The sequence below is a fragment of the Kribbella sp. NPDC051936 genome, assembly GCF_040680955.1.
Taxonomy (GTDB): domain Bacteria; phylum Actinomycetota; class Actinomycetes; order Propionibacteriales; family Kribbellaceae; genus Kribbella.
The window spans coordinates 284982-514572 of record NZ_JBFAXS010000004.1 but is presented as its reverse complement, the minus strand read 5'-3'; the positions used below and the strand labels follow the sequence as shown (position 1 = coordinate 514572).

Here is a 229591-nt window from a genome sequence, read left to right as displayed (position 1 = left end):
CCGGCGTCGACGTCGGCGACGAACGCCTGCTCGTTGCCGGTCAGCACAGCCTGCGCACGGCGCTTCAGGACCGCGTCGACGGCCGCCGCCCGCGCGGCCTGGTCGACCGTCGGCGTGCTCGTGGTCCGGTTCGCGACGCGATCGCCGGCCTGGCTCGACCGATGCAGGGCGAGGCCGCCGGCCACCGCAATCGCCACCAGGACGAACGACAGCAGCAGCGGCCAGACTCGCGATCGCCGGCGCGTGGCAGCGTGTCTGCTGTGCCGCCCTGGCTCGGCCATGGGCCGTTAGGCGTTACCCGGACGGCCGCCGGCCGGATCCGGCTCGTTGAGCGCGTGGCCGTGCTGGCGCGTGAGCTGCTCGGTGATCTCCCGCGCCACCTCCTGGCCGGTGAGCCCGATCTCCTGCAGGACAGCGGCCCGCTTGGCGTGGTCGAGGAACTGCTGCGGGATGCCGAAGTCGCGCAGCGGCGTCTGCACTCCCCCGTCACGCAAGGCCTGGGCGATCATCGTGCCGCAGCCGCCGGCGCGGCCGTTGTCCTCGATCGTGGCGACCAGCTCGAACTCCCCGGCCAGCTCGATCAGCTCGGGCGGCACCGGCTTCACCCAGCGCGGGTCGACCACGGTGACGCCGAACCCGTGCGCCTCGAGCCGCTGCGCCACCTCCATCGCGGTCGCGGCCATGGCGCCGATCCCGACGAGCAGCACGTCCTTGCCGGTGCGCCGCAGGACGTCGAGCTGCCCGATCCGGTCGATCGCCTCGATGTCCGGGAACACCTCGCCCTTCGCGTACCGCAGGACGGTCGGGGCGTCGTCGACGTCGACGGCCTCGTTGAGGAGCTCCTGGACGCGCTTGCCGTCCCGCGGCGCGGCGAGCCGCAGGCCGGGCACGACCTGCAGGATCGACATGTCCCACATGCCGTTGTGGCTCGCCCCGTCGTCACCGGTGACACCAGCCCGGTCGAGCACGAACGTGACACCGCACCTGTGCAGCGCGACGTCGAGCAGGAGCTGGTCGAACGCCCGGTTGAGGAACGTGGCGTACAGACCGACGACCGGATGCATGCCGCCCATCGCCAGACCGGCCGCGCTGGTCACCGCGTGCTGCTCGGCGATGCCGACGTCGAAGGTGCGGTCCGGGAACTCGTCGGCGAACGCGGCCAGGCCGGTCGGGTGCAGCATCGCGGCGGTGATCGCGACCACGTCCGGGCGGCGGTGGCCGATCTTCACCAGTTCGTCGGAGAACACGTCCGTCCAGCCACGCGGCTTGTTCGCCGGGCGGATCTGGTGGAAGTTGTCCTCCTCGTCCTGCTCGGCGGCGGCGTATCCGTAGCCCTTCTTGGTGACCGCGTGCACGATCACCGGGCCGCCGAACGACTTGGCGTTGCGCAACGCGTCCTCGAGGGCTTGCCGGTCGTGGCCGTCGACGGGGCCGACGTACTTGAGGCCGAGGTCCTCGAACATGCCCTGCGGGGCCAGCATGTCCTTCAGCCCCTTCTTGATGCCGTGCAGCACCTCGTACATCGGCGGGCCGACGTACGGCGTGCGGCCGAGGTTCTTCTTGATCAGGTCGAGGATCTTCTCGTACCGCGGGTTGGTGCGCAGGCTGGTCAGGTGCGTCGCCAGGCCGCCGACGGTCGGGCTGTACGACCGGCCGTTGTCGTTGACGATGACGACGAGCTTCAGGTCCTTGGCGGCGGCGATGTTGTTCAGCGCCTCCCAGGCCATCCCGCCGGTCAGGCCGCCGTCGCCGATCAGCGCGACGACGTGCCGGTCCTCCTTGCGCAGGCGGTACGCCTTGGCGAGCCCGTCGGCGTACGACAGCGCGGTCGAGGCGTGGCTGTTCTCGACGACGTCGTGCTCGGACTCGGCGTGGCTCGGGTACCCGGACAGGCCGCCCTGCTGACGGAGCGTGCCGAACTCGCCGGCGCGGCCGGTGAGCAGCTTGTGCACATACGTCTGGTGGCCGGTGTCGTAGACCAGGCGGTCGCGTGGCGAGTCGAACACGCGGTGCATCGCGAGCGTGATCTCGACCATGCCGAGGTTCGGGCCGAGGTGACCGCCGGTCCGGGACACGGTCTCGACCAGCACGTCCCTGATCTCCGCCGCCAGATCAGTCAACTGCTGATCGGTCAGCTTCCTCAGGTCGGCCGGCCCTCCCAGCGTCTCCAGCACGCGCATCGAGCTCCTCCCGCGGGTCGTCCTCGAATACTTGAGTCTATGCATCCAACGCCCGGAATCCGAACTCGGCGACGGCCTTCCCGGCCGTCCCGGGCAATCTCACCTTCCAGGACGCCGCCCGGGTGCGCCAGGTTCGAACGTGTGGCTCGTCTCACCTAGGGTGATCGCGTGGAGATGGTGACGACGTTGTTCCGGAAGTACGACGGGCAGCCGCATCGTCTGGTCGAGGCGATCCGGCTCGGCGAGGACGAGTACGGCCTGTGGGTCGGCTCGGTCCCCGGGACGCAGGGCCAGCGCGCCGACGGCAGCTGGCAGACGATCGACCATCACCGTGTCCGGCTGTTCCCGCACGGTCAGTGGTGGAGCGCCCTGTTCAACGACACGCCGCACCAGACCGCGATCTACTGCGACATCACCATGCCGCCCGAGTTCGGCGTCGACTCGGTCACCGCCGTCGACCTGGACCTCGACATCCGCCTGCTCCGCGACGGCACCGTCCGCGTGATGGACGAGGACGAGTTCCGCGACCACCAGATCCGCTACAACTACCCGCCCCAGGTGATCGCCACCGCCCAGGCCACCTGCAACCACCTGGCCGCCACCATCACCACCACAGAACCCTTCCTGACCGCCTACAAGCCGTACCTGGAGAAGGTCCGCACGCTGTCCGAAGACTTGAGCGGTTGAGGTGACCGGCCCCCAGGGCTAGGAGCCCCCCTGAGCCCTCGAGGGCCGATCACGATGACGACCCGGGGCCGACATCCCACCATGCTCGGTCGCTGTCGGCGACGGGTCCACCGCTGCCAGCAAAATTGCAGGAAGTTGCAGCGTTGCCGAGCGCGGCGGCGGGCTCGCGGATGAATATGCTGCGGCGGTGGGGATCACGGTGACGATCATTGACATGTCGGGGGCAGGGCGGGTCGGGGCGACGACCCTGCTGGAGGGGATCTCGAGCCGGACGACGCTGCGCGATCTCGTGCGGACGCGGGTCCGGGACGAAGTGGCGCGCTTCAACGCCGCGCCGCAGCCGATCTTCCGGGGACTGGTGATGCCCGAGGGCGGGTCGCCGGCCGAGGACGGGTTCCGGGTGCCTCGCCTGCGGCAGCTCGACTGGGAGCGGCAGGCCGATCGGGCGATCGAGGCGTTCGGGCGGAACGGGTTCTTCGTGCTCGTGGACGACCGGCAGGTGACCGAGCTCGACGAGGAACTCGAGCTGACCGCGGACACGGACATCCGCTTCGTCCGCCTGGTCCAGCTGGTCGGCGGCTGAGCGTGGCAGGCGACGAGGCCGCGACCCTGGTCGCCGCGGCGCTGGAGGCGTTGCGTGGCAGGTCCTGGACGGCCGACGGGGACGCCCGGGCGATGCCTCAGATCCAGGCGATCCAGCAGGCGCCGGAAGCGCTGCGGCGCGAGTGCATCCTGACCGCCTCCGATCGGGTGGACAGCTATCACTGCGTCCAGCTGCTGCTGATGATCGCACGCAAGCGCGTCCAGCTGTCCGAGGAGCAGATCGAGCGCCTGCTGACGCCGCGGCTCGGTCACGTCCAGCAGCCCGGGTTCTGGTGGAGCAGCGAGGCGCTCCGCGCGGTCAGCCGCCAGATCGAGCACGCGTACGCCGCGTTGCCCGGCGGGGAGCAGGAGCGGTTGAAGCCGCTGATCGTCCGGGCGGCTGATCAGGCTCAGGACGCGGCGACCGCGACCCGGCTGCGGAAGCTGGTGGGGCCCGAGGACAAGCTCCGCGTCGACCTGATCGACGGGGGCGACGACGTCGGGCCGCGCCTGCGCAGCGCGTTCGAGGCCGCCGGCGAACCGGCCGACGTGGTGGCAGCGGCGGTCGACGTTCTCGCGGCGTTTCCCGGCAGCGGCCGACCGTCGAAGAAGTGGCTCACCGAGGCAGAGCGCGTCGCCGGCCGGCTGACCGGTCCCGCGGAGCTGGTCGGTGCACTCCTCGATGCGCCTCTCGACGCGAGCGACAGCGAGACGGCGTACACCCACAACGCCAGCACCTACACCGTGCCGCACTACGCCACCGCCGCCAACGAGGCCTTCCTGTGCGGAGTCGTCGCGTTCGCGGGGCTGCTGCGGGACCCGGCACTCCTGCCGCGGCTGCGGCGGCTCGCGCTCAAGACCGTGACCGTTATCGGGGGTCAGTTCGGCAAGCCCCGGAGTCTCCGGCTCGCGAACGCCTCGGCGCAGGCGATGGCCGACATCGGCGCACCGGCGTCCATCACCGAACTGCTCGCACTCGAGCGCTCCGTGCGGCACGGGACCTTGCTGAAGCAGATCCGGAAGGCCGTCGACGCGCTTGCCTCGGCGCAGGGAATGACCCGCGACCAGCTGCTGGAACGCGCCGTCGAGACCCATGACCTCGACAGCGACGGCACGCGCCGCACGGAGTTGTCGCGAGGCTTCGCCGAGGTCGTCGTGGACGGAAGTACGGCCTCGCTCATGTACGTCGACGAGAACGACAAGCCCCGCAAGTCCGTACCCCCGGACGTGAAGCTGGCCAGCGGCGACAAGCTCGCAGCGATCCGCGACCAGCTCAAGGCGATCCGGAAGACGATCGCCGGCGAGCGTGTGCGGCTGGACGGCCTGATGGCGGCCGACCGCTCCTGGCCGCTCGACGACTGGCGCAGCTGGTACCTGGACCACCCGGTCACCGGTCGGCTGACACGCACGCTGGTCTGGGTCTTCAGCACGCCGCAAGGAGAAAGCATCGTCGGCGTTCCGCTCGACGGCGCGACCGCGGTCACGAGCTCGGGTCAGCAGGTCGAGATCCCCCGGCAGGCAGAGGTACGGCTCTGGCACCCGATCCACGCGTCCGCGGACGACGTACGGGCGTGGCGACGGCGGCTGCTCGACCAGCAGGTCGTCCAGCCGTTCAAGCAGGCGTTCCGCGAGCTGTACGTGCTCACGCCGGCCGAGGAACGGACACGCGTGTACTCGAACCGCTTCGCCGGGCATGTCTTCGGACAGGTCCAGGCTCGCGCGCTGATGAAGGGGCGTGGATGGTCCCCGGTCGCGGTCGCGTGGTGGGACGACGGCATCGACAACGGCGTGGCCCGGCGTACGTTCGACGCGGCGGGAATCCGCGCCGAGTTCTACTTCGACCCGATCCACGACCTGCAGCCGGACGCGACCGACCTCTACCCGTACTGCACCAGCGACCAGGTGCGGTTCGTCGACGTCCGCAGTGACGAGTCGGTCGAGCTGGCCCAGGTTCCGCCGCTCGTCCTCACCGAGGCGCTGCGCGACGTCGACCTGTTCGTCGGGGTCACGTCGATCGGCGCCGATCCGGAGTGGCTCGACCGCGGTACCGAGCGCCGCTTCGACACGTACTGGCACACGTACGGCTTCGGCGAACTGTCCGCGGCCGGCGAGATCCGGCGCGAGGTGCTCGAGCAGCTCGTCCCGCGCCTCGCGATCGCCGACCGGTGCTGGTTCGAGGACCGCTACCTGATCGTGCGCGGCGACCTCCGCACGTACCGGATCCATCTGGGCAGCGGCAACATCCTGATGGCGCCGAACGACCAGTACCTGTGCATCGTGGCCGCCCGCGACGGCCAGGCGCAGAAGCTGTTCCTGCCGTTCGACGACGACCCCGTCCTCAGCCTGGTGCTCAGCAAGGCGTTCCTGCTCGCGAACGACACCGCGATCACGGACCCGACGATCACCGCCCAGATCAACCGCCGCTGACCCGGCGGCCGATAGGTTGGGCGGCATGCGTGATGTTCGGGTGGTCTATCGCAAGTACGACGAGAAGCTGCACTGGCATCAGTGGATGCGCTATCTGGGCGAGGACGAGTACGGCGTGTGGCTCGGCGCGCCGGCGGGGTCGGTGTCGCAACGCGGCGACGAGCCGGTGGTGACCCAGGAGCAGGCGCACGTGCAGCTGTTCCCGCGGGACCAGTGGTTCACCGCGATCTTCAACGACGAGCCGCGGTACACCGAGATCTACGCCGACATCACCACGCCGGTCGAGTTCTCCGACGACGTGGTGACGATGATCGACCTCGACCTGGACGTGATCAAGCGCCGCGACGGGACGGTGTTCATCGACGACGAGGACGAGTTCGCCGAGCACCAGGTCAAGTACGCGTACCCGGCGGACGTGATCGCGACCGCCCGCCAGACCTGCGACTGGCTGGTGCGAGCGGTCGCGACCGAGGAGCCGTTCCTCACCGTCTACAAGACCCACCTCGACAAGATCAGGTAGTTCCCGTTCACATGGTGCTGTGCTACCGGGCCACGTGGACGCTGAGGGTGCCGTTCTTGAGCATCATCACGCCGGGGAGCGGGCCGCGCTGGCCGGCGTACATGTCGGCGATCGGGGCGACGGTCAGGTAGAGGTTCTGGCCGGGCGGTACGTCGACGGCGACGGCGGGGAGTTCGATCGTGCGTCGTACGCCGCGCGCGGTGGCCTTCTCGCGGAGCGGCATCGTGTTGTTCTGGACGACCTTCGCGGTGAGCGGGCTCGTGCCGACGCTGAGGGCGAAGTACGCCACCGACCGCGGGATCACCGTGTAGACGTCCGCGGTCAGCGTGGGCGTGCCGGCGATCGTGACCGGGCCCTTCGCGATCGGCAGGTTGACGGGGAGTCCGGCGCCGGTCGGCGCGACGATCTTGCCGAGCTCGTAGCGCTTGTTGAGCGTCAGATTCCGTTGCGTGAGGCAACGGCCGTCGGCGGTCGCCAGGTGGTACGTGCCGAAGCCGGTCAGCCCGGTCGCCTGGTGCAGGAGCCGCAGCCGCATGAAGCGGATCGAGAGGCTCGAGAAGGACGGCGATCCGAGCGTGACCGAGCAGGGGTCGCCGGCGGTCGCGTAGCCAGGCGGTACGACGCTGGGCAGCGTGTGGCCGCCGTTGTACCCGACGAAGATCGACCGGGCCCGGGCGCGAGCGGTCAGCGCGTGGTCGAAGTTCGCGAGGCCCTGGTTGAGGTTGAACAGGTTGTCGGAGATCCCCTGGCCGAACAGCACCGGGATGTCGAGCTTGCGCCCCTGCCGCACGTGCCAGGCCGGTCCGTTGTGCGCGAAGAACGCGTCGAGGTCGCGTCCGGCCTGGCCCGCCGGCCACGCGCCGGTCGCGATCAACGCCACGAACGCCTTCGACACCGCCGGCGGCAGATGTGTCCCGCCGCCCGCGAACAGGATCGACAGCCACATGGTCCGGGCGGCCTCCTGGGGCGCGAGGCTCTGCCTGAGGTCCCACCAGGTGATCTCCGGTGCGAGCGCGTCGAAGCGGGTCCGGCCGCGGTCGCGAAGCTCGGTGAAGGCGCCGGCGAACTGGTAGCCGCCGCCGTACGACCCGCCGATGGCACCGATCAGTGGGTCGCCGGGACCTTGCTTCGTCACCCAGTCCAGTCCCGCGACGAGGTTGACGAGCTTCACCACGTCGCGCCCCTCGTAGTCCGGGTTCATCACATGCGCGACGCCGGTGCTCTGGCCGAAGCTGCGCTGGTCGAAGCTCAGTACGCCGAAGCCCGCGTCGAGCCACGCCTTGAACGCGGCCGGGTCCGTGGTGCGGCTCCCACTCCAACCGTGGCTGTGGAAGATCAGCGGCACGGTGTGCTGCGTCGAGGCGGTGGCCGGCTTGAACAGCGAGTAACAGATCCGCACGGGCGTCGTCGTACCGGCCTCCGGGACCGACTCCACACAACCGTTGCTGACCGTGTCGGCCGCCGCGGCGGGAACGACCGAGGAACACCACACCGACCAGCCACAGCAGACGACGCATCAGTCACTCCCGGTGATCGACGGATCCCGCTTCGCACACGCTAGAGGACCGGCTGGGGCCTGACCAGTCCCCGGCCTCAGCCGTGGGCGAACCGTTGGGCAGAAACTGGGTGGAATCGGCCGCGCGCTGCGACACTGTGCGCGTGCATATCGCGATCGAGGTCGTGGCCCTCGTCGCCGTCGTCGCGGCCGGCGCCGCGTTGGCGCGGCGGTTAGGGATCTCGGCCCCTCTGCTGCTGGTGGTCGTCGGGATCGCCGCGTCGTACCTGCCGTTCATCCCCCGCGTCGAGCTCGCCCCCGAGGTCGTCCTGGTGGGATTCCTGCCGCCGTTGCTCTACTCGGCCGCCATCAAGACCAGCCTGGTCGACTTCACCAAGCACCGGCGCTCGATCGGGCTGCTGTCCGTCGGCCTGGTCGCGTTCACCGCGCTCGGTGTCGGCGTGGTCGCCTGGTGGCTGCTCGGCCGGGTCGCGGAGTCGATCGGTCAGGAGCCGCTGCCGTTCTGGGCCGCGTTCGCGATCGGCGCCGTCGTCGCGCCGCCCGACGCGGTCGCCGCGACCGCGATCGCGAAACGGGTCGGCCTGCCCCGGCGCGTCGTCACGATCCTCGAGGGCGAGAGCCTGATGAACGACGCCACCGCGCTGGTGTGCCTGCGCACCGCGATCGCGGCCGCGCTGGTGGCGCCGACCGTGTGGGACGTCAGCCTGGACTTCCTGCGCGCGGCCGGCGGCGGTGTGCTGATCGGCATCGCGGTGGCGTTCGTGCTGGCCAAGGTCCGGCGCCGGTTCACCGATCCGGTGCTGGACACCACGCTCAGCCTCACCGCGCCGTTCATCGCCTACATCGCGGCGGAGAACCACTACGTGCACGCGTCCGGCGTCCTCGCGGTCGTCGTCACCGGCCTGCTGCTCGGCCACAAGGCACCGATCATCCAGTCGGCCAAGTCGCGGATGTCCGAGCGGACCAACTGGCGGACCTTCCAGTTCCTGCTGGAGAACACGGTCTTCCTGCTGATCGGGCTGCAGACCCGGTGGATCCTCGACGACCTGACCGCGAGCCCGCTCCCGACGTGGCTGATCGCGACCACGACGATTGCGGTCTTCGTCGCCGTGGTGCTGCTGCGGCCGATCTGGATCATCCCGACAACGCTGCTGTCGCGGCGCTTCCTCGGACCGTCCCGGCCCGGACCGGTGTCGCGCAACGCGCTGATCGTGGTGTCATGGGCAGGGATGCGCGGCGTGGTCACGCTGGCCGCGGTGTTCACGCTGCCCGAGAACACGCCGCACCGGGAAGTGCTCGTGTTCATCGCCCTGGCCGTCACCGCGGGCACCCTGCTCGTGCAGGGCTCGACGCTGCCCTGGCTGGTACGCCGCCTGCGCCTGCCCGGCCCGGACCCGGCGGAGGACGCGTTGCAGGAGGCCGCCGTACTCCAGGGCGCTCATCGGGCCGCGATCGAGAAGCTCGACGAGATCTCGACGCCGACCGACCCGCCCTCGGTCCTCGACGTCCTGCGGCAGCGGGGCGAGGCGCGCGCACAGGCCGCGTGGGAGCGGCTCGGGCGGCCGGAGACCGAGTACGAGACGCCCAGCGAGGCGTACCGGCGGCTGCGGATCGAGATGCTGCAGGCCGAACGCGCGCACATCCTGAAGGTCCGCGACGCCGGACTGGTCGCGGACGAGGTGCTGCAGCGGGCGCAGAACGTGCTCGACATCGAGGAGTCGATCCTGGATCGCGACGAGGACGACGACGTCGGCGGGCGGTCCGAGGACCTGAAGCCGAAGACGACGCCGGGTGGGGCGTGTGAGCACCTGGAGCAGGCGCCGGTCGTGGTCACTCCGAACACCCCGGACGGCTGCGAGGAGTGCCTGGCCGAGGGCGGCTCCTGGGTCCACCTGCGGCTGTGCCTGGGCTGCGGTCACGTCGGGTGCTGCGACTCGTCGGTGATGAAGCACGCCAGCAAGCACCACGCGGAGACCGCGCACCCGGTGATGCGCAGCTTCGAGCCGGGCGAGACCTGGCGCTGGTGCTTCGTCGACGAGAAGCTAGGTTGACCAGATGGCGGACTGTCTCTTCTGCTCCATCGTCGCCGGTACGACACCTGCGCAGATCGTGCTCGACACGCCGGACGTCGTCGGCTTCCTCGACATCCGGCCGGTGTTCAAGGGGCACACGCTGATCGTGCCGCGGACGCACGTGCCGACGATGGTGGAGATGACCGACGAGGTGATGATCCCGCTGTTCGGCGCGGCCCGATCAGTCGCGAGCGCCGTCCGGACCGCGTTCACCGCGCAGGGCTCGTTCGTTGCCGTGAACAACGTCGTGTCCCAGTCCGTGCCGCACCTGCACGTCCACGTCGTACCACGCACCAAGGGCGACGGTCTGCGCGGCTTCTTCTGGCCCCGCACGAAGTACGCCGACACCGCCGAAGCCGAGGAGTACGCCGGAAAACTCCGCGCCGCCCTCGGCGATTGAGCGGCACGGCTTTCTTGGTCAACTCGATGACGTGAGCATCAGCCGGGGATGCGTTTCTCGTACTCCACCTGGGGCAGCGGGTTGCCGTCGCCGAAGTCGCGGGTCCGGGTGGCGCCGGTCTCGGTGAAGCCGCACTTGAGGTAGAACCGGCGGGACTGCGGGGTGTCGCGGAGGGTCCAGAGATGGACGTGGCCACCGAGCTCTCGCAGGGTGGCTCCCATCAGCGCGGCCGACACGCCGCTCCCCCAGCCGTCGGGATGCGTGTAGAAGCTGTGGATCTCCGCGAACCCGGGCCGTCTCCCGGACGCGCCCGCCCACGACATCGCCAGCGGCCGCTCGCCGACGAACCCAAGCATGACGAGCCCGTCCCCCGCGCTCAGTCGCTCGTGCCACCTGGTCAGCCGGCTCTCGATCCCTTCCCGCGCGACGTCCTCGGAGAAGAGCGGCGCGTAGGCGGCGCCCCACGACGCGGCATGAATCTCGCCGACAGCCGCCCCGTCGGCCGCCGTCGCATGCCGCGCGGAGAAGGCTCCGGCCGCGGTCTGCTCCGTCCGGGCTCCTCCAGCTCCCTCACTGGACTGGTCGGTCAAGGCGCTCCTCCAGCTTCGTCAGTGCGCGCTCGACGGCGACGCGCACAGCCTGATCGGGGTCGTCGGCCAACGGCCGGATCGCCTCCGCGTGCTCGAACTCCCCCGCCGCACCGACCGCGCGAACCACGGCCGCCCGCACGCGCGGCAGCTCGTGGCCCAGATCCGGCAGCAGCGCGTCGACCAGCTGGCCGAGCTCGCGCTGCGCGGTGATCTTGGCGACATGCTCCCGCACCCGCCAGGCCGGATCATCCGCCGCTCGGCGGAGCACGTCGACGAGGTCATCCCGCCAGACGTACAAGAACACGCGGGCAGCCCAGACCCGGATCCAGTAGTAGTTCACCGGATCAACAGGCGACTTCCACCCGCCCGGGTTGTCCGCCCCGGTGATCGCCACCAGCTTCGGCAGCTCAGCCCCGTACGCCGCCTCCCCCGAGATCTCCCCGCTGAGAAACGCGACACACCAGTCGATCACGGTGTCCTCGCCGTACGCCGCACACGCGGCCCGTACGACGTCCCGCGGCGACTCCCTCTCGCTCATCCCCCCAGTCAACCCCACGGCTCCGACAGTTCCCGGCCGCGGCCGGGAGTGCTGGGGCAGTCGATGACGCCCCAGCACTCCTCGTGCTCAGCCCGCGATCAGCGAGCGCAGCACGTACTGCAGGATGCCGCCGTTGCGGTAGTAGTCGGCCTCGCCGGGGGTGTCGATGCGGACGACGGCGTCGAACTCCTTGACCGCACCGTCGGGCGACGTGGCCTTGACGTGCACCGTGCGCGGGATGGCGCCGTCGTTCAGCGCGGTGACGCCGGTGATGTCGAAGGTCTCCTCACCGGTCAGGCCGAGCGACTCGGCGGTCTCGCCCTCCGGGTACTGCAGCGGGAGGACGCCCATGCCGATCAGGTTCGACCGGTGGATGCGCTCGAACGACTCGGTGATGACGGCCTTCGCGCCGAGCAGCGCCGTACCCTTCGCGGCCCAGTCCCGCGACGAGCCCGAGCCGTACTCCTTGCCGGCCAGGATCACCAGCGGGGTGTTCTGCTCCGCGTACGCCTGCGCGGCGTCGTAGATCGTGGTGACCGGCGCGTCGTCCTTGGTGAAGTCGCGGGTGAAGCCGCCCTCGGTGCCCGGCGCGATCTGGTTGCGCAGCCGGATGTTCGCGAACGTGCCACGAATCATCACCTCGTGGTTGCCGCGGCGGGAACCGTACGAGTTGAAGTCCTTGCGGTCCACACCGTGCTCGGCCAGGTACTTGCCGGCCGGGCTGTCGGCCTTGATCGAGCCGGCCGGCGAGATGTGGTCGGTGGTGACCGAGTCGCCCAGCTTGGCCAGCACGCGGGCACCCGCGATGTCGGTGACCGGCGACGGGTCCTTCGCCATGCCCTCGAAGTACGGAGGCTTGCGCACGTAGGTCGACTCGGCGTCCCACGCGAACGTCTTGCCCTCCGGCGTCGGCAGCGACTGCCAGCGCTCGTCACCGGCGAACACGTCGGCGTAGTCCTTCGCGAACATCTCCTTGTTGATCGAGCTCGCGATGGTGGCCTCGACCTCGTCGGCGCTCGGCCAGATGTCCTTCAGGAACACCTCGTTCCCGGCGCTGTCCTTACCCAGGGCATCGGTCTCGAAGTCGAAGTCCATGGTGCCGGCCAGCGCGTAGGCGATCACCAGCGGCGGGCTGGCCAGGTAGTTCATCTTCACGTCCGGGTTGATCCGGCCCTCGAAGTTCCGGTTGCCGGACAGCACGCTCACCACCGCGAGGTCGGCTTCCTGGACTCCGGCCGAGATCGCCTCGGGCAGCGGGCCCGAGTTCCCGATGCAGGTGGTGCAGCCGTAGCCGACCAGGTGGAAGCCGAGCTTCTCCAGGTACGGCGTGACGCCGGCCTTCTCGTAGTAGTCGGTGACGACCTTCGAGCCGGGCGCGAGCGACGTCTTCACCCACGGCTTGGACGCCAGGCCCTTGTCGACCGCGTTCTTCGCCAGCAGCGCGGCCGCGAGCATGACCGACGGGTTCGACGTGTTGGTGCAGGAGGTGATCGAGGCGATCACGACGTGGCCGTGGTCGAGCTCGACCTCCTGGCCGTCCAGGCTGACCGTGGTCTTCTTGGTCGGCCGGTCGGCCTCCTTGTGCACGGCGTGCGGGCTGTCGGTGGCGCCGTTGCGGCCGTCCGGGGTCGGCGCGTCGCTGGCCGGGAAGCTCCCGACCACGGCCGGGTCGACGTCGGTCTCCTCGACGTCGGCGTAGTCGGCGAGCGCGCCGCGGAACGCCTCCTTGGCGTTGCTCAGCTCGACCCGGTCCTGCGGCCGCTTCGGCCCGGCGATCGACGGTACAACGGTCGACAGGTCGAGCTCGAGGTACTCGGAGAACCTCGGCTCGACGGCCGGGTTGTGCCAGAGGCCCTGCTCCTTCGCATACGCCTCGACCAGCGCGACCTCGTCGTCCGACCGGCCGGTCAGCCGCAGGTAGTCCAGCGTGACGTCGTCGATCGGGAAGATCGCGCAGGTGGAGCCGAACTCCGGGCTCATGTTGCCGATCGTGGCGCGGTTCGCCAGCGGGACCGCCGCGACGCCGTCGCCGTAGAACTCGACGAACTTGCCGACCACACCGTGCTTGCGCAGCATCTGGGTGATCGTCAGCACGACGTCGGTCGCGGTCGCACCGGCCGGGACCGCACCGGTGAGCTTGAAGCCGACCACCTTCGGGATCAGCATCGACACCGGCTGGCCGAGCATCGCGGCCTCGGCCTCGATCCCGCCGACGCCCCAGCCGAGCACGCCGAGGCCGTTCACCATCGTGGTGTGGCTGTCGGTGCCGACGCAGGTGTCCGGGTACGCCTGGCCGTTGCGGACCATCACGGTGCGGGCCAGGTGCTCGATGTTCACCTGGTGCACGATGCCGGTGCCCGGCGGCACGACCTTGAACTCGTCGAACGCGGTCTGGCCCCAGCGCAGGAACTGGTACCGCTCGCGGTTCCGCCCGTACTCGAACTCGACGTTGCGCTCGAACGCGTCCGGCGTACCGAACACGTCGATGATGACCGAGTGGTCGATGACCAGCTCGGCCGGCGCCAGCGGGTTGATCTTGGTCGGGTCACCGCCGAGCTCGCCGACCGCCTCGCGCATCGTGGCCAGGTCGACCACGCACGGGACGCCGGTGAAGTCCTGCATGATCACCCGCGCCGGGGTGAACTGGATCTCGGTGTCCGGGGCCGCGTTCTGGTCCCAGTTGCCGAGCTTGCTGATGTGCTCGGCGGTGATGTTCGCGCCGTCCTCGGTGCGCAGCAGGTTCTCCAGCAGGACCTTCAGCGAGTACGGCAGCGTGTCCGCACCCTCGATGCCCGCCAACCTGAAGATCTCGTACGACTGTCCGTTGACCTCGAGTGCACCCTTGGCACCGAAGCTGTCGACGCTCGCCATCAACCCGCTCCTCTTGTCCGCTCCGTGTCCGCTGCGCCCCATCCTGCCGAGCGCGTTGCCCGGCTGCGAGGTCAGGTTCACCTAACCTCGCGCCGCAAACTCTCTCGACATCAAGATACACGACATCGAGCCAACTTTCCCGCGATCAGGAAACCTGTGGAAGAACCTCCGCCGCGATCAGGTCGAGGTGGTCGAGGTCCTGCAGGTCCATGATCTGCACGTACTGGCGCTGCGATCCGACCGCTGCGAACTGTCCCAGCCGGTCCACGACCTCGGCCGGCGTCCCCGCGATGCTGTTCGCCTTCAGGTCCTCGACGTCGCGGCCGATCGCCTCCGCCCGCTGCTTGACCTCGGCGTCGTCCTTGCCTACGACCACGGTGTGCGCGGTGGACAGCGCGAGCGTCTTCGGGTCACGTCCCTGCGCGACGCAGGCGGCCTGCACCCGCTTGAAGAGCGTCTCGGTGACGTCGACACCGCGGAACCCGGCGTTGAACTCGGCGGCGTACTTCGCGGCCAGCTCCGGCGTCCGCTTCTTGCCCGCGCCGCCGACGATGATCGGCGGATGCGGCTGCTGCACCGGCTTCGGCAGCGCCGGCGAGTCGCTGATCCGGTAGTGCTCGCCCTGGAAGTCGTACGTCTCCCCCACGGGCGTGTCCCACAGGCCGGTGATCAGCTCGAGCTGCTCGGACAGGATGTCGAAGCGGCCGGGGGTGTCGGGGAAGTCGAGGCCGTACGCCTTGTGCTCGGCCTCGTACCAGCCGGCGCCCAGGCCGAGCTCCGCGCGGCCGCCGCTCATCTGGTCGACCTGCGCGACCGAGATTGCGAGCACGCCGGGGTTGCGGAACGTGGCCGAGCTGACCAGCGTGCCGAGCTTGATCCGCTGCGTCTCGCGGGCCAGGCCGGCCAGCGTGATCCACGAGTCGGTCGGGCCCGGGAGGCCGTCGTTGTCGCCCATGACGAGGTAGTGGTCGGAGCGGAAGAACGCGTCGAAGCCGTTCTCCTCCGTCCTGCGGGCGACCGCGAGAAGGTCGTCGTACGAGGCGCCCTGCTGAGGTTCGGTGAAGATCCTGAGAAGCATGGCGCCCACGCTATCTCGCGCTGGTGTACAGCTTCTCCAGGTACGACGGCTGCCACTCGGGACCGCGGTCGTACAACCGGCGGACCAGCCCGTCGACGTCGAGCCGCTCCTCCACCGGGTTGTCCCACCAGTCGGGCACCTGGTCGTACCACCGGTCGATCCGCAGCGTCCGGCCGGCCGCGTCGATCCGCGCGAACAGCCACCCGCCCAGCTCGCTGCGCGCCTCCGTCAGCCACAGGTCGCCGAGCAGGCCGCTGAGCTTGTCCGCCGCGAACTCCGGGTCGTCGACCTCCGGCGGCTCCAGGTCGAACCGGTACGACGGCGCGCCCGGATCGAGCACCTGGACCTGGATCGTGAACCCCGACGGCACGATCGCCGTCCGCGCCCGGCACCAGTCGTGCAACGCCTGCACCGCCTCCGACTCCTCCGGCCGCGGCCGCGGCCGCTCCACCTCGGCCCGCATCGCCTCCTCGATCGACCCGGCCACAGGCACCACCCGCGGCCCGCCACCGCCGATCAACCCAAGCCCGGGCACCACCATCGCGACCGCGTCCCGGCGATCCGTCGTGGCATCGTCCGGCGCGTCATCGAAACTGACCGCAGGCATCACACCGGTCGGCTCGTCGTCGTCGACGACGGGCATGCTCCCCGTAGGCGTGTCGTCGTCCAACTCCGCCGCGTCCCAACCACCCGCACGCCGAGCATCCGCAGATTGCTCCGCGCCGGCCTCGGTCCAGTACTGCGAATCCCCGGGGTGACCGCCCCGCCCGTCGGCACCAGATTGCGCCATCGCGTCCCGGTCGGCGCGCGGTCCACCCCAGGATTGCGCCTCCGGGCCGGGGGTGTGCTCCGGGTCAGCGTGCGGTCCTGCCCAGGACTGCAAGGCCAGGCCGCGAGCAACGTAGGGCTCAGGCTCGGGTTGGGGTTCTGGCTCGGGTTGGGATTCCGGCTCGGGTTGGGGCTCAGGCTCGGGTTGGGGCTCTGGCTCGGGTTGGGATTCCGGCTCGGGTCGGGGCTCAGGCTCCGGTCGGGGCTCTGGCTCGGGCTCGGGCTCGGGCTCCGGCATGGGGGCCGGCTCGGGCTCCGGGTACGGCTGGGGGAACGGCTGCGGCTCCGGCTCGGGCAGGGGCTCCGGTCCGGGTTCGGGCTCCGGATCCGGGATCGGCGTCGGCTCGGGAGCCGGGCCTGGGGTCGGCTCCGGCGTCGGGCCTGGGATCGGCTCGGGCGTCGGGGTCGGGTACGGCTGTGGGCCCGGGCCTGGGGTGGGCTCGGGTGCCGGGCCTGGGTACGGCTGGGGGGTTGGCTCCGGTGCCGGGCCAGGTTCTGGCGCGGGCGGGGTGGGCTGGGGCCAGGGAGCGGGATGTGGTTCGGGCTGGGGCCACGGTTCGGGGTGTGGTTGCGGCCAGGGCTGCGGTTGAGGGTGAGGCTCTACCTGACCTTCAACCTCCGCCGCACGAGACCGCCCGAAGACCTCGTCCGCGCCGTCGAACTCCTCGTACCGCTCATCACGCCCCGCCGCGTCACCCGGCACATCGACGATCCGCAGACCATCGGCCCGCACGTCGCCTGCCCAGGCCCCCTCACCGGCAAGCCCAGACTTCCGTACGCCGCCCGCCCGCGCACCGTCGCCCGGCCCGCCAGCAGTTCGCGCCCCCTCCCCCAGAACCTCGTCGGTCGATCCAAACGCCCGTACGCCGCCGGCCCGCGCATCGTCGCCCGGCCCGTCACCGGCCGACGCCCGCACGCCGGAAGCCCTCGCCGCCTCGCCCGGTACGTCAGAGGTCCGCGGACCGTCAGCCAGGACATCGTCAGTCGGCCCAAACTCCCGCACGCCGCCGGCCCGCGCATCCTCGCCCGGCCCGTCACCGGCCGACGCCCGTACGCCAGAGGCCCCCGCCGCCGCGCCCGGTACGTCGTGGGTCGGCGCGGACGCTCGTACGTCCGAGGTCCGCGCAGGCTCGCCCGTCGGCGGGTGCGGCTGTACGCCGGAAGCCGGGCTGAGCTCACTCGGTACGTCGGAGGTCCGCGCTTCCCGGCTCGGCAGCTCGCCGGTCGGAGCGAAGGCCCGTACGTCGGAGGTCGGCGCGGCCTCAGCCGGTACGTCAGAAGTCGGCTCGGATGCGTCGCCCAGCGGCGTACGTGCGCGTGCGTCGGTGGCTCGTGCGTCGGGCGCATCCCTCCGTACGTCGGTTGCGGGCGGGGCTGCCTGCGGTACGGCGGTGGTTGACGCCTGCACCTCGGAGGCCGGCGGGGGTGAGCCCGGGTCTGTGTCGTCGAGGATTGCGGGAATCTCGGCGGTCTGGTCGTCCGCGTCTGCGAGGTCCGAATGGTCTGGCGTCGGGTCGGGGTCGGCGTGTGCGACCGGGGCGAAGGGAGACGGGCCGGTGAAGGAGGCCAACTCCTCCTCGTCAGCCGCTGCCTCGACGTACGGCCGATCTGCGTCCTCGCGAACGTCAGCGGTGCCGTCCGCCGGCCCAACGTGGTCCCCGGCAGCACCGGCCTGGTCGTGCGCCAACCCAGCATGGTCGCGGGTCGGCCCAGCGTGCTCGCGCGGCGGACCGGCGGGGGTGCGGGCGGCGGCTTCGTGTGGCTGGGGGTTGTGGGCCGCGGTCTCTTGGGGCGGGGTGGTGTCGTGGGCGCGGTCGACCGCTGCGGACTCGTCTGCGGGGAGGTCGAGGACTGCTTCGATCTCGGCGGTGGGTGCGTCGTCGTCCTCGAGGTCTGCGTTCGGAGCGAACGGCGAACCGGCAGGCGCCGCGTCCGGTGCCCGGTCGGCGGTGAAGCGCGAACCTGCCGCGCCCGGCGCGAACGGCGACTCGGGACGGGCTGCCTCCCGAGCATCCTGCGCGAACTGGGAGTCAGGATGCGCGGCTTCCCGGCCGTCCCGCGCGAACGGCGAGTCAGGATGCGCGGCTTCCCGGCCGTCCCGCGCGAACGGCGAGTCGGGGTGTGCGCCCTCCCGGGGATCCCGGGCGAACGGCGAGTCCGGGCGGGCAGGCTCGCGAGCATCCTGTGCGAATGGGGAGTCGGGGTGGGCTGGTGGCGCGGTCGGGTCGGTGGTGGGGGCTTCTACCCATTGGCCGTTGACCCAGCCGGGGCCGGTCCATGGGGGCTCGGCTTCGGGGAAGGGGGTGTATTCGTTGGTTGCGTCCTGGTCGGACCAGGACTGTTGTTCGGCGGTTTCGAAGTCCTGGTCCGCTGGAGCGGCCGCGGCGGGGGCGTCGGCGAAGAGGCTGTTGTAGAAGTCGTCGCCCTCGTACATCCCGCCGCCGACGCGCGGTGGCTCGGAGGACGGGAGGTTCGGGTTGTAGGCCGGTGTCGGAAGACCCGGACCGGACACGTTCTCGGGGAGGTACGTGCCGGGCGCAGCGAGATCAGCCTCGGGCCGCTCGTACTCAGGCTCCTCGGCGGTCTTCCGGCGCCGCAGCCAGCCCTGTTTCCGAGATCCGCCGGTGTCGTCGGGCTCGCCGGGTGACAGCGGCGGCGGGTCGGCGATCGGCTGGCCGGTGAAGGGGCTGATGCCGGGCGGGACGACGTACGACTCCTCGTCGTCGGCCTGCGGGTTGTCTCCGATCACGGCATCTTCAACGACCGACACCTCGGCCGTGTCAGGGTCCGCGGCGAAACTTGCCGGTTCTGCAACGTTGCGGGTGAAGTCCTCCGCGGCGACGACGCCGGCAGGCAGGTCGGGCTGCACCGGGGACCGCGGGTCGATGGCGAAATGGCCGAAGTACGCCGCGAGGGCCGGCGCCGAGATCCCGGGGCCGGCCGCGGCCCGGATCAGCTCCACGCCGAACGGGCGGAGCTCGTCGAGGCCGCCGAGGTAGTCGCACCACTCCGCGACCCACTCGGCCATCACGTCGGCGGTGGCCTCGTCCGAGGTGATCCACTGCCCGATCGGCGCGAACCCGTCCTCGGCCGGTTGCCACGGATCGCCGGGGTACGACGCGCGCGCCCAGCTCCCGTTGAACGCGCCGTATACGAACCCGAGCTCGCCGGCGGTCTGCCGCTGCCGCACCTCGGGCTGCCCGATCCAGTCCGGCGATCCGGCCAGCAGGTCCTCGCCCGCAGTCTGGCTGTGCTGCGTGTGGAACCCCCACAGCACCGCCCGCCCGTCCTCGAGCCGCACCATCCGCAGCGCGGACGCGGTCTCGTCCTGATGGTGGTAGCCGTCGGCGTCCGCATACCACCGGCGGTCGAAGCCCGTGGCATGGGCGACCGCGGCGAGTGCGGTCCAGCGGGCGCGCAACTCCTCCGGGTCGTCCAGGTCAACGAGCGGCATCAGGTCTCCAAGCGCATGTGGAATCCAGGCCCAGACGCTACCCGAGCCCTCCCCCACTGGCCACTTCACTGTCCACAGGCTCGAGGATGGCTACGCACTCGATGTGGTGGGTCATGCCGAACAGGTCGAAGGCGCGCAGCGACGCGATCCCGTACCCGAGCCGCCCGAACGTCTTCAGGTCCCGGGCCAGCGCCGCGGGATCGCACGCGACATAGGCCACCCGGCGCGGCCCGAGCGCCGCGATCCGCCGTACGACGTCCTTCCCGGCGCCGGTGCGCGGCGGGTCGAGGACGACGAGGTCCACGTGTTCCAGGCCCTGACCGGCGGCGGCGTTCAGCACCCGGTCGACGTCGCCGTTCTCCAGCGTCACGCCGTCCAGGTCGTGCAGGTTCCGCCGGGCGTTCCGTACGGCGTCCTTGTCGCCCTCGATCGCGAGCACCGGGCATCCCGCCTCGGCCAGGAAGGCCGCGAACAGCCCGGCACCCGAGTACAGGTCCAGCGCGGTCTCTCCGGCGACAGGCTCCAGCCCGCTCAGTACGGCGTCCAGCAGCATCTCCGGCGCCGCAGGGTGGACCTGCCAGAACCCACCGGCCTCCACCAGGAACCGCCGGTCGCGTACAACCTCAACGAGCCGCTCCCCCGGATCCTTGTCGGTCTGTACGGCGGTCTTGCCCTCTGACGACACCACGGCCTGCACAGACGTCACGCCCGGCCACCGTGAGCCAAGGACGTCCGGGGTCCCCGGATGCGCGATCAGGCACCGGTCGATGGGCACCAGGTCGTGGGAGCGGTGTGCGTACATGCCAGGCCGTCCGTCCACCACGGCGTACCGCATCCGGGTCCGCCAGCCCAGCCCGTCGTCGCCCGGGGATTCCATCACGATGGTCCGCTCGATCCCGCCGATCCGGCGGAGGGTGTCCGACACGACCGTGGCCTTCAGTCGCCGCTGCTCGACGATGTTGGCGTGCTGGAAGTCGCAGCCGCCGCAGCGCCCGGGCCCGGCATACGGGCACGGCGGTTCGATCCGCTGCGGGGACGGCGTGAGCACCTGGACCGCGTCGGCCCGCAGGTACTTCGCCGTCTGCTCGGTGATCCGGGCGTGCACCAGCTCCCCCGGCAGCGCGTGCCGGACGAAGACCACCTGCCCCTCGTGCCGGGCGACGCAGTGTCCCCCGTGCGCGACTGGCCCTACCTCCAGCTCGACTACCGCCCCGAGCAGACTGTCCTCGTCCGTCATGAGCTACCGCCCCATGACCCGCCGAGCGGCGGCGAGGCATTCATTACAGTCACCGATCTCCTGACGTCTTTCGGGCCCCGCGCCGTACCTGCCCGGCCACCCGTTCCACCCGGTCCTGCCGCTCCTCGGCCCCCTGCGACGAGAGCAACTGATAAGGAACGGACGTAACCATGACACCAGGTGTGAACAAGAGCCGCCCCTTGAGCCGCAGTGCGCTCTGGTTGTGCAGGATGTGCTCCCACCAGTGCCCGACGACATACTCCGGGATGTAGACCATCACCACGTCGCGCGGCGACTGCCGCCGGATGTCGCGCACGTACTGCAGGATCGGCCGGGTGATCTCCCGGTACGGCGAGGCGAGCCGCTTGAGCGGGACCGGGATGCCGCGGGCCTCCCACTCGGCCTGCAGCGCGTCCGCCTCGTCCCGGTCGACGTCGACGGTGACTGCCTCGAGCTGGTACGGGCGGGCCGCCTTGGCGAAGGCCAGGGCCCGCAGGGTCGGCTTGTGCAGCTTGGAGACCAGGACGATCGAGTGCACCCGCGACGGCAGCATCAACGGCTCGTCGCCCTCGGCGGCCATCTGTTTGCGGACGGTGTCGTAGTGCCGGTGGATGCCCTTCATCAGCACGAACAGCACCGCCATCGCGATGATCGCGATGTAGGCGCCGAGCAGGAACTTCGTGATCAGCACGATGATCAGCACGATGCCGGTCAACGTCAGGCCGATCGCGTTGATCACCCGGGACCGCTTCATCCGGGCCCGCTTGGCCGGGTCCTCCTCGGTGCGCAGCAGCCGGGTCCAGTGCCGGACCATGCCGGTCTGGCTGACCGTGAAGGACACGAACACGCCGACGATGTACAGCTGGATCAGCCTGGTGACCTCGGCGTTGAAGGCAACGATCAGCACGATCGCGAAACCCGCCAGGATGATGATGCCGTTGCTGAACGCGAGCCGGTCGCCGCGGGTGTGCAGCTGTCGCGGCAGGTAGCCGTCGCGGGCGAGGATCGAGCCCAGCACCGGGAAGCCGTTGAAGGCGGTGTTCGCGGCGAGCACCAGGATCACGCCGGTGGCGGCGGCGACCAGGTAGAAGCCGGGCGAGAAGTGGTCGAAGATGCCCTTCGCGAGCTGGCCGATCACCGGGTCCTGGTGGTACCCCTGGCCGACCGGCTCACCGTCGCGCAACAGCTGGGTGGCCGGGTCCTCGGCGAACCGCACCTTCATCACGTTGGCCAGCGCGACCACGCTGACCACCATCGCGATCGAGATCGACCCGAGCAGCGCCAGCGTGGTCGCCGCGTTCCGGCTCTTCGGCTTCTTGAAGGCCGGTACGCCGTTGCTGATCGCCTCGACACCGGTCAGCGCCGCACACCCGGACGAGAACGCCCGGAGGATCAGGAACGCCATCGCCAGGCCGCTGGCGCCGTGCGCGAACTGGTCCTCGGCGGCGATGTCGAGCGTCGAACTGCTGGCGTCGGGCAGGGTGCCGAACAGCAGCCGGCCGAAGCCCCAGGCGGCCATCCCGAGAATCGTGAACATGAAGATGTACGTCGGGATCGCGAACGCCGCGCCCGACTCGCGGACCCCGCGCAGGTTCATCGTGGTCAGGAACAGCACCGCGATCACGGCCGCGGTCGCCTGGTGCCCCTCGAGCCCCGGGATCGCCGAGGCGGCGTACTGCGCGGCCGACGAGATCGACACCGCGACGGTCAGGACGTAGTCCACCATCAGGGCGCTCGCGACCGTCAGTCCCGCGGTCGGCCCGAGGTTCACGTTGGCGACCTCGTAGTCACCGCCGCCGGACGGGTAGGCGTGCACGTTCTGCCGGTAGGACAGCACGACGACCACCAGCACCACCGCGACGGCCAGCGAGATCTTCCAGGAGATCGTCAGCGCGGCCAGGCCGGCGATCGACAGGGTCAGGAAGATCTCGTCGGGCGCGTACGCGACCGACGACAGCGCGTCGCTCGCGAAAACGGGCAGGGCGATGCGCTTCGGCAGCAGGGTCTCGCCCAGCTGGGTGCTGCGCAGTTTGCGACCGAGCAGCAGCCGTTTGCCGATATCGCCTAGAGCGGGAGTCACACCGGTGATGTTAGAGGGGGTCGCGGTCCGTAGAGTCATAGGGCGGCAGAGGGTGGCCGGTCCGTGATGTCAGCCGAGGGCCTGGTCCGGTGTAGCGTCTATCCCTGCCGAACGAGCCAGTAGGCCCCTGAAGGGGCGAGGAGTGATCAGGCAGTGCACGTCGTCATCATGGGCTGCGGCCGCGTCGGGTCGACGCTCGCGCGCGGTCTGGAGAAGCGGAGCCACACGGTCGCGATCATCGACCAGTCGGCCGACGCGTTCCGCCGGCTGAGCCCCAACTTCACCGGCCGGACGATCGTCGGCATGGGTTTCGACCGGGAGATCCTGATCGAGGCCGGGATCGAGGACGCCGAGGCGTTCGCGGCGGTCTCGAACGGTGACAACTCGAACATCCTCGCCGCCCGGGTGGCCCGCGAGACGTTCGGGATCGGCAACGTGGTGGCCCGGATCTACGACCCGGGCCGCGCCGAGGTCTACCAGCGGCTCGGCATCCCCACGGTCGGCACGGTCCGCTGGACCGTCGACCAGATGATGCGCCGGCTGCTGCCCGAGGGCTCCGAGCCGGAGTGGCGGGACCCGTCCGGGACGGTCCGGCTGGCCGAGGTCCACGTGCACGCGGACTGGATCGGCCGCGCCGCGTTCGACATCGAGAAGGCCACCGGCGCCCGGGTCGCGTTCCTGACCCGGCTCGGCGAGGGACTCCTGCCCCGGGCCGACACGGTCATCCAGGAGGGTGATCTGGTCCACGTGGTGTTGCTCGAGCGGGACGCCGCCGCGATCGAGTCCCAACTCGGCACCAAGCCTGAGGAGCTGTGATGCGGGTAGCCATCGCCGGCGCCGGCAACGTCGGTCGTTCGATCGCCGGCGAACTGCTGGAGAACGGTCACGAGGTGCTGCTGATCGACAAGGACCCGCGCGCGATCAAGGCCGAGTCCGTACCGCGCGCGGAGTGGCTGCTCGCCGACGCCTGCGAACTGTCGTCGCTCGAGGAGGCCGCGCTCCAGCGCTGCCAGGTGGCGATCGCCAGCACGGGTGACGACAAGGTCAACCTCGTCGTCTCGCTGCTCGCCAAGACCGAGTTCGGCGTCCCGCGGACCGTTGCCCGGGTCAACCACCCGCGCAACGAGTGGATGTTCAACGAGGCGTGGGGCGTGGACGTGTCGGTGTCCACGCCGCGGATCATGTCCGCGCTGGTCGAGGAGGCGGTGTCGGTCGGCGACCTGGTCCGGCTGTTCACCTTCCGCCAGGGCGACGCGAACCTGGTCGAGCTCACCCTGCCCGAGGACTCCCCGATGATCGGCCAGCGGGTCGGCGACGTCGACTGGCCGCTCGACACGGCGCTGGTCGTGATCCTGCGCGAGGGCCGCGTGCTGCGTCCGGACCCCGAAGGCACGCTCGAGCTCAACGACGAGCTTCTCTTCGTCGCCGCCGACGAGACCGAGGAACAGCTCGAGGCGATGCTCTCCCCCCACCACCACCACAAGGCGGAGTAACGGGAGCCGGGCCAGAGCCCGGCTCCCGTTCTGTATCACCGCAAACCGAAGGCCCGCACGATCTCCTGGTCGACAGTGTGGCCCGCTCCGTCCTCGGCCCGCGTCCGCAACGTCACGAACTGTGCGGACCGAGGCGCGTCCAGCCGGATGCTCCAACTGGCAGTGGTACGACGTACCTCGGCGCGCCGCCACGTCTTGCCGTCGTCGTACGACACGTCGACCGTCGGCCTACGGATACCGAGCGCCGACGACGTCTCGGACCAGCGTGGCGTGACGCCGAGTTCTGCCGTCCGGCCCGCCCGGCCGTCGGCATCCACGTCGACGGCGTAGTGCAGCTGGATCAGCGACTCACTGATCGCCTCGTCCGACGCGGTAGAGGTGAACCCCCACTCGGTGCGGGTCGAGGTCGAGAACGGGTTCGGGTAGGTGCCCCGGGTGTTCTCGGCGACCAGCCGGTACGGCAGCCGGTCAGGGCTCAGGCCGGTCGCGGTCAGCTGGTCCCGCTGCTCCTGCTTCACCAGTTGATCGCCTTGGTACAGGCTGAGCTGCTGGGTGAGATCCCAGTTGCCCTGCGCGGTACCGATGACCGGCCCGGTGCCCCAGCCGGGCGACACAGCGGTCAGCTGGTCACCGCTGCGGACCGGCGAGTATCCCTTCGCCAGCCACGGTCGCTGGATCGGCCCGAACCACTGGATCGGCGTTCGGCTCCCGGCCCGGTAACTCGTCCAGCCCGGTTCGACCTGCTGGATCTCGCGCAGGATCTGGGCACTGGCCTGGTACTGCACCCCGGCGGTCACCCAGTCGGTCCGCGTCCCGGCGACCGGCATCCCCCAGCTGTTCATGCTCGATTCCCAGTCTCCGTTCCACACGTCGTACCGGTTCTCGACACCGTCGCCCGGGCGGAAGTTGCGATAGGCAACGTCGAGTCGGGCGAGGTCCCGCGGACCAGGCCGGTACGTCGGGTCCGCCGGGACGTGATCGGCGAAGTGCGACAGGTCGTACTGGTAGGCCGTCACCGGGTTCGAGTCGGCGGTGAGTGTGTGCTGCCGGCCCTGCCGCAGTGCGGTGATCAGGCGCTCGCCCTCGTCCCGGGTCAGCGTCGCGATCGTGAGCGGCGGCGGCGCCGGCGCCCAGATCGAGTCCACCCACGGGTCGAGCTTCCCGACCCCGTCGTTCACCACCACGAGCAGCTTCGCGCCGGCCTCGGCCGCTGCCGCCGCCTGGTCCTGCAGCGACACGGCGTCGCTCCGCCGGACCACCACGGCCTTGCCCCGGCGGTCCACGCCGCGCGTCGCGGCCGCGGACCCGTCCCCGACGTACACGGCCTCCAGATCGTGGCGGCCCTTCGGCAGCGGCGTAGCAGCCCGCCGGACGCGCACGTCGTCGTACGAGCCGAGTGTGAGCGCGGGCTGTTCGAGCCGCCAGCGCGCGCCGGCCACGAACGAGCCGTCGGTCACCTTCTGCGTCGGCAGCACCCACGCGCTGTCGTAGCTGGGGTCCGGCCAGCGCGAGGAGCCCACCGAGAAGTCCCGGCCGAAGTCGCGGTACGTGTTGACCCGCACCTCGCCGAGCGTGGTGGCCTGGGGCGCCGTGCTCTTCAACGGGCGAGCCTGGCGCGCGTCGTACGTCGCCGTCCGGTCCTGGTCGAGGTGGATGTCGACCAGGCTGAGAACGGCGAGGCCCTTGCTGCTCGGCCCGTGGGTACCTTCGACGTCGGCGGTCAGCCAGGTCGTGTAGTCGCCGGCCGGGAGCCGCAACTGCACACCCTCCTCGCCGACCGTGAACTGGCCGTAGCTGCCCCGCCCGATCAGGATCGCGTCACCGGCCAGCGGCCGCCCGGACCGGTCCTTGGCATTCAGCGTGAGTACATGGCGCTCGCCCTCCCCGCCGATCCCGATCAGCGTCCCGAGCTGGCGGTGATTCGCGGCGTCGACCGCGACGAGCCGGCCGGACAGTTGCTTGTCGACCGGTAACAGGTCGACCGCGGCGGTGAGCGTCACACTCGCCGTACCGTGTGCCGGCACGGTGACCCTCGACGCCGAAAGCGTGAACAGGCCCGCCGGAGCCTCGTCGACCTGGGTCGAGAGCTCGAGTGTGGCGTCGGTGTCACCATCGTTCGTGTAGGTGATCTCCTTGACCACCTTCTCCCCCGCCGGCACCGGCCAAGTGTGATAATCGGAGTACGCCGAGGCCGTCGCGGAGAGCGGTGACTTGCTGCTCGCCGCGATGTCGAGACGACCGTTTCCGGCCTTGTACGGCAGGTACTGCGGCGTGGGCCTGGCGTTGCTCACCAGAGCGTCTTTCAGCTGCTGGCCCGACCAGTCCGGGTGTTGTGCAGCGAGCAGGGCCGCCGCGCCGGCGACGTGCGGCGTCGCCATCGACGTACCGCTGAGCTCCTGGTAGTACCCGGAGCCTTCGGCGGCGTACTGCGAGCGGGCCGCCAGGATCGCGACCCCGGGCGCGGTGATCTCGGGCTTCAGCCCGCCGTCACCGAGACGCGGTCCCCAACTGGAGAAGTCGGCCAGGTTGTCGGCGGCGTCGACCGCACCGACGGTCAGCGCGGCGTCCGCGGCCCCCGGCGATCCGACGGTGTAGAACCCGGGTCCGGCGTTGCCGGCGGCCACGGTGAAGAGGGCCCCGGTCTCGGCCGAGAGCGTGTTCAGTGCCTGGCTCATCGGGTCGGTGCCGTCCGTGGGACTGCCACCCAGGCTCATGCTGATCACCTTGGCGTGCTGGTCGCGGGCGGCCCACTCCATGCCCGCGATGATCCAGGACTCCTGGCCGCCGCCCTCGTTGTTCAGCACCTTGCCGACGTGCAGCCGGGCGCCGGGCGCGACACCGCGCTCCACACCGCCGGAGGCGTCGCCGGTGCCGGCGATCGTCGAGGCGACGTGCGTACCGTGCCCCTGCCGGTCGGTGACGTCCTCGCCGGGGACGAAGCTGGCCGACGCGGTGACCCGGTCGTCAAGGTCGGGGTGCTCCAGATCGACCCCGGTGTCCAGGACCGCGACGTCGACGCGCTGGCCGGTGTTGCCGCCCTGCCACACCTCGGGCGCGCCGATCTGCGCGGTGCTGTCGGCGAGGTCGGCCTTGACCTTGCCGTCCAGCCAGACCTTGGCGATGCCGCCGGACAGCGCCGGCGTCTGCGACCGCGCGGTGGAGCCCGCGGTCAGCGAGTGCCAGAAGCCGGCCGTTCCGTCGGTGACCATCGCGGCGCCGTGGATGCTGTCCAGCGTGCGCTGCCGGCGGGCACCGGCCGGCACCTGCTGAGTCCGCGAACGCGCCGCGGCGTCGGTGTAGGTGACGATCAACGGCACCTGGTCGCCGTACCCATCGGCCACCAGCCTGGTGACGTTGAACAGGTCGTCGTCCAGGAGCTTCGCGGCCAGGTAGCGGCCGGCCGAGCGCGGATACACGTAGGTGTCGCCGCCGTCGACGTGTACGTCGTTGTCCGCGAGCCGGCCGTCGGGGCCGGTCACGGTCACGTTCTGCTTGCCATCTGCTCCGACGGACAGTGTCACCTTGTCACCGGTGACCAGGGTGACGCTTCCCGCGACCGGCTTGGCAGCCGGCGCGATCTTGGAAGGCGTTGAAGGGGTGGTGCCGGGTTGGGCAGCGGCGGCGGGGCCGCCGGTCAAGGTCGCGGCCAGGACGACAACTGCCATACAGGCAGCGGCCGGCCCGGACCCACGGCCAAGGCGTGGTGTCACGAGTGCCTCACAGGATTCGTGCGAACAAAGTCGCGAAATCGTAGGCACCCGGACGCGGAGCGTTCAGCGGATAACTGTGGCCTGTTCTCGCCACGTCATCCTTGTGACACCGCGGCTACTTCTTGTTGCCCCGCAGCAGGTGGGTGATGCTGTCGCGGGCCTCGGCCCACTTCTCGGCGGGCATGGAACCGCGAAGGACGGCGTAGGCGAGCCAGATCGCCAGCGCATAGAAGGGCAGCCCCAGGCCGATCTTCGCGATGCCGAGCGCGTTCAGGCTGCCGGTGAAGTACAGCGGGACCTGGACGATCAGGCGGATCGCGAACAGGCCGACGAAGACCAGGGTGGCACGGGAGAAGCCCTTGAGCAGGTCAGGATCGCGCCGCCAGGCAGTGCCGGTCTGGGTGATCACGCCGTACAGGACGCCGAACAGGGGCCAGCGGATCAGGACCGTGATCAGGTACAGCAGGCCGTAGCCGAGGTTGGTGAGCAGGCCGGGGACATAGAAGTCCTTGGCGTTGCCGGTGCGGTTCGCGACCCAGGCCGAGATCAGTACGCCGATGAAGCCGCCGAACACGTTCCGCAGGGCTTGCCGACGGATCAGCCGCACCACCGCGAGCGCCGCGGCCAGTCCGACGGCGATGATCAGCGAGAGCTGCAGCTTGTGATCGGTGACGGCGTACGCGACCAGGAACGCGATCCACGGCAGGCCGATGTCGAGCAGCGCACCCCAGCCGCCGAGCGCGTGGAAGAAGTCCTTGTCGGTGGACTTCGGCGGCTGCTCCTCTTGCGCGGCCTGGGTGGCGGCCGCCTCGACCTCGGGCTGCAGGATCTCGACCAGCTTCTCCTGCAGATCGTCCTCGACCTGGTCCCGGCGGGACGTCGGCTCAGCCATGAGCAGCCTGGGGACGCAGCTCGTACCGCGGGTTGAACATCACCCGGTCGCCGTCGACGACGCCGATCCGGCCGGAGGCGATCAGCTCCGAGCCGGCGTGGATGCCGCCGATCTTGCGGCGGCCGAGCCAGATCAGCTTCACCGTGCCGGTGCCGTCGTACAACTCACCCTCCAGTGCAGGTACGCCGCCGCGCGGGCTGAACGTGATGGTGCGCAGCGTGCCGTACAGCGTGACCAGTTCGCGGTCGTGGCAACCGGTGATGGACCGCGCGCCGCAGTCCTGCGCGAAGTCCTGGAGGACCTCCGCGTCCTGCTGGTCACGGTCTCCGGCCAGCCCACGGAACGCACGCTTCCACAGCCCCGCGGGTTTGTTGCTACCCATGTCGTCGAGTGTAGTCCGCTCAGACCTCTTCGGGCGCGTTCGGTTCGGCGCCCGGCGGCAACTGCAGCGGCAGCGACTCGCGGACCGCCATCGGCTCGTTCCCGCGGACCACGACGACGTTGCGCAGCGTCGCCTCCATCGGCTCGGCGGCGTCCGGCTCGACGGCGGCGCGGCCGAGCACCGTGCCGCGGAGCAGCCAGCGCGGGCCGTCCACACCGATCACCCGGGAGGTCTGGCTGAACACCTGTCCCTCCGGGTCCTCGACCGGGACGACCAGGACCAGCTCGGTGCCGAACGGGCCGTCGGTCTCGGTCGCCGTACCACCCATCCGGGCGGCCTCGGCGGCGATCTCCTGGCGGACCTCGTTCCAGATGCCGGTGGTCTTCGGCGCCGCGAACGCGCGCAGTTCCAGGGCGGAGTCGTCGAGCATCAGCAGCACCGCCTGGACGACGCCGCTCTGCTCGTCCACCTGCAGGCCGAGCTCCATACCGGGCCTGCCGGTGACGACCAGCGCGCCCAGATCGATCCGGTCCTCCGCCTCCAGCTCGGCGGCGTCGACCTCACTCGAGTCGTACGGGCCCTCGGCGCGGACGTCCGCCGCACCGGCCTCCTCGAGGGTCTCGCTCGTCTCGGGCTCGTCGTTCTTGCCCTTGCGGCGGAAGATCACAGCTGTTGCCTACTTCCTTGGTTGATTGCGGCCGCCGTAGTCTCGCGCATCCGACAGGTCAACGGATGCACCTGCTCAGCGTGTCACATCGCCGAAACCGCCGGTCGACCCGTGTCCCCCGTCACCCCGTGCGGAGCCGGGCAGCGCGGTCACCTCGACGAAGCGGGCCTTCTCCACCTGCTGGACGACGAGCTGCGCGATCCGGTCGCCGCGGCGGATCGTCACCTCGGCGCGCGGGTCCAGGTTGATCAGGTTGATCTTGATCTCACCCCGGTACCCGGCGTCGACGGTGCCGGGGGCGTTCACGATCGAGACGCCGTGCTTCGCGGCCAGCCCGGAGCGCGGGTGCACGAACGCGGCGTACCCGTCCTGCAGGGCGATGGCGATCCCGGTGCCGACCAGGCCGCGCTCCCCCGGCTTCAGGGTGAGGTCGGCGGCCGCCACCAGGTCCGCGCCGGCGTCGCCGGGATGCGCGTACGACGGGAGCGGCAGGTCGGGGTCGAGTCGCTGGATGAGTACCTCGGTCACGAGAGGCGACCCTATCGAGCGCGCCGGACGGTCCACGTGCCAGGCTGGTCCTGTGGGCCTGGAACAAAGCAAGTATCGCGAGAGTCTGCGGGTGCCGGTGTCGTGGTGGATCATCGCCGCCGCCGCTGTGGTCACGCTGTTCGTCATCGTCGCCGTGCCGGTCGGGACGGCCGCGGGCGCGATCGTCGGCGGGCTCGCCGCCGTCCTGCTGCTGGCGCTGTTCCTGCGGTACGGCGGCGCGCGGGTCGAGGTCGACGACAAGCGGTTCAAGGCCGGGCGTGCCGAGATCGACCGCGCGTACCTGGGCGCGGTCGAGGCGCTGACCGGCGACGACGCCCGGCACGCGTTCGGGCGGGACTGCGACCCGAACGCGTTCCTCGTCCTGCGCAGCTACCTTCGCGGGGCCGTCCGGGTGCAGATCACCGATCCGGCCGACCCGGCGCCGTACTGGGTGGTCGCCACCCGCCACCCCGACCGATTGGCTGCCGCCCTGAGCGGGCACAGCGTGGGAAGATCCTGACGTCAGCAGTCGTCCTAGGAGGGTGCAGTGGTCGGAGCGAAGATCGGCTGGAAGCTGGTGCAGGCCGCCTTCACGATCGTGGTGGGCCTGGCCGCGAGCAAGGCGGTCAGCACGGCCTGGAAGCTGGGATCGGGCGGGAAGCCGCCCAAGGACGGCCAGGGCGAGTACCTGGAGGTCATGACCTGGGCTGCCGCCAGTGCCGCGGCCGCCGCAGCTGCGAAGCTGTTCGCGGAGCGCCGCGCCGCGGCGTACTACCTGAAGAGCACGGGCCACGCACCGCCCGGCTACGTCCAGGACTCGGTCGCCGGTCGCCTGATCAGAGGCACCGACACCGGGCTGGTCAAGAAAGAGGACTGAGTCCGAACGCACAACAGCGGGACCTCCCACCGGAGTGGGACGGTCCCGCTGTTCGTTGTGCGAAGTAGGGCGCGCTGGTGTCAGGCTGCGCAGTCGCGGCAGATCAGCTGCCCGTTCTTCGTTTCGGCGAGCTGGCTGCGGTGGTGAACCAGGAAGCAGCTCGAACAGGTGAACTCGTCGGCTTGGCGCGGGAGGACCCGGACCGCCAGCTCCTCGTGACTCAGGTCCGCGCCGGGCAGCTCGAAGCTCTCCGCGGCCTCGGCCTCGTCCTCGTCGACCTTGCCGGAGTTCTTGTCGTGACGGCGTGTCTTGAGCTCCTCGATCGACTCTTCGGAAGCGTCCTCGTCCGTCTTGCGCGGGGCGTCGTAATCAGTCGCCATGGTGTTTCCCTGCCCTCTTCGTACCCGTGGTGTTGCCTGCTGAGCCCTTGAACGGGTGGAGCGGCCGAGAAATTCCGCGTCGGAGCACCGCGCCGAACTTTCGTCCCCCGAAACCCTTGACAGCCAGGCCGGGACCGGCAAACACCGTTCCCGAGGACGGGATTGTGCCTTATAAAGGTCCGCAATGCACGACTGGGTCCATGGTGTGGCCCGCGTGTCGCCACAAATGTCAGGACCGAACAGCAGAATGCTCGTTAGTGCGCACTAGTGCGCAGAAACGAGCACTCTCCGGCAGCTACGCGCGCAACGGGTCGGCTGCGGCGAGTAACGCGTGGAACGGCTCGAACAGCGCCGGCGTGGCCGCGATCGACATCTCCGGCGACACCGGCGCGCCGTTCAGCCCGCCGATGCGGGCGCCGGCCTCGGCCGCGATCAGCGCCCCGGCGCCGTAGTCCCACGGGTTCAGGCCGCGTTCGTACACCACGTCCAGCCGGCCGCAGGCGACGTAGCACAGGTCGATCGCCCCGACCCCGATCCGGCGGATGTCGCGGACCTTGGTGATCAGGTGCTGGATCACCTCGGCCTGAACCTGCCGGCGGGCCGGGTCGTACCCGAAACCGGTCCCGACCAGTGCCTGACCCAGCTCGGTCGCACCCGACACCTGGATCGGCCGTCCGTCGGCGAACGCCCCACCGCCCTTCGTCGCCGTGAACACCTCGCCCTTCGGCGCGTCCACGACCACCCCGGCGACGGTCTCCCCGCCGTACTCCACCGCGATCGAGACGGCGTACGTCGGGAGGTCGTAGAGATAGTTGACGGTGCCGTCGATCGGGTCGACCACCCAGCGCACACCGCTGGTGCCGACCACGTCGTCGCCCTCCTCGCCGAGGAACGAGTCGTCCGGCCGGGCCTGCAGGATCCGGGCCCGGATCAGTTCCTCGGACTCGCGGTCCACCGCCGTGACCACGTCGGTGACGGTGCTCTTGGTGTCGGCGACGGTGACCGTGCCGCGGCGGCGTTCGACGATCAGGTGCGCCGCCTCCTCCGCCACGTCGACCGCAAGCTTCAACAGCTCATCTGAAGACGTCATACAGCTTCCTTAGCTGGGGTGGGTCGGCGGAGCGGTGGGCAGCAGTCGCGGCGGCAGTCGTCCCAGCCGGGGCCGAGCTCGCCGACGCAGGGCCGGGCCGGCTGCTCGCCACGCTCGGCCGCCGCCCGCTCGAGCACGAGGTCGCGGAGCATCGTGACGAACCGCTCGTCGGTCCCCGGCGTCGCGGCCCGGGCCATCGGCAGCCGGAGCTTCTCGGCCGTCGCCGCGGCCTCGGTGTCGAGGTCGTAGATGACCTCCATGTGGTCGCTGACGAACCCGATCGGTACGACGGCCACACCGGGCACGCCCTCGGCGGCCAGCGCCTCCAGGTGGTCGTTCACGTCCGGCTCGAGCCAGGGCACCTGCGGCGGCCCGGACCGCGAGCAGTAGACGAGGTCGGTCCGCCGGGTCTGCCCGGTGCGGCGCTCGAGCTCCGCGGTGATCGACGCGGCGACGTCCAGGTGCCAGCTGACGTACCCGTCGCCGTCCGGGCCGCTGGTCGCGTTCATCGCGGTCGGGATCGAGTGCGTGACGTACGCGATCGCGGCGCCGTCCGGGAGCGTGCTCAGCGCGTCGGCGGTCGACTCGACGAACGCGCCGACGAAGCCGGGGTGGTTCGCGTAGTGCCGGAGCTTGTCGATCCGCGGCGCGTCCGGGACCTCGCGGGCGGCGTCCTCGAGGTTCTCCCGGTACTGCCGGCAGCCGGAGTACGACGGGTAGGCCGACGTGACGATCACCACGGCGCGCCGGATGCCGTCGGCGGCCATCTCACGCATCGTGTCGGTCAGGTACGGCGCCCAGTTGCGGTTGCCCCAGTAGATCGGCAGGTCCAGCCCGATCTCGTCGAACGACGCCCGCAGCGCCTTCAGCAGCGCCCGGTTCTGGTCGTTGATCGGGCTCCGGCCGCCGAACGAGTAGTAGTGCTCGCCGACCTCTTTCAGGCGCTCGTCGGGGATCCCGCGGCCGCGGGTCACGTTCTGCAGGAAGGGCAACACGTCCTCGGGCTTCTCGGGCCCGCCGAACGAGAGCAACAGCACAGCGTCGTAGGGAGGTGCGGCTGGCGACATATTCCAAGCTTCTCAGACGGCCGGAAGCTAAGCTGCTCCCGGTCTCTCATGCTCAAGCCCTACGTTCACCTCATGCGCCGTCCCGGTGCCGGCGCCTTCTTCGCCGCCGGGATCCTCGGGCGCATGCCGATCTCGATGATCGGCCTCGGCATCGTCATCCTGATCGCCCAGGAGAGCGGTTCGTACGGTCTGGCCGGCGCGGTCTCCGGCGTGGCCGTGATCGCGGGTGCGCTGACCGGTCCGGTCCAGGGACGCCTCGTCGACCGCTTCGGTCAGCGCGGGCTGATCCTGATCGGCTCAGTGACCTGCACGGTCGCTCTGGCCGCACTGCTGGTCGCGGTCCGCGCCGACGCTGCTGTCTGGGTGCTCTACGTGCTGTCGTTCATCGCCGGTGGCATGCGGCCGCAGGTCGGCTCGTTCGTGCGGGCCCGCTGGACGCACTTGCTGGGCCGTGGTCGCGCACTGCAGACGGCCTTCGCACTGGAGGCTGTCGGCGACGAGGTGGTGTTCATCGTCGGCCCTGTCCTCGTCACCGCGCTGGCGACGCAGGTGAGCCCGTACGCCGCTCTGTCGGCGGCCGGCGTATTGGGACTGGCTGGTGGTATCTGGCTGGCGTTGCTGCGCGCATCCGATCCGCCTGGCCGTGGCAAGGCGAACGGCCACGAGCAGGCGCCACTCCCCTGGCTGTCGATCATGCTGCTCAGCTTGATCGGTCTGGGTCTCGGCGCGACTCTCGGCGGCGCCGAGGTGATCACCGTGGCGTTCACCACCGAGAAGGGACAGGCCGGGCTGTCCGGCGTCGTACTCGCGGTCTGGGCGTTCGGCAGCCTGCTGGCCGGGCTCTGGTACGGCTCGGTGCACTGGCGGGCGCCGGTCGAGCGCCGGCTGCTGCTCGGCACGGTCGCGCTCGCGATCACGCTCGCGCCGCTCCCCTGGGTCGACAGCATCTGGCTGCTCGGTGCGGTGCTCTTCTGCTGCGGCATGACGATCGCTCCGACGATGGTCGCGGTCACCGCGTGTGTCGAGGAGTGGGTGCCTCCGGAGCGACTGACCGAAGCGATCACGTGGACCGTCACCGGCATCCTGCTCGGCGTCGCCCCGGGCAACGCGGCCGCCGGCCACGCGGTCGACGTGTGGGGCCCGTCGGACGCGTACTGGGTCCCGTTCGGCGTCGGGATCGCCTGCGCGCTCGTCGCCGCGGTCTCCATCACCTTCGCCCGCCCGAAGGAACGCTTCGCCCACAACTAGGCTTGCATCTCCTGTTACTGGAGGTGTTTGGGTAGTGGGCATGGACCACTCGATCGGGGCTGCGGCGCGGCTCGCCGGGGTGTCGGTGAAGGCCGTGCGGCACTACTCCGACCTCGGGTTGCTGACGTCCCGGCGGACTGCGGCCGGCCACCGGCGGTACGACGACACAGCCGTCGCCCGACTACGGCTGATCCGGACGTTGCGGGCCCTGGACCTGGATCTGCCGACGATCGGCGCCGTGCTGCGGGACGAGCGCTCACTCGCCGACGTCGCCGCCACCCATGCGGAGGCATTGGCGATCCAGATCCAGACGCTACGCCGGCAGCACGCCCTGCTCACGGTCCTCGCCCGACATCCCGAACCGAAGGACCTTGACCTCATGACCGAACAGTCCGAGCAGGACCGCCGCGCGCTGATCGCAGACTTCCTCAGCGCGACGCTCCGAGGCGTCGACCAAGCGATCCACCAGAACCTCACCCCGGTGCTGCCCGAGGACGCCGACGCCACCCAGCTCGCCGCCTGGTCGGAGATCACCAGACTGGTGTCCGACGACGACTTCCGTACGTCGGTGCGCCGCCTGGCGACCGGCTACCAGGCGCTCGCGAGCCAGCGCACCGACGACCCGCTGCGCGCCGACCCGGCGTACCGCGGGCGGCTGATCGCACTACGCCGCGCCGTGGATCCACGCTGGGAGCGCTATCTCGAGCTCGTTGCCGTGGTCAACGGCTGGGCTGCGCCGTCACGGATTGCGGGGTAGCGGGGCGTTCCAGCCGCGGCGGATCGCGACCAGCCGGATCGCGAAGCAGGTGACGGCGGCGGCGATCGGGATCCACAGGGCGTGGTAGTCCAGCGCGGACGCGATGACCACGATGGCGGCCCCCAGGAGCGCCGGGGTGGCGTAGATCTCGGAGCGCAGGACGACCGGGACGCGGCCGCTGAGCACGTCGCGCAGCACTCCGCCGCCGATGCCCGAGAGCACTCCGAGGAGTGCCGCGGAGATCGGCGACAGGCCGAACTCGATCGCCTTCAGTGCCCCGGTCACGCAGAACAGGGCAAGACCGGCCGCGTCGAAGATGTTCACCAGCCGCTCGACACGGCCGATACCCGGGTGCAGGAAGAACGTCAGCAGACCGGCCACGATCGGAACCACCAGGTACCGCCAGTCCCGGAGCGCGGCCGGCGGCGCCTGGCCGATCAGCACGTCCCGGATGAAGCCGCCGCCGAGCCCGGTGACCAGTGCCAGCACCTCGATCCCGAACACGTCCAGCTTCTTGCGTACGCCGACCAGCGCGCCGGTGATCCCGAACACGAAAATCCCGATCAGGTCGAGCACCTGCAGCACCACGGATCCGCTCACAGCCCGCACGCTAAACCACGCGCGCCGCCGCTCCCGCGCTTCTAAGGTTTGTGGACATGAGCCGCGCCCCCGACGTCGACTACTCCGCCACCTCGCTGCGCCCGGGCTGGGACTCGCTGCCGCCCGCCCTGCACGAAGCTCTCGCGGTTGCCCTCGGCACGGAGATCACTTCCGTGGCCAAGCCGGTGTCATCGGGTTTCACCGGCGGCTTCGCGGCCCGCGCGCGGCTGGCGGACAATCGCCGAGTCTTCATCAAGGCGGCACCGGAAGGGCTGCACGCCTACGAGGCGTACCAGCGCGAGGCCGAGGTCGTCCCACAGCTTCCGCCTTCCGTGAGAGCGCCCGCGATCGTCACCACGGCCCACACACCCAACCCGGCCGGCTTCGCCGACGGCAAGCAAGCACAGGCTCGACCGCATGGCGAGCGAGCAGGTGCTCACCCGCACGGCGACACCGCCTCGTCGCCGTCGTCCCCGGCCTCGGAGCCGACCTCGGCCTCCGGCCCGGCCTCGGGCCCGGCTGCAGCTCTTCCCGGCGGCGACGGGACGCGGTGGTTTGCTGTGGTGTCGGAGTGGGTTGAGGGACGGATGCCGGGGACTCCTTGGACGGTCGGGGACTTCGGGCGGGTTACTGCTGCTTGTGAGGGGATGGCTGACGCACTCAGGCCGAGTCCGCTGGACGGGTTAAGTCCGTTCGCGGAGCTGGTCGGGGACGACGTGGGTGTCCCGGCGCAGATTCTGGCGGGTGAGCGGGAGATGCCGATCGGCCTGCAGAGCTGGCTGCCGCGTGTGCTGCCTGAGCTCGCGGAGCTGGCAACTCTCGCACCGGAGGCGCTCTCCGGCGACTCGGCGACGCACTCCGACCTGCGCCCGGACAATCTGCTGATCGACGACGCGGGCACCTGCTGGGTCGTCGATTGGAACTGGCTGACCCTCGGTCCGCGCTGGGTGGACTGGGTCGGCCTGCTGCCGATTGCCCAGCACCACGGCATCGACACGTTCACCGCCGTCACCCGCAGCCCGCTCACCGCGGACGTACCGAAGGATCATCTCGACTGCCTGGTGGCCGTGATCGCGGCGTACATGATGAAGAACACCGACGCCCCACCCCCACCCGGCTGCACCCCGGCTCTGCGCGACCACCAGCGTCTCTTCGCATGGACATTCCTGGACTGGCTCGCCGTACGACGCGGCTGGCCTACCGTGGAGGTATGACGAAGGCTCCCACCAGCAGGTTCAAGGTCGAGGTGCTCGACGGTGACCGCACGTCGCGGCGCGAGGACGTCGTCAGCACCGAGGAGCCGCTGGAGCTGCGCCTGGAGTGGCCGGGCCGGTCGCCGGAGCCGCTGGTCGTGACGATGCGCACCCCCGGCTCCGACTTCGAGCTCGCCGCCGGGTTCTGTCTCGGCGAGGGCTTCGCGGTCCGCCCGGACGCGATCCGGACCGTTGCCTACTGCACCGATGTCACGCTGACCCGCGAGCAGCAGTTCAACACCGTCACGGTCACCTTCGACGGTCCCCCGGACCGCGACCCGCCCCAGCGGTACGGCGTGACGTCCGCGGCCTGCGGTGTCTGCGGCCAGCAGAGCCTCAACGAACTCGCCGAGCGCCACTACGACCCCGTGGACCCGGTCGAGGTCCCGGTCGACGTCGTACGCCGGCTGCCCGATCTGCTCCGCGAAGCGCAGCCGATGTTCAGCCGCACCGGGGGTCTGCACGCCGCGGGCCTGTTCACCGCGGACGGCGGCAAGGTCGTGGTGAAGGAGGACATCGGCCGGCACAACGCGGTCGACAAGGTCGTCGGCTGGACCGTCCTCAACCAGCACAGCCGCAAGGGCCTCGTCCTCACCGTGAGCGGTCGGGCCGGCTACGAGATCGTCCAGAAGGCCGTCGCCGCCGGCCTCGGCATGGTCGTCGCCGTCGGCGCCCCGTCAAGCCTCGCCGTCGACCTCGCCCGCCAGTTCAACATCACGCTGGCAGGCTTCACCCGCGGCGACCGCTGCGTCCTCTACTCCGCCCCGGAGCGGATCATCCGTCCAGCGTGATGAACGTGGCCTTCGGGACGTATTCGTAGCGGTCCGGCATGCAGGTCAGGACGATGATCTGGCCGTGGTCGCCGGCGCGGCCGAGGAGGGCGCCCATGTCGCGGAGGCGGGCCTTGTCGGACCAGCCGAGGGCGTCGTCGAAGATCACCGGCACGCTGCCCTCGCCGGTGCTGACCAGGTGGCTGATCGCCAGCCGGGTGATGATCGCCAGCTGCTCCTGAGCGCCCGTCGACAACGCCTCGACCGGCAACCGGACACCGTCGAGCTCGCGCTCGGCGACAGCGAGGTCGTCGTCCAGCCAGACCCGGAACGACGGGCCGTACACGCTGCGCCCGAGCGACTCGATCCGGCTCTGCAGCGGCTCGGAGTACTTCGTCTGCGCCTCGGCCCGATGCCGGCTCAACGTCTCGTGGACGCGCTGTGCCGCTTCCGCGCGCCGCAGCAGGCTGTCGTGCTCCGTCCGTACGGCGGCCAGCTCCAGCTCGGCCAGGTCGCGCCGCGTCGCGAGTCCGTCCCGGCCGGACTGCTCGAGCCGGCCTTCCGTCGTACGGAGCGCGTCGCGCAGCCGGTCGCGCTCGTCCTGCAGCCGTTTCGCGACGGCCAGGGCGTGCACCAACTCGTCGGCGACCCGGTCGGCCCCGGCTTCGTCGGCCTGGGCCTGGACGGCGGTCAGCTCCTCGAGCACCGCCTCGACCTCGGCCGTCGCCTCCGTCTCTGCCACCGTCACGGCCTCGTCGTCGAGCACCGACCGCGCCGACTCCAGCGCCTCGGTCGCGGCGGCCAGCCGCTCTCCCGCCAGCTCGGACCGGGCGCGCGCGTTCTGCGCCTCGGACCGGTCTTCGTCCGCGGCCTTCCGCGCCTGTTCCACGGCGAACTCGGCGTCCTTCAGCAGTCGCTCCACCTCGGCCAGCCCGTCCCTGGCAGCGTCGAGCGCCCGCTGCGCGCCGGTCAGGTCGTCAGCCGCAGGCTCGGGTCCGTCGAAGTCGTCGAACAGCGTGTCGTGCGGCGACGCGAACTCCTCGAACAGCGACATCTGGCCCGGCACGCCCTCGACCGGCTTCTCGGCCGGCTCGTCAGGCTCGTCCGGCCCGAGGCGTGCGGTCAGCACCGCGATCCGCTCCCCCGGGTCACCGCCGGCGGTCAGCGACTTCTCGGTCCGGCGTGCCTCGTTCAGCTCGGCGCTCGCGGTGTCGGCCTTGCGTAGCAACTCCCGCGCCGCGGCGACGTCCTTGACGCCGGCCTTCTTCAGCAGGTCCTTCTCCCGGCGTACGGCGTCGTCGACCCGGGCGCGCAGCGTCGCCGCCTCGCCACCGGCCCGAACGATCACCTCGACCTGGCCCGGTACGCCGACGAAGAGCTCGCCGGAGACCAGCACCTCGGTCGACTCGTCGAAGCCCAGCTCGGGCGGCGCGTTGCCTTCCAGACCCGTCCCCGACAGCTCCACGGGCTCGGCGCCGAGTCGGCGTACCGTCACCTGCGGTACGCCGGCCGCGAGCGCCGCGCGCGCCTCGACCACCGCCGCCCGGGCGTCCTCCAGCGCGGCCACGATCGCGTCGTCGACCTTGATCCGGTCCAGGATCGTGCCCGCGGCCGCGATCCGCGCGCGGACGTCGACGAGCTCGGTCTGCTGCCCGACCAGCCGGTCCAGCTCGGCGCGGTCCATCAGGTCGGAGACGCGCCGCTCGGCCGTCTGCACGTCGGTACGCCGCAGGTCCTTGAGCTCCACGACCTCCGCGAGCGCGGCCTCCGCCGCCTGCACGGTCTCGGCCGCGGTCTTCGCGACCAGCTCCGCGTCGGCTCGCCGCCCGGCCAGCTCGGCCTCGAACTTCGTGAAGCGCTCGACCTCGTCGAGCAGCCGCTCCCGCTCCAGCCGGGTGCGGGTGTGGTTCTCCAGCCGGGCACGCGCGGTCTCCGCCCGCGACCTGACCGAGTCGCGCCGGAGCAGGATCTCGTCGGTCGCCTGTTTGCGCTCGCGCAGTGCCTCGAGGACGGTGAGATGTTCGGTCAGGCGGCCGGTCACGTCGTCGAGGTCCAGGTTCAGTCGCTCGGCACGGCGGATGTCGGACTGGACCTCCTCCATCGCCTGGAACGCCTGCTTGCAGGACAGCTCGGCCGCGGCGACGGCCTTCGCGGACCGGGCGAAGTCGCCGGTCGGCTTGCCGCGGGGCGTCCAGTACCGCAGGTACTCGTGCTCGACTGCCGTCACCAGCGGCATCGACGCACCGTCCACCGGCGTCCCGGACTCCGCCGTCACCGCGGTGATCAACGGCTCGGCGTCGGCCGGTGTTGGCAGCACCAACGACTGCCCCTGGCTGACCATCAAGGTCTGCCAGAGCACCGGGTCGACGTGTTCGTGGAACAGCCGCTCGGCCTCGTTGTGCGCCTCGCGCCCCGTCCAGGACTGCCGGCGGCCGTCGGGCTCGACGATCGTCAGCTCGGTCGAGCGGTTCTTCAGCCAGCGCTTCGAGTACGTCAGCTCCCGGCCGCCGAGGCTCAGCTCGGCGGTCACCTGCGGACCGACGTCCTGGCCGACCGGCTGGATGTCGCGGATCCGGGTCGACTTCGAGTCGTCGGGCAGGTCGAAGATCAGCCCGAACGCCTCGACCAGGCTGGACTTGCCGACCTCGTTGTCGCCGACCACCACGGTGGTGCCGAGCGCGCGGAAGCGGACCATGCGGTCCTTGACGCCACGGAAGTCCCGCAGCGCCAAGCTGTGCAGTCTCATCCCGCGTCCCGCGCCAATCGGTGCATCAGGGACAGCGCGGCGCCGGCGCTCTCGTCCCCACCGGCCAGAGCCTGGCGCAGCTCCTCCATCGCGGCCCGGGCCGGGCCGCTGAGTTGCAGCGACTCCAGGTCGGCCGCGTCCGGCGCCGGGCGCACGGTCCAGAACTTCACCCAGCGCTCGACACTCGCGAAGACCTCGCCCTGGGCGTCGATGATCGTGTCCAGCCGGGCCAGCAGCGGGAGCGACAGCGAGCCGTCACCGGCGAGCCGCACGTACGTCCGCTCCTTGTCCGGAAGCTCGGCGAACCAGTCCTCGAGCGCCGTGATCGACTCCTCGTCGAACAACTCGACCCGGTGGTCGACCATGTGCCAGGCGCCGACCCGCACCGGCTCGACGTCGATCGCGCCGTCGGCGACCGTCACCTTCAAGACGTTGCCCGGGTCGTCCTCCTCCGGCGACGTCACCTCCTGCGTCCCGGAGAACCAGATCCGGTCGGTGACCCGGGTCGTCGAGTGCCGGTCGCCGAGGCCGACGTACTGCAGCCGGCCGTCCGCGACCGCGGCCTCGAGTGCGGCCTGGTCGATCGGCGGTACGTCGGACATGCCGCCGGACAGGCTCGTCAACTGGCCGTGCGCGAGCAGGATCCGCGTGGTCTCGGCAGCCGGCGGGAGGTCGGCGTACCCGGGCGCGGCCGGATCCGACAGCGGGCGGCGCGAACGCCACGGCGCGCCGACGATCTCGACCCCCGGCATGATCTGAAAAGGCGTCGTTTCGGTCAGCACCGTCACGTGTTCCGGCGCGTGCGCGAGCCACTGGCTCGACGTCCACAGCGAGCCCGGCTCCAGCGCGTCGTGGTTGCCCGGGAGCAGCACCACCGGGACAGGGATCCGCTTGAGCGCCTCACAGGCCCGCAGGATCGTCTGCCGCTCGACCTGGTTGTGCTCGAACACGTCCCCGGTGACGACCACGAACGCCGCGCCCGTGTCCTTCGCGACCTCGCCGATCCGCGCGACAGCATCCAGCCGCGCCTGACCCCACCGGGCCTGGCCGTCCGGCCCCAGGAACCGGCGCATCATCCCCAGCTGCCAGTCCGAGCTGTGCAGAAACGTGATCGACTCGCCCATAGCGTTGAGAACGCTAACCCGCAGCACCGACAACCGCGCAACCCAACACACACAAACCGCTACACCGCCCACACTCCGGACGCTCCGCCGAACCGACTTCGAGCACGGATCAACCATTTTCGTGCGCCGGAAACGGTTGGTGCGTGCTCAAGGACGAGTGAGAGGGTCGGAGGGTGGATGCGTACCTGACGACTGAGCGGCTGGTGCTGCGGCGGTTTGCGGCGGACGACGTCGAACTGCTGGTCGAGCTCGACTCGGATCCTGAGGTGATGCGGTTCCTGACCGGTCAGCCGACGCCGCGCTCCGAGATCGAGGACGTCGTACTGCCGGCGATCCTGAAGGTGTACGACGAGCATCCGGGGCTGGGCACGTTCAAGGCCGAGACGCGGGACGGGTTCGTCGGGTGGTTCGGGCTGCAGCCGACCGCGGATCCGGGGACCGTGGACGTCGGGTACCGGCTGCTGCGGACGGCGTGGGGCAAGGGGTACGCGACGGAGGGGACGCGGGCGTTGATCGCGCACGCGTTCAACGGGCTCGGGGTGCAGCGGGTGGTCGCGGACACGATGGCGGTCAACCACCGGTCGCGGGACGTGATGCGGCGGTCCGGGCTGCGGTTCGAGAAGGTGTACCACGAGCACTTCGACGATCCGCTGCCCGGAACCGAGTTCGGGGAGGTCCTGTACGCGACCGACCGCACGACCTGGGAAGCTGTGCGGCATGGGTGACGACCGGCCGTACGCCGTACTGGACATCGACGCGACGCTGTCCGACACCAGTCAACGGATCCACTTCCTCGAACAGAAGCCGAAGGACTGGGACTCCTTCTTCGCACACGCCAAGGAGGACGCGGTCCTCGACGAGGGCCTGGCGGTCGCGACGACACTCGCCACGGACCACGAGATCGTCTACCTGACCGGCCGCCCCGAGCGCCTCCGCCGGGACACCGAGAAGTGGCTGAAAGACAACGGCTTCCCCGACGGCAAGCTCTACATGCGCGGCAATACCGACCGCCGCCCGTCGATGCTGATGAAGCTGGGCCGCTTGAAACGCCTTGCCGAACACCGCCCGGTGGCCGTCCTGGTCGACGACGACGCCAAGGTCGTCGCCGCCGCCCAGAAAGCCGGTTACACCGTGATGAGGGCCGACTGGGGCCTCGATCCCGAGACCCAGCCGACCCTCTTCGAAGCCCAGGAATCCGAAGGCCGGACCTGACCGCTACTTGCTCAGGCCGACGATCAGCTGGTTCGGGTACGGCGGGTAGGCGGACAGGTAGAAGTTCTGGACCTTCGACCCGTGCAGGAACGCGTTGCGGGCGTAGATCAGCGGGACGATGGGTGCGTCCTGCATGATCTGCTTGTCGACGGCGCCCCACATGCCGGCGGCCTTACCTCGGTCGGATTCAGCGGTCGCCGCGGCGATCGCGGAGTCGACGGCCGGGTTGGAGTAGCGGGAGATGTTGTATCCGCCGTTGCCGATCTCCGAGGACGCGAACAGCGGCTGGATGTTCCCGATCGCGCTCGGGAAGTCCGGCAGCCAGCTCGAGACAGTGAGGTCGAAGTCCGGCTTGTTGCCGGTGATCAGGTCGCTCAGCGGCTCGCTGTCCAGCGGCTTGATGGTGACGGTGATGCCGGCCCGCTTCAGACCCTGCTGGATCGCCTGTGCCACGCTGAGACCGGTCGTGTTGTCGGCGACGAGCACCAGGTTGAGGTTGCTGACACCGGCCGCGGCCAGCATCTGCTTGGCCTTCTCCGGGTCACCGGCCGGCGGGGCCTGGTACAGGTCGTACTTGTTGTAACCGTCGATGCCCGGCGTGATCAGCGTCGATGCGATCTCACCGCCGTACTCCGGTCCGCCCTCGGCGACCTGGACGGCCTGCTTGTCGACGGCGTACTCGATCGCCTTGCGCACCGCCGGGTTGGCGAGTGCCGGGCGCTTGGTGTTCATCGCCAGGTACTCCAGCGCGCCGGACGGCGAGGTCGCCACCCGGGCCTTGACCGCCGGGTTGCCGGTGATCGTCGGGATCAGCGCGGCCGGGACCGACGTACCGGTGGTTGCGGCGAACTTGTCGTCGCCGGCGTCGGCGATCAGCCGCTGGTTCACGACGTCGGGCTGCAGGCCCATGTCCAGCACGATCGCGTCGGGCAGGCCGGTCCGGGCCTGGTCGGTCGACTTGTCCCAGTTCGGGTTGCGTTCCAGTTCGAGCTTGGAGCCGGGCGCGTAGGACTTGACCTGGTACGGCCCGCTGGCGGCCGGCTTCTCGCCGTAGTGCGCCGGGTCGGTGTCGGCCTTCTTGGGCACCGGCGAGAACGCGGGCATGCTGACGATCCACGGCCAGTCGCCGTACGGCTTGTTGAGCTTGAACACGATCGTGGTGTCGTCGGGCGTCTCGACGGAGGCCAGCTCGCCGCCCTTGTACGGGCCGGTGTACTTGTCACCGCCGACGAGCAGCGACTTGTGGTACTGCAGACCGCCCGACAGCTCCGGCGCGAAGGAGCGCTCGATGCCGTACTTGATGTCGCCGGCGACGATCGGCGAGCCGTCGGCGTACTTGAGACCGGACTTCAGCTTGTACGTCCAGGTCTTGCCGCCGTCGCTGACCTGACCGGTGTCGGTGGCCAGGTCCGGCACCAGTTCGGCGGCCTTGCCCTGCTCGGTCTTCCACGACGTCAGGCCGCGGAGCACCAGGTGGATCGAGCTGATCCCCAGGTTCTGGCTCTTGGCCGGGTCGAGGCTGATCTCCTTGCTGGTGGTCAGGATGTGCCAGGTGCCGCCCTGTTCGGCGGTTGCGGTGCTGCCGCCACCACTGCTGGACTTGTCGTTGGCGTTGCACGCGGCTGCGGCCAGCGCCAGCACGGCCGCTGCCGCGACCGCTCGGGTTATGCGTTTCATTCTGTCCTCTCAGAGGTGGGGGGCTCAGGGAAGTAGCAGGCGGCACGGTGCTCCGTATTCCCGTTGACGGGTTCGAGCACGGGTCGTTTCGTCGCGCAGACGTCCTCGGCCTTGTAGCAGCGGGTCCGGAAGGGGCATCCGGACGGCGGGTCGACGGGCGTCGGGACGTCGCCGGTCAGCACGATCCGCTCGCGGACGGCTCCCGGCTCCGGCACCGGCACGGCGGACAGCAGCGCCTTCGTGTACGGGTGGGCCGGCGCGCCGTACACCTGCGCGGCCGGCCCTTCCTCGACGATCGTGCCGAGGTACATCACGGCGATCCGGTCGGCGACCTGGCGGACGACGGCGAGGTCGTGGGCGACCAGGACGTACGACAGACCGAGCTCGTCGCGCAGGTCGGCGAGCAGGTTGAGCACCTGCGCCTGCACCGACACGTCGAGCGCGGACACCGGCTCGTCGCAGACCAGCAGGTCAGGCTTCACCGAGAGCGCCCGGGCGATCCCGATCCGTTGCCGTTGCCCGCCGGAGAACTCGTGCGGATACCGCTCCAGGTGCTGCCCGGACAGCCCGACCTGTTCGAGCAGTTCGACGAGTTGGGCCCGGGTCGGCCGGATCCCCTGCGCGCGGAACGGTGTACTCAGGATCGTGCCGACCGACTGCCGCGGGTTCAGCGAGGCCTGGGGGTCCTGGAAGACCATCTGGACCCGGCGGCGGATCGGCCGCAACCGGCGGCCCCGGACCTTGGTGACGTCCTTGCCGCCGATCTCGACCCGGCCCTGGGTCGGGTCGAGCAGCCGGGTCGCGACCCGGGCCAGGGTGGACTTGCCGGACCCGGATTCGCCGACCAGCCCGACGGTCTCGCCCTTGCGGACGACGAGACTGACGCCGTCGACCGCGCGCACGGCCTGGGCCTTCTGCCACGGCACGCCGCGCAGGCCGAAGTACTTCTTGACGTCCTTGAGGTTCAGCAGCTCGTCAGACATCCGACGGCCTCCGTCCCAGGTGGCAGGCCGCCTCGTGATCGCCCTCGCCGGGACGCGGGGTGAGCTCGGGACGCTCGGTGACGCAGCGCTCCCCGACCAGATGCGTGTACGCGCACCGTGGCTGGAACGGGCACCCGGTGGTGATCGACCCCGGCGTCGGCGGACTGCCCGGGATGGTGGTCAGCCGCGGTTTCGGGGGTACGTCGACGCGCGGCATCGCGCCCAGCAGACCGAGGCTGTAGGGGTGCGCGGCCCGGAAGAACAGGTCGCGGACGGTGCCGCGCTCGGCCGCGCGCCCGGCGTACATCACCAGGACGTCGTCGGCGACCTCCGCGACCACGCCGAGGTCGTGCGAGATCAGGATCAGCGCCGTCCCGAACTCCTCCTGGACGTCGTCCAGCAGGCGCATGATCTGTGCCTGCACGGTGACGTCGAGTGCGGTCGTCGGCTCGTCGGCGATCAGCACTCTCGGGTCGTTCACCAGAGCCATAGCAATGACGACCCGCTGCCGCATTCCCCCGGAGAACTCGTGCGGGAAGCTGTCCGCGCGGCGGGCCGCGTCCGGAATGCCGACCTTGTCGAGCATCTCGACGGCCCGGCGGAGCGCGGCCTTCTTCGAGACGTCGTGGTGCAGCCGGTACGCCTCGGCGACCTGCCAGCCGACGGAGTAGTACGGGTTGAGCGCGGACAGGGCGTCCTGGAACACCATCGCGATGTCGTTGCCGCGGATCTTGCGCAGCTCGTCGGCGGGCAGGCCGTTCAGCTCGCGGCCGTCGAGCAGCACCTCGCCGGCGACCTCGGCGTTCGACGGCAGCAGCCCCATCACCGCGGCCGAGCTGACGCTCTTGCCGGATCCGGACTCGCCGACGATCGCCAGCGTCTCGCCGGGCGCGACGGCGAAGTCGATGCCGTCGACGGCCGGCACCAGGCCGCCCTCGGTCGTGAAAGTGACCTTCAGGTCGTGCACCTCGAGCACCGGCTCAGCCATGGCTCACCCTCGGGTCGAGCACACCGTGCACTATGTCCACCACCAGGTTCGCGAGGATGATCAGGAAGGCCGAGAACAGCGTGACACCGACGACCACGGCCACGTCGAGCTGACCGACCGCGGTGATCAGCAGGTCGCCGAGACCCTGCATGCTGAACACCTTCTCGGTCAGGATCGCGCCGCCGAGCAGGGCGCCGAGATCGAGGCCGAACAGGGTGACGACCGGGACCAGCACACCGCGCAGCCCGTGGGTCAGCACCACCCGCGCCTCGCCGGCGCCCTTCGCGCGGGCCGTGGTGATGTAGTCGAGGTTGAGCTCCTCGAGCATCTGCGACCGGGTCAGCCGGATGTACGAAGCGGCCGACAGGATCGCGAGCACGATCCAGGGCGTGATGAGGTGCCAGGCCCAGTCGACCGGGCTCTCGGTGAGCGGCACGTAGCCGCTGACCGGGACCATGTTGAGCCAGAACCCGAACACCAGGATCGCGAGCAGGCCGAGCAGGAACGACGGGGTCGAGACGCCGAGCAGCGCGACCCCGATCGCCAGCCGGTCGGCGAGGCGGCCGCGGTTCAGCGCCGCGATCACGCCGAGCGACACACCGAGCAGGAGCCACAGGACGGCGGCGCCGAGCGCGATCGACGCGGTGACCGGCAGCCGGTCGAAGATCAGCGTGGTGACCGGGCGGGCGAGCGGGAACGAGTACCCGAAGCAGGGCGCGTTGCACTGCACCGCCGCCGCGCCGTCACCGAACGTACGGCCGGCGACGATGCCCTTCAGGAAGTTCAGGTACTGCTGCAGGGTGCTCTGGTCGAGCTGCATGAAGTGCCGCGCCTGCTCGAGGCGGTCCGGCGTACAGGGCTTGCCGCAGGCCAGATGTGCCGGGTCGGCGGGGATCGCGTAGAAGATCAGGTAGACGGCGAGGCTCAGCGCGAGCATCACGATCAGGGCGGCGGCCAGGCGCCGCGTCACGAACCAGACGAGGCCGGGCATCAGCTCGTCCTCCGCAGCCGGACGTCGAACGCGTCCCGGACGCCGTCGCCGAGCAACGTGAAACCGAGCACGGCGAAGAACAGCATCGTGCCCGGGAACAGCAGGAACCACGGGTCCGCGCCGGTGTACACCCAGGCGATCGAGTCCGAGATCGACCGCCCGAGACTCGGTGTCGGCGGCGGGACGCCGACGCCGAGGAAGGACAGCGCCGCCTCGGCGCCGATGTACCCCGGGATCGCGAGGGTGGCGACCACGAGCACCGGGCCGATCAGGTTCGGCAGGAGCTCGCGGGTGATCACCATCCAGCCGCTGGACCCGACGCTGCGCGCCGCCTCGACGAACTCCCGGGCGACCAGTGACCGGGCCTGGTTGCGGATCAGCCGCGCGAGGCCCGCCCAACCGAACAGGCTGAGCACCAGGATCAGCAGCAGCCAGCGCGGGAACCGGGCCGGCACAACGATGCCGAGGGCAATCATGAAGACCAGCTGCGGGAAGCCGAACAGGAAGTCGAGCAGCCGCGACAGCACCGCGTCGTACCAGCCGCCGAAGTACGCCGCGCTGATCCCCGCGAGGGTGCCGACGACGGTGGTGATCAGCGTGACCACGACCGCGATGAACAACGACGTCCGCAGGCCGAGGACCGTGATCGCGAACAGGTCGCGGCCGGTCAGCGGCTCCACCCCGAACCAGTGGGTGCCGCTCGCACCTCCGACCGGGCCGCGGGGCGCGTTGCCGCGCGCCGGGTCGAGCAGGTCGATGTGGTACGTCGTGGCGTCCTGACCGGCGAGTCGCACCAGCAACGGCGCGGCCGCGGCGATCACGATCAGCAGGGTGACCAGGACGAGGCCGATCCGCGCACTACGGTCCCGCCGGAACCGGCGCATCGCTTGCCGGGTGGGCGATACGGTCCCGGCGACCGAGGAACTCACAAGCACTCCTGACAGGTTCGAATCACAGTGATCCGTGATGGCCGACAAAACCTAGGCGGCATCCTCCCACCACGCCGCACGCATCTCGAATCCCGAGAATGTCTGGCTGTTAACTGTGCATTCGGTTAGGTGCTCCCGGACGGTTACGCTCCGCAGGTGGATCAGATGGTGCGGATCGGCGACCGGATGCTCATGTACGCGGTCTACGGCACGGCCGGCGGCGTCCCCGCCCTGTCGCTCGGCGGCACGCCGAGCACCCGGTGGAAGCGGCCGGAGGTGGTCGCGACCATCGAAGCGTCCGGACTGTGGATGGTGATGCCGGACCGGCCCGGGTACGGCGGATCGACACGGCAACCGGGCCGATCGGTGGCCTCCGTGGCGTCCGACGCGGCCGCGCTCGCCGACTCGCTCGGATGGGATCGCTTCGCGGTCACCGGAGGCTCCGGAGGCGGGCCGCACGCGCTGGCGTGCGCGGCGCTGCTGCCCGACCGGGTGGCGGCCACATCCCGCCGGCAAATGCGTACCGCGAACTGCTGCAGTGGCTGACACTGTCCTGATGGACCTCGCACGCCAACTCGTTCTCGAGCTGTATCCGGACGCCCGGGCCGCGTGGCTCGGCGGGAGTGTGGTGCGCGGTGACGCAGGTCCCACGTCCGATCTGGACATCACGGTCCTGCTGGACGGTCCTCCGGCGCCACGGCGGAAGTCGCTGGAGTACGCCGGGTGGCCGGTCGAGCTGTTCGTCCACACCGAGAAGTCACTGCGTTACTTCGCCGACAAGGACCAGCTGCGACGCCAGCCCACGATGATGCGGCTCGTCGGCGAGTCCGTCGTACTGCTGGACACGGACGGGTCCGGGGCGCGGCTGAAGCAGGAGTACCTGGCCGAGGTGGCAGCCGGTCCGAAGCCGCTGTCCACCGACGAGCTGGATCTCCTGCGTTACATGATCACGAACCTGCTGGACGACCTGTCCGACGCCGAAGGCGATGTGCGGCTGGCCGTCACGTCGGTGCTGTGGCAGGACGCGGCTCGCCTGCTACTGACCGGAGCGGGCCACTGGTCCGGCACCGGTAAGGGCCTGCTGCGTGAGCTCACGACGTACGACGTTGCTCACGGCACCGACTACGCGACGGTGCTGCTGGACGGAGTACGGGCGTCGGACGACCGCCTGGTGGTCGCGGTGGACCGCATCCTGGCCGCGTACGGCGGACGGCTGTTCAACGGCTTCGAGCTGGCTGCTGCCATCTAGTCGATGAGGTCCCACTGACGCTTCGGGAACCGGCGTACGGCGACGACTGCGACCGCTGCACCGAGCAGGGCGCCGGGGATGATCCAGCGCCAGCCGGTGAAGAAGCTCGGCGACGCGGTGACGTTGGTCTGCACCGGCGCCGGCGTCGGTGTGGTCGTCTGCTCCTGCGACGGGACCTCGTAGCCGTCACTGAGGGTAGGCCCGCCCTCGAACTCGCCTTCGAGAAGCTTGAGCGAGGTCAGCAGTTGCAGCAGCTTGACCGGAGCCGTTGAGCGGTGCCAGGTGGGTTGCGCCGGCTTGAGCTCCCCGGTGAACTCCTCGGTGGCGATCCACGGTCCGCCGGGCGCGTCGGGGTAGATGACGTCGATCCGCCAGACGCTCATGTCGTGGATCAGCCAGGTCGCGCGGACGAAGCTGCCGACGGCGTGGCTCTCTCCCGTCGCCTCGTCGTGCTGGGTCGTGGTCTGGACCAGCTGCTGCAGATCGGAGTACTGCTGGTCGTTGTAGCCGAAGGCGATGACCGACGGTGGTGCGCTGAGCAGGACGCTGGTCGGACCGCCGGCCTGTGCGGGGGTGGTACCGAGCGCGAAGAGCAGGACGACGAGCACGAGGATGCGGCGGACCATGGCAGCCCTCTCTTTCGGTTCCCTTTGCTGCTGGTACACCGCTCGCGGTCAGGAGGTTCCGTTCGCCAGCTCCACCGCGCGTCCCTTGTCGGCTCCTTCGAGGCGGAACGTGATGCCGTCGCGCTCCCAGACCAGCGTCGGGCCGGCGATCCGTACGACGCGGTTGTCGACCAGCACCAGCTGGTGCGGCGTACGGAACCAGAAGCCGGAAATCTCCGGGACGTAGTCGAGCCCGTCGTAGTACTGCTTGATGTACCTCGGCTCGATACCGGACTGGAACTGTTCCAGGCGCACGCTGCCCCAGCTGGTCGCCAGGAAGCCTTTTGAGGCCTCGACACCCGTCGGAGCACCCAGTGCACCTGGGAGCTTCGGCGTGAAGCCGGCGACGCGTTCAGCGGCCTCCAGGGACAGGTTTCCGGCCGCGGTCGGCGGAGGCGGTGCAGCGCTCGGCCGGGTGCCCACCGGCTCCGCCTGAACGCCTCCGATCTGCAGCCACTCCGCGACCGTCGCGCGGACCGGAGGTGTCAGGGCAGCGCCCGCAAGCAGCACGAGGAAGCCGGCCAGGAACATCCGCCATCTGTCCCGGAGACGCTTCCGAACAGACACGCCGGCGACTCGCGACAGCACGGCTGCGGTGAGGCCGTCGCCCACGGGAGGCACGACGACGGAGCGTCCGACGGACCGCAGTTCGTCTTCCAGGCTCATCGCTGCACCTCCTTGTCGGGTAGTGCGTCACGGAGGCGGCCCAGTGCCCGGTGCAGACGAGACTTGACGGTCCCGCGCGGCCAGCCGAGTACAACTGCCGTCTCCTGCTCATCCAGCTCCAGCAGGTATCTACAGGTCACGACCAGCCGCATCTGCTCGGGCAACGCACGGACAGCGGCCAGCAACGCAGTACGGCGTTCCAGCGACACGGCTGCGTCAGCCGGGTCCAGTACGACGTCAAGCGGCGCCGCCAGCTCTTCCCGCCGCGCCCGGCGCCCCCGGGCACGCAGCGCGTTCCGGGTTTCGTTGGCCACGATCCGCAACAGCCAGGGCCGGAACGCCGCGCCATCCCGGAAGCTGCCCAGACTCCGGTACGCCTTGACGAAGGCTTCCTGCACTACGTCGTCCGCGTCCGCCCCGGCGCCGAGGAAGACGGCCGTCCGCTGCGCCACCAGGGCATGCCGCGCCACCAGCTCGCCGTACGCGGCGGTCTCCCCGCCCCGCACCCGAGCCACGATGTCGGCTTCCACATCCAGGCTGATCCGTGCCTCCTGTCTACTTCCGGACACTGGCACTACACCGCCGATCATCTCCAGGTTCCGTGTATAAGGTCGTGTTCGTGCCTGATATCGACGCAAGCTTTCTCGCTCTCCCCCGGCAGGAGTTGGCGGCGGCCGCCCTGCAGCGCGCCCGTGACCTCGGGGCCACGTTCGCCGAGTTCCGGCTGGAGCGGATCCGGTCCGAGTCCATCGCGCTGCGCGACAGCGTGCTGGAGAGCGCGACGGACGACGAGGACCTCGGTCTCGCCGTGCGGGTCATCCACGACGGCACCTGGGGTTTCGCCGCCGGCGTCGCGCTCACCACGGACGAGGCGGTCAGCCTGGCCGAGCAGGCCGTGAACATCGCCCAGGTGTCGCGGCCGATCAACGCCGAGACGATCGAGCTGGCCGACGAGCCGGTGTACGACGACGTCACCTGGCTCTCGTCGTACGAGATCGACCCGTTCAGCGTGCCGCGGGCCGAGAAGGTCGCGCTGCTCACCGACTACAGCGATCGCCTGCTCGGGGCCGACGGTGTGGCGCACGTGAGCGTGCACGTCGCCACCATCCACGAGTGCAAGTACTACGCGAACACCGCCGGCACGTCGTACACGCAGCAACGGGTCCGTATCGGTCCCGACATCACCGCGCACGCCGTCGCCGAGGACCGCTTCGACTCGATGTCGTCGACGGCTCCGCCGGCCGGGCGCGGCTGGGAGTACATGACCGGCACGGGCTGGAACTGGGACGAGGAGCTCGCGCAGATCCCCGGCTGGCTGGCCGAGAAGATGGCCGCGCCGAGCGTCGAGGCCGGCACGTACGACGTCGTCATCGACCCGTCGAACCTCTGGCTCACGATCCACGAGTCGATCGGCCACGCGACCGAGCTCGACCGCGCCCTCGGCTACGAGGCGAACTACGCGGGCACCAGCTTCGCCACCCTCGACCAGCTCGGCGCGCTGAAGTACGGCTCGCCCGTCATGCACGTCACCGGCGACCGGACGGCGGAGCACGGCCTGTCCACCGTCGGGTACGACGACGAGGGCGTGGCCGGCCAGCAGTGGGACCTGGTCAAGGACGGCGTCCTGGTGGGCTACCAGGTCGACCGCAGGATGGCGAAGAAGAACGAGGACGTGCTCGGCACGCCCCGCTCCAACGGGTGCGCGTACGCCGACTCGTCCGGCCACATCCCCATCCAGCGGATGGCGAACGTCTCGCTGCAGCCCGCGGCGGACGGCCCGTCGACCGAGGAACTGATCGGCCGGGTCCGGAACGGGATCTACATCGTCGGCGACAAGTCCTGGTCGATCGACATGCAGCGCTACAACTTCCAGTTCACCGGGCAGCGGTTCTACAAGATCACCGACGGCAAGCTCGACGGTCAGCTCCGCGACGTCGCCTACCAGGCCACCACGACCGACTTCTGGGGCTCGATGGAGGCCGTCGGCGGCCCGCAGACGTACGTCCTCGGCGGCGCGCTGAACTGCGGCAAGGCCGAGCCCTCGCAGTCCGGCGCCGTCAGCCACGGTTGCCCGTCCGCGCTCTTCCGCGGCGTCCGCATTCTCAACACCACTCAGGAGGCCGGCCGGTGACGGGCATCCAACTCACCCCGCAGGACACGATCGAGCGGGGGCTGGCCCTGGCCGCGGACGGGGGCGCCGACGGCTGCGTCGTACTCGTCGCGGAGACCTCCAGCACCAACCTGCGGTGGGCCAACAACACCTTGACCACGAACGGCGCGATGCGCGGCTCGAGCGTGACCGTGATCGCCACGGTCGGTGCCGGCGAGGGTACGGCGGCGGGCGTCGTCGGCCGCTCGTCGGTCACCGACGACTCGCTGCAGGAGATCGTGTCCGCCGCGATCGCCACGGCCCGCGCGGCGGCACCCGCCGAGGACGCCCGTCCGCTCGTCGACGGTACGGCGTCGGCGGACTGGGATCTCGAGCCGGAAGAGACCTCCGTCGGCGTGTACGAGAAGTTCGCGCCGTCACTCGGTGAATCGCTGAAGCGCGCCGGCCTCGAGCGGCGCCGGCTGTACGGCTTCGCGAACCACGAGGTCGCCACGCTGTACGTCGGTTCCTCGACCGGTCTGCGGCTGCGGCAGGCGCTGCCCCGCGGCTACGTGTCGTCGACCGGCAAGAACGCCGATCTCAGCCACTCGGCCTGGGTCGGTACGGCGACGCGCGACTTCACCGACGTCGACGCACTCGCGCTCGACGCCGAGCTCACGCGCCGGCTCGGCTGGGCGACCCGGACCGTCTCGGTCGACGCCGGCCGGCACCCGACGATCCTGCCGCCCGCCGCGGTCGCGGACCTGATGACGTACCTGTTCTGGCAGCTCGACGGCCGGGACGCCTTCGAGGGCCGGACCGTCTTCTCCAAGCCCGGCGGCGGCACCCGGATCGGTGACACGCTGTCGTCGCAGCCGGTCACGCTGCACTCCGACCCGGCGCTCGCCGGGCTCGAGGCGTTCGCGTTCGCCGTGGCCCGCTCGTCCGGCGGCTCGTCGAGCGTCTTCGACAACGGCCTCACGCTCGCCGCGACCGACTGGATCCGCGGCGGCAAGCTGGAAAACCTGATGACGAGCCGGTACACGGCCGACCTGATCGGCGCACCGGCGGCGACACCGGACATCGAGAACTACGTGGTCTCGGTCGACGGCGCGACCGGCTCGACCGACGACCTCGTCGCCGGGCTCGGCAACGGACTGCTGCTGACCTGCCTGTGGTACATCCGCATGGTCGACCCGCAGACGCTGCTGCTCACCGGTCTCACCCGGGACGGCGTCTACCTGGTCGAGAACGGCGAAGTCACCGGATCGGTCAACAACTTCCGCTTCAACGAGAGCCCGGTCGACCTGCTCGCCCGGTTCACCACGGCCGGCGCGACCGTTGCGTCGTACTCGAGGGAATGGGGCGACTACTTCTCCCGCACCGCGACACCGCCGCTCCTGATCCCGGACTTCAACATGTCCAGCGTCAGCCAGGCGAGTTAGCTATTTGGACAGAGCGACGCGCCACATCACGCGTTGCCCTTCCTGGTACGGCGTGAGCTCGTCGAGGGTCCAGTTCTCGGCGAGTTCACGGACCAGGGCTTCGTCGAAGAAGCGGCCGACGAACCCGTCGTGCACGCGCAGTCCGTCGTCGAGCTGCTGCCAGTGCCGCGAGCAAGCATCGTCCGTCGACCACACGGCGTACACGAAAACGCCGCCCGGGCACAGCACCCGGTGGATCTCGGCGACGAGCGACCGCAGCTCGGACACCGAGAACGCCATGTTCAGCAGGAGATTCGCGAACACCGCGTTCACTCCGCCGTCGGCCGGCGGCAGCGGGTCGCGGACGTCGTGCAGCGCGGCCGTCACCCGGTCGTCGAGGCCCTCGCGCTGCGCCTCGTGCCGCAGCTGGTCAAGCGCGGTCTCGCTGAAGTCGGTCGCGTGCACGCTGAATCCCTGTCTGGCCAGGAAAAGCGCGTCCCGGCCGTGGCCGGCCCCGAGCTCCAGCACATCGTCGATGCCCGCGGCACCGAACCTCTCCGCGGCCCGGTGCGCCGCAGCCGATGCCTCCGGCCCGTGCAGCTGCGGGCGCTTCGCGTACGCCGAGTCCCACCGTTCTTGCTGAGCCCTTGCGAGCTCGACATGCCCTGTATTCATAGTGCTCCCCGTAGTCGTCACGCCGGTCTGGACGATCGGCAGACCGCAGCAGCCTACGTCAGATCCTTGAGTAGTCGTACTGGGGCGGCCCGTTCCGTCCCGCGAGAGTGAAACGGACCCGAGGAGGCCCCAGCGCCGCCGCCCTTCGCTCCGGCAGGCCGCGCTTCTTCTCGTCATCGCCAACACCACCTTCATGCTCGAGTGGCACACGGTCCCGCCTGCCTTGATCCTGCTCGCCGCCGGAGTCATTGCCTGGCGCAACCAATCGAGCTGGATCTTCCTGGCCCAGGCCGGCTCCTCGGCCTCGCGCCCTCCGTCGCCGTGCTCCTTATCCTCATCGGCACCCGCCGCTCCCTCCAGGCCCCGTTCGTCATCGGCGCGGCCACCGGAGCCACCTACGAACGCCGGCTGACCCAGGCCAAACAAGCCACCCGCTGGATCAGCTCGCTGCGCTGACAAACGCTCGTCCCAGTGCGCGACACTCGGCAGCCGGTCGCCGTGCTGCCAATTGGCGGATACTGAGATCTCGGGCAACTGTTTCACCGGGGGCACCATGTCTGGCGACCACTTCTTGCCATCAGAGGCCAAGGCGCTCGTCTACGACTTCACGGTGCTCCGGAAGAACCAGGGCCTGAAACAGTCCCGGCTGACCGAGGACCGCGCCGGCAACCTGCTGGGATCGCGGGCGGTCCGCGACTACATGGCGAAGCACGGCGTCGGTGATCCCGCGGCCGCCGCGATCCAGGTGGTCATCGACGCCGTACGCCAACTCTCGGTCCCCTCCGACCAGATCGTCGCGGACGCCGTCTTCGGCCTAGGTCTCTTCCTCACCGAGTACGCCGACCAGCACGTACAACTGCCGGTGATCCGCGCCCTCGAGACCGCCGACCTGGGCGACCGGCGAGACTCGCTGCGCAACCACTGGCACCACCTGCACCAGGCCGTCGGCGCCTCGGCGCCCGAGACGCCGGGAGACCGCTACCTCCGCGACACCATCGAGCCGCGAATCTTCCGCGACCTGGCCATGCTGATCACCGGATCCACCGAAGAGCATGCGCAGGCGGGCCCGATCACCACTGCCCCCAGGAGGCTCTCCGAAGGCGCCCGGACCTCGTCGCCGGGCCGGGTCGTGGTCGTCGGCGGCGTCGCGATGGATCACGTCTTCCACAGTGACGCCGTACCACTGCCCGAGACGTCCGTCAGAGCGACTGACCACGTCCGATCCCCTGGCGGCAAAGGGCTCAGCCAGGCGGTCGCGGCCGCGCGTCTCGGTCTCGAGGTCGCGCTGATCGCCGCCTGCGCCGACGACGAGGACGGTGCGACGATCAAGCAGTACCTGGACGACGAACGCGTCGACACCTCGATGATGAAGATCGTCCGCAACGAGACGACGCCGCAGACCGCGGTCATCGAGTTCCCCGACGCGGAGAGCGCCGCGGTCGTGTGGCACAACGAGAACGCCGTCAGCCTGACCATGCAGGACGTCCATCAACATCGCGCCGCACTCGCGGCCTGCGACGCCGTACTGCTGACCTTCGAGATACCGCAGGACGTGCTGTCCAGCACGCTGCACCTCGTGACGGGGCTCGGTCCGGAGCGGCCGGTCACGGTCGTCACGCCCGGCCAGCCCTACGACACCGGCCCGCCGTCCGGCCGGGCATTCGCGCAGATCGACTACCTGGTCGCCCACAGCTGGGAGCTCCGGCGACTCAGCTACTACACGCCCGGCAGACAAGCCTCGAACCACCTCGGCGAGAACTTCCTCCGCCTCGGCGTGAAGTCGGTCTGCGTACTCGGCAACCGTGGCGGAACCATCTATTCCCAGAACGCACCGCAGCGATCGATCACCCCGCCGCCGTCGATGCTGAAGGAATCCTCGATCACGAGAGACCTCTTTTGCGCCGCCCTCGTCGCCCGCCTGGTGGAAGACCGCTCCCTCACCGACGACGCCGTCCGCTGGGCGACAGCCGCCATGGCCAGCTTCACCGAGGACTACGCCAACGCCCGTACCTTCCCCGACCGCAACCGCATCGAACAAATGCTCCGAGCCTTCCCCGGCGAAGCCTGGTGATGACTCCAACTCTTCTTTGGCGGATCAGATGTCCGATCAGTTCACCGCGCGATCACCCGAGGTAGCCCCGCTCGTCTCGGTGTTCGTCGCCCTGCGCAAGAACGAGGGCATGACCGCGCAGCGCCTCGCGAGCGGCCGGGCGCAGCCCCTTCTTCACCTGTCGGCGGTGCGCGATCGAGCTGAACGGACCGGGGAACCTTCGACGGAGGTCGCCATCGATTTGGTCCGCGAGCAGGTGCGCAGGTTGGACAGTCTCACCGACAGGATCATCGCCGACGCTGCACTGGGACTGGCCAGCTTTGCTGACGTGTATCGGTCCGACGGCGTGCCTGCCAACGTCCTCCACAAGCTCGAGGCCGGAGACCTCGGAGTCAGACGGGCAGTCGTGCTGTCGCACTGGGCAGATCTTCATCAGGCGTTGGCGGGGCCAGGCTTCGCCGGCGCACCGGAAGCTCCCAGCGATCGCAGTCTCCGCGGGCGAACCGAAGACGAAGTGTTCGAGCGGCTCGCCGTCCAACTGCTCAACGCGTCCGCTCTCCGCACCTCCGACCGGGCGTCCGGTCACACGGCAACCGCTCCGGTCGCGTCCGACGCGCCGCCGAAGCCGACGGGTCGTGTGATCGTCGTCGGCGGTGTCACGATCGACCATGTCTGGCGGGTCGACCGGCCTCCCGACCTGGAGACTTCGCGGATCGCCACCGGCTACAGCCGATCTCCGGGCGGTAAGGGCCTCAGCCAAGCGGTGGCTGTCGCCCGTCTCGGATTCGACGTTGCGCTGGTCACCGCGGTCGGGAAGGACCGCGAGGGCCAGGAGATCCTCGATCATCTGGAGCTCGAAGGCGTCGACCGGTCCTTGATCAGAGCTGTACCCAACTCGACGACGCCGGCCACCGGCATCTTCGAGCGACCGTTCGGCGAGAGCGCGGCAGCCGTCTGGCGCGGCTCCTTGGAGCTCGACAGCCGCCACCTGGATCGGCACGCCAAAGCCTTGTCGAGCTGCGCGGCTCTCCTGCTGACCTTCGAGGTCCCACTGCCCGTCCTGCAGCGAACGCTCGACCTGGCCACGAGCCGGCCCCTCATCATCGTCACACCGGGTCAGCCTTACCCGGACGCCGAGCTGACACGGGACGCCTTGGGTCAGATCGACTACCTGGTCGCGCGCCCGTGGGAACTGGAACGGTACGCCCGATCGGCGGATGCCCGGTACGACCCGCAACTGATCAGCAACGAACTCCTGAAGCAGGGCCTGAAGGCTCTGTGCGTCCTCGGCACCCGCGGCGGCACCGTCTACCTGTCGACCGGCGACTCGATCGACATCCCGTCCACGTCATCAGTCATCAAAGAGTCGTCAATCACCCGCGACGCCTTCTGCGCCGCCCTCGCCACCGGCCTGATCGAACACCGCCCCCTCCCCGACGCCATCCACTGGGCAGCCGCCGCAATGGCCGCAGTCTCCGCGGACTACCTGAAGTCCCCCTCACCCCCACTCCGCGCCCGCGTCGACGCCATGTACCAGAAATACTTCGCCTGAGCAGGCTTGCCAATTGGCAGGATTTCCCGCCACGACGGGCGCAGGCCGGCCGACTGATGCTTGCCATTGTCGTATCAAGTGCTCCTCGGCAGGACGGAATATCCCTCAGCTGTTGCCAAAGTTCGGGCTACCGCAGCCAAAAGGCCCGGGTTGCACTAGTGGTGCGGAAGTACTCCCGAAGCACTACGCAAGGCAGGTACGCTCGGATTCAGAATCGAGGGCTCACCATGACCGAAAGTCAAGGAGTCGCACTGCTGTTCTTCATTGTCCTCGCCTACTACATCGTCAGTCGTTGGAGGGAGTTGGTGTTCCTCCTGGCTGTCATCGTGCTCTCCGTCTTCGGGTTCGGGATGTTCATGCTGGCCCAGATGTTCAACGGCGAGCCGCCGACCCAGGGTGGCCAGGTCGTGAGGACCGAGACCACTTCTCACCCACGCTGAGCGTTGGCCGCGGGTTCACCGCGGCCAACCACCGACAGGGGAGCATTGTGCACACCACCATTTCATCCGGCCGGCTCGAGATCGTCTTGCTGCACATTCTCGAGCATTTCCGGTCGACCGGCGGTTTGACCTTCTCCGGCCTGCAATCCTGCCGCGGCGAATTGGCTGCGCCCTTGCTCGACCTTGCGGCGGTGCGGCGGTATGCCGGTGCGCACGATGTCGCTCTCACAACCGGTGCACTGGCAGTCGTCGCTCAATGCGCTGGCGAGCTGCGCCCTACGGATCAGATCGTTCTCGACGCGGCACTGAGCCTCCGGCTGCACTCCGAGCGGTACGCGCGATCCGGCATCAGCCGGCAAACCATTCGGCAACTCTCGGACCGCGAACTGGACCGGCGACACCGCGCACTCCTGAACGACTGGCGCAGTCTGCACGAAGCACTCCTCGACGCCTCCGACGCACCGCCGATCGGCAGCGGCCCTAGTGAGAACAGCTTCCGCGGCACGATCGAACCGACCGCGCTTCGATCTCTCGCCCGGCAGTTGGTGCACCGGGAGCTCAACTCCGTCGGGTCCGCCACCAGTTCTCCGTCTTCTTCGACCGACCCCGACCACCAGCACGCCAAGCGAACGCGCGGCAGGATCATCGTCGTCGGTGCGGCGGTGATGGATGCGGTGTTCCGGATCAGAGACCTTCCGCGCTGGGAGACATCGATCGAAGCGCACGACCTCACGTTCTCGCCAGGCGGCAAAGGTCTGACGCAGGCTGTCGCAGCGGCGCGGCTCGGCCACCGGGTCTCCCTGGTGGCCGCGATCACCGACGACCGGTTCGGCGCGGAGATCGTCAACTATCTCCGCGCCAACGATGTCGACACCTCGCTGCTGAAGATCGTGCCGGGTGCGGACACGCCCTTCACCGGTGTCCTCGAGATGGACCGGGGCGACAGCCTCGCGACCTATTGGCGCAACGAGAACGAGGTGCGGCTCGATCCATGGGACTGCGACGAACTCGTCTCCGAACTCCTCGACTGCGACGCCGTTCTGATGACGTTCGAGGTCCCCCGTGAGACTGTCGAGCACAACCTCGCGCTGCTGCGGGACATCGACGACGCGAGACCGTTGACCATCGTCACTGCCGCCCAACCGTACGCCGACGCAACGCTCTCAGCCGACGCTTTCCAGCAAATCGACTACGTGGTTGCACATCCTTGGGAGCTTCGGTGCCTGAGAAGCACCAGCCCCCAGCACTTCGACCCCGACCCGAGTGCTCGCGAGCTCCTGAAGATGGGCGTCGGATCGGTGTGCGTGCTGCTGCGGGGTGCATGCACGATGTACTCACGGTCGGCCGAGCACGCAGTACAGGCTCCCGGCCTTGCCTCGAGCTACAAGGAGTCCGCAACCGCCCGCGATGCGTTCTGCGCCGCACTGGCGGACGATCTCATCCAGAGCGGCCGACGGTTCTCCCCTCGCGCAACCACCTGGGCATCAGCGGCGATGTCCTGCGCGATCGCCGACTACCCGCTCAAGGTCTCACTGCCGTCACCGAGACGGATCGAGACCATGCTCGCTCGCATCACACAGCCGGCGTAGCTCGGCATTCATCTGCGCAGGCGGTGCAACTCGCTAGAGGGAACCGTCTCGGTCGCGCCTCGAATGCGCCAACAGTAGATCGACGAGTCGAGCAGCGCCGCCCTACTGATCTCCAGCCTGACCCCCAATCGCTCACGCAACTCGTCCTTGTTGGTTGTCCCGAACTGCTGGCGTAGCTGACGAGGACTGATGTACTGCCGGTTGAGGTACAGGTAGGGCCGAGGCCGTACACGCAACCACTCCTGCCAATTGGCAGCCCGATAGCTGGTTCCGGTGAACCCCATGTTGGGGTCGACCGTCGTGACCAGAAGGCTCGCATCGCGCCGCTCACGCCGGAACCAGCGTCGCACCTGCGCCAGCAGCCTGGAGATCGCGCTGTGCGGCGCGACCTGGAACGAGTAGACCCGCGAGATGTCCCACACCTCCCGCGGCGGAACGCCGAACCGCCGCTCGAGCACGCCCCCCAACCGCCGCCAGTCCAACGGCGTCGCACTGCACAACGCAACAGGCAACCCACTCGAGCGATCCACCAACGCAAAGTTCAGCGAGCCGGGTCGTGCGCTCCTGAGATAGTGCAGGTGGCTGAACACGGCGAACGCCTTGTCGTCGTCATACACAACGAACCGCAGATCATCGAGCCCACGGATTTCACCGCTCGGCACCAGCCCCCGAATCGCAGCGATGTCGGCCGACAGATGCCGGGCACTCCGGATCACCTCCGCCAGCGCCACCCGCCGGCCCACCGTCCCATCCGACCGAGCCACCCGAGGAAGATGCAGCCTGGCCCGCACCGTCAGCCCGCGGGCATCGACCGCCCGTCGCTCCGCGACCTTGGCGACCACTTCGACAAACCCGGACATCGGCTGCCGACACTCGGCCAAAGAAAGCCCTACTGGCAGGAACGCAAGCAAGTCGTCGGCAAAGTCCCGCCTGACGTTCGACAAGCCGCGCTACCCATCCCTGCCTGGAGCCATTCAGCAACCAACAGGATACGCGGGTTCGCTCTTCACTGCCGGGTGAACACAGCTACCCGTCGCCGGTCCCATACTTGCTACTCGCGCGTGGCCTCCAGAAATCGCAGTGGATCAGCTGGTCGGCTGGGCGGTGTGCAGTGGGTTGGGGATGGTGCCCGTTGTCGGGATGGGTGGGCGGGTGGCGAGGTCGGTGTAGCCGAGGGTTAGGCGGTAGCTGTTGAGGGGGTAGCGGAGGAAGGTTTCGGCGGTTAGGGCGGTGGCTTTGAGGCGGTCGGTGTGGTGGGGGTGGGCTTGGGTGTAGCGGTCTATTTCGGAGCGGGTGCGGGACCAGAAGGTGGGTTCGGGGATCAGGTGGTGGGCGGCGAGGGGGTTGAGGACGCCTAGGAGGAGGGCGTCGACGACGTACTGGCGGAGGATGGGCCAGGGTTTGCGGGGTAGGACTCGAGTGTGGGAGTCGGGCTCGGGGCCTCGGGCAACTATGGGAGTGCTGGAGATGTTGATGTCGTCGACGAGGTCCTTGATGACCAGGCGGGTGGGGAGTCCTGCGCTGTTGCAGATGATGGCGAGGTTTTCGCCGTGCGGGTTGACGGTGATGCCGTAGTGGTGGAGCAGGTGGAGGAGGGGGCGTAACACGGTGGCCAAGAGGTGGCTCAGCCAGGTTTGGGCGTCGGTGCCGGCGCGGGTGATCGCGGTTGCCGCGAAGCCGGGGTGGAGTACGGCGGCCAGTGGCCAGACCGTCTCGCCGTCGCCAAGGCGTGGGTCGATGGGGTCTCGCCAGATGCAGCCGAGGGTTTCGGTCCACTGGTACGGGATGCCGGGGTGGGTGGAGAGTTCTGGGTGCGGGACGGTGACCGAGGCGACCTCGCCGAGGAGTTCGGTGCCTAGTTCCTGGAAGACCTCGTCGCGGGACCACAGGCCGCGGAGCCATTGGGTGATCATCGGGGCGGCGAGGGTGCAGTGTGACGGGATTCCGCGGTAGACCGAGGTGTTCAAGATCTTCAGCGGCAACTTGACCTGGTAGCGCGACGGGTTCGAGATGTTGACCATCGTGCGGATCGACTGGGTCGGCAGGTACTCGTCGGGGCTCTCCCCCAGCACCACGATCTCGCCGGTCGCGAGTTCGCGGGCCCACTGGGTGCGGACGACGTGGTCCAGCTGCCATGGGTGACACGGCAACCAGACATAGGCGTCCGGGTCGTCCAGCGTCGCGCGGAAGGCCGAGATGGTCGCCGGGTCCAGCTCACGCGCGATGACAGCGTGCTCCGACAGGTCCGGCGTACCGCGGAACTCGGCGAGTCCACGTCGTACGGCGAGCCAGGCCAGGCGCAGCGGCGTCCGCGCCTCAGGTGCATACCGCTCATTATCCGACGCCGAGAACCCCAGGCGTCCCTTGTTGGCCACCAGAAGCGGATGCCCAGTCAGGTGCCCTTCCAGGCGGCTGTGGTGCAGTTCGAGCAACTCAGCAGCGGGCACGGCCGTCGAAGCCATGCGTACATCCGCAGCGAGGGTGCTCGTCAGCTCCGCGACGTACCCGGCCACGGTGGATCCGTCGACCCCGAGTACGTCGGCGGCGTCGACGAAGAACTGGATGGGATCGGTCGCGACCTCGCTCTCGTCGTTACCGAGGATGCCGGCCGTGGTCCGTCGTATCGACGCCGGATCGACCCGCCAGCTCCCGAACCCGCCGCGGGTCGCCTCGAACAGATAGGACACCGGGCCCAAGTCGAGTCGATCGTCAACGGGCTCCAGCAAACCTTCGCTGCAGAACTGTGAGATCAACTTCGCCAGCAGCTCGGACGAGCACTGCGTCCAGACACTCATCCGGGGATCGCAAACGTTGTGTACGCGGTGGATTTGGGCAGACGGAAGACCTCTCGGCCGGCCACACTGTTCAAGATCGTCGCATTTCGAACCGCTCCGATGCCAAGGTCCGGCGCAGCGACGCCGTGGCTGTGCAGGTCGGCGTTCGCCACGAACAGACGCCCCTGCAAAGCACCCTGCACACTGTGGTTCCGGTTGATGACCCAGCGGCCGGCGGCGTCGTGGTCGATCTGCGCCTGCAGAGACTCCATAAAAGGCAGAGAACGGTTGCGGTAGCCGGTGGCGGCCACTACAGCGCCGGTGGTGTGCTGGAAGGTCTTGCCGCTGTCGGCGTGCAGCATGGTCAGCTCAAGACCGTCAGCGCGGGCGACCGCGGACACAACACCCACGCCGACCTGCAGCTCGGCCGCGGCGGCGCTCAGGTCGCGCGCGTAGAGGAGATCGTGAATGTCCTCCAGCGTCTCCGACGAGATGCCTTTGTAGTGGCGCCACTGGTCCTTCACCAGCTGGTCACGCACACGCTCGTCCAGCGCGTGGAAGTAGTCGACGTACGACGGCGTCGTCATCTCCAGCACGAGCTTCGAGTAGTCGAGAGGCGTGAACGCCGCCGTGCGGGTCAGCCACGACACTGCCGGGCCATCTGAGCGCAGCAGGTCCAAGAAACACTCAGCGCCCGACTGGCCCGAGCCAACCACCGTCACATGACCTGTGCGCAGCAGGTCGTCCCGACGGAACAGATAGTCCGCCGAGTGCGTGAACCGCTCAGCCGGCAGCCCAGCCAGCGCAGCAGGTACGAAAGGCTCGGTGCCGACGCCAACGACCAAGTGCCGGGCCTCGAACTGCTCCAAAGCCTCACCTCGCTCAACTGTCAGCTCGAACGACGACCCGTTCCACACCACCTCCCGCACGTAGTGACCGAAGTGCAGGGAGTCGAGCTGCGCAGCACACCACCGCAGGTACGCCTCGTACTCCCGCCGCGTCGGATGGAACTTCTCCCGCACGTAGAACTGATACAGCCGGTCGTTGTCCTTCAAATACGACAGGAACGACAGGTGGTGCGCCGGCTCGACCAACGACACCAGGTCCGCCAGGAACGACACCTGCAGCATCGCGTCCTCGAACATCAACCCGCGGTGCCAGGTGAACTCGGGCCGGCTGTCGAGCACAGCCACTTGTACGTCGTCCACACCGTCGGCCAGTGCCGCCAGTCCGAGGTTGAACGGCCCGCAGCCGATCGCGATCACGTCGTGCATGTCATGCCTCCCTGCTCGGCCCGGGTGCGGACCATCAGTAGTGCTGTCTTCTCGGGCAGCTGTAGCTCCCCGTGCTGGACGAAACCCGCCGCGACGAACGCCCGGACGGACGGGGTGTTCTCGATGTCCGGTTCGGCCACCACCTGCGAGCAGTCTGGGACCGCCTGCAGCACCACAGCAGCCAGCGAACGCAACAACTCACGCCCGAGTCCCTGCCCGACGCGCGTGACGTCACCGATCGCCACATGCACGCCCCAGTCGTCTTCGCCGTACGCGTAGTACTCCGCCAGGCGGTCGTGCCGGACCCGGTACAACTCGACGTACGCGAACTCCTCCCCGTCCACTGCGACCAGATACGGCGTGGAGTGCTCCCCCGCCGCTTGCTGCTCGATCTCCTGCGCCCAGCGCTCAACAGACCAGCCCTGGTGCCACCAGCGAGCGATGTGCGGCTGTGACATCCAGTGGGCGATCCGCGGGGCGTCGGACGGGTCAGCCGCGCGCAGTTCGAAGGACGTCACCGCAGCGGGTTGGGGATGTCGAGATAGACCGACTGTGCGTCCAGTGGCGCTACTACCTCATCGATGCCACGCAGCCGGGTCAGCATGTTCGCCTTGCACGGCAGGGTCTTCGCCTCGAGCCAACGGCGCGCCAGCCGGTCGCCGTCGGGTCCGGCAGCCTTCAGCAACGGCAGCGCGAGCGTGAGCCGTTCCCGCACGACACCGAGCAGCTCGCCCTCGTCGGCAACCCCATCCGCCGCGAGGCTGCCGACCACGGCCAAGGCCTGGTTGTGCAGCAGGTAGTAAGTCAGTCGATCGTCGACAATCGGGTCGTCAACCACCGCCAGCGTCGAGTCACGCAGCCCAGTGACCCCGAGCAGATTACGCAGGTACGACGATGCGAGGTAGTACCCCTGGTTGTCACGGTACGCTCCGCCCTTGATCCGCCCTGCCCCGTCGAGCCGCACCAGCGTGTTCTGTTGATGCGCCTCGAGGCCGATGCCTGTCTCGGCGTACAAATGCAGCATCGGAATCAACACGTTGTCGATGTACGCGGCTGTCCAGCCGGAAGGATCATCGGCGGCGAAATCGCTCAGCCGGCTCACACCACCGGGACGCGGCGCGACCAGACCCGCCAGGCAGGCGTAGCTGTTGACGTCGGCCGGCACCTCCCGCACCGCCACGTCCAGACCGGTCAACGTCGGTCCGCCTTCGTCGAGCGCAACCCACGCCGGGTCGCGGACGATGCTGAAGCGCGGGTGCGCGGTCGCCGTCCCCGCGTTGTACGCCGCGTCGAGCAGCCGGTTGATCTCCAGCCCGCGGCGCAGCTCGGTCGGCGTCGACTCCCGCCGCGAGTTCGTGATCCGCAGCCCGAGCGACAGCTTCAGCATCACCGGCAGATCCGGCTGGAACACGGTCCGCAGGCTGGACGTTGGATACCACTGGGCGCCGGCCGGCCCCAACGCCTTCACCCGGCCGGCAGAGATCAGCGAGGCGACCCGCGGGCGCGCGGCCACGGCGGCCGCCTGCCACGGATGGGCCGGGATCAGTACGCGGCCCGACGACGGGCTGATACCGGCCAGCGCGCTCATAAGCTGCACAGCGTCCAGTCCCTGCAGCGAGGGCGCGCCGGCCACCTGGTCCGACGACACCAGCTCGGCGTCGGCTTCGAACCAGTGCATGGCGAAGCGGCCGCCGAGCTCCGGCGAGTACGCCGCCAGCTCGTCACCGCTCAATCCGTCCCGGCTCTTCGGCGCCGGATGGTTCAGATGCCCGAACAGCAACGCCTGCTCGAACTCGAGGAAGCGTCCCGGCCCCCGTACGCCGTCGGCCTGGTCGACGAACAGCGACACATTCCGCACCGACTCCGCCGTCCGCGTCGCCAGGTCGTCGATCTCGGCCGGATCCGCGTCCGCAGACAGCAACCGCACCAGCTCCTCAGGCGCCGGCCGTACGCCGTCCACCCGGACGTCGCTGAACTGGTGCAGCCCGGTCCGCGAGGCGTGCTCGACCCTGGCCGTCACGTTCGACTCGCCGACCGGGAAGGTCAACGGCCCTACGGCGACCGGTACCGCCGACTCCCTCGTGTAACACCGCAGGATCGCATTCAGGTGCGCATCGACCGCAATACTCACGCCGCCCCCTCGCCGGTCAGGACGTCGAGGCCGGTGGCCACGACCTGGTCGAGCAGGTCCTCGATGTCCGTCGCGGTGGCGTTCGGGTTCAGCAGCGTCAGCTTCAACGCGACCGCCGCCGGGCGGCCGCCACGGGCCGGCAGCTTCGTCCGGCCGATCAGCACCCGCCCCGACGTCAGCAACCGGCGCCGGACCTCACCCTGGACGGCGTCCAGCGCGGACGCGTCCAGTCCCTGCCCGGCGACCCGGAACAGCACCGTGGTCAGGGTCACCGGCGCCAGCAGCTCCAAGTTGCTGTCGGCAACGACCCGGGCCGCGGCGGCGTGCGCGAGCTCATGGCAGGTGTCGAGCATCGTTCCCAGTCCGGCCCGTCCGTATGCCGCCAGCGTGGTGGCAACCTTGACCGCGTCCGGGCGGCGCGTGGTCTGCAGGCTGCGACCGAGCAGCCCGTCCAGCCCCGAGTCGATGTCGTCGGCCGGGTTCAGGTAGTCGACCGAGCGGTCGAAGGCCGAGAACCGCGTCCGGTCCGCCACCAGCAGCACGCTCGTCGCGGCCGGCTGCCAGCCGATCTTGTGCAGGTCCAGCGTCACCGAGTCCGCGAGCGGCAGGTCGGCGAGCAGCGGCGCCAGCCGGTCGGAGAAGAGCGCCCCGAACCCGTACGCCGCGTCGACGTGCAGCCAGACGCCGTACTGCCGGGCCAGCGCGGCGATCGGCGCGATCGGGTCCACCGACCCGAAGTCCGTCGTACCGGCGGTCGCGATCACCGCCACCGGCGTCCGGCCGGGCCTGGCGAGTTCGTCGGCGAGCACGTCGGTCCGCATCCGGAAGTTCTCGTCGCACGCGATCGTGATCGCCGCCTCCTCTCCGAGCCCGAGCGCGGCGCAGGCCCGCTGGACGGAGAAGTGCGCGAGCTCGGAGCAGAACACGACCGGCCGGTCGAGACCCTGCAGACCGTTCCGCCGGACGTCGACGCGGGCCGCGGCGGCCGCACTGTCGCGCGCGATCAGGACCGCGAGCAGGTTCGAGATCGAGCCGCCGGGCGTCAGCACGCCGTCCGCCCGCGGACCGAACCCGGCCAGGCCGGCCAGCGCCTTCACGACCCACTGCTCGATCGCCAGCGTCGCCGGTCCTGAGTCGTAGGTGTCCATCGAGGCATTCGAGGCCGACGCCAACGCGTCCGCGTCGACCGCAACCTGCAGCACGGGCGGCTGCAGATGCGCCGCGGCGTGCGGGTGGCTGAGGTCGATCCCATGCTCGTCGAGCAGCCCGGCGATCAGGTCGAGCGCAGCGGACTCCCCCATCCCGGTCGACGGGACCCGCGGCTCGCCCAGGACCTCGGCAGCGCGCCGCAGCACCGCTCCCGGCGAGCCGTGCGGCAACGGCCCACGCTCACGGTCCGCCACCGTCGAGGCCAGGGGCCACCGCGCGGCGAACCGATCGCGAACGGGTGCGGGCGGCACTGTCGGCATTGTCGGCACTGTCACTGCGGACAGACGCGCGGGCTGCGACATCCAGATCTCCCGGGAAGTTGTCGAGTAAGGCAACCCTTACTAAGGCAGCCCTAACTTTTGCCCGGCTCACCCACCGTGTCAACTCGGCCACGGTCGGAGTGAACATCCTCACGATCCGAAGCAACCCGATCCCCACCTCGGTGCATCTCACTCATCAACTGAGCGAAGGGGCGGCCATGACGAGTGTGCGCGCGATCCTGACCCGCGGCATGGTGCAGGCGGTGGCCGCGCCGGCGGTGGTGACCGGCCTGGTCGGCTGGATCGCTGGCGCACAGTACGGACACGCACTGGTCACCCTGGGCCTCGCGGTGTACATCCCCACGTTCTTCACCCGCCTCACGAGCTTCAGGCGCTCCTGGGGAGCGCTCGAGCTCGCGGAAGCGGCCTTCTCGATGCGCGTCTACACGGGCAACAGTGAGCCGGCCGCCGCCCAGTTCGCCGCCGAGGCGACCGCGCTCGCCCGCGAACACGCTGCGTCCATCAGCCGCGCCGCCCTGGCCGAGGCCGCGGACCTGCTCGACCGCGCCGAGTTCGCCGACGAGGCACGTGAGCTCGAGGAGCTCAGCGACCGTAAGGAGTCCTCGTGAGGACGAAGGTGGCGACGTTGAGGTGGGAGATCGTGTCGCCGTCGCGGATCACGTGGAGCTTCTCGCCGGCCAGGTAGCCGTCGCGGCCCTGGTAGAGGTCGGGGCCGAGGGGTGACAGGCGGGTCGTGAGGCCGCCGGACAGTTGGAGGATGCCGGCCGTCGCGGAAATGGTGAGCGGGGTGTTGCCCCAGTACCAGTGGCCGAGCAGTTCGGCGCCCTGGGCGAGCGGCGGCTCCGGCAGCCACTCCTGCGTGAGCGGCGGCTCGTACCTCGTCAGGATCCGCACCAGGTCCGGTGCGAGCGAGGCGACCCGGCCGTACGTCGCGTTGCCCAGCGTCACCGCTCCGACCCGGCGGACCCGGTCGACGAACAACCCGGCGAGGAAGCCCGGCATCGACCCGGTGTGACCGATCAGCAGATGCGGGTCGTCCGCGATCAGCCGCAGGCCCAGCCCGTACGACGCGTTCAGCCCTTCGCGCGGATCCGAGGCCACCGGCGACGCCATCTCCTCGACCGACTCCCGGCTCAGCACCTCGTGCAGCGGGTCGATCCAGAACCCGGCGTACCGCGCCAGGTCCTCGATCGTGCTCCACAGCTGCCCCGCCGGCGCCATCGCGCCCGAGTCGTGCGCCGGCTCCGGGTCGAGCTGCCCGCTGAACGGATGCACCGAGAAGCCCTGCGCGGACGGGCCTTCCGGGAAGTACGTCGTGCGCCGCATCTCCAGCGGATCGAGGATGCGCTCCCGCACCAGCTCCAGCCAGGACGCCCCGCGCAGCCGCGCCACGATCTCGCCGAGCAGGCCGTACCCGAGGTTCGAGTAGTGGTGCCGCCGGTCCGCGGGGCCGGCGGCCTGCGAGTCGTTCATCGCCGCGGTCAGCTCGTCGAACGAGACGCCCGGATTGCGTTCCCACCACGGCCCCTCGGGCTCGGCGTTCATCCCGCCGCTGTGCGCGAGCAGCTGCCGGACCGTCCGGTCCCCGAACGCGATCCCGGGCAGATGCTTGCCGACGGCATCGTTCAGCGCCAGCAACCCGTCGTCGCGGCACTGCATGATCAGCAGCGCCGTCATCGTCTTGGTGATCGAGCCGATCCGGTACTGCACGTCCGTGCCCGGCAACGCCCCGTCCGCCGTCGCGAACCGCCCACGCGACCCCGTCCAGACCAGCGCGCCGTCGCGCACCACCCCGGCGTTCACCGACGGCAGCTTCGACTCCCCCTGCGCCGCCGCGACCTCGGCGAACAGGGCAGCGGCGGTGTCAGGACGTACGGAAGTCACTCAAAGGCCTCCGGGGCAGGGCACGAGCAGATCAGGTTGCGGTCGCCGTACGCGCCGTCGATGCGGCGGACCGGCGGCCAGTACTTCGAGGTGCGGTCGACCGAGCGCGGGAACGCCGCCTCCTCGCGGGTGTAGGCGTGCTCCCACTTGTCGTTGATGACCGACTCGGCGGTGTGCGGCGCGTTCACCAGCGGGTTGTCGGCGGCCGGCCACTCCCCGGCGGCGACCCGGTCGATCTCGTGCCGGATCGCGATCATCGCGTCGCAGAACCGGTCCAGCTCGCCCAGGTCCTCGGATTCGGTCGGCTCGACCATCAGCGTGCCGGCGACCGGGAACGACATCGTCGGGGCGTGGAACCCGTAGTCGATCAGCCGCTTCGCGACGTCGTCGACGGTGATGCCGGTCTCCTTGGTCATCGGCCGCAGGTCCAGGATGCACTCGTGCGCGACCAGGCCGTTCTCGCCGGTGTACAGCACCGGGAACGCACCCTCGAGCCGCTTGGCCACGTAGTTCGCGGTCAGCACGGCGGCCTTGGTCGCCGCGGTCAGGCCCTCGGCGCCCATCATCCGGATGTACGCCCAGGAGATGGCGAGCACGCCCGCGGACCCGAACGGCGCCGCGCTGATCGGGCCGACACCGGACTCCGGGCCGGCCTGGTCGAGCAGCGGGTGGTTCGGCAGGTACGGCGCCAGGTGCGCCGCGACCGCCACCGGACCGACGCCCGGGCCGCCGCCGCCGTGCGGGATGCAGAAGGTCTTGTGCAGGTTCAGGTGGCTGACGTCGCCCCCGAACTCGCCGGGCTTCGCGAGGCCGAGCAGGGCGTTCAGGTTCGCGCCGTCGACGTACACCTGGCCGCCGTGGTCGTGGACGATCCGGCAGACCTCGCGGACGCTTTCCTCGTACACACCGTGCGTCGACGGGTAGGTGATCATGATCGCGGCCAGCTTCTCCGCGTGCTCGGACGCCTTCGCGCGCAGGTCGTCCAGGTCGATCGTGCCGTCGTCGTTGCCCTTGACAACGACGACCTTCATGCCGGCCATCACCGCGGAGGCGGCGTTCGTGCCGTGCGCGGAGGCCGGGATCAGGCAGACGTTGCGGTCCGCCGAGCCCTGGGCGCGGTGGTAGCCGCGGATCGCGAGCAGACCGGCCAGCTCACCCTGCGAGCCGGCGTTCGGCTGGATCGAGACCTTCGCGTACCCGGTGACCTCGGCCAGCCAGCGCTCCAGCTGACCGATCAGCTTCACGTAACCGGCCGCGTCCTCGATCGGCGCGAGCGGGTGCAGGTCCGCGAACTCCGGCCAGGTGACCGGCTCCATCTCGGTGGTCGCGTTCAGCTTCATCGTGCAGGAGCCGAGCGGGATCATCCCGCGGTCCAGCGCGTAGTCCATGTCGGACAGCTTGCGCAGATACCGCAGCATCGCCGTCTCGGACCGGTGCGTGTTGAACACCGGGTGCGTCAGGTACTCGGTGGTCCGCGGTACGGCGACGGCTGAAGCTTCCAGCGTGTCGTCGTACTGTGCGCCGAAGGACTGGCAGACCCGGGTCAGGGTCGCGACGTCGGTCTTCTCGTCGCACGAGATGCCGACGTGGTCGGCGTCGACGAGCCGCAGCCAGATCCCGTTCTGCCGGGCGGCGTCCACCACGTCGGCGGCGCGTCCGGGGACCCGGGCGAGGACAGTGTCGAAGAAGTCGCCGTGCACGACCTCGACGCCGCCGGCCCGCAGCGAGGCGGCGAGCTTGCCGGCGTACGAGTGCACCCGCTCGGCGATCGCCTTCAGGCCGTCGGGGCCGTGGTAGACGGCGTACATCGACGCGACGACCGCGAGCAGGACCTGCGCCGTACAGATGTTGGACGTCGCCTTCTCGCGACGGATGTGCTGCTCGCGGGTCTGCAGCGCCAGCCGGTACGCCGGGGCGCCGTCCGCGTCGACCGAGACGCCGACGAGACGACCGGGCAGCGACCGCTCCAGACCGGAACGCACGGACATGAAGCCGGCGTGCGGACCGCCGTAGAACAGCGGCACGCCGAAGCGCTGCGACGAGCCGATCACGATGTCGGCGCCGGCCTCACCCGGCGCCTCGAGCAACGTCAGCGCGAGCAGGTCGGACGCGACGGCGACCAGCGTGTCGCGCTCGTGCGCCGCCTCGATCAGCGGCTTCAGGTCGCGGACGGCGCCGTTGGAGCCCGGGTACTGCAGGAGGAAGCCGAAGAAGTCACCCTCGGGCAGGCCGCCGGTGGTGTCGGCGACGACGACCTCGATACCCAGCGCCTCGGCGCGGGTCTGCACGACCGCGATCGTCTGCGCGAAGGTGTCGGCGTCGACCAGGAAACGGTCGGACTTACTCTTCTTGTTCGACCGGTGCGCCAGCGTCATCGCCTCGGCGGCCGCGGTGCCCTCGTCGAGCAGCGACGCGTTCGCGGTCGGCAGGCCGGTCAGGTCCGAGACCACGGTCTGGAAGTTCAGCAGCGCCTCGAGGCGGCCCTGGGAGATCTCCGGCTGGTACGGCGTGTACGCGGTGTACCAGGCCGGGTTCTCGACCAGGCGGCGGACGATCACCGACGGCGTGAACGTGCCGTAGTACCCCTGGCCGATCATCGAGGTGGCGACGGTGTTGCGGGCCGCGAGCTGCCGCAGCTCGGTGAGCGCGTCCACCTCGGACGCGGGCTCGGGCAGCCGCAGCGCCTCGGCGGAGCGGATCGACGCCGGGACCGCGGCGTCGACGAGCGCGTCGACATCGGCGTACCCGAGGGCTTGCACCATCCGCGCGACCTCGTCGGGACGCGGCCCGATGTGGCGGTCGGCGAACGTGGCGGAGAGTTGTTCGGTCATCAAGAGGCTCCGTTGCTGACGTGCTTCCGGTCGCCTCCCCCTCTGTCACGCACTACGCTCCAGAGTCGCCTGTGACACTCGGTCCATGGGCCTGAGAGGTTCCGGGGAGGAATTGCCCCTTCGGCGCCCGACGACACGGGACTCTCCCGAGTGCTGTGAACGGCTGTCCCGAGGCTACCAGGAATCCGCGCACAGTTCGGGCACGCAGGACCGAACGAGACGTCAGCCGGTCATCCGGGCGCGGCGGCGGGCGGCGAGTTCGTCGCGGGCGTGGGCCTCGGAGTCGGCGTCGTCGTGGCCGTCGGCCCGCTCGGTCGGGAGCTCCGACAGCGAGCCCTCGACCTCCCGCCAGACACCGCCGAGCGCGATGCCGAACACACCCTGGCCGCCGGCCAGCAGATCGATGACCTCGTCCGGCGAGGTGCACATGTACACCGACGCGCCGTCGCTCATCAGCGTGATCTGGGTCAGGTCGTCGAAGCCGCGCTTGCTGAGGTGCGCGATCGCGGTCCGGATCTGCTGCAGCGAGATCCCGGCGTCGAGCAGCCGCTTGATCACTTTCAGCAACAGGACGTCACGAAAACCGTACAACCGCTGCGTTCCCGAGCCGGTCGCCGGGCGCACGGACGGGGAGACCAGGCCGGTGCGGGCCCAGTAGTCGAGCTGCCGGTAGGTGATCCCGGCCGCGGCGCAGGCCGTCGGCCCCCGGAACCCGACGTCCTCCGGCATCGGCCGCAGGTCGTCGTCGAACAGCAGACCCTGGACGCCGGCGGTGGCTGTAGCGGCAGCCATGGCCTCTGCGTGCGCGTCGGACGTCGACTGCGCCGTCAGATCCGTGTCCCCGGTGCGTGTCACGCCTGAGCCTCCCTGGATACCGACTGGAACGAGTCATCTGCATGGAGTGACATCACCCCACGACTCCTTCACGGTAAGCCGCCGCCCGAACCGGGTCAACGACAACCGCGTCGAGCCGCGAGCGTGTCGCGACCGTCGTACGAATCGTTACCTAGCCGCACTTGCACCATCTGCCGCACCACGGCGGGGCCGGGGTGTCAGCTCTTGTCGAAGTCCTCCGGGGTCACCTGGTCGAGGAACTCCCGGAACCGCTCGACCTCCTCTTCCTCCTCCACCTCGTCGGCGTCGTTCGCCTCGCTCTCCGGGACCGGGATGCCGGCCTCGGCGAGGATCTCGTCGGCGCAGAACACCGGCGTGCCGGTCCGCAGCGCGATCGCGATCGAGTCCGACGGCCGGGCCGAGATCTCGGTCTTGTCGTCGAACACCAGGATCGCCTCGAACACGCCGTCGGTCAGGTTCACGATCCGGACCTGGCTGAGCGTGTGCCCGAGCACCCGGATGGTCTCCGCGAACAGGTCGTGGGTCAGCGGCCGGGGCGGCTCCATCCCCTGCTGGGCGAAGGCGATCGCACTCGCCTCGGCAGCACCGATCCAGATCGGCAGGTATCGCTCACCTCCGACCTCCTTGAGCAGCACGATCGGCTGACTCGAGGGCATCTCCACCCGGACTCCGACCACGTCGACTTCGCGCACCCCTTCAGCCTACTCCGAGCCGAAGCACCGGGCGGGCCGAAGGGGTCACCTGTGGACGAAGGCCGTGCGGTCGCCTACGGACGCGGCAGGCGGGAGCGGACCAGAGCGGTGTGCAGCCGGACGGTGAGGGCGGCCAGCTCCCCGGTCTGTTCGGTACGGCGCGGTCCCGTGACCTGCTCGATCAGGCCGACCTCGCGATCCGCCGCCGTCCGGAACGCCCGCAAGTGCCGCGGCTCGATCCCGTACGACGCCAGCTCGGCCGCGACCTGCGCGACGACGATCGCGTCGCCGCCGTAGTGGTTGCCGCTGGCCACCACCAGGCCATGGCCCTCCAGCTCACCGAGCAGCTCCGACGACACTCCGGCGGCCCGCAGCAGCTCGTCGCGGGTCAGCCGCAGCTCGGTGCCCGCGGCATCGAAGTCCTCGGCGACCGGCTGGCCGGGAGTCTGCGGCAACGAACTCGGCGCGACCGGTGGACCCGCGGCCGCCGGACGCAGGCCGCGGTCGATCGCGCCGAGATGTTCCTTGATCACCTTCAGTGGCAGGTACTGGTCGCGTTGCGCGGTCAGCACGTACCGCAGCCGATCCAGGTCGGCGGCGCTGAACTTGCGGTAGCCGGACGCCGTCCGGGCCGGCGTGACCAGCCCCTCGGCCTCCAGGAACCGGATCTTGGAGATCGTGACGTCGGCGAACTCGGCCTGCAGGAGCTGCAGCACCTCGCCGATGCCGCGGCCGCCCACCGGCCCTTCGGCGCTGGGATCAGGCTTGGCCACTGGCGTAGTACACCAGCCGGTACTTGCCGATCTGGACCTCGTCGCCGTTGTTCAGCAGGACCTCGTCGATCCGGTCCCGGTTCACGTACGTGCCGTTCAGGCTGCCGACGTCGCGGACCTTCACGCCGTACGGGTCCCGGCGGAACTCGGCGTGCCGGCGCGACACCGTCACGTCGTCCAGGAAGATGTCGCTGTCCGGGTGCCGGCCCGCGGTCACCACGTCGACGTCGAGCAGGAACCGGCTGCCCGCGTTCGGGCCGCGCTGGACGATCAGCAGGGCGGACCCGGCCGGCAGCGCGCCGACGGCGGCCGCGTCGTCGACCGACAGCGGCTCACTGGTCTGCTGTTCCGGCTCCGGCTCGGCGCCGATCGGCGTGAGCATCGCGGTGTCGGTGACGCCGGGTGTCGGCTGGGGGGTCGCCGGGGCTGCCGCCGGGCGGTCCGCGCCAGGCAGCATCGCTCCGCACTGCGAGCAGAACCGGCTGCCCTCGGAGTTCTCGTGCCCGCACTGGTTGCAGAACGGCATGCTGTGATCCTCCCGATCGCCGGCGGTCCGGCGACGTCTTCGATAGACCCCGTATTGACAGTGTTGACAGTGTGGACAGCGGCCTCAACCCTCGACCAGCGGTTGAGGCCGGTAACGCTACCAGTCAGTTGTCAGCTCTGGTCGAGCTGCCCCTTGTAGGCCTCGGCGTCCATCAGCGCGGCCACCTCGGCGGCGTCCTCGACCTCGATGTCGAGCAGCCAGCCCTCGCCGTACGGGTCGCTGTTCACCAGGTCCGGCTGGTCGGCCAGCGCCTCGTTGACCGCGGTCACGGTGCCGTTCACCGGGGCGAACAGGTCGCTCACGCTCTTGGTCGACTCCAGCTCACCGCACGCGTCGCCGGCCCGCACCGCGCTGCCGACGTCGGGCAGCTGCACGTACACGATGTCACCGAGCTGGTCCTGCGCGAAGTCGGTGATGCCGACCCGCACGGGTCCTTCCTCGCCGGCCTTCAACCACTCGTGCTCGGCCGTGTACTTCAGGTCTTCGGGGTACACCTTCGTTCCTCTTTCACTCAAGTACAGCTACAGGGACAGCTACTTGGTCGGGCTGGGCGCCGGGCGAGCGTAACGATGCTCCTCCGGGACGTGCAAGGCGGTGATCGGGACGTTCCCGAGCTCGGTGACCTCGGCCGTTCCGCCCACCTGCGGGCCGGTCACCTCACTGACCAGACCGCCCGGGAAGTTGGCCGCCTCGGCCAGGTTGTGGGACTCCCCGATCGCCTCGATGACGTACGGCGAGTTCACCTTCTGGCCGTCGATCGAGATCCCCGGCGCGTCGTCCACGAAGTCCGTGCTGGCCACCACCCGGACCGACCCGTTGACCTGGATCGCCTCCGCGCCGGCGTCGCGCAGCTCCTCGATCGCGTCCAGCAGGTTGCTCGAGGTCATCTTGCCCTGCGGGTCGTTCAGCGTGATCCGGACCCCGGGGCCCTGCGCGGGCAGCGTACCGGCGAGGATGCCGAGGGTGCGGACCTGGGCCTCGGCCTGCTCGCGCGCGGTCTGCGCCTTGTCCGCACTGGAGGACAGCGAGTTCTTCCGCTCCTCCAGGTCGGCGATCTCGCTCTCCAGCCGCCGGGTGTTCTGCCCGAGGCCGTCGAGGATCGCGATCAGGTCCTCGCGGCGGGCGTTCTGGTAGCCGTCGTCGGCCCGGTTCACCCGGACCTGCACGACCGCGACGCAGGCCACCAGCGCGAGCACGACCGCGACGATCGCCTGGCCGCGGGACGGCTTGAACCCGGCCCGCAGCCGGCGCAGGGCCAGGTTCGGCGTCCGCGGCTTCGGCTTGGGCATCGGTGTCGGGGTCTGCGGCGCATCGGCAGGCGAACCTGCAGGTGTGCCGGCAGGTGTGCCGGCAGGTGTGCCGGCGGCCGGTTGCGCGGGTTTGTCCGGTGTCTCGTCGCTCATGTCAGGCCCGGAAGATGTGCCGCCGGATCGCGGCCATGTTGGTGAAGATGCGGATGCCGAGCACGACGACCACACCGGTGGACAGCTGCGACCCGACGCCGAGCTGGTCGCCCAGGTAGACGATCAGGGCCGCGATCAGCACGTTGGACACGAACGAGACGACGAACACCTTGTCGTCGAAGATCCCGTCCAGGAACGCGCGCAGTGCGCCGAACACCGCGTCGAGCGCGGCGACGACCGCGATCGGCAGGTACGGCTGCGCCCAGTCCGGGACGTCGGGCGCGACCAGCAGACCGATGACGACACCGATCACCAGCCCGAGTACGGCGATCATCTCGTTCTCACCTTCGCGTAGCGCAACGCGATGGTCGCATCGGCCGGCACCTGCAAGGAATCCTCCGTCGTGATCGTCATCCGGACATCGAAGTTGCTGACCAGGTACTGCACCCACTGCCCGCCGGAGCTCTGCGCGAACCGGGCGGGCATGGTCGCGGTGTCCCCGATCGCGAGCACCGTGTACGGCGGGGTCAGCGAACTGTAGTCAACGGTGATGGCACTGCCCGCGCCGCGGATCGCGGTCAGCGACGTGATCCGGTGCCCGTTCACCGAGACCGCCTCCGCGCCGGACGTCCACAGGCCGTTGACGAGTTGCTGCAGGTCGACGTCGAGCAGCCGGCCTTCCTTGGCGTCGGCGTCCTTGGCGTCGTCGATCACCGCCTTGATCCCGGGGCCGGTGACCGCGATCGCCCCGGTCTGCAGCTCCAGGTCGTCGAGCTTCTGCTGCAGCGCCGCGCCCGTGCTGTCGTTGCTCAGTCCGCTCGCCTGCAACCGGCGGACCTCGTCGGCGAGCTGGGACTGGTGGTTGCGCAGCTCGTTCAGCCGGGTGTCGGCCTGGTTGATGCGGGTGATCAGTTCCTTGCGCTGCTTCTCCGCCTCGGGCGCGCTGCGGTAGTTCTGCGCGGCGGCCACGGCGAGCAGGAAGCCGAGGACGGCGGCGGCCAGCACCAGCATGGTCCGGTGCCGGGAGCGGGTCTGCTTGCCGTCGGCGTTCGACCGGGTGCGGGCGGCGACGGCGTACCCCTCGTCGATCGGGTGCGCCATCAGGTTGTTCAGCAGTGACATCGACGCGTCGACGCGCCGAGGAGGCGTCTGCTGGGGGGCTTGCTGGGTCACCCGGCCGAGTCCTTGATCGGTTTGACCGTCTGGGTCAGGTGCCGCAACTGGGCGAAGTACAGCGCGCCGGCCCAGTAGTACAGACCGGTGCCCCAGATCGCGAACGCCCAGCCGAACACGCGGGCGAGCAGGTTGAGCGTGCTGTCGCCGTCACCGAGCAGCAGCAGCGGGAACGCGTACAGCAAACAGAAGGTCGCGGACTTGCCGAGAAAGTGCACCGGCAGCGCGTTGAAGCCGCGGCGGTGCAGGGCCGGCAGGGTGAGGGTGAGCAGCACGTCCCGCAGCGGCAGTGCGATCGCCAGCCACCAGGGGATGATGTCGCGCAACGCCAGCCCGATGACGGTGGCGAAGATGTACAGCCGGTCGGCGACCGGGTCGAGCATCTGGCCCAGGCGGGTCGTCTGGTTCATCCGCCGGGCGATCTGGCCGTCGGCCCAGTCGGTGAACCCGGACACGGCCAGCACGAGCAGCGCCCAGCCGTCCTCCTCCGGCCCGAGGACCAGCCACAGGAACAGCGGCACGCCCAGCAACCGCAGGAAGCTGAGTGCGTTCGGGATCGTCCACACCCGGTCGGACACTTCCAAGTCCGGCACGCGACCCCTCCCTCTCTCCACCCTGGATACCCGTCGTAACTCTACTGGGGCGCCCCGACAGGTTTACGGCCGCCTGGCCCGGGGCACGCCCCGGCTTTCCCCTGATACCAGAACGCGCCTGCCCGGCGGCCGCTATGCCCGCGACGAACCAGTGACCCGATCGATACCCCCTGGTGATGCTTACGCTGAGCACATGAGGTTCCTCGTACTGATCTACGGCAACCCGGAGTCCCGGGCGGTATGGGACGCGTTGACGGATGAGCAGAAGAAGGAAGGCATGGCCGGGTACGCCGCCCTGCACGAGGCGCTGGCCGCGCGTGGCGAGCTGGTCGCGTCGGAGTCGCTCGACGCCCCGGAGCTCACCAAGCAGGTGCTGGTCCGCGACGGCAGGCCGATGACGACGGACGGTCCGTTCGCCGAGGTGAAGGAGCAGCTGGCCGGCTTCTACCTGCTCGAATGCGATTCGATGGACCGGGCGGTGGAGATCGTCGCGCAGATCCCGGAGGCGCCGTTCAGCGTCGTCGAGGTGCGTCCGGTGCGTGACCTCGGCGCGTTCATGTGATGCTCGAGGAACTGCTCCGGGAGCAGGCGCCGCAGGTGCTCGGCGCACTGGTCCGGCGGTACGGCGACTTCGACGCGTGCGAGGACGCCGTCCAGGAGGCGCTGCTGGCGGCGTCGCTGCAGTGGCCGGCCGAGGGTGTGCCGGACAATCCGCGCGGCTGGCTGGTCACGGTCGCGTCGCGGCGGCGGATCGAGGTGCTGCGGAACGAGGCGGCCCGGACGCGCCGCGAGGAGACCGTGGCCTCGTGGACTGCCCCGGAGCCGGCGTCGGCGGAGGACGACTCGTTGACGTTGCTGATGTTGTGCTGCCATCCGGCGCTGACGCCGCAGTCGCAGGTGGCGTTGACGCTGCGCGCCGTCGGCGGGCTGACGACCGGTGAGATCGCCCGCGCGTTTCTGGTGCCGGAGGCAACGATCGGTCAGCGGATCAGCCGGGCGAAGGCGAAGCTCCAGGGCGCCCGGTTCGCGATGCCGCCGGCGTCCGAGCAGCCCGAGCGCCTGGCCGCCGTACTGCATGTGCTGTATCTCGTCTTCAACGAGGGCTACACCGCCTCGTCCGGTACGTCGCTGCACCGGGTCGAGCTGAGCGCCGAGGCGATCCGGTTGACCCGCCAGCTGCACGCCTCGCTGCCGGCCGAAGGTGAAGTGGCCGGTCTGCTGGCGTTGATGCTGCTGACGGATGCGCGTCGCCCCGCGCGGACGACGGCCGACGGTGCACTGGTGCCGCTGCCGGAGCAGGACCGGTCGCTGTGGGACGCGGCCATGATCGCCGAGGGCACAGCGTTGATCGAGTCGACGTTGCGGTCCGCGCCGGTCGGGCCGTACCAGTTGCAGGCGGCGATCGCCGCGGTCCACGACGCGGCGACCACCGCGGACGAGACCGACTGGCGCGAGATCCTGATGCTGTACGAACTGCTCGAGTCGACCGCGCCGGGTCCGATGGTGACGCTGAACCGGATCGTGGCGGTCGCGATGGTGCACGGGCCGGCCGCCGGGCTGACGTTGCTCGACGACGTGGATCCGGCGCTCCACGACCACCACCGGCTGGCCGCCGTACGGGCGCATCTGCTCGAGTTGTCCGGCGACACCGCGGCCGCCCGGGAGGCCTACGAACTCGCCGCGCGGCTCACGCAGAGCCTTCCCGAGCAGCGCTACCTGCTGTCCCGGGCGGGCTCTGCGGCCGGCCCCAGCTGAGCTCTGCCTCGATCGTCAGCTCCAGTACGCCGTCCTGCGCGTACGGACGGACCGCGGCCTCGATCCCGGCGTCGAACGCGGCGGCCTCGTCGGCCGGCATCAGGTGACGGGCGAGGCTGGACGTCGAGTGCAGCCGCTCGATGTAGTCGGTGACGGTCTGGCGGTACGTGACGGGCGCCGTCCGCGCCGTGCCGGTGAGGTCGAGCAGGCCACGGTCCCGGATCGCGTGGACGACGTTGAACTTCGGGTCGTGGTTCTGCTTGCGCGAGTGCCGCTCGATGACCTGGACGAGTTCCGGCAGCCAGGGCTCCTCGACGGGACCGTGGTCGATGACGACCAGCTGGGCGTGCGGCGTCAGGTGCGGGACGATCCGCGCGAACGTCTCCTCCCACGGCATCCAGTGGATGCTGGCGCCGGCCGTCACGAGCGCGTACGGGCCGTCGAGGGCGGCGGTCTCGATCGGGCTGACCTGCCAGCTGATGTTCGGACGGTCGCCGCCCGGGCGCAGCTTGCCGGCCTCGACCATCGGCGCCGAGAAGTCGACCGCGTCGACGTGCTCGATGTGCGGCGCGAGCGGCCGGGCGATCGCGCCCTCGCCGGCGCCGATGTCGAGCACCCGGCGCGGCTCGTCGGTGATCAGCTCCAGGAGCCGGTCGAACACCTCGTCCGGGTACGGCGGCCGATGCTGGTAGGCCTCCGCCACTGCCGCCTGCTGGAACGTCGCCGCGAGTTCGGTCATGCGTCGGAGCGTAGACCGCGGTGCGCCACCCGAGTACCGCATTCTGCTGCGGGCCGACGTAACCTGCCCGTCTCGTTCGGTCACGCGGCTGAAACACGCGCTTCTTACTTTTTGAGAGTCCACGTCAGCCCGCACGAGGCGGTGAGGCCGATGTACGAGCACGTCGACCCGTTCATCGGGACCGGCGCCACCGACCTGCCCACGCCCAAGGGCCTGGCCGCGACCTGGTGGTGGCCCAAGCCGCAGGTCGGCAACACCCACCCGGGCGCCATGCACCCCTTCGGGATGGTGTCGGCCTGCCCGTACTCCGGCGCCTACCCGACCGGCTACGGGCTGTACGACTTCAACACCGAGGGCGTGCCCGGACAGTTGTACGACCGTCCGGTCGCCTCTGGCTTCACGCACTTCCAGCAGTCCGGCACCGGCGCGATCCGCAAGTACTACAACTACTTCCGGGTCACGCCGATGCTCGGCCCGCTCGACGACCTGGGCACCACGTGGGACCTGCTGGACGAGGTCGCCGAGCCCGGCTACTACGCCGCGACGCTGAGCTCGGGGGTGCGCTGCGAGGTGACGGTCGGCCCCAAGTCGGCTGTGCACCGGTACACCTTCCCGTCGCACGACGCCGCCCGGATCGTCATCGACGCGTCGACCGGCGGCCTCGCGATCCCGCACAGCAAGACCGTGCCGCTGAAGGCGCACCTGGCACTGCTGGAGCCCGGCGTGGCGCAGGGCGAGATCCACGTCGAGGGCGTGCCGCTGGCCGTGCACCTGGAGGTCGACGCCCCCGGCTGGCGGCAGCTGCTGTGGTACGACCGGCGCCTGATGCCCGGCGGCACCCGCCTCGACTTCGACTACATCCGGCCGACGACACTGCGGCCGTTCGGCCTGATCTTCATGGGCCCTTCGCGCGCCGAGCAGACCGTCGAGGTGCGGCTCGGGTTCTCCCTGCGCGGGTGCGAGACGGCCCGCGACAACCTGCACTCGGACGTCGGCCGCACCCGGACCACCTTCGCCGTACGGCGGGACCGTACGGCGGCCACCTGGCGCGACCACCTCGGCAAGGTGGCGATCGACGCCGCGTCCGATGACCAGGCGACCGTGTTCGGCACCGCGCTCTACCACTCGCTGGTCAAGCCGTGCTTCGCCCCGGACGAGAGCCCGTCCTGGACGACCGAGGGCCCGTACGCGTTCGACATCTGCACCATGTGGGACATCTACCGCACCCAGCTGCCGCTGATGACCACGCTGTTCCCGCAGCGTTCGGTCGCGCTGGCCGGCGCGATGCTGTCGATCTGCGAGCAGGAGGGCAACCTGCCGATCGGCTACCGGATGGCCAAGGGCGCCGACCGGTTCTCCCGGCAGGGCAGCGCGCTCGCGCACACCTTCCTGGCCGACCTGTGCCACCTGGACCTGCCGGGGATCGACTGGGACTGGGCCATGGTGCACCTGGAGATGGACCTGCGCCGGACGTACGGCGAGGACTACCTGGTGCACGGTGTGGCGCACCCGATCAGCCACACCCTCGATCTCGCGTACGCCTACCACTGCACCGCGGCGATCGCCCAGAAGGTCCGCGACCGGCCGCTGGCGCAGCAGATGCGTGATCTCGCGCAGGGCTGGCGGGCGGCGTACGACCCGGGCACCGGTCTGCTGCGCGACTCGACGTTCTACGAGGGCGGCCGGTGGAACTACTCCTTCCGGCTGTTGCACGACATGCGCGCCCGGATCGCCCTCGCCGGCGGCGACGCGGCGTTCGTCAGGCTCCTCGACACGTTCTTCGGGTACGACGCCGCGCCGGTCACCCAGCCGGGCGTGGCGCCGAGTGTGGCCGAGATGGACGCCGGGTACGGCCTGTGCCGGTTCGAGGGCCTGAACAACGAGCCGGACTACGAGGCGCCGTGGTCCTACCACTACGCCGGCCGGCCGGACCGAACCGCCGAGGTCGTGCACGCCGCGATCGCCAACCAGTTCGGTACCGGCCGGGGCGGCCTGCCGGGCAACGACGACTCCGGCGGGCTGTCCGCGTGGTACGTGTGGGCGACGCTCGGGCTGTTCCCGGTCGCCGGGCAGAACCTCTTCCTGGTGAGCGCGCCGGCCGTAGCGGAGTCCACGACCCGGCTGCCCGAGGGCGACCTGTCCATCACCACGACAGGCTTCGAGCAGGTCGAGGCAGGCGGACCGGTCTCCTACATCCAATCCATCGCGGTCGACGGCAAGACCCTCGAGCGCCCCTGGATCTCCGGCCGGGAGCTGCGGCACATCCGCACCCTGCACATCGAGCTCGGCCCCCGGCCCTCCGGCTGGGGCACCCGGATCAGGCCACCGTCCACGTCCGACCCACTGCACACCACTGGAGGTGAGGCATGACCATCGACGACCACTCCCCCGAGCCGTCCACACCCAAGCGCCGCCTGGTCATCGTCGTCCGCGCCGACCCGGTGATCTGCGGGCACTCCGGTGAGGCGCGGTGCCTCGCAGAAGTGGCGCTCACCCGCGGGTTCGACGACGTACGGATCGTGACGTGGCCGCTCGACGCGCTCGAGGCGGCCGGGCTGCCGTTGAAACCGCTCGATCGCGTGCTGCCGTACAGTCCCGGGATCACCGTGGAGCGGCCCGGCCCGGTCGGCGACTACCGGGTTCCGGACGGGCGTTACCTGTCCGGGCTCGTCGGGCGGCTGGTCGAGCTGTTCAGCGACGGGGTGCCGACGGTGGCGATGTCGCTGTATCTGAGCCCGCACGCGATCGCCGTACAGGAAGCCGTCCAGGTGGCGCGCCGGATCGGGCCCGCCCAGGTCATCACGGTGGCCGAGGCGGTGGGGTCGGACATCACCAACGTGGTGCGCGAGTGTGTGGACACCGGCCGGTTCGGGGCGGCAGCGCACATCCTGTCGGTCTACCTGGCCGCCGATCACTGCGTGGCGGTGTCGGAGTACACCAGGGACCTGATCGTGGCCGCGGCGGCGACCCTCGACGCTATGCACGGCACGACGTTCGCGCAGCAGTGCAGGGAGCGGATCGCGATCTCCTACCCGGCGGTCGACTCCTGGTCGTACCTGTCGCTCACCGACGACAGGATCGCCGAAACCCTCGCCCGGCGCGGCCTCGCGCGGGACGGCTACGTGCTGTTCCTGTCCCGGATCGCCTCGGCGAAAGGGGTCGACGACCTGATCGACGCCTACGCCGGGTCGCGGTCGGCCGAGCGGGTGCAGCTGGTCCTGGCCGGGCGCGGGCCGCAGGAGGACGAGGTGGTGGCGCGGGTGGCGGCCGCGGGCCTGGGCGAGCGGGTGCGGGTGCTGACGGACGTGGACGACGCGGAGAAGCCGGCGCTGATGGCCGGCAGCGCGGCGTTCGTGCTGCCGACCCGCGAGCAGCCGGAGTTCGTGGAGACGTTCGGAATCGCGCTGGTCGAGAAGGCGCTCGCCGGCGGCGGGCCGGTCATCACCTGCGCGACCGGTGGCGTACCGGAGGCGGTCGGTGACACGGCCTTGCTGGTGCCGCAGCACGACCCGGTCACGCTACGAGCCGTGCTCGACGAGGTCGTGTGCGACTGGACCCGTGAGCAGCGAGCGGAGGCCGAGCGGCGCGCGCGGGCGTACGCGTTGCAGTTCGATCGGGCCGCGGTGTTCGACCGACTCTTCGCGCTCGCCGAGCCGCCCGCCGTCCACGTCGCCTGAGCTCTACTCGGCGCTCCAGACGGTCGCGTGCTGTTCGAAGTACCCCGGGTCGCTGTGCACCGGGATGACGCAGAGCAGGTGACCGCCGGGCGCGCGCAGGGTGTGGCAGCCTTGCCAGCTCGCGACCTCGACCGCGCCGAGCCCGGTCAGCCGCGCCACCTCGGCCGGTACGTCATCGGTCTCGATGTCGAGGTGGTAGCGCGGCTCGTCGTCGACGGACTGGATCGCCGTCACGTACCCCGGGACCGCGTCGTGCAGCGTGGTAGAGGGTTATTCGGAAGTCCCCACAAGGAAAGAAGCAAGAGGGGAGGAAAAGAGGGTGGGAGTTGGGTGCCTGGCGGTGACCTCGCCGATCTCAGTTGATCGTCCTGCCGCGCGCGGTGGCTGAGGGGCGGCTCGCAGTTCGATGAACGGCGGCAGACGAGAAGGGTGACGCCGCCGGCCCAGCCGCGCGCCCAACTCCCACTCCATCCTGTCTCTGGCCGGAGCGGCACGTTGGGGAGAATTTCTTCCCGATCCGGGAGCAAAAACCTCCCCAAGTCAGGCAGTGGCGGTCCGGATGGACCGGTGCCGTGCAGGCACAGCACCCCCTGCCGGTACGAGCCAGCGCCGACGGGCGGCCCTCCGCGGCCTGGTCCAACACCTCTCCAACGGTGGGCCGATCGACGTTCTCACACGCTGCCGACGTGCAGACAAACGTCCGGCTACCCGCCGAAGTCAGCCACCACCCTAAATCCCATCTCTCTTCCTTTCTCGATCTCTTCTTTACCCTCGCCCCCTGAGGACCTACTCAAGCCTGCTGAATAACCCTCTTCTGAATAGCCCTCTTGGTCGTTCCGGACGGGAGTCGTCCGGAACGGGGTTAGCCTGCTCCGCATGGAAGCGCTCGAGGAGTCGCAGGTCACCGTCGTCCCGGCGAACGAGGTGCCGTGGGAGGACCTGCAGGCCGTGTTCGGCACCACGGACGCCGGGCAGTGCCAGTGCCAGCGGTTCAAGATCCGCGGCTGGATCTGGCGGGACTCGACACTCGACGAGCGGATGACGAGGCTGCAGGACCAGACCGCCTGCGGTACGCCGGACGCGCCGTCGACGGCCGGCCTGGTCGCGTACGTCGACGGTGAGCCGGCCGGATGGGTCGCCGTCGAGCCGCGAACGGCATACCCGAAGTTGCGGACGTCGCGCATCCCCTGGGCGGACCGCTCCGAGGACAAGGACGACGAGAGCGTGTGGGCCGTGACGTGCATGACCGTCCGCAAGGGTTTCCGCGGCCGCGGCCTCACCTACCACCTCGCCCGCGCCACGATCCCGTACGCCAGAACGCGCGGCGCCCGGGCCCTCGAGGCCTACCCGATGCTCACCCAGCCCGGCAAGACCATCACCTGGGGCGAACTCCACGTCGGCCCCCACCAGGCCTTCGAAGAAGCCGGCTTCCGCCAACTCACCCACCCGACCCTGCGCCGCACGGTCATGCGCATCGACTTCACCTGACTCAGTCATAGGTGGCCTGGGCCTGCCAGGCGGCTCGGTGGAGGGTGAAGAGCCAGGCGCGGGTATCGGCGGTCTGGAACTGGAAGCGGGCCTGGCGGGTCTCGGCGCTCGGGTCCCACCAGCGCTCCGCGGTCAGCCACGGGCCGGCCCAGCCGGTGATCGGGTGAATCTTGTTGCTGTCGGCAACTTGAACGCCGGGGGCCCGGGCGGTGCCGACGGGGAGCAGGGTGAACGCGGACGGGACGCCGGACAGCTCGCCGCGGGCGGTGACCGAGACCTGGGTGCCGTCGGTGGCGAACACCTTCGCGGGGATCGGCTCCGGGAAGATCGTGGTCGGCGCCAGGGCCGGCCAGCGCCCGCTGCCGGTGATCGCGCCGGGCCACGGCTGGTCCGGCGGCCGGGGCGGCACCGCCGGGTCGCCCCACGGGACCAGCGTCTGCCGCTCGGCGAACCCGCGCCCGCCGCCGATCACCACGGACGCGACCGCACCGTGACCGAGCATGCTCTGCACCCGCGACAACGCCCGGTGGATCCGCTCGTCCGGCCCGCCGCCCCACAATCCGTCGGCATGCGCACCGACCGGATCCGCCTGGTCCGGGATCAGCCGCACCCGGACCACCGGTGACGTCAGCTCGCTGGTCGCCGTCCCGCTCCCCTGCAGTTGCCAGCGCACCCGGTCCACCACGTCCGCCGCGGTGAACCAGCGCGGATGCAACCACTCCCGCTCGTGGATCCGCCCGGACTCGGTGCCGACCTCGACCCGCAGCGTCGTACACACCAGGCCGAGCTCGGTCAGCCGGACGATCAGCTCGTCGGCGACCACCCGGACCGCGAACGCGACCTGGTCGACACGGTCCACCGGCGGCTCGAAGTCGAGCGTGCGGGTCAGCTCGGGCGGGATCTCCCGGCCGGTCACCGGGCGGTCGTCGCCACCCCGGGCGAGCCGGTGCGCGAAGGCGCCGTCCGGGCCGAACCGGGTCAGCACCTCGGTGCCGGGCAGCCGCGCGAACGCACCGAGCGACCGCAGTCCCAGCCGGCGCAGCAGATCCGTGAGCGCCGGCTGCTCGAGCACGTCGACCGACAGCGGCGCGAGGAACTCCGGCGAACCGCCCGGCGGCACCACGTGCACCCGGGTCCGCGCGGAACTCACCCGGGCCGCCTGCTCCGCGGCGAACGGGCCGTCGGCGACCCCGATCCGGCTGCCGGGCACGTCGAACGTCTCCAGCCGGTCGAGCAGCTTCGCCGCGGCGGTCTCCTCGCCGCCGTAGAACCGGGCCGGCCCGCGCGCCTTCAACGCGCACATCCCCGGACGGATCACCTGCACGCCCGGCGTGATCGCCTCCAGGCACGAGATCACCGGATCGAACGCCCGCGCGTCGACGACCGCGTCGTACTTCAGCACGACCAGCTCCGGGCAGCGCGACTGCGCGTCCCGGGCCCGTTGCCCGCGACGCACCCCGTCGGCGCGGGCGGCGGCGGAGGTGGCGAGCACCTTCCCCTTCTCCAGCACCGCGATCGGCTCGTCCGGCGACCGCCCGGTCGCCGCCGCGGCCGCCGCCACCGGCCAGTCCGGAACCCAGATCACCATCGTCCGGGTCAGCCCGCCGCCCATCAGCCCACCGCACCGATCCGGTCCGCCCACTCCTCCTGCCAGCCAGGAGCTTCAGCCGGCTCGGCGGAGCGGATCGCGCCGTCGGGGCCGGGCAGCCAGAGGTCGTGGCGGGCTCGCACGGCGGCGCGCCGGCCGGTCACCGCGACGGTCGCCCGGCGGGCGGTGAGCAGACCTTCGCCGTCGCCGAGGCCGGTCCAGGTGTTGCTCTCGATCTCGAACCGGGCCTCGCTGCCCGGCCACGACCCGTAGGCGATCAGCATCGCGCCGCGGGTGCGGAGCCGCGCGGCCAGCCGGGACGCCTCCCCCGGCGTCACCTCGCCGGGCGGACGGACGACGACCACGGTCAGCGCGTCGACCAGCGCGGCCACGACGCTCAGCCACTCCCGCCCCGGATCCGGGACGAGCACGAGACGCTCCAGGTCCACCCCGAGCCCACGCGCCGCCTCGGCCCCGAACGACGGCACGCCGACCACACCGCACCAGGCGCCCTCCGCGGACGGCCCGGCCATCAGGGCCATCACCAGCGCGGCACTCCCACGCACCGAATACACCGAACCGCCGCGCAGGCTCGCGCCCGCCAGCAGCTCACTCACCGCCGGATGCGTCGGCAGCTCCCGGTCCACTCCCGCCGTGTCCAGCGCCTGCTGCACCCGAGCCGCCGAAGGCACCTTGCCGACCCCCGCGACCGGAGCGAGCCGCGCCTCCTCGCCGCCCCGCACCTCTTCCTGCGCCTTCTCCTGGGCATTCTTCTGGGCCTTCGCCCTGGCGAGAAGCAGGCGGGCGTGATCAAGGGCCGTGACCCGGCCTTCCGATGCCTCGCTCCCCGTCATGACTCCATGTTCGAACACCTGTTCGAACAAGTCAATCCGGTCGTCCACAGGCCCGCGGCTGGCTAGAGTCCAGGGCATGCGACGCGTCGATCACCCTCGGTACACCAGCGCTTTGCGGCAGGTCGAGGACAGTATCGACGCCGCCTGGGACAGTTTCCGCGCCTCCGCCGGAGCAACCCCCGAGGAGGCTCGCGACCTGGCCGAGGTCGTCCTCCAGAACACCTCGGAGTTCGACTGGCGAGTCGTGGACGGCGCCCTGAAACAGCTCACCTGTCCGGATTGCGGCGCCCAACTCGGCGCAGGCTCCGTCGGCTGTCCGAGCTGTGACCGGGCGAACGGGTTCCGGTTCGCGGCCCGCGAGACCGACCGGCCCGGCGTACCGCCGGGCAACGAGCACGCGATCCGCGTCTCCTCCGCGGTCGCCCGCACCCGCCACCGCTACTCGCCGCGCGCCCGCGCCGGCTACGAGATCGTCCTCCCCGAACTGCTCGCCGGAGGGCTCCCGACGACCCAGCAGGCCCAGCACGCCAAGCACCTCATCAACCAGCTCACCGACGACGAGGTGGAGCACCTGCTCACCCTGGCGGACATAGGGTGAGGGCATGCCAAGGACTATTGCCACCAACACCAAGGTCGAGCTCGACGGTCTGCTGGAGTTCGTGCGGCCGCGGCACCACATGTTGCTGATGACCACCCGGGCCGACGGGACCGTGCAGGCGTCGCCGGTCTCGGGCGGCGTGGACACCGAGGGACGGATCGTCATCTCGTCGTACCCGGAGCGCGCCAAGAGCACGAACGTGAAGCGGACCGGCAAGGCCGGCGTCGTCGTGCTGTCGGACGAGTGGAACGGCGCCTGGGTTCAGGTGGACGGCAGCGGCGAGGTGATCGAACTGCCGGAGGCAGTGGACGCGCTGGTCGACTACTACCGCTCCATCTCCGGTGAGCACCCGGACTGGGACGAGTACCGCGAGGCGATGGTGAAGCAGGGCAAGTGCCTGATCCGCATCACCCCGGAGCGCTGGAGCCCGATCGCCACCGGTGGGTTCCCGGCGCGCCTGGCAGACTGATGCGGACGGCACTGGTCGTCCACGCGCATCCGGACGACGAGGTGTTCGCCACAGGTGCCGCCACGTCCGTGCTGAGCGATCAGGGCTGGCATGTCGTCCTGCGGGTCGCCACCGGCGGCATGCACGGAGCCCTCGATCACCTCGGCGTCTCCTGCGCACTGCTCGGCATCAAGGAGTGGGACTGGCTGGGAGAGGTCGACCAGTGGATCGACGACGGCGGGCGCGGTGGACCGCGCTCGCCGGCCGCGGCGTCGCCGGACGCCCTGGCCGAAGCGATCGAGGTCGCGGCCGCCCAGGTCGAGCCGGAGCTCATCCTCACCGTGGGCAGCGACGGGCTGACAGCTCACCCGGACCACATCGCCATCTCACAAGGCGTCCAGCAAGCCCTGCGGCGCCTTGACTGCCGTGCGCTCGGTGCACGAGTCAGGGCGCAAGACGTGCGTGCCGGTGAGCAACTGATCCAACAGCTCGCACCAGGCGAGCGTGTCGGCTCGGGCAAGGTCAGGGGATGCGAGACGCCGCTAGAAGTGATCGGTGGAGCATCAGAGCAGCGACGGCGGCAAGCACTGGACGCGTACTACGAGGGTCTGGGCAGCAAGCCGCTCGCGGAACTCCTCGGCGTACACAGGGCAAGCAGCGACGGCCTGCTGCTGCGTGCGGTGTTCGACGCGGCCGGCTGGCAGCACGACCGTTTCGAGGAGCTCACTGCTTCGAACGGCGCTCCATCGTCGCGGTGATGCGCTGCATGGCGCCTTCGAGGTGTTCGCGCAGCGCCGCCTCGGCGCCCTCCTCGTCGTGCGCCACACAGGCGTCGAGGATGGCCTGGTGTTCGCGCCGGGTCTGCTCGATCCGGGCCTTGGTCTGCCGCGAGCCGAACCGGTAGCGCTCGCTGTTCTGCCAGACCGGCTCGATCGCGCGGGGCAGCCACCGCGAACCGCCGGCCCGGTAGATCGCGAAGTGGAACTCGGTGTGGGCCTGCCGGGACGCGATGTTGTCGCCCTGCTTCGACAACCGGACGTGCTCGGCCAACGCGGTCCGCGCCGCCGACGCGTCCGTGTCGGAGAACTGCGTCGCGGCGGCCCGCACGGCCAGCGACTCCAGCGCCAGCCGGGTCTCGTGGGTGTCGCGCAGGTCCTCCATGGACAGCTCACGCACCCAGGCGCCCTTGTGCGGGACGATCTCGACCAGTCCCAGCGCCGCCATCCGCCGCAGCCCTTCCCGGATCGGCATCTGGCTCATGTCCAGCCGCTTGGCGAGCTCCTCGAGCCGCAGCGCCGTACCGCTGGGGAGTTCGCCGGACAGGATGAGTTCGTGCAGCTCGGCGGCGGCTTCCTCGGCGAGCGTACGACGCCCGGTCGGTCCACCGGGCGTGAGCTCGAGACGTCGGATCATCAGTAGCTGGCAGCCTCTCTCCTCTTCAGCTCTGGAGGTACCGTAGCCGCCGACCGGGTATCCGGAGCCCTTCGGCGACGGATTGCTCAGTAAATACAAGTGGTCTAGCCCACCCGCGGCCGATCAGAGAGTCGTCAGATCCAGCAGCACCCGGCCCGCCGGCCGGTCCAGAACGTCGTTGATCCGGTCCGCCGGTACGACGTCGTAGTCGGCTCGCCAGGACGTCCCCGCGATGCCGGCCAGCGCCTGGCCGACCGCGTCCGATGCCAGCACGGTCCGCTGCAGGTTCACCGGCAGCACCCGCAGATCCCGGCCGATCAGCTGGTGCAGGTCGATGGTGGTGAACTCTCCGGCCTTGTACCCCAGGACGGCGATCCGTCCGCCGGGAGAGATGTGGCCGAGCACTCCACCGGCCACCGGACCGCCCATGGTGTCGATCACCGCGTCGCACCACGGCAACTCCCGGCCCACCTGTCCGAGGCCGTCGACGCGGACGAGCTGATCGACCAGTCCGTTCGCGTCGTCGGCACGGTCGTCCATCGACACCAGGCCGATCACCCGGGCCGCACCCGCCGCCCGTGCGATCGCAGCGCTCATGCACCCGACCAGACCGGTCACTCCGGTGACGACCACGGTCTCACCCTCCTGCACGTCGGCCACGCGACGAACGGCGGTGTGCGCGGTCAACACCGGCGTCATCAGCGCCAGCGCCGTACCGGCCTCCAGCGACGGCGGCAGCCGATGGACGGCGGCGTTCGGCACGACGGCGTACCGGCCCCAGACGCCGGCTCGCGTCACACCGGCGCCTTCACCGCGGACCACCACCGGCGTCCCCGGTTCGACGACGTCGGAGCTCACCACCACGCCGGCCCCTTCGGAGCCAGGCACGAACGGCGACGGCTGCCGGCCGGACAGGGTCGACCGGTCCTGCGGCGTGACCGAGGCCAGCCGCATCTCCACCAAGGTCTCACCCGGGCCGGCGGTCAGCTCGACCTCTTCGGCCTTCAGCTGCTCCCCTGGTCCATGACTGCGCAAGACAGTCCCCCGTGTACTCACTTCACTACCCCGTTCCCCACGATTTGATATCTGATCACAACCACGATCAGACGCAAGACCCGTCTCACCACTCGGCGACCTCCTTCGCCAGCGGCCGGGTCAGTACCTCGGCCGTGGCGGACCGCGCGGCGGACACTCCGTCGCTGCCCATCGGGAACGGCCAGTCGCTGCCGGCCAGCACCCGTCCGGGCCCGAACGTCTTCGTCAGCAGTTCCAGTACGGCGTCGTCGTGGACCAGGTCGTCGACGTAGAACCGGCGCAACGCGTCGGCCACCGGCAGGGACACCGGTGCGATCCCCGGCCGGGCCTGGTCGATCCCGCGCTGCCACCGTCCGGCGACGGCCGCCGTCACACCACCCCCATGGCACAGGCAGAACCGGATCCCCGGAAACCGCCCCGGCACGTCCGCGAAGACGAGCGAAGCCGCCGCCAGTCCGGTCTCGTACGGATTCCCCAACAGGTTCGAGAGGTAGAACGAATCAAGCCGTTCGTCGTCACTGTGGCCGGGGTGAATGAGCGTGAAGGCGTCGAGCGCGTCCAGCACGCGCCACACCGGATCCAGCCCGGCGTAGCTCGGCGTACCGAGGGCGAACCCGCCGAAGACACCCTCCTGCGCCAGCGACACGGCGACCGCAGGTGCGGCCGCGTCGAGCAGCGGCAGGTGCGCCAGCACCCGCAGCTGAGGTGTGGCGAGCTCCCGGAGACCCTGGTTCACCAGCTCGGCCCACTCGATGCCTGCGTCGTACCGGAAGAGCGCCGGCGGCACCGACACCACAGCACCGTCGAGGTCCTGCTCGGAGATCCAGTGCAGCAGTGCGGCCGGGTCGGCGAGCCGACCGAGCGGGAGTCGCTCTCGGTCGACGACCAGCGCGCCGTTGTCGACGGACAGCCCGAACTCGCCCCGCTGCGCCGCCGACAGCACGGTCGGCGGGATCAGGTGGGTGTGGACATCCCAGCCGGCCATGTCAGCGGGCGTCCTCGTCGTTGTCGTAGAAGTCCGGACGCTCCGGGTAGTGCGGACCGTCGTACACCTCGAGGAGCACCGACGTCTCCTCCGCACGCGTCGGACCGTGGACGACGCCCTTGGGGTTCCAGTAGAAGCTGCCCTTGGTCAGCGTCGTCCCGGTCGGCAGGTACACGTACCGCCCGGACAGGCAGAACATGAACTGGTTCGACGCATGCTTGTGCTCCGACGGGATCCCCGAGCCCCTCTCGAACCGCACCAGCGCGATCGACGCCTCGGTCACCGGGTCGCGCCACAGCATCTTGTGGGACAGGCCGGCCAGCGACTTCTCCACCCACTCCAGGTCGTCCGTCTGCAGCAGGATCTCCCGCAGCGGCTCGTCCATACTCATGGGACCTCCCGGCCGGTGACCCGCGTGTACAGCTGCTCCGCCACGCCGGGGCCCATCGGAGCCACCGCGGCGATGTGACCGTCCGGCCGGATCAGCACGACGCTCTCCGCCGGTACGCCGTACCGCTTGGTGGCCACGCTGCCGGGGTCGAACAGTGCCCGGTCCCGCAGGCCGGAGTCGTGCGGCGCGTCCCAGCGGGAGACCGCGTAATGCTGCAACGCAGGCGACTCGTTGACCGGGATCTCCGGCCGGCGCCGTACGTCGGTGAAGTAGAGCGCGACGAACGAGTCGCGGCACAGGTCGTGGATCGACGTCCGCCCGGTCGGGCTCTGCAACACCAGGTCCGGCGCCCGGTCACCCGCCCGGACTGCCGGCGGCGTGGCGGAGGTGGCCACCATCGACCAGTCGCCCACACCTTCGACGTCCAGCCGCACACTCAGCAGCGTCCGGTTGTACGCCGTGGCCCACGGGCCCGTCGCCTCGGTGACAGCACCCCGCTGGAAGGACATGTACTTGCGGGCCGCCTCGGCCATCTCGCCCGAGCCCTCGATCGCGACCGGACGCTGCTCCTGCTCGTAGCCGTCCAGCAGCGACGGGTCGGCCCAGCCCCGCAGCACCCAGGCCAGCCGCCACGGCAGGTTCGATGCGTCCAGAGCGCCCGTGTTCAGGCCGAGCGCCCACATCGGCGTGATCAGGTGCGCGGCATCGCCCATCAGGAAGACCCTGCGGTCCTTCGTCCACTGCTCGGCGACCCGGTGGTGCACGTTGTAGACGACCGAGCCGAGCAGCTCGATCCGGTCCACCTCGCCGATGAACTGCTTCACCTTCACCAGCAGGTCTTCGTCATCCGGCGCGTCGGCGCCCGGCGCCAGCGGGAACAGGAACCGCCAGTTGTCCGGCTGCCGGATCAGCACCATCCACTCGGACTTGTCCGCGAAGTAGGCGAGGTACGGGTAGTCCCTGGCGTTGTCGACGTCCAGATCCACCACGACGTCGATCAGCATGTACCGCTCGGGCAGGGTCTCCCCCACCACCTTCACACCGAGCGCGTCCCGGATCTTGCTGCGTCCACCGTCACAAGCCAGCAAGTGCGACGCTTCCAGCTCCTGCGCGCCGTCCGGGGTCTCCAGCTGCAGTACCACCCGGTCGTCGAGCACCTCGAACGACGTGAGCCGGTGCTGCGTCCGCACGGGCTCCGGAAGCGCCGCGGCCAGCAGCGGCTCCATCTTCTGCTGCGGCAGGTTGATGACGAACGGGAACTGCGTGTCGTTCACGAGCTCGGCGAGCTGCACCGAGGCGCGCGGGGTGTTGGTGGCCCGGTCGATGTCGCCGATCTCGTCGATCCGCAGCGCGGCGCCGAGGATGCGGTCGACCGCGCCGTACCGGTTCCAGATCTCCAGCGTCCGGCTCAGCGTCGTACCGGCCTTGGTGTCGGACGACAGGACGGCGTCCTCCTCCAGCAGCACGTACGGGATGCCGTAGTGCGCCAGACCCAGTGCGGTGGTCAGACCGATCGGTCCGGCACCCACCACGGCCACAGGCAGCTGTTCAGTCAACTCTCACTCCGTGCAGCTAGATGAAGCTCGTGAGCTTGGCAAAGGCACGTTCCCGCGTCAGCACCGACCCGGTCATCGCGGCCGCGTCCGACAGCAGGAACAGCAACGGGCCGACCACGTCCTCGGGGTCGCCGATACCTATGGTGTCCTGCCAGTGCTCGCGGTCCGCACCGGCGTTCGCACCGCGGAACTGCTCGGTGTCGATCACACCCGGCGCGACCACGTTCACCCGGACCCGGTCGCCGGCCACCTCGGCCGCCAGCGTCTTCGCGAACGCCACCAGCGCCGCCTTACTGGCCGCGTACGCCGCGGCGCCCGCGTGCCCGGTCGACGCCATACCCGACGTGAACACGACCACTGAACCTGACCGCCGCCCCACCATGTGCGGTACGACGGCCTGGCACGCCCACACCACACCGTCCAGGTTCACCTGCAACGTCCGGCTCCACGACGCCGCGTCCATGTCCAGCACCGGCGACCGCGGCTGCACCGCCGCGCCCGCAACCAGGCCGTCGATGCGCCCGTACCGCTCCAGCACACCCGCTACTGCGTCCTTGATCGCAGACTGGTCCGCTACGTCCACCTTGACGTACTCCACGCCGCTGGGCGGCACAGTGACGTCGAAGACGACCGCCGTACCGCCGGCGGCGTTCACCGCGGCGGCCAGCGCCGCACCGATGCCCTGCGCGCCGCCCGTGATCACGACGACCTCACCGGTCGCGTCGAAGCCCGCCTTCACGGCGTCTCCTGTTCCTTCGACGCCTGCTTCGATGTCATCGTCTCGGTGATCCGCTGGAACGCACCGGCCAGATGGCTGCGCAACGCCCGCTCGGCCGCATCCGGGTCCTGGGCCACACACGCGTCCAGGATCGCCTGGTGCTCCTGCCGGCTGCGCTCGATCAAGAATGCGGTCGGCCGGCTGCCGAACCGGTAGCGTTCGCTGTTCTGCCAGACCGGCTCGATTGCTCGCGGCAACCACTGCGACCCACTGGCCCGGTAGATGGCGAAGTGGAAATCCGCATGGGCCTGACGGGCGCCGGCGGAGTCCTCCGCGCGCGACAACCGGAGGTGCTCGGCCAAGGCAGCCGCGGCCTTGGTCAGGTCCTCCTCGGTGAAGCGGGCGGCCGCAGCACGGACGGCGAGACTCTCCAGCGCGAGCCGGGTCTCGTGGGTGTCCCGCAGGTCTGACAACGACAGGTCCCGCACCCACGCACCGCGATGCGGGATGATCTCGACCAGCCCCAGCGCCTCGAGCCGCCGCAAGCCTTCGCGGACCGGCATCTGGCTCATCTCCAGCCGGCTGGCCAGCTCCACCAGCCGCAGCGGCGTACCGCTGGGCAGTTCGCCGGACAGGATCAACTGGTGCAACTCGGCCGCCGCGTGCTCGGCGAGAGTACGGCGACCTCCCTTGCCGCCGCCCGGCAGCAACTCCAACGGGCCGCTCATCCGCGCACCACCCGGTTGCGCAGCTCACCGAGCTTGTCCGCGCGGGTCACGACCACATCGCCTTCCTGCAGGAACACCTGCGGCTCGCGGGCGTTGCCGATACCGGCCGGCGTACCGGTGAGCAGCAGGTCGCCCGGGCGCAGCGTCATACCGAAGGACAGCTCGCTGATCAGGGTGGCGACGTCGAACGCCATCTGCCGCGTCGACGCGTCCTGGCGCACCTCGTCGTTCACCAGGCACTGCAGCCGGATGTCCTGCGGGTCCCCGACCTCGTCGGCGGTGACGATCCACGGCCCCAGCGGCATCGTGTCGTCGATGCTCTTGCCCTTCAGCCATTGCCCGCCGTGCGCACGCTGCAGGTCCCGCTGCGACACGTCGTTCGCCAGCGTGTAGCCCCAGACATGGTCGAGCGCGTCGTCGACGGCGATGTTCTTACCGGTCTTGCCGATCACCAGCGCGACCTCGGCCTCGTAGTCCCACTTGGCGGAGATCGCCGGGTCCCAGGCGATGTCGTCGTACGGACCGATCACCACGTCCGGGCCCTTGGTGAAGAACGTCGGGTGCTCGGGACGGTCCACGTCCTGCCCCTCGCGCTTGCCCTTGCTCTCCTCGAAGTGGTCCCAGTAGTTCCACCCGGTGCAGAGGATGTCCCGCCGGAACCGCCGCAACGGCGCCCGCAGCAGCTCCGCCCGGAACGGGATCGTGTCCACCACCGAGGCGCCGTCCGTGATCACCCCGGTCAGGTCCGTTGCCGACAGCAACTGGACCGTGTCGCCGTCCAGGACGCCGGGCCGTTCCCGTCCGTCGTGCTCCACCGTCACGTACTTCATCTCAGGTCCACTCGACGCCACGCACAGAGTTCACCCCCCGGTCAGGCGATCACGGCGATCGCGTTGATCTCGATCAGGTAGTCGGGATGCGCGAGCTTGCTGACCTCGACCATCGTCGAGGCCGGCAGCGGCTCGGTGAAGTACTGGGCGCGGATCTCGTGGATCTTCGCGAAGTCCTCCATGTTGCGCACGTACACATCCACCCGGCAGACGTCCGCCAGTGTGCCGCCGGCCGCCTCGACCGCCGACTTCACGTTCTCGCACACCTGCCGGGTCTGTTCCCGGACGTCACCGACGCCGGCGATGCCGCCGTCCGGCCGGCGCGCGGTCATCCCGGAGACGAACACCAGCCGTCCGGTCGCCTCGACCGTGGTCGCCTGCGAGAACACCCCGTTCGGGCTCCGCAACGCGTCGGTGGTCACCTGTGTCTTCGGCATCAGCCCACTACTCCTCCCGCCGGGACGACGGCGCCGACCGCGCGTGCGGTCGCCAGCAGTCCGTCCAGTCCCGACCTCTCGATCAGTACGCCGCTGCGCCGCTGCTGCGCCGCGCGCTCGGCCTCGATCTCACCCGGCAGGTACAGCCGGTTGACGCCCGGCGCCGTCGCGCTCCCCCGGACCCGCGCGGCCAGCCCGGACGAGCGCCGCTTGAAGTCCTCGACACCGCCCATCAACTCCGGGTCGATCGCCAGGAACAGGTGCGCGCAGTCGTTCGGCCGGTCCGGCTCCCGGTACAGCGGGCGGACCTGGTCGCCCCACCCGCCGCCGCTCAGCACGCCGGTGAGCACGTCGATCATCAGCGCCAGCCCGAAACCCTTGTGGCCGGCGGCCGGCAGCAGCATGCCGAGCACCGCCTCGTCCGGGTCCGTGGTCGGCGTGCCGGACGGGTCGGTGGCCCAGGTGTCCGGGATCGGCCGCCCGGCCGACGCCGCCAGCCGGATCTTGCCGAGGGCAACGGCCGACAGCGCCATGTCCAGCACGATCTCCACACCGGCCGTGGTCGGCACCGCGATCGCCAGCGGGTTGTTGCCGACCAGCCGCTCGGCGCCGCCGGGGGCGGGCATCAGCGGCGTCGTGTTCGACACCGCGATACCGATACACCCCGCCTCGCCGGCCTGCATCGCCCAGCGGCTGGCCGCCCCGAAGTGGTGGGCGTTGCGCACCGAGACGATGCCGATCCCGTACCGGCCGGCGCGCTCGATCGCGTGCCCCATCGCCTGCGGGCTGGACAGCTGCCCCATCCCGCCGCGGGCGTCGACCACCATCGCGGCGCCGGCGTCGAACAGGATGTCGAGCTCGCGCTCCCGGGTCACGCCGCCGGCGTTCAGCCGCTCGACGTACATCGGGACCAGCATCACGCCGTGCGAGCTGACACCGCGCAGATCGGCCTCGACGAGCGCTGCGGCGATCTCGTCCGCGTCCTCGGACTCGAAGCCGAGCGCGGTGAACACGCCGGCCACCGTGGCCTCCAGCCACTCGGGCCGGACCAGCACCCGCCGGTCCGCGTCGGACGCCTGAGCGGTCATCGGGTTTCCCGGGCCCAGGGCAGCAGGACGTGCTCGAGCAGGACGAGGGCGTAGAACAAGACGATGCTCATGATGCTGAGCAGCGTGATCGCGGCGAACGCCAGCGTGGTGTCGGCGCTGGCGCCGGACTGCTGGATGACGTACCCGAGTCCCTTGGTGGCGCCGACGAACTCGGCGATCACCGAGCCGATCACCGCCAGCGAGATCGCCACCTTGAACCCGGTGAAGATCTGCGGCATCGCATAGCGCAGCCGGAGCTTGAAGAACTCCTGCGCGCGGCCGGCGTTCAGCGACCGCATCAGCTCGACCAGCTCGGCCGGGGTCGACTTCATCCCCTGCGCGGTCGAGATGACGATCGGGAAGAAGCACATCAGCAGCACCATCACGACCTTCGGCCACTGCCCGAAGCCCATCCAGATCACCAGCAGCGGCGCGATCGCCACCTTCGGGATCGAGTTCACCATCAGCAGCAGCGGGTACACCAGCCGCTCCAGGACCGCCGACCGGACGATCACGAGCGCGATCGGTACGCCGATCACGATCGCGAGCCCGAAACCCTCGACCGTCTCGAGCAGCGACGTCCCGGTCTCGCGCAGGAGCGAGCCGGGCTGCTCGAAGAACTTGACGACCACGTCCCCCGGACTCGGCAGCAGGTACGGCTCGATCGAGAACACGACCGTCGCGCCCCACCACAACCCGATCGCCGCGGCCAGGCCGACGATCGGAAGGATCACGGCGGCCACCGGCGAATCGGTCAGCCAGGTGCGCTTCGGCATCGTCCGCCCGGTCATCGCGGCCGCACCTCGTCGGCGATCTCCTTCTCGGCCAGCAGCTCGTGCAGCCGGCCGCTGATCGCGGCGACCTCGGTGAGGTGCGCGTTCTGGCCGAGGCTGCGCGGCCGCGGGATGTCGATGTCGACGACCTCCCGCATCCGGCCCGGACGCGGCGTCAGCACGACCACGCGGTCGGCCAGCACGACGGCCTCCTCGATCGAGTGCGTGACGAAGACGATCGTGGTGGACAGCTCCATCTTGATCCGCTGCAGCTCTTCGGACAGCTCCGTCCGGGTCAGTGCGTCGAGCGCCGAGAACGGCTCGTCCATCAGCATCACCTGCGGGTCGCGGATCAGCGACCGGCACAGTGACACCCGCTGCTGCATACCGCCGGACAGCTCGTGCGGCAGCCGTCGCTCGAACCCCTGCAGGCCGACCAGCTCGAGCAGCTGGTGGGCACGGTCCCGGTACGCCGCCTTGTTGCGGGTGCCCTTGTCGATCTCGACCGGCAGCATCACGTTCGACAGCACCGAACGCCACGGCAGCAGGGCCGGCCGCTGGAACATGAACGAGACGTCCCGGCGCGGTCCGGTGACGGGCTTCCCCGCCACCTGGACCACACCGGACGTCGGAGCAAGCAGTCCCGCGATCAGCCGGAGCAGCGTGGACTTGCCACAGCCGGACCGGCCGATCAGCGTGACGAACTCACCGCCGCGAACGTGCAGGTCGATCTTCTCGAGGGCGGTCACCCGGCCCTCGCGTCCGTCGAAGACCTGCCCCACGCCGTCCAGGCGAATCATCCGGTTCCAGAACTCCTAACGTCAGCTCTTGGGAGCCAGGCTGAGCGTGACGACGTCCTCGGGCTTGACCGCACCCTTGCCGATCGCGTCCGACTCCTCGAGCAGCGAGATGACCTTCTGCACCCGCTCCTGCGTGACGTCGCCGAGCGGACCCTTGAAGTCGTCCGGCTTGATGTACTCCTTCATGATCTCGAGTTCCTTGGTGGCGACCGCGAGATCGGTGTTCGGCACGTACTTCTTCAGCGTCGCGGCCGCCGCGGCCGGGTCGTCGTACGTGTCCTGCAGGCCCTTGAGCAGCGCGCCGGTGAACTTCTTCACCTGGTCCGGGTGGTCCTTGGCCATGTCCGTCCGGGTGATGATCGCGTTGCCGTACAGGTCCGGCAGCGCCTTGCCGTACGGAAGCACGACCGCCTTGCGGTGCTTCTCCTTGTCGGCGTTCTCGATCAGCGGCTGGCCGACCACGAACTGGCCGATGCCCTGCACCTTGCCGGACGCCAGCAGCGCCGGCAGGCCGGGCGGCGGCGACGGGAGGAACGTGACCGACTTCGGGTCGATGCCGACCGCCTTGGCGTAGACCGGGAACATCACGGTGTTCGTGGACCCCGGCTGGTCGCCGATGGTCTTGCCGGGCAGGTCCTTCGGGCTGTTGATGCCCAGGCCCTCCAGCGACATGATCGCGGCCATCGACCGCTGGTGGACCATGCCGACGGTGGTCACCGGGAGCTTCTGCTTGGCGAGGGTGATCACGGTGGCGGTGAAGTCGCCGATGCCGTAGTCGGCCTGACCGCCGGCGACCAGCTTCATCACGTCGACGGTGCCGCTGCCGGGCGTGATCTTGACGTCGAATCCCGCGTCCTTGAAGTACCCCTTCTCGAGCGCGACGTACGCGTACGCCTCGCGTCCGAAGGTGTTGAACGACGTCAGGTAGCTGACCTTCTGCAGCCCGTTGTCGGCTGCCTTGCCGCTGTCGTCACCGCTGTTGCACGCACTCACCAGGGCGAGCCCCAGGACCGCCATCAGGGCGATGACGGAACGCCTCAACCTCATATCGACCTCTCTCGTCCCGATATTTGATCAAACATCAAATACTGAAAGGTGGTCAAACGGCCCACGGGGTCTTCACGGGGACTTAACGTCCGCCATGCCGGTCCTCGCAGTCCTGCCGGCCACCGTCCTGGAGCCGTTCCCCATACCTGTCCGGAGACACATGCTGTAACCGGACGGGCACCCGCCCCGACCACAGACCGTACCTGCCACAGCAGCAGATCGCGACGCCCACGAGGGCCGAACCCGCCCACTCTCCGTCAAATTTGCGTAAACCCTCAACCTCTTCGTGACCCAGCCCACGTCGCCCGCCCGGATTCCGGGGTTTCCCGGCGCTCACTCCGGGGAGGGAGGTGAGCCGCCCCGGCCTTTGGCAGGATGTGACGGTGCGACGGGTGACGCGGCGGGTGTGGCGGGCGATCGGGTGCCTGTGGCGTCCGTCGACGTACCTGCGCTGGGTGTACCTGCTGCTCGGCGCGGCGCTGGTGCTGGCGTTCATCCTGGTCGACAGCGCGCTCGGCGCCGTGGTCTCCGACCTGCACCTGCCGAAGGTTGCCACCGGCATCATCTGGGTCCTGCTCGCGCTGCTGCCCCCGGTCGCGCTCGGCCTGCTGCCGGCCGTCCGCGAGGTCCAGGGGATCGCGGTCGAGTCGCTGCTCGCGGTGCGGTTCGAGGAGCGGCCGCTCGGCCCGGCGCGGACCTGGGCACAGCGGCGGCGGACGAGCGTCTGGTTCTGCCTGCACCTGGTGGCCGGCGGCGTCGTCGGCATCCTCAGCACGATCGTGTTCGCCGTGGGCGCGATCTGGCTGGCGGCTCCGTTCCGCTCCCCCGGATCGCGCGACATCGTCCCGGGCTGGTCGTACGACATCCGCGGCGGCTGGAGCGACCTGTGGATGCCGGCCGCGGCGATCGGCGGTCTCGCCGGGCTGTTCCTGCTGTCGGCGGCGACCGGGGCACTCCTCGCCTACCTGGCGCCGCGGGTGCTCGGCCCGACCGCCGCGGAGCGCATCGAGCTGCTCGAGAAGCAGACCGCGACACTTGCCGAGCGCAACCGTCTGGCCCGCGAGCTGCACGACAGCGTCGGGCACGCGCTGAGCCTGGTCACGCTGCAGGCGGCGGCCGCCCGGCGGGTGCTGGCCACCGATCCGGAGTTCGCCGAGACCGCGCTGGCCGCGATGGAGACCTCCGCCCGGGCGGCGCTGGCCGATCTCGACCACGTGCTCGGCCTGCTCCGCGACGACCGGCGGCCGGAGGCCCGGACGGCGCCGCAGGCCACGCTCGGTGGGCTCGACCGGCTGGTCGAGGCCACCCGGGCCGGCGGAATCACGGTCGAGGTCGAGCGGTCCGGCGATCTGGACCAGCTGCCGGCCGCGGTGTCCCGGGAGGCGTACCGGATCGTGCAGGAGGGCCTGACCAACGCGATCCGGCACGCCGGCCGCCCGGCCGGCGAGCTGACCGTGCACCTGTCGATCTGCCTCGACGGGTCCGGGCTGCGGCTCGCGGTGACGAACCCGGTCAGCGGCAGGTCCGATCACTCCGGCGGCGGCCGCGGCCTGGCCGGTATCCGTGAAAGAGTCGCCGTACTGCGGGGAACCGTGAACGCCGGCCCGGTCACCCGGCCGGACGAGCCGGGATGGCAGCTCGCGGTGCGGCTGCCGGTCAGCGTGACGAAGGGTTGACGTCCTCCCGCGCCCGAGGGCGAGAGATTCCAGCCCGACTACGTGATGGTAGCGAGTTGAGGTTCACGCTTCTCAGAGGCCTGCACAACGGTCTCTCGGCGTGCGTTCACGGCCCGCCCGGCCGCGAGGTCGTTTGCGATGTTGACTGCAGCGTTCACGTCGGCGTTGGCTTCGTGCCGGCAGGCGACGCACCGGAAGACCGCTTGGCTCTCACGGTTCTCCGGTGCGACATGCCCGCAGGCGCTGCAGGCCTGCGACGTGTACGCAGGATTGACTCTCTCGACCCGGCCTCGCGCCTTGTGGTCCAGGCGCCGGACGAGCAGACCCCAGGCCTGGGCGAGGATGCCCCGGTTGAGCCCTGCTTTCTGTCGCACATTGCGGCCCGGTAGTCCGCGGGTACCTCGCGCCGACTTCGTCATGTTGCGGATCCGCAGGTCCTCGACGCGGATCACGTCGAACCGGCGGGCGAGGTCGGTGGTGATCTGCTCGGCCCAGTTCTTCCGACGATCGCTCTCCCGCACCTTCAGGCGCGCAATCGCGATCCGTGTCCTGGCGCGCCGGTTACTGCCGCGCTTGGCTCTGGCGAACTTGCGTTGCAGATGCTTCGTCCGACCCTGTTCCTGCGCCGACAGCCCCGGGCAGGACAACAGCTCCCCGGTCGACAAAGCTGCGGATACCGTGACTCCGCGATCGACACCCACCACGGCGCCATTGCCCGGTGCTCGGATGGGTTCGGGGATGGCCGCGAACGCGATGTGCCACCGCGCCGCCCGGTCGCAAGTGACGCGATACGACTTCGCATCCGGCAGTCCGCGCGACAACCGGAATTTCACCCAACCGACCTTCGGGACCAGGACGCGGCCCCACTTCCGGTTCAGCTTCTCTACCCGCTGGGCCGCGGGACCGACGATTCGGAATCCCTCATGGACACCTTCGCGGCGCCAGGTCGGGCGCCCGTGGCTTCCGTTGTAAAAGTTGCGCCATGCCTGATCGAGATCCCGCAATGCCTGCTGCTGGACGGTCTGCGAACCAGCCCTCAGCCACGGCTCGTGCACCCGGGCCTCTGTAAGTTGCGCGGACTGCGCTCCGTATCCTGGGGATGGTGGGCGGCCGGGCCGCCACATCAGCCGCTGCTCCAGACCCAGGTTCCACATATACCGTGCGTGCCTACAGTGCTCAAGCAACCTGGATGCTTGAGCCGGCGTCGGCGCGAGTCGGTAGCGGGGCACGACGGATAATCAATCAGACGGCACCGACAGTCTTACGTGAAGGGAGGGAGTTGCGGTTGGTACCCGTCCTCCAGGCCGGGCTTCCCGCAACCTATCCAATGAACCTGTCGGTGGTCGTGGTCGACGACGAGCCGCTGATCCGGAGCGGGTTGCGCGCGATCATCAACGCCGAGGCGGACCTCACGGTCGTCGGCGAGGCCGGTGACGGCGCCGAGGTGCTGCCGCTGGTCCGCCGGACCGGCGCCGACGTCGTGCTGATGGACGTCCGGATGCCCGCGGTGGACGGCATTCAGGCGACCCGGCTGCTGCTGGAGAGCCTCGACCCGGCGCCCCGGGTCCTGGTCGTCACGACGTTCGAGAACGACGACTACGTGTACGACGCGCTGCGCGCCGGCGCGTCCGGGTTCCTGCTCAAGCGGACCCCGCCGGACGACATCATCGCGGCGATCCGCACGGTCGCGAAGAGCGAGTCGCTGCTGTTCCCCGAGGCGATCCGGACCCTGGCGCTCGCCCACGCCGGTGCGCCGGCGGCCGACGGGCTCGACCGGTACCAGTTGACCGAGCGCGAGCAGGAGGTGCTCCGGCTGATGGCGCGCGGGCTCTCGAACGCGGAGATCGCCGCGGAACTGTTCCTCGGCCTGCAGACCGTGAAGACCCACGTCGCCAACGTACTCGCCAAGCTGAACGCGCGGGACCGCACGCAGGCCGTGATCCGCGCCTACGAGTCAGGTTTCGTGCCGCTGCACTGAGCGATCAGGTACTGGCGGGGTCGTCGGACTCGGCCAGCGTGCAGGCGTTGTGGAGCGGGTCGACGGTGTTCGCCGTCATCGCCAGGCGCTGCAGGAGCAGCCGGAAGCTGGAGCGCTCCGACTCGTCGAGGATGCCGAGCACCTCGTCCTCGCCGGCGCGGAGCCGCCGCTCCAGGTCGCAGAGCGTCGCGACCCCGTCCTCGGTCGGCGCGATCAGCCGCGCCCGCCGGTCGGCCGGGTCGGGCCGGCGCTGCACCAGCCCCGCCTTCTCGAGGTCGTCCAGGAGGTAGGTCATCACGGTCCGATCGACGCCGAGCTGGGCGGCCAGGTCGAGTTGCCGCTTCGGGCCCTCGGCGTTCGTCGTGGCGAGCACCTGGTAGCCCCGCGGGCCACCGGGCAACCCCTCCAGCGCCGCCGCGGCCGCCTTCGCGTACCGCCGGAAGACCACGCCGAGAGCCCAGCCGAGGTCGGCCTCGACCGGCGCGCCGTCGGCCACCGACGGCGCGACCCCGCGCGCGGAACGGGCGGCGATCTCTGGCGACGTGCTGGACATGTCCCCATCGTACGGGGTGTATGCCACCTGGAATACGATCTGACTTGAATATGTTCTGCTCAGCAGATTATCTTCAGTACAGCTCAATACGAGCACGCCCCCTCACCGCGATGGAGACAGAACGAATGAGCACCCTGTTACGCGTCGACGCCAGCATCCGGCTGGAAGGATCGGTGTCCCGGGCCCTGGCCGACAGCGCGGAGGCCGCCTGGAAGGCCGAGCACCCCGACGGTGTCGTCGTCCGGCGTGACCTCGGACAGCACCCGCTGCCCGCGACCGTGTGGCCGACGCTGGCCGCCGCCCAGGTGGGCCAGGAGCCGGTCGCCGACTCCGACCGGATGCCGCTCGCCGAGGCCCAGGCGATCGCCGACGACCTGAAGGCCGAGATCGTGAACGCCGACGCGGTCCTGCTCGCCGTACCGATGTACAACTACGGCATCGCCCAGAACGTGAAGACCTGGATCGATCTGCTCGTGATCGACAAGGACCTCGCCTTCGGTTCCCGCCCGCTGGCCGGTAGGCCGGCGATCTTCGCCATCGCCCGTGGTGGCGGCTACGGACCGGGCTCGCCGAAGCACGGCTGGGACCACGCCACGCCGTACCTCGAGCGCATCTTCGGCGACGTCTTCGGGATGAACCTGCGGACTGCCGCCGCCGAGCTCACCCTGGCCCCGGTCACCCCGGGCATGGAGGAGCTGATCGACGCCTCCAAGGTCTCGGAGTCCGAGGCCCACGTGGAGGCCGGCACCCACGGCAGCGTCGTCGCCCGTGAACTGATCGGCAAGGCTGCCTGACCCTGAGCTGAACGGGTTCTAGTGGTGCCGCGCTCGAGCCGGCATCACCGGGGCCTCCAGACCGACAGTGTCACCGACAGCGTCACGATCGCCGGCTCCGGCAGGACGGCGATCCGCTGCAGCAGCTCGCGGTAGTCGAGGTGCCGGGCGCTCGGCGTCATCAGCACCAGCTGCTCCACGGCCGACCGGTCGAGCCGCATCGTCTCCTCGACCAGTTCGTTGCCGACGCGCTCGAACTCTCCCGCGAGCGACTCCTCCAGCCGGCGTTCCTTCTGGTCGTCGACACTGACCATTCCCAGCACGTCGACGAGCTCGGCGAGATGCGGCTGGTTCGGGGTGACCACGAGCAGCCGGCCGCCGGGCGCCAGGATGCGCGCCATCTCGGTGGCGTTGCGCGGGGCGAACACGTTCAGCAGCAGCTGCACCGAGTCGTCCAGCAACGGCAGCTCACGCCACGCGTCGCACACCACGGACGCGATCCGCGGGTCCACCCGGGCCGCGCGGCGAGCGGCGTACTTCGAGACGTCCAGGGCGATCCCGCGGCGGTCCGGGGACAGGCCCAGGACGCCGGACAGGTAGTAGGCGGTGCCGGCGCCGACCTCGACGACCAGGTCGTCCTCCCCGAGGTCCGCCCGCAGGATGAGCGCGTCGCGGATCGGAGCGTAGTGGCCGGTGCCGAGGAAGACCGTGCGGGCGCCGACCATCGCGGCCGAGTCGCCCTCGATCCCGGTCGACGCCGAAGGCAACAAGTTCAGGTAGCCCTGCTTGGCCAGGTCGTACGCGTGCCCGTGCGCGCAGCGCGCCGTCCGGCCGTCGAGCGCCAGCGGATCCGCACAGACCGGGCAGCGCAGGACTTTGACGAGGTCGCCTTCCACCCGCCCTAGGTTATGTCGCGGCTTGTGATGCGGGCCCAGGCGGCTGCGTAGAAGACCGCGAGGTAGCCGCCCTGGAGGAGCAGGTTGCGGCCGATCTCGTGCCAGTACGGCGGATCGCGGAGCAGGTCGGCGAACGACTGCCAGCGGTACATCAGCAGCCACGGGTGGATCGCGTGCAGCTGCGGGATCGCGGTCAGGATCCCGAGCACGATGAACGTGCCGAACGTCGCCGCCATCGCGGCCAGCGGGGTCGAGGTCAGCGACGAGATGAACAGGCCGATACCGGCCAGGCCGAGCAGCGACAGCGAGATCACGACGGCGATACCGAGCGCGCGGAGCAGGCCCTCGCCGAGCGAGACGGTCGAGCCGGACAGCAGCAGGACGTCGCCGACCGGGAACAGGACGAAGCCGACGATCAGGCCGGAGATCCAGATCGTCATCGTCGCGGTCAGGCAGAACACGGCCAGGGCGACCATCTTCGCGGCGAGCAGCCGGGACCGGCCGGCCGGTGCGGTCAGCAGGTTGCGCAGCGTGCCGAGGCTGGCCTCGCCGGCCAGCGACTCCCCGGAGATCACGGTCACCGCGGTCGGCAGGAAGAACGGCAGCGACAGGCCGAGACTCGCGACGATCAGGAACAGGCCGTTGCCCGCGACCTGACCGATGAAGCCTTCGGCCCCGGGGTCCGTGCCGGCGATCTTGATCGCGATCCCGATCAGCAACGGCACGGCCGCCAGGACCCCGAGGCCGACCTGCGTCCGGGCCCGCGCGAACACCAGCCGCAGCTCCGAGACGAACAGCGCGAGCGTATGCCGCCCAGCCCTCGGCTCCTGCCCGGCCACTGCCCCCGTCTCCGGCGCGGCCGGCGCCCCGGCGCCCGGGCCGGCCGGCACGTCGGCGGTCTCACTCGGCGACATCGAAGCCCTCCCCCGTGAGTGCCACGAACGCGTCCTCCAGGCTGGGGCGTTCCAGGCCGAAGCCGTGGATACGCACGTCCGCCGCCACCAGCGCGGCGGCGAACTTCTCGATCGGGAGCTCGCCGGGATCGCCTTCGACGGTCTCGCCGGTGGTCTTCAACTCGATGACGCCCAGACCTTGCAGCGTCTCGGCCGCCTGGGTGAGGTCCGGCGTACGGACCACGAGCCGGGGACGGAGCTCGGCGCGCAGGTCAGCCACCGTGGACTGGCGGAGCAGCTTGCCGCGGCTCATCACCGCGGCGTGCGTGCAGACCTGCTCCACCTCGGCGAGCAGGTGGGTCGAGGTGAACACCGTCGTACCGTCACGGGCCAGCTCCTGGATCAGGTGCCGGACCTCGCGGGTGCCCTGCGGGTCGAGACCGTTCGTCGGCTCGTCCAGGACGAGCAGCTCCCGGCGCTGCATCAGCGCGACCGCGATCGCGAGCCGCTGCCGCATCCCCAGCGAGTACGCGCGGACCTTCTTGCCGGCCGCGTTCGACAACCCGACCCGCTCGAGTGCCTCGCCGGCGCGCGCCTTGCGGGTCTTCGGGTCGGCGGTGCGGTCGGCGGCGTCGAACCGGAGCAGATTCGCCTGCCCGGTCCAGAACGGGTAGAACGCCGGCCCCTCGACCAGCGCGCCGACCCGGGGCAGCACCCGCAGGTGCGCCTTCGGCATCGGCTCGCCGAGCAGCTCGACCTCGCCGGCCGTCGGCGCGATCAGGCCGAGCAACATCCGGATCGTCGTCGTCTTGCCCGACCCGTTCGGCCCGAGGAAGCCGAACACGCTGCCGGCCGGCACCTCCAGGTCGACCGCGTCCACCGCGACCTGCCCGCCGCGGAACCGCTTGGTCAGCCCGCGGGTGACGACCGGCATGCCGGTCATCTGGCTGTTCAGCGGGGAGCCTTCGCCGCGGCGGCCTGCAGGGTGTCCGGGGTGACCAGGCCGACGAAGACACGGCCGTCGTCGGTGATCAGCGCGCTCACCATCTTGCTGGTCACCACCTTGCCCTTGCCCCACGTGCCCTGCACCGTCGGCGCCTTGGCGAGCAGCTGCGCGAGCATGCCGTTCCCGGTCAGGCCGGAGGTCTCCGCACCGCGGATCATCGCGACGCTCTCCCAGCCCTCACCGATCACGGTCGGACGATCGGCCTTCGCCGCACCGGGCTTGCCCGGCTCGATCTGCTTCGGCGTGACCTGCTTCGGGGCGACCCGCTTCGGCCCGGCCGTCGACGGCACCTTCTGGTCCGTCACCTTCACACCCTTCGGCGGAGTGAAGGTGAACGTGGACGCGGCCGGTACGTCGAACGACACCGAGCTGAAGCCCAGCTCGAGCGCCGGGTCGTTGCCCTTGCGCGGCATCACCGTCACGTCCAGCGGGACCCAGGTCTTGGAGTCGATCGCCAGCGTCACGGACCCGACGGTCGTCTTGTCGGTCTTCGGCACCAGGCGCAGCTTGTACGCATCCCGGCCGGCGACCTTCTCGGTGCCGCTGACCTGGACCTTGGTGGTCGGGTCGATCGCGTCCAGGAACTGCTTGGCGACCGCCTGCGGGTCGTACGACTCCGGCCTCGACTCCGGCCGGGCGGTCCGGTGGGCCGGCAGGGTCAGCTTGGTCGCCTCGCGCTTGGACGAGTCGTAGGCCCAGGCGGACTTCCCGTCGGTCGTCCAGACTCGCTCGGCCTGGTTGTAGATGATCGAGACGCGCGCCTTGTCCGGGCCGGCGTACGCGACCCGGGCGGTGTGCTCGCCGCTGAGCAGGTCGGTGAGCTGCTGGGTGCCGGGCGCCATCCCGGGGATGGCCGGCAGACCGAGGTCGGCGTCCGAGCGGACGGTGCCGCTGAGGCCGTCGACCTTCGCCGTCTGCACCTTCGCCAGCAGGTCCTGCGCGGTGATCCCGGGCAGCTTCGGCGAGGCATCGGCGACCATCGGCCCCAGTGCCCCCACGCCCGCCACCACGGCAACCGCCGTGACCGGAACCAACCACCGTCGACTGCGCTGTGCTACGCCCATGGATACAGCCTCGCACCGGGCCGGGGCGGATCCAAGTGCCCTCAGGGTAGGTTCACCCGAAAGAGTGAGCCCGGCGTACGACCGTGGTCGTACGCCGGAGCCTCAGCGGGACTGCAGCGCGTCCAGGGCCACGGTCATCGCGGCCGCGACCCGGAAGTCCAGGCGCTCGTCCTGGACGGTGATCCGGTAGCGGTCCCGGACCGACAGCTTCCGCTCCACCGAGAGCACCGGCTGCCCGGTCGACCGGTCGGTGAAGTCGAAGTGGAAGATGAACGGCAGCGGGATCTCGCCGATGAACGGCACGAAGTCCCAGACCCGCCGGACGATCGCGACGGTCTGGTTGCGCTCGGTGCCGGCCGCCTCGACGCCCGGCGCGCTGAGCTGCCAGCTCGACCGCAGCAGGCTCTTGCCGAACTCCTTCTTGAACCACCCGATCACCTGCCCGTCGGCGTCGTAAACGTCGTACCCCGACCCCAGGTCGATGGTCTTGCGGGCCTTGAACGAGAACACCGGCCGAGTCTTGGTGTCGTCGCTGTAGAACGTCACCTGCTCCTTGAACGCCATCCGCTTCTGCTGCGCGAACGCGAGCAACGGGCCGTCGCTACCGTCCGGGTTGGTGGCGATCAGCTCGTACTTGTTCGCCATCATCGTCACGCGCTGCTTCATCGAGAAGGCGGGGGCATACATCACAGCATTCATGCGGAGGAGTGTGTCAGACCACAGGCCGACGCACCGACCTGCAGACCGCGAGCGAGCGCCACGGCCCGCTCGGAATCCTCGACGACCTGTACGACAAGCTGCCCGACGCCCTGCAGGGCCAGGTCCCTGGCGATCTCGACGCCGAACTCCACGGCCTCCGCGGGAGTCCGGGCCGCCCTCCACAACACCCCGAAATCACCGGCCGGCCGGTCCGTCCCCAGGTCGACCACCAGCACCTCCGCATCCTGGAGCTGCGCCGCGTCACCGCCGACCACCACCCGCACACACTGGCCCGCCGCCGGGACGACGTCCTGCGCGGCCTGCGCGGCGTCGCCGACGATCGAGGCGGTCCGGCGGCCCCACTCCTCGTGATGGACCGCCCAGGACAGCGGGCGGCGCTTGGCCCACCCGGAGCGGACCAGCTCGGGCGCCGGCGCGAACCGGTCGACGTACCCGACGCAGAGGTATCCGATCAGCTCGATGTGCCGGGGCAGGTCGAGGACCGCCGCGACCTCGGCCGGTTCGAAGAACGAGACCCAGCCGACGCCGAGACCTTCGGCGCGGGCGGCGAGCCAGAGGTTCTGGATCGCGATCGCGGCGGAGGACATGGTGGTCCGCGGATCCGCATGCCGGCCGAGCACGTGCCGGCCGCCGCGGCCGGGGTCGCAGGTCACCGCGATGTTCAGCGGCGCGTCCAGGATCGCCTCGATCTTCAGCCCGTCGAACGCCGCGCGCCGGTCCGGCGGGAGCGACGCCGCGAACGCGTCCCGCTGCGCGACCGCGAGCTCATGCACCTTGCGCCGGGTCGCGACGTGGCGGATCACCAGGAAGTCCCACGGCTGGCTCAATCCCACACTGGGCGCCCGGTGCGCCGCCCCGAGAACCCGCCCGAGCGTCGCATCGTCGACCGGGAGATCCAGAAACCCGCGCCGTACGTCGCGCCGCTCGGCGATCACCCGGTACACGGCCTCCCGGTCCCCCGGCCCGTACCCGGCCGCGGCCGGTGTCCGGCCGAGCGCAACGGTGGCGTTGGAGCTTCGCTGCTTCGGGAGGACGAGCTGGGCGCCTGTGGCGAGGACCGCGGCCTCGGCGACGCTCGAGGTTCCCTTCAGCTGCTCGACCTGCTCGCTCGGCGTCGGCACCCGCTGCTCGGCGAGCTCGTCGGCCGAGAACGTTCGCAGCTCGGCGCCCAAGTCGTCGACCAGTTGCCGTACGGCGGGCTCGCGTTCCTTGCCTTCGACCGTGACGACCAGGCTGATCGTGTCGGGTTGCTCGCGCAGGATCGTGGTGACGAGTTCGTGCAGTTCGGCGTACGGCGTACCGGAGCGAAGGCCGACGCCGAGGACGAGGCTCACCGGGCACGCTCGCGCGCGGCCGTCACGAGCCGGGCGGCGACGTCCGGGGTGGCGGTCCAGTGCAGGTGCAGGTACGACGCGTGGACGTGCGGCAGCGTGATGCCCTCCACGCCGCCCGGGAGATGCCAGGCAGGCCGTACGCCGGTGTCCGTGTCGAGCGTGGTGCGGTGGAACTCGTGACCGCGCACCCGGCGTCCCTCGTCGAAGAACCGGGTGGTGCCGGCGGCGACCGCCGTACGGTAGCCGAGCGTGAGGCGTCCGGTCATGCGGCCGGTCGCCGGGAGTACGCCGGTCATCGGGTGACCGTCGAGCTCGCGGCACAGGTACAACAGGCCTGCGCATTCGGCGACCACGGGCAGACCGGCCGCGGCCTCGGTGGCGACCTGATGGCGGAGCTCGGTGTTGGCGGCGAGCGCCTCGGCGTGCAGCTCCGGGAATCCGCCGCCGAGATACAGCGCAGCGGTTGCCTCGGGCAACGTATCGGTCAGCGGGTCGAAGGTGACGACATCGGCCCCGGCCGCGGTGAGCAACTCGGCGGTCTCGGTGTAGCGGAACGAGAAGACGGGCCCGCCCGCGACGGCGACCACCGGCCGGGCACCGTCCGGCAACGTGACCTCGGCCGACGGGTCCCACGGTGTGGCGTCGTGTGCGGGCGCGGCCTTCGCCGCGGCGACGAACGCCTCGAGGTCGACGCCGTCGCGCACCAGTTCGGCCGCGGCGTCGACGGCGCGCTCGGCCTGTTCGCGTTGCTCGTCGGCGGGGACGAGGCCGAGATGACGACTCGGAACCGTCAGCCGCGTGTCCCGCCGCAGCACCCCGAGCACCGGTACGCCGGTCGGTGCGACGCCCGCCCGGACCTCGGCCTCGTGCCGGTCCGTGCCGACCTTGTTCAGGATCACCCCGACGATCCGCACCTCGGTGTCGAAGGCGACGAATCCTTGGACGACGGCCCCGACGCTGCGACCGGCCGCCGACGCGTCCACCACCAGCACGACCCGCGCCTTCAGCAACTTCGCGACGTGCGCGGTCGACGAGAAGCCCTCGGTTCCGAGCGCGCCGTCGTACAGGCCCATCACGCCTTCGACGACGGCGATGCCGGCGCCGGTCGCGCCGTGCGCGAAGAGCGGTCCGACCCGCTCCTCCCCCGACAGCATCGGGTCGAGGTTGCGTCCCGGCCGTCCGGTCGCGACGGCGTGGAAGCCGGGATCGATGTAATCGGGCCCGACCTTGAAGCCCGCGACGACGTGGCCGGCCCGGCGCAGCGCCGCCATCAGCCCGACCGCCACGGTCGTCTTCCCGGCGCCGGACGACGGTGCCGCCACGACCACGCGCGGGATCACCACTCGATGCCCTTCTGGCCCTTCTGCCCGGCGTCCATCGGGTGCTTGAGCTTGGTCATCCGGGCGGCCAGGTCGGCGGCCTCGAGCAGCTTCGGGGCGGCGTCGCGGCCGGTGATCACGACGTACTGGTGGCCGGGCCGGTCGACCAGCGTGTCGACGACCTCGTCGACGTCGACCCAGCCCCACTTCATCGGGTAGGTGAACTCGTCGAGCACGTACAGGTCGTGGGCCTCGGCGGCCAGCCGGCGCTGGATCTCGCGCCAGCCCTCGAGCGCGTCGGCGGCGTGGTCCTCCTCGGTGCCGGCCTTGCGGGACCAACTCCAGCCCTCACCCATCTTGTGCCACTCGACCGGCCCGCCCTCACCGGTCGCGGCGTGCAGCCGGCCGAGCGCCTTGAACGCACTCTCCTCGCCGACCTTCCACTTCGCGCTCTTCACGAACTGGAAGACCCCGATGTTCCAGCCCTGGTTCCAGGCCCGCAGCGCCATCCCGAACGCCGCCGTCGACTTCCCCTTCATCTCACCGGTGTGCACCATCAGCAGCGGCCGGTTGCGGCGCTGGCGGGTGGTCAGGCCGTCGTCCGGTACGGCGACCGGTTGTCCCTTCGGCATGTCAGGCCGCCTTCCGCTCGGTCACTGCACGGACGAGGTTGCCAGCGGCAACGTCTCCGAGGTCGAGGTACTCGGCCCGGAGGCCCGCGGCGAGCTCCGCGGCGAGTCCGAGCCGGACGCCGCGGTGCGGCTCGCAGTCGACCACGACGGTCGCGACGCCGCGGTCCGCGAGCCAGCCGGCGGCCTGGCGGGCGCGGGCGAACGCGTTGTCGCCGTGGGTGGCGCGGCCGTCGGTGACGAGCACCAGGAGCGGTCGCCGGCGCGGGTCGCGAATCGCGGCGATCCGCAGCACCTCGGCCGCCTGCACCAGCCCTTCGGCCAGTGGTGTGCGGCCGCCGGTCGGGAGCGACTCGAGCCGTCGTACGGCGGTCTCGACGCTGCCCGTCGGCGGGAGCGCGACCGTCGCCGCGGCGCCGGCGAACGTGACCAGGCCGACGGTGTCGCGGCGCTGGTAGGCGTCGAGGAGCAGCGAGACGATCGCGGTCTTCACCTCGCCCATCCGCTTCTTCGTCCCCATCGAGCCGGAGGCGTCGACGCAGAACAGCACGAGGTTCCCCTCACGCCCTTCGCGCACCGCCAGCCGCACGTCGGTCGCGCGGACCACCAGCCCGGGACCGCTCCGCCCGCGAACGTTCTGGTGCGGCGCCGCGGCGCGCACGGTCCCCAGCATGTGCGGCCGTCCGGCTTCGCGGCCCACCCGGGCGCGGTCTCCCACCACGCGACCCACCTCGGTGATCGCCCGTCCTCGCCGGCCGGCGACCCCGGCGCCGGCGCTCTGCACGCTCAGCAGACGGGCCTTGTACGGCTCGGAGCTTCCGACGACCTCACCGGGCTGCTCGGCGGACTTGCCTGCAGTTGCGGAGGCCGTCGAATCGGCTTGGTCCGCGCTGTCCTGCCCTTCGCCCGATCCTTCCGTGCCCGATCCTTCCGTGCCCGATCCTTCCGTGCCCGGACCGCCCGTACCGGGGCCGTCCGGGGTGGGCGGATCGTCGTCGGGGTCGGTGCGTGGGGTGCTGTTGTTGATGGCCGCTTCCAGCTGCTGGTCGTCCAGGCCGGGGGCGTCGAAGGGGTTCCGGCGGCGGCGGTGCGGCAGGGCGAGTTTGGCGGCGGCGCGGACGTCGTCGACCTCGACGACGGTACGGCCGGACCACGCGGCGTGGGCGACGGCTGTGCGGGCGGTGACCAGGTCGGCGCGCATCCCGTCGACGTCGAACGACGCGCAGATCTCGGCGATCTGGCGGAGCGCGGAGTCGGTCAGGATCACCTCGGGCAGCAGGTCGTGCGCCTTCACGATCCGCTCGGCCAGTTCCCGCTGCGGGCCGTCGTGCCGGGCCGTGAAGGTCTCCGGGTCCGCCTCGTAGGTGAGCCGCGCGCGCATCACCTCCACGCGGACGGCGGGATCCCGGCTCGCGACCACGTCGACGGTCAGCCCGAACCGGTCGAGGAGCTGCGGCCGCAGCTCGCCCTCCTCCGGGTTCATCGTGCCGACGAGCACGAACCGCGCCGGGTGCGTGACCGAGACGCCGTCACGCTCGACCGTCGCCCGCCCCATCGCGGCAGCGTCCAGGAGTACGTCGACCAGGTGATCGTGGAGCAGGTTGACCTCGTCGACGTACAGCAGCCCGCGATGCGCCGCGGCGAGCAGCCCGGGCTCGTACGCCGTGACACCCTCGGCGAGCGCCTTCTCCAGGTGCAGCGAGCCCAGCACCCGGTCCTCGGTCGCGCCGACCGGCAGCTCGACCAGCCGCGCTGCCCGCACGGACCGCTCCCCGGTGTGCGGACCGTCCGGGCAGGCGGGATCCGGGTGGTCGGGATCGCACGAGAACCGGCAGCCGGCGACGACGTCCACGGGCGGCAGGACCTCGGTGAGGGCGCGGACGGCGGTCGACTTCGCCGTCCCCTTCTCGCCGCGGATCAGCACCCCGCCGATGGCCGGCGAGATCGCCGCCAGGATCAGCGCGAGCTGGAGATCGTCCATCCCGACGATCGCCGTGAACGGGAAGCTGGTCGAACGCACGGACCGCATCGGCGGTGGATCCCTTTCGTCGAGCGGGTGTCCACGCCCGCTACGGCACTGGTACGCCGGCAGCCCGGCGGACGACCGCGGATGTCCTGGCTTCCAGGGATCAGACCCTGGTCACAGTGGCGGGACCGCCCCGGACTCCCAGCACGCTGGTCACCGGTGTTCCTCCACACTCGTCGGCCCGATCATGGCACACCTGCCCGCCGCGCAACGCACCCCGGCCACGTGGCCCTCGCCACGTTCCATGTGGCCATGATCAAGGCGTGCCTGAACGGCGACCGCACGCGAGCGGACCGTCCCGGCGTGCCGATCACCCCCAGCCCCGGTAGAGCTTCAGCGCGTCAGGCGTTTGGCGAGCGCTGTCGCGGCTGCGTCGTCCCTGACCTCGCGGATGCCGACGATCGGTGTGACGGTGACGAAACCCTCGGCGAGGAACGCCTCGTCGGTGCCCGGGACCGGGGTGGCCTGGGTGCGCTCGACGACGATCATCGGCTCGCCCGTCGGAGCGGTCGCACCGACCAGCCGGGTACGCCGGGGCACGGCCAGCGACGCGTGCCGGACGCCGGCGAGCTGTTCCAGCGGGCGGTCCGGGACGTTGATCGTCAGCACCGTCCCGCCCGGCTCGGCCGCGATCCACCCGAGCGCCTCGCCGGCGATCGTCGCCGCGGTCGGCCAGTGCGCCGGGTCCTCGGAGTCGATGCTGACGGCGACCGCCGACGTACCGGTCTCGGCCGCGGTCAGCGCCGCCGCGACGGTGCCCGAGTGGAAGATCGACACGCCGATGTTCAGCCCGCGGTTGATGCCCGACAGCACCAGATCCGGCACCGGCCCGAACGAACCGGCCTGCGCCATCGTCACCGCCTGCGCCGGGGTGCCCTCGATGCCGATGAACGTGACGCCGTTCTCCACGTCGGACGCGGTACGGACCGGCCGCCCGACCATCCCGGCGCGGGCCGATCCGACGCCGCTCTCGTCGAGCATCGGGGCCACCACGAGTACGTCGTACCCGAGCTCGGCGATCGCCGGCGCGAGCGCCCGGATGCCTGGAGCGCGGTAACCGTCGTCGTTCGTGATCAGGACTCGCGGCATGTCTCTACCCAATCAGGCGCGGTCCTCGATGTCACCTTCCGTCTCAAGGACCGCGTTGCGTAGCGTCTCGAGCGCATCCGCCGACGGCTCCGCCCATAGACCGCGCTGGGCGGCCTCGAGGAGGCGCTCCGCGATGCCGTGCCGCGCCCACGGGTTCGACGTCCGGAAGAACTCGGCCATCTCCGGATCGGCGACGTACTGCGTGGTCAGCGACTCGTACATCCAGTCGTCGACCACACCCGCGGTCGCGTCGTACCCGAACAGGTAGTCGACCGTCGCGGCCATCTCGAACGCGCCCTTGTACCCGTGCCGCCGCATCGCGGCCATCCACCGCGGGTTCACCACGCGGGCCCGGAACACCCGCTTGGCCTCCTCCTCGAGCGTCCGCGTCTTCACCTGCGCGGGGACCGCGGAGTCGCCGACGTACGCCTTCGGGTTGGCGCCGGTGAGGTGCCGGACCATCGCGATCATGCCGCCGTGGTACTGGAAGTAGTCGTCGGAGTCCATGATGTCGTGCTCGCGGGTGTCCGCGTTCTTCGCCGCCACCTGGATCCGGGCGTACGCGCGCTCCATCGAGCCGCGGGCCTCGGCGCCGTCCAGGTCCTTGCCGTAGGCGTACCCGCCCCACACCGCGTACACCTCGGCCAGCTCGGCGTCGGTGCGCCAGTTCCGGGCGTCGACGAGCGGCAGCAGGCCGGCGCCGTACGACCCGGGCTTGGAGCCGAACACGCGGGCCGTCGCCTGCCGTACGTCGTTGCCCGCCGCAACATCGGTGTCCACGTGCGCCTTGAGGAAGTTGTCCTCCGGCGACTCGTCGAGGGCGGCGACCGTACGGACCGCCTCGTCGAGCAGCGCGACGACATGCGGGAAGGCGTCCCGGAAGAAGCCGGAGATCCGGATCGTCACGTCGATCCGCGGCCGGCCGAGCTCCTCCAGGCCGACCACCTCGAAGCTCGTGACGCGGCGGGACGCGTCGTCCCAGACCGGCCGGCAGCCGAGCAGCCAGAGCACCTCGGCGAGGTCGTCGCCCTGCGTGCGCATCGCCGACGTACCCCAGACCGTGAGGCCCACGGACCGCGGCCATTCCCCGGTCTCGGCCTGGTGCCGCGTCAGCAGCGAGTCGGCCAGCGCGACTCCGACGTCCCAGGCGTTACGGCTCGGGATGGCCTTCGGGTCCACCGCGTAGAAGTTGCGACCGGTCGGCAGCACGTTGACCAGTCCGCGCGTGGGCGACCCCGAAGGCCCAGCCTCCACGAACCGCCCGTCCAGCGCCCGCAGCACGTTCCCCAGCTCGTCCGGCGTCCGCGCGAGCCGCGGCACAACTTCGGTCGCCGCAAAGGTCAGCGACGCCTCGACCTCGGGACAGTCCCGGGCCAGCACCTCGGCGACCACCACCGGAACCTTCGTCGCGTCCCAGCTCAGCGTTTCCATCCCGAGCACCAGCTTCCGCGCGACAGCCTCCAGGATGTCGACGCCGTCGGCCCCGGTCACCGCCGGCAGGTCCGCGAGGGTGGCCAGATCGGTCAGGTCGGCCGCCGGCCCCGGGTTGGCCAGCAACTCGGCCTCGTCCACTCCGAAAGCCGACCCCAGCGCAGCCCGCAGCCCGGGAATCGAGTACGACCCACCCCACAACTGCCGAGCCCGCAGTACGGCGAGCACCAGGTTGACCCGCGCCTCACCCACCGGCGCACCACCCAGCACATGCAGCCCGTCGCGGATCTGCACGTCCTTGATCTCGCACAGATACCCGTCCAGATGCAGCACGAACTCGTCGAAGTCGTCGTCCTCCGGCTTCTCCGCGGTGTGCAGGTCGTGGTGCAGCTGCGCCGCCTGGATCAGCGTCCAGATCTGCGCCCGCAGCGTCGGCACCTTCTCCGGGTCGAGCGCCTGCACCGTCGCGTACTCGTCGAGCAGGTACTCCAGCTTCGCCATGTCGCCGTACGTCTCGGCCCGCGCCATCGGCGGCACCAGGTGGTCGACCACCGTCGCGTGCGCCCGCCGCTTCGCCTGCGTCCCCTCGCCGGGGTCGTTGACGATGAACGGGTAGATCATCGGCAGGTTCCCGAGCACCGCGTCCGGCGCGCAGCCGGCCGCCATCCCGATCCCCTTGCCCGGCAGCCATTCCAGTGTGCCGTGCTTCCCGAGGTGTACAACGGCCTGCGCGCCGAACCCGCCCTCGTCGGCCGGCGCCTCCAGCCAGCGGTACGCCGCGAGGTAGTGGTGCGACGGCGCCATGTCCGGATCGTGGTAGATCGCCACCGGGTTCTCGCCGAAGCCGCGCGGCGGCTGGATCATCAGCACGACGTTCCCGAACCGCAACGCGGCCAGCGCGATCGCGGGCTCCGCGCCGGACGTGTCGACGTACAGCTCCCCCGGCGCCTCTCCCCACGCCTCGGTCATTGCCGTCCGCAACGACTCGGGTACGCCGCCGAACCAGCGGGCGTACGTGGACAGCGGAACCTTGGCGACCGCGTTCGCGAGCTGCTCGTCGGTCAGCCAGTCGACGTCGTGGCCGCCCGCCGCGATCAGCTGGTGAATCAGCCCGTCGCCTTCGAGCTCGCCGACGTCGAGGCCGCCCAGGTCGTACCCGGCCTCTTGCAGCTGCCCGAGCAGCACGACCGCCGACGCCGGCGTGTCCAGCCCGACGGCGTTCCCGATCCGGGCGTGCTTGGTCGGGTACGACGACAGCACCAGCGCGATCCGCTTCTCGGCTGCGGGTATGTGCCGCAGCCGCGCGTGCGCGACCGCGATACCGGCCAGCCGCGCGCACCGCTCCGCATCCGGCGCGTACCGGGCCAGCCCGTCGGCGTCGTAGGACTTGAACGAGAACGGGATCGTAATCAGCCGCCCGTCGAACTCCGGGATCGCCACCTGCGTCGCCGCGTCCAGCGGGCTGACGGCCGCATCGCTGTCCACCCACTGCTCGCGCGTCGACGTCAGCGCCAGGCCCTGGATCAACGGAATGTCGAGCGAGGCCAGCGCACCGGCGTCCCACGCGTCGTCCGAGCCGCCCGCGCTCGCGTTGGCCGCGACCGATCCGCCGGCCGCGAGCAGCGTCGTCACGAGTACGTCGCACTTGCGCAGCAACTCGAACAGCCCGGCGTTGTCGGGCGACGTCGGGTCGAGCCCGCGGAGCGTCCCGCAGTACACGGGCAGCGGCTGGGCGCCGGCCGCGTCGACCGCGGCCGCGAGCGCGTCCACGAAGGCGATGTTCCCGGAGATCTCGTGTGCGCGGTAGTACACGATGCCGACCACCGGACGCCCGTCCTCGGCGTACGTCCCGCGCACGCCGTACGCCGGGAGCGCGCGCGGCGGCTCGAACTCGTCGCCGGTCAGCAGCAGCGTGTCCCGCAGGAAGCCGGCCAGGTTGCGGAGGTTGTCCGCGCCGCCCTCGCGAAGATAAGCAAGCGCCTCGGTGACCGCTCCGGCGGGGACCGTCGACAACGACATCAGCTCGGCGTCCGGCGCGGCCTCACCGCTCACAACCACCGTCGGCTTGCCCGCGGCGAGGACCGTGTCCAGCCCGTCCTCCCACGCCCGGCGCCCGCCGAGCAGCCGAACGACGACGACCGCAGCGTCGTCGAGCAGCGGCCCCAGCGCCACCGGATCCAGCCGAGCCGGGTTCGCCACCGCCCACCCCGCGCCCGCCTCCGCAGCAGCCAACAGGTCGGTATCAGCAGTGGACAGCAGCAGAAGATTCGCAGGCACGCGCATAGTCCTTCCCGGGGTATCCACGCCCCGACTCCAGGTACGACGGCGGCAGTTCCTGACTCCCCCTGACGGGGTCACAGTGGCGGGACCGCCCCGGACTCACACCGGGTTCCTGCTGATGCCGTCGAATGACTTCGCGACTCTATCCGACCCGACTCGGTCCATGGGCCTGGCAGGATGCGGTTCAGATCACCTCACGAAAGCGCGAAACCTGTGAACTCCTGGCGTGACACCGCCTCGGACGAGGCCCAGCAGACGCTCGACGACCTGTTCGACACTGCCCTCCAGCTCGCGGTGCAGCACGTGGCGAAGCGAGGGGGCTTCCTGCCGTTCGCGGTCAGCGCGGCGGACGGTGACCCGATCTCGATCGAGATGCTGGGTGAGAAGGCCGATGCGCTCCGGACGATCGATCTGCTGTGGAGCAGCCTGCGGGAGCGGCGGGACGACCTAGCAGCGGCCGCGCTCTGGTGAGTTCTAGCGGTGCATGGCGTAGTGGGCAGCCAGGAGGTCGGTGCCCCAGTCGTTGCGTAGGTCACGCCAGACCGAGTGGATGTGATTGGCGTTGTCCTGGGTGTTGTCGTACTCGGCGAGGAACGTCGGGCCGGCGATCGAGTAGTAGTGGCGGTGGCCGGCGCCTGGCTGGGTTTCCCCGGCCCAGGCGAACGTCAGGCGTTCGATGCCGTGCTCGGTGATGTCCTGCCAGGTCTGCAGCCCGATCGGCCCGGCGGCACGGCCGACGTATTGGCCGATGAGGAGGCTGAGGAGCTGGCGCTGGTCCTCGGTCATGTCGCCGTACGCGAGGCCGCGGTGCAGGAGTGACGCGTCGGCCACCGGGTCGTGCCGGGTCAGGATGTCGTCGGGCGCGTCCGGTGAGACCAGCGCGACCTCCAGCTGTCCCGGCTCCAGTGCGTGCAGCAGCTGGAAGCCCAGGTCCTGCTCCGTGGCCAGGAACCGCCGCCCTGCCTGCGGACCGGTCAGCACCTCCGCCGGGTTCGACCCGAGGAACTGTGGCGTGAACGCGATCGCACCGTCGACCACGGTTACGTGCAGCGCCAGGTGGTGACCGTTCAGCCGCCAGGCCCACGGCTCCGTGCCATTCGGATCCCCGAGCACGCGCAGGAAGTACCGGTCGGCGACGGTCGCGCCTTCCCACTCCCCCGACGGCGGCAGGTCCGGCAGCCCGCGGACGACGATCTCGGCGTCCAGAACCGCCCAGACGTCGGCCGTACCGCGCTCGCTGCAGCCGGTCGCGACCAGCCGCTCCACGAGCTTCTGCTGCGCCGGCGTCAGCTCGGTCAGGGCAAGGCCCGGCACAGGTCCCGGCAGGTACGTCCATTGCTTGTGGTCCGGGGTGTCGAAGGGTGCGCGGATCTTGCCGGCCTGCTCCGGTGTCAGGCTCGCCAGCAACTCGAGAACCGTGTCCCGCGTCTGCGCTACAACCATGCCGATCGCTCCCGTTCCGTCGGTTCGTAGGTGGTCCACTGTTCGAACGGCCGGTCCAGCTTGTACCGGAAATCCGGCTGCCGCAGCAGGACGCGTGTTTCGGCGTTCCCCGGGTTCCGCAGCGACTCGAAGAACCGCACCGACCAATGGAACCACCGCATACAGAACAGCCGCATGGTCAGACCGTGCGAGACCAGCAGCACGTTGCGCGGGGCGTCCACGCTCTCGAAGTCGCGGTGCATCGTCTCCAGGAAAGTCGACACCCGGTCGTACACGTCCGACCCCGACTCACCGTGGGTGAACCGGTAGAAGAAGTGCCCGAACGAGTCGCGGAGCTTCTCCTGCCGCTCGATGTCCTCGGTGTCCTGGAGGTTGGCCCAGTCCTGCTCCCGCAGCCGCGGCTCCTCCCGCGGCAGCTCGATCAGGTCGTCGAGCCCGAGCGAGTCCAGCGTCTGCCGGGCGCGCAGGTACGGCGAGACGTACACGCGGACCGGCTCGTTCTCGAACAGCTCCCGCAGCTCCCGCCCTGCCTTGGCGGCCTGCTCATGGCCCACCGGGGTCAGCGGAACCGCGTGGTCAGGGGTCCGCTCGTACACCGTCTTGTCCAGGTTCGCCTCGGACTCGCCGTGCCGGATCAACGCGATCCGCACCGGCCGGCGGCTCAGATCCATCGCTTCCCCTTCCCGAGTACGGCCGCAAGACCCGCGGCGGCGATCCCGACCCGCCGCGCGAGTTCCGCCGTACGGCGCACGTCGGCGACCGTCGGCGCCGGGCCGTCACCCAGTGTGCCGCGATCCTCCTGGTAGCTGCCGTAGCTGTTCGTGCCGCCCAGCGTGAGCCCGAGCGCTCCGGCGAACGCCGCCTCGACCGGCCCGGCGTTCGGGCTCGGATGCTTCGGCGCGTCCCGGCGCCAAACAGCGACGGTTTCGCGGGGGCGGCCGGACGCGAGCCCGGTCAGCAGCGCGCAGACCCGCGCCGGCAACAGGTTGACGAGGTCATCCAGCCGCGCCGACGCCCAGCCGAAGTCCTCGTACCTGGGTGAGCGATACCCGACCATCGCGTCCAACGTGTTCACAGCCCGATACCCCAGCAGACCTGGTACGCCCAGCAACCCGCCCCACAGCAGCGGCGCCACGCAAGCGTCGGAAGTGTTCTCCGCCACCGACTCCACCGTCGCACGGGCCAATTCGTCGGCCTCCAGGTCGGTCGCGTCGCGCGCACACAGGTGGCTGAGGCGGTTCCGCGCACCTGGAATGTCCTTCTCCTCCAGCAGCTCAGCCATCGCCTCGGCCTCACGCTCCAGACTGCGAGCGCCCAGCACAGCCCAGGTGGCGGCGGCCGTAACCGCGGTATGAAGCACCGAATGCCGGCGGCATGCCCGCTCAACCGCAACCCCCAGCGCAGCGGTCGCTCCGACGAGCACGGCCGTGTACCCGGCCCCCCGGCGCCGGGAGTCGCCGTACATCTGCTGCTCCAGCCAACCGGCAGTCCGCCCAAACCCGGCCACCGGGTGATACCGCCGAGGATCCCCCAGCACCCGATCAGCAGCAAACCCCAGCAAAACACCCAAAGCCCGCGACACCCTCGGCAGTCTGCCACGGCACACAGCCGGGTTGTCCGTGCCACCCTCCGGCACCCGGGACCAGACGCGGCGAGCGGGGACCTGGCATGACAGGTCTCCGCCTACTGCTTCAGGTCTGCGCCCACGTTTCGGGTCTCCGGTGCTCGGGGTTATCCCCTCGTGCTGGAGGTTCTTCACTCGTGTACAAGCGGAGAACCCCCAACTGCAGTGGGGAACCGGCCGTCTGCGCGGTCCTTGGTTGTGATTGGGTGAGCGGCATGGGAATCGCGGAGCTGCTCCGGCAGGTCGACGGGAGCGGGGAGTTCGGGGTCTGGCTGGGCCGGCTGGACGGTACGCCGGTGTTCGTGCACGAGGCGGAGCGGGCGCACTACTCCGCGAGCACGATGAAGCTGCCGGTGGCGATGGCGATGCTGCGCAAGGTCGACGCCGGTGAGCTGTCGATGGTCCAGCGGATCGAGGTGCACAACGACTTCGAGTCCGCGGCCGGCGGCCGGTTCGGGGTGAACCCGGACGAGGACGAGGCGCCGGAGACCTGGAAACAGCTCGGCAAGAAGGTGCCGCTCAACTGGCTGGCGACCGAGATGATCGCCCGGTCCAGCAACCTCGCGACCGACCTCGTGCTCGAACAGGTCGGCATCGCCGCCGCCCACGCCGAGCTGGCCGCGGCGACACTACCCAGCTCGCCCGCACCCGAGTCCAGGATCCAGCGCGGTATCGACGACGTCCCCGCCGCGCGGGCCGGGATCAGCAACCTGATGAGCCCGGCCGGGATGGCCGGCGTGCTCGTTGCGGTGGGCAACCAGCAGGGCGAGTCCGCCGACTACCTGCGCGAGCTGCTGGCCGGCAACCAGTGGAACGGCGAGATCCCCGCGCTGCTGCCGGCAGCCACCCGCGTCGAGCACAAGAACGGCTGGGACACCCGGATCCGGCACGACGGCGGCATCGTCCGCCCCGAGGACGCCGACCCGTTCGTGCTGGTCGTCTGTACGACGTCGGAGCTGCCCGACAGCGACGCGCAGAAGCTGATCGCCTCGATCGCGCTCGAGGCCTGGGACCACCGGCACGACCTGGAGGCAGTGCGGTGAAGATCACCACCCACCTGGTCTCGGCGCCGCTGCACACGCCGTTCGTCACGGCCCTGCGGACGGCCACCCACGTCGAGTCGCTGCTGGTCGAGATCAGCGACGGCGAGCTCAGCGGCTGGGGCGAGGCGCCCCAGGTCTGGAAGGTGACCGGCGACTCGCTGGCCGGCTCCCAGGCCTGCATCGAGGGCCCGATCAGCACCGCGCTCGGCGGCCTCGGCCCCGACGACCTCACCGAGGCGCTGCGTCGCGTGCAGCGTGCCGCGGTCGGCAACTTCGGAGCGAAAGACGCCGTCGACGTCGCGCTGCACGACCTCGCGGCCCGGCGGCGCGGGCAGACGCTGCACGGGTTCCTCGGGTCGACCACCGACGTCGTCCGGACCGACGTGACGTTGTCGGTCGGCGACGCGGACGCCTTGGCCGACGCCGGGAAGGCGCGGGTCGCGGACGGGTTCGACGTTCTGAAGATCAAGGTGGGCACCGACGCGGCCGGCGACATCGACCGCGTCCGCCGGGTCCGCTCGGCGATCGGTCCCGAACCGCGGCTGCGGCTCGACGCGAACCAGGGCTGGACGCGGCGCGACGCGGTCACCGTGATTCGGGCGCTGGAGGACGCCGGCTGCGCGATCGAGCTCGTCGAGCAGCCGGTCGCCGCGGCCGACCTCGACGGCATGGCGTGGGTGACCGACCGGGTCAGTACGCCGATCCTCGCCGACGAGTCCGTGTACGGCGTCCGCGACCTGGTCGCCGTGATCCGCCAGGGCGCGGCCGACCTGGTGAACGTCAAGCTCGCGAAATGCGGCGGGCTGGCGCCGGCGCGGACCCTGCTCGAGCTCGCCCGCGAACACGGGCTCGGCGCGATCGTCGGCTGCATGATGGAGAGCCACGTCGGCGTCGGCGCGGCGGCCGCGCTGGTGTCGGCGTACCCGACGACGGCGGTCAACGACCTGGACGCGGCCTGGTGGCTGCGCGAACCGCCGGTGACCGGCGGGATCCGGTACGACGGCTCGCTGATCCACCTGCCGTCGGCTCCCGGACTCGGCGTGACAGGCTTGACCGCATGAAGTTAGCCGCCACCAAGGTTCCGGTCAGCACGGTCTGGACCTCGCCGGACGCGCCGCGCGACATCGACGCCCCGGCAACCGCCGCCCAACCCGACGCCGCCGCCTGGGCGCGGTCGATGGACACCGAGACCCGGCTCGGCCTGCATGGCCGGACACTGACCCAACTGCTGTTCGCCGAGCCCGTCCTGGTGCGCTCGGAGCGCAACGGCTGGTCCGAGATTCTGGCGCCCTGGCAGCCGTCGTCCGAGGACGAGCTCGGGTACCCGGGCTGGGTCCCGTCGAGCCACCTGGGCGAACTGCCGCAGAGCGCCAACGATCCGGTCGCGATCGCCGTACCGACGGTTTCGCTGCTCGCCGAGCCCGGCGGCCGCCCGGTCGCCGAGCTGTCGTTCGGCACGGTGCTCGCCTCCGACGAGCACGCCGACGGGCACACGCGGGTGGCGACGCCCGACGCCGGGTCCGGCTGGCTGGCGGACGCTGCACTGCGGTCCGTGTCCGAGCCGTCCACCGCCGACGACCGGCTGCGGCTCGGCGAGCAGTTCCTCGGACTGGAGTACCTGTGGGGCGGTACGTCAGCGTACGGGCTGGACTGCTCCGGGCTGATCCACACGGTCAGCCGGGTGCTCGGTCTGCGGACGCCGCGCGACGCCCACGACCAGGCGGACGGGCTGCCGAACATCCCCATCGACGAGGCGCGGCCGGGTGACCTCTACTTCTTCGCGCGGGACGGCAACCGGGTGCACCACGTCGGGTTCGTGTCCGCGGCCGGGATGCTGCACGCGTCCGAGACCGGCAAGCGCCTGGAGAACGAGGCACTCTCCGACGACCGCCGCGCCACGCTGGTCACTGCCGCCCGCTTCTGAGCACACAGCAGATCGCCCCCGGACCGCCGACGTGGTCCGGGGGCGATTCGCTTGGTGTCAGGAGTTCTTGTGGTGCAGCTCGGGTGCCGGCTTGTCGGTCTGCTCGTCCCGGGCGGCGTCCTGGGGCCGCTCGCCCTGGTCGACCGACCGGGTCTGGCCGGTCGCCTCGGCAGCCCCCGTCTCGGTCGTCCCGGTGACCGTCTCCGCGGCGGTCGGCTCTTCCGACGACTGCAGCGTGCGGGACTTGTGCAGGCTGGCGATCGTCGTGATGCCGAGCGTGATGATGATGAAGCCGAGCGAGACCCAGATCGGGATCTCCGGCGCCCACTCGATGTGGTGACCGCCGTTGATGAACGGCAGCTCGTTGACGTGCATCGCATGCAGCACCAGCTTCACGCCGATGAACGCGAGCACCACCGAGAGGCCGAGCGACAGGTACACGAGGCGGCGGAGCAGGTCCCCGAGCAGGAAGTACAGCTGGCGCAGGCCCATCAGCGCGAAGACGTTCGCGGTGAAGACCAGGAACGGCTCCTGGGTCAGGCCGTAGATCGCCGGGATCGAGTCGAGCGCGAACAGCAGGTCGGTGGTGCCGAGCGCGATGATCACGATCGCCATCGGGGTGACGAGCCGCTTGCCGTTCTTCTTCACGGTCAGCTTGACGCCGTTGTACTCGTCGGTCGCGTTCAGCCGGCGCTTGGCGAACCGGATGACCGCGTTCTCCTTGTAGTCGTCGTCATCGTTCTCGCCCTGCTTGGCGAGGTGGATCGCCGTGTAGACCAGGAACGCGCCGAACAGGTAGAAGATCCACGAGAACTGGTTGATCGCCGCGGCGCCGACCGCGATGAACACACCGCGGAACACCAGCGCCAGGATGATGCCGACCAGCAACGCGGTCTGCTGGAACTTCCTCGGGACGCCGAACCTGGCCATGATGATCAAGAAGATGAACAGGTTGTCGACGCTCAGGCTGTACTCGGTGAGCCAGCCGGCGAAGAACTCCCCGGCGTACCGCCCGCCGGAGAAGTACCACACCCCGAGGCCGAAGATCACCGCGAGGCCGATGTAGAACGCGATCGCCGTGGCCGATTCGCGGGTGCTCGGCTCGTGCGGCCGGCGGCCGATCACGAAGACGTCGAACGCCAGCAACGCCAGCAGCAGGCCGACGGTGATGTACCAGACATAGTCAGCAACGTGCACAGAATCCTCCGGAGCTCAGACGACAAACCGACTCCGAAGGTCTCTTCCGCGTCACGCCGAGTGATCGTCCCGAGCCGGCATGCCGCCGGAGGCACCGGGTCCGGGACGAGCCCTGACCGTGATGACGATGCCGCCGCGAAAGGAATACTCCCCTTCTCCGGAACCATTCTGACGGCTGGAAGTCCAAGACTCCAAATCCAGGACGCCGTGTCCGCCTGTCGAAATGATCACAGGCGGGTCAGGGAATAGTTGCAGTCCGTGATCTATTGGCCGCCGATCAATTCCCCGCCGGCGGCCGTTGCCGCTTGGGCAGCTTCGCCACCACGGTCTCGTACGACGCGTCGACCAGCTCCAGGATCTCGTCGTCCGGCACCGCCCCGCCGAGCCGCACGGTGTTCCACCCGGAGCGGCCGATGTAGGCCATCGTGCCGACGTCGTCCGGGTAGGCGTTCACCAGCTCGTCGGCCTCCTCCCGGTTCGCCCCGCACTTCAGCCCGACGCTTCCACCTCCGAGGAACGCGAAGATCTTCGGCCCGACCTTCGCGACCACGTCCCCGTCCCACGGCTCGTCCTGCCACGCCCCGGGCTTCTTCAGGCAGTACCCGAGCAACTCCCCATCGGCCAGCCGCTTCATAGCGGGAGACAGGGCCTAGACCCGCGGAGGAGGCTGGACGACGGGCCGGACGGAACTACGCTGCTCGGCATGGGTTCTGTTGTGGTGGCCGCGGTGCAGGCCGGTTCAGTGTTGTTCGACACGGCCGCGACGCTCGTGAAGGCGGAGCGGTGGATCCGCGACGCGGCGGCGGACGGGGCGCGGTTGGTGGTGTTGCCGGAGGCGTTTCTCGGCGGCTATCCGAAGGGGTTCGACTTCGGCATCACGGTCGGGTCGCGGTCGCCGGAGGGCCGGGAGCTGTTCCGGCGGTACCGGGAGGCCGCGGTCGAGCTGGGCGGGCCGGAGGTCGCGCGGCTGGCCGAGATCGCGGCCGAGGTCGGCGTCCAGCTCGTCGCCGGGGTGATCGAGCGCGACGGCGGGACGCTGTACTGCACGGCGGTGTTCGTCGATCCGCGCGCCGGGCTGGTCGCCCACCATCGCAAGCTGATGCCGACCGCGGCCGAGCGGTACCTGTGGGGCCAGGGCGACGGGTCGACGATGCCCGCGGTCCGGACGGACTTCGGGGTGCTGGGCGCCGCGATCTGCTGGGAGAACTACATGCCGCTGTTCCGGCAGACCATGTACGCGAAAGGCGTGCAGCTGTGGTGCGCGCCGACCGTCGACGACCGCGAACAGTGGCAGGCGACGATGCGGCACATCGCGCTCGAGGGCCGCTGCTTCGTGATCAGCGCGAACCAGTACTTCACCCGCCACGACGCCGGCCACACCGGCGACGAGACCGTGCTGATCAACGGCGGCAGCACGATCATCTCGCCGCTGGGCGAGATCCTCGCCGGCCCCTTGCGCACCGGCGAGGGTGTCCTGCTCGCGGAGCTCGACCTCGCCGAGCTCGACCGCGGGTACTTCGACTTCGACTCGGTCGGGCACTACTCCCGGCCGGACGTCTTCACGCTGACTGTCGACGAATCGCCGCACCGGACCGTCGTACGCCGGAGCTGAGGCCGGCCCCGGCGCCCCGCACCGGACCGCACCGGACCGCACCGGACCGCACCGGACCGCACCGGACCGCACCGGACCGCCGGCGCTACTTCGCGCCGGCGTTCGTCATCTGGCGGAGCTCCTTCTTCAGCTCGGAGATCTCGTCGCGGAACCGGGCGGCCACCTCGAACTGCAGCTCGGCGGCGGCGTTGTGCATCTGGTCGGTGAGCTGCTGGATCAGGTCGGCCAGGTCCGACGACGGCAGGCCGCCGGCCAGCTCCTTCGCCTTCTCCCCCGCCTTCTTCCCGCCGCCCGGGACCGGCGCCTTGCCGCGCGACTGGGTGCGGCCGGAGCCGAGCAGCTCGGCGGTGTCCGCGTCCTCGCGGGCGAGCATGTCGGTGATGTCGGCGATCTTCTTCCGCAGCGGCTGCGGGTCGACGCCGTGCTCCTCGTTGTACGCGATCTGCTTCGCGCGCCGCCGGTTGGTCTCGTCGATCGCCTGCTCCATCGACGGCGTGATCTTGTCGGCATACATGAACACCTGGCCGGACACGTTCCGCGCGGCCCGCCCGATGGTCTGGATCAGCGACCGGCCCGACCGCAGGAAGCCTTCCTTGTCCGCGTCCAGGATCGCGACCAGCGACACCTCGGGCAGGTCGAGGCCCTCCCGGAGCAGGTTGATGCCGACGAGCACGTCGAACTCGCCCATCCGCAGCTCCCGCAGCAGCTCGACCCGGCGGAGCGTGTCGACCTCGCTGTGCAGATACCTGGTCCGGATGCCCATCTCGAGCAGGTAGTCGGTCAGGTCCTCGGACATCTTCTTGGTCAGCGTCGTGACCAGCACCCGCTCGTTGCGCTCGACCCGGACCCGGATCTCGTGGATCAGGTCGTCGATCTGGCCCTTGGTCGGCTTCACGATCACCTCGGGGTCGACCAGACCGGTCGGCCGGATGATCTGCTCGACGAACCCGTCGGACTTGTCCTGCTCGTACTGCCCCGGGGTGGCGGACAGGTAGACGGTCTGGCCGATCCGCTCCAGGAACTCCTCCCAGCGCAGCGGCCGGTTGTCCATCGCCGACGGCAGCCGGAACCCGTGCTCGACGAGCGTCCGCTTCCGCGACATGTCGCCCTCGTACATCCCGCCGATCTGCGGGACGGTCACGTGCGACTCGTCGATGACGAGGACGAAGTCCTCCGGGAAGTAGTCCAGCAGGCAGTGCGGCGCCGACCCCGGCTCCCGGCCGTCGGTGTGCCGCGAGTAGTTCTCGATCCCGGAGCAGGTGCCGATCTGCCGCATCATCTCGATGTCGTACGTCGTGCGCATCCGCAGCCGCTGCGCCTCCAGCAGCTGCCCGTTGCGCTCGAGCTCGGTCAGCCGCTCCGCGAGCTCGGCCTCGATCGAGGTGATCGCGCGCTCCATCTTCTCCGGCGCGGTCACGTAGTGCGTGGCGGCGCCGATGTAGACCTCGTCCTCCTCGGACAGCACCTCGCCGGTCAGCGGGTGCAGCGTCATCACCCGCTCGATCTCGTCACCGAAGAACTCCACCCGGACGGCGAGCTCCTGGTAGACCGGGAACACCTCGAGCGTGTCGCCGCGGACCCGGAACGTGCCGCGGGTGCCGGCCAGGTCGTTGCGTGCGTACTGCACGCCGACGAGCTTGCGGAGCAGGCCGTCGCGGTCCATCTCGGTGCCGACCTTCACGTGGATCATGCGGTTCAGGTACTCGTCGGCGGAGCCCAGGCCGTAGATGCAGGAGACGGTCGCGACCACGATCACGTCGCGGCGGGTCAGCAGCGACCAGGTCGCCGAGTGCCGCAGCCGCTCGACCTCCTCGTTGATCGAGGAGTCCTTCTCGATGTAGGTGTCGGTCTGCGGGACATACGCCTCGGGCTGGTAGTAGTCGTAGTACGACACGAAGTACTCGACGGCGTTGTCGGGGAAGAACTGGCGCAGCTCGTTCGCGAACTGGGCGGCGAGGGTCTTGTTCGGCTGCAGGATCAGCATCGGGCGCTGGATCCGCTCGGCCAGCCAGGCGATGGTCGCGGTCTTGCCCGTGCCGGTCGCGCCGAGCAGGACGACGTCCTGCTCGCCGGCGTTGACACGTCGCTCGAGGTCCGCGATCGCCGCGGGCTGGTCACCCGCCGGCTCGAAGTCCGACACCACTTTCAGCGGGGCGACCATCCGCTGGAGATCCGAGACCTGTCTCATGCCTCCACCGTACGGCCGCCCGCCGACAGTTTCTAAAACCCCAGGTCAGAAGCTCTTGACGACGCTGTTGTTCATGTACACGAGCTCGTTCACACGCCGTGCGTAAACGCGGGTCTCGAGGGCGGCGTCAGTGGCCGTCGTGCGGTCGAACTGGTCCTGGTAGGCGGTGACGAAGCCCTGCATCGCGATCTTCTTGCCGTTCTTCGCGACCCACACGCCTGTGTAGGTGACCGCGTAGCACGCCTTGATGTTCGGGTTCGCCGGCTTGCACGCGGTGCCCTTGCCGATCTTGACGCCCTCCATGCCGTTCGACTCGACGTCGACCAGGTGCTCGGCGAAGCCCTTCGCGTCGTACAGCTCGGTCTGCCGGACCCAGTAGTACCCGTCGATCAGGCCGCGCGCGTTGAACTGCTGGAGGATGTAGTTCTTCCCGCTCCTGGACTTGTCCGGGTCCGGCAGCCAGCCCTTGGACGGCGTGAACCAGACACCCCAGCCGACCTCGACGCCGACGTCGTTCGGGCCTTTGGAGTCGTTCGGGGTCGGCGTCGGCGAGGGCGTGTACATGGTGCGACCCACACCCGACGACGGCTCGGCGGTGGGCTGGTCGCCCTTGTCCTTGCCGTTCACCAGCAGCACGACCCCGACCGCGACCAGCAGCACCGCCACGATCGCCCCGGCCATGATGATCCACGGCGTCTTGCTCGACCGCTGCGGGTGGTTCGGCCGCTTCGGTCCGGGACCCCAGCCGCCACCGACGGGACCCTGGGGGCCCAGCGGGCCCTGGGGCGCCTGCGGCCCTGGGCCCCAACCGCCGGGAGCGGGGGCCGGCGGCGGGCCCGGGGGTGGACCGTACTGCTGACTCATAGTTGTTCCTCGCGGTAGTTCCGGGGATCCGTCACAGGCTGTCGATCACGGACTTCTTCATCGTCGCCGCGTCCGCCTCGGCCTTCGGGGCGAAGTCGGCCATGGTCCGGAAGTCCAGCGCGGTGACCACGTTGTCCTTGCGCCGGTACACCTCGACCCACCCCTTGATCTTCGACTCCGTGCCGTCGGCGGCCTTGAAGCTCGAGCTGTAGTCGATCGCGACGCACTCCACCAAGACGTCCTTCGGGCACGGCAGGTTCCGTACGTTGCCCAGCTGCGCGATCTCCTTGTCGACCTCGCCCTCGACGATGCCGAGCAGGTAGGCGTTCGCGGTGACGTTCTGCTTCTGCCGCACCCAGAAGAACGTCCGTGCCGCGGCGTCCGGGGCCGGCTTCGTGCCCGGCGGGAAGATCGCCACCTGCTTTCCGCTCTTCTCCCAGGTCACCACCGCCCAGCCCTGCACCGGGACCAGCGAGACCCCGAAGCCGACCGGAAGCGCGTTCGGCGGCGGCTGGTACGACGACTGCGGCGCGGTCGGCGTCGCGGGCGGCGGACTCGGCGACCGGCCCGGATCGGCCTTCTTGTCACCGCCGGACAGCGCCACCAGCACGACCGCTACCAGCGCGACCACCAGCAGGCCCGCGCCGATCGGGATCAGCAGCGGCGGGGACGAGGGCCGCTTCTTCTCCGGCGGCGGCCGCCGCAGCGACGGCGGCCCGACCTTGTCGCCCCATGCCGACGACGTCTGCGTCGCCGGACCGGAACCAGGTCCGGGCCCCGCCCCCGGTCCGGCGCCGGGCGTACCGCCGTCGCCCCACGGCGACGGCGGCGGTGGCACCTCCAGGTCCCACGGTGACGGCGGGAGCTGTTCCTCCTGCTCGTCGGTGTCCTGCTCCGGTCCGGGCTTGGCCACCCACGGGTTACCGGCGGAGCCCTTGTCGCGCTTTCCGCTCACTGACTCTTGACCACCGACCGCAGCATCGCCGTGGAGTCGCTCTGGATCGAGGACATCTTGTCCTTGCGTCCGTACACCCGGATGATCGTGATCACGCCGTCGTTGCGCTCGATCACGCCGACGAAGCCGACCACCGGCATGCTGCCGTTCTGGGTGGTCGCGACCCCGCCGAAGCTCTGGGTGGTGACGACCTTCACCGGGGTGTCGTCGTCCGGACCGGGCTTGGTCTCCTTCGGCGTGCCCTTCTGCACCGACGACAGCTGCTTCGTCTCGGCCGTCAGCAGCTTGGGCAGCACACTGGCTGTGTTCTCCCCCGCCCCAGCCTTCCAGCTGGCCACCATGAAGTACGCCTCGCCCTGCTTCAGCAGGTACACGCCGCTGAAGCCGTCGATGCTCTTGCGGACGTAGCCCGGCTGGGGCTTCACGTACACGCCCTCGGCGACCTCGATGCCCTCGTCGCCGCCGCCGTTCGACGGCTCGGTGCTCGGACTCGGGCTCGTGCTCGGCTCACTGCTCGGCTCGGAGCTGGGTTCCGAACTCGGCTCGCCGGTCGGTTGCGAGGTCGTCGGCGTCGGGTCCGGCCCTGCCTTGTCGTCGTCGCCGCCCTTGAAGACCAGTGCCAGGACCACGCCGATGATCGCGACCACCGCGAAGGCGCCGCCGGCGATCAGCAGCGTCTTGCCGCCGCCGCCACCACCGCCACCGCGGCGCTGCGGCTGCTGGCTGTACTGGCCGCCCCACTGCTGCTGACCACCGCCGTACTGCGGCTGTTGCCCCGGGTAGCCCTGCTGGTACTGCTGCTGGCCGGGGTATCCGTGTTGCGGCTGCTGACCGGGAAAGGTCTGCTGCTGCTGCGGGTACGGCGACTGCTGGCCGTACCCCGGCTGCTGCCCGTATCCGGGCTGCTGACCTGGCTGCTGCCCGTACCCAGGCTGCTGGCCCGGCTGCTGTCCATATCCAGGCTGCTGCCCGTAACCCGGCTGCTGCCCTTGCTGACCAGGCTGCTGGCCCGGCTGTCCAGGCGGCTGGCCGTACGGCTGCTGTCCACCACCGTACGGCGGCTGCTGGTTGCTCATGCCTGCGTCTCTCCAGTCGTCGCTTCGTACCTACTGGCGCCGGTCGGTGCTGCCACTCCGCGGGCGGACTTCGGTACGGACCGCACCGAGTTGCCGCAGGCCGAGCAGAAGTCGGAGTGCGGGAGCAGCGGCATCTCACAGCGCGAGCAGAACGCCAGGTCGCCGGACGCGTGGTTGGACCCGCCCCGGGCGGCCGACTCCAGCGCCGCCTCGAGCAGACCCTTGTGGAGCACCGTCCGGACCCTGATGATCAGCGCGCCGAGTAGCAGCAGGCCCCAGACCACACCGAGGACCGCGCCGATCGTCGAGCCGTGACCACCGACGAAACCGAGCAGGTAGACGCCGCCCTGGAACAGCGCGTTCACAGCCATCGCCTGGATCAGACCGGCCACCCAGCGCGGCGTGAAGCCGTCGTACCCCTCGCCGAGGCCGGAGAACTCCGCCCCCGCGAGACCGGTCGCCGAGCCGTACACCAGCGGCTTGATGAAGCCGTGCAGCAGCACGATCGAGATCCACGTCCCGGCACTGCTGCCCGGACCGGCGAAGCCGCCGCTGATCCAGCCCCAGTGCAGCACCAGCGTCTCGAAGCACGCGTAGCCGACACCGGCCACCACGCCGAACGTGAAGCCGTCCATCAGGTCGTCGTAGCGCGGCCGCGCGGCCAGGTAGAGCGGGCCGATCTGACGGATCAGCTCGGACACCACCGGCACCAGCAGGAGCAGGATCAGCAGGTCGCGGCCGGACGGTCCGGCGCTGTTGGCGCCGATCGTGTCCAGCGACAGCGCCAGCTTGTCCTTCCACAGCCAGGTGAAGACGGCCGCGAGGACACCGGTCAGCACGAAGGCCGCGGCGACCACGGGGATCGGCTCGTCCTCCCAGAGGTTCACGTCGTACAGGTAGATGATGTAGACGATCGGGATGGCGAAGGCCGCGATCATGATCGCCACCGGCAGCGCGCCGAGCGCGGCCGTCACCACGGTCAGCAGCAGGGCGATGCCGAGCGCGACCTTGTAGGTGTACGGCTGCTTGCCGGATCCCTGCGGCATGATCGTCGAGACCAATTTGAACGACGCCACCGGCTCATCGGGCCTGGCGGCGTACGCGTTCTTCCGCTCGGCGTCCCCGGTACGCATGTCGTTGCCACAGTGGTGGCAGTAGTGCGAGACCTCGGGGACGTCAGAGCTGCAGCGCGGACAGACCACGCCATCCTCCCAACCTCGGACGTCCGGACCGGCGCGGGTCGCGCCGTCGGTGGCCGGCCCCGGATCGACCGGGCCGGACCGGGACAGATTCTCGTACAGCCGGTCCCGGGATCATCATTTACCGCGCAGGGGTCACCTTTTCGTGTCCGGACCGTGCCCTGAACGCCGCTCGAGTGTGGCCCACACCTCGTCCAGGCGGCGCTCCAGGTCGGCGAGCGTGCCCGCGTTGTCGACCACGACGTCGGCGACCGCGAGCCGGTCCTCCCGCGACGCCTGGCTGGCGATCCGCCGCTCGGCTTCCTCGTCAGCCATTCCGCGCTGCGCGGTCAGCCGCTCGACCTGGACCTCGACCGGTACGTCGACCACCAGCACCACGTCGAAGCCGCCCGCCTGCCCGGTCTCGACCAGCAGCGGGATGTCGTGCACCACGATCGCGTCCGCGGCCGCCCCGGCCTCGATCTGCGCGGCCCGCGCCCGGACCCGGGGGTGGATGATCGCCTCCAGCCGGCGCCGGGCGGCCTCGTCGCCGAACACGATCTTCCCGAGCGCCGGCCGGTCCAGCTCACCGTCGGCCGTCAGCACGCCGGGGCCGAAGGCCGCGACCACCTCGCCCAGTCCGTCGGTCCCGCGCGCGACCACCTCCCGCGCGAGCACGTCGGAGTCGATCACCACGGCGCCGCGCGCGGCCAGCCGCGACGACACCGCGCTCTTCCCGGCACCGATTCCGCCCGTCAGTCCCACTCTCAGCACCGTCGCAGCCTACCGACCCAGCTGCCGGCCGGCTGAACAGAGGCTGAACAGGCGAAACCCCCGCACCCAGTCGGGTGCGGGGTCTCGGATGCTGCAGCTACCGGGTCAGGATCAGCCCTGGCCGGTCAGCTTCTCGCGGAGCGCCTGCAGCGCCTCGTCGGAAGCGAGCGCACCCTCGGCGGGAGCGTCGTCCTTCGGGGCAGCAGCCGAGGAGTACGACGAAGCCTCGCCGGCCTCGACGTCGGCCGTCTTGGCCTCCTCGATCTGCTTCTTGTGGGCCTCCCAGCGCGCGTGGGCCTCGGCGTACTGCCGCTCCCACTCCTCACGCTGCTTGTCGAAGCCCTCGAGCCACTCGCCCGTCTCCGGGTCGAAGCCCTCCGGGTAGATGTAGTTGCCCTGGTCGTCGTACGTCGCCGTCATGCCGTAGAGCGTCGGGTCGAAGTCGTCCGAGACCGGGTCGACACCCTCGTTGGCCTGCTTGAGCGACAGCGAGATCCGGCGCCGCTCGAGGTCGATGTCGATGATCTTGACCATGACGTCGTCGTTGACCTGGACGACCTGCTCCGGGATCTCGACGTGCCGCTCGGCCAGCTCGGAGATGTGCACCAGACCCTCGATGCCCTCCTCCACGCGGACGAACGCACCGAACGGAACCAGCTTGGTGACCTTGCCGGGCACGATCTGGCCCATCTGGTGGGTCCGGGCGAACTGCTGCCACGGGTCTTCCTGGGTCGCCTTCAGCGACAGCGAGACGCGCTCGCGGTCCATGTCGACGTCCAGCACCTCGACGGTGACCTCCTGGCCGACCTCGACGACCTCGGTCGGGTGGTCGATGTGCTTCCAGGACAGCTCCGAGACGTGCACCAGACCGTCGACGCCGCCGAGGTCCACGAACGCACCGAAGTTGACGATCGAGGAGACGACACCCTTGCGGATCTGGCCCTTCTGCAGCTGGGTGAGGAAGTTCATCCGCACCTCGGACTGCGTCTGCTCCAGCCACGCCCGGCGGGACAGGACCACGTTGTTGCGGTTCTTGTCCAGCTCGATGATCTTGGCCTCGATCTCCTGGCCGACGTACGGCTGGAGGTCGCGGACCCGGCGCATCTCGACGAGCGAGGCCGGCAGGAAGCCGCGGAGGCCGATGTCCAGGATGAGACCACCCTTGACGACCTCGATGACGGTGCCGGTGACGACGCCGTCCTCTTCCTTGATCTTCTCGATCGTGCCCCACGCCTTCTCGTACTGAGCGCGCTTCTTGGACAGGATCAGGCGGCCTTCCTTGTCCTCCTTCTGGAGAACCAGGGCCTCGACGTGGTCGCCGACGTTGACGACCTCGTTCGGGTCGACGTCGTGCTTGATCGACAGCTCGCGGGAGGGGATCACGCCTTCGGTCTTGTAACCGATGTCGAGCAGGACCTCGTCCCGGTCGACCTTGACGATGGTGCCCTCGACGATGTCGCCGTCGTTGAAGTACTTGATGGTCTGATCGATCGCCGCGAGGAAGTCTTCCTCCGACCCGATGTCATTGACCGCTACCTGCGGGGTGTTGCGCACTGCGGGGTCGAGGGGAGCCTCGATGCTGGCCGTCATGTGGTGGGTTGCTCCGTGGACTGGTGGTGTCGTGCGGTTGCGCATGGTCCTTTGGATCGCACCAAACCGCGGGATTGCCTGACGACGACAGATTCACCACCGACTGCTGCGAGCACGAGCCTGCTCCGTCCGAGGTCGCGCGGGCCCATAGCGCATCTGACAGAATACCGGTCTTCACGAAGACAGCACAACCTGGGGCACCCGGTGCCTACCGGGCGCCCGCCGAGGTCTTCCGACGTGCCATTGCTCTCAATGTACGACGCCGAGGCCGCAACGGCCGCCGGCCAGCGTGCCGGTGTCCGCCATCCGGGAGACCAGGCGGTGCGCGGCGGCCGCGATCTCATGCTCGGCGGCCCGCTGCGCGAGGTCCAGCAGCGCCCACAGGTCCGCCGCCCGGCCGAGCTCCACGAGCCGCTCCCCCAGGCCCATTCCCCGCAGCGGTTCCAGCACCGCCGCGGCCAGTACCGGGTCCTCGGCGAAGCGGAGCAGATTGCCGAGATCGGTGTACGGCGATCCGGCGTGGGCGAACTCCCAGTCGATCAGCCCGGTGATCCGCGCAGTGTCCGGGTCGACCAGCAGATTCTTCGGGTTGAAGTCGCTGTGCACCAGGCAGACCCGGTCGGCGCCGCCGGCGAGCAGCTCCTCGGCCTCGTCGATCACGGCCGCGAACCCGTCGCCCAGCTCCAGGTCCAGGCCCCCGACGTACTCCGTGAGGTCGCCGAGGCCGAACGGCTCCACGGCCAGTTCGCCGCCCCGGAACATCCCGGCCTGCAGGAACGGCATCCCGCTCAGCCGCGCCAGCACCTCCCCCAGCTGGGTTCCGGCCGTGCGGCGCTGGTCGTCCGTCGCGGTGTCCAGGAACACCTGCAGATTGACGCCGGGCAGCCGCTCGGTCAGCAGGTACGGTGGGTCCTCGTACGACCCTTCGCGCTTGAGGTCGAGCACCCGCGGCACCGGCAGCAGCCCGCGCACCAGCTCGAGCAGCGCGGCGTCCACGGGGGCCCGCTCCGGGTCCTTCGCGTAGAACTTGATGACTGCGTCCTCACCGCCGGCGCTCACCGCGAAGGTCTGCCCGCCGTACCCGCCTGTCAACGGAACGGCACTGGCCGCGAAGTCAGTCATACATCTGACACTAGAGTGTCCGGCGTGAACAGGCCGGTACGGGAAGAGCTCACCGAGGCCCAGACATCACGTGCCAGCCGTACGTACTGGGACTCGGCGGCCCCGGAGTACCTGGCCGAGCATGGTGACTTCCTCGGGGACGACCGGTTCGTCTGGTGCCCGGAGGGTGTCGACGAGGAAGCTGCCCAGCTGCTCGGACCGGTCCGTGGCAAGCGGGTCCTGGAGGTCGGCTGTGGCGCGGCGCAGTGCTCACGCTGGCTCGTCGGGCAGGGCGCCGACGTCGTTGCCTTCGACATCTCGACCGAGCAGCTCCGGATCGCGCAGCAGCTCGACGTACGCACCGGCACCGCGGTCCGCACGGTGGCGGCCGACGCCGTCGCGCTCCCCTACCGTGACACGACCTTCGACATCGCCTGCTCGGCGTTCGGCGCGCTGCCGTTCGTGGCCCATGCCGGTACGGCGTTCCGCGAGCTGGCGCGCGTCCTGAAGCCGGGAGGTCTGCTGGTGTTCTCGGTGACGCACCCGTTCCGCTGGACGATGCCTGACGATCCGTCGGCCGCCGGGTTGCGGATCACCCACTCCTATTTCGACCGGACGCCGTACGTCGAGGTCGACGCCGCCGGTACGCCGGTCTACGCCGAGCACCACCGCACCACCGGCGACTGGATCCGCGAGCTCACCGGCGCCGGCTTCGTCGTCGACGACCTGCTCGAACCGGAATGGCCTGCCGGTCACGAGCTCGTCTGGGGCGGCTGGGGACCCGAACGCGGTCCTCTCGTCCCCGGCACCGCCATCTGGACCGCTCACAAGGGACAGCGCGCATGACCCGGTTCCCGGCAGTGGACGGGCTGCGGGTCATCGCCGCGCTCGCGGTGGTCGTGTCGCAGGTCGGGCTGCACACGCAGGCGCCGTTTGCCGGTGCCGTCTCCCGGCTGGACGTCGGCTGGGCGATCTTCTGTGCGCTGTCCGGATTCCTGCTCTACCGGCCGCACGTGCTCGCCTGGTTCTCCGGCACCCTGCCGCCGCTGACTCTGCCGTACCTGCGCGGCCGGGCGCTACGCATCCTGCCGGTGCTGCTGGTCGCGGTGGTGCTGTCGATCGCTCTCGTCCCGGACCCGGCGTCCACTTACCTTCGCTGGGCCGTGCTGACGCCGCTCCCCTTCTACCTCCTGCTGCCCGGGCTAGGGCGGCTGTTGACCGGGTACGAACGTCCGACCCGCCGCAGTGTCCGCTGGCGGCTCCTCGTTCTGGTCGGTCTGACCGCCCTGGGACCAGTCTGGATGGCTGCCGTCATGGCAACAGGTCACCCCGAAGCGGGCCTCTGGCTGCCCGGGTACCTCGGCTGGTTCGCGGTCGGCATGGGTATGGCGCTGTGGCAGGTCGCCCGCGCCACAGGTCGGCTCGGCGCGTCGACACTCGACACGCTGACCAGGGTCCCGGCAACGCTCTGGGGCATCGCCGCTGCGCTCCTGTTGATCACCGCAACCCCGCTCGCGGGACCGTACGACCACTCTGTGCCGACACCGGCGCAGGCGCTCGTCAAGAACCTGATCTACACCGTGGTCGTCGCCTGTGTGCTCTTCCCGGTCCTGACACCCACAGCAAGAACGGTCCGCGTGCTGGGCGGTCGGCCGGCGCGGCTCGCCGCACCGCTCTCATACGGCGTGGTGGCCTACCAGTTAGTCGTACTGGGGCTGATCGACGGCCCGTTCGCCGTACAACTGCCGGTCACGCTGCTGGCCTCCGTTGTGCTGGCGGCTCTGAGCTACCGCCTGGTCGAGCGCCCGGTCGTGCGCTTCGGGAAGAAGACCGCGACGGCCAAGACCCCGAGCAGGGCGACCAGTCCGAGCAGCAGCCCGGCGCGGTAGGTCCGGTCCGGCATGAAGCGAGCCGTGACGACCTGCTCCGGCCCAGCCGGCAGTACCCAGGCCTGCTGCCAGCCGCCGATCCGGATCGGCGTGAGCTTCTGGCCGCTGCCGTCGTACGCCTCCCAGCCCTCGTTGTAGTTCTGCGCGACCGCCAGCACGGACGGCCCGTCCGCATCCGGCACCTCGACCGTCAGCTCGGCCGGGTTCGGGCGCCACACGTCCACGCCTTGCACCGGCGTCACGGACACGTCCCCGAATCCTGCCTTCGCCAGGGTGGTCTCGATCGGCACCACACCGCCGTTCGGGCGCACCTCCACGTGGTGGAGGCCGGACCGCAGCGGGATGGCCGACATCTGACCGCACAAGCTGAACGCGACCGGCCGTCGCCGCAGCAGGTCCTGCAAGGTCGGAGCGATCTGCGTCCGCGCCGGTACGCCGTCGATGCTGACCGACGGCCCGTTCCCGCAGTACGCCGGGACTCGGCGCTGCGGATCGACCGCCTTCCGCAGCTCGTCCGCTCCGAGCACCTCGACCTCGGTCACACCAACCGGACTGGTCCGGGCGTCCTGCAGCGGCTTCGTCGCGGTGAAGTCGATTTTCAGCGTCCGCACGTGCCTCGCCGCGAACCGGACGTACCCGCCGGCGTCGACCGTGGCGGGCAGCGGAGCGCCGCCGTCGAAGTGCAGGACGACGTCGGCCGGCCGCGACCCGTCCAGGTACGCGTCGGCCCGGAACCGCAGGCCCCGCACCTCCCTTGCCGCGGGCAACTTCAGGGTCAGGCTCGGCGCCGGGTCGTCCGGCGCCGCCAGCCAACCGGTTCCGAGGTCGCGGTCGACGGCGGCATCCGGCCGCCCCTCCGGTGCCGCCACCGCCCGGGACGAGGCCGTCGCGGTGATCGCGCCCGGCGCCGAGAACAGACGCTCGAGCGCCTCACCCTCCTGCGACAGGGCTGTCCCCCGCAGTTGGTACGTCGCCGCTTGCGGGAGCTGGACACTCCGGGTCAGGCCGTTCGGCTCGGCTGAGTCCTTGGCCTGGTCCTGGCTGCACACGGCCCGCGAGCCGACGTGGAGACAGGCCGACCGCCCGACCTGCGCGTTCCGGAGGACGATCGCACTCGGCTGCCGCTCTGTCTGCTGACCGCTGGTCGAGATGAGCGGCAGGCCGTCCAGCTTGCCTGTCGCGTCCGCGCTGAGCACCGCCGCGCCCTCGCCGCCGAGCGCGGTCACGACGGTCGGTACGTCGTCTGCGGTACCTCCGACCGCGACGAGCCGGGACCGCGGGATCAGCCGCCCCGGCGTGGTCGCTCCGACGTCGTAGATCTCCACACTCGGGTACGGCAGGCGGGTCTCTCCGGCAGGGCCGAAGTACGCGACCCGTCCGATGCCGGCGTCGGCCAGGCTCTCGTGGATCGCCAGCGCCGGCGTACCGTCCTGCCGGTCGTTGCGCACCACGACATAGCGGACGCCGTCGCGGCTCAGTTCCTGCTGCAGCGCCTGGTCGGCGACACCGGAGTCGATACGGTTCCGCGTGTCGTCCGTGAGCGCAGCCAAAGGACGCTTGACGAGGGCGGCAAGCGGCTCGTTGGAGTCGGACAGGACAAGGACGCTGCCCGGCGCGGTCTGCTCGTCGAGCCAGTTGGCCGCGTCCTCCCAATGTGCCGGGATCGCAGGGAACGCCCCGTCCGGTCGTGAGAGCACCACGGGCAACGCAGCAGCCACCGCGAGACAGGTGGCCAGCACAGGCACGACGCGGCGGTGGACGCCCCGCGACACGCTCACGTTGGTCAGGCGACGCAGATAGTGCGCAACGGCGAGGGCGAGCGGTACGCCGACCACTACGCCGGCCACTGGCGGCCAGCGCGGTCCTGGCGGGGTAGCGCCGTACCGGAGCAGCATCAGCAGCGGGACCAGCCACCAGATCGACACGGCGACGACGAAGCCCAGCCAGACAGCGGCCAGCTTCACCCTGACGCGGACCAGCAGCCAGATCGCAGGTACGACGAGGGTCGCGGCGCTCGCGACCGGATTGGCCGCACCGATCAGTGCGAACGCAACAGCCGACCAGCTGGCGCGCCACCAGCCGGAGCGGACTCGTGGCGAGACGAGCGGCAGGAGTATCCACGGAGCCATGGCCATCGGCCACACCTCGGTGGGGAGCTCACCGAACGCCCGCGGCGCCAGGGCGTACAGCAGGGCGACAGCGAGACGCGTCCACGGCACGCCGTACTGCAGGACGTTGCACAGCTTCCAGATGCCGAGGAAGGCAACGCACAGGACCAGCGACCACCACAGGCGCTGGGTAACCCAGTCCGGTACCGACAGCGCCTTCAGCAGCCAGTGAAACGGGCCGATCGGAAACAGGTAGCCGTAAGTGTCGGTCTGCAGCTGACCGAACGCACTGTGCGGATCCCACAGGTGCAGCGCCCGCGACAGGAACCCGCCAGGCCCGGCGGTCAGCTCCAGCCTGCGATCCGGAACGATCTGGCCGGGAGCATGCTGGAAGCACAGAGCGATCAGACCCAGGCATCCGAGGGCGAGCCGTGCCCGCCAGACGACCTGCTCCGAACTACCCGCTCTCAGCCTCCTCACCGGCGGGACATTAACGGATCCTGCGGCCTCGAACCGACATCGTTACCTCTCGGTGATGCTTCGGTCCGAGGCGCGGATCAACCGGTTCCGACGGCGAAGACGTGGATGCGCCCGAACCCGCCGCTCGGAGGCGGAAGCTCGATCCCTGTCGGGGTCTTTCCCGGCAGCAACGCCCAGGTCGTCGCGTAGACATAAGTCACAATCTGCTCGCGGCCGACCGGGGTCCAGTTGCGGTACGGCATCTGGGCCACCACCGTGTTCCCGTGACCGATGGCCTGTGCGCCGCCGCCGCGGGTCCAGTCGGTGAATCCGAGCGTGACCGGCTGCCTGGTCCCGTCGCTGTAGCTGATGGTCGCCGCGCCGGACACACCGGTCGGCCAGCCCTCGGCGGCTCCCAGGACGCCGAGCTTCGTGGCGCCCGGCGCCGCGGTCACCTTGATCGGCTGTCCCTGAGCGACGAAGTTGTCTCGTTCGCCTGCCGCCGTCGACGGCCACCGGTACGTGACGCCGCCGTGCAGGACCTGCGCTCCCGCAGTCAGTCCCGCCGCGGCCAGTGCCTGCCGCGAGTAGCTTGCGGCACCGTTGTCGAAGTCCGCCGTACCGATCTGGTTGTCGTCGCTCACGCCGGCGTTCGCCCGGTGCCCGGAGAAGCCGATGTCGAAGATGTGCAGCCGCCCCGAACCGGTGGTGACCGGCAGTATGACGCCGACGACTGTCTTGGCCGGATCCACCGCGAACGACGCCGAGAACAGATAGGTCTGGACCTGCTCCGGCCCGCCCGCCCAGTAGTTGTTGCGGTAAGGCATCTGGGCAGCCACGACGTTGTCGTCCCGCTTGCCCACGGCTCCGCCCGCGAGTGTCCAGTCGCTGAACCCCAACTGGACCTGCTGCTGCGTACCGTCGGCGAAGTTGACGGTCGCCGTTCCCGTGACGCTGTCGAAGCCGCCCTCGCTGCTGCCGAGGAACCCGATCCGGTCCGCTCCCGGCGGGCTCGCGACCGTGACCTGCTGGCCTGCGGCGGCCACGTTGTCCGGACGACCGGCCCGGACGTTCGGCCACGTGTAGTCGACGCCGTCGGCAACCAGTTTGCTGCCCGGTACGACGCCCGCGGCCTGCAGAGCCTCGACGGAGTACCCGGAGCCGATCCCGTCGTAGTTCGCCTCGCCGGGGAGTGCGTCGTGGCTCGTGCCGTTGCTGTTGGCGGCTGCCACGGCATCGGCTGAGTACGACGGCGGCGCCGCGTCCACCGCCGACCCCCACGCGGTGTTCGCGGCAGCCCCGAGCACCATGCCGACCGAGCCGCCCGACGTCAGCAGGCTCGGCGGAAGGAAGGACTTGTTCCAGTCCCCGCCGTTCACGGTCATGCTCTGGACGTACGGTGATCCGGCCGCCGCGGCAGGTGCGCTCACGGTGAGCGTCTTGCCGCCCTGGAGACGAACGACGGCCTCCGGGAACACCGGGCTGCCGAGCACCAGGTCAGCGGTTCCCGGCACCGCGGGGTAGAAGCCCAGCGCGGACCACACGTACCAGGACGACAACGAGCCCAGGTCGTCGTTGCCCGCCAGCCCGTCCGGCCGGTTGCCGAACAGCTCGGTCTGGATCCGGCGCACGACCTGCTGTGTCTTGTACGGCTGGCCGATGTAGTTGTAGAGCCACGGCGTTCCGAAGCTGGGCTCGTTCCCCATCCAGGCGTGCGGGCCGGCGATCTCGTTCACCTGCTGGAGGTGTGTGTCGAGGTAGTCGCCCATCGCGGCCGGTCCGCCCTTCGCGGCGACCAGCCCGGCCGCGTTGAACGGAACCATCGGCGTGTACTTCCAGGAGTTGCCTTCGGCCCAGTCGCCGTACGAGAAGTCGGTGGGGTCGAAGTTCTCCTTCCAGACGCCGCTCGAGCGTCGCGGCTGGACGAAGCCGCTCTGCGGGTTCAGCAGGTACTGCCAGCCTTGTGCCCGCTCGAGGAACCTCGCCTGGGTCGCGGTGTCGCCGCGGGCGCCCGCGAACGCCGCCAGCGCGAAGTCGGCGATGTTGTACTCCAGCGAGGTCGACACCGTCCCGGTGTGCTCGCAGCAGTCGTAGCCGCCGTCCGTCGGCAGGTAGCCGTGCGTATCGAGGTAACCGTTGCCCGGCCGGATGTCAGAACGCCCGCTGGCCTGGTCGGCCATCGCCGTCAGGGCCTTGGCCGCGTCGAAGTTGCGCGCGCCGAACGCGTACGCCGACGCGATGATCGGCAGCGCCGGATCGCCGACCATCATGTACGTCTCGCCGTTGGCGACCGGCCACTTCGGCAATCTTCCCGACTGGTCGTAGGCGAGCAGCAAGGACCGGACCATGTCCGAGGTCTGGGCCGGTGCGACCAACGCGCTCAACTGGATCTGCGACCGGTAGGTGTCCCAGCCCGAGAAGTTGGCGTACACCGCCGACTGACCGGCCGGAACCGTCCGGACGACTTTGTCGAAGCCGATGTACTGGCCGTTGGCGTCGCTGAACACGTTCGGATGCAGCAAGGAGTGGTACAGCGCGGTGTAGAAGGTCTTCTGGGCGTCGAGCGTGCCCCCGCCGATCTGTACGCCGGTGAGCAACCCGTTCCACGCCGACTTGGCGGCTTGCTCGACCACCGCGAGATCCCAACTGGCCAGGGTGTCCCGGTTGGCCTGGGCGTTCGCGACACCGACGAACGAGATGCCGACCTTCGCCTTCACCACCGAGCCGGCCGGGAAGGTGAGCGCGATCCCGCCGTCGCCGGTGACCCACGGCCACTGCCCGGTCCACTTGGACGAGGCCGTGAACGCCTTGTCGAACTTCACCGCGTAGTAGAGCCGGTAATGGTTGCCCCGGGCACAGAACGCCCCGGCACCCGTCCAGCCCGTCACCTCGGTGGTGCTGACCGCGGAGATGCCCGCTTCGGATGCCGCGGCACCTCCGGCGGCCTTGATCAGCAGGGTGGACGCCGTTCCCGCCGGGAACACGAACTTGCCGAGGCCCGCCCGCAGGCCGGTCGTCAGTTCGACGCGGACGTTGTTGGCCAGCGTCAGGCCGTAGAAGCCGGTTCGCGCGGTTTCCGTTGCATGCGTGAACCCGACCGTCGCGTTGTTCTTGTCGGCGGGCACCGTACCGGTGACCGGCAGAAACGGCAGATCGCCGTACGCACCGCAGCCCGCACCGCTCATGCGTGTCATCCCGAAGCCGGCCAGGGCCGTCGCCCCGTAGTCGTAGTCACCGCCCGGCCAGCGCGGCGAGGTGTCCGGGCCCCACTGCACCATGCCGAACGGCATGGCCGGCCCCGGGAACGTGTTTCCGGCGTTGCCCTCCTGTCCCGCCAACTGTTTGGTCCCGATCATCGGATTGACCAGCGAGGCCGGATCCGTCACCAGCGTCGCGGCCCTGGCGGGCGCGGCGTACCCGTCCGGCATCGAGCCCACACCGGCCAGGATCACCGCTGCCGCGACCACCAGCCGCAGCCATCCACGCGTCCTGGTCATCGGCGCCGGCCGCAGTTGTTCGGGAGTTCCGGGTCGACGACGTACCCACCCCACCAGAGATTCGCATCGACCTCGAACTTGTTCGGCCCGCCGTACCTCCTCGCGAGCAGCTCCGCGCCGAGATACATGCCCGCGAACTCCCATCCCCACTCGGCCCACTGCGCGGAGTGGGCGGCTTCGTGCTGTGGCAGGTGCGGGCCGTAGCGAATACCGGCCGCCGAGCCTCTGAGCTGGGCCAGCCCCGCGGCGTCCCGCGCGTCACACCACAGCTGGTAATCCCACATGCTCTCGCTGTTGGGATACCCGAGGTAGTCGCCCAAGGTCATGGGCCGTTGCTGGTGATTGGTCAGATCGGTGTCGAAGCACACGATCTGCAGCTCGGACGCCTTGCAGTACCTGCCGCTGGTGAGGTCCGCGGCGAGCTGGTTGACCTTCGAGTTGCCCGGCCGGGGCATGAAGAAGCTCGCGGGCCACCATTTGGTCTTCGCCACGGCCAGCTTCGGCGCCGACCACGGTCCCCAGCCGCGCGAGTTCCGGCTCCGGACCAGGAGCTCGTACTCCTCGACCGGTGCGGAGTACATCATCGACTTCTGAAGGATGGCGGACCGGGTGGTGATCTCACCCGTCAACCGGTTCCGGAACCGGACCTGCCAGCCGATCGGTTCGACCGTCGAGTCGTTCCAGAACAGCTCGAAGTAGCCGTTGTACTCCGTCACCCAGGAGATCGTCGGTGCCACCGGGACGGGCGGGATCGGAGTCACCGCCGCGACCGGCGACGGAGCCGAGACCCCGGACTCGTTCGCCGCCCTGATCCGGAACTCGTAGCGCTTGTTGTTGATCAGCGGCCCGTAGTTGATCCACGTCTGGCCGACGATCGGCCACCCGGCACGGGTCCACTGCTGTCCGGACAGCCGGTACTCGAGCCAGTAGTACACGCCCGACACGCTGCTCGCCGACCAGTCGAGCTTGACCGTCCGGTCGCCTGCCGTTGCGACCAGCGAGGCGGGAGCGGTCGGGAACGGCGGCATCGGGCGCGCACTGGCCACCGGCGACATCGCCGAGTTTCCGGTCATGTTGTTGGCGTAGACGCGGAACTCGTACCGCACCGTGTTGCGCAGCCAGCTCACCTGGAGCGAGGTGCCACTGACCGGATACGGCATCCGGCTCCAGTTGCCGCCCGCGGGACGCATCTCGACGAAGTAGAAGACGTCCGACGGAGTGCTCGCGGACCAGTCGAGGAACGCCGTGCCGTTGCCCGCGGTCGCCGTCAGGCTGGCCGGAGCTGTCGGCAGCGGCGGCATCGGCCGGGCCTGCACGGTGTTCGTCCCACCGCTCTCACCGATCCCGTTCTGTGCGGTGACGCGGAACGCGTAGGTGTGACCGTTGACCAGATAGCCGGCCGTCATCGAGGTTGTGGTGATCGGCAACGGCAAGCGGTCCCACGGGTCACCGGACGTCACGTCGCGCTGGTAGACGATGTACTGCACGCCCGCCGTCGCGCTCGCGCTCCAGGCCAACTTCACCTTGCCGTCCTGCGCCACCGCCGACAGGTTCGTCGGGGCCGCCGGCAGACCGCCGTACGAGGTTGCTGAGGCCACGTTCGAGAAGGGGCTGGTGCCGCCTTGGTTCTGGGCCGCGATCTTGAACTCGTACTTGTGCCCGGACTTCATCAGCCCCAGCTCCGCCGTCTTGTCCAGACTCGGCAGACCGAGCTTGGTGAAGGTCGCCTCCCCGGCCGTGACGTCGCGCTGGTACACCCAGAACGTGACTCCGGCCGCTCCGTTCCAGTCGAGCCGGATGGTGGCGTTACCCATCGCCCGTGCGACCAGACCGGTCGGCGCCGGCGGCGGGGCGTACGTCGACTTCGCCGACACGGCGGCGCTGATCGGGCCGTCCAGACCGTACGCGTTCGGCTGCACCTTGAACTCGTAGACGTGCCCGTTCGTCAGCTGGGTCGCGCTGAAGCTGGAACCCTGCGTCGGGTACTGCAGTTTGACGAACGCTCCGCCGGCGGTCACGTCCCGCTGGTAGACCCAGAAGTAGGTGTCGGCGCGGTCGGTCCAGCTGACCTTGATACTGCCGTCGGTCTGGGCGGCCGCGGACAGGCCGGTCACCGCCGCGGGCGGCGGATACTTCGGGGTCGCCGATACCGCCGCCGACGACGGGCCTTCACCGCCGGGCCCGAGAGACGACACCTTGAACTCGTAGACGTGGCCGTTGGTCAAGTAGCCCGCGGTCATCGACGAACCGGACGAGATCGGCAACGGGAGCTTCGTGAACTCTGTCTCCCCGTCGGTGACGTCGCGCTGGTAGACCCAGTACCAGATGTCCGCGCCGAGCGACGTCCACTTGAGCGCCACCTCACCGTTGCCGGCGGTCGCGACCAGCCCGGTGGGCGGCGGCAGCTCCGGATAGTCGGAGGTGGCGGTCGCCACCGCGGTACGCGGCGACTCGCCGCCGTTGTCGTAGGCAGTGACGGCGAACTCGTAGACATGTCCGTCCGCGAGGAACCCGGCCTCCATCGAGGTGCCCTGCGAGATCGGCAGTGGCAGCTGGACGAACTCCGACTCCTCGGCGGTGACATCGCGCTGGTAGACCCAGTACCAGACACCGGGTGTCGTCGACGCGGTCCAGTCGAGCGTGATCGTCCCGTCGGTCTTCGCGGTCGCGGTCAGGGCCGCCGGTGCCTGTGGCGGTACGCCGACCGGGGTCGCCGTGACCACAGTCGACCGCGCAGACTCGCCACCGCCGCCTCTCGCCGTCACGTAGAACTCGTGCGGGTGGTCGACGTTCAGGTCGGTCACGGAGAACTCGTGGACGTCGGCGCCGACCATCGTCGCGGACTTGAAGCTGCCGTCGCCCTCGGTCGTGTCGCGGTAGTAGACCTCGTAGTTCCATGCGCCTTGGACGGCCTCCCACGACACCCGGATGCCACCGGTCGTCCCGCTCGGGACAGCGGTCACGCCGGCTGGCGCCGCAGGCGGAACGACATGGACCGTCAGGCTTGCCGTGGCCGATGCCTGTCCCTCACCGGCATCGTTCGCAGCCGTGACCCTGAACTCGTACGTCTTCCCGTCCCGAACCAGCGACGCCGACGCCGAGGGTGAGGTCACAGCTACCGAGTCCCGGGCGAAGTGGGTCTGCCCGTCGGTCACATTGCGCTGATAGAGCCAGTACTTCGTCGCGCCTCCGACCGGCTGCCACGACAGGGACACCCGGCCGTCCTCGGCCTGCGAGGTGGTCAACCCGGTGACCTGGCCCGGCACCGCCGCCGGGTCCGGAGCCGGCAGCGGCCACGCGGTCTCCACGAACCGCGGCCGGTAGATGTGGGCATCCGCCGTGTTCGCGCCGCCGTCGAGACTGTTGACGTTGTAGGACCAGAGCAACTTTCCGCCGGCCGCGGACTGCGGATGGACGTGTGCGTCGTACACGATCTTGCCGGTGCCGTCGGCACCTTCCGGCGCCTGGTACAGGACCACCGGATCGGCGAACGGCCCGGTCGGCGACGGCGCGCTGTAGGCCACCATGTCCGGATGGAAGATGCCGTTGCCCTGTTGCGTGACCAGCACCCACCCGGAGTCGGCGCGCTGCACACCGAAGGTCGTCCCGACACCGCTCAGGATCCGCGCCGAGGAAGCTTCGTCGGAGACCCACGCCGATCCGTTCCAATACTCCAGCGGAGCGGACAGGTCCGCGTTGGTACGGGCCAGGTGGGCGAACCGCAGGCCCGTCTCGTCGACGTACTCTGATCCGTAGACGTAGGTCACCGGACCGTCCTCGACGACTTCGACGCCCCACGCGATCTTGTCGCCGACCGGTAGCTCGACCACCGACTCGCGCACGAAACCGGTCTGGTCGAACGTCGCCACACTGGTGCCCTCGAGCTTGACGTCCAGGGCACCCTGACCGGAGCGGCCGTACCGGCTGTAGAAGACTCGCAGCTTGCCACCGGCGGAGAGGCCGTCGCCGACCCAGAAGAACTTCCCGTCCGCGGTCTGCGGCATCACAGCGACCGGATTGGCCGCCGTACCGCCGAAGACCGTGTCCTGGAGGCCTTCACCGGTCTGGACGACGATCGAGTTGTTGATCAGCGGCGTGTTCGCCGGGCGGCTGCCGTCGGCGTTCACCGTGCCGATGTAGGTGTCGGAGAACAGCCACGCCACCCGCCCGTCGGACAAGGGAACGGACGCGGTTCCGTCGCCGCCGCTCCACTCCCCCGAAGTGTCGCCGTACTGCTTGAAGGCGTCGTTCAGCTGCGCGGCCGTCAGAACCCCGACCGGAGTCGCGGCGCTCGCACCGGACGGCGGCACGACAGCCAGTCCGAGAACCAGGGCGCACAGTGCGGCGAGTGCGATCGGTGCCCGGTGTCGCACAGGCCGACGATCCTTACGACGAGAGACCAGCAGACGCACCGACATGCCCCCACCCCTCTAACGCACAGTCAGGCCCCCGCCCCATTGAGTTTCAAAGAATCGTGACTGATCGCAGATATCGCCCACAAGCGTCACTAGCTGCAATCACGAGCGCTTGACAAAGGCCCGTGCAGGTGCAGGGTTGGGTCTGTTGTGACGGCGGGCCGGACACGCCGTACGGTGAGGTCGAGCACCGTCACACACCGATCCGAGGCAGCGCGAATGACGTCTGGCACCACACCGGCCAGTGCACCGAAGGCCAAGCGCCTGGCCTTCCTGCGGCGGGCCACTGTGGTCGCCGTGGCCATGGCGATCATGAACGTGGCCGCCTACGGCTTCACGCTGATCGGCACCCACCGGCTCGCCCCGGAGCAGTTCGGCGCCCTCACGGCCCTGCTGGGGCTGCTGCTGATCGGCAACGTCGCCTCGCTCGGCCTGCAGGCGGCCGGAGCCCGGCAGCTCGCCACGCACTCCGGTGCGGGCGCCGGAGCCTTGTCCGACACGATGTTGAAGGCAGGCAACCGCGCGGCGCTCGTACTGACCGCGGTCTGTCTCGCGCTCACGCCCGTGTTCATGTGGCTGCTGCACATCGACTCGGTGGTCTCGATCGTGCTGCTGGCCCCGACCCTCGGCTGCTTGACGGTGATGGGGGCCCAACTCGGCGTCCTCCAGGGCAGCAAACGCTGGACCGAGCTGGCCGTCATCTACACCTTGACCGGTGTCGGCCGCCTCGTCCTGGGCGGCGGCGCACTGCTGGTACGGCCGACGCTCGACGCGGCGATGATCGGTCTCGCGCTCGGCGCCGCCGTACCGATCATCGTCGGCCGCTGGGTGCTCCGCGGATCGACGGGTGCGACCAAGGAGCAGATCAAGACCGTGCTGCGGGAAGCGGCGTTCGGCACCCACACGCTGCTCGCGTTCTTCGTCATCGCCAACGCCGACGTGCTGTTCGCCCGCGCCCTGCTCGACGGCACGGACAGCGGCTACTACGCGGCCGGCGTGATCATCGCGAAGGCCTGCCTGTTCCTGCCGCAGTTCGTGATCGTGCTGGTGTTCCCGACACTCGCACAGTCCCCGGGTGACACCCAGCGGCTGCGCAAGGCGATCGCGGCCGTCGCGGGGCTCGGTGTGTGCACGGTCATCGGCACGCTGATCCTGCCCGATCTCGTCGTCGCGGTCATCGGCGGCGCGGACAAGTACGCGCCGCTCGGTCCGTACACCTGGCTGTTCGCGGTCTCCGGTTCCGCGTACGCCGTACTGCAGCTGGTCGTGTACGCCGCGATCGCGCAGCAGGAGAAGCGCGCCGCGCTGGGCATCTGGATCGGCCTGGTCGTGCTCGCCGCGGCCGCCGGCATCGTGCTCGGCACCGGCATCGCCACCGGTCTCAACGGCGTGAAGGTGCTGGTCGCGATGACCAGCACCTGCGCGCTGCTGCTGTCGGCGGTCCTGGCCGCGGGTCTCCACCGCCAGGCCGCCGACTCACCACAGGCTTGACTTCGCGAACCGCCGGGCGAACGTGTTCGCCACGACGAGCAGCACCAGCCCGATCACCGAGCGGAACAGGCCGATCGCGGTCGCGTAGCTGAACTGCGGAACCGCGGACGCCAGGCCGATCTTGTACACGTAGGTGTCGATCACCTCGGCGGTGTCGAGGTTCAGGTTGTTCTGCATCAGCAGGACCTTCTCGAACCCGACGGACAGGATCGAGCCGATGTTCAGGATCAGCAGGATCACCGCCACCGGCACGATCGCGGGCAGGTCGATGTGCCACATCCGCCGCAACCGCGACGCGCCGTCCACGATCGCCGCCTCGTGCAGCTCCGGCGGCACACTGGTCAACGCGGCCAGGTAGATGATCGCCGCGAACCCCATGGTCTGCCAGGCGCCCGACCAGACGTAGAGATGCCGGAACAGCCCGGCGTCACCGAGGAAGTCGACCGGGCCGAGTCCGAACAGACCGATGATCCTGTTCGCCACGCCGGTGCTCGGGTTCGTCAGCACGACGATGAGACCCACCACGACCACGGTCGAGATGAAGTGCGGCGCGTAGGTGATCAGCTGCGCCGACCGGCTGAACCACTTCTTGCGAACCGTGTTCAGGCACAGCGCCAGGACGATCGGCAACGGGAACGTCGCGACCAGCTCGTACACGTGCAGGAACACCGTGTTCCGGATCAGCCGCCAGAACTGGTACGACTCCACGAACCGGTCGAAGTGCTTGAGTCCCACCCACGGGCTGCCGAGGATCCCGGACACGACGTTGTAGTCCTTGAAGGCGATGATCACGCCGTACATCGGCCAGTAGGCGAAGATCGCCAGCCAGATCAGAGGCAGCGCGAGCATCACGTACAGCTGCCAGTGCCGCCGCATCCGGAGTCCGAGTCCGACGGAGGACTTCGCCGAACGGGTCCGCTTGTGGGCGGCGTCACGGACCGTCGGACGGGCCTGTGTCGAGGTCGTCATGTGCTCATCCCTTCAGCGAGCCGACCATGGCCCCCTTGACGAAGTGCTTCTGCACGAACGGATAGACCAGCAACGGCGGGATCATCCCGATCACGATCAGCGAGTACTTGAGCTGCTGCTGGAGTTCCTTCAGCTGCGCGAGCTTGCTCGTGTCGGGCATCTGCGACGGGTCGACCTTGCTCTGGATGAGGATCTGCCGCAGCACCACCTGCAGCGGGAACAGGTGCTCGTTGGTCAGGTAGATCAGCGCGTTGAAGAACGTGTTCCACTGGCCGACGGCGTAGAAGAGCAGGTTCACCGCGATGATCGGTTTGCTCAGCGGCAGCACGATCCGCCAGAAGAACCCGAAGTCGCTGCAGCCGTCCACCCGCCCGGCCTCGACCAGCTCCTCGGGGATCGTCACCATGAAGTAGGTCCGGGTGATGATCACGTTCCAGACCGCCATCGCGGTCGGCAGGATCATCGCCCAGCGGGTGTTCAGCAGGCCGAGCTGATCCACGACCAGGTACGTCGGGATCAGCCCGCCGCTGAACATCATCGTGAACACGAACGCCGCCATGATCAGCCCCTTGCCCGGCAAACCCTTGCGGGACAGGGGGTACGCCGCGAGCAGCGTGAGGACCGTGGCGACACAGGAGCCGGCGACCGCGTAGAACACGGAGTTGCCGAAGCTGCTGACGATCGCGTCGTAGTCGAAGATCGCCTTGTACGCGTCGAGCGTGAAGCCGACCGGCCACAGCCACACCTCGCCGGCCGACACCTTCTTGGTGTTGCTGACCGAGGCGCTGAACACGTAGACGATCGGGTACAGGATCGCGAGGCAGAACAGGCCGAGGGCCGTGTAGATACAGGCCAGGGCGATCTTGTCGCCGCGGGTGTCCTGGATCGGCGCGCCTCCGCCCAGCCGCCGCTCGTCCGGCGGCAGGGTCCCGGCGGCACTCATCCGTTGTAGGTCTCGTAGGCGGCCTGCTGCAGGTCCAGGTACGGTTTCACGCCGATCTTCTCGACCCGGTCCTTGAAGTCGTTCCAGGCGCCGTCGTCGTTCGGGTCCAGCTGCCCGGTGACGAACTTCGAGAACGACAGGCTGACCTCGCTCTTCAGGTTCGTCTTCAGCTCCGCTTCCTGCGCGGCCTGGTCCTGGTCCAGCGTGACCGGTGGGAACTGCATCTCCTGCGGCTGCTTATAGGGGAAGTAGTTGTCCACGGTCTGCTGGTACAGCGGCTTCTCGAAGGTCAGGTCCTTCGGGTTCACCCGCTCGGCGAGCCGGAAGTCCTGCGAGCGGTACATCGTGTTGTCCTGGCTCCAGCTGATGTTCTTCTCGGTGTTCCAGGTCGCCGAGAAGCCGTACACCGCCTGCTTGCCGTTGATCCCGAGCTCACCCTTCTTGGCCCACTCGAACTTCGGGCCGCCGTACCCGCGCAGGATCGCCTCCAGCTCCATCTGCGCGTCGGCCCACTGGACCAGCAGCTCCGGCTTCGCGCACTTCTTGGTGATCACCAGCTTCGCCACCTCGACGCCGACGCCGAGGTAGTTCCAGGCGGCGTACCGGACGCCGTTCGGCCCCTTCAGCGGCGGGACCGCGAGGTACTTGCGCCAGCGGGCGTTCGGGTCCTTCTGGTCGATGTCCAGGAAGCCGCCCCAGTAGTACGAGCGGGCACCGCCGATGATCGGCTTGCCCGGCGCGTTGCCGTAGCGGTCCATCTGGTCCTGGTCGGCCGTGAACACGTCCTTGTTGATCAGGCCCTCGGCGTACATCCCGTGGATGAACTTCAGGCCCTCGCGCCACTCGTCCTTGGTGAAGGTCACGTCGACCTTGCCGTCGTTCACCACCAGCCACGGATCGCCGGGGTTGTAGAGGAACGAGTTCATGAAGAACGTGTCGAGCGGCGCGTCCTTGTAGCCGCAGAACGGGATCGTCCGGCCGTTGCCGCCGAGGTCGGCCTTCTTGAACGCGCGCAGCAGCTCGACGAACTCGTCGGTGGTCTCCGGCACGTCCAGCCCGACCTGCTCGATCCAGTCGGTGTTCAGGAACGTGCGCCCGTTGCTCGCCCGGCAGTGGTAGCAGTCGTTGACGTTCGGGAACGAGTAGATCTTCTTGTCCGGCGCCTGGACCAGCTTGCGGGCGTCCGGGTAGTCCTTCATCGCCTGCTGCAGGTTCAGCGCGTACGAGCCGATGTACTGGTCGACGTCGGTGAACAGGCCCTGCTGGCCGTACAGGAAAAGCTGCGACCGGGTGAAGTGGATCCCCATGAAGGCGTCCGGGATGTCGCCGGCGGCGATCATCGCGTTCACCTTGGTCATGATGTCGTCGTCGGTACCGCCCGATCTGGTTCCACTCGATGTGGATGTTGGTCTTCTGCTCGAGCCACTTCGTGAACGCGTTGGTCCGCCAGTCGCCGATCGTCACGTCCTGCGGTACGACGATCTTGACGTGACCTTCTCCGAGGAGATCGGCTTGAGCTCGCGGGCGACCGGACCGACGTACCCCTCCGGGTACTGCACGGTCGTCAGCTTCGGGCCGAGGGTGACGCTGGGCGCGGCCTGCCCGGCGGCGCTGGTGCCGCTGCTCGCACTGCTCGAGCCGCTGCACCCGCTGAGCAGACCGCCGCCGGCTGTCGCCGCGGTCAGTCCGATCGCCCCCGCGATGAGTGATCGACGGCTGAGTCCCTTGCGCGCGTCGTCGTTCGGCATGGTTCCTCCTGGCGGCTGGTCGGAACGAGGTCGATACGAGATCCGATACGGATATCCAATAGGATCTCGGATCTTTGCCCGGGAGAATGACATAGATCAGGACACTACGGAAGAGCTCGCCGCCACTGAAAGAGATCGACTGATCACTGTTCGTATCTTGCGCGGCAAGCGGTTACCGCTTGCGCGCGGTCACCCAAATTCCTTGCGCTGAAGAAAGGTCCCCGGACCGGCCTGGGTAGGGTGCTGGGCATGCCGACGCCGAAGTTCATCCGCGAGCTGCGCGAGAAGATCGGGCACGACCTGCTGTGGCTGACCGGGATCACCGGGGTGGTGCTGAACGACGCCGACGAGGTCCTCCTGGTCCGGCGGGCCGACACCGGACGCTGGGCCCTGGTCGCCGGAATCCTCGAGCCCGGCGAACAACCGGCGACCGGGCTGGTCCGCGAGATCCAGGAGGAAACCGCGGTCCAGGCCGTCGTCGAACGCCTGGTCAGCATCGAGTCACTGCCCCCCAGCAGCTACCCCAACGGCGACCAGGTCCAGTTCCTCGACCTCTGCTTCCGCTGCCGCCCGATCAGCGGCGCCCCCCGCGTCAACGACGACGAGTCCCTCGAGGTCCGCTGGTGGCCCCTCAACGCCCTCCCAGACCTACCCGACCGCGAACAGACCTGCATCAAGAACGCCCTCTCCCCCGACCCGGCCCCGGTCTACGCCACGTCGTAGGAGGCGGCCTAGTGGGCGGCTTCGTGCCAGGTGCGGCCGATGCCTACCGAGACGTCGAGGGGGACGGCCATGTCGACGGCATGGCCCATGTCGTGGCGGACGAGCTCTTCCAGGGACTCGCGCTCGCCCGGGGCGATCTCGAAGACCAGTTCGTCGTGGACCTGGAGCAGCATCCGTGACTTCAGGCCGGACTCGCGCAGTGAGCGGTCGACCTTCAGCATCGCCATCTTGATGACGTCGGCGGCCGACCCCTGGATCGGGGCGTTCAGCGCCATCCGCTCGGCCATCTCCCGGCGCTGGCGGTTGTCGCTGGTCAGGTCCGGCAGGTAGCGCCGGCGGCCCAGGATCGTCTCGGTGTACCCGGTCTTGCCGGCGTCGATCACGATCGACCGCAGGTAGTCCCGGACCCCGCCGAAGCCCTCGAAGTACTCGTCCATCAGGCCCTTGGCCTCGTCGACGCCGATCTTCAGCTGCTGGCTCAGCCCGTACGCCGACAGGCCGTACGCGAGGCCGTAGTTCATCGCCTTGATCTTCGCGCGCTGCTCCTGGGTGACGTCACCGGGCTCGACCGAGAACACCCGGGACGCGGTCACCGAGTGGAAGTCCATCCCGGAGTTGAACGCGTCGATCAGGCCCTGGTCCTGCGAGACGTGCGCCATGATCCGCATCTCGATCTGGCTGTAGTCCGCCGACATCAGCGACTCGTAGCCCTCGCCGACCACGAACGCCTGCCGGATCCGGCGGCCCTCCTCGGTGCGGATCGGGATGTTCTGCAGGTTCGGCTCGGTGGAGCTCAGCCGCCCGGTCGCCGCGATGGTCTGGTTGAACGTCGTGTGAATCCGGCCGTCGCGCGGGCTGATCGTCTTCAGCAGCCCCTCGACCGTCTGCCGCAGCCGGGTCGCGTCCCGGTGCGCCAGCAGGTACGCCAGGAAGGGATGCTCGGTCTTCTCGAACAGCGCCTGCAGCGAGTCGGCATCGGTGGTGTAGCCGGTCTTGGTGCGCTTGGTCTTCGGCATCTGCAGCTCGTCGAACAGCACCACCTGCAACTGCTTCGGCGACCCGAGGTTGATCTCCTTGCCGATCACCTCGTACGCCGCCGTGGCCGCCTCCCGGACGCCGGTGGCGAACCGGTCCTCGAGCTCCTCCAGGTACGGCCGGTCGACCGCGATGCCGTCGCGCTCCATCCCGGCGATGACCTGGATCAGCGGCAGCTCGACGTCCGCGAGCAGCGCCGTACCGGCCTGCTTCTCGAGCTCGACGTCCAGGGTGTCGGCGAGGTCCGCGATCGCGCGCGCCCGCAGCATCGTGTGGTCCGCGGCCGGACCGCCCTCGACGTCGTCGAAGCTGAGCTGACCGTTCTCCGCCTCCTCGTTGCGCAGCTCGCGCTTGAGGTAACGCACCGTCAGGTCGGCCAGATCGTAGGCCCGCTGGTCCGGACGGACGAGATACGCGCTCAGCTGGGTGTCCGAGCTGAGGCCGGCCAGCGTCCAGCCGCGCTCCAGGAAACCGAGCAGCGGGCCCTTCACGTCGTGCAGCGCCTTCGGCTGCTTCTCGTCGGCCAGCCAGGCCTGCCACGCCGAGTCGTCGTCCGGCGTCATCGTGGTCGGGTCGAACCAGGCCGCCGCACCGGACGCGTTCGCCAGCGCCAGCCCGGTGATCTGACCGGTGCCGCCGCCCCAGCTGCCCTGCACCGCGACGCCGACGCGCTCGCCGCCGCTGACGTGCTCCTTGAGCCAGGCGCCCACCTCGCCCGGCTTCAGCTGCGCACCGTCCAGCTCGAAACCGTGGTCGACGGTCGCGTCGACCTCCTCGTGCTCGGCGACCAGCCGCTCGCGCAGCACCCGGAACTCCAGGCTGTCGAACAGCGTGTGCACCTTCTCCCGGTCCCACGGCACCCGGGCCAGGTCGTCGACCGCGACATCCAGGGTGAGGTCGCGGACCAGCTCGTTGATCTGCCGGTTCCGGATCACGTCGGCGAGGTGCTCACGCAGCGACTCGCCGGCCTTGCCCTTGATCTCGTTCACCCGGTCGACCACGTCGTTCAGCGAGCCGAACTGGTTCAGCCACTTGGCGGCCGTCTTCGGCCCGACACCGGGCACGCCCGGGAGGTTGTCGCTCTGCTCCCCCACCAGCGCGGCGAGATCCGGATACAGCCGGGGGCCGACGCCGTACTTCTCCTCGATCGCGGCCGGGTCCATCCGGGCGATCTCGGACACGCCGCGCTTCGGGTACAGCACCGTGACGTTCTCGTTGACCAGCTGGAACGAGTCCCGGTCACCGCTGCTGATCAGCACCTCGAAACCCTGCTCGGAGGCCTGGGTGGCGAGCGTCGCGATGATGTCGTCGGCCTCCCAGCCGTCGATCTCGGTGGTCGGGATCCGGAGCGCCTCCAGCACCTCCTTGACCAGCGAGATCTGGCCGCTGAACTCGTCCGGCGACTTCGACCGGCCGGCCTTGTACTCCGCGTACTGCTCGGTGCGGAAGGTCTTGCGGGAGACGTCGAACGCGACGCAGACGTGCGTGGGCTGCTCGTCGCGGAGCATGTTGATCAGCATCGAGGTGAACCCGTACACCGCGTTGGTGTGCTGGCCCGTGGTGGTGGAGAAGTTCTCCACCGGGAGCGCGTAGAACGCCCGGTAGGCCAGCGAGTGCCCGTCCAGCAGCAGGATCCGCGGTCGCCCGGCGCCCGGGGTCGCGGAATCCTTGGTCATCGTCGTCGTATCCGTCTCTGCAGCCACATACCGACTCTAGTGGCTCCCGGGGACAGTTCTGACACACTGCTTCCGTGACAGATGAATCGAACCTCGGGCCGGGCATGAACCTGGAGGGCACCCTCCTGCAGACGATGGGAATCGTCGTCGCCGAGGCGACCGCGGAGCGGGTCGTCGCCACCATGCCGGTGAAGGGCAACACCCAGCCGTACGGACTGCTGCACGGCGGCGCGTCCTGTGTCCTCGCCGAGAGCCTCGGCTCGATCGGCTCCGCCCTGCATGCGGCGACGTACGGCAAGGTCGCGGTCGGTGTGGACATCAACGCGACCCACCACCGCGCGGTCCGCGACGGGGTCGTCACCGGCGTCGCGACCCCGATCTACCTCGGCCGGACGACGACGTCGTACGAGGTGATCGTCACCGACGAGCGGGACAAGCGCGTCTGCACCGCCCGGATCACTTGCCAGCTGATTCAGGCTCCGCCCGGGAGCTGACCGCGCGGCGGGCGATCGCCGAGCGTCGCGACGACAGCAGGGCGAGCAGGTTCGGTGCGTGCTCGGCGTTGAGCCGGCGGCGCACGGTGTGCGTGTTCGCGAACCGCAGTACGCCGGCCTGCCCGAGCCCGAGCCGGGCCAGGAACCGGTTCGCCTCGCGCGCGATCGCGGGCGCCACCACGGCCAGGTGCAGGCAGCTCTCGTGCTCGGCCCAGGCGACCGCCTCCGCGATCAGCGCCTTGCCCAGGCCGTGCCGGCGGGCCGAGTCGCTGACGTGCAGGTACTCGATCGTGACCGTGGTGTCGTCGTGCAGCGGGCTGATCGCGGTACGGCGCAGGTAGGCCATCGCGTGCACCTGGCCGTCCAGCTCGCCGACCAGCAGCCGGCCGAACGGATCGTCCAGGTGCTTGCTGACGGCAACCTCGGCGGCGGCCTCCGACGGCGGCGCCGGGAGCCGGGACGGCAGACCCGCGGCGGTGCTGAGCTCACGCCACATCGCCACCAGGGCGGCGGCATCGCCCGCACGGGCATCCCTCACCTCGACGGCAGCCACCACAGCGACCTCCCGATCCGGTCCACCCCCGAGGTGAACAGACGGGCCGATACGCTCGTCCTCGCGCAACAGTAGGCCCTCGGGGGTCACATGCAAAGCTGACAACAGCGGTCTGGAGACCAGTTTGTTCATCGGAATCGGGACCGTCGTGAACGTCGCGACGGTGCTCGTCGGCTCGGTACTCGGCGTACTCGTCGGGCACCGCCTCAGTCACCGCACCCGCGACCTCGTCACCGACGCGCTGGGACTGGTCACGCTCCTGATCGCGATCAGCGGGGCACTGACGGTGAGCGACGACGTGCTCAGCGACGCCGTCGGCGCCAGCGCGCCGATCCTGATCGTGCTCGGCGCGATGCTGATCGGCGGGATCATCGGTTCGCTGCTGCGGATCGAGCAGCGGCTGGAGGACTTCGGCGGCTGGCTGCAGCGCCGGTTCGACCGCGGCGAGGGCCGCAGCACCTTCGTCGAGGGGTTCGTGTCCGCCTCGATGGTGTTCTGCGTCGGCCCGCTCACGTTCCTCGGCTCGTTGTCCGACGGGCTCGGCCGCGGCGCCGACCAGTTGTTCCTGAAGGCGGTGCTGGACGGCTTCGCGTCGATCGCCTTCGCCGCGTCGTTCGGCTGGGGCGTGGCGGCGTCCGCGCTGGTCGTCCTGGTGGTCCAGGGATCGATGACCGCGGTCGGGGCGATCCTCGGCGATGTTCTGCCCGACGCCCATGTGACCGCGCTCGGCGCGACCGGCGGCGTGATGCTCATCGGTGTCGCGCTCAGACTTCTGAAGCTCAAGCAGGTCGCCGTGGCCGACCTGCTGCCCGCGCTGCTCGTCGCGCCGTTGCTGGTTCAGCTGCTCGTTGTCATCCGCAACTGAACCAGCAACGCCTGTGCCGGTCCCGGGTCAGTCCTCGCCCAGGTAGGCCTTGCGGACCGAGTCGTTCACCAGCAGGTCCCGGCCGGTGCCGGACAGCACGATCTTCCCGACCTCGAGCACGTACCCGTAGTCGGCCCGCTTGAGCGCAGCCTGGGCGTTCTGCTCGACCAGCAGGATCGTCGTGCCCTGCTGCTGCAGCTCGGTCACCGTGGTCATGATCCGCTTCATCATGATCGGCGACAGACCCATCGACGGCTCGTCCAGCATCAGCAGCTTCGGCCGGCTCATCATCGCCCGGCCCATCGCCAGCATCTGCTGCTCACCGCCGGAGAAGGTCCCGGCCGGCTGCTTGCGCCGCTCCCCCAGGATCGGGAAGAGGTCGTACGCCGCCTGCAGGTCGCCCCGCACACCGCCCGGGTCCTTGCGGGAGAACGCACCGAGCATCAGGTTCTCCTCGACCGACAGCCGCGGGAAGATCCGCCGGCCCTCGGGCGAGTGCGCCAGACCCCGGGTGACGATGTCGTGCGCCGCCACGTGGTCGATCCGCTCGCCCTGGAACCAGATCTCGCCGCCGGTCGGCCGGAGCAGGCCGGAGATCGTCTTCAGCGTGGTGGTCTTGCCGGCGCCGTTGGTGCCGATCAGCGACACCACCTGCCCCTGCTCCACGCTGAAGCTGATCTTCTTCACGGCCCGGATCTTGCCGTAGGCAACTTCCAGGTCCTTGACCTCGAGCATCGCGGCCATCAGACCTCCTCTCCGGGTACCTCGTCCTCTTCGTCCTCGCCGGTGCCGATGTAGGCCTCGATCACCCGCGGGTCGGACTGCACCTCGTCGGGCGTGCCCTCGATCAGGGTCTGCCCCTGGACCAGGCAGAGCACCCGGTCGCAGAGGTTGAAGATGAACCGCATGTCGTGCTCGATCACCACGACCGACAGGCCGGAGTCCCGGATCTTGAAGATCAGGTCACTGGCCTGCCGGGTCTCCTGCGGGTTCATACCGGCCGTCGGCTCGTCCAGCAGGATGAGCTTCGGGTCGGTGGCCAGCGCCCGCGCGATCTCGAGCCGGCGCTGGTCGCCGTACGGCATGTTCCGGGCCAGGTGCTCGGTGAACCGGCCGAGACCGACGAAGTCGAGCAGCTCCTGGGCCCGGGCCCGGGAGGCTGCCTCCTCGCGGCGGAACTTCGGGCCGTGCAGCACCGAGGTGATCGCGCCCGAGCTGGTCCGGCAGTAGCGCCCGACCATCACGTTCTCCAGCGCGGTCATGTTCGCGAACAGCCGGATGTTCTGGAACGTCCGCGCCATCCCGGCCCGGACCACGGCCCGGGGCTTCGGCGGCAACGGCGTACCGGAGAACCGGACCTGCCCGCTGGTCGGCTTGTAGAGGCCGGTGAGGCAGTTGAAGAACGTCGTCTTGCCGGCCCCGTTCGGACCGATCAGGCCGACGATCTCCCCTTCGCGCACCGTCAGGTTGACGTCGTTCACCGCCAGCAGACCACCGAACCGCATGGTCACGCCGGAGGCCTCCAGAACCGGGGCGCCGATCGAACGCTCGGCCGTGTTCTGGGTGTCGGTCACCGTCATTTCGCCTCCTCGACAGCGAGCCGTTCCTCTTCGACCTCGACGGCCAACGCCTCGTCCTCCTCGTGGAACTCGAGCTGGCGCCGCTTGCTCGCCACCAGGCCCTCGGGACGGAACCGCATCATCAGCACCAGCAGGATGCCGAACAGGAACAGCCGGTACTCCGAGAAGAACCGCAGCTTCTCCGGCAGCAGCTTCAGGATCGTCGCACCGAGCAGCACACCGGCGATGGTGCCCATACCGCCGAGCACGATCGCGGCGAGCAGGAACGCCGACTCCAGGAAGATGAACTGGTCCGGACTGACCGCGCCGTCCTGGTGGGCCTTGATGGTGCCGGCCAGACCGGCCAGGAAGGCGCCGACCGCGAACGCGAGCAGCTTCAGCCCGAAGACGTTCACGCCCATCGCCTCGGCGGCCTTCTCGTCCTCCCGGATCGCCACCCAGCCACGCCCGATCCGGCTGTTGTTCAGCCGGGCGAACGTCAGGATGACGAAGCCGAGCAGGAGCAGCAGCAGGAAGTAGTAGTTCGAGAACCGGCCGAGCTCGATGCCGGCGACCGTGTGTGCGTCGCCGAAGTTGAACCCGAACAGTTCCAGGTCCGGGATGCCGGGGATGCCGTTCGGCCCGTTGGTCAGGTTCGGGCCGTTGTTGCCGTCCAGGTTGAACATCGAGAACCGGAAGATCTCACCGAACCCGAGCGTCACGATGGCCAGGTAGTCACCCGAGACCCGCAGTGTCGGCGACCCGATGATCAGGCCCAGCAGAGCCGCCACACCGGCGCCGATCAGCATCACCAGCAGGAACGGCGGTTTCCAGCCGATGGTCGCGAACGCCGACGTCGACAGCGTCGCGGCGACGTACGCACCGGAGCCCAGGAACGCGATGTACCCGAGGTCCAGCAGACCGGCCAGGCCGACCACGATGTTCAGGCCCATCGCGGTCGCGCTGAAGACCAGCACCGAGCCCGCGATCGACATGTTCGCGTCCGAGCCGTTCTGCGTGAACGGGAACAGGAACGCCGCCGCGAACGCCGCCAGCGTGAGCACCTTGCGGTGCCGCTGCCCGGCGTGCGACATGAACGTCATCGCACCGGTCCGGAACAGCCCGGTCGCGCCGGTCGCGACGAACACCAGGCACAGGATGAACGACCACGCGTCACCCAGCCCGAGCGCGTACGCCGCGAGGAAGAGCACCACCGCCATCATCGCGGAGATCAGGAAGATCTCCAGCCAATCCGGCAGGCGCGCGTGGCTCATGTCCCGCAACTGGTGCAACGGCAGCAGGTACGCCGACACGGCGATCAGCGCGGCACCGACGAGCGTCACGTACGCACCGGGGTTGACGTTGATCAGGCCGTCGGACTCCACCGAGATCGCGACGATCACCAGCACCATGTACAGCGTGAGGCCGACGCCGAAGGCCCGCAGGCCGAGCGTCGCGTCCAGCCAGGAGCCCAGCTTGGTCAGCGGCCCCCGCTCCGCCAGCAGCAGCACCAGCGAGAGCACGGCGACGATGATCGCGAGGATCTGCAGGCCGCCCGGGTAGAAGTTGATCGAGAGGTCGTTCAGGATCGACCCGTCGTAGCTCCACGACAGGAACGATCCGACGATCACCAGCGCCACGCCGACCAGGCCCAGCGGCCACGCGATCGGCTTGCCCGGCTTCGCCACCGGCGCTTCGGCGACGTCGTCGACAGGAGCCTGTACGTCGGTCATGCGCGGTCCACCACCCTCGCGCCCAGCAGGCCCTGCGGCCTGAACACCAGAACCAGGATCAGGATGACGAAGGCCCACACGTCCTTCCAGGTACTACCGCCGAACTGGCCGGGGATGTACTGGGTGGCCATCGCCTCGATGACGCCGAGCACCAGACCACCGACGACGGCACCGAAGATGTTGCCGATACCGCCGAGCACCGCGGCGGTGAACGCCTTCAGACCGGCCAGGAAGCCCATCCGGAACTCGATGTTGGTGTTCTGCAGCCCCTGCGAGACACCGGCGATCGCCGCCAGCACCGCACCGAGGGCGAACGCGACCACGATGATCCGGTCGACGTTGATCCCCATCAGCCGCGCGGTGTCCGGGTCCTGCGACACGGCCTGCATACCGCGGCCCATCCGGGTCCGGTTGACGAAGAACCAGAGCAGCACGGAACAGACCGCGAGCGCCCCGATCGTGAAGATCGCGGACCGCTGGATGGTCACACCGCCGACCTGCAGGGCCGTGCCGGTCACCACATCGATCTGCGGGAAGGGGATGCGCAGCTTGGCGCTCGGCCAGTCGACGTTGCTGATCAGCTTCGCGTAGAGCACCCAGCTGACTTCCGCGATCACGACCCCGCCGGCAGCGGCAGCAGCGATCGCCGGTACCGGCGTCTGGCTCCGGGCGCGACGGCGTACGGCCGCACCGGCCAGCCATCCGATCCCGGTACCGACCAGGGCGCCGAGCACGATCACCCCGATGATCAGCAGAGCGTTCAGGTCGGGGTCGACCAGCCGTACGGCGATCCACACCGCGACAGCACCGCCGGCGGCGCCGAGCAGCGGAGCGCGGTCGAACCACTTGGAGACCGGGTGGTTCAGGTCGATCTTGGCCACCCGCCCGCCGATCAGGTAACCGACGCCGATCGCCAGACCCGTGAGCACCACGACCGTCCACTCGGGCTGGTCGTAGAACAGCCGGACGAACTCCTGCAGGAACACGGAGATACCGATCGCCGTGATCAGCGGTGCGAGTCGTGGCGCGTTCCGCAGGGGACGGTACGCGACACGTTCCATGGCCACCGCGGTGCCGACGGACGCGATCATGGCGCCGACGATCATCACCGGCAGGATCCAGACGCTGGTATCACCGTTGAAGAACAACAGATACGTCGTCAGTGCGCCGAACGCACCGATCATGAACACCTCGCCGTGGGCGAAGTTGATGAGCTGCACGATGCCGTACACGACGGTGTACCCGACCGCGATCAGGGCGTACAGCGAGCCCAAGGTCAACCCGTTGACGAGCTGCTGCAAGAACTGGTCCACGTCGACCTCCCATCTGCCTCGGTTTATGACACGCCACGGGGGTGGGAGGATCGCTCCCACCCCCGAGACATGAGGTCGACTCTGCTTACTTGCTCTCGAAGTCCTTGGTCTCCACGGTGGCCCACTTGCCGCCGGCAACCTTGTAGACGGTGAGCACCTTGGACGTGGTGTCGCCGTACTGGTCGAAGGCGACCTTGCCGGTCACACCGTCGAAGGAGACCTTGCTCATGGCATCGACCGTCGCCTGCCGGGCGGACTCGACGTCCTTGGCGTCCTTCAGCGACGTCTTCAGCGCCTCGATGATGGCGTTCGCGGCGTCGTAGGAGTAGCCGCCGTACGCGGCGTACGGCTCCTTGTAGTTCTGCGCGTTGTAGTCCGAGACGAACTTCTTCGCCGACTCGAGGCTGTCGACCGGAGCACCGACCGAGGTGGCCAGGTCACCGTCGCTGGTCTTGCCGGCCAGCGTGATGTACTTCGGGTCGAAGATGCCGTCGCCGCCCATCAGCGGGACGTTCAGGCCGGCGGCCTTCATCTGCTGCGACAGCGGACCCGCGTTCGGGTACTCACCGCCGTAGTAGACGGCCTGCGGGTTGGACGGCTTCACCGCGGAGATGACGGCCTGGTAGTTCGAGTCGTCCGGGTTGATGGTCTGCGCCGTGACGACCTGACCACCGAGCTTCTTGAACTCCTCGGTGAAGGTGCCGACCAGGCCCTGGCCGTACGCCTTCTTGTCGTGGATCGTGGCGACCTTGGTGATCTTCGCGGTCTCGTACAGGTACCGCGCCGCGAACGGACCCTGGACGGCGTCCGTCGTGCAGGTGCGGAAGTAGGTCGGGTACGGACGCTTCGGGTCCGTCTGCCACTTCGCGCCCTGGGTCAGGCCCGGGCCGGTGTTGGCCGGCGAGACCTGGACGATGTTCTTCGGCGCGAGCACCGGCTGGACCTGCTGGCTGACGCTGGTGTTCAGCGTGCCGACCACGCCGATCACGTCCTTGTCGCTGGCCAGGGCCGTGGCGGCGTTCTTGCCCGGCTCGGTCTTGGCCTCGTCGTCCTTCGCGTCCACCTCGAGCTTCCAGCCCGGGATCGCGTTGGAGTCGTTGGCCTGCTTCACGGCCAGCTCGACGGAGTGCTGGATACCCAGACCCAGGGCGGACAAGTCTCCGGACAGCGGCGCGATGACGCCGATCTTCGCGGTCTTGGTCGAGCCTCCGGAGTTCCCCCCAGAGTCGTTGCCACTGCGTGAGCCGCAGGCAGTCAGGGCCAACGACGCAACGATCAGCGACGCGCCGACCCGTACTACGGAACGCTGGTGCACTGTTCCTCCCATGTCTGGATAGTCCCAGCGAATCCGGGACTCTCGCGCATTTGCCACGAGCACCGGCAGGTTAGACCCCGCGATGGTTCCAAGCGAACAGCGCATCGGCTGTGTTGTGAGGTCGTTACCCCGGTAAGCATCGTCCGTTGACCTGATTACTGTCCGACGGGGTTCGGCGGTGACATAGCGTCAGCGAATGGCTGTGCTCGGTGAGAATCACTCTCGGCCGCCGAGCCGACGGCCACGGTTCGTCACGAATGCCCGCCGGCGTTCAGCAGACGGTTACGACACACCCGAAATGCAGACAGATGACGTAATTTCCTCACCGAAGGCAGCGGCGGCTGCCCGATCAGGAATCGCCGGCTTCGTTGACGACCAGCTCGGCGACCTGACGCATCGAGACCCGCTTGTCCATCGCGGTTTTCTGGATCCACCGGAACGAATCCGGCTCCGACAACCCGAACTTGGTCTGCAGGATCGACTTCGCGCGATCCACCAGCTTGCGCGTCTCCAGCCGCTCGGCCAGGTCCGCGACCTCCCGCTCCAGCTCGGCGAGCTCGACGTACCGCGACGCGGCGATCTCGATCGCGGGCAGCAGGTCGGCCTTGGAGAACGGCTTCACCAGGTACGCCATCGCGCCGGCGTCCCGCGCCCGCTCGACCAGCTCCCGCTGCGAGAACGCGGTCAGCATCAGCACCGGCGCGATCCGCTCCCCCGCGATCTTCTCCGCCGCACTCAGCCCGTCCAGCTTCGGCATCTTCACGTCGAGAATCACCAGATCCGGCCGCTGCTCGACCGCCAGCCGAACAGCCTCCTCGCCGTCCCCCGCCTGCCCGACGACGTCATACCCCTCTTCCGCGAGCATCTCAGCCAGATCCATCCGAATCAGAGCCTCGTCCTCAGCGATCACCACACGCTTAGCAGTCACACCCGACACCTTATCGATCCCCCCTCACGACTTAGCCCCCACGAACCCATCCAGCACAGCAACAGCCTCCTTCCGACTCACAGCGATCACGTTCCGCCGCGGCTGCCGCCAAGCGATCCCCAACAGATCCAGCGCGTCCGTCAGAATCTTCCGAATGTCCGCGGACTCGTTGGAGAACATGGACCGCACGTAGTAGTACCGCCTACCGTCCGGCTTGCTCGCCCAGTTGACGAACCGGCACCCGTCCGAGTGAAACAACCCGCGCACCAGCTGATCGGGGTACGTGGCAACAATCTCCCGCTGCCAGTCGGCAAGCTCGATCTTCCGCAGGTGCTTCCGCCCAGGCCCGTGCTGCGGGAACACACAGGGCCAGTGCTTCCACCGCGCCTCGACCCTGATCGCCCCACCCCCGCCACGCAGACAGGGACTGGCGTTCGGCTTGACCCGCTTGATGGTCTCCGCGATCTCCTGGTTCAGATCGCCGTACCACGCATCGTTGACGATCTGCAGCGTGAACACATCGCGCCTGGCCCGTGCGATCGACCCGTCCCCCAGGTACCACCCCAGGAGCAACGCATACGCCGCCTCGTCCAAATCGGCCTCGTCACACCGAGGACAAGGCGTCGCCGGGTACCCGCCGCCGACGCGGGTCCGCCCTTCCTTCTGATACCGCCGCCGCCAGGCCCGAATGGTGCGCAGAGCGACGTCATGGATCTCCGCGTTCACACGATCAGGCACGCCGGCATCAGACATCCGCAACGCCGACTCAACCGTCTCCCGCGACCTGAAGTGACCCATGCCTCATGCTCCGCCAGAGCACCGACAGTTCCGGGTGAACAGGATTCACGACCTATCGCCCGTGTGCGCTAGGCTTCTCGCAGCCAGCCCTGGTACCCCAATTTGGCAGAGGGAGCGGATTCAAAACCCGCACAGTGTGGGTTCGAGTCCCACCCAGGGCACCGAAAATGTCGGCCACGTCCGCGAAGCTCGATTCATGTACGACGAGCGGATTCGGGCTGTCGCGCTGGCGGCGATCGGTGCTGGGGAGAGTCTGAACTCGATCAGCAAGCGGCTGGGGATCAGTCGGGCGGCGCTGCGTGAGTGGCGGGATCGCGGGGAGCGTCCGGCGCGGCCGAGCGGGTGCCCGCGGTGTGGGAGTGGATCGCTCGACAATCCGTCGTACTCACATCTGCTGGGTCTGTATCTGGGCGACGGCTGCCTGTCGCGGCATCGGCGGGATGTGTTTGCCCTGCGGATCGCGTGCGACGATGCGTACCCGCGGCTGATCGACGAGGCCGAAACCGTCGTACGAGCTGTGCACCCGAGTCGCCCGGTCCATCGGGTGCAGGCGGTTGGATACACGGCGGTTGCTTCGTACTGGAAGCACTGGCCGTGCCTGTTCCCGCAGCACGGCCCCGGACCGAAGCACCGCCGTGCGATCACCCTCACCGACTGGCAGCAGGAAATCGTTGCCCAGTACCCCGGACTCTTCCTCCGCGGCCTGTTCAACTCCGACGGCTGCCGCGTAGCCAACTGGACCACGCGAACGGTCGCCGGCCGACTGAAGCGGTACGAATATCCGCGCTACATGTTCTCCAACGAATCCTCCGACATCATGCGTATCTGTCAGTGGGCACTCGACCTGCTCACCATCCCCTGGCGCATGCCCCGCCCCAACGCCCTCTCCGTAGCCCGCCGAGAAGCCGTCACCTGCCTCGACACCTTCATCGGCCCAAAGTCCTGAGCTCGGCCCCCTCGGATCTCCCCAGACGTCTGTCATGGCGTGTGCTCCCCCGCGCACCTTCAGGCAGCCCCGGCCACTCCTCAGACTCTTCCCTTCCCCCACCCCACAGCAGACCCGCGACTACCCAGCCACTCCCAGACTGCTCTTTGTTCTTTGGCTTGAACGTGGTTGAGGCGGACGGTCAGCTGACCGTCCGCCTCAACCACTGCTCTTCTTCTGTGTTCTTACCCGCCAACCCCGGTGGTTATGGGTTGGGGTTGCGGTAGGCGGGGGCGATTCCTTCGATGGCGTCGCCCATGCGGTGGACTCGGAGGGCGTTGGTGGAGCCGGGGATGCTGGGTGGGGAGCCGGCGACGATGACGACCAGGTCGCCCTTGCTGAGTTTGCCGAGTTCCAGGAGGCGCTGGTCGACCTGGCGGACCATTTCGTCGGTGTGGTCGACGGTCGGGACGATGTGGGTCTCGATGCCCCACACCACGCTCAGCCAGGAGCTGACCGACGGGACCGGGGTGAAGGCGAGCAGCGGGACCTCGGTGCGGTAGCGGGCCAGGCGGAGGGCGGTGTCGCCGGACTGGGTGAACGCGATCAGGTACTTCGCGTCCAGCCGCTCGGCGACGTCCGCGGCCGCGCGGGCGATCACGCCGCCCTTGGTCTTCGGCTCCCACTCGATCTCGTGGACCCGGCCGAGGCCCTGCTCCTCGGTGGCCTCGACGATCCGGGCCATCGTCTTGACGGTCTCGATCGGGAAGCGCCCGACGCTGGTCTCGCCGGACAGCATGACCGCGTCGGCGCCGTCCAGTACGGCGTTGGCGACGTCGGAGGCCTCGGCGCGGGTCGGCCGCGGCGCCGAGATCATCGACTCCAGCATCTGGGTCGCTACGATCACCGGCTTCGCGTTCAGCCGCGCCTGGTCGATGATCAGCTTCTGGACCAGCGGGACGTCCTCGAGCGGCAGCTCCACGCCGAGGTCGCCGCGGGCCACCATGAACCCGTCGAACGCCTCGATGATCTCGTCGAGGTTCGCGACCGCCTGCGGCTTCTCGATCTTGGCGACGACCGGGATCCGCAGACCCTCCTCGTCCATGATCTTGTGCACCAGCTGGATGTCGGCCGCGTCCCGGACGAACGACAGCGCGATCATGTCGGCAGGCAGGTGCAGCGCCCAGCGCAGGTCCTCGGCGTCCTTCTCGGACAGCGCGGGCACGCTGACCGAGACGCCGGGCAGGTTGATGCCCTTGTGGTTGGAGACCGGCCCGCCGACGGTGACCCGGCACACCACGTCGGTCTCGGTGACCTCCTCGGCGACCAGGGCGATCCGGCCGTCGTCGATCAGCAGCTGGTCGCCCGGCTTCACGTCCCCCGGCAGACCGTCGTACGTCGTACCGCAGATGGTCTGGTCGCCGGGCACCTCCCGGGTGGTGATCGTGAAGCGCTCGCCGTAGGTGAGCGTTGCCTTGCCCTCGGCGAACTCGGCCAGCCGGATCTTCGGGCCCTGCAGGTCGACCAGGATGCCGACGTTGCTCCCGGTCTCCGCCGCAGCGGTGCGGATCCGCTGGTAGATGCGCTCATGCTCGGCATGGGCACCATGGCTCAGGTTGAGCCTTGCGACGTCCATGCCTGCTTGGACGAGTTCCGTGATGCGCTCCGGGGCGGCCGTAGCCGGGCCGAGCGTACAAACGATCTTTGCGCGACGCACGTCACAAAACCCTACTCCTGCAAACCACTGGGCCTGCTGGTCCGCCCCCGTTACTGGACAGTTAACAGTAGAAGACAACCGGCGGCAGTGCCTGAATCGTCAAGAAGGCAAGGGGGTGTAGGCCCCGACAGTGATCGCCCCGGTCAGCTCGGCCGTGACGCTCTGCAGGCCGATCGGCTGCCCTTCCTTGTCGTAGGTGATCAGCGTGACCTGCCCTGGCCGGCGCAGCGTGTACCCCAGCGCGAAGGCGTACGCCGCTCCCCCGGTCGTCCCGTTCGTGTACGTCGTCACAGACCGCCCGTCGACCACCCGGCTCTCCGGCCCCACCTGCCGGTGCAGATGGCCGGACAGCACCAGTCGCGCGCACCCGCGGGCGGCGGTGTCGGCGCCGGACGCCGGGTCGTGGATCACGAATGTCGAGATCCGCTTGTTCTCGGCCTGGTCGCAGGCGATGTCCGCCAGCCGCTCGGACTGGTGCTCGATGGTCTCGTCGCCGGGACTGTCCGCGCTCCCGAGCCCGGTCTTGGTCGGGTCGCTGTCGCCCAGGAACCGGATCCCCTCCACCTCGACCGGCTTGCTGTCGAGCACGGTGAACCCGTTCTTGCGCATGGCGTCCTCGATGTGGCCGCCGGCGTCGTGGTTGCCGGCCACCGCGACGACCTTGAAGTCCTTGAAGTGCTGCCGCAGCGAGTGGATGCTGAAGACTTCCCAGCCCTGGCCGGACGACGTGTCGTCACCGGCGTCGATGAGGATCTTCGCCCCGCCGGCCTTCGCCACCTCGGCCGCGAAGCCGTCGATGCCGATGTTGTCGTGCCGGTCGTTGACCTGCAGTGCGACCTTCTGCCCTTCGGCGGGCTGGTGGATCTGGGTGGCGACATCGGCCACCGAGTCCTTCAGCTGACCGTAGAACCGCGACGACCGCTGGTACGTCTCGACCGCGGTCCGGATCACGCCGACGCCGCCCGTGGTGGAGAACCCGGAGGCGACCTCGACGCCCTGCAACTGCTCGTCGAGCGGGATCTCCGGCAGCAGGTCGGCCAGCGGCTTCCACTCGGTCGGCGGTACGTCGACGGGCCGCATCCGTCCGGGGCCGAAGATCGAGGCGATCGTGATCAGCATCGCGACCAGGACGACGATCGCCCGGTGCTCGAGCCGGCGCTCGTGACGGTGGACGAGGTGCCACAGCTCCTGGCGGCGGCGGGCGCCGATCATCGCCCAGACGGTCGCCACCACGACGACCACCAGCAGACCGGAACCGGCCCCGGCCAGGGCGTCGTCGACGGCCATCTCCTGGACCACCTGCTGGATCCGCCCGACCTCACCGTCGGGCTGGGCCGCGATCAGGGCGTCGCGGTTGATCAGGTCGGTGAGGTTGGCGGCGTCGGTCTCCTGGACGTCGACGTTCACCCCGAGCCCGAGCGGGTTGTTGCTGGCGATCCGCAGCCGCGGCAGGACGGCGCCGAGGTCCACGGTCGCATGCCCGTCGAAGGTCGGCGAGACGGTCGCCGCGTGCGCACCGATCGTGACGCGCTCGGAGTCGTTGGCGAACGCAACCAGGCCGATCGTCACCGAGGTGACCAGCCAGAGCACGACGAGGGTGGCCCACGGCGCGATCGCGCGGAGCCGGGCCTTCGTCACCAGGCGCGTTGCCACACTTCCAACCTATCGACCCTCACCACTTTGAGCACCGACCAACCAGATCGCGGGGTGTTTCATGGTTGGCCGGTGCCCAAGGACGGTCAGACCGCCAGCGGGCGGGCGGTGGGCGGGATGGGGGTGGGCAGGGTGGACGAGCCGGTGAGGTGGGTGTCGACGCCGTTGGCGCACGAGCGGCCCTCGGCGATCGCCCAGACGATCAGGGACTGGCCGCGGCCGGCGTCACCGCAGGCGAAGACCCCCTCGACCGACGTGTGGTAGTTCTTGTCCCGCTTCACGTTGCCGCGCTCGTCGAGCTCGACGCCGAGCTGGTCGAGGAAGCCCTCGCGCTCCGGTCCGACGAAGCCCATCGCGAGCAGCACCAGCTGCGCCGGGATGTGCTTCTCGGTGCCCTCGACCGGCGCGAACCGGCCGTCCTTGAACTCCACCTCGACCAGGTTCAGCCCGGAGACGTTGCCGGCGGCATCGGCCTCGAAGTTCACCGTGGAGACGGCGTACACCCGGTCGCCGCCCTCCTCGTGGGCGGAGGCGACCCGGTAGATCATCGGGTACGTCGGCCAGGGCTGGTGCCCAGGGCGGTCGTCGGACGGCCGCGGCATGATCTCCAGCTGGGTGACCGAGCGGGCCCCCTGGCGGTGCGCCGTACCGAGGCAGTCGGCGCCGGTGTCGCCGCCGCCGATGATCACCACGTCCTTGCCGGTCGCAACGATCTGGTCCTCGACGTTCTGGCCGAGCGCGACCCGGTTCGCCTGCGGCAGGTACTCCATCGCCTGGTGGATGCCGCCGTGCTCACGGCCCGGCACCGGCAGGTCGCGGGCTGCGGTGGACCCGGTCGCGATCACCACGGCGTCGTACCGCTGCTTCAGCTGGGTGCCCGTGACGTCCACGCCGACGTTGACGCCGGAGCGGAAGACCGTGCCCTCCTCCTTCATCTGCTGGATGCGGCGGTCGACCTGTTCCTTTTCCATCTTGAACTCGGGGATGCCGTAGCGCAGCAAGCCGCCGGGGGCGTCGGCGCGCTCGTACACCGCGACCGTGTGACCCGCGCGCGTCAGCTGCTGCGCGGCAGCCAGGCCGGCCGGGCCGGAGCCGACGACGGCGATCGTCTTGCCGGTCAGCCACTCCGGCGGCTGCGGCTTGACGTCACCGGTCTCCCAGGCCTTGTCGATGATCGCGACCTCGACGTTCTTGATCGTCACCGGGTCCTGGTTGATCCCGAGCACGCACGCTGTCTCGCACGGCGCCGGGCAGAGCCGGCCGGTGAACTCCGGGAAGTTGTTGGTCGCGTGCAACCGCTCGATCGCGCTCGACCAGTCGTCCCGCCAGACCAGGTCGTTCCACTCCGGGATCAGGTTGCCCAGCGGGCAGCCGTTGTGGCAGAACGGGATGCCGCAGTCCATGCAGCGGCCGGCCTGCTTGGTGATGATCGGCAGCAGCGCCTTGCCGGGCCCGCCGGGGTAGACCTCTTTCCAGTCCTGCACGCGCTCGGCGACCGGCCGCCGGTCGGCGACCTCCCGCCCGGTGGTCAGGAATCCCTTGGGGTCAGCCATCAGATGGCCTCCATCATCGCTCGCGTGGTGGCGTCCTCGTCCAGGCCGTCGCGCTCGGCGGCCGCCTTGGCCGCCAGCACCCGGGCGTAGTCGCGGGGCATCACCGTGGTGAACCTGGCGGCCGCGGCGGGCCAGTCGGCGAGCAGCTTGGCCGCCCGTTCCGAACCGGTCTCCTCGTGGTGCCGCCGGACCAGGTCGTGCAACAGGTCGGACTCGTCCTCGGTGAGCGGGAGCAGGTCCACCAGCTCCGGGTTCACCAGGGCACGGTCCAGGTCGAGCACGTGGGCCACGCCGCCCGACATGCCCGCGGCGAAGTTCCGGCCGACGGCGCCCAGGACGACGACGCGCCCGCCGGTCATGTACTCGCACGCGTGGTCGCCGACCGCCTCGACGACCGCGGTCGCGCCGGAGTTCCGGACGCAGAACCGCTGGCCGGCGCCGCCGCTGATGAACAGCTCGCCGGACGTCGCGCCGTACGCGATCACGTTGCCGGCGATGATCTGGTCGGCGGCGTCGAACCGGGCGTGCCGGTCCGGCCGGATCACGACCCGGCCGCCGGACAGGCCCTTGCCGACGTAGTCGTTGGCGTCGCCCTCGAGGCGCAGGGTGACCCCGCGCGGTACGAACGCGGCGAACGAGTTGCCGGCCGACCCGGTGAAGGTCAGGTCGATGGTGCCGTCGGCCAGGCCGGCCGCGCGGTACCGCTTGGTGATCTCGTGGCCGAGCATCGTCCCGACGGTCCGGTTGACGTTGCGGATCGCGAGCTGTGCGCGGACCGGTTCGCCGTTGTCCAGCGCCGGGGCGCAGATCCGGATCAGCTCGTTGTCGAGCGCCTTGTCCAAGCCGTGGTTCTGCTCGGTGGTCCGGTGCCGCGACGCGCCCTCGGGCAGCGCCGGGACGTGCAGGATCGGCGTCAGGTCGAGCCCGTCGGCCTTCCAGTGGTCGACCGCGCGCTCGATGTCGAGGACCTCGGCGTGGCCGATCGCCTCGTCCAGCGTGCGGAAGCCGAGCTCCGCCAGGTACTCGCGGACCTCCTCGGCGATGAACTCGAAGAAGTTCACCACGAACTCCGGCTTGCCGGAGAACCGCTCGCGGAGCACCGGGTTCTGGGTGGCGACGCCGACCGGGCAGGTGTCCAGGTGACAGACCCGCATCATGATGCAGCCCGACACCACCAGCGGCGCGGTCGCGAAGCCGTACTCCTCCGCGCCGAGCAGCGCGGCGATGACGACGTCCCGGCCGGTCTTCAGCTGGCCGTCGGTCTGGACGACGATACGGTCGCGCAGCCCGTTCAGCAGCAGGGTCTGCTGGGTCTCGGCGAGGCCGAGCTCCCAGGGACCGCCCGCATGCTTCAGCGAGGTGAGCGGCGCCGCGCCCGTCCCGCCGTCGTGGCCGGAGATCAGGACGACGTCCGCGTGCGCCTTGGAGACGCCCGCGGCGATCGTGCCGACACCGACCTCGGACACCAGCTTCACGTGGATGCGGGCGGCCGGGTTGGCGTTCTTCAGGTCGTGGATCAGCTGCGCCAGATCCTCGATCGAGTAGATGTCGTGGTGCGGCGGCGGCGAGATCAGGCCGACGCCCGGCGTCGAGTGCCGGGTGCTGGCGACCCACGGGTACACCTTCGGGCCGGGCAGTTGCCCGCCCTCACCGGGCTTCGCGCCCTGCGCCATCTTGATCTGGATGTCGTCGGAGTTCGTCAGGTACTCCGCGGTGACGCCGAAGCGGCCGGAGGCGACCTGCTTGATCGAGCTCCGGCGGGCCGGGTCGTACAGCCGCTCGGCGTCCTCGCCGCCCTCACCGGTGTTCGACTTGCCGCCGAGCTGGTTCATCGCGATCGCCAGCGTGGTGTGCGCCTCGGCGCTGATCGAGCCGTAGCTCATCGCACCGGTCGAGAACCGCTTGACGATCTCGCTCACCGGCTCGACCTCGTCGATCGAGATCGGCTGGCGATCCGACTTGAACCCGAACAGCCCGCGCAGCGTCATCAGCCGCTCGGACTGCTCGTCGACCTTCGACGTGTACTGCTTGAAGATGTCGTACCGACCGGTGCGGGTGCTGTGCTGCAGCCGGAAGACCGTGTCCGGGTCGAACAGGTGCGGCTCGCCTTCACGGCGCCACTGGTACTCGCCGCCGATCTCCAGCTTGCGGTGCGCCGGCAGGATGCCGTCGGCCGGGTAGGCGCGCAGGTGGCGGCGCCGGACCTCCTCGGCGAGCGTGTCCAGGCCGATGCCGCCGAGCTTCGACGACGTACCGGTGAAGTACTGGTCCACGAGCTCCGGCGACAAGCCGTTCGCCTCGAAGATCTGGGCGCCGGTGTACGACGCGACCGTCGAGACGCCCATCTTCGACATCACCTTGAGGACGCCCTTGCCGAGCGACTTCACCACATTGCGGATCGCCTGCTCGGGCTCGACGCCGGGCAGGTACGTCCCCTGGCGGCACAGGTCCTCGACGGACTCCAGCGCCAGGTACGGGTTGATCGCGGCCGCGCCGTACCCCATCAGGAGCGCGACGTGGTGCACCTCGCGGACGTCACCGGCCTCGACGACCAGGCCGACCTGGGTCCGGGTCTTCTCCCGGACCAGGTGGTGGTGCACCGCGGCGGTGAGCAGCAGCGACGGGATCGGCGCGCTGTCGGCGTTCGAGTGCCGGTCCGACAGCACCAGGATGCGGGCGCCGTCGTTGATCGCGGCGCTCGCCTCGGCGCACAGCTCGTCGAGCCGTGCCTTCAGCGCGTCGCCGCCGCCCTCCACGTCGTACACACCGCGCAGGACCGTGGTGGCCAGGCCGGGCATGTCGCCGTCGAGGTTGATGTGCCGGAGCTTGGCCAGCTCGTCATTGGTGATCACCGGGAACGGGATCACCACCTGACGGCAGGACGCCGGGCTCGGGTTCAGCAGGTTCGACTCCGGGCCGAGGCTGGACGACAGCGAGGTCACCAGCTCCTCGCGGATCGCGTCCAGCGGCGGGTTCGTGACCTGCGCGAACAGCTGCGCGAAGTAGTCGAACAGCAGCCGCGGACGGTCGCTCAGCACCGCGATCGGCGTGTCGGTACCCATCGAGCCGATCGGCTCGGCGCCGGACTTCGCCATCGGGGTGAGGATGACCCGCAGCTCCTCCTCGGTGTACCCGAAGACCTGCTGCCGCCGGGTCACCGACGCGTGGCTGTGGACGACGTGCTCGCGCTCGTGCAGGTCCTCGAAGCGGATCAGGCCCGCGTGCAGCCACTCGTCGTACGGGTTCTCGGCGGCGAGGGCGTTCTTCACCTCGGCGTCGGTGATGATCCGGTGCGCGTCGACGTCGACCAGGAAGATCCGGCCGGGCTCGAGCCGGCCCTTCTCGGTCACGGTGGCGGGGTCGATGTCCAGCACACCGGCCTCGGAGGCCAGGACGACGAGGCCGTCGTCGGTCACCCAGTAGCGCGAGGGGCGCAGGCCGTTGCGGTCCAGGACCGCGCCGACCTTGGTGCCGTCGGAGAAGACGACCGACGCCGGGCCGTCCCACGGCTCCATCAGCGTCGAGTGGAACTCGTAGAACGCGCGCCGCCTCGGATCCATGGTGGCGGCGTTCTCCCACGCCTCCGGAATCATCATCAGCATCGCGTGCGGCAGCGAACGGCCGCCGAGGTGCAGCAGTTCGAGGACCTCGTCGAACGACGCGGAGTCGGACGCTCCCGGCGTACAGATCGGGTAGAGCTGCTCCAGGTCGCCCGGGATCAGGTCGCTGGACAGGAGCGCCTCGCGGGCCCGCATCCAGTTCCGGTTGCCCTGGACGGTGTTGATCTCACCGTTGTGGGCGATGTACCGGTACGGGTGCGCCAGCGGCCAGGACGGGAACGTGTTCGTCGAGAACCGGCTGTGCACGATGCCGATCGCGGACGCGAGGTCGGGGTCGGTCAGCTCGGGGAAGAACTTGTCCAGCTGGTCGGTGGTCAGCATCCCCTTGTAGGTGATCGTCCGGCCGGACAGCGACGGGAAGTAGGTCTCGGTCTCCTTCTCGGCGCGCTTGCGCAGCCGGAACGCCATCCGCTCCAGCGCCAGGCCGAGCACGCGGCCCGCCTTCGCGGTCACGAACAGCTGCTTGAACGTCGGCATCACCGAGCGCGCGGTCGCGCCGAGCAGCTCCGGCGTGGTCGGGACGTCCCGCCAGCCGACCACCGTCAGCTGCTCCTCCGCCGCCAGCTCCTCGATCCGGGCGATTGCCTTCGCGGCGTCGTCGGCCTCGGCCGGCAGGAACGCGATACCGGTCGCGTAGCTGTGCGGCGCCGGCAGCTCGAACGCGCACACCTTGCGGTAGAAGGCGTCCGGGACCTGGATCAGGATGCCGGCGCCGTCACCGGAATCGGGCTCCGCACCGGACGCGCCACGATGCTCGAGGTTCCGCAGGGCGGTCAATGCCTTGGCCACGATGTCGTGGCTCGGTTCACCGGTCAGGGTCGCGACGAAGGCGACACCACAAGCGTCGTGCTCGTGCCGTCCGTCGTAGAGACCCTCGCTCGGGAATGGGGGGCGACCATACATTCAGGAGCTCCCGTCGTCCTACGGTCAAAAACAACTGGCCGCGGGACAACACTGGCCCAAGCCGGGAGTCCCGAGACTACCTCATGACGCCCGCCAGTTGGACTTCGTGTCCACCGCGAAACGCCGTACTAACCCTGTGTAAGCAAGCGCTCACTACTAGCCTCTCATCTTCCCAGCCACCCGCTCCGGCAACCACCAACAGCACCTGAAATTCACTTGCTGAGACTGATACAGCTTCGGTGTGCCCTGGCAGCCCGATAACGACTGGAAACCGCTCACAACCGGCACCGGACAAGCGACCGGCGGAGTCTGGCGGACACCGGACGGCCAGGTGGTGAAGCGCCTCCTCCCCGGTGTCGCCGATCCCCGCCACCACGCCTTCTGGGAGCGGCAGGCGCTCGTCGCCGAATCCGGTGTGGTCGCTGGTACGCCGGGACTTCGCGCGCCCGCCTGCCTGGGCGTCGAGCGGGACGATGACGGCATCACGCTGCGGACGGCGTACACGTCGCCGGTCGCGTGGGCTCCGGAGGCCTTGGCTGCGGCTCTCGGGCGGTTCGGAGCGTGTTCCGTGGCCGAGCCTGCGTGGGCTGCCCTGGACGTCCTGCGGGACCGTCTCACGACCGTGAAGGGACGGGGCGGATGGCGGGCGCTGACCCACGCCGGACTGGCGTCGGCCGCGATCGAGGCGCTGTGGATGCGCCGCGAGTCGGCGCTGGCCGTGCTCGACAGGCTTCCTCGGGTGCCGACGCACGGTGACGCTCATCCGGTGAACCTGCTCGGCCGGGAGGGTGATGACGTGATCGCGATCGACTGGGAGCAGTTCGGCCTGGGGCCGGCCGGCTTCGATCTGGGGTACCTGCTCCTTGCCACGGATGCGCCGCTCGAAGACCTTCTGGCGGCGCACGGCGGCGAGGCGGCCGACCGCGGCGCCGTGCGGTGCGGCGCAGTGTTGGTGGCGGGGTTCACCGGTGTTTCCCGGGCCGCGTGGGCGCTGGGGCAGGCCATCCCTGGGGATCACGTCGAGCGGCTGGACAGGCTGTCGGGAATCGTGGACGAGGCGGTCAGCCATGCTTCGTAGAACGCCTGATAGTTGGGGAAACGGGTCGTGGTCGCTTCCAGTAGAACGGCTTGGAGGGCGGCGGGTGGCTCGTCGCGCCAGTCGTACACGAGCTCGGCCGCGGTCCGGAGGAGTGCGACGCGGCCGGGGTGGTGAAGCGCGCGAAGATGGTGCCTAGCTGGTCGAGGTAGGTGGCTGGGGGGACGTCGATCGCGCCAGGGAACATTCCGTCGACGGTAGTGGAGGAACCTGATGGGGCTGAGCGATTTTCCGCGGTACCCGTTGCTGTTCGGACCGAGCCCGGTACACCCGCTGGAGCGGCTGTCGGCGTATCTGGGCGGCGCGAAGATCTGGGCGAAGCGGGAGGACTGCAACTCCGGTCTCGCGTACGGCGGGAACAAGACGCGCAAACTGGAGTACCTGATCCCGGACGCGCTCGCGCAGGGCGCCGACACACTCGTGTCGATCGGCGGCTACCAGTCGAACCACACCCGCCAGGTGGCAGCCGTGGCGGCCAAGGCCGGGCTCAAGGCCGTGCTCGTGCAGGAGAATTGGGTGGACTGGCCGGACGCCCTCAACGACCGGGTCGGCAACATCCTGCTCAGCCGGATCATGGGCGCCGAGGTGCGCCTCGACCCGGCCGGGTTCGGGATCGGCTTCAAGGACAGCTGGAAACAGGCGCTCGCGGACGTCGAGGCGCGCGGCGGTACGCCGTACGCGATCCCGGCCGGCGCCTCGGACCACCGGCTCGGCGGGCTCGGGTTCGCGAACTGGGCGTACGAGGTGGAGCAGCAGGAGCGTGATCTCGGCGTCTTCTTCGACACGATCGTGGTCTGCTCGGTCACCGGCTCGACGCACGCCGGCATGATCGCCGGGTTCGCGGGCCAGGACCGCCCGCGCCGGGTGATCGGGATCGACGCCAGCGCCAAGCTCCAGGAGACCCGCGACCAGGTCGAACGCATCGCCCGGAACACCGCCGAGCTGATCGGCCTCGGCCGCGACCTCCGCGACGACGAGATCACCGTCCTGGCCGGCTGGGCCGGCGACGAGTACGGCGTCCCCGTGCAGTCCACGCTCGACGCGATCCGCCTGACCGGCGAACTGGAAGGCATGATCATCGACCCGGTCTACGAAGGAAAGTCCATGGCCGGACTGATCGATCTGATCCGCACCGGCGACATACCGAAGGACTCCACCGTCCTGTACGCCCATCTCGGCGGCCAGCCCGCCCTCAACGCCTACAGCGGCCTGTTCACGCACACTCAACCGATCACCGGCTGACTACCAGCCGCCGGCGAAGAACCCTTCGAGGCCGGGGCGCGGGTGGGCCGCCGTCATCGCGTTCGCCGCAACGACGACGGCGAGCGCCAGCGACAGCAGCGGCACGAGCACGCCGTACCCGGCCAGCACCCGCCGGGTACGGCCGTCCGCCCTCGCGAACCGGCGCCACAAGAGGACGGCGAGTACGGCGAGCGCAGCGACCACGATCGCGCCCTCGACAGCCATCACCGCGTGGAACAGCACGTAGTCGTCGGTGATCACGTCGAGAGGCGGCGACTGCTGCCCATCCGCCAACTGCTGCCGGATCTGCCCGAGCGTGCCGTCCAACGGACCGGCCGGGGCTCCGAACAGCATCGGCAGCAGCGAGCCGAACGGCGCCGCCATTCCATGGACGTTGGCCATGACCGCCGCGAGCGAGACCACGGCAAGCGCCGTGGACAGGACACCGCTCACCGCGAGCCCCGCCGCCCGCAGCCCGTGCGTCCGCAGGAACGCCTGCCAGATCTGCACGGCGAGCGCGACGAGCACGACCAGCAGCGCGCCGGCGAGCACTCCCTTGGCCACGTGATAGCGGAACCAGTAGTCGACCACCCGTTGCAGGCCCTGGTCGAAGTTCCGCTCGCCGGAGCCCCAGTACGTGACGAACCCGCTGCGGAAGGCACCGACCAGGTGTCCTTCGCTCCTCAGGTCGGCGGTCGCCGCATCGCTCGCGAGCAAGCCTGGAGCAACGACGAAGGCGACGACGAGCGCGACTGCGAGAACGGCGAGCCTCTTCATGGGCACAAGCTAGGCGAACCCGTACGGCGTGAACCATGACGCCGAGGCGACCCCGAGGGTAGCGCCCGCGCTACCCGATTCCAGGGCCGACGAGCGTGCCGACGAAGTAGGTCAGGGCTGCTGCGGCGCCGCCGAGGAGTAGCTGGCGCAGGCCGGAGTACCACCAGGACCGGCTCGTCACGCGGGAGACGACAGCGCCGCAGACGAACAATGCGGTCAGGGAAAGGATCAGGGCCGGTACGACGCTGTTGGCGCCGAGCAGGTACGGCGCCAGCGGGATGAACGCGCCGACGGCAAAGCAGACGAACGACGAGGCGGCGGCGACCACCGGGTTCGGGAGATCGCCGGGGTCGATGCCGAGCTCCTCGCGGACGTGCTCCTCGAGGGCCTGTTCGGGGTCGGCGTGGAACTGCTTGGCGACCTTGCTGGCCAGGTCCGGGTCGAGGCCCTTCGCCCGGTAGGTCTCGGCGAGCTCGATCTCCTCGTCGATCGGGTGCTTCTTGATCTCGGCGCGTTCGACCTCGATCTCGGCGCGCGCGAGTTCGCGCTGGGAGGCGACCGAGGTGTACTCCCCCGCCGCCATCGAGAACGCGCCGGCGGCGAGGCCCGCGAGGCCGGCCAGCACGATGAACTTCGAGCCCGAGGCGGTGCCGCCGTCCATGCCGGCGATCAGGGCGAAGTTCGAGACCAGGCCGTCCATCGCGCCGAACACCGCCGGGCGCAGCCAGCCGCCGTTGACATCACGGTGCGTGTGGTCGCCGTGATGCTCGGCCGAAACCTCGGGCGTCTCAGTCACGAGACCCTTCGCCGTTGCTCGCGGTGGTCGCCTCGGCAGCCGGCCCTCCGGCCGGCCCCGCCGAGGCGGGTGGCGCATCAGCAGCCCCTTCCCCGGTGCCCGGAGATCCTGGCGCGGCGTCGCCGTCCGCCGTCGCCTCGCTCGGCTGGGCGTCGTCCTGCTTGGTGTCGGTCGGCTCGGTGGCGTTCTTCGCGTCTCCGGTGGGTTTGCCGGCGGCCGGGCCGGTGCTGATGTCTTCCTGGCCGGGGTAGCGCTTGGCGCTGATCACGAAGGCCACGACCGCGAGCACGAACAGGATCAGCGCGGTCCAGACGTTCAGCCGCAGGCCGAGGAAGTGGTTCACGGTGTCGATGCGCAGGTTCTCGATCCACGCGCGACCGGCGGTGTACGCCGCGACGTACAGGAAGAACGCCCGGCCGTGGCCGAGCTTGAACCGGCGGTCGGCGAGCAGGATCAGGGCGACCACGCCGAGGTTCCAGACGGCCTCGTAGAGGAACGTCGGCTGGAACGTGGCGAAGTCCTTGTACCCGGCCGGACGGTTGTCGAAGGCGATCTCCAGGCCCCACGGCTTGCTCGTCGGGCGGCCGAACAGCTCCTGGTTGAAGTAGTTGCCGAACCGGCCGAAGATCTGCGCCAGCGCGATCCCGGGCGCCATCACGTCCGCGACCGCCAGGAACGGCACCTTCGCCCGCCGGCACGCGATCCACGCGCCGAGCGCGCCGAAGCCGACCGCACCCCAGATGCCCAGTCCGCCGTGCCAGATCTTCAGCGCGTCGAGCGGGTTCTTGCCGGCGCCGAAGTACAGCTCGGCGTCGGTGATGACGTGGTAGATCCGCGCGCCGACGAGCCCGAACGGGATCGCCCAGAACATGATGTCGGCGAGCACCGGCGCCGATCCGCCGCGCGCCACCCAGCGCCGGCGGCCGAGCCAGTAGCCGGCGAAGATGCCGGCCAGGATGCACAGCGCGTACGCACGGATCGGCAGCGGTCCGAGGTGCCAGACACCCTGGCTCGGACTGGGAATGGTCGCCGGAATCAACACGGCGGAACTCAGACTAGACATGGCAAGGAGAGACGCTACTCGACCCGTCAGACCACGGCCAGGAACGCAGGGTCACGATGCGATCGCGTCCACCGCCTGCTGCAGGCCTTCGGGTGTCAGTTGGTCGGCTTTCAGCTGCTTTCCGTTGACGTACACGGTCGGCGTACCGGTCACGCCCCGGTCGTCGGCGGCCTTGCCGACGGACTCCAGCCAGCTCGCGTACGTGTCGTTCTGCACGGCCTGCTGGTACCTCGCGTCGCCGATCCCGAGCTGCTTGCCGAGCTCCATCAACTGGTCGGTGGTCCAGGACTTCGAGAAGTCGCCGTACAGCTCGTCGACGAAGCTCAGCGCCTTGCCGTTCGCGGCCGCGGCGGCGAAGGCGTTCGCCAGCCGCGGCGAAGCGTCCGGGTTCACGAACTGCAGCGGCCAGTAGGTCAGCGTCGCCGTACCGTCCTGGACGAGCTTGTCGATCGTCGCGCCGGTCTTCTCCTCGAACTCCGCGCAGTGCGGGCAGCGGAAGTCCAGATACAGGTCGATGGTGACCTTGGCGCCGCTCGTGCCGACCGTGACGCCCTTGCCGGCCGTGCCCGGACCGGTGATGACCGCGGGCTCGGGACGCCCGTTCGAGCTCACCTCGACCTTCGAGTGGCCGCGGTAGTACTGCACACCGACGCCGGCGCCGAGGGCCAGCACGAGGACGATCACCACGATGATCCCGGGTGAGATCCGGCGCTTCTGCTGCTGCAGCAGCGGATTCACGGGGGACTTGGCCTTGCTCACGACGCGGTGACTCCTTGCGGCTCGGATACGACGGCGAACTTGCTGACGGGGTTGAACCACAGCCAGCCGGCCAGCACGAGCAGGCCGGCGTCGCGGAGGATCTCCTGCAGGTACTTCGTCTGCCCCGGCGCGACCTCACCACCGCCGCCGAAGCAGCCGCAGTCGATCGACAGGCCACGGGCCCAGGCGGACGCCACCGCGGCGATGAACACGACCATGAAGACACCGGCCGCGGCCGCCGAGGCCCGGACGCCGAAGCCGATGATCAGCAGCAGCCCGATCGCGATCTCCAGGAACGGCAGTCCCCAGCCGACCGGCTGCACCAGCGACGACGGGAGCAGCTCGTAGGCACGGACCGCCTGCGCGGCGGTCTCCGGGTCGGTCACCTTGAGCGCGCCGGCCACCAGCATCACGCCGCCCAGTACGAGCCGCGCCACCAGCGAGACCCACGACTTCACCGGTTGGCCTCCACCAGTTTCCCGAAGTCGTGGACGAGGTCGCCGATCGCGGCGTTCGACAGCCACAGCACGGTCGCCTTGTCGTTCTTCCCGAAGCCGATCACCTGCGCTCCGTGACCGACCTCGTACCCGCCGGAGGGCAGCTTCTGCATCCCTTCCACCGGGACGCCGACGGCCTTGGCGATGTCCTTGATCGACGTCAGCGAGCCGGTCAGCCCGACGAACGACGGGTCGAACCGGTCCAGGTACTTGCGGATCACCGGGCCGGTGTCGCGCGCCGGGTCCGTGGTGATGAACAGCATCTGGATCTGGTCCTGCACCTGCTGGTCCAGCTTGGTCAGCGCGGACGCCACGTCGGCCATCACGGTCGGGCACACGTCCGGGCAGTTCGTGTACCCGAAGAACACCAGCGTGACCGGCTTCTTGGTCGAGGTGACCAGGTTGAACGGGTTCCCGCCGGTGTCGGTCAAGGTGGCCGCGGGCATCGAGTACGGCCGGTCGAGCGTCGCGCCGCGCAACCCGTTCGGATCCTGGCTGCTGCGGATGATCGCGCCGCCCGGATTGTCCGGCTTCTCCGCCTTGCCGCTGCAGCCCGCCAGGGCAAGCAGGGCCACCGCCGCCAGGAAAAGGACGGCGGTGCTCCTGTTTCGACTCACGGCGGTACTAACGAGCAACGGTCGCACGGGGTTCCCGGCGGACGCCTTCGGACAACTCCTCGGCGAGCGCGCGGACACCGGCCGGGCCGCCCTCCTCGAGCGACCGGACGAGGGCCGCGCCAACGATCACCGCGTCCGCGAACGCGGCGACACCGGCGGCCTGGTCGCCGTTCGAGATGCCGAGACCGACGCCGACCGGCAGACCGGTCGCCGCCTTGGTGCGGGCCACCAGCGGCGCCGCCAGGTCCGACGGCTTGTCCCGAGCGCCGGTGACACCCATCACAGCGGTCGCGTAGACGAACCCGCGGCAGGCGGCCGTGGTCATGGCGATCCGCTCGTCGGTCGAGGACGGCGAGACCAGGAAGACCTTGTCCAGCTCGTTCTTGTCCGCGGCCGCGATCCACTCCGCGCCCTCGTCCGGGATCAGGTCGGGCGTGATCAGCCCCGCTCCCCCGATCCCGGCGAAGTCGGCCGCGAAGCGATCCACGCCGTACCGCTCGATCGGGTTCCAGTACGTCATCACGAGCACCGGCACGTCGGAGTACGCCGCGACCTTCTCGACCGTGCTGAGCACGTCGCGGGTCCGCAGCCCGCCGGCGCGGGCGATCTCGGTGGCGCGCTGGATCGTGACCCCGTCCATCACCGGGTCGCTGTACGGCAGGCCGATCTCGAGGACGTCGCAGCCGCCGTCGACCAGGGCCTTGATCGCGTCCACACCGCCGTCGTACGTCGGGAAGCCGGCCGGCAGGTACCCGACGAGCGCCGCGCGGCCCTCGTCGTTCGCCGTCCGGATCGCGGCCCCGGCCTTGCCCAGGGCAACGAGCTCACTCACGGCCGGATCCTTCCTCGCCCAGGCCGAACCAGGTCGCGGCCGTGTCCATGTCCTTGTCGCCACGGCCCGACAGGTTCACCAGGACGGTGGCCTCCGGCCCCAGCTCCTTGGCGATGTCGAGCGCGCCCGCGACCGCGTGCGCGGACTCGATCGCCGGGATGATGCCCTCGGTCCTGGACAGCAGGCGGAACGCCTCCATCGCCTCGGCGTCGGTGATCGGCCGGTACGTCGCCCGCCCGGTCTCGGCCAGCCACGCGTGTTCCGGGCCGACGCCCGGGTAGTCCAGCCCGGCGGAGATCGAGTGCGACTCGATCGTCTGCCCGTCCTCGTCCTGCAGCAGGAACGACCGCGCACCGTGCAGGACGCCGACCTGGCCGGCGCTGATCGTGGCCGCGTGCCGTCCGGTCTCGAACCCGTCGCCGCCCGGCTCGACGCCGTACAGCTTCACGTCCTGGTCGCCGATGAACGCGGTGAACAGCCCGATCGCGTTGGAGCCGCCGCCGACCGACGCGACCGCGGCGTCCGGCAGCTTGCCGAGCAGCTCGAGCGACTGCTCGCGGGCCTCGTCGCCGATGCCGCGGACGAAGTCGCGGACCATCGCCGGGAACGGGTGCGAACCGGCCGCCGTGCCGAGGATGTAGTGCGTCTTGTCGACGCTCGCGACCCAGTCGCGCAGCGCCTCGTTGATCGCGTCCTTCAGGGTCCGGCTGCCGGTCTTGACCGAGATCACCTCGGCGCCGAGCAGCCGCATGCGGGCCACGTTCAGCGCCTGGCGCTCGGTGTCGACCTCGCCCATGTAGACCACGCACTCCAGGCCGAGGTAGGCGCACGCGGTCGCGGTCGCGACGCCGTGCTGGCCGGCGCCGGTCTCCGCGATCACCCGCGGCTTGCCCATCCGCTTGGTGAGCAGCGCCTGGCCGATCGCGTTGCGGATCTTGTGTGCGCCGGTGTGGTTCAGGTCCTCGCGCTTGAGCAGGATCCGCGCGCCGGCGACATCCGACAGCCGGGTCGCGTCGTACAGCAGGCTCGGGGCGCCGATGTACTCGCGCAGCATCCGCTCGAACTCGTCGGTGAACTCACGATCGGCCATGGCTTCACGCCACGCCTGGGTGAGCTCGTCGAGCGGCGCGATCAGCGCCTCCGGCATGAACCTGCCGCCGAAACGGCCGAAGTGCCCGAACTGGTCGGGCAGCACAGTACTCATCCGACAAAACCTTCCGACCCGGCCCGTACGGCGCGGGGAGAGTTACGGCCCCGCACCGTTTGGACCGGGCGGGCGTTCTAGTGCCGCTGCTGGATGGCGGGGTGCGATCCGGCGGCGACGAGGTCGGCGACCGAGGCGCGCGGGTCGCGGCCGGTCACCAGAGTTTCACCGACGAGGACGACATCGGCCCCGGCGCGCGCGAACTCGATTACATCATGCGGGCCGCGGACCCCGGACTCGGCCACGCGGACGAGCTCGGTCGGGATCGTCGGCGCGACCCGGGCGAAGGTGTCCCGGTCGACCTCGAGGGTCTTCAGGTTGCGGTTGTTCACGCCGATGAGCTGGGCTCCGGCGTCCACCGCACGCCGGGTCTCCTCCTCGTCGTGCACCTCGACCAGCGGGCACAGGCCGATCGACTGGGCCCGCTCGATCAGCGAGACCAGCGCCTCCTGCTCGAGCGCCGCGACGATCAGCAGCACCATGTCGGCACCGGCCGCCCGGGCCTCCCAGAGCTGGTACGACGAGACGATGAAGTCCTTGCGCAGCACGGGGACGTCGACCCGGCCGCGGACCGCACGCAGGTCGTCGAGGCTGCCGTTGAACCGGCGCTCCTCGGTCAGCACCGAGATCGCCGCGGCGCCGCCCTGCTCGTACTCCCCGGCCAGCGCGGCCGGGTCGGTGATCTCGGCCAGCTCGCCCTTGGACGGGCTGGACCGCTTCACCTCGGCGATCACCGCGATCCCGTCGCCGCGGAACACCGGCATCGGGTCCTTGGCGTCGGGCTTGCGCTGGGCCTCGAGCTTCAGGTCGTCCAGGCTGACCCGCGCCTGGCGCTCCGCGAGGTCGGCCTTGACCCCGGCGAGAATGTCGTCAAGCACAGTCATGTCCGTCCGCCCCTCAGTGGTCGCCGTCGGTCGGGACCCCGAAGCCCAGCAGCTGCAGCACCTTGCCGGCCAGCGCCCCCAGAACCGCGATCCCGACGGAGATCCAGAACAGCACCCAGTTCGGCCCGAGCACCATCGCGATGGCGCCGAGCGTGAACGCGACCAGCACGATCGCGACCGCCGTCCACGCCGCCGGGCTGTTGCCGTGCAGATCGTGCGGAGCCTCGTCCTCGATCCGGCTCGCCCCTTGATCGGCCACCGTATTGTCCATAGTTGGCGCCACTCCTCCTCGTCGTCCCGTCCTATTGTGGCGGTAGCCCGCCGCGATCAGAGAGTCGGGTCCTCCCCGGCGTCGATCGCCTTCCACTGATCCGCTCCGTGATCCGGCCCGGCCGCCGCCGGATCACGCTCGTAACGGGCCGTGGCCCGCCTCCAACGGTGCGCGGTCAGCACGGTCAGCAGACCGGCCGCGACCAGCGCGATGCCGCCCGCCAGCGCGAACCACGGCGCCGGGCCCAGGGACTGCGTGACCTGGTCGGCCAGCACGTCGCTCAGCTCGGGCCGCAGCCGGCTCAGTTCCGGGCCGTCGGGGCGCACGCCCAGGGCGACGACGACCGCCGCGAACCCGAGCAGCGCCACCAGACCGCCCAGGACCCTCCGCAGCGCCGTTCCCGCCAGCCTCAGCACCACGACGGCCAGCACCGCGGCGAGCGCGAGCGTCACCGGGGCCTTGGTGATCGTGTAGCCGTTCAGGACGACGTCGTTGCGGCCGTTCCCGGGGTCTGCCGACACCCAGGTCAGGTACCCCGACAGCCCGAGCAGCACCAGCGCCGCCAGGGCGAGGACGTCGACGATCCGTTGAGGCCTCATACGTCGGTGAACGTTCCCGCGACCGCGATCGCGTTGAGCACGGCGGCCGCCTTGGTCCGGCACTCGGCGTCCTCGGCGGCCGGATCCGAGTCCGCGACGATGCCGGCGCCGGCCTGGACGTACGCCGTCCCGCCGCGCAGCACCGCGGTGCGGATCGCGATCGCGGTGTCCGCGTCACCGGCGAAGTCCAGATAGCCGACGACGCCGCCGTACACGCCGCGACGGGTGATCTCGAGCTTGTCGATGATCTCCATCGCGCGCGGCTTCGGCGCCCCGGACAGCGTGCCCGCGGGGAACGCGGCGGTGAGCGCGTCGAAGGCGGTCAGACCGGCCTTCAGCTGCCCCGTGACCGTCGACTCCAGGTGCATGACGTGGCTGTAGCGCCGCACGTCCATGAAGTCGACGACCTCGACCGTGCCCGGCGCGCAGACTTTGCCGACGTCGTTGCGGCCCAGGTCGACGAGCATCAGGTGCTCGGCGCGTTCCTTCACGTCCGCGCGGAGCTCCTCCTCCAGGGCGTGGTCCTCCTCCGGCGTGGCGCCGCGGCGGCGGGTGCCCGCGATCGGGTGCAGGATCACCTTGTTCTCGGTGACCTTCACCAGGGCCTCCGGGCTGGAGCCGACGATGTCGAACCCGTCCAGCCGCACGAGGTACATGTACGGGCTCGGGTTGGAGCGGCGCAGCACCCGGTAGATGTCCAGCGCGGACGCACTGCTCTGCAGCTCGAACCGCTGCGAGACGACGATCTGGAACGCCTCGCCCGCGCGGATCTCCTCCTTGGCGTGCTCGACGGCCTGCCGGTACTCCGCGCTGGAGCGCTGCCGGTGCGGCTCCGGCTGGGCCTGCCGGTCGGCGCGCACGACGTACGACGGGGTCGGCTGGGCGAGGTCGCGCTCCATCGCGTCCAGGCGCCGCACGGCGTCGGCGTACGCCTCGTCGACGCGCTCGTCGGAGTCGTCCCAGTTGACCGCGTTCGCGATCAGCCAGATCTCGCCGGTCTCGTGGTCGAGAGCGGCCAGGTCGGTCGCGAACAGGAACGTCAGCTCGGGCAGGCCGAGGTCGTCGGTCGTCGTGTCCGGCAACCGCTCCAGGCGGCGCACGGCGTCGTACCCGAGGAAGCCGACCATGCCGCCGGTCAGCGGCGGCAGGTCCGGCAGCCGCGGCGTGTGCAGGATCTCCAGCGTCTCGCGGAGCGCCCGCAGCGGGTCGCCGTGGTCCGGCAGGCCGACGGGCGGGTTACCCGTCCAGACGGCCTCGCCGTTGCGCTCGGTGAGCGTCGCGGCGGAACGGACGCCGATGAACGAGTACCGCGACCAGACGCCGCCGTTCTCCGCCGACTCCAGCAGGAACGTGCCTTCGCGCTCGGCGGCGAGCTTGCCGTACACCCCGATCGGTGTCTCGGCGTCGGCCAGCAGCCGGCGCGTGACCGGGATCACCCGGCGGTCCTTGGCGTACTCGCGGAAGGTCTCCAGGTCCGGCGCGGTCACGCGGCCGTCACCTCGATCTCGCCGTGCTCGAAGCAGCTGCGGGTGCCGGTGTGACAGGCCGGCCCTTCCTGGTCGACGAGCACGAGCAGGGTGTCGGCGTCACAGTCGACGAGGAGCTGCTTCACGTGCTGACGGTGGCCGCTGGTCTCGCCCTTCACCCAGTACTCCTGCCGGCTGCGCGACCAGAACGTGCTCCGCCCGGTCGCCGCGGTCCGGCGGACCGCCTCGGCGTTCATCCAGCCCACCATCAGGACCTCGCGCGTGTCGTACTGCTGCACCACCGCCGGGATCAGACCGGCCGCGTCGAAGGTCAACTCGTCGATAGTCACCCACCCATTGTCCCCGATCCGGGGTTGCCTTCTGACCACGGTCCGGATGAAGGTGTCCGGATGACGCTGAGCGAATACCGGGTGATCGACGGGCACAACGACCTGCCGATCGCTTTCTACGAACTGTGCGGCTACGACCTGGACGCGTACGACCTGGGCGGCTCGGTGCCGGCGCTGAACACCGACATCCCCCGGCTGCGGGCCGGTCAGGTCGGCGGGCAGTTCTGGTCCCTGTGGGTGCCGCAGGACGAGCACGCGGTCCGGCGTACCTTCGAGCAGCTCGACTTCGTCCGGCGGCTGGTGCAGCGCTTCCCGGCGGACCTGGAGCTCACCGACACCGCCGACGAGGTCGAGGCGGCGATCAAGGCGGGCCGGGTCGCGTCGTTGATGGGCATGGAGGGCGGCCACTCGATCGGCGAGTCGCTCGGCGTCCTGCGGGTGATGCGGGCGCTCGGCGTCCGGTACATGACGCTGACCCACAACAACAACGTGTCCTGGGCCGACTCGGCCACCGACGAACCGGTGCTCGGCGGGCTGAACGAGTTCGGCGAGGAGGTCGTCCGGGAGATGAACCGGATCGGCATGCTCGTCGACCTCTCGCACGTCTCCGCCGACACCATGCGGCACGCGCTCCGGGTGACGAGCGCGCCGGTGATCTTCAGCCACTCGTCGGCGCGCGCCGTCTGCGACGTACCCCGGAACGCGCCCGACGACGTACTCGAGACGCTGGCCGGCAACGACGGCGTCTGCATGGTGACCTTCGTGCCGTACTTCACCTCACAGGCGTACGTCGACTGGGTCGCCGGCGCCCGGGAGGCGGCCCAGGACCAGGGCCTGAACCCGCTGAACCCGGAGAACCAGGCGAAGCTCGCCGAGAGCTACGGCGTGCCGAAGCCGCAGACCACGCTGGCGGACGTGGTCGCGCATGTCGAGCACGTCCGCGAGGTGGCGGGCGTCGACCACATCGGGCTGGGCGGCGACTACGACGGGTGCCCCGAGTTCCCGGTGGAGCTGCCCGACGTGGCGTCGTACCCGGTGCTGTTCGAGGCGCTGGCCGGCCGCGGCTGGAGCTCCGAGGACCTCGACAAACTTGCCGGAGGCAACATCCTGCGAGTGCTCCGGGCCGCGGACGACGTCGCGGCCTAGGCCTCCCGGTACTGGGAGCGGATCTCGTCCAGCGCCTGCATCCCGGCGGCCTGGTACGTCGCGACCGCCCCCTCGTTGGTGGCCGGCGTAACCGTGTAGATGCTGGAGGCGCCCATCTCCCGCAGGTGCCGCGCGCAACCGAGGACCATCGCGGTGCCGTAGCCGCGGCCGCGATGCAGGCGGTGGACGCCCATCGGCTCGATATAGCCGGGGCGTCCCTCGCCGGCCGACCACACGGTCGCCGCGGCCACCGACTCGCCGATCTCGTTGCGGAGCACGAGGCAGCGCGCTTCGGCGTACGGCAGGCCGTCGGACATCGCGAACCAGCGGTCGTCGGTGAAGGTCGACCCGTCGAAGGACGCCCGCTGGACGCCGGTCCGCTCGTGTGCCTCCTCCGCGCCGATCACGTCCACCCGGGCGCCGGGGTCGGGTACCGGGTCGGTCAGGTCGCGGCGCAGCGGCACCCACGGCGCGTCGGCGTTCCAGCCGTCCTTGAACAGCAGGTCCTGGACGAGCGCCCCCATCGGCGTCTCGACGTACACCTTGCCCTCGATCAGCACGCCCGTCGCGGGCGCGGACACGTCGTCGACGATCCGCTGCGCGAGTTCCTCGTCACGCTGGACGTCCGGCGCGATCGACATCCGCAGCCAGTCCGGCTCGTCGAGCATCCCGATCGCGACGATCTGCCCGCCCCGGCGCCAGACCCGCGTCGCCGCCGCCGTCCGGTCCTCCCCGAACCGCCAGAACCAGCCGAGGTCCCCCGGGTGCAACTGCAACGGCACATCCTCCCGCTGCCACTCCCGCAACACCGCCACCACATCCCCCAGCTCACCGATCCCCGGCGTACTCAACTCGATACCCATCCCCCGATCACACACCATTCCCCCGGCCGTCCGCACGCGACTTCCCGCACCGCACCCCCGCCCCGCGCCGCTTTGTGCCCCCACCGACCACGCCGGCACCGCCTTGAGCTCCCACCAACCAAACATCGCGGGGAGATTCGGTTGAGGCGGGCTCAAAGAGGTTTTCCACAGGGTGGTGGATGGGGGATGCGGGGGCGGCGTCGGTGGGGAGAGGGTGGGTGGATGGATCGGCTCGGGTACGACGTGCGCGAACGGCTGCACGTCATCACGCGGACTCCGCAGCGGCGCCACGCCCTGCTCCGGATCGGGCTCGGAGACGCCGACCTCCGACGCCTGGTACGGCGTGGCACGCTGCGACATCACCACGGCCATTACGTCGACGGCCGGCTCGACGAGGAGCTCGCACCGGTCGCGTGCGCGCAGGCGGCTTACCCGGGCTCGGTCGTCAGTCATTTCAGCGCGGCCCGGCTGGCCGGGATCCCGGTGTGGACCGACCGCAGCCATGCCGGGAGCGTCCCGATGGGGGCGACCTGGCTGACCCGTCCGCCCGAGGCTCCGCGCAATCAGCGGCGGGCGGACATCGTCGTACGACGTGCTGGTCTGGCGCCCGTGGACCTCTCAGGCCATGGATGGCTGCCGCTCACCGGCGTCGCCCGGACCGTTGTCGACCTCGCCCGGGAACTGCCGCTGCGCGAATCGATCGTGACGGTCGACGGCGCTCTGCGCAGCGGTACGACCATCGAGGAACTCCACGCGGTCGCCGAGCGCCAGCACCATTGGCCGGGGATCCGGCGAGCTCAGCACGCGATCGCATTCGGCAACCCGTCCGCGGAGTCCGCTCTGGAGTCGATCGCCAGGGTCCGGTTCGCGGCAGCCGGCTTGCCCGCGCCGCTGCTACAGGTGCAATTCTTCGACGGCCTCACCTGGATGCTCGAGCGGGTCGACTTCTGGTGGCCCTGGTTCCGGACCGTCGGGGAGGCGGACGGACTCGCGAAGTACGAAGCGAACAGCCCGGCGGAGCGCCGGCAGCTACTCCGCAGGAGCCATCGCCGGGACCAACTCATCGGTGACCGCGGTGTCGAACTGGTGCATTTCGGATGGGAGGACGTCGTCGATCCGCGCTCGGACCTGATCGCGCGGCTGCGCGCCGGGTTCGCTCGCGGCGTGTCCCGCACCACCGAGCCACCCCAGTGGCGCGCCGTACCGCCGCCGCACGCCGACGCCGCGTGACCTTGAGCACCGGTCAACCGTTTTCGGGGGTGTTCTGTGGTTGGTCGGGGCTCAAGGACTGTTTGAGGTTTCGGTGGTCGGGCACGGGGCGAGGGCTAGTGACAAATCGACGGATGGAGTGGGCTGTGCTGACCCTGACTGAGAACGCGACGCTGGTGATCAAGAGCATCACCGGGGTCGAGGGCGCGCCGGAAGGTGCCGGGGTGCGGATCTCGCAGGACAACCCGGCGGATCCGGCACTCGCGGTGACGACGACAGAAGCTCCGCAACCGGGCGACCAGGTGGTCGAGGAGGCGGGTGCGCGGGTCTTCCTCGAGGAGAACGCGGCGAACGCGCTGGACGACAAGATCCTGGACGCGGCGGTCGACGACAAGGGCGGTGTCGAGTTCCTGCTGGTGCCGCAGCCGGGCCCGAGCAACGGCGCTGCGCCGACCCCCTGATCCACCGATCCGCACGCCGGCCGGGAACCATGAGCCTCGGCCGGCGTGCTGTCGTCTCAGCGCGTCAAACGGCGCTGCGTTGCGCGATCCAGCTGTCGTGCAGCCGGGTGTAGACGCCGCCCGCGCCGACGAGCTCGGCGTGCGGTCCGCGCTCCACGATCTCGCCCTCGTCGAACACCAGGACCTCGTCGGCGGCCTCCGCCGTCGACAGCCGGTGCGCGATCGTGACCGACGTACGACCGGCCATCAGGCGCTCGAGCGCCGCGTTCACCCGCACCTCGGTGCCGGGGTCGACCGCCGAGGTCGCCTCGTCGAGCACCAGCAGGTCCGGGTCGGCGATGTTCGCGCGGACCAGCGCCACCAGCTGCCGCTCCCCCGCCGACAGCGACTCGCCGCGCTGACCGACCGGCGACTGCAGCCCGTCCGGCAACGACTCCAGCCACTCGGTCAGCCCGAGCGACTCGAACGCGGTAACCAGCTCCGCATCCGTCACTTCCGGGCGCCCGAAGCGGACGTTCTCCGCCAGGGACGCGTCGAACAGGTACCCGTCCTGCGGCACCATCACGACCCGCTCCCGCAGGGACTCGAACGAGATCTCGCGCGCGTCGACCCCGTCCAGCTTCACCGCTCCGGAGGTCGGATCCATCAACCGGGTCAGCAGCTTCGCGAACGTCGTCTTGCCCGACCCGGTCTCCCCGACCACGGCGACCCGCCGGTGCGGCGCGATCCGGACGTCGACGTCGCGCAGCACCAGCTCGCCTTCGGGATAGGCGAAATCGACGTCGGCGAACTCGACCGTGATCGGCCCGCGCGCCTGCTGTACGCCGTCCTCGCCCGGGTCCGCGACATCGGCGGGCGTGGCGATCACGCCGAGCACCCGGCGCCAGCCGGCGAACGCGCTCTGTGCGTCGGTCAGCACCTGCGTCGCGATCTGCACCGGGTCCGAGAACAGGGCCACCAGGAACATGAAGGCGAGCAGCTCACCCAGCGTGGCCTGCTTGTCGACACCGAGCAGCACGCCGACCGTCAGGACGCCGGCGTTCGCCAGGCCGGCGGCCAGGCCGCCGATCGAGAACGTCAGACCGGTGAGCGCCTGCGCCCTGGTCGCGGTCTTGCGGTAGTCCTCGATCGATGCGTCGATCCGGTCCTGGGTGCGCTGCTCGATCGCGTACGAGCGGACCACCTGGGCGCCGACGACCGGCTCCGCGATCGCGGACAGCATCTCGCCGACCTTGGCCCGCACCACGCCGTACGCCGCGGACATCGCGCGCTGCAGGTACTTCAGGCTCGCGAACAGCGGGATGAAGCACAGCAGCACGACGAGCGCGAGCTGCCAGGAGTAGAAGAACATCACGATCGTCGCGAGCAGCATCTGCCCGAGGCTGACCAGGAAGATGAACCCGCCGAACTGCAGGAACTGCGACACGGTGTCCACGTCCGAGGTGACCCGGCTGACCAGCGCGCCGCGGCGCTCGGTGCTCTGCGTCAGCACCGGCAGGTCGTGCACGTGCCGGAACGCCTTGATCCGCATGGTGGCCAGGCCGTGCTCGGAGTTGACGGCGAGCCGCACGGTCGTCAGGTACGACGCGCCGGCCGTCACGATCACGCCGAGCGCGCAAATCAGGCACATCCAGGCGACGTACGACATGTCCGGGCCCTTCGGACCGGACAGGCCCTTGTCGATCGTCTGCTGCACCGCGATCGGTACGACGATCCGCCCGGCGGTCATCGTCAGCGCGAGGATCCCCGTCACCCACCACCCGCGGGCGAGCTCCGGCGAGACCTTCAGGCCGTCCTTCAGGGTCTGCAGCCCACCCGCGTTGTCACCGTGGTCAAGACGGCTGGCTTCGGCCGCACTCACGCTGATGCTCCTTCCGCGTCCAGGTCGTCGATGTCGGCTGCGAGCTCCGCTTCTTCCTCGCGGCGCTCGGCGTCCTTCTCGTAGGCGTCGACCAGGTCCCGGTAGGCGGGTGTGGACGACTGCAGTTCGGTGTGGGTGCCGTGCGCGAGGATCCGGCCCTCGTCCAGGAACAGCACCTCGTCGGCGAGCGAGATGGTCGCCTTCCGGTACGCGATCACCAGCACGGTGGTCGCCGCGCCGGAGTCCTCCTGGACGGCCGAGCGCAACCCGGCGAGGATGCGCGCCTCGACCTGCGGGTCGACCGCGCTCGTCGCGTCGTCCAGGATCAGCAGCCGCGGCCGCCGGACCAGCGCGCGGGCCAGCGCGATCCGCTGCCGCTGACCACCGGACAGCGTCGTGCCGCGCTCGCCGACCTTGGTGTCCAGCCCGTCGGGCAGCGCCTTCACGAAGCCGTCGCCCTGCGCGACCCGCAGCGCGTCCCACACGTCGTCGTCGCTGTACTCACCGCCGAGCGTGATGTTGCCGCGGATCGTGTCGTCGAACAGGAACGCGGTCTGCGCCACCAGCGCGACCGATCCGGCCAGCTCGTCCCGGGCCAGGTCCCGCAGGTCGATCCCGTCGATCTTCACCGCGCCCTGCTCCGGGTCCACCAACCGCGTCAGCAGCGTGGTCATCGTCGACTTGCCGGCGCCCGTCGGGCCGACGACCGCGACCGTCCGGCCCGGCTCGACGGCGAAGCCCACACCGGCGAGCACGTCGCGATCCGGCAGGTACCCGAACCGGACCCCGCCGACCTCCAACCGGGCCGCCTTCGTCGACGTGAGCCGTTCCTCGCCGTACTCCGTGCCGCCCTCGGCCGTGAGCACCCGCTGGATACGGTCCCACCCGACGACCGACCGCGGCAGCTCACCGAGGACCCAGCCGAGCGCCCGGATCGGGAACCCGATCAGCGTGAACAGGAACGCCACCTGCACCACGTCACCCGCGTCCGCGCCGCCGGAGCGCACCCGCGCGACGCCGACCAGCAGCACCGCGAGCACGCCGAGCCGGGGCAGGCCGTCGATCACCGGGTCGAACAGGCCGCGGGCCTTGTTCACCGCGATGTTCGCGTCCCGCAGCGCGTACGTCGGGCCGCGGAAGCGCTCGGTCTCGGCCGACTCCCGGCCCAGCGTCTTCACCACCAGCGCCCCGTCGAACGACTCGTGCGCGACCTCGGAGACGTCCGCGCGGAGCTGCTGCGCCCGGGTGGCCAGCGGCTGCAGGTACCGCTGGAAGATCACGTTCGCGACGAAGACCAGCGGGAACACCAGGCAGCCGACCAGCGCCAGCCAGACGTCGGCGGCGAACATCGCAACGGTGGCGAACACCAGCATCGCGATCACGCCGATCGCCATCGGCAGCGGCGCGATCACGAACCAGGTCGACTCGACGTCGGCGTTGGCGTTCGACAGCAACATGCCGGTCGAGTGCTGGTGGTGCCACTCGAGCGGGAGCTTCAGGTACTGCCGGGTGACGCGTCGCCGGTACGTCGCCTGCAGCCGGAACTGCATCACACCGGCGCCCAGCCGCCGCCCGACGACGCCGATCGCGTTCAGGATCGCGATGCCGATGAACAGGCCGATCAGCGACCCGATCGCGCCGGCCGTGGTCTCACCGCTCTCGAACGCGGGCCGCAGCACGTGGTCCGTCGCCCAGCCGAGCGCCCAGCCGCCGGCCACCGTCATGGCGCCGTAGAGCATCGCGGCGAGCACGGACAGCGCGAAGATCCCCGGCTCCTCCCAGATCGCCACCCGCAGAACGGCGAACCCCCGGCGGGTGACGCTGCCCTTTTCCGGGACTTTCGGGACAGGCAAGACACGCTCCAGGGCAGTCAGGTGCATCAATGGGACTCAGACATGACAACGATTGACATTCTGCCACTCGCCACGGACAACTACGATCGAGTTGTGACCGACTACAGCCGGGTGGAACGACTCGCTCTGTGTGACCTGTTCGAAGCCGTCGGACCGGCCGCCCCGACCCTGTGCGAGGGCTGGGACGCCTACGACCTGGCGGTCCATCTGTACGTCCGCGAGGCCGATCCGATGGCCGGGCCGGGGATCGTGATCCCGGCGCTCGCGGACACCACCGAGCGGCGGATGCGGCGCGCGAAGGAGCGCTACGGCTTCGCCGAGGTGGTCGGCAAGGTCCGCAACGGGCCGCCGCCGGTCTCGATCTACGCGCTGCCGAAACTCGGGCACCAGCTGAACACCACGGAGTACTTCGTCCACCACGAGGACGTGCGGCGCGCGCAACCGGCGTACGAGGTGCGCGAGCTGCCCGCCGAGCAGCAGGACGGTCTGTGGAAGGCGGTGCGGCTGGCCGCGAAGTCGATGACCCGCAAGTCGCCGAGCGGCCTGGTGCTGCGGCGCCCCGACGGTACGACGTCCGTCGCGAAGCGGCCGAACGAGCGCGGCTCGGTCACCGTGACGGGCGAGCCGGGCGAGCTGGTGCTGTTCTGCTTCGGGCGGCAGCAGGTCGCCGACGTCCAGCTGGACGGTGACGCGGAGACGGTCGAGCGGCTCCGCAACGCGTCATTCGGCGTGTGACCGGTTGCGGCGCGCACGCTGGACCACGCCGCTCACCACGGTGGTCAGGATGACCAGGACGATCGCCGCCAGCACGCCCTGCCACGGCTCGTCGAAGAGCGCGTAGCCGAGCAGGCCGATGGCCATGTAGACCGCCGCCCACAGCGACGACGCGGCCAGGTCGACGATCGCGAACCGCTCCCACTTGTAGCCGGCGAGACCGGCCGCCAGGAGCACCGGCACCCGGCCGCCCGGGATCAGCCGGGAGGTGAGCAGCACGCCGATCTCGTGCTCGGACAAACGCGCGCGAAGCGAGTCCAGCGACCCGTTGTTGCGCAGCCACCCCACCCGTGTGGCCAGCCGCTCACCGCCGAAGCGGCAGCCGGCGTACACGATCAGGTCCCCGACATACGCGCCCGCGGCGCCCGCGAGCAGCACGCCGGCCAGCCCGATCGGGTTGTTGTGGGAGGCCAGGACGGCGCCCGCCGACACCGCGGCACCCGTCGGCAGCACGGGCAGCACCGCACCGAGCAGCACAGCGCCGGCCAACGCGAACAAGTACCACAGGTCGAACTTGGTGTCCCCGGTCACACAGGCACCTCGATCGACTGGCCGGGCGCGAGGACCTTCACCTTCACCTCGGGATCGAGTTGCTTCATCGCGGCCTCGAACCTCTCCCCCGGCGGCAGGAACAGCTCCGGCTTGATCCAGTCGCAGCCGATCGGCCAGAACGTCCCGAAATGGACCGGCACCGCCGTCGAGGCGCCGACCCGCCGGACCGCCTCGGCAGCCCGGACCGGGTCCAGGTGACCAGGCCCGAGCGACGGCCCCCACCCGCCGACCGGGACCAGCGCCACGTCGACCGACCCGGCCTCGGCCGCGAGCCCGTCGTACAGGTCGGTGTCGCCGGCGAACCAGACGCTCGGCGAGCCGTCGACCCGGTACCCGAGGGCCTGCGCGGAGTACGACGACCACGGCAGCCGGCGCCCGTCGTGGTGTGCGGTGACCGCGGTGATCTCCAGCGACCCGATCCGGACCTGGTTGCCGGGCGAGACCTCGATGCAGCGGTCCGAGTACTCCGGGCCGCTGTCGGCGTGGATGAGCTTCGCCGCGCCGCGCGGCACGATGAGCGCGGCGTCCGACGCGACCAGCGGCAGCGAGGTCAGATGCAGGTGGTCGGCGTGCAGGTGCGAGATCAGGACCGCGTCGCAGCGCCTCGCCTCCCGCGCCGGCGCGGGACCGCGACGGCGCCGCAGGTGGGCGATCCGCGACGTCAGCACCGGGTCCGTCAGCAGCCGTGTGCCGTTCGCCTCGATCGTGGTGGTGGCGTGCCCCCACCACGTCACGCGCATTTCACTCGCACGCTTCAGGCCTCCACCTTCGACTCGATCGGCTCGTCCAGGTCCTTGCGCTGCCCCAGCTTCTCCAGCCAGCCGATCAGCACCTCGTGCACCTCGTCGGAGCCTACGGGAGGCTCGGCCAGCGCCCAGCGACTCGGGTGCACCAGCACCGCCTCGGTCTGCCAGCCGCCGATCCCGCCGTGGCACCCGACCAGCTCCTCGAAGGCCGCCACCTCGTGGGTGTAGTCGTCGAGCCGGCTGACCACCACCAGGTCGCCGTTGTGCGGCATCTCCGCCTGCCGGAGCATCGACGCGGCGGCGAGGACGCCGTACCGCGTCAGCGGGTCCTCGCCCTCGACGCGACCGGATCGCAGGACCCGGACCCCGGCGCTGCCGATCGCCACCGGTCCCTCGGCCAGCGAGTCGACCACGACGAACCCGATGCCCGGATGGGTCGCGAGACCCGGGATCAGCTTCGGGTGCAGCAGCTCGATCTCCTCCAGCGGCACCCGGCCGGGCGTCGTCGCGAGGTAGATCAGCGCGAGGTTGCCGGACGAGGTCACCACCATCTGCTCGTCGGCGGCGAGCTGCGGCTCGCAGTCCTTCGGGCCGAGCTCCACCTCGCCGGTCTTCACGTGCAGCGCCCGCCGGGTCACGGAGCCGGCGACGCTGCGGCGCATGCTCAGCTCGGTGAGGAACGCGTTGACCGGGCCCCACCCCTCCGACTTGCCGACCGCCTGGACCGGCTCCTTGGTGGTGTCGACCAGGTCGTCGACCACTTCGGCGAGGGTCCGGCCGTACCGCTGCAGGAATGTCGAGCCCTGGCTCTGGCCGTGGTCCGACAGCACGACGATCTCGTACGAGTGCGGGAGGGTGTCGATGATCCGCTGCAGCGCGCCGAGCACCCGGTCCAGGCCCTCGAGCGTCTGCAGCGATTCGGCGCGGGTCGGGCCGGCGTGGTGCGCCACCTCGTCGTAGTCGACGAAATCGCAGTAGATCACCGGGGTGCCCTTCACCAGCTCGTCGGTGATCAGCGAGACGTTCAGGTCGCGGAGCAGCACGTTGGTCACGGCCCGCAGGAAGATGTACCCACCGCCGCGCTTCACCCGCGGGACCAGGTGCCGGACCCGCTGCCGGCGGGCCTGGTGCAGTTCCTTGATCATCTCCGCCACACACAGCACGAGGCCGCGGGCGGCGCCCTGCGGACTGGAGAAGAACCGGACGTACCCGCGGCTGCGGCTGTTCGGCAGGCCGGCGCGACTGAACACGAGCTCGCACTTGTCCGCGTCGCCGGACCAGTTGTTGCTGATGCTGACGCCGCCGTCGGCGAGCAGGCCGCGCCCGGTGGACATCCGGGCCTCGATCTCCGCCGCGTCCCGGCCGCGGTTGGTGACCATCACCCGGCCGGTCTCCTTCTCGTACCACCGGAACGCCGGGATGTGCCGGGACCCGCCGTGCAGGATCCCGGCCTGGCTGGCCGGCGTGGTGGCCGGTACGCCGGTGTGCCAGGCGAGCATCGAGTGCCTGCCGTCCCGGATCCAGCCGCCGAGGTTCGGCAGGTTGCCGGCCAGGACCATCCAGTTCAGCAGCGGCGCGGACAGGCCGTCGATCTGGACGATCAGCATCCCGGTCCGCGGCGCGGGCTCGATCCGCCGGGCGCGCCGGTGCACGACCCGCATCACCTCCGCCACGTACGCGTCGTCACTGCCCGCGTACGCGACCCAGCCGACGAAGGCGCTCACCGTCGACATCACGATGGCAACCAGCAGCGGCGCCTCGACGCCGCCGTGCAGGTCGACGCCGGGATCCGCGGTGATGCCGAGGTAGACGACCGCGAACTGTGACAGCAGGCCGCCGACCAGGACGCCGATCGACCCGATCAGCACCGCGACCCCGGCCAGCACCCAGCGCATCAGCACCGAGAAGACCGCCATCAGGACGACCAGCCGGAGGATCGGCAGCCGGCCGTCGCTGCTGATCTGCGGCAGCAGCCAGAACGTGATCACCAGCGAGATCAGGGACAGCAGGCCGCCGACGAGCATCGCCTGCAGGCCACGGCCGGTCCGGCGCAGGTCCAGCCACACCGGACGCCCGCGCCGGGCCTTGGACACCTGTTCTGGTGGTTTCGCCATCGCCTGCTTCCCCGTAGTGCTCTGTGCAGTACGAGACTACGGGGTCGCGGCGACAGCTTTACTGCACCTCGAGGTAGTCGACCTCCGTGTACAGGGTGCCCTTGGTCAGCCGGATCGTGTTCCAGCCGGCCTTCAGCGTGACGGAGACCGAGCTCTGCTGCCAGTTGTCCCAGCCGGTGACGGGGTAGCTGACCGATCCCGCATTGTTGCCGTTGACAACGAGGCCGTGGCTGGCGGTGGACGCGGAACCGTTGGCGTACCCGACATGGAGCGTGTAACTGCCCGCGACCGGCGCGAACACCGAGTTCTCCACCCAGGAGTCGGCGTAGTCGATGTACGCGACGACCTTCCCGTCCGAGGCGCCGGCCGCGTTCGACCGGACGACGCAGTGGTTCAGCGTCCCGCGCTCCGCCTCGTACCGGACCCGGCTGCCGCGCACCACCGGGTAGTCGTTGGCGTACCCGATGTCAGCGACGTACAGGTGCCGGCCGCCGTTCACCCACCCGTGGACGAACACCTTGCCCCCGACGACGTCGGCGCCACCCGGACCGCAGACGTGGTTGTCGAACGTCGCGGTCGTCATCAAGGGCCGGTACGCGGTCGTCCACGGGCCGCTCAGCGTCTTGGAGGTCGCGTACGACGTGAGGTAGTTGCAGTCGTTGTACCCGCCGCCGGAGAAGAACAGCACGTACTGGCTGCCGCGCTGCACGAGGTCGGGCGCCTCGATGACGCCGCTCGACGTGAGCATCGCGGTGTTGCCGCCGACGAGAGTCTTGCCGTTGTCCGTCGTCCGGGTCAGCCAGAGCGTCGACGGCTGACCGATCGCGTTGCCGTCGTTCTTCCAGACCAGGTAGCGGGTGCCGTCGTTGGCGACGAACGTGTTCGCGTCGATCGCGCCGCCGAGGTTGAGCGGACAGATCAACGGCGCCGTGCCGACGGGCTGGAACGGGCCGAGCGGATTCGTGGCGGTGGCGACGCCGATGCACTGCCGTCCGGAGGCCTTGTGCCAGGCGGTGTAGGTGAGCGTGTAGGTCCCGTCGGAGTTCGGGTAGACGTCCGGTGCCCAGGTGCGGCCAGGCTGGGCCCAGGCGCTCGACGGGCCGCCGGGCATCGCGTCGCCGCGGACCGTCCACGGCCCGTTGGCGCTCGGCGCGGTCGCGACCGGGAGGGTGCCGCGGCTGCCGTTGGTCGCGTACGCGTACCAGGTGCCGTTCTGCTCGAAGAGGTCCGGGTCGGGGAAGTTCTCGCCGATGATCTCGCTCGGGAAGACGGCCGCCGTGGTGGCGGCGTGGACCGTGGGCGAGAGAACGGCGGTCAGGCTGAAGACAGCGAGCAACGCTGCCAGAAGTCGTTTCATGGGTGACTCCTCAGGTGGGGCGGTTACCTGTGGAGCCAACTTTTACATCGATTCACCTGAAACGCGAGGCCTCAATCGCTGGACCCGAAGGAACCTTGGGTGGAGACTCCCGCTAGTTGGTTTCCGCCTGGTTTGAGGGAGTGCCTCGTGAGTCGTTTACCGAGAGGGATGATCGCCGCGGTCGCGGCGGTCGCAGCAGCGGTGGGTGGCGTCGTCACCCAGTCCGTCGCGGCGCCTACCGCAGTACAAGCGACTGCATTACAGCAGCAGCTCGACGGTCTGCTGAACGACAGCCGGTACGACGGTTCGCAGGTCGCGCTCGTGGTCCGCGACGCGGCCACCGGCGAGACGCTGTACGACCGCAACGGCGGCCAGCGGATGCTGCCCGCGTCGAACACCAAGCTGTTCAGCTCGACGGCCGCGATGCACGTGCTCGGCCCGTCGTACCGCTTCCACACCGACGTCCTCGCCACCGCACCCGTCCGCGGTGGACAACTGCTCGGCAATCTCTACCTGAAGGGGTACGGCGACCCGACCGCGCTCGAGTCCGACTACGCCGGCCTGGCCCAGCAGCTCAAGGCGGCCGGTGTCCGGCGGGTGTACGGCGACCTGATCGCGGACGACACGTACTTCGACCACGTCCGGCTCGGTGACAGCTGGGCCTGGGACGACGAGCCGTTCTACTACAACGCCCAGATCTCCGCGCTCACGCTCGCGCCGAACACGGACTACGACTCCGGTACGGCGATCGTCGAGAGCCGCCCCGGCGCCGCCGCGGGTGCGCCGGTGAAGCTGAACCTGGTCCCTGCGAACGGCGCGATCACGCTCGTCAACACCGCCACGACCGGCGCGGCCGGCTCGTCGAACACGCTCACGATCGAGCGTGACCACGGCACGAACGTCGTGCGGGTGACCGGCTCGCTGCCGCTCGACGCGTCGGTCGGCCAGGAGTGGGTGACGGTCTGGGAGCCGGAGCTGTACGCCGCCGACGTGTTCCGGCGCGCGCTGGCCGCCCAGGGCATCACGGTGAGCGGCCGGATCAAGAACGCGGCGACCCCGGCGACCGCGGCGCGGTTGGCACGCGACGAGTCGATGACCGTCGGCGAACTGATGACGCCGTTCCTCAAGCTGTCGAACAACATGCACGCCGAGACCCTGGTCAAGGCGATGGGCGCGGTCGTCGACGCCGAGGGCAGCTGGCCGACCGGGCTGGGCGTCATCACCGACTACGCCAAGAGCATCGGCGTCGACACCAGCCGGATCCGCCTGTCCGACGGCTCCGGGCTGTCCCGCAAGGTGAACGTGACCGCCGACGCGATCACCGATGTCCTGATCGGCGCCCAGCGAGAGCCGTGGTGGCAGCAGTGGTACGACGCCCTGCCGATCGCCGGCAACCCGGACCGGTTCGTCGGCGGCACGCTGCGCAGCCGGATGCGGAACACTCCGGCCGCCAACAACCTGCACGGCAAGACCGGCTCGCTCACGGGCGTCACGTCGCTGTCCGGATACGTGACGAACAAGGACGGGCGCAAGCTGGTGTTCTCGATGATCAGCAACAACTACCTGGTCAGCCCGCGCTCGATCGAGGACGCCGTCGGCGTCACGCTCGCCTCCTGGTCCGACCAGGCGCCGCCGGCCGCGACGTCGAGCCTGCGCACCGCGCAGACCACGTGTGAGCTGGAGTGGGACAAGGCCTGCTAATTGAGTTGGCCAGTACGGCGGTCGTTCATCACCATGTGTGAATGACCGCCGTACTCCCATCGTCGTACACCGTCCGCCCGCCGTCGAAGGAGGACGCGCAGGCGGTCCTGGACCTGGTGTCGGCCTACAACACCTCGGTCGTCGGCTTCGCCGACTACACCCTCGAGGACGCCGAGGACGAACTCACCGAACCCGGCTTCGCCCCGGAGACCGACGGCTGGCTGGTCTTCGACGGCGACCGCCTCGTGGGCTACGGCTCGATCTTCGGCAAAGGTGACCACAGCCAGCTCGACCTGGACGTGGTGACCGCGGACCTGACCGTCGAGACGTACCTCCTGCAGAACGTCCTGAGGCGTACGGAGGAGTTCGCCCGGGCCGACGGGCACGCCTCCGTCCAGCTGGACGCAGTGAACTACCGCGCCGACACCGCCCGCGCGGAACGCCTCGCGAACCACGGATTCCAGTCCGGTACGACGTTCCACCGGATGCGCATCGACCACGACGGACCAGTCCCGGTGCCGGACGTTCCCGAGGGCATCACGGTGCGCCGCGGCGCCCCCGACGAAGCCACCCGACGCGCGGCACACGACGTACTGAACGCGAGCTTCGAGGGCCAGTTCGGCTTCTCACCGCGCTCGTTCGAGGAATGGCATGCGGCGCAGGAGAATCACTCCGCGTTCGACTGGTCGCAACTGACCTTGCTGGAGCTCGACGGCGAGACGGTGGCGCTGCGGCTGTCCAACGACCAGTTCGTCGAGGACGAGAACTGCGGCTACGTCGGCCGCCTCGGCGTCCTCGAGAAGGCTCGCGGCAAAGGGCTGGCGAAGTTCCTGCTGCGCGACCAGTTCGCGCTCGACGCGGCGGCCGGACGAACCGGCACGATCCTGCATGTCGACACCAACAACCCGACCCCGGCGCTCGGCGTGTACCTGTCCGTCGGCATGCAGCCGGTGCTGGTGATGGAGGTCTGGCGGCGCGAGGTGAGCGTGTGAACCTCCCCGCCGGTCACACCGTGCGCCCGATGCGGCAGGAGGACGCCGCAGTGATCGCCGAGCGGTCCGGCGCCTACACGTCGGCACTGCTCGGCTTTCCGAAACACAGTCCTGAGGACGTCGCGAACTACCTGCGGGATCCAGGGATCGATCCCGCGACGGACGGTTGGATGGTGGCTGGGCCGGCCGGCGAGTTCGCCGGTTCGGCCACCGCGGTCGCGATCACCGGCGGCACGCACGTGAATGTCGACATCCTGAGCGAGGACCCGGCGGTCCTCGACTGGCTCCTGCAACAGGTCGAGCGCCGGGCCACGGAGGTCGGCTCGCAGACCGGTCGCGAGGTCGTGGTGCGTGTGGGCGTCATCCGTCAGGACGAGCGACTCGCCGCGGCGGTCGCCGCGCACGGGTTTGCCATCAGTACGTCGACGCACCGGATGCGGATCACCTTCGACGGCCCGGTCCCGCCACCCGCCGTACCGGACGGCGTCGTCGTACGGCGGGGTGCTCCGGACGAGGCGAGCCGCCGGGCGGCGCACGCCGTACTGATGGAGGCGTTCGCGACACAGCCCGGGACGCAGCCGCGGCCGTTCGAGGAGTGGGCCGCGTCGCGGGAGAGCCGGTCGACGTTCGACTGGTCGCAGGTGACGATCGCCAAGGTCGACGGGCTGGCCGCCGGGATGACCGAGTGCAACGACAATTTCGTCAGCACCGACAACTGCGGGTACGTCGGGCGGCTCGGTGTCGTGCCGTCCGCGCGCGGCCGCGGGCTGGCCAAGTTCCTGCTGCGGAACGCCTTCGCGATCGACGCCGCCGCCGGACGCCGCGGCACGATCCTGCACGTCGACGCCGGCAACCCGACGCCGGCCGTCGCCCTCTACACCGGCGCCGGCATGCGCGCGGACCTGATCAGCGACATCTGGAGCAAGACCGTCCGCGCCTGACTCCCTGCCAGCTCGACAGGGCGTATACGCCCACTGCCGCCAGGTCCCCGCCTGAGCGCCCCGGCGATCCGGTCCGATCAGCCGACACCTCCTGTCGAGCTGGCGAGGTCTTGCCGATCCGAGATCTGAGAGATTACTCTCGAAACATGTCTCTCAGGAATCCGTACGGCGATTTCGAGATCACCGACCCGCAGGCGATGCGTGCGTTGGCGCATCCGGTCCGGCTCGCCGCGCTCAGCTATCTGCAGAAGCACGGGCCGGCGACGGCCACCCAGCTGTCCGAGCACGTCGGCGCCTCCCCCTCGGTGACCAGCTGGCACCTGCGGCACCTGGCCGAGTTCGGCCTGGTGGTCGACGTACCGCCGCCGAGCGGGACGGACCGCAGGCAGCGCTGGTGGGACGCGGCCGCCCGCGGCTTCCGGTACGAGATGCCGGACACCCCGGAAGGCACCGAGGCCGGCCGCCTGCTGCGGACCGAGATGATGAACCAGGTGCTCGAAGCGGCCCAGCAGTGGCTGGTCGAGACCGAGCCGAACCTGGACCCCGAGTGGAGCCGGCTGGCCGGATCCGCCAACACGCTGCTGATGCTCACGCTCGCCGAGGCCGAGGCGATCGAGAGCGCGATCGAAGAACTGCTGGCTCCCTACGTCCAGCGCCGCGACGCCGGCGACGTACCGGACGATGCCCGCCCGGTCCGGCACCTGCGCATCTCCTTGCCGGAGGCACCATGAAGACCCTGCCCGCCACCAGCCTGTGGCGCGTCCAGCGGTTCCGGACATTCTGGTCAGCCCAGACGGTCTCCGAGTTCGGCGACCGGATCACCGAGCTCGCCCTGCCGCTGATCGCGGTGACGCTGCTCGACGCCTCCCCCAGCCAGGTCGGGTTCCTGACCGCGGCGGTGTGGCTGCCGAACATCGCGTCCCTGTTCATCGGCACCTGGGTCGACCACCGCCGGGACAAGCGGCCGCTGATGATCGCGGCGGACCTGGCCCGGACGGTCCTGCTGCTGACCCTGCCGGTCGCGTACTGGCTGGATCTGCTGGGCCTCGGCCAGTTGTATGTGATCGCGATCCTGGCCGGGACGGCGCATGTCCTGTTCAACACGGCGTACGCGTCGTTCTTCGTCCGGCTCGTCGACCGCGACCAGTACCTGGAGGCGAACAGCAAGCTGTCCGCGACGCGGTCGATCTCGTTCATGGGCGGACCGGCCGTGGGTGGTCTGCTGGTGCAGTGGCTGACCGCGCCGGTCGCGATCGTCGTCGACGCGCTGACCTTCGTGTTCTCGGCCGTCCAGATCAGCCGGCTCAAGGTCGAGCCGGGGGCCTCGGAGGAGTCCAGCGAACCGCTGCTGCGCCGGGCCGGTGCGGGAATGCGGTACGTGCTCAAGCACCCGTACCTCAGCCGCAGCCTGGGCTGCGCCACCACGGTGAACTTCTTCAACCTGATGAGCATGGCGCTGCTGGTGCTCTTCGCGAGCCGGAACCTCGGCCTTTCGGCGGGCGTCATCGGTGTCGCGTTCGGCGTCGGTGCGACCGGCGGGCTGCTGGGCGCCGTCACCGCATCCCCGTTGAGCAAACGGTTCGGCGCGGGGCCGGTGATCGCGGTCGGTGCGGTCGTGTTCCCCGGCTCGATCGCGATCGCCGCGCTCGCCGGCGGGCCGACGTGGACCAAGGCCGTCGCGCTGGCGGTCGCCGAGTTCGTCGGGGCGTTCGCGGTGATGTGCTTCGACGTACCGCTGAACTCGTTGCAGGCCGCGGTCGTCCACGACCACATGCGCAGCCGCGTCGCGGGAGCGTTCAGCAGCATCAACTACGGCATCAGGCCGCTCGGCGCGGTCGTCGGAGGGTTCCTCGGCACCTGGATCGGTGTCCGCGAAACCCTCCTCGTCTCCGCCGCCGGCGGCCTGCTCGCCATTCTGTGGCTGATCGGCTCACCGATCATCCGCACCCGTTCACTGGACGGTCTCGAACCACCCAGCCTCTAAAGGTCTTCCGCCACGTCCACCTTGGCGACGGTCTTGCGGAGCGGGACCTCCTTGATGAACACGACCGCGACCAGGCTGACCACGGCGCAGGCCGCGGCGATCAGGAAGATCCGCCCTGTCGCGTCGCCGTACGCGTGCCGGACCAGTTCGGCCAGCTGCGGCGGCAGGTGGTTGACGTCCAGCAGACTCGTACCGCTTCCGCCCTCCTGCAGCTTGCGCGCGGCCTCGGCGCCGTTCGGGCCGGCCAGGACACCGGCGACGATCAGGTCCTTCACCCGGGCCGCGAGCACCGCGCCGAGCGCCGAGACGCCGACCGCACCGCCCAGGCTGCGGAAGAACGCGACGGTCGCGGAGGACGCGCCGATCTGCGTGACGTCGACGGTGTTCTGGACCGCGAGCACCAGGTTCTGCATCGTCATACCGGTCCCGAGGCCGAGCGCCAGCATGCCGAGCCCGACCAGCCAGTACGGCGTGGCGTGGTCGATCGTGCCGAGGATCAGCAGACCGCCGAGCAGCAGGATCCCGCCGGACACCAGGTACCGCTTCCACTTGCCGTAGCGGGTGATCAGCTGGCCGGATCCCGCCGATCCGACGAACGAACCGAGCATCATCGGGATCGTCAGCAGGCCGGCCTCGGTCGGGCTGTAGCCGCGGGCGATCTGGAAGTACTGCCCGAGGAACAGCGCGCTGCCGAACATCGCGACACCGACCGCGAGGCTGGCGACGATCGCCAGCGCCGTGGTGCGCTCCCGGACGACCTTCAGCGGAACCAGCGGCTCGGCCACCCGGTTCTCTACCACGACAGCAAGGAAGCCGACCAGCAGCGTGCCGCCGACGAACAGCGCGGACTGCCAGGACATCCAGGCGAAGTCCGTGCCCGCGAACGTGACCCACAGCAGCGGCAGGCTGGCCGCGATGCTGATCAGCACCGCGCCGAGGTAGTCGATGCGGACCTCACGCTTGAGCACCGGCAGGTGCAGGTACTTCTGCAGGATCACCAGGCTGACCACGGCCAGCGGGACGCAGACGTAGAAACACCAGCGCCAGCCCAGCCACGACGTGTCCACGATGACACCGCCGATCAGCGGGCCGCTGACGGTCGCGACCGCCATCACGGCACCCATGTACCCGGAGTACCGGCCGCGCGACCGGGGCGGGATCGCGGCGCCGATGATGGCCTGGGCCAGCGCCATCAGACCACCCATCGCCAGACCCTGCAGCACGCGGGCGCCGATCAGGAACGGCACGTTGTGGGACAGGCCGGCCAGCGCCGACCCGATCACGAAGACCGAGATCGCCACCTGGACGAGCAGTTTCTTGCTCATCAGGTCGGCGAGCTTGCCCCAGATCGGGGTGGACACGGTGGTGGCCAGCAGGCTCGCCGTGAGCACCCAGGTGTACTGCGTCTGGGAGCCCTCGAGGTCGGCGATGATCGTCGGCAGGGCGTTGCTGACGATCGTCGAGCTCAGCATCGCCGTGAACAGCGCGGCGAGCAGGCCGATCAGGATCTCGAGGATCTCCTTGTGGGTGAGTTCCGGCGCAGCGGGCGTTTGCTGCTGCCGGGTCTCGGTGACAGTCATCAGTCTCCAGTCTTGGGGTTTCGCCTCACGACCTTGTTGGCCTCGGTGATCGCGAACGCGACCCGCTGCATGGTGGCAGCGGCCGCGATGAGCGCGTCGTCGTCGAGGTCCGCCAAGGCGGTTCTCAGTTGCCGGGTGTAGGAGGAGTAGAGCGCTTCGAGCTGGGCCTTGCCGTGCGGCGACAGGCTGACCAGCCCGACCCGCGCGTCGGCGGGGTCCGGCCGACGGCTCACCAGTCCGTCGGCCTCCAGCGCGGTCAGCTGCCGGCTCACCACCGACGCGTCGACACCGAGCTTCCCGGCGATCTCTCCGCCGCGCTGCTCACCGTCCTTCATCAGCACCTTGAGCACACTCGCGTCCGACCGGCGCAGACCGCCGTCGTTCGCCAGATGCCGATGCTCGATACACCGCACGGCGCGCACCAGAGAACTGACCCCTTCGAGCAGTTCCTGAGCCGCCGCATCCCGCTCTACCCCCGGGACAAGGGGTTGCTGAGCTAGTTGCATAACCCAACTATATACCCAATTGGTTGGTTTCCACAACCATATGCACACCCTGTGGACAAAGCATCGCACTCAGTGACACTGGGCCAACCCCATGCGCTCGACGGTGGCTACGCCACCGCCAGGCCGGGGAGGATTTCACCCCCGAATCGGGTTAGCAATCCTCCCCAGCTCGCTCGCCTGCGCGGGCCCGCAAGCAGGCTCAGGCTGCCGGCGAGTCCGAGCCATGTGCGGGGTACAGCTCGACAGGAGGTGTCCGCCGGCCGGGTAGTGCACCTGAGCGTGATTGGGGCCCGAGCGTACAGCGTCTCGCGGTGCACTACCTGTCGAGCTGTCCGTCTGCGCCGGGCGCCAGCACGCGCGCGGGGCGCGCGAGGGGTGGGTCAGCCGAGGTCGGTGTTGAGGCGGGTTAGGAGGCGGCCGAGGTCGGCCAGGTCGGTGGGGTTCCAGCGGTCGAGGATGGCGCGGAACTCGGTTTGGCGTTGGGTGCGCATGGCTTCGTAGCGTTCGGCGCCGGTGGCGGTGAGGCGGAGCAGGCGGGCGCGGCCGTCGTCCGGGTCGCCGACGCGTTCGATCAGGCCGAGGCTCTCGAGCTGGGTGATGCCGCGGCTGACGGTCGACTTGTCGAGGCCTAGGACCTGCGCGACGTCGGACGCGCGGACGCCGGCTCCGCTGCCGGTGCCGAGCTCGATCTGCGAGATCAGGGCGTACCCGGCGGCGTCCATCTCGGGGTGCACGCGGCGAGCCAGCCGGAGCGACGCGGAGCGCGACCGGCGGAACAACGCGGACAACTCCAGTTCGATCGCAGCAACCAACACCTCCGACCGCTCCCCCGCCATATCCTCCCGCAGCACCTGCTCACGCGGTTCCTGGTCCCCCGGCATCTTCTTGCCCCGGACCTTCTCGCCTGGCACCTGCTCACCCGGCACCTTCGCGCCCGCCACCTGTTCGCCCAGCCCCTGTTCCCCAGCCGCGTTCACGCCCTGCACCTGCTCAACCGACGCCCGCTCGCCCGGCGCGTGCTTCTCCGGCGCGTGCTTCTCCGGCGCCTGCTCAACCGGCGCCTGGCCGACGGGCGCCTGCTCGCGCGACGCCGGCTTCCCCAGCGTCTGCTTGGCTGGTGTTTGGTGGGGGTTTGGGTGGTTGGTCTGCATGGTCAGCGGACCACGATTCCGGCGTCGCGGAGGGCATTCTTGACGTCGGCGATGCGGAAGTCGCCGAAGTGGAAGACGCTGGCGGCGAGGACGGCGTCGGCGCCGGCCTGGACTGCTGGTGGGAAGTGGTCCGGGGCGCCGGCTCCGCCGCTGGCGATCAGGGGGACGTCGACGACCGCGCGGACTGCCTTGATCAGCTCCAGGTCGAAGCCCTGTTTCGTCCCGTCGGCGTCCATGGAGTTGAGCAGGATCTCGCCGGCGCCCAGTTCGCAGCCGCGCTGCGCCCACTCGATCGCGTCCAGGCCGGCCGACGTCCGGCCGCCGTGCGTGGTGACCTCGAAGCCGCTCGGCTGGTCGGCGGACCGCCGTACGTCGAGGGACAGGACGAGGACCTGGTTGCCGAAGCGGTGTGCGATCTCGCGGATCACGTCGGGTCGCGCGATCGCGCCGGTGTTGATGCCGACCTTGTCCGCGCCGGCCCGCAGCAGCCGGTCCACGTCGGTCGCCTCGCGCACGCCGCCGCCGACGGTCAGCGGGATGAACACCTGCTCGGCGGTCCGCCGGACCACGTCGTACGTCGTCTCGCGCGATCCCGACGACGCGGTGATGTCGAGGAAGGTGAGCTCGTCGGCGCCCTCCGCGTCGTACACCTGCGCCATCTCGACCGGATCTCCGGCGTCGCGCAGATCGGCGAAGTTGACGCCCTTGACCACCCGGCCGGCGTCGACGTCGAGACAGGGAATGACCCGCACAGCAAGACTCACGCGGCCAAGCGTACCGAGCCGCATGTCTCGGCCAGGTGAAGCTGTCTCAGAGCAGCAGGGTGCGGACGATCGGCCAGGCGATCAGTACGCCGACGCCGGCGGCTGCCAGCAGCGTCAGGAAGTGCAAGGGATTGCGCTTGTACGCCGGGTCGACGCCGATCTCACGCACCAACTCCAGGCCGCCCACGGCCGGGCGGTGGTCCACCGGGAGACCGATCGCGGCCGTCACGGTGTGCAGATCCGCGTCGGTCCAGAGCCAGCGGCTCACGCCGATACGGGAGCCGTCGGCCGCGAGGATCGCCAGCAGCCCGATCGGCAGGGAGCGTTTGACGCGGCCGATCCACAGAACCCGGACCACCTGGGCGCGCGGCAGCACCTTGGGCGGCGCCCACGCGGTGGATCGGTAGGCGACCGCATCCGGGCCGACCCAGATCCGGGCGCCGCGAATGGCGAACCAGAACAGCAAGGTCAGCACGAAGACCAGGACGACGAACAGGACAACGGCAGCCGCCCAGCTCAACGCCCAGGTCGCGAGCGACGCGCACAGCACGGCCGGCAGGACCAGGTAGCAGGCCGCGAGGATCCAGAACGGTCGTCCGGCCGCGCCGAAGCGCGGCCGGACCTCGACAGTCGTCACTTCCAGGCGCGCCGGCGATTGTCGGTGGACCTCATCGGCCGGGTGGACTCCCAGACGCGGCGCCAGTGCGCGGCGTCAGGGCCCGTCTGCGACGGGGAGGCGCCGATGGCGGCGCGGCGGCGGGACTCGTACCAGGTGGTCGATTCCTCGTCGAGGAGGGCCGACACCGCGGCGGCGATCCGGGGCGCGAAGTCGCGGGCGCTCTCGCCCTCGAGCGGACGCAGCGGGTCGCCGTACCGGACGTGGACCGCCGGGCGGCCGGGGACCGGCCAGCCGCGGCCGCGCGGCATCGCGGCGAACGAGCCCTTGATGCCGACCGGGATGATCGGTACGTCGTGCTCCACGGCCAGGTACGCCGCGCCCATCCGGAACCGCTGCACCCAGCCGTCCGGCGAGCGGGTGCCCTCCGGGAACACGACGACGTTCCAGCCGTCGGCCAGCAGGTCGCCGGGCGTGGCGCTCATCTTGCCGCCGCGGCGCTCGATCGGGAACGTGTTGAACACGATCGCCGACCCGGCGGCCCGCCACCAGGTGTCGAAGAAATAGTCGGCGGCGGCCGCGAACGCCGTCCGGCGGCGCATCGCGTCGGGCAGCGACAGCAGCAGCAACGGGGTGTCGAGGTGCGAGGAGTGGTTCGCGACGATGATCGCCGGGCCGTCGAGCTTGAGCAGCGAGTCGAGGCCGCTCACCTGCGGGCTGACCTCGAAGTTCAGGACCGCGTTCAGCGGGCCCTTCTGGATCAGGTCGCGGACCGCGATCGCGGCCGGCGTCCGGGCCCACTTGGTCGGGAAGACCGAGGTCTCCTTGGGGATCACGTACGGCTCGGCCGAGCGCGGCACCTGCGGCCGCCGGCCCCACCGCCACCCGCGCGCGACCTGCTTCACGTCCCGCGCGGTGTCCCGGCTGAACTTCACCAGGCTGGTACCCATCAGCGCACGTCCGCGAGCAGGTGCGGCGGGTTGTGCAGGTACGTGATCGACGGCGACCGGCCGACCGAGTGGCTGACCATCTCGAGCGCGTCCTGCAGCGTCGACGCGGACCGGAAGCCCATCCGCTCGACGGTCTTGCGGTTCGCGCCGACCCAGACGATGTCGCCGCAGTGGTCCAGGGCGTGCGAGATCCAGTACCACATGTAGAACGGGTGCACGCCGTGGTACGCGTACGACGTCCGGTACAGGTGGATGTACCACGGGTCCTCGGCGTACTGCTTCTCGAACTTCGCCTCGATCGTCGCCGGGTCGGTGCTCTCGGCAAGCACTTCCTCGAAGAAGTCGACGTACGACGGGTGGTGCAACTGGCTGAACTCGTAGTCGACCGGGTGGTACAGGATGACCGCGCCGTCCTTGCGGACGACCGGGTTGCCCCGGTACGAGTTGAAGTAGTACCCGAGGCCCATGCAGGCGGCCAGGATCGGGTTCATCACCGAGTTCACGTTGTACGGGCCGACGAACGGCACGCCCATGATCGCGACGTCGGACTGGCCCTGCACCTCGACCAGGTGCTGGCGGTGCACGGCCTCGATGGTCTTCTCGTGCACCGGCTCGATGGCGCCGGCGTTGATCCCGGTGAGGCCGTAGTTCGAGCGGACGTCGGTGAAGATCTTGTGCCGGAGCTTCGACGGCGCGGCCGCGAGCGCGCGCTTGGTGCCGAGCATCGAGGCCTGGTCCTTGATCGACCACTCCCACTCGCGCTTCTGCAGGAACTCCAGCGGGCCGCCGAAGATGTCGTTGTTCAGCGTGGTCTCGATCTGGAACACCTTGACGTGCTGCGTCAGGATCTCGCCCATCCGCCAGGCGGAGTGGTGCATCTTCGACGCCTTGTGGTCCATGAAGGACCGCGAGTGGATCATCGTGTGGCTGTTGTGGTGGTGCCTCAGCGACTTGTACGACGCCAGGCCGATCGACGTGGACTTGTGCCCGCCGTCCATCGCCACCAGGTTCACGTTCACGTAGACGAGCAGGTCGGACTCGGCCGCCCGCTTGGAGATCTCGACGTCCTCGCCGTGCCGGGTCTGACCCAGGTGGGTGAGGTTGTCGCGGTCCTCGGCGTCGAAGTTGTAGAGCTTGCCGTCGGGGAAGAACGAGCGGAACACCCGCTCGCCGACGATCTCGCGCAGCTCGTTCGGGGTCAGCCGGCGGTGCAGCGCGTTCGCCGAGATCAGCTCGACGTCGTCGACACCGGCCTGCGCGGCCAGCTCCAGCACGGCCTCGATGACCCGTTGCCGGATGTCCGGCTTCTTCATCGGGGGCAGCGGTAGCGAGATGTCGTCGAACGCGATCGTCAGCCGCATGCCCGGGCGCAGCAACTCCGGCAGCGGCTCGGATTCGATCGGGTTCAGCAGCGCGTTCTGGATCGCTTCGTCGACGTCGCGGACCGCGGGCAGGGCCTCCGGCGGGTACACCACCCGGGTGCCCTGCGGGAAGCGCTCCAGCAGGAAGCCCTCGCCGTTGTGCACGAGCAGCGGCGGCGTGCGGTCGTCCACCTCAAGCACGAAACCTGGCCGAGACATGTCAGAACCTCTCTCGTCGTACGTTCAGCGCCCTCATGAGGCCCTCACATCGAATGCGACCTTGACTGTTCCCAGTCGGCCGGCGGAGTGCGCGTGGTCCAGCGCCTCACGCCAGCGGTAGAGCGGATAGCGGGCCCCGACGATCCCGTCCAGCGGGGCGCGGCCGGCCAGGTCCAGCGCGGTCTCGAACGCCGGACGGCCGTTCGGTTCCTCCCGCGCGGAGGCGTAGGTGCCGGTGACCTCGAGCTCGCGGAACCACACCGGCGACAGGTCGGCGCCGCTGTCCGGCATCCCGGACAGCACGACCCGCCCGCCGGCCTTGGTGACCCGCAGGACGGTGTCGATCGAGGCCTTGCTGCCGACCGCGTCGACAGCGACGTCGACACCGCCGAGCAGGAACTCGCCGCCGCTGAAGTCCTGCTTCAGCCGGAACGCGCCGGTCGAGCGCCGGACACCGCGGAACACCTCGTCGGGCGCCACGACGTCGCTGGCGCCGAACGCACGCGCCAGCTCCCGCTGCCGCGCGTGCTTGGCGACGACGGTGATCCGTCCGGCCTGGGTCAGCTCGCGCAGAGCGAGCGTCGCGAACAGCCCGACCGCTCCGGCGCCGCTGACCAGCACCGACTGGCCCGGCTGGACCTTGGCGCGCAGTGCGGCGTGCACCGCGCCCGCCAGCGGCTCGACCAGCACGGCGCGCTCGTCGGACATCTCGTCCGGTACGGCGTACAGCTGGCTGCGGTGCGCGACCATCACGTTGCCCCAGCCGCCGCCGGTGTCGCGGCAGAACCCGGTCTGCAGGCCCGGCGCCACGTGGCCGACCGTGATCCGGTCGCACCGGTTGGTGTTGCCGGACACGCAGCCTTCGCACGGCTCGACGCCGCGCGCCGCGCAGGTGAGGACGCTGTCCATCACGACGCGCGTGCCCTTCGGCAGGTCCTCGCAGTCGTCGAGCAGCTCGCCGACCACCTCGTGACCGGGGACGAACGGCATCGACACGACCGCGGAGAAGTACAGCTTGGTGGCGCCGGTGACCATGCCGAGGTCCGAGCCGCAGATCCCGGACAGGATCGGGCGGATCCGCGCCCAGCCCGCCCGCTCGGCCTTCGGCTCGTCGATGGTGACGAGGCGCAGCGGCGCGGCCGGTCCGGTCAGGATGCCGGGGATCCGGCCGCCGACCGCCTTGGCCGCCAGGTACTTCGCCGGCGACCGGTACATCTCGAGAGCCAGCATCATCGAGCGTTCACCCCAGGGAGCTCCAGACGGGACGACGTGGACGAGGTTTTCCAGTCGACGATCTGCCAGCGTGCGGCCCGGGCGGCGCGGAACAGCGACACGTCAGGCGACACGGCGACCGGGTTGCCGACCACCGACAGCATCGGCAGGTCCGAGTGGCTGTCGGCGTAGGCGTACGACTTGGACAGGTCGATGTTGGTCTGCCGCGCGTGGTGCTTGATCCACGCGGCCCGGGACTCGCCGACCAGCGGCGGGCCGGACAGGAAGCCGGTGCAGCGGCCGCGGTCGTCGACGGCCAGCTCCGCGGCGACGATCTCGTCGAACAACGGCTCCAGCGGCCGGGTCAGCGGCCGGACGGCGCCGGTGATCAGGATCGTCTTGTGCCCGGCGGCGCGGTGCTCGCGGATCCGGCGGACGGCGGCGCCGCTGAGCCGCTCGAGCACGTGCTCGGCGAGGATCTCGTCGACGATCTGGTTCAGCTCCTCCAGATCCGCACCGGCGTACCGGCGGTAGATCGTGCGCAGGAACGTGCCGCGGTCCTTGCGCTCGGCGGCGATCAGCTTGGGCAGCTTGCGCAGCATCGCGCCGATCTCGCCGGCGCGCTGCGGGCCGTCGAGCTCGGGCAGCCGCATCCACAGGTAGGTCTCGATCACGTTCGAGGACAGCAGCGTGCCGTCCATGTCGAACGCGGCGATGACCTTGGACTCCTGGTTCGGCTCGACCTTCTTCAGCACGCCCGCGGACTCCGCGAGCGCCTTGTTCCGCTTCTTGCGGACGACGTCCAGCCGGCGCATCGACTCGGTGACGCTCGGGCAGTGCAGCTCCTGCAGGTAGTACTGCCAGTCGACGACCGCGGTGTCGCAGGCGAACTTCTCCTTGTCGTCGCCTTCGAGCGCGTTGTGCAGCGCGAGCACGTTGTCGTCGATGAACTGCAGCTCGGCCTGCGCGTACTCCGAGTACAGGTCCATGTAGCGGCGCAGGAAGTCGAGGCGGCGCTTCTGGACGTCGAGCTCGCGGGCGTACTTGCGGGTCCGCTCGCCGCGCGGCACCCGGGTGATGACCGCGTCGGCGATCTTGTGCGCGCGTTCGCCGTACCGCAGCATGCTCTCGACCGAGTCGCCGCCGGGGAACTTCCACACCGGCAGCCGGACCGCTCCGCGCTCGCCGAGGTCGAACGGGTGCTTGGAGAAGTACTCCCGGACGCCGGCGTACAGCTGCTCGAAGGTCAGCGGGTTCCGGGCGCCGGAGCCGATGTGGTAGTACTCCGGCTTGCTCAGCTCGGGCTCGGTCGCCATCACCGCGCAGATCGCGCCGACCACGTGGTCGACCGGGATGATCTCGATCACCGAGTCCGGCGACGCCGGGAACTCGGGCAGCTCGCCGCGGCCGTAGGCCAGGATCAGCGGCTCGGCCATCTTGAAGCCCTCGATCCAGCCCGGGTGCGGGCTCTGCACCGCGGACTCGATGATGGCCGGCCGGACGATCGACGTCGGCAGCGTGCTCGCGAACTCCTCCACCACGCGCTCGCCGAGCGCCTTGGTGAACGTGTAGCAGTCGGTCCAGCCGAGGCTGCGGGCGCGCTCGGTGCCGGTCTCGACGAGCCGCTTCGCGACCCACTCGGTCCGGCGGCGCTCGGCGTCGGCCGCGGCCGTCAGGTGACCGGCGCGGCGGTGCAGCTTCTCGGCCTCCTTGCGGAACTTCGCCAGCATCGGCGCGGACCGGGACTGCTCCTCGACCCGGGCCTTCATCGCCATCCCGGCCTCGGCCTCGGTCCGCCAGTCGACGAAGTGGTCGACCGGTGCCTCCGGGATCGCGCCGCGCCGGCGGCCGGCCGTGTACGCCGTCGAGATGTGCACGTAGTGCACCGGGCGGCCGGTCTCGACGATCCGCTCCAGCAGGCTCTTGGTGCCGAGCACGTTGGTCGTGAACGCCTCGTGGATCGGCGGGTCGAAGCTCACGTCACCGGCGCAGTGCACGACGATGTCGAGGTCCTTGGGCAGCTCGGGCACGTCGGCCAGGTCGCCGTCGATCACGTGGATCCGGGCCGCGGACAGCGCCTCTGCGTCGGCGTACGGCGTGCCCTCGCCGTAGAACGGCTTGAAGATGTCCTTCCGGAGCAGCTGCGCCATCCGGTCGCCGCCGGTCATCGAGCCCTTCGGCCGGATGATCGCGGCGATCGTGGTGCCGGGGAGCTCGCCGATGATCCGGTGCAGCAGCGCCTCACCGACGAAGCCGGTGACGCCGGTGACCAGGACCTTCTTGTCCTTGAGCTTGTCGGCCAGACTCACTTGTCGCCTCCACGCGTGAGCTCGAGTGCCTCGGTCAGGGTGAACGCGCCGGCGTACAGCGCCTTGCCGACGATGACGCCCTCGACGCCGTCCTTCACCAGCGTGCCGAGCGCCTCGAGATCGTCGAGGCTGGAGACGCCGCCGGACGCGATGATCGGCTTGTCGGTGCGCGCGCACAGGTCGCGGTACAGGTCCAGGTTCGGGCCCTGGAGCATGCCGTCCTTGGTGACGTCGGTGACCACGTAGCGCTCGCAGCCGGCCGCTTCCAGCCGGGCGAGCACCTCGTACAGGTCGCCGCCTTCCTTGGTCCAGCCGCGGGCGGCCAGGGTGCGGCCGCGGACGTCCAGGCCGATCGCGACCCGGTCGCCGTACTGCTGGATGATCCGGTCGCACCACTCCGGGTCCTCGAGCGCGGCGGTGCCGATGTTCACCCGGCGCGCACCGGTCGCGAGCGCGGCCTCGAGCGACTCGTCGTCGCGGATGCCGCCGGACAGCTCGACCTGTACGTCGAGCTTGCCGGTCACGTCGGCGAGCAGCTCCCGGTTGCTGCCGCGGCCGAACGCCGCATCCAGGTCGACCAGGTGGATCCACTCCGCCCCGGCCTCCTGCCACGCCATCGCCGCCGCCAACGGGTCGCCGTACGACGTCTCGCTGCCGGCCTCGCCCTGCACCAGCCGGACCGCCTGCCCGTCCGCCACATCAACGGCAGGCAGGAGCACCAGGTTCCCTGACCGGGGCGGTGGGGCGGGGAAAGAATCCAACACTGACATGGGCCACACCCTAGAGGGCGAGAGTTCCGGATTCGTAACCCGGAGGGCTCCTGAGTCGTTTGAAATCGATCTGTCTCAGCGATACCAGTTGGGTCAATGGTATTACGCCTAGGCTAGCCGGGTGGCGACTGTCGAAGAGCTCGAAACCGACCCCCATCCGGCGCTCGCGCGGATCCGGCCGATCGGGTGGATCGAGTCCATGAACGCGTGGTTCGTCACCGGCCGGTCGCTCGCGGTGCAGGTGCTGCGCGACCCGGAGACGTTCACGGTCGACGACCCGCGCTTCTCGACCGCCCAGGTCGTCGGACCGTCGATGCTGTCCCTGGACGGCAGCCGCCACAAGTCCCACCGCGACCCGTTCGAGTCCCCCTTCGGGCTGGCGGAAACCCGCCGTCGCTTCACCGGGCCGGTGCAGCAGACGGTCGACGAGCTGCTGACGGCACTCCAGGACGGGGTGCGGCGGCGCGCCGACCTTCGGACGACTCTTGCAGGGCCGTTGTCGGTTGGGGTGGTGGCGCTCTCGCTCGGGCTGCCGCCGGCGTCGGCGTCGACCGTGCTCGACTGGTACACGGCGATCTCGTCCTCGGTTTCCGGGATCTCGGCCGGGCGTCCGGCCACCGCGGACGGCGCTGCGGCGTTCGCCGAGCTGCACAAGCATGTTGCCTCCGGCATCGACTCCTCGGACTCGCTGCTCGCCGCGGCGGCGCACGCCGGGCTGGGCATCGACGAGGTGGTCGCGAACGCCGCGGTGCTGATGTTCGGCGGCATCGAGACCACCGAGGGCATGATCACCAACGCCCTGTGGCAGCTGCTCACGCACCGCGACCAACTCGACCTGGTCCTCGCGGACCCGTCGCTGCTCCCCAACGCGATGGAGGAGTCGCTGCGCCTGGAACCCGCGGCCGCCGTCGTCGACCGCTACGCCACCCGCGACGTCGACCTCGCCGGTGCCACGATCCGCCGCGGCGACATGGTCACGGTGTCGCTGGCAGGAGCCGGCCGTGACCCTGAGGTGTTCGAGGCACCCGACGAGTTCGACGTACTCCGGCCGAACGCGCGCCGCCACCTGGCCTTCGCCAGCGGGCCGCACATCTGCCTCGGCATGCACCTCACCCGCCTGGAAACCCTGACCGCGGTCGAGGCCGTACTGCGCCTTCCCGGCCTCCGCCTGGCGCCGGACTCACCCGCACCGCGCGGTCTCGTGTTCCGCAAACCGTCGGCGCTCCGCGTCACCTGGGACGGGTGAGGACGAGCATCGTCGCGTCGTACCGCGGCATCTGCCGGTCCGGGTCCCGCTCCGCATCCTCGGCGAACCTGGCGAATCCGGCCTCGACCTCGTCCGCGGGCAGATGCTCGAACGTCGACAGGGCCCGCAGCCTCAGCCGCTCGTAGCGCTCCCGCAACGTCCTGTGCGTCTCGCCCTGGAGCCGTACGACGTCATCGGCCGGCACCAGCCCGGCCTCGACCGCCAGCGCCTTCGTGTCGGCCAGCGACCTGTACATCGCGGCGTCGACCGCCCGCGCGGACGGGAAGTACTCGTACCAGAACAGGTCCGGCATCAGGTCCGTGAACTGGGTGCGCAGCAACGCCGCTCCCCCGGGCCGCAGCACCCGGCGGACCTCGCGCAGCCCCTGCAGCTGATCCGTGGAGTGATGGAACGACAAGAACATCAGCACCATGTCGACCGATGCCTCAGGCAACGGAATGTCCTCGGCGCTGCCCTTCAGGTAGGTCACGCCCGGATGCGGCGCCTGCTCGGCCGCCTCGCGCATCCGGTCGGACGGCTCCACGCCGTACACCTGCCCCTGGAACTCCTCGGCCAGCCCAGGGGTCAGCCGGCCGACCCCGCTGCCGAGATCGAGGACGTCCAGCGGCCGCACCTGCGGCACGTGCTGGGCGAAGGCCCCGGTCCAGCGCCGTATCTCGGCCGGCGGCATCGCACGGCCCGCGGCGTACACGCTGCCCAGACGACCGTTGTAGTCGACCATGAGGCGACCCTAGCGCCAGTCCTGGTGCCACTGTTTCGCCACGGTGCTGGTCTGCTTGCGTACGGCGTCCGCCGCGGCGCCGGCCGGCCAGAACTGCAGCAGGTACCGATCCACGAGGGGCTCGCCGTCCCCGACCACGTTGACCTGATTGCCCTCGTCCATCCCGATGGCGCTGTAGCGCACGCGGTAACTCCGGGTCGGCAGGCGGAACTCCGCGGACGTGCAGCCGTCCAGCCCGTGCACCAGGATGTCCGGCGCCGCGGGCAGGAACGACACCTCGACGATGTCCTCCCAGGCGTCGTCCAGCGCAGGTTCTTGCTCGGAGTGCTCGATCCGCAGCGCTACGTACCCGGTGTGCAGGCCGGTCGCGAGCAGCAGCCGCCCAGGCTCGGCGGCGCCGCAGATGCCGTTGGCCTGGCCCCGCCGCGAGTCGTCGAAGTCCGGCTGGTCCGTGTCCCCACTCATCAGATAGATCTGGCCGAAGCTCAGATTCATCTTCCCCTCGAACAACACTTCCGTGTCCATGTCGCGACCCTAGGTGGCGCCTGGGTCCCAATGGCCGGTAAGCGGTCTCAATTGCCAGTTTTGACATCGGCAGGGGGCCGGCCGGGTGCACAATGGCGGAATGGCGGAGGGATTGACAGCGCTGGAGGTGGCAGCGAGCCTCGACGGGATCGGTGAGATCGTCCGCAAGGAGGCGCGCCGCCGCACGAGCGCGCAGGGGGCGACCTTCGTCCTGCGCGAGGCCGACCGCTGCTTCTACGCCGACGAGGACGCGATCGCGCCACTGTGGAAGGGACAGCGCTTCCCGATCACCTCCTGTATCAGCGGCTGGGCGATGCTGCACGACGAGACCGCGGTGGTCCCGGACATCTCCGTCGACAGCAGGATCCCGATCGAGGCCTATCTGCCGACGTTCGTCCGCAGCCTGCTGATGGTCCCGGTCGGCTCACCGACGCCGGTCGCCGCCATCGGCGCGTACTGGTCCCGCCGCTACCGGGCCACCCCGGACGAGATCGCGTCCCTCGAGGACCTGGCCGCCCAGACCGCGGACGCCATCCGCCGGGTCGGCCTCGACGACGCGCCCTGGGCCCCCACCTTCAGCCGGCACTCGGGTCAGGCGAAGAACACGTCGTAGGCCAGGCGCAGGATCAGGGCCGAGACGACGACCAGGAAGACCACCCGGACGAACCGGCTGCCGCGGGCGACCGCGGTCCGGGCGCCGAGCAGACCGCCGCACATATTGGCGGCCCCCATGATCAGACCGAGCCTCCACAGCGGTGCGCCGCTCAGGGCGAACACGGCGATAGCGCCCAGGTTCGTGGCCACGTTGGCGATTTTCGCCTTCGCGCTGGCCTGCAGGAAGTTGTACCCGAGCAGGCCGACCAGCGCGAAGATCAGGAACGAGCCGGTGCCCGGTCCGACCGCACCGTCGTAGAAGCCGATCAGCATGCCGACACCGCCGGCCGCGAGGTAGTGGTCGCGGCCGTCGAACCGCAACGCGGTGCGGGCGCCGAGCGACGGTTTCATCGCGGTGTAGATCGCGACCAGCACGAGCAGCACCAGGACGATCGGCTTGAACCACGACATCGGGATCCTGGTCGCCACCAGCGCACCGGCCGCGGCGCCGAGCCCGGCGAGGATCGCCAGCGGCAGCACGGTCTTACGGTCCGGGCGCACCTTGACGCCGAACGTGACCGCGCTCGTCGTCGTACCGCACAGCGACGAGATCTTGTTGGTCGACAGGATCTGCGCCGGGGACGCGTTCGGCAGCCCGAGCAACATCGCGGGCAACTGCAGCAGCCCGCCGCCCCCGACCACCGCGTCGATCCAGCCGGCCGCGAAGGCCGCGATCACCAGGAACGCCAACGTCAGCAACGACACATCAGGCACAGCAGCACGTCCTCACGGCGTCGATGATCCGGTAAGGGCGTCGTACCACTCAACCCTTACACCGGCGAATGAGAGACAAACCACGTCCGTGGTGCGACATTGGTGCGCATGGCGTCCTCGATCCTCCCGCCGGACGGCGAAACCCTCGCCACCGGCTGGGAGCCGGGCCTCGTACCGGCCGACTCACTGATGCGGCAGGCCGTGCTCGCGCACGCGTCCTGGGCCGTCGACGCAGCCCGGAGGGCCGGCAAACCGTGGTACGACGGCGACACCTGGGCCGGCGCGATCCTCGGCGACCGGAGCGCGCTGACGAACTGGGTGGTGCCGAAGCAGCCGGTCGATCCGGCCGGGATCGTCGCAGAGGCCGCCCGGGAGCTTCCCGGCGGGGCGCCGTACCTGTTCGTCAGCGCCTGGCCGACCGGCGACCTCCGCGCGTCCGGCCTGGGGCTGGCCGGGCATCCGCCGTTGATGCTCCGGCTGCCGCAGACGACGACCGCTCCCCCGACGACGGACCTCGACGTACGGCGGGTGACGGACGCAGCCGGTCTGGCCGACGCCGAACGGATACTCGTCGAGGGATACCCGCTGCCTGAACTCCAGCCGTTCCGGGCCGGGGTGGTCTACGCACCGTCGTTCCTCGACGGGTCGGCGGTCTGGGTGGGGTACGACGGCGACGTAGCGCTGGCGACCGCGACGGCGCACAGTGCCGCCGGGGTCACCGTCGTCGAGAACGTCGCGGTGATGCCGGCCGCGCGCGGCCGTGGTGCGGGCGCGGCCGTCACGTGGGCGGCGACCACGGGGTACGCCGACCAACCCGCTTGCCTGATCGCGTCCGACGACGGGCAGCCGGTTTACCAACGCCTCGGGTACCTGCGCATCGTGCGCTGGACCGTCTGGGTTCGGTCCTGACACCTCGTCCGGGACAATGGCGGGGTGAAGTTTCTACTGCTGGTTCA

General features: G+C 69.9%; 206 protein-coding genes, 1 tRNA gene, 1 pseudogene and 3 riboswitches (2 of these 211 only partly in view). Of the genes and pseudogenes, 65 read left to right on the top strand and 143 right to left on the bottom strand.

Features of this window, described 5'->3' with window-relative positions; translation table 11 throughout:
• On the bottom strand, positions 1 to 197 hold the 5' portion of the coding sequence (locus AB0L64_RS16360; RefSeq protein WP_363710926.1) for a hypothetical protein. Its footprint begins 1054 nt before the window's first position; only the first 197 of its 1251 coding nucleotides appear in the window; the start codon lies at positions 195 to 197; its stop codon lies beyond the left edge, outside the window.
• A gap of 90 nt (positions 198 to 287) precedes the next feature.
• Entirely contained in the window at positions 288 to 2180 is a 1893-nt protein-coding gene (gene dxs / locus AB0L64_RS16355; RefSeq protein WP_363710925.1) for a 1-deoxy-D-xylulose-5-phosphate synthase, read from the bottom strand.
• A 174-nt stretch (positions 2181 to 2354) separates the two neighbouring features.
• Between dxs and AB0L64_RS16350 the strand changes: the two genes are divergently transcribed.
• The 4 genes from AB0L64_RS16350 to AB0L64_RS16335 all read left to right on the top strand — a co-directional run bounded on the left by AB0L64_RS16350 (position 2355) and on the right by AB0L64_RS16335 (position 6396).
• Positions 2355 to 2867, top strand: coding sequence for a DUF402 domain-containing protein (locus AB0L64_RS16350; protein ID WP_363711141.1), 513 nt, complete (start codon positions 2355 to 2357; stop codon positions 2865 to 2867).
• A gap of 187 nt (positions 2868 to 3054) precedes the next feature.
• Positions 3055 to 3450, top strand: coding sequence for a hypothetical protein (locus AB0L64_RS16345; RefSeq protein ID WP_363710924.1), 396 nt, complete (start codon positions 3055 to 3057; stop codon positions 3448 to 3450).
• A 2-nt stretch (positions 3451 to 3452) separates the two neighbouring features.
• Entirely contained in the window at positions 3453 to 5876 is a 2424-nt protein-coding gene (locus AB0L64_RS16340; protein WP_363710923.1) for a DUF4132 domain-containing protein, read from the top strand.
• Between the two features lie 25 nt (positions 5877 to 5901).
• The gene (locus AB0L64_RS16335) at positions 5902 to 6396 is read left to right on the top strand and encodes a DUF402 domain-containing protein (protein WP_363710922.1); all 495 of its coding nucleotides are present in this window, start codon (positions 5902 to 5904) and stop codon (positions 6394 to 6396) included.
• A gap of 22 nt (positions 6397 to 6418) precedes the next feature.
• Here AB0L64_RS16335 and AB0L64_RS16330 read toward each other — a convergent pair whose 3' ends face one another.
• On the bottom strand, positions 6419 to 7831 hold the full coding sequence (locus AB0L64_RS16330; RefSeq protein ID WP_363710921.1) for a CocE/NonD family hydrolase: 1413 nt from the start codon (positions 7829 to 7831) through the stop codon (positions 6419 to 6421).
• 224 nt (positions 7832 to 8055) lie between these two features.
• Here AB0L64_RS16330 and AB0L64_RS16325 point away from each other — a divergent pair, with 224 nt between their 5' ends.
• Positions 8056 to 9963, top strand: coding sequence for a Na+/H+ antiporter (locus AB0L64_RS16325; RefSeq protein ID WP_363710920.1), 1908 nt, complete (start codon positions 8056 to 8058; stop codon positions 9961 to 9963).
• Between the two features lie 4 nt (positions 9964 to 9967).
• Positions 9968 to 10384 (top strand): HIT family protein, encoded by a 417-nt coding sequence (locus AB0L64_RS16320; protein ID WP_363710919.1) that lies wholly within the window; start codon positions 9968 to 9970, stop codon positions 10382 to 10384.
• Between the two features lie 38 nt (positions 10385 to 10422).
• On the opposite strand, the gene AB0L64_RS16315 is transcribed toward AB0L64_RS16320, so the two are convergent.
• From AB0L64_RS16315 to AB0L64_RS16285, 7 genes are all read right to left on the bottom strand, one after another.
• Positions 10423 to 10974 (bottom strand): GNAT family N-acetyltransferase, encoded by a 552-nt coding sequence (locus tag AB0L64_RS16315; RefSeq protein ID WP_363710918.1) that lies wholly within the window; start codon positions 10972 to 10974, stop codon positions 10423 to 10425.
• Positions 10955 to 11512, bottom strand: coding sequence for a HEAT repeat domain-containing protein (locus AB0L64_RS16310; protein WP_363710917.1), 558 nt, complete (start codon positions 11510 to 11512; stop codon positions 10955 to 10957). The genes AB0L64_RS16315 and AB0L64_RS16310 overlap by 20 nt, the downstream gene beginning before the upstream one ends.
• Positions 11513 to 11599: 87 nt before the next feature.
• The gene (gene acnA, locus AB0L64_RS16305) at positions 11600 to 14383 is read right to left on the bottom strand and encodes an aconitate hydratase AcnA (RefSeq protein ID WP_363710916.1); all 2784 of its coding nucleotides are present in this window, start codon (positions 14381 to 14383) and stop codon (positions 11600 to 11602) included.
• 145 nt (positions 14384 to 14528) lie between these two features.
• Positions 14529 to 15461: an LLM class F420-dependent oxidoreductase gene (locus AB0L64_RS16300; RefSeq protein ID WP_363710915.1), complete on the bottom strand. Its 933-nt coding sequence runs from the start codon at positions 15459 to 15461 to the stop codon at positions 14529 to 14531.
• Positions 15462 to 15471: 10 nt separating this feature from the next.
• Positions 15472 to 19743 carry a hypothetical protein gene (locus AB0L64_RS16295; RefSeq protein WP_363710914.1) on the bottom strand — a complete coding sequence of 1424 codons (4272 nt, stop codon included), beginning with the start codon at positions 19741 to 19743 and terminating at the stop codon, positions 15472 to 15474.
• A gap of 37 nt (positions 19744 to 19780) precedes the next feature.
• Positions 19781 to 20980 (bottom strand): class I SAM-dependent RNA methyltransferase, encoded by a 1200-nt coding sequence (locus tag AB0L64_RS16290; protein WP_363710913.1) that lies wholly within the window; start codon positions 20978 to 20980, stop codon positions 19781 to 19783.
• A 49-nt stretch (positions 20981 to 21029) separates the two neighbouring features.
• A complete protein-coding gene (locus AB0L64_RS16285) occupies positions 21030 to 23099 on the bottom strand; it encodes an APC family permease (protein WP_363710912.1) in 2070 nt (689 codons plus the stop codon).
• 114 nt (positions 23100 to 23213) lie between these two features.
• Here AB0L64_RS16285 and AB0L64_RS16280 point away from each other — a divergent pair, with 114 nt between their 5' ends.
• Positions 23214 to 23876, top strand: a complete 663-nt coding sequence (locus tag AB0L64_RS16280) for a TrkA family potassium uptake protein (RefSeq protein WP_359929494.1) — start codon at positions 23214 to 23216, stop codon at positions 23874 to 23876.
• The gene (locus AB0L64_RS16275) at positions 23876 to 24553 is read left to right on the top strand and encodes a TrkA family potassium uptake protein (protein WP_359929496.1); all 678 of its coding nucleotides are present in this window, start codon (positions 23876 to 23878) and stop codon (positions 24551 to 24553) included. Before AB0L64_RS16280 ends, AB0L64_RS16275 begins: the two co-directional genes overlap by 1 nt.
• Before the next feature lie 35 nt (positions 24554 to 24588).
• On the opposite strand, the gene AB0L64_RS16270 is transcribed toward AB0L64_RS16275, so the two are convergent.
• From AB0L64_RS16270 to dut, 5 genes are all read right to left on the bottom strand, one after another.
• Positions 24589 to 28218, bottom strand: a complete 3630-nt coding sequence (locus tag AB0L64_RS16270) for a S8 family serine peptidase (RefSeq protein ID WP_363710911.1) — start codon at positions 28216 to 28218, stop codon at positions 24589 to 24591.
• 160 nt (positions 28219 to 28378) lie between these two features.
• Positions 28379 to 29155: a DUF3159 domain-containing protein gene (locus AB0L64_RS16265; protein ID WP_363710910.1), complete on the bottom strand. Its 777-nt coding sequence runs from the start codon at positions 29153 to 29155 to the stop codon at positions 28379 to 28381.
• A complete protein-coding gene (locus tag AB0L64_RS16260; protein ID WP_355690469.1) occupies positions 29148 to 29537 on the bottom strand; it encodes an OB-fold nucleic acid binding domain-containing protein in 390 nt (129 codons plus the stop codon). The genes AB0L64_RS16265 and AB0L64_RS16260 overlap by 8 nt, the downstream gene beginning before the upstream one ends.
• Before the next feature lie 19 nt (positions 29538 to 29556).
• Complete coding sequence (locus AB0L64_RS16255) at positions 29557 to 30204, bottom strand: DUF3710 domain-containing protein (protein WP_363710909.1); 648 nt, start codon at positions 30202 to 30204, stop codon at positions 29557 to 29559.
• Between the two features lie 75 nt (positions 30205 to 30279).
• Complete coding sequence (gene dut / locus AB0L64_RS16250) at positions 30280 to 30732, bottom strand: dUTP diphosphatase (RefSeq protein WP_363710908.1); 453 nt, start codon at positions 30730 to 30732, stop codon at positions 30280 to 30282.
• A gap of 52 nt (positions 30733 to 30784) precedes the next feature.
• On the opposite strand from dut, the gene AB0L64_RS16245 reads away from it, so the two are divergent.
• Both AB0L64_RS16245 and AB0L64_RS16240 read left to right on the top strand, forming a co-directional pair.
• Positions 30785 to 31252 (top strand): DUF3093 domain-containing protein, encoded by a 468-nt coding sequence (locus AB0L64_RS16245; RefSeq protein ID WP_363710907.1) that lies wholly within the window; start codon positions 30785 to 30787, stop codon positions 31250 to 31252.
• Positions 31253 to 31279: 27 nt separating this feature from the next.
• Positions 31280 to 31609, top strand: a complete 330-nt coding sequence (locus AB0L64_RS16240) for a DUF4235 domain-containing protein (RefSeq protein WP_359929507.1) — start codon at positions 31280 to 31282, stop codon at positions 31607 to 31609.
• Positions 31610 to 31689: 80 nt separating this feature from the next.
• Here the strand turns inward: AB0L64_RS16240 and AB0L64_RS16235 are convergent, their stop codons facing one another.
• The 3 genes from AB0L64_RS16235 to AB0L64_RS16225 form a co-directional block, all read right to left on the bottom strand.
• Positions 31690 to 31989, bottom strand: a complete 300-nt coding sequence (locus tag AB0L64_RS16235; protein ID WP_130379292.1) for a DUF4193 domain-containing protein — start codon at positions 31987 to 31989, stop codon at positions 31690 to 31692.
• A gap of 295 nt (positions 31990 to 32284) precedes the next feature.
• Positions 32285 to 33079: an inositol monophosphatase family protein gene (locus AB0L64_RS16230; protein WP_363710906.1), complete on the bottom strand. Its 795-nt coding sequence runs from the start codon at positions 33077 to 33079 to the stop codon at positions 32285 to 32287.
• The gene (locus tag AB0L64_RS16225; RefSeq protein ID WP_363710905.1) at positions 33076 to 34146 is read right to left on the bottom strand and encodes a ferrochelatase; all 1071 of its coding nucleotides are present in this window, start codon (positions 34144 to 34146) and stop codon (positions 33076 to 33078) included. The genes AB0L64_RS16230 and AB0L64_RS16225 overlap by 4 nt, the downstream gene beginning before the upstream one ends.
• Before the next feature lie 72 nt (positions 34147 to 34218).
• Between AB0L64_RS16225 and AB0L64_RS16220 the strand changes: the two genes are divergently transcribed.
• Together AB0L64_RS16220 and AB0L64_RS16215 are read left to right on the top strand one after the other, a co-directional pair.
• Positions 34219 to 35394, top strand: coding sequence for an MFS transporter (locus AB0L64_RS16220; RefSeq protein ID WP_363710904.1), 1176 nt, complete (start codon positions 34219 to 34221; stop codon positions 35392 to 35394).
• A gap of 40 nt (positions 35395 to 35434) precedes the next feature.
• Positions 35435 to 36151, top strand: coding sequence for a MerR family transcriptional regulator (locus AB0L64_RS16215; protein ID WP_363710903.1), 717 nt, complete (start codon positions 35435 to 35437; stop codon positions 36149 to 36151).
• Here AB0L64_RS16215 and AB0L64_RS16210 read toward each other — a convergent pair.
• A complete protein-coding gene (locus tag AB0L64_RS16210; protein WP_363710902.1) occupies positions 36134 to 36751 on the bottom strand; it encodes a trimeric intracellular cation channel family protein in 618 nt (205 codons plus the stop codon). The genes AB0L64_RS16215 and AB0L64_RS16210 overlap by 18 nt on opposite strands.
• Positions 36752 to 36807: 56 nt before the next feature.
• On the opposite strand from AB0L64_RS16210, the gene AB0L64_RS16205 reads away from it, so the two are divergent.
• Positions 36808 to 37965: a phosphotransferase gene (locus AB0L64_RS16205; protein WP_363710901.1), complete on the top strand. Its 1158-nt coding sequence runs from the start codon at positions 36808 to 36810 to the stop codon at positions 37963 to 37965.
• On the top strand, positions 37962 to 38795 hold the full coding sequence (gene fdhD / locus AB0L64_RS16200) for a formate dehydrogenase accessory sulfurtransferase FdhD (protein WP_363710900.1): 834 nt from the start codon (positions 37962 to 37964) through the stop codon (positions 38793 to 38795). Before AB0L64_RS16205 ends, fdhD begins: the two co-directional genes overlap by 4 nt.
• Here the strand turns inward: fdhD and AB0L64_RS16195 are convergent.
• Together AB0L64_RS16195 and AB0L64_RS16190 are read right to left on the bottom strand one after the other, a co-directional pair.
• On the bottom strand, positions 38779 to 41520 hold the full coding sequence (locus tag AB0L64_RS16195; protein ID WP_363710899.1) for an AAA family ATPase: 2742 nt from the start codon (positions 41518 to 41520) through the stop codon (positions 38779 to 38781). The genes fdhD and AB0L64_RS16195 overlap by 17 nt on opposite strands.
• The gene (locus AB0L64_RS16190; protein ID WP_363710898.1) at positions 41517 to 42644 is read right to left on the bottom strand and encodes a metallophosphoesterase; all 1128 of its coding nucleotides are present in this window, start codon (positions 42642 to 42644) and stop codon (positions 41517 to 41519) included. The genes AB0L64_RS16195 and AB0L64_RS16190 overlap by 4 nt, the downstream gene beginning before the upstream one ends.
• A gap of 173 nt (positions 42645 to 42817) precedes the next feature.
• Here AB0L64_RS16190 and AB0L64_RS16185 point away from each other — a divergent pair, with 173 nt between their 5' ends.
• Both AB0L64_RS16185 and AB0L64_RS16180 read left to right on the top strand, forming a co-directional pair.
• The gene (locus AB0L64_RS16185) at positions 42818 to 43369 is read left to right on the top strand and encodes a GNAT family N-acetyltransferase (protein WP_363710897.1); all 552 of its coding nucleotides are present in this window, start codon (positions 42818 to 42820) and stop codon (positions 43367 to 43369) included.
• A complete protein-coding gene (locus AB0L64_RS16180) occupies positions 43362 to 43856 on the top strand; it encodes an HAD family acid phosphatase (protein ID WP_363710896.1) in 495 nt (164 codons plus the stop codon). Before AB0L64_RS16185 ends, AB0L64_RS16180 begins: the two co-directional genes overlap by 8 nt.
• 3 nt (positions 43857 to 43859) lie before the next feature.
• On the opposite strand, the gene AB0L64_RS16175 is transcribed toward AB0L64_RS16180, so the two are convergent.
• From AB0L64_RS16175 to AB0L64_RS16155, 5 genes are read right to left on the bottom strand one after another with little or no spacing between them, the layout of a single operon-like run.
• Positions 43860 to 45533 (bottom strand): ABC transporter substrate-binding protein, encoded by a 1674-nt coding sequence (locus AB0L64_RS16175; RefSeq protein ID WP_363710895.1) that lies wholly within the window; start codon positions 45531 to 45533, stop codon positions 43860 to 43862.
• Positions 45530 to 46516 carry an ABC transporter ATP-binding protein gene (locus AB0L64_RS16170; protein ID WP_363710893.1) on the bottom strand — a complete coding sequence of 329 codons (987 nt, stop codon included), beginning with the start codon at positions 46514 to 46516 and terminating at the stop codon, positions 45530 to 45532. Before AB0L64_RS16170 ends, AB0L64_RS16175 begins: the two co-directional genes overlap by 4 nt.
• Complete coding sequence (locus tag AB0L64_RS16165) at positions 46509 to 47504, bottom strand: ABC transporter ATP-binding protein (protein WP_363710892.1); 996 nt, start codon at positions 47502 to 47504, stop codon at positions 46509 to 46511. The genes AB0L64_RS16170 and AB0L64_RS16165 overlap by 8 nt, the downstream gene beginning before the upstream one ends.
• Positions 47497 to 48495 carry an ABC transporter permease gene (locus AB0L64_RS16160; protein WP_363710891.1) on the bottom strand — a complete coding sequence of 333 codons (999 nt, stop codon included), beginning with the start codon at positions 48493 to 48495 and terminating at the stop codon, positions 47497 to 47499. Before AB0L64_RS16160 ends, AB0L64_RS16165 begins: the two co-directional genes overlap by 8 nt.
• Positions 48495 to 49424, bottom strand: coding sequence for an ABC transporter permease (locus tag AB0L64_RS16155; protein ID WP_363710890.1), 930 nt, complete (start codon positions 49422 to 49424; stop codon positions 48495 to 48497). The genes AB0L64_RS16160 and AB0L64_RS16155 overlap by 1 nt, the downstream gene beginning before the upstream one ends.
• A gap of 165 nt (positions 49425 to 49589) precedes the next feature.
• Between AB0L64_RS16155 and AB0L64_RS16150 the strand changes: the two genes are divergently transcribed.
• Together AB0L64_RS16150 and AB0L64_RS16145 are read left to right on the top strand one after the other, a co-directional pair.
• On the top strand, positions 49590 to 49970 hold the full coding sequence (locus tag AB0L64_RS16150; RefSeq protein ID WP_363711140.1) for an alpha/beta hydrolase: 381 nt from the start codon (positions 49590 to 49592) through the stop codon (positions 49968 to 49970).
• Between the two features lie 10 nt (positions 49971 to 49980).
• The gene (locus tag AB0L64_RS16145; RefSeq protein ID WP_363710889.1) at positions 49981 to 50673 is read left to right on the top strand and encodes a nucleotidyltransferase domain-containing protein; all 693 of its coding nucleotides are present in this window, start codon (positions 49981 to 49983) and stop codon (positions 50671 to 50673) included.
• On the opposite strand, the gene AB0L64_RS16140 is transcribed toward AB0L64_RS16145, so the two are convergent.
• Genes AB0L64_RS16140 through AB0L64_RS16130 form a run of 3 tightly spaced genes read right to left on the bottom strand, consistent with a single transcriptional unit; the run spans position 50670 to position 52573 of the window.
• On the bottom strand, positions 50670 to 51299 hold the full coding sequence (locus tag AB0L64_RS16140) for a hypothetical protein (RefSeq protein WP_363710888.1): 630 nt from the start codon (positions 51297 to 51299) through the stop codon (positions 50670 to 50672). The two genes, AB0L64_RS16145 and AB0L64_RS16140, sit on opposite strands and share 4 nt — an antisense overlap.
• 48 nt (positions 51300 to 51347) lie before the next feature.
• Entirely contained in the window at positions 51348 to 52004 is a 657-nt protein-coding gene (locus AB0L64_RS16135; protein ID WP_363710887.1) for a hypothetical protein, read from the bottom strand.
• Entirely contained in the window at positions 52001 to 52573 is a 573-nt protein-coding gene (locus tag AB0L64_RS16130) for a sigma-70 family RNA polymerase sigma factor (protein ID WP_363710886.1), read from the bottom strand. Before AB0L64_RS16130 ends, AB0L64_RS16135 begins: the two co-directional genes overlap by 4 nt.
• 50 nt (positions 52574 to 52623) lie before the next feature.
• On the opposite strand from AB0L64_RS16130, the gene AB0L64_RS16125 reads away from it, so the two are divergent.
• Positions 52624 to 54135 (top strand): TldD/PmbA family protein, encoded by a 1512-nt coding sequence (locus AB0L64_RS16125; protein WP_363710885.1) that lies wholly within the window; start codon positions 52624 to 52626, stop codon positions 54133 to 54135.
• Positions 54132 to 55538, top strand: coding sequence for a metallopeptidase TldD-related protein (locus tag AB0L64_RS16120; protein WP_363710884.1), 1407 nt, complete (start codon positions 54132 to 54134; stop codon positions 55536 to 55538). Before AB0L64_RS16125 ends, AB0L64_RS16120 begins: the two co-directional genes overlap by 4 nt.
• Here the strand turns inward: AB0L64_RS16120 and AB0L64_RS16115 are convergent, their stop codons facing one another.
• On the bottom strand, positions 55539 to 56192 hold the full coding sequence (locus AB0L64_RS16115; RefSeq protein WP_363710883.1) for a class I SAM-dependent methyltransferase: 654 nt from the start codon (positions 56190 to 56192) through the stop codon (positions 55539 to 55541).
• Positions 56193 to 56513: 321 nt separating this feature from the next.
• Here AB0L64_RS16115 and AB0L64_RS16110 point away from each other — a divergent pair, with 321 nt between their 5' ends.
• From AB0L64_RS16110 to AB0L64_RS16090, 5 genes are all read left to right on the top strand, one after another.
• Positions 56514 to 56648, top strand: coding sequence for a hypothetical protein (locus AB0L64_RS16110; RefSeq protein ID WP_363710882.1), 135 nt, complete (start codon positions 56514 to 56516; stop codon positions 56646 to 56648).
• Between the two features lie 97 nt (positions 56649 to 56745).
• Positions 56746 to 58263, top strand: coding sequence for a PfkB family carbohydrate kinase (locus AB0L64_RS16105; protein ID WP_363710881.1), 1518 nt, complete (start codon positions 56746 to 56748; stop codon positions 58261 to 58263).
• Positions 58264 to 58291: 28 nt separating this feature from the next.
• Positions 58292 to 59794, top strand: coding sequence for a PfkB family carbohydrate kinase (locus AB0L64_RS16100; RefSeq protein ID WP_363710880.1), 1503 nt, complete (start codon positions 58292 to 58294; stop codon positions 59792 to 59794).
• Between the two features lie 227 nt (positions 59795 to 60021).
• The gene (locus tag AB0L64_RS16095; RefSeq protein WP_363710879.1) at positions 60022 to 60234 is read left to right on the top strand and encodes a hypothetical protein; all 213 of its coding nucleotides are present in this window, start codon (positions 60022 to 60024) and stop codon (positions 60232 to 60234) included.
• Between the two features lie 47 nt (positions 60235 to 60281).
• On the top strand, positions 60282 to 61823 hold the full coding sequence (locus AB0L64_RS16090) for a PfkB family carbohydrate kinase (protein WP_363710878.1): 1542 nt from the start codon (positions 60282 to 60284) through the stop codon (positions 61821 to 61823).
• Positions 61824 to 61831: 8 nt separating this feature from the next.
• On the opposite strand, the gene AB0L64_RS16085 is transcribed toward AB0L64_RS16090, so the two are convergent.
• From AB0L64_RS16085 to AB0L64_RS16060, 6 genes are all read right to left on the bottom strand, one after another.
• Complete coding sequence (locus tag AB0L64_RS16085; protein WP_363710877.1) at positions 61832 to 62767, bottom strand: hypothetical protein; 936 nt, start codon at positions 62765 to 62767, stop codon at positions 61832 to 61834.
• Positions 62768 to 62908: 141 nt separating this feature from the next.
• Positions 62909 to 64618 carry an IucA/IucC family protein gene (locus AB0L64_RS16080; RefSeq protein ID WP_363710876.1) on the bottom strand — a complete coding sequence of 570 codons (1710 nt, stop codon included), beginning with the start codon at positions 64616 to 64618 and terminating at the stop codon, positions 62909 to 62911.
• The gene (locus AB0L64_RS16075; protein ID WP_363710875.1) at positions 64615 to 65871 is read right to left on the bottom strand and encodes a SidA/IucD/PvdA family monooxygenase; all 1257 of its coding nucleotides are present in this window, start codon (positions 65869 to 65871) and stop codon (positions 64615 to 64617) included. The genes AB0L64_RS16080 and AB0L64_RS16075 overlap by 4 nt, the downstream gene beginning before the upstream one ends.
• A complete protein-coding gene (locus tag AB0L64_RS16070; protein ID WP_363710874.1) occupies positions 65859 to 66389 on the bottom strand; it encodes a GNAT family N-acetyltransferase in 531 nt (176 codons plus the stop codon). The genes AB0L64_RS16075 and AB0L64_RS16070 overlap by 13 nt, the downstream gene beginning before the upstream one ends.
• Entirely contained in the window at positions 66386 to 68002 is a 1617-nt protein-coding gene (locus tag AB0L64_RS16065; RefSeq protein ID WP_363710873.1) for an IucA/IucC family protein, read from the bottom strand. Before AB0L64_RS16065 ends, AB0L64_RS16070 begins: the two co-directional genes overlap by 4 nt.
• Positions 67999 to 69471 (bottom strand): pyridoxal-dependent decarboxylase, encoded by a 1473-nt coding sequence (locus AB0L64_RS16060; protein WP_363710872.1) that lies wholly within the window; start codon positions 69469 to 69471, stop codon positions 67999 to 68001. Before AB0L64_RS16060 ends, AB0L64_RS16065 begins: the two co-directional genes overlap by 4 nt.
• Positions 69472 to 69689: 218 nt before the next feature.
• Between AB0L64_RS16060 and AB0L64_RS16055 the strand changes: the two genes are divergently transcribed.
• On the top strand, positions 69690 to 70100 hold the full coding sequence (locus AB0L64_RS16055) for a hypothetical protein (RefSeq protein ID WP_363710871.1): 411 nt from the start codon (positions 69690 to 69692) through the stop codon (positions 70098 to 70100).
• Here AB0L64_RS16055 and AB0L64_RS16050 read toward each other — a convergent pair.
• The 11 genes from AB0L64_RS16050 to AB0L64_RS16000 form a co-directional block, all read right to left on the bottom strand.
• Entirely contained in the window at positions 70075 to 71376 is a 1302-nt protein-coding gene (locus AB0L64_RS16050) for a serine hydrolase domain-containing protein (RefSeq protein ID WP_363710870.1), read from the bottom strand. The genes AB0L64_RS16055 and AB0L64_RS16050 overlap by 26 nt on opposite strands.
• Positions 71373 to 74207, bottom strand: coding sequence for an aminomethyl-transferring glycine dehydrogenase (gene gcvP / locus AB0L64_RS16045; protein ID WP_363710869.1), 2835 nt, complete (start codon positions 74205 to 74207; stop codon positions 71373 to 71375). Before gcvP ends, AB0L64_RS16050 begins: the two co-directional genes overlap by 4 nt.
• Positions 74208 to 74276: 69 nt before the next feature.
• Positions 74277 to 74366: riboswitch (glycine riboswitch) on the bottom strand.
• Between the two features lie 63 nt (positions 74367 to 74429).
• Positions 74430 to 74999 (bottom strand): MerR family transcriptional regulator, encoded by a 570-nt coding sequence (locus AB0L64_RS16040; RefSeq protein WP_363711139.1) that lies wholly within the window; start codon positions 74997 to 74999, stop codon positions 74430 to 74432.
• A gap of 260 nt (positions 75000 to 75259) precedes the next feature.
• On the bottom strand, positions 75260 to 75754 hold the full coding sequence (locus tag AB0L64_RS16035; RefSeq protein WP_355690393.1) for a bifunctional nuclease family protein: 495 nt from the start codon (positions 75752 to 75754) through the stop codon (positions 75260 to 75262).
• A 74-nt stretch (positions 75755 to 75828) separates the two neighbouring features.
• Positions 75829 to 76527, bottom strand: a complete 699-nt coding sequence (locus tag AB0L64_RS16030; RefSeq protein WP_363710868.1) for a MerR family transcriptional regulator — start codon at positions 76525 to 76527, stop codon at positions 75829 to 75831.
• Complete coding sequence (locus tag AB0L64_RS16025) at positions 76514 to 77053, bottom strand: FHA domain-containing protein (RefSeq protein WP_363710867.1); 540 nt, start codon at positions 77051 to 77053, stop codon at positions 76514 to 76516. Before AB0L64_RS16025 ends, AB0L64_RS16030 begins: the two co-directional genes overlap by 14 nt.
• Before the next feature lie 131 nt (positions 77054 to 77184).
• Positions 77185 to 77568, bottom strand: a complete 384-nt coding sequence (gcvH, locus tag AB0L64_RS16020) for a glycine cleavage system protein GcvH (RefSeq protein WP_355690388.1) — start codon at positions 77566 to 77568, stop codon at positions 77185 to 77187.
• Between the two features lie 39 nt (positions 77569 to 77607).
• Positions 77608 to 78363 (bottom strand): DUF881 domain-containing protein, encoded by a 756-nt coding sequence (locus tag AB0L64_RS16015; protein WP_359929590.1) that lies wholly within the window; start codon positions 78361 to 78363, stop codon positions 77608 to 77610.
• Positions 78364 to 78478: 115 nt separating this feature from the next.
• Positions 78479 to 78811 (bottom strand): small basic family protein, encoded by a 333-nt coding sequence (locus tag AB0L64_RS16010; protein WP_012920789.1) that lies wholly within the window; start codon positions 78809 to 78811, stop codon positions 78479 to 78481.
• The gene (locus AB0L64_RS16005) at positions 78808 to 79650 is read right to left on the bottom strand and encodes a DUF881 domain-containing protein (protein ID WP_363710866.1); all 843 of its coding nucleotides are present in this window, start codon (positions 79648 to 79650) and stop codon (positions 78808 to 78810) included. Before AB0L64_RS16005 ends, AB0L64_RS16010 begins: the two co-directional genes overlap by 4 nt.
• A complete protein-coding gene (locus AB0L64_RS16000) occupies positions 79647 to 80243 on the bottom strand; it encodes a CDP-alcohol phosphatidyltransferase family protein (RefSeq protein WP_359929594.1) in 597 nt (198 codons plus the stop codon). The genes AB0L64_RS16005 and AB0L64_RS16000 overlap by 4 nt, the downstream gene beginning before the upstream one ends.
• A 193-nt stretch (positions 80244 to 80436) precedes the next feature.
• Here AB0L64_RS16000 and AB0L64_RS15995 point away from each other — a divergent pair, with 193 nt between their 5' ends.
• Both AB0L64_RS15995 and AB0L64_RS15990 read left to right on the top strand, forming a co-directional pair.
• Entirely contained in the window at positions 80437 to 80805 is a 369-nt protein-coding gene (locus tag AB0L64_RS15995; RefSeq protein ID WP_363710865.1) for a YciI family protein, read from the top strand.
• Positions 80805 to 81998: a sigma-70 family RNA polymerase sigma factor gene (locus AB0L64_RS15990; protein ID WP_363710864.1), complete on the top strand. Its 1194-nt coding sequence runs from the start codon at positions 80805 to 80807 to the stop codon at positions 81996 to 81998. The genes AB0L64_RS15995 and AB0L64_RS15990 overlap by 1 nt, the downstream gene beginning before the upstream one ends.
• On the opposite strand, the gene AB0L64_RS15985 is transcribed toward AB0L64_RS15990, so the two are convergent.
• The gene (locus AB0L64_RS15985) at positions 81931 to 82737 is read right to left on the bottom strand and encodes a class I SAM-dependent methyltransferase (protein WP_363710863.1); all 807 of its coding nucleotides are present in this window, start codon (positions 82735 to 82737) and stop codon (positions 81931 to 81933) included. The two genes, AB0L64_RS15990 and AB0L64_RS15985, sit on opposite strands and share 68 nt — an antisense overlap.
• Before the next feature lie 150 nt (positions 82738 to 82887).
• Between AB0L64_RS15985 and AB0L64_RS15980 the strand changes: the two genes are divergently transcribed.
• Positions 82888 to 85107, top strand: a complete 2220-nt coding sequence (locus tag AB0L64_RS15980; protein WP_363710862.1) for a glycoside hydrolase domain-containing protein — start codon at positions 82888 to 82890, stop codon at positions 85105 to 85107.
• On the top strand, positions 85104 to 86414 hold the full coding sequence (locus tag AB0L64_RS15975) for a glycosyltransferase (protein ID WP_363710861.1): 1311 nt from the start codon (positions 85104 to 85106) through the stop codon (positions 86412 to 86414). The genes AB0L64_RS15980 and AB0L64_RS15975 overlap by 4 nt, the downstream gene beginning before the upstream one ends.
• A gap of 3 nt (positions 86415 to 86417) precedes the next feature.
• On the opposite strand, the gene AB0L64_RS15970 is transcribed toward AB0L64_RS15975, so the two are convergent.
• Entirely contained in the window at positions 86418 to 86648 is a 231-nt protein-coding gene (locus AB0L64_RS15970; protein WP_363710860.1) for a VOC family protein, read from the bottom strand.
• A 642-nt stretch (positions 86649 to 87290) separates the two neighbouring features.
• Between AB0L64_RS15970 and AB0L64_RS15965 the strand changes: the two genes are divergently transcribed.
• A complete protein-coding gene (locus AB0L64_RS15965; protein WP_363710859.1) occupies positions 87291 to 87902 on the top strand; it encodes a GNAT family N-acetyltransferase in 612 nt (203 codons plus the stop codon).
• 1 nt (position 87903) lies between these two features.
• Here AB0L64_RS15965 and AB0L64_RS15960 read toward each other — a convergent pair whose 3' ends face one another.
• Positions 87904 to 89514 carry a DNA polymerase Y family protein gene (locus AB0L64_RS15960; RefSeq protein WP_363710858.1) on the bottom strand — a complete coding sequence of 537 codons (1611 nt, stop codon included), beginning with the start codon at positions 89512 to 89514 and terminating at the stop codon, positions 87904 to 87906.
• On the bottom strand, positions 89514 to 90344 hold the full coding sequence (locus tag AB0L64_RS15955) for a hypothetical protein (RefSeq protein ID WP_363710857.1): 831 nt from the start codon (positions 90342 to 90344) through the stop codon (positions 89514 to 89516). The genes AB0L64_RS15960 and AB0L64_RS15955 overlap by 1 nt, the downstream gene beginning before the upstream one ends.
• 76 nt (positions 90345 to 90420) lie before the next feature.
• Here AB0L64_RS15955 and AB0L64_RS15950 point away from each other — a divergent pair, with 76 nt between their 5' ends.
• Genes AB0L64_RS15950 through AB0L64_RS15940 form a run of 3 tightly spaced genes read left to right on the top strand, consistent with a single transcriptional unit; the run spans position 90421 to position 92148 of the window.
• Positions 90421 to 90942: a hypothetical protein gene (locus tag AB0L64_RS15950; protein ID WP_363710856.1), complete on the top strand. Its 522-nt coding sequence runs from the start codon at positions 90421 to 90423 to the stop codon at positions 90940 to 90942.
• Between the two features lie 4 nt (positions 90943 to 90946).
• A complete protein-coding gene (locus AB0L64_RS15945) occupies positions 90947 to 91411 on the top strand; it encodes a PPOX class F420-dependent oxidoreductase (protein WP_363710855.1) in 465 nt (154 codons plus the stop codon).
• Positions 91411 to 92148 (top strand): PIG-L family deacetylase, encoded by a 738-nt coding sequence (locus tag AB0L64_RS15940; protein ID WP_363710854.1) that lies wholly within the window; start codon positions 91411 to 91413, stop codon positions 92146 to 92148. The genes AB0L64_RS15945 and AB0L64_RS15940 overlap by 1 nt, the downstream gene beginning before the upstream one ends.
• On the opposite strand, the gene AB0L64_RS15935 is transcribed toward AB0L64_RS15940, so the two are convergent.
• The 13 genes from AB0L64_RS15935 to AB0L64_RS15875 form a co-directional block, all read right to left on the bottom strand.
• On the bottom strand, positions 92114 to 92803 hold the full coding sequence (locus AB0L64_RS15935; RefSeq protein WP_355690357.1) for a GntR family transcriptional regulator: 690 nt from the start codon (positions 92801 to 92803) through the stop codon (positions 92114 to 92116). The two genes, AB0L64_RS15940 and AB0L64_RS15935, sit on opposite strands and share 35 nt — an antisense overlap.
• A gap of 123 nt (positions 92804 to 92926) precedes the next feature.
• A complete protein-coding gene (locus AB0L64_RS15930; protein WP_363710853.1) occupies positions 92927 to 93859 on the bottom strand; it encodes a zinc-binding alcohol dehydrogenase family protein in 933 nt (310 codons plus the stop codon).
• 64 nt (positions 93860 to 93923) lie between these two features.
• Positions 93924 to 94823, bottom strand: coding sequence for an amidohydrolase family protein (locus AB0L64_RS15925; protein ID WP_363710852.1), 900 nt, complete (start codon positions 94821 to 94823; stop codon positions 93924 to 93926).
• A gap of 1 nt (position 94824) precedes the next feature.
• Positions 94825 to 95214 carry a cupin domain-containing protein gene (locus AB0L64_RS15920; protein WP_363710851.1) on the bottom strand — a complete coding sequence of 130 codons (390 nt, stop codon included), beginning with the start codon at positions 95212 to 95214 and terminating at the stop codon, positions 94825 to 94827.
• Positions 95211 to 96770 carry an FAD-dependent monooxygenase gene (locus AB0L64_RS15915; RefSeq protein WP_363710850.1) on the bottom strand — a complete coding sequence of 520 codons (1560 nt, stop codon included), beginning with the start codon at positions 96768 to 96770 and terminating at the stop codon, positions 95211 to 95213. Before AB0L64_RS15915 ends, AB0L64_RS15920 begins: the two co-directional genes overlap by 4 nt.
• Positions 96771 to 96786: 16 nt before the next feature.
• Positions 96787 to 97509, bottom strand: a complete 723-nt coding sequence (locus AB0L64_RS15910) for an SDR family oxidoreductase (protein ID WP_363710849.1) — start codon at positions 97507 to 97509, stop codon at positions 96787 to 96789.
• Positions 97506 to 98216: a GntR family transcriptional regulator gene (locus AB0L64_RS15905; protein ID WP_355690346.1), complete on the bottom strand. Its 711-nt coding sequence runs from the start codon at positions 98214 to 98216 to the stop codon at positions 97506 to 97508. The genes AB0L64_RS15910 and AB0L64_RS15905 overlap by 4 nt, the downstream gene beginning before the upstream one ends.
• Positions 98213 to 99046, bottom strand: a complete 834-nt coding sequence (locus tag AB0L64_RS15900) for a fumarylacetoacetate hydrolase family protein (protein WP_363710848.1) — start codon at positions 99044 to 99046, stop codon at positions 98213 to 98215. Before AB0L64_RS15900 ends, AB0L64_RS15905 begins: the two co-directional genes overlap by 4 nt.
• Positions 99047 to 99087: 41 nt before the next feature.
• Complete coding sequence (locus tag AB0L64_RS15895) at positions 99088 to 99483, bottom strand: RidA family protein (protein ID WP_363710847.1); 396 nt, start codon at positions 99481 to 99483, stop codon at positions 99088 to 99090.
• A complete protein-coding gene (locus AB0L64_RS15890; RefSeq protein ID WP_363710846.1) occupies positions 99483 to 100571 on the bottom strand; it encodes an Ldh family oxidoreductase in 1089 nt (362 codons plus the stop codon). The genes AB0L64_RS15895 and AB0L64_RS15890 overlap by 1 nt, the downstream gene beginning before the upstream one ends.
• The gene (locus tag AB0L64_RS15885; RefSeq protein ID WP_363710845.1) at positions 100568 to 101362 is read right to left on the bottom strand and encodes an ABC transporter permease; all 795 of its coding nucleotides are present in this window, start codon (positions 101360 to 101362) and stop codon (positions 100568 to 100570) included. Before AB0L64_RS15885 ends, AB0L64_RS15890 begins: the two co-directional genes overlap by 4 nt.
• On the bottom strand, positions 101359 to 102144 hold the full coding sequence (locus tag AB0L64_RS15880) for an ABC transporter ATP-binding protein (RefSeq protein ID WP_363710844.1): 786 nt from the start codon (positions 102142 to 102144) through the stop codon (positions 101359 to 101361). The genes AB0L64_RS15885 and AB0L64_RS15880 overlap by 4 nt, the downstream gene beginning before the upstream one ends.
• Before the next feature lie 21 nt (positions 102145 to 102165).
• The gene (locus tag AB0L64_RS15875) at positions 102166 to 103191 is read right to left on the bottom strand and encodes an ABC transporter substrate-binding protein (RefSeq protein WP_363710843.1); all 1026 of its coding nucleotides are present in this window, start codon (positions 103189 to 103191) and stop codon (positions 102166 to 102168) included.
• Positions 103192 to 103574: 383 nt separating this feature from the next.
• Between AB0L64_RS15875 and AB0L64_RS15870 the strand changes: the two genes are divergently transcribed.
• Positions 103575 to 104867 (top strand): histidine kinase, encoded by a 1293-nt coding sequence (locus AB0L64_RS15870; protein WP_363710842.1) that lies wholly within the window; start codon positions 103575 to 103577, stop codon positions 104865 to 104867.
• A gap of 38 nt (positions 104868 to 104905) precedes the next feature.
• Here the strand turns inward: AB0L64_RS15870 and AB0L64_RS15865 are convergent, their stop codons facing one another.
• Positions 104906 to 106096 carry a transposase gene (locus tag AB0L64_RS15865; protein WP_363710841.1) on the bottom strand — a complete coding sequence of 397 codons (1191 nt, stop codon included), beginning with the start codon at positions 106094 to 106096 and terminating at the stop codon, positions 104906 to 104908.
• 98 nt (positions 106097 to 106194) lie between these two features.
• Here AB0L64_RS15865 and AB0L64_RS15860 point away from each other — a divergent pair, with 98 nt between their 5' ends.
• On the top strand, positions 106195 to 106845 hold the full coding sequence (locus AB0L64_RS15860; RefSeq protein WP_363710840.1) for a response regulator transcription factor: 651 nt from the start codon (positions 106195 to 106197) through the stop codon (positions 106843 to 106845).
• 4 nt (positions 106846 to 106849) lie between these two features.
• On the opposite strand, the gene AB0L64_RS15855 is transcribed toward AB0L64_RS15860, so the two are convergent.
• Positions 106850 to 107398: a MarR family winged helix-turn-helix transcriptional regulator gene (locus AB0L64_RS15855; protein WP_363710839.1), complete on the bottom strand. Its 549-nt coding sequence runs from the start codon at positions 107396 to 107398 to the stop codon at positions 106850 to 106852.
• 125 nt (positions 107399 to 107523) lie between these two features.
• Between AB0L64_RS15855 and AB0L64_RS15850 the strand changes: the two genes are divergently transcribed.
• On the top strand, positions 107524 to 108192 hold the full coding sequence (locus tag AB0L64_RS15850; protein ID WP_363710838.1) for an NAD(P)H-dependent oxidoreductase: 669 nt from the start codon (positions 107524 to 107526) through the stop codon (positions 108190 to 108192).
• A 44-nt stretch (positions 108193 to 108236) separates the two neighbouring features.
• Here the strand turns inward: AB0L64_RS15850 and AB0L64_RS15845 are convergent, their stop codons facing one another.
• The 11 genes from AB0L64_RS15845 to cobN form a co-directional block, all read right to left on the bottom strand.
• Positions 108237 to 109067, bottom strand: coding sequence for a putative RNA methyltransferase (locus tag AB0L64_RS15845; RefSeq protein ID WP_363710837.1), 831 nt, complete (start codon positions 109065 to 109067; stop codon positions 108237 to 108239).
• Between the two features lie 5 nt (positions 109068 to 109072).
• Entirely contained in the window at positions 109073 to 109981 is a 909-nt protein-coding gene (locus AB0L64_RS15840; RefSeq protein ID WP_363710836.1) for an ABC transporter permease, read from the bottom strand.
• Positions 109968 to 110894, bottom strand: a complete 927-nt coding sequence (locus AB0L64_RS15835) for an ABC transporter ATP-binding protein (protein WP_363710835.1) — start codon at positions 110892 to 110894, stop codon at positions 109968 to 109970. Before AB0L64_RS15835 ends, AB0L64_RS15840 begins: the two co-directional genes overlap by 14 nt.
• Positions 110895 to 110911: 17 nt before the next feature.
• Entirely contained in the window at positions 110912 to 111964 is a 1053-nt protein-coding gene (locus tag AB0L64_RS15830; protein ID WP_363710834.1) for a hypothetical protein, read from the bottom strand.
• 168 nt (positions 111965 to 112132) lie between these two features.
• The gene (locus tag AB0L64_RS15825) at positions 112133 to 112729 is read right to left on the bottom strand and encodes a hypothetical protein (RefSeq protein ID WP_363710833.1); all 597 of its coding nucleotides are present in this window, start codon (positions 112727 to 112729) and stop codon (positions 112133 to 112135) included.
• A complete protein-coding gene (gene bluB, locus AB0L64_RS15820; RefSeq protein WP_363710832.1) occupies positions 112726 to 114084 on the bottom strand; it encodes a 5,6-dimethylbenzimidazole synthase in 1359 nt (452 codons plus the stop codon). Before bluB ends, AB0L64_RS15825 begins: the two co-directional genes overlap by 4 nt.
• Positions 114081 to 115427, bottom strand: coding sequence for a cobyrinate a,c-diamide synthase (locus AB0L64_RS15815; RefSeq protein WP_363710831.1), 1347 nt, complete (start codon positions 115425 to 115427; stop codon positions 114081 to 114083). Before AB0L64_RS15815 ends, bluB begins: the two co-directional genes overlap by 4 nt.
• Positions 115421 to 116035, bottom strand: coding sequence for a cob(I)yrinic acid a,c-diamide adenosyltransferase (gene cobO, locus AB0L64_RS15810; RefSeq protein ID WP_363710830.1), 615 nt, complete (start codon positions 116033 to 116035; stop codon positions 115421 to 115423). The genes AB0L64_RS15815 and cobO overlap by 7 nt, the downstream gene beginning before the upstream one ends.
• Position 116036: 1 nt before the next feature.
• Entirely contained in the window at positions 116037 to 118061 is a 2025-nt protein-coding gene (locus AB0L64_RS15805; protein ID WP_363710829.1) for a putative cobaltochelatase, read from the bottom strand.
• Positions 118062 to 118143: 82 nt separating this feature from the next.
• Positions 118144 to 118223, bottom strand: a riboswitch (cobalamin riboswitch).
• Between the two features lie 168 nt (positions 118224 to 118391).
• Positions 118392 to 119147, bottom strand: a complete 756-nt coding sequence (surE, locus tag AB0L64_RS15800) for a 5'/3'-nucleotidase SurE (protein WP_363710828.1) — start codon at positions 119145 to 119147, stop codon at positions 118392 to 118394.
• A 12-nt stretch (positions 119148 to 119159) separates the two neighbouring features.
• Positions 119160 to 122861: a cobaltochelatase subunit CobN gene (cobN, locus tag AB0L64_RS15795; protein ID WP_363710827.1), complete on the bottom strand. Its 3702-nt coding sequence runs from the start codon at positions 122859 to 122861 to the stop codon at positions 119160 to 119162.
• A gap of 25 nt (positions 122862 to 122886) precedes the next feature.
• Positions 122887 to 123013: riboswitch (cobalamin riboswitch) on the bottom strand.
• A 58-nt stretch (positions 123014 to 123071) separates the two neighbouring features.
• Here cobN and AB0L64_RS15790 point away from each other — a divergent pair.
• Entirely contained in the window at positions 123072 to 123329 is a 258-nt protein-coding gene (locus AB0L64_RS15790) for a hypothetical protein (RefSeq protein WP_363710826.1), read from the top strand.
• A 3-nt stretch (positions 123330 to 123332) separates the two neighbouring features.
• Here the strand turns inward: AB0L64_RS15790 and AB0L64_RS15785 are convergent, their stop codons facing one another.
• Genes AB0L64_RS15785 through AB0L64_RS15775 form a run of 3 tightly spaced genes read right to left on the bottom strand, consistent with a single transcriptional unit; the run spans position 123333 to position 125883 of the window.
• Positions 123333 to 124301, bottom strand: coding sequence for a DUF3500 domain-containing protein (locus AB0L64_RS15785; RefSeq protein ID WP_363710825.1), 969 nt, complete (start codon positions 124299 to 124301; stop codon positions 123333 to 123335).
• Entirely contained in the window at positions 124292 to 124972 is a 681-nt protein-coding gene (locus AB0L64_RS15780) for a phosphoglycerate mutase family protein (RefSeq protein ID WP_359929668.1), read from the bottom strand. The genes AB0L64_RS15785 and AB0L64_RS15780 overlap by 10 nt, the downstream gene beginning before the upstream one ends.
• A complete protein-coding gene (locus AB0L64_RS15775; RefSeq protein WP_363710824.1) occupies positions 124963 to 125883 on the bottom strand; it encodes a cobalamin biosynthesis protein in 921 nt (306 codons plus the stop codon). The genes AB0L64_RS15780 and AB0L64_RS15775 overlap by 10 nt, the downstream gene beginning before the upstream one ends.
• Positions 125884 to 126140: 257 nt before the next feature.
• Here AB0L64_RS15775 and AB0L64_RS15770 point away from each other — a divergent pair, with 257 nt between their 5' ends.
• From AB0L64_RS15770 to AB0L64_RS15760, 3 genes are read left to right on the top strand one after another with little or no spacing between them, the layout of a single operon-like run.
• Positions 126141 to 126968: a serine hydrolase gene (locus AB0L64_RS15770; RefSeq protein ID WP_363710823.1), complete on the top strand. Its 828-nt coding sequence runs from the start codon at positions 126141 to 126143 to the stop codon at positions 126966 to 126968.
• Positions 126965 to 128029 carry a dipeptide epimerase gene (locus AB0L64_RS15765; protein ID WP_363710822.1) on the top strand — a complete coding sequence of 355 codons (1065 nt, stop codon included), beginning with the start codon at positions 126965 to 126967 and terminating at the stop codon, positions 128027 to 128029. Before AB0L64_RS15770 ends, AB0L64_RS15765 begins: the two co-directional genes overlap by 4 nt.
• A complete protein-coding gene (locus AB0L64_RS15760; RefSeq protein ID WP_363710821.1) occupies positions 128026 to 128892 on the top strand; it encodes an NlpC/P60 family protein in 867 nt (288 codons plus the stop codon). The genes AB0L64_RS15765 and AB0L64_RS15760 overlap by 4 nt, the downstream gene beginning before the upstream one ends.
• A gap of 57 nt (positions 128893 to 128949) precedes the next feature.
• On the opposite strand, the gene AB0L64_RS15755 is transcribed toward AB0L64_RS15760, so the two are convergent.
• Both AB0L64_RS15755 and AB0L64_RS15750 read right to left on the bottom strand, forming a co-directional pair.
• On the bottom strand, positions 128950 to 130089 hold the full coding sequence (locus AB0L64_RS15755; protein WP_363710820.1) for a TerC family protein: 1140 nt from the start codon (positions 130087 to 130089) through the stop codon (positions 128950 to 128952).
• A gap of 277 nt (positions 130090 to 130366) precedes the next feature.
• Positions 130367 to 130723, bottom strand: a complete 357-nt coding sequence (locus AB0L64_RS15750; RefSeq protein WP_363710819.1) for an MmcQ/YjbR family DNA-binding protein — start codon at positions 130721 to 130723, stop codon at positions 130367 to 130369.
• Positions 130724 to 130792: 69 nt separating this feature from the next.
• Here AB0L64_RS15750 and AB0L64_RS15745 point away from each other — a divergent pair, with 69 nt between their 5' ends.
• On the top strand, positions 130793 to 131701 hold the full coding sequence (locus AB0L64_RS15745; RefSeq protein WP_363710818.1) for a nitrilase-related carbon-nitrogen hydrolase: 909 nt from the start codon (positions 130793 to 130795) through the stop codon (positions 131699 to 131701).
• A gap of 85 nt (positions 131702 to 131786) precedes the next feature.
• Here the strand turns inward: AB0L64_RS15745 and uvrB are convergent, their stop codons facing one another.
• The 8 genes from uvrB to AB0L64_RS15705 form a co-directional block, all read right to left on the bottom strand.
• Entirely contained in the window at positions 131787 to 133889 is a 2103-nt protein-coding gene (uvrB, locus tag AB0L64_RS15740; protein WP_363710817.1) for an excinuclease ABC subunit UvrB, read from the bottom strand.
• 45 nt (positions 133890 to 133934) lie between these two features.
• Positions 133935 to 134753: a hypothetical protein gene (locus tag AB0L64_RS15735; RefSeq protein ID WP_363710816.1), complete on the bottom strand. Its 819-nt coding sequence runs from the start codon at positions 134751 to 134753 to the stop codon at positions 133935 to 133937.
• A 31-nt stretch (positions 134754 to 134784) separates the two neighbouring features.
• Complete coding sequence (locus AB0L64_RS15730; RefSeq protein WP_363710815.1) at positions 134785 to 135708, bottom strand: hypothetical protein; 924 nt, start codon at positions 135706 to 135708, stop codon at positions 134785 to 134787.
• Positions 135705 to 136784 carry a hypothetical protein gene (locus AB0L64_RS15725; protein WP_363710814.1) on the bottom strand — a complete coding sequence of 360 codons (1080 nt, stop codon included), beginning with the start codon at positions 136782 to 136784 and terminating at the stop codon, positions 135705 to 135707. Before AB0L64_RS15725 ends, AB0L64_RS15730 begins: the two co-directional genes overlap by 4 nt.
• Positions 136781 to 137917, bottom strand: a complete 1137-nt coding sequence (locus AB0L64_RS15720) for a PrsW family glutamic-type intramembrane protease (protein ID WP_363710813.1) — start codon at positions 137915 to 137917, stop codon at positions 136781 to 136783. The genes AB0L64_RS15725 and AB0L64_RS15720 overlap by 4 nt, the downstream gene beginning before the upstream one ends.
• Positions 137918 to 138118: 201 nt before the next feature.
• The gene (gene coaE / locus AB0L64_RS15715; RefSeq protein WP_363710812.1) at positions 138119 to 138736 is read right to left on the bottom strand and encodes a dephospho-CoA kinase; all 618 of its coding nucleotides are present in this window, start codon (positions 138734 to 138736) and stop codon (positions 138119 to 138121) included.
• Between the two features lie 111 nt (positions 138737 to 138847).
• Positions 138848 to 140326, bottom strand: a complete 1479-nt coding sequence (gene rpsA, locus AB0L64_RS15710) for a 30S ribosomal protein S1 (protein WP_363710811.1) — start codon at positions 140324 to 140326, stop codon at positions 138848 to 138850.
• A gap of 249 nt (positions 140327 to 140575) precedes the next feature.
• Positions 140576 to 141448: a phosphotransferase gene (locus AB0L64_RS15705; RefSeq protein WP_363710810.1), complete on the bottom strand. Its 873-nt coding sequence runs from the start codon at positions 141446 to 141448 to the stop codon at positions 140576 to 140578.
• A gap of 24 nt (positions 141449 to 141472) precedes the next feature.
• Between AB0L64_RS15705 and AB0L64_RS15700 the strand changes: the two genes are divergently transcribed.
• Complete coding sequence (locus AB0L64_RS15700; protein WP_359929697.1) at positions 141473 to 142273, top strand: class I SAM-dependent methyltransferase; 801 nt, start codon at positions 141473 to 141475, stop codon at positions 142271 to 142273.
• Complete coding sequence (locus tag AB0L64_RS15695; RefSeq protein ID WP_363710809.1) at positions 142270 to 143316, top strand: acyltransferase; 1047 nt, start codon at positions 142270 to 142272, stop codon at positions 143314 to 143316. Before AB0L64_RS15700 ends, AB0L64_RS15695 begins: the two co-directional genes overlap by 4 nt.
• Here AB0L64_RS15695 and AB0L64_RS15690 read toward each other — a convergent pair.
• From AB0L64_RS15690 to AB0L64_RS15680, 3 genes are all read right to left on the bottom strand, one after another.
• Positions 143214 to 145904, bottom strand: coding sequence for an alpha-(1->3)-arabinofuranosyltransferase family protein (locus AB0L64_RS15690; protein WP_363710808.1), 2691 nt, complete (start codon positions 145902 to 145904; stop codon positions 143214 to 143216). The genes AB0L64_RS15695 and AB0L64_RS15690 overlap by 103 nt on opposite strands.
• A gap of 77 nt (positions 145905 to 145981) precedes the next feature.
• A complete protein-coding gene (locus AB0L64_RS15685; RefSeq protein WP_363710807.1) occupies positions 145982 to 149380 on the bottom strand; it encodes a GH92 family glycosyl hydrolase in 3399 nt (1132 codons plus the stop codon).
• Positions 149377 to 153753, bottom strand: coding sequence for a fibronectin type III domain-containing protein (locus AB0L64_RS15680; protein WP_363710806.1), 4377 nt, complete (start codon positions 153751 to 153753; stop codon positions 149377 to 149379). The genes AB0L64_RS15685 and AB0L64_RS15680 overlap by 4 nt, the downstream gene beginning before the upstream one ends.
• 261 nt (positions 153754 to 154014) lie before the next feature.
• Here AB0L64_RS15680 and AB0L64_RS15675 point away from each other — a divergent pair, with 261 nt between their 5' ends.
• Positions 154015 to 155286, top strand: coding sequence for a polysaccharide biosynthesis protein (locus AB0L64_RS15675; protein ID WP_363710805.1), 1272 nt, complete (start codon positions 154015 to 154017; stop codon positions 155284 to 155286).
• On the opposite strand, the gene AB0L64_RS15670 is transcribed toward AB0L64_RS15675, so the two are convergent.
• From AB0L64_RS15670 to AB0L64_RS15655, 4 genes and pseudogenes are all read right to left on the bottom strand, one after another.
• Positions 155272 to 156255, bottom strand: coding sequence for an ABC transporter permease subunit (locus AB0L64_RS15670; protein WP_363710804.1), 984 nt, complete (start codon positions 156253 to 156255; stop codon positions 155272 to 155274). The two genes, AB0L64_RS15675 and AB0L64_RS15670, sit on opposite strands and share 15 nt — an antisense overlap.
• A 4-nt stretch (positions 156256 to 156259) precedes the next feature.
• A complete protein-coding gene (locus AB0L64_RS15665; RefSeq protein ID WP_359929710.1) occupies positions 156260 to 157198 on the bottom strand; it encodes a carbohydrate ABC transporter permease in 939 nt (312 codons plus the stop codon).
• Positions 157195 to 158562 (bottom strand): annotated as a pseudogene (locus AB0L64_RS15660) (extracellular solute-binding protein); the annotation flags it as partial. The gene AB0L64_RS15665 and the pseudogene AB0L64_RS15660, both read right to left, overlap by 4 nt.
• A 96-nt stretch (positions 158563 to 158658) precedes the next feature.
• Complete coding sequence (locus AB0L64_RS15655; protein ID WP_363710803.1) at positions 158659 to 158946, bottom strand: hypothetical protein; 288 nt, start codon at positions 158944 to 158946, stop codon at positions 158659 to 158661.
• A gap of 249 nt (positions 158947 to 159195) precedes the next feature.
• Here AB0L64_RS15655 and AB0L64_RS15650 point away from each other — a divergent pair, with 249 nt between their 5' ends.
• The gene (locus AB0L64_RS15650; protein WP_363710802.1) at positions 159196 to 159669 is read left to right on the top strand and encodes an NUDIX domain-containing protein; all 474 of its coding nucleotides are present in this window, start codon (positions 159196 to 159198) and stop codon (positions 159667 to 159669) included.
• 8 nt (positions 159670 to 159677) lie between these two features.
• On the opposite strand, the gene polA is transcribed toward AB0L64_RS15650, so the two are convergent.
• A complete protein-coding gene (gene polA / locus AB0L64_RS15645) occupies positions 159678 to 162380 on the bottom strand; it encodes a DNA polymerase I (protein ID WP_363711138.1) in 2703 nt (900 codons plus the stop codon).
• A 74-nt stretch (positions 162381 to 162454) separates the two neighbouring features.
• Here polA and AB0L64_RS15640 point away from each other — a divergent pair, with 74 nt between their 5' ends.
• The gene (locus tag AB0L64_RS15640) at positions 162455 to 162874 is read left to right on the top strand and encodes a hotdog fold thioesterase (RefSeq protein WP_363710801.1); all 420 of its coding nucleotides are present in this window, start codon (positions 162455 to 162457) and stop codon (positions 162872 to 162874) included.
• Here the strand turns inward: AB0L64_RS15640 and AB0L64_RS15635 are convergent.
• Positions 162837 to 163427, bottom strand: a complete 591-nt coding sequence (locus AB0L64_RS15635) for a GNAT family N-acetyltransferase (RefSeq protein ID WP_363710800.1) — start codon at positions 163425 to 163427, stop codon at positions 162837 to 162839. The two genes, AB0L64_RS15640 and AB0L64_RS15635, sit on opposite strands and share 38 nt — an antisense overlap.
• A 124-nt stretch (positions 163428 to 163551) precedes the next feature.
• On the opposite strand from AB0L64_RS15635, the gene AB0L64_RS15630 reads away from it, so the two are divergent.
• Positions 163552 to 164292, top strand: coding sequence for a DUF554 domain-containing protein (locus tag AB0L64_RS15630; protein WP_363710799.1), 741 nt, complete (start codon positions 163552 to 163554; stop codon positions 164290 to 164292).
• Between the two features lie 27 nt (positions 164293 to 164319).
• On the opposite strand, the gene AB0L64_RS15625 is transcribed toward AB0L64_RS15630, so the two are convergent.
• The 7 genes from AB0L64_RS15625 to AB0L64_RS15595 form a co-directional block, all read right to left on the bottom strand.
• Positions 164320 to 165036 (bottom strand): ABC transporter ATP-binding protein, encoded by a 717-nt coding sequence (locus tag AB0L64_RS15625; protein ID WP_363710798.1) that lies wholly within the window; start codon positions 165034 to 165036, stop codon positions 164320 to 164322.
• Complete coding sequence (locus AB0L64_RS15620) at positions 165036 to 165872, bottom strand: ABC transporter ATP-binding protein (protein WP_363710797.1); 837 nt, start codon at positions 165870 to 165872, stop codon at positions 165036 to 165038. The genes AB0L64_RS15625 and AB0L64_RS15620 overlap by 1 nt, the downstream gene beginning before the upstream one ends.
• Positions 165869 to 167584, bottom strand: coding sequence for a branched-chain amino acid ABC transporter permease (locus tag AB0L64_RS15615; RefSeq protein WP_363710796.1), 1716 nt, complete (start codon positions 167582 to 167584; stop codon positions 165869 to 165871). Before AB0L64_RS15615 ends, AB0L64_RS15620 begins: the two co-directional genes overlap by 4 nt.
• Entirely contained in the window at positions 167581 to 168897 is a 1317-nt protein-coding gene (locus AB0L64_RS15610) for a branched-chain amino acid ABC transporter permease (RefSeq protein ID WP_363710795.1), read from the bottom strand. Before AB0L64_RS15610 ends, AB0L64_RS15615 begins: the two co-directional genes overlap by 4 nt.
• 85 nt (positions 168898 to 168982) lie before the next feature.
• Positions 168983 to 170224 carry a branched-chain amino acid ABC transporter substrate-binding protein gene (locus tag AB0L64_RS15605; protein ID WP_363710794.1) on the bottom strand — a complete coding sequence of 414 codons (1242 nt, stop codon included), beginning with the start codon at positions 170222 to 170224 and terminating at the stop codon, positions 168983 to 168985.
• Between the two features lie 337 nt (positions 170225 to 170561).
• Positions 170562 to 171149 (bottom strand): response regulator, encoded by a 588-nt coding sequence (locus AB0L64_RS15600; RefSeq protein WP_363710793.1) that lies wholly within the window; start codon positions 171147 to 171149, stop codon positions 170562 to 170564.
• A gap of 15 nt (positions 171150 to 171164) precedes the next feature.
• Positions 171165 to 171878 (bottom strand): transcriptional regulator, encoded by a 714-nt coding sequence (locus AB0L64_RS15595; RefSeq protein WP_363710792.1) that lies wholly within the window; start codon positions 171876 to 171878, stop codon positions 171165 to 171167.
• A gap of 146 nt (positions 171879 to 172024) precedes the next feature.
• Between AB0L64_RS15595 and AB0L64_RS15590 the strand changes: the two genes are divergently transcribed.
• Positions 172025 to 172099 (top strand) — tRNA-Leu (locus AB0L64_RS15590).
• A 35-nt stretch (positions 172100 to 172134) separates the two neighbouring features.
• The gene (locus tag AB0L64_RS15585) at positions 172135 to 172884 is read left to right on the top strand and encodes a helix-turn-helix domain-containing protein (RefSeq protein ID WP_363710791.1); all 750 of its coding nucleotides are present in this window, start codon (positions 172135 to 172137) and stop codon (positions 172882 to 172884) included.
• A gap of 244 nt (positions 172885 to 173128) precedes the next feature.
• Here AB0L64_RS15585 and pyk read toward each other — a convergent pair whose 3' ends face one another.
• The 4 genes from pyk to gltB all read right to left on the bottom strand — a co-directional run bounded on the left by pyk (position 173129) and on the right by gltB (position 182309).
• Positions 173129 to 174580 (bottom strand): pyruvate kinase, encoded by a 1452-nt coding sequence (gene pyk, locus AB0L64_RS15580; RefSeq protein ID WP_363710790.1) that lies wholly within the window; start codon positions 174578 to 174580, stop codon positions 173129 to 173131.
• Between the two features lie 99 nt (positions 174581 to 174679).
• Entirely contained in the window at positions 174680 to 176233 is a 1554-nt protein-coding gene (locus tag AB0L64_RS15575; RefSeq protein ID WP_363710789.1) for a metallophosphoesterase, read from the bottom strand.
• An 86-nt stretch (positions 176234 to 176319) separates the two neighbouring features.
• Positions 176320 to 177786, bottom strand: coding sequence for a glutamate synthase subunit beta (locus tag AB0L64_RS15570; protein WP_363710788.1), 1467 nt, complete (start codon positions 177784 to 177786; stop codon positions 176320 to 176322).
• Positions 177786 to 182309: a glutamate synthase large subunit gene (gene gltB, locus AB0L64_RS15565; protein ID WP_363710787.1), complete on the bottom strand. Its 4524-nt coding sequence runs from the start codon at positions 182307 to 182309 to the stop codon at positions 177786 to 177788. The genes AB0L64_RS15570 and gltB overlap by 1 nt, the downstream gene beginning before the upstream one ends.
• A gap of 331 nt (positions 182310 to 182640) precedes the next feature.
• Between gltB and AB0L64_RS15560 the strand changes: the two genes are divergently transcribed.
• Together AB0L64_RS15560 and AB0L64_RS15555 are read left to right on the top strand one after the other, a co-directional pair.
• Positions 182641 to 183387 carry a phosphotransferase gene (locus AB0L64_RS15560; RefSeq protein ID WP_363710786.1) on the top strand — a complete coding sequence of 249 codons (747 nt, stop codon included), beginning with the start codon at positions 182641 to 182643 and terminating at the stop codon, positions 183385 to 183387.
• Between the two features lie 231 nt (positions 183388 to 183618).
• Positions 183619 to 184647 (top strand): 1-aminocyclopropane-1-carboxylate deaminase, encoded by a 1029-nt coding sequence (locus tag AB0L64_RS15555; RefSeq protein ID WP_363710785.1) that lies wholly within the window; start codon positions 183619 to 183621, stop codon positions 184645 to 184647.
• On the opposite strand, the gene AB0L64_RS15550 is transcribed toward AB0L64_RS15555, so the two are convergent.
• The 13 genes from AB0L64_RS15550 to hisI all read right to left on the bottom strand — a co-directional run bounded on the left by AB0L64_RS15550 (position 184648) and on the right by hisI (position 194762).
• The gene (locus AB0L64_RS15550) at positions 184648 to 185424 is read right to left on the bottom strand and encodes a hypothetical protein (RefSeq protein WP_363710784.1); all 777 of its coding nucleotides are present in this window, start codon (positions 185422 to 185424) and stop codon (positions 184648 to 184650) included.
• Between the two features lie 70 nt (positions 185425 to 185494).
• Positions 185495 to 186220: a VIT1/CCC1 transporter family protein gene (locus AB0L64_RS15545; RefSeq protein WP_363710783.1), complete on the bottom strand. Its 726-nt coding sequence runs from the start codon at positions 186218 to 186220 to the stop codon at positions 185495 to 185497.
• The gene (gene lgt, locus AB0L64_RS15540; protein WP_363710782.1) at positions 186213 to 187283 is read right to left on the bottom strand and encodes a prolipoprotein diacylglyceryl transferase; all 1071 of its coding nucleotides are present in this window, start codon (positions 187281 to 187283) and stop codon (positions 186213 to 186215) included. The genes AB0L64_RS15545 and lgt overlap by 8 nt, the downstream gene beginning before the upstream one ends.
• A 51-nt stretch (positions 187284 to 187334) precedes the next feature.
• Complete coding sequence (locus AB0L64_RS15535) at positions 187335 to 188042, bottom strand: thioredoxin domain-containing protein (protein WP_363710781.1); 708 nt, start codon at positions 188040 to 188042, stop codon at positions 187335 to 187337.
• Entirely contained in the window at positions 188039 to 188500 is a 462-nt protein-coding gene (locus AB0L64_RS15530) for a MauE/DoxX family redox-associated membrane protein (protein ID WP_363710780.1), read from the bottom strand. Before AB0L64_RS15530 ends, AB0L64_RS15535 begins: the two co-directional genes overlap by 4 nt.
• The gene (locus AB0L64_RS15525; RefSeq protein WP_363710779.1) at positions 188497 to 189156 is read right to left on the bottom strand and encodes an SCO family protein; all 660 of its coding nucleotides are present in this window, start codon (positions 189154 to 189156) and stop codon (positions 188497 to 188499) included. The genes AB0L64_RS15530 and AB0L64_RS15525 overlap by 4 nt, the downstream gene beginning before the upstream one ends.
• A gap of 7 nt (positions 189157 to 189163) precedes the next feature.
• Positions 189164 to 189988, bottom strand: coding sequence for a tryptophan synthase subunit alpha (gene trpA, locus AB0L64_RS15520; protein ID WP_359933759.1), 825 nt, complete (start codon positions 189986 to 189988; stop codon positions 189164 to 189166).
• On the bottom strand, positions 189981 to 191192 hold the full coding sequence (trpB, locus tag AB0L64_RS15515) for a tryptophan synthase subunit beta (protein ID WP_363710778.1): 1212 nt from the start codon (positions 191190 to 191192) through the stop codon (positions 189981 to 189983). The genes trpA and trpB overlap by 8 nt, the downstream gene beginning before the upstream one ends.
• Positions 191193 to 191269: 77 nt before the next feature.
• Complete coding sequence (trpC, locus tag AB0L64_RS15510) at positions 191270 to 192076, bottom strand: indole-3-glycerol phosphate synthase TrpC (RefSeq protein ID WP_355690225.1); 807 nt, start codon at positions 192074 to 192076, stop codon at positions 191270 to 191272.
• Between the two features lie 13 nt (positions 192077 to 192089).
• Positions 192090 to 192347, bottom strand: a complete 258-nt coding sequence (locus AB0L64_RS15505; RefSeq protein ID WP_355690224.1) for an HGxxPAAW family protein — start codon at positions 192345 to 192347, stop codon at positions 192090 to 192092.
• A 56-nt stretch (positions 192348 to 192403) separates the two neighbouring features.
• On the bottom strand, positions 192404 to 192946 hold the full coding sequence (locus tag AB0L64_RS15500; RefSeq protein WP_363710777.1) for a Trp biosynthesis-associated membrane protein: 543 nt from the start codon (positions 192944 to 192946) through the stop codon (positions 192404 to 192406).
• Entirely contained in the window at positions 192943 to 194433 is a 1491-nt protein-coding gene (locus AB0L64_RS15495; protein WP_359933751.1) for an anthranilate synthase component I, read from the bottom strand. Before AB0L64_RS15495 ends, AB0L64_RS15500 begins: the two co-directional genes overlap by 4 nt.
• Entirely contained in the window at positions 194430 to 194762 is a 333-nt protein-coding gene (hisI, locus tag AB0L64_RS15490; RefSeq protein WP_359933749.1) for a phosphoribosyl-AMP cyclohydrolase, read from the bottom strand. The genes AB0L64_RS15495 and hisI overlap by 4 nt, the downstream gene beginning before the upstream one ends.
• A gap of 60 nt (positions 194763 to 194822) precedes the next feature.
• On the opposite strand from hisI, the gene AB0L64_RS15485 reads away from it, so the two are divergent.
• On the top strand, positions 194823 to 195908 hold the full coding sequence (locus AB0L64_RS15485; RefSeq protein ID WP_363710776.1) for a dipeptidase: 1086 nt from the start codon (positions 194823 to 194825) through the stop codon (positions 195906 to 195908).
• On the opposite strand, the gene AB0L64_RS15480 is transcribed toward AB0L64_RS15485, so the two are convergent.
• Positions 195905 to 196771, bottom strand: coding sequence for a GNAT family N-acetyltransferase (locus AB0L64_RS15480; protein ID WP_363710775.1), 867 nt, complete (start codon positions 196769 to 196771; stop codon positions 195905 to 195907). The genes AB0L64_RS15485 and AB0L64_RS15480 overlap by 4 nt on opposite strands.
• Before the next feature lie 222 nt (positions 196772 to 196993).
• Here AB0L64_RS15480 and AB0L64_RS15475 point away from each other — a divergent pair, with 222 nt between their 5' ends.
• Positions 196994 to 198001 (top strand): hypothetical protein, encoded by a 1008-nt coding sequence (locus tag AB0L64_RS15475; RefSeq protein ID WP_363710774.1) that lies wholly within the window; start codon positions 196994 to 196996, stop codon positions 197999 to 198001.
• Between the two features lie 125 nt (positions 198002 to 198126).
• Positions 198127 to 198441, top strand: a complete 315-nt coding sequence (locus AB0L64_RS15470; RefSeq protein ID WP_355690212.1) for a Fe-S cluster assembly protein HesB — start codon at positions 198127 to 198129, stop codon at positions 198439 to 198441.
• A gap of 64 nt (positions 198442 to 198505) precedes the next feature.
• On the opposite strand, the gene AB0L64_RS15465 is transcribed toward AB0L64_RS15470, so the two are convergent.
• Both AB0L64_RS15465 and AB0L64_RS15460 read right to left on the bottom strand, forming a co-directional pair.
• Positions 198506 to 200302 (bottom strand): ABC transporter ATP-binding protein, encoded by a 1797-nt coding sequence (locus AB0L64_RS15465; protein ID WP_363710773.1) that lies wholly within the window; start codon positions 200300 to 200302, stop codon positions 198506 to 198508.
• Positions 200299 to 202155, bottom strand: a complete 1857-nt coding sequence (locus AB0L64_RS15460; protein WP_363710772.1) for an ABC transporter ATP-binding protein — start codon at positions 202153 to 202155, stop codon at positions 200299 to 200301. Before AB0L64_RS15460 ends, AB0L64_RS15465 begins: the two co-directional genes overlap by 4 nt.
• Before the next feature lie 93 nt (positions 202156 to 202248).
• On the opposite strand from AB0L64_RS15460, the gene AB0L64_RS15455 reads away from it, so the two are divergent.
• Positions 202249 to 202890 carry a TIGR03085 family metal-binding protein gene (locus tag AB0L64_RS15455; protein WP_363710771.1) on the top strand — a complete coding sequence of 214 codons (642 nt, stop codon included), beginning with the start codon at positions 202249 to 202251 and terminating at the stop codon, positions 202888 to 202890.
• Here the strand turns inward: AB0L64_RS15455 and AB0L64_RS15450 are convergent.
• From AB0L64_RS15450 to AB0L64_RS15435, 4 genes are read right to left on the bottom strand one after another with little or no spacing between them, the layout of a single operon-like run.
• A complete protein-coding gene (locus tag AB0L64_RS15450) occupies positions 202876 to 203460 on the bottom strand; it encodes a VTT domain-containing protein (protein ID WP_363710770.1) in 585 nt (194 codons plus the stop codon). The genes AB0L64_RS15455 and AB0L64_RS15450 overlap by 15 nt on opposite strands.
• Positions 203457 to 204221 carry an MBL fold metallo-hydrolase gene (locus AB0L64_RS15445; protein WP_363710769.1) on the bottom strand — a complete coding sequence of 255 codons (765 nt, stop codon included), beginning with the start codon at positions 204219 to 204221 and terminating at the stop codon, positions 203457 to 203459. Before AB0L64_RS15445 ends, AB0L64_RS15450 begins: the two co-directional genes overlap by 4 nt.
• Before the next feature lie 14 nt (positions 204222 to 204235).
• Positions 204236 to 206341: an alkaline phosphatase family protein gene (locus AB0L64_RS15440; protein ID WP_363710768.1), complete on the bottom strand. Its 2106-nt coding sequence runs from the start codon at positions 206339 to 206341 to the stop codon at positions 204236 to 204238.
• Positions 206342 to 206399: 58 nt separating this feature from the next.
• Positions 206400 to 207698 (bottom strand): family 43 glycosylhydrolase, encoded by a 1299-nt coding sequence (locus tag AB0L64_RS15435; protein WP_363710767.1) that lies wholly within the window; start codon positions 207696 to 207698, stop codon positions 206400 to 206402.
• 147 nt (positions 207699 to 207845) lie between these two features.
• Here AB0L64_RS15435 and dacB point away from each other — a divergent pair, with 147 nt between their 5' ends.
• From dacB to AB0L64_RS15410, 5 genes are all read left to right on the top strand, one after another.
• Positions 207846 to 209399 carry a D-alanyl-D-alanine carboxypeptidase/D-alanyl-D-alanine-endopeptidase gene (gene dacB, locus AB0L64_RS15430; RefSeq protein WP_363710766.1) on the top strand — a complete coding sequence of 518 codons (1554 nt, stop codon included), beginning with the start codon at positions 207846 to 207848 and terminating at the stop codon, positions 209397 to 209399.
• A 41-nt stretch (positions 209400 to 209440) separates the two neighbouring features.
• The gene (locus tag AB0L64_RS15425; protein WP_363710765.1) at positions 209441 to 210391 is read left to right on the top strand and encodes a GNAT family N-acetyltransferase; all 951 of its coding nucleotides are present in this window, start codon (positions 209441 to 209443) and stop codon (positions 210389 to 210391) included.
• Positions 210392 to 210420: 29 nt separating this feature from the next.
• The gene (locus tag AB0L64_RS15420) at positions 210421 to 211332 is read left to right on the top strand and encodes a GNAT family N-acetyltransferase (protein ID WP_363710764.1); all 912 of its coding nucleotides are present in this window, start codon (positions 210421 to 210423) and stop codon (positions 211330 to 211332) included.
• A 146-nt stretch (positions 211333 to 211478) separates the two neighbouring features.
• A complete protein-coding gene (locus AB0L64_RS15415) occupies positions 211479 to 212063 on the top strand; it encodes a helix-turn-helix domain-containing protein (protein WP_363710763.1) in 585 nt (194 codons plus the stop codon).
• Positions 212060 to 213316 carry an MFS transporter gene (locus tag AB0L64_RS15410; protein WP_363710762.1) on the top strand — a complete coding sequence of 419 codons (1257 nt, stop codon included), beginning with the start codon at positions 212060 to 212062 and terminating at the stop codon, positions 213314 to 213316. The genes AB0L64_RS15415 and AB0L64_RS15410 overlap by 4 nt, the downstream gene beginning before the upstream one ends.
• On the opposite strand, the gene AB0L64_RS15405 is transcribed toward AB0L64_RS15410, so the two are convergent.
• The 10 genes from AB0L64_RS15405 to priA form a co-directional block, all read right to left on the bottom strand.
• Complete coding sequence (locus tag AB0L64_RS15405; protein ID WP_363710761.1) at positions 213313 to 214896, bottom strand: MFS transporter; 1584 nt, start codon at positions 214894 to 214896, stop codon at positions 213313 to 213315. The two genes, AB0L64_RS15410 and AB0L64_RS15405, sit on opposite strands and share 4 nt — an antisense overlap.
• Entirely contained in the window at positions 214896 to 215318 is a 423-nt protein-coding gene (locus AB0L64_RS15400; protein WP_363710760.1) for a MarR family winged helix-turn-helix transcriptional regulator, read from the bottom strand. Before AB0L64_RS15400 ends, AB0L64_RS15405 begins: the two co-directional genes overlap by 1 nt.
• 464 nt (positions 215319 to 215782) lie before the next feature.
• On the bottom strand, positions 215783 to 216553 hold the full coding sequence (locus AB0L64_RS15395) for a MarR family transcriptional regulator (RefSeq protein WP_363710759.1): 771 nt from the start codon (positions 216551 to 216553) through the stop codon (positions 215783 to 215785).
• 2 nt (positions 216554 to 216555) lie between these two features.
• A complete protein-coding gene (hisF, locus tag AB0L64_RS15390) occupies positions 216556 to 217317 on the bottom strand; it encodes an imidazole glycerol phosphate synthase subunit HisF (protein ID WP_363710758.1) in 762 nt (253 codons plus the stop codon).
• A 46-nt stretch (positions 217318 to 217363) separates the two neighbouring features.
• On the bottom strand, positions 217364 to 217954 hold the full coding sequence (locus tag AB0L64_RS15385; RefSeq protein WP_363710757.1) for a hypothetical protein: 591 nt from the start codon (positions 217952 to 217954) through the stop codon (positions 217364 to 217366).
• Positions 217951 to 218883, bottom strand: a complete 933-nt coding sequence (locus AB0L64_RS15380; RefSeq protein ID WP_363710756.1) for a lysophospholipid acyltransferase family protein — start codon at positions 218881 to 218883, stop codon at positions 217951 to 217953. The genes AB0L64_RS15385 and AB0L64_RS15380 overlap by 4 nt, the downstream gene beginning before the upstream one ends.
• Entirely contained in the window at positions 218883 to 220463 is a 1581-nt protein-coding gene (locus AB0L64_RS15375) for a lactate racemase domain-containing protein (protein WP_355690182.1), read from the bottom strand. The genes AB0L64_RS15380 and AB0L64_RS15375 overlap by 1 nt, the downstream gene beginning before the upstream one ends.
• Before the next feature lie 33 nt (positions 220464 to 220496).
• On the bottom strand, positions 220497 to 221696 hold the full coding sequence (locus AB0L64_RS15370; protein WP_359933703.1) for a zinc-binding dehydrogenase: 1200 nt from the start codon (positions 221694 to 221696) through the stop codon (positions 220497 to 220499).
• Positions 221693 to 223984: an HAD-IB family hydrolase gene (locus tag AB0L64_RS15365; RefSeq protein ID WP_363710755.1), complete on the bottom strand. Its 2292-nt coding sequence runs from the start codon at positions 223982 to 223984 to the stop codon at positions 221693 to 221695. The genes AB0L64_RS15370 and AB0L64_RS15365 overlap by 4 nt, the downstream gene beginning before the upstream one ends.
• Positions 223981 to 224754: a bifunctional 1-(5-phosphoribosyl)-5-((5-phosphoribosylamino)methylideneamino)imidazole-4-carboxamide isomerase/phosphoribosylanthranilate isomerase PriA gene (gene priA, locus AB0L64_RS15360; RefSeq protein ID WP_363710754.1), complete on the bottom strand. Its 774-nt coding sequence runs from the start codon at positions 224752 to 224754 to the stop codon at positions 223981 to 223983. Before priA ends, AB0L64_RS15365 begins: the two co-directional genes overlap by 4 nt.
• Positions 224755 to 224875: 121 nt before the next feature.
• On the opposite strand from priA, the gene AB0L64_RS15355 reads away from it, so the two are divergent.
• Positions 224876 to 226000, top strand: a complete 1125-nt coding sequence (locus AB0L64_RS15355; RefSeq protein ID WP_363710753.1) for a cytochrome P450 — start codon at positions 224876 to 224878, stop codon at positions 225998 to 226000.
• Here AB0L64_RS15355 and AB0L64_RS15350 read toward each other — a convergent pair.
• Positions 225984 to 226742 (bottom strand): class I SAM-dependent methyltransferase, encoded by a 759-nt coding sequence (locus tag AB0L64_RS15350; RefSeq protein ID WP_363710752.1) that lies wholly within the window; start codon positions 226740 to 226742, stop codon positions 225984 to 225986. The two genes, AB0L64_RS15355 and AB0L64_RS15350, sit on opposite strands and share 17 nt — an antisense overlap.
• Positions 226743 to 226751: 9 nt before the next feature.
• The gene (locus tag AB0L64_RS15345) at positions 226752 to 227267 is read right to left on the bottom strand and encodes a hypothetical protein (protein ID WP_363710751.1); all 516 of its coding nucleotides are present in this window, start codon (positions 227265 to 227267) and stop codon (positions 226752 to 226754) included.
• Between the two features lie 100 nt (positions 227268 to 227367).
• Here AB0L64_RS15345 and AB0L64_RS15340 point away from each other — a divergent pair, with 100 nt between their 5' ends.
• Positions 227368 to 227880 (top strand): GAF domain-containing protein, encoded by a 513-nt coding sequence (locus tag AB0L64_RS15340; RefSeq protein WP_363710750.1) that lies wholly within the window; start codon positions 227368 to 227370, stop codon positions 227878 to 227880.
• Here the strand turns inward: AB0L64_RS15340 and AB0L64_RS15335 are convergent.
• Positions 227859 to 228635: a TSUP family transporter gene (locus tag AB0L64_RS15335; protein WP_363710749.1), complete on the bottom strand. Its 777-nt coding sequence runs from the start codon at positions 228633 to 228635 to the stop codon at positions 227859 to 227861. The two genes, AB0L64_RS15340 and AB0L64_RS15335, sit on opposite strands and share 22 nt — an antisense overlap.
• 108 nt (positions 228636 to 228743) lie before the next feature.
• Here AB0L64_RS15335 and AB0L64_RS15330 point away from each other — a divergent pair, with 108 nt between their 5' ends.
• Both AB0L64_RS15330 and AB0L64_RS15325 read left to right on the top strand, forming a co-directional pair.
• On the top strand, positions 228744 to 229544 hold the full coding sequence (locus tag AB0L64_RS15330; protein WP_363710748.1) for a GNAT family N-acetyltransferase: 801 nt from the start codon (positions 228744 to 228746) through the stop codon (positions 229542 to 229544).
• A 24-nt stretch (positions 229545 to 229568) separates the two neighbouring features.
• Positions 229569 to 229591, top strand: the 5' end (the start) of a protein-coding gene (locus AB0L64_RS15325; RefSeq protein WP_363710747.1) for a YciI family protein. It continues 367 nt past the right edge of the window; 23 of the gene's 390 nt are visible here — the first part of the coding sequence; it begins with the start codon at positions 229569 to 229571; its stop codon lies off the right edge, out of view.

What these genes read in the sequence shown, in the direction of transcription:
- dxs (WP_363710925.1), bottom strand. Translation starts at nt 2,180, where the DNA reads ATGCGCGTGCTGGAGACGCTGGGAGGGCCGGCCGACCTGAGGAAGCTG.
- AB0L64_RS16350 (WP_363711141.1), top strand. Translation starts at nt 2,355, where the DNA reads ATGGTGACGACGTTGTTCCGGAAGTACGACGGGCAGCCGCATCGTCTG.
- AB0L64_RS16335 (WP_363710922.1), top strand. Translation starts at nt 5,902, where the DNA reads ATGCGTGATGTTCGGGTGGTCTATCGCAAGTACGACGAGAAGCTGCAC.
- AB0L64_RS16320 (WP_363710919.1), top strand. Translation starts at nt 9,968, where the DNA reads ATGGCGGACTGTCTCTTCTGCTCCATCGTCGCCGGTACGACACCTGCG.
- AB0L64_RS16310 (WP_363710917.1), bottom strand. Translation starts at nt 11,512, where the DNA reads ATGAGCGAGAGGGAGTCGCCGCGGGACGTCGTACGGGCCGCGTGTGCG.
- acnA (WP_363710916.1), bottom strand. Translation starts at nt 14,383, where the DNA reads ATGGCGAGCGTCGACAGCTTCGGTGCCAAGGGTGCACTCGAGGTCAAC.
- AB0L64_RS16300 (WP_363710915.1), bottom strand. Translation starts at nt 15,461, where the DNA reads ATGCTTCTCAGGATCTTCACCGAACCTCAGCAGGGCGCCTCGTACGAC.
- AB0L64_RS16295 (WP_363710914.1), bottom strand. Translation starts at nt 19,743, where the DNA reads ATGCCGCTCGTTGACCTGGACGACCCGGAGGAGTTGCGCGCCCGCTGG.
- AB0L64_RS16290 (WP_363710913.1), bottom strand. Translation starts at nt 20,980, where the DNA reads ATGACGGACGAGGACAGTCTGCTCGGGGCGGTAGTCGAGCTGGAGGTA.
- AB0L64_RS16285 (WP_363710912.1), bottom strand. Translation starts at nt 23,099, where the DNA reads ATGACTCTACGGACCGCGACCCCCTCTAACATCACCGGTGTGACTCCC.
- AB0L64_RS16275 (WP_359929496.1), top strand. Translation starts at nt 23,876, where the DNA reads ATGCGGGTAGCCATCGCCGGCGCCGGCAACGTCGGTCGTTCGATCGCC.
- AB0L64_RS16270 (WP_363710911.1), bottom strand. Translation starts at nt 28,218, where the DNA reads ATGGCAGTTGTCGTCCTGGCCGCGACCTTGACCGGCGGCCCCGCCGCC.
- AB0L64_RS16265 (WP_363710910.1), bottom strand. Translation starts at nt 29,155, where the DNA reads ATGGCTGAGCCGACGTCCCGCCGGGACCAGGTCGAGGACGATCTGCAG.
- AB0L64_RS16260 (WP_355690469.1), bottom strand. Translation starts at nt 29,537, where the DNA reads ATGGGTAGCAACAAACCCGCGGGGCTGTGGAAGCGTGCGTTCCGTGGG.
- AB0L64_RS16235 (WP_130379292.1), bottom strand. Translation starts at nt 31,989, where the DNA reads ATGGCGACTGATTACGACGCCCCGCGCAAGACGGACGAGGACGCTTCC.
- AB0L64_RS16230 (WP_363710906.1), bottom strand. Translation starts at nt 33,079, where the DNA reads ATGACGTCTTCAGATGAGCTGTTGAAGCTTGCGGTCGACGTGGCGGAG.
- AB0L64_RS16225 (WP_363710905.1), bottom strand. Translation starts at nt 34,146, where the DNA reads ATGTCGCCAGCCGCACCTCCCTACGACGCTGTGCTGTTGCTCTCGTTC.
- AB0L64_RS16220 (WP_363710904.1), top strand. Translation starts at nt 34,219, where the DNA reads ATGCGCCGTCCCGGTGCCGGCGCCTTCTTCGCCGCCGGGATCCTCGGG.
- AB0L64_RS16215 (WP_363710903.1), top strand. Translation starts at nt 35,435, where the DNA reads ATGGACCACTCGATCGGGGCTGCGGCGCGGCTCGCCGGGGTGTCGGTG.
- AB0L64_RS16205 (WP_363710901.1), top strand. Translation starts at nt 36,808, where the DNA reads ATGAGCCGCGCCCCCGACGTCGACTACTCCGCCACCTCGCTGCGCCCG.
- fdhD (WP_363710900.1), top strand. Translation starts at nt 37,962, where the DNA reads ATGACGAAGGCTCCCACCAGCAGGTTCAAGGTCGAGGTGCTCGACGGT.
- AB0L64_RS16195 (WP_363710899.1), bottom strand. Translation starts at nt 41,520, where the DNA reads ATGAGACTGCACAGCTTGGCGCTGCGGGACTTCCGTGGCGTCAAGGAC.
- AB0L64_RS16190 (WP_363710898.1), bottom strand. Translation starts at nt 42,644, where the DNA reads ATGGGCGAGTCGATCACGTTTCTGCACAGCTCGGACTGGCAGCTGGGG.
- AB0L64_RS16180 (WP_363710896.1), top strand. Translation starts at nt 43,362, where the DNA reads ATGGGTGACGACCGGCCGTACGCCGTACTGGACATCGACGCGACGCTG.
- AB0L64_RS16175 (WP_363710895.1), bottom strand. Translation starts at nt 45,533, where the DNA reads ATGAAACGCATAACCCGAGCGGTCGCGGCAGCGGCCGTGCTGGCGCTG.
- AB0L64_RS16170 (WP_363710893.1), bottom strand. Translation starts at nt 46,516, where the DNA reads ATGTCTGACGAGCTGCTGAACCTCAAGGACGTCAAGAAGTACTTCGGC.
- AB0L64_RS16165 (WP_363710892.1), bottom strand. Translation starts at nt 47,504, where the DNA reads ATGGCTGAGCCGGTGCTCGAGGTGCACGACCTGAAGGTCACTTTCACG.
- AB0L64_RS16160 (WP_363710891.1), bottom strand. Translation starts at nt 48,495, where the DNA reads ATGCCCGGCCTCGTCTGGTTCGTGACGCGGCGCCTGGCCGCCGCCCTG.
- AB0L64_RS16150 (WP_363711140.1), top strand. Translation starts at nt 49,590, where the DNA reads ATGGTGCGGATCGGCGACCGGATGCTCATGTACGCGGTCTACGGCACG.
- AB0L64_RS16145 (WP_363710889.1), top strand. Translation starts at nt 49,981, where the DNA reads ATGGACCTCGCACGCCAACTCGTTCTCGAGCTGTATCCGGACGCCCGG.
- AB0L64_RS16140 (WP_363710888.1), bottom strand. Translation starts at nt 51,299, where the DNA reads ATGGTCCGCCGCATCCTCGTGCTCGTCGTCCTGCTCTTCGCGCTCGGT.
- AB0L64_RS16135 (WP_363710887.1), bottom strand. Translation starts at nt 52,004, where the DNA reads ATGAGCCTGGAAGACGAACTGCGGTCCGTCGGACGCTCCGTCGTCGTG.
- AB0L64_RS16115 (WP_363710883.1), bottom strand. Translation starts at nt 56,192, where the DNA reads ATGAATACAGGGCATGTCGAGCTCGCAAGGGCTCAGCAAGAACGGTGG.
- AB0L64_RS16105 (WP_363710881.1), top strand. Translation starts at nt 56,746, where the DNA reads ATGTCTGGCGACCACTTCTTGCCATCAGAGGCCAAGGCGCTCGTCTAC.
- AB0L64_RS16100 (WP_363710880.1), top strand. Translation starts at nt 58,292, where the DNA reads ATGTCCGATCAGTTCACCGCGCGATCACCCGAGGTAGCCCCGCTCGTC.
- AB0L64_RS16095 (WP_363710879.1), top strand. Translation starts at nt 60,022, where the DNA reads ATGACCGAAAGTCAAGGAGTCGCACTGCTGTTCTTCATTGTCCTCGCC.
- AB0L64_RS16080 (WP_363710876.1), bottom strand. Translation starts at nt 64,618, where the DNA reads ATGAGTGTCTGGACGCAGTGCTCGTCCGAGCTGCTGGCGAAGTTGATC.
- AB0L64_RS16075 (WP_363710875.1), bottom strand. Translation starts at nt 65,871, where the DNA reads ATGCACGACGTGATCGCGATCGGCTGCGGGCCGTTCAACCTCGGACTG.
- AB0L64_RS16060 (WP_363710872.1), bottom strand. Translation starts at nt 69,471, where the DNA reads ATGCCGACAGTGCCGCCCGCACCCGTTCGCGATCGGTTCGCCGCGCGG.
- AB0L64_RS16055 (WP_363710871.1), top strand. Translation starts at nt 69,690, where the DNA reads ATGACGAGTGTGCGCGCGATCCTGACCCGCGGCATGGTGCAGGCGGTG.
- gcvP (WP_363710869.1), bottom strand. Translation starts at nt 74,207, where the DNA reads ATGACCGAACAACTCTCCGCCACGTTCGCCGACCGCCACATCGGGCCG.
- AB0L64_RS16040 (WP_363711139.1), bottom strand. Translation starts at nt 74,999, where the DNA reads ATGGCTGCCGCTACAGCCACCGCCGGCGTCCAGGGTCTGCTGTTCGAC.
- AB0L64_RS16025 (WP_363710867.1), bottom strand. Translation starts at nt 77,053, where the DNA reads ATGCCGTTCTGCAACCAGTGCGGGCACGAGAACTCCGAGGGCAGCCGG.
- AB0L64_RS16015 (WP_359929590.1), bottom strand. Translation starts at nt 78,363, where the DNA reads ATGCCCAAGCCGAAGCCGCGGACGCCGAACCTGGCCCTGCGCCGGCTG.
- AB0L64_RS16010 (WP_012920789.1), bottom strand. Translation starts at nt 78,811, where the DNA reads ATGATCGCCGTACTCGGGCTGGTGATCGGTGTCGTCATCGGTCTGCTG.
- AB0L64_RS15995 (WP_363710865.1), top strand. Translation starts at nt 80,437, where the DNA reads ATGAGGTTCCTCGTACTGATCTACGGCAACCCGGAGTCCCGGGCGGTA.
- AB0L64_RS15990 (WP_363710864.1), top strand. Translation starts at nt 80,805, where the DNA reads ATGCTCGAGGAACTGCTCCGGGAGCAGGCGCCGCAGGTGCTCGGCGCA.
- AB0L64_RS15985 (WP_363710863.1), bottom strand. Translation starts at nt 82,737, where the DNA reads ATGACCGAACTCGCGGCGACGTTCCAGCAGGCGGCAGTGGCGGAGGCC.
- AB0L64_RS15980 (WP_363710862.1), top strand. Translation starts at nt 82,888, where the DNA reads ATGTACGAGCACGTCGACCCGTTCATCGGGACCGGCGCCACCGACCTG.
- AB0L64_RS15975 (WP_363710861.1), top strand. Translation starts at nt 85,104, where the DNA reads ATGACCATCGACGACCACTCCCCCGAGCCGTCCACACCCAAGCGCCGC.
- AB0L64_RS15965 (WP_363710859.1), top strand. Translation starts at nt 87,291, where the DNA reads ATGGAAGCGCTCGAGGAGTCGCAGGTCACCGTCGTCCCGGCGAACGAG.
- AB0L64_RS15960 (WP_363710858.1), bottom strand. Translation starts at nt 89,514, where the DNA reads ATGGGCGGCGGGCTGACCCGGACGATGGTGATCTGGGTTCCGGACTGG.
- AB0L64_RS15955 (WP_363710857.1), bottom strand. Translation starts at nt 90,344, where the DNA reads ATGACGGGGAGCGAGGCATCGGAAGGCCGGGTCACGGCCCTTGATCAC.
- AB0L64_RS15950 (WP_363710856.1), top strand. Translation starts at nt 90,421, where the DNA reads ATGCGACGCGTCGATCACCCTCGGTACACCAGCGCTTTGCGGCAGGTC.
- AB0L64_RS15945 (WP_363710855.1), top strand. Translation starts at nt 90,947, where the DNA reads ATGCCAAGGACTATTGCCACCAACACCAAGGTCGAGCTCGACGGTCTG.
- AB0L64_RS15940 (WP_363710854.1), top strand. Translation starts at nt 91,411, where the DNA reads ATGCGGACGGCACTGGTCGTCCACGCGCATCCGGACGACGAGGTGTTC.
- AB0L64_RS15935 (WP_355690357.1), bottom strand. Translation starts at nt 92,803, where the DNA reads ATGATCCGACGTCTCGAGCTCACGCCCGGTGGACCGACCGGGCGTCGT.
- AB0L64_RS15925 (WP_363710852.1), bottom strand. Translation starts at nt 94,823, where the DNA reads ATGGCCGGCTGGGATGTCCACACCCACCTGATCCCGCCGACCGTGCTG.
- AB0L64_RS15920 (WP_363710851.1), bottom strand. Translation starts at nt 95,214, where the DNA reads ATGAGTATGGACGAGCCGCTGCGGGAGATCCTGCTGCAGACGGACGAC.
- AB0L64_RS15905 (WP_355690346.1), bottom strand. Translation starts at nt 98,216, where the DNA reads ATGAGCGGCCCGTTGGAGTTGCTGCCGGGCGGCGGCAAGGGAGGTCGC.
- AB0L64_RS15900 (WP_363710848.1), bottom strand. Translation starts at nt 99,046, where the DNA reads ATGAAGTACGTGACGGTGGAGCACGACGGACGGGAACGGCCCGGCGTC.
- AB0L64_RS15895 (WP_363710847.1), bottom strand. Translation starts at nt 99,483, where the DNA reads ATGCCGAAGACACAGGTGACCACCGACGCGTTGCGGAGCCCGAACGGG.
- AB0L64_RS15890 (WP_363710846.1), bottom strand. Translation starts at nt 100,571, where the DNA reads ATGACCGCTCAGGCGTCCGACGCGGACCGGCGGGTGCTGGTCCGGCCC.
- AB0L64_RS15885 (WP_363710845.1), bottom strand. Translation starts at nt 101,362, where the DNA reads ATGACCGGGCGGACGATGCCGAAGCGCACCTGGCTGACCGATTCGCCG.
- AB0L64_RS15880 (WP_363710844.1), bottom strand. Translation starts at nt 102,144, where the DNA reads ATGATTCGCCTGGACGGCGTGGGGCAGGTCTTCGACGGACGCGAGGGC.
- AB0L64_RS15875 (WP_363710843.1), bottom strand. Translation starts at nt 103,191, where the DNA reads ATGAGGTTGAGGCGTTCCGTCATCGCCCTGATGGCGGTCCTGGGGCTC.
- AB0L64_RS15860 (WP_363710840.1), top strand. Translation starts at nt 106,195, where the DNA reads ATGAACCTGTCGGTGGTCGTGGTCGACGACGAGCCGCTGATCCGGAGC.
- AB0L64_RS15855 (WP_363710839.1), bottom strand. Translation starts at nt 107,398, where the DNA reads ATGTCCAGCACGTCGCCAGAGATCGCCGCCCGTTCCGCGCGCGGGGTC.
- AB0L64_RS15850 (WP_363710838.1), top strand. Translation starts at nt 107,524, where the DNA reads ATGAGCACCCTGTTACGCGTCGACGCCAGCATCCGGCTGGAAGGATCG.
- AB0L64_RS15840 (WP_363710836.1), bottom strand. Translation starts at nt 109,981, where the DNA reads ATGTCGCCGAGTGAGACCGCCGACGTGCCGGCCGGCCCGGGCGCCGGG.
- AB0L64_RS15835 (WP_363710835.1), bottom strand. Translation starts at nt 110,894, where the DNA reads ATGCCGGTCGTCACCCGCGGGCTGACCAAGCGGTTCCGCGGCGGGCAG.
- AB0L64_RS15825 (WP_363710833.1), bottom strand. Translation starts at nt 112,729, where the DNA reads ATGAATGCTGTGATGTATGCCCCCGCCTTCTCGATGAAGCAGCGCGTG.
- cobO (WP_363710830.1), bottom strand. Translation starts at nt 116,035, where the DNA reads ATGCCGAAGGGACAACCGGTCGCCGTACCGGACGACGGCCTGACCACC.
- AB0L64_RS15805 (WP_363710829.1), bottom strand. Translation starts at nt 118,061, where the DNA reads ATGCGGTCCGTGCGTTCGACCAGCTTCCCGTTCACGGCGATCGTCGGG.
- surE (WP_363710828.1), bottom strand. Translation starts at nt 119,147, where the DNA reads ATGCCGCGAGTCCTGATCACGAACGACGACGGTTACCGCGCTCCAGGC.
- cobN (WP_363710827.1), bottom strand. Translation starts at nt 122,861, where the DNA reads ATGCGCGTGCCTGCGAATCTTCTGCTGCTGTCCACTGCTGATACCGAC.
- AB0L64_RS15785 (WP_363710825.1), bottom strand. Translation starts at nt 124,301, where the DNA reads ATGGTTGTAGCGCAGACGCGGGACACGGTTCTCGAGTTGCTGGCGAGC.
- AB0L64_RS15780 (WP_359929668.1), bottom strand. Translation starts at nt 124,972, where the DNA reads ATGGATCTGAGCCGCCGGCCGGTGCGGATCGCGTTGATCCGGCACGGC.
- AB0L64_RS15770 (WP_363710823.1), top strand. Translation starts at nt 126,141, where the DNA reads ATGGGAATCGCGGAGCTGCTCCGGCAGGTCGACGGGAGCGGGGAGTTC.
- AB0L64_RS15760 (WP_363710821.1), top strand. Translation starts at nt 128,026, where the DNA reads ATGAAGTTAGCCGCCACCAAGGTTCCGGTCAGCACGGTCTGGACCTCG.
- AB0L64_RS15750 (WP_363710819.1), bottom strand. Translation starts at nt 130,723, where the DNA reads ATGAAGCGGCTGGCCGATGGGGAGTTGCTCGGGTACTGCCTGAAGAAG.
- AB0L64_RS15745 (WP_363710818.1), top strand. Translation starts at nt 130,793, where the DNA reads ATGGGTTCTGTTGTGGTGGCCGCGGTGCAGGCCGGTTCAGTGTTGTTC.
- uvrB (WP_363710817.1), bottom strand. Translation starts at nt 133,889, where the DNA reads ATGAGACAGGTCTCGGATCTCCAGCGGATGGTCGCCCCGCTGAAAGTG.
- AB0L64_RS15735 (WP_363710816.1), bottom strand. Translation starts at nt 134,753, where the DNA reads ATGAGTCAGCAGTACGGTCCACCCCCGGGCCCGCCGCCGGCCCCCGCT.
- AB0L64_RS15725 (WP_363710814.1), bottom strand. Translation starts at nt 136,784, where the DNA reads ATGAGCAACCAGCAGCCGCCGTACGGTGGTGGACAGCAGCCGTACGGC.
- AB0L64_RS15720 (WP_363710813.1), bottom strand. Translation starts at nt 137,917, where the DNA reads ATGCGTACCGGGGACGCCGAGCGGAAGAACGCGTACGCCGCCAGGCCC.
- rpsA (WP_363710811.1), bottom strand. Translation starts at nt 140,326, where the DNA reads ATGACGGCCAGCATCGAGGCTCCCCTCGACCCCGCAGTGCGCAACACC.
- AB0L64_RS15705 (WP_363710810.1), bottom strand. Translation starts at nt 141,448, where the DNA reads ATGACTGACTTCGCGGCCAGTGCCGTTCCGTTGACAGGCGGGTACGGC.
- AB0L64_RS15695 (WP_363710809.1), top strand. Translation starts at nt 142,270, where the DNA reads ATGACCCGGTTCCCGGCAGTGGACGGGCTGCGGGTCATCGCCGCGCTC.
- AB0L64_RS15685 (WP_363710807.1), bottom strand. Translation starts at nt 149,380, where the DNA reads ATGACCAGGACGCGTGGATGGCTGCGGCTGGTGGTCGCGGCAGCGGTG.
- AB0L64_RS15675 (WP_363710805.1), top strand. Translation starts at nt 154,015, where the DNA reads ATGACGTCTGGCACCACACCGGCCAGTGCACCGAAGGCCAAGCGCCTG.
- AB0L64_RS15670 (WP_363710804.1), bottom strand. Translation starts at nt 156,255, where the DNA reads ATGACGACCTCGACACAGGCCCGTCCGACGGTCCGTGACGCCGCCCAC.
- AB0L64_RS15665 (WP_359929710.1), bottom strand. Translation starts at nt 157,198, where the DNA reads ATGAGTGCCGCCGGGACCCTGCCGCCGGACGAGCGGCGGCTGGGCGGA.
- AB0L64_RS15655 (WP_363710803.1), bottom strand. Translation starts at nt 158,946, where the DNA reads ATGCCGAACGACGACGCGCGCAAGGGACTCAGCCGTCGATCACTCATC.
- AB0L64_RS15650 (WP_363710802.1), top strand. Translation starts at nt 159,196, where the DNA reads ATGCCGACGCCGAAGTTCATCCGCGAGCTGCGCGAGAAGATCGGGCAC.
- polA (WP_363711138.1), bottom strand. Translation starts at nt 162,380, where the DNA reads ATGACCAAGGATTCCGCGACCCCGGGCGCCGGGCGACCGCGGATCCTG.
- AB0L64_RS15625 (WP_363710798.1), bottom strand. Translation starts at nt 165,036, where the DNA reads ATGGCCGCGATGCTCGAGGTCAAGGACCTGGAAGTTGCCTACGGCAAG.
- AB0L64_RS15620 (WP_363710797.1), bottom strand. Translation starts at nt 165,872, where the DNA reads ATGACGGTGACCGACACCCAGAACACGGCCGAGCGTTCGATCGGCGCC.
- AB0L64_RS15615 (WP_363710796.1), bottom strand. Translation starts at nt 167,584, where the DNA reads ATGACCGACGTACAGGCTCCTGTCGACGACGTCGCCGAAGCGCCGGTG.
- AB0L64_RS15605 (WP_363710794.1), bottom strand. Translation starts at nt 170,224, where the DNA reads ATGGGAGGAACAGTGCACCAGCGTTCCGTAGTACGGGTCGGCGCGTCG.
- AB0L64_RS15585 (WP_363710791.1), top strand. Translation starts at nt 172,135, where the DNA reads ATGTACGACGAGCGGATTCGGGCTGTCGCGCTGGCGGCGATCGGTGCT.
- AB0L64_RS15570 (WP_363710788.1), bottom strand. Translation starts at nt 177,786, where the DNA reads ATGGCTGACCCCAAGGGATTCCTGACCACCGGGCGGGAGGTCGCCGAC.
- gltB (WP_363710787.1), bottom strand. Translation starts at nt 182,309, where the DNA reads ATGTATGGTCGCCCCCCATTCCCGAGCGAGGGTCTCTACGACGGACGG.
- AB0L64_RS15555 (WP_363710785.1), top strand. Translation starts at nt 183,619, where the DNA reads ATGGGGCTGAGCGATTTTCCGCGGTACCCGTTGCTGTTCGGACCGAGC.
- AB0L64_RS15550 (WP_363710784.1), bottom strand. Translation starts at nt 185,424, where the DNA reads ATGAAGAGGCTCGCCGTTCTCGCAGTCGCGCTCGTCGTCGCCTTCGTC.
- lgt (WP_363710782.1), bottom strand. Translation starts at nt 187,283, where the DNA reads ATGTCTAGTCTGAGTTCCGCCGTGTTGATTCCGGCGACCATTCCCAGT.
- trpB (WP_363710778.1), bottom strand. Translation starts at nt 191,192, where the DNA reads ATGAGTACTGTGCTGCCCGACCAGTTCGGGCACTTCGGCCGTTTCGGC.
- trpC (WP_355690225.1), bottom strand. Translation starts at nt 192,076, where the DNA reads ATGACTGTGCTTGACGACATTCTCGCCGGGGTCAAGGCCGACCTCGCG.
- AB0L64_RS15505 (WP_355690224.1), bottom strand. Translation starts at nt 192,347, where the DNA reads ATGGACAATACGGTGGCCGATCAAGGGGCGAGCCGGATCGAGGACGAG.
- AB0L64_RS15500 (WP_363710777.1), bottom strand. Translation starts at nt 192,946, where the DNA reads ATGAGGCCTCAACGGATCGTCGACGTCCTCGCCCTGGCGGCGCTGGTG.
- AB0L64_RS15485 (WP_363710776.1), top strand. Translation starts at nt 194,823, where the DNA reads ATGACGCTGAGCGAATACCGGGTGATCGACGGGCACAACGACCTGCCG.
- AB0L64_RS15480 (WP_363710775.1), bottom strand. Translation starts at nt 196,771, where the DNA reads ATGGGTATCGAGTTGAGTACGCCGGGGATCGGTGAGCTGGGGGATGTG.
- AB0L64_RS15475 (WP_363710774.1), top strand. Translation starts at nt 196,994, where the DNA reads ATGGATCGGCTCGGGTACGACGTGCGCGAACGGCTGCACGTCATCACG.
- AB0L64_RS15445 (WP_363710769.1), bottom strand. Translation starts at nt 204,221, where the DNA reads ATGCGCGTGACGTGGTGGGGGCACGCCACCACCACGATCGAGGCGAAC.
- AB0L64_RS15440 (WP_363710768.1), bottom strand. Translation starts at nt 206,341, where the DNA reads ATGGCGAAACCACCAGAACAGGTGTCCAAGGCCCGGCGCGGGCGTCCG.
- AB0L64_RS15435 (WP_363710767.1), bottom strand. Translation starts at nt 207,698, where the DNA reads ATGAAACGACTTCTGGCAGCGTTGCTCGCTGTCTTCAGCCTGACCGCC.
- AB0L64_RS15425 (WP_363710765.1), top strand. Translation starts at nt 209,441, where the DNA reads ATGACCGCCGTACTCCCATCGTCGTACACCGTCCGCCCGCCGTCGAAG.
- AB0L64_RS15420 (WP_363710764.1), top strand. Translation starts at nt 210,421, where the DNA reads ATGCGGCAGGAGGACGCCGCAGTGATCGCCGAGCGGTCCGGCGCCTAC.
- AB0L64_RS15415 (WP_363710763.1), top strand. Translation starts at nt 211,479, where the DNA reads ATGTCTCTCAGGAATCCGTACGGCGATTTCGAGATCACCGACCCGCAG.
- AB0L64_RS15410 (WP_363710762.1), top strand. Translation starts at nt 212,060, where the DNA reads ATGAAGACCCTGCCCGCCACCAGCCTGTGGCGCGTCCAGCGGTTCCGG.
- AB0L64_RS15405 (WP_363710761.1), bottom strand. Translation starts at nt 214,896, where the DNA reads ATGACTGTCACCGAGACCCGGCAGCAGCAAACGCCCGCTGCGCCGGAA.
- AB0L64_RS15395 (WP_363710759.1), bottom strand. Translation starts at nt 216,553, where the DNA reads ATGCAGACCAACCACCCAAACCCCCACCAAACACCAGCCAAGCAGACG.
- AB0L64_RS15380 (WP_363710756.1), bottom strand. Translation starts at nt 218,883, where the DNA reads ATGGGTACCAGCCTGGTGAAGTTCAGCCGGGACACCGCGCGGGACGTG.
- AB0L64_RS15375 (WP_355690182.1), bottom strand. Translation starts at nt 220,463, where the DNA reads ATGTCTCGGCCAGGTTTCGTGCTTGAGGTGGACGACCGCACGCCGCCG.
- AB0L64_RS15370 (WP_359933703.1), bottom strand. Translation starts at nt 221,696, where the DNA reads ATGATGCTGGCTCTCGAGATGTACCGGTCGCCGGCGAAGTACCTGGCG.
- priA (WP_363710754.1), bottom strand. Translation starts at nt 224,754, where the DNA reads ATGTCAGTGTTGGATTCTTTCCCCGCCCCACCGCCCCGGTCAGGGAAC.
- AB0L64_RS15350 (WP_363710752.1), bottom strand. Translation starts at nt 226,742, where the DNA reads ATGGTCGACTACAACGGTCGTCTGGGCAGCGTGTACGCCGCGGGCCGT.
- AB0L64_RS15345 (WP_363710751.1), bottom strand. Translation starts at nt 227,267, where the DNA reads ATGGACACGGAAGTGTTGTTCGAGGGGAAGATGAATCTGAGCTTCGGC.
- AB0L64_RS15340 (WP_363710750.1), top strand. Translation starts at nt 227,368, where the DNA reads ATGGCGGAGGGATTGACAGCGCTGGAGGTGGCAGCGAGCCTCGACGGG.
- AB0L64_RS15330 (WP_363710748.1), top strand. Translation starts at nt 228,744, where the DNA reads ATGGCGTCCTCGATCCTCCCGCCGGACGGCGAAACCCTCGCCACCGGC.